The sequence below is a fragment of the Gordonibacter sp. 28C genome (assembly GCF_003339845.1).
GTDB lineage: Bacteria > Actinomycetota > Coriobacteriia > Coriobacteriales > Eggerthellaceae > Gordonibacter.
Genome location: NZ_PPTR01000004.1, coordinates 172,867 through 372,007 on the forward strand (window position 1 = coordinate 172,867; position 199,141 = coordinate 372,007).

Genomic DNA, 199,141 nt, shown 5'->3' on the forward strand with positions numbered 1-199,141 from the left:
CGAGGTCTTCGAGATATTTCATTTGCTTGTCGGTCGCGGGGCGTTGGAGGTAGGGCTTCCATCCGGGCTTCGCCCTCTTGTCCGTCTCGCCGGTTGCGGCGACCGTCACGGGAGCGTCCTGCGCCCATTCGCTTCCGGCCATGCCGTATGCCGAGCGCTCCGCGCGCAGATCCTCCTCGCGCTGCTCGCTGATGATTTTCGCCTTGGCGCGCTCGTGGTCGCGCTCGATCTGCTTGATCCTGTCCGGCGTGAGCGCGCCGGCCGCGATCGCCTCCGAATAGGCCTTGCGATAGCGGACGTACTCGCGCGTCAGCTTGGCGGTCTGCTCGGCGGTGATGACCTTGGCGGCGCGCCCGTTGCGCCCGGGGCCCTTCTGCCTCTCGCCGCGGCCCTTCACATCGGTGGGGCCGACAGGCATCTGTGATGATGCCAGGACATCGACCGCGGCGGAAAGGCGGCGCGAGCGGTTGCGGATGTCGCCTGCCGCCGAAACGAGGTTCGCGGCATCTGCCTTGACGCCGTCGCGGCGCGCGAGAAGGTCCGTATAGGTCGTATCGGTGAGCGCGATGCCGCGCTCGGCCATCCACTTGCGGATCTTTTCCATCTCGCGGAGCTCGTCGGCGTTGTCCTCGCGCCATGCCGCGAGCGCGCCGGGGCTTTCCGGGCGCACGGTCAGCTGCGCGGCGCAGGCCGTGTATACCTCGACCTGGCGGATGGCCTCGGCTGTCTGCTCGGCCTCAAGCTTGAGGGCGTCGGTCTTCGCGTCGAGCGCTTCGACCTCGGCGGCGAGGCGTCTGGCGTCGGCCGCCATGTCCGCGTAGCTGAGGTAGCCGCGCTCTCGGATGATGTTCACGGCATCGGCCGCGGCGGCGAGGCGCGCGGCGGAGCGCTCGATCCTCTTCGACCGCTCGAGGTTGTTGGACGCGACCGCCTCGAAAGTCATGGGCGGCAGGACGACGTCCGGGACAAGGCCCTCGGCGCACATCTTCACGTTCGGGCGCTGTCCCTCGAGACGCACGGCAAGACGGTCACGCAGTCCTTCGACCGTATAGGAGTCGTCCAGCTTGTAACCCTTCACGGGATGCCCTTTGCCCTCGGGCGGGTAGAACGTCAGCACGCCGCGGCGGTTGACGTTGATGCGGTATCCCTTCTCCGCCAGACGCCCCTCGAGCGCGGGCCATGTACGGCAACCCTGTAGGGCCGACTCGATATCGTCGTGCATCGCGTCGGTCCATAGCTTCTTCCCGCTGTACCGTGCGCGGCGCTGGGCGTCCGTCACATGCCGGCGAGCCGGGCGCGCCTCCTGCAAGACGACCTCGCGGCGACGGTCGGGGCGCGGCGTGCGCGCGTACCAGGCACCGTCCTCGTCTCTTGAGAACCTGAAGTTGTCGAACGCCGAATAGCCGTAATCGTGGCAGATGCGCTGGAGCTCCATCGCGTCGGCCTGCACGTCATCGTCGTCGAGGTGTATCTTCCTGCCGTCCACCGGGTTGACGGAGTTGACCACGATGTGCGCGTGCGGGATGCCATTGTCGATGTGGGTCTCGATCACCCACTGGTATCCAGTGTAGCGCTCACGCACCCAATCGTATGCCAGCGTATCGACCGCTCGGGCATCCAGGCCGTCCTCGGGGTCGGGCGAGATCACGAAATGGTAGTACTTGCGCCCCTTGTCCTTACCGAACATCTGGCGCGTCTCGTTCATCCGCTCGTCCCAGTCGCCGTCGTCTAACTCGATTGAGCTGGAACGGAATGTCACGGCGCGGCCGTTGCGCGCGAGGTAGTCCTTTATCTGCTTGCATCCGCCGAACTTGCGGGCGAGCGTCTTGAGCATCGCCATGCTAGCGCTCCACTTCCGACTGCCGCCTGAGCTGCATCATGAGGCCGCGCGTCTCCGCGAGCGCCTTGCAGTAGGGGTCCTTCAGGGTTGCGACGAAGTTCTCGATCTGCCCGATCAGCTCGCGTCGATGCTCCTTGCTCACGTCGGGCATGTCCTGTAGGAGGACCAGTGTGTTGGCCGCGGCGGTGAGCTGGTTCAGGTTCACGCCTTGCTTGTTGAGCTCGTAGAAGAACTTCTGAAAGAAATCGGGGTCGCCGATGTAGTACATGGGCGTATGGAGGATGCGGTCGACCATGAAGCGCGATTGCGTCATGCCGGCCTTCTTGGCAGCGGACCGGATGAAGGTATCTTCGTAGGGCGTCACATTGAAATGCTTCTGCACCGTGCGGTGCTCGGTGTCGAGCAGTCCTTCCAGCGCCTCCTTCACGTCTACGCGCTCGCCGCCTGGAAGCTTCGATAGCGTGAATTCCTGCTTGCCGTAGATCGCCGTCTCGCGGATGAAGTCCGTGACGGTCGCACCTGCAAGGCTCGCCTTGGCCTTGAGTGTGCCGATCTCTTCCTCGGTCAACCTGATGCTGACCATCCTTGTCTGCGAGGTGGCTTTTTTTGCCACGCTTCCTCCAATTTCTCGCGCACCTGTGCGCGACCCCGGTCCAAGGGCGGAGCCCTGGCAAGCGCCGGAGGCGGGCGGGTTTCCGTCGGCGGGCTGTGCCCGGTGGCGGAAACCTGACCGCCTCCGGCGGCATAGTTGTACATACATCCACGATGGAGGTACAACTATGCGTCTCTTGCGAAGTTTTCAGTATCCTACCCCTATTTGCCTGTGTTTAAACCGGTTTACACCGGTCATCCGATGCCGTTATACCGTCCGCGTTTCGGCTGTCCCTCGTCTCTTTCGCGACGAACGGGACGCTGCTCATCTGTTGCAAGTCCGATACGGCTCGGATACCGTCACGGCCGTATAAGTTGTTTTCAGCGATGAGAAGGAGGGTCATATGGATGCTGACGATTGCGCCCGTATCATCGAGGGGGTGGCCGCCGTGCTCGATCTGCTCGCGGCCGAGGGCGATGCCGTGGACGACCCGGCGCCGATCTACGAGCTGCTTGCGGAGAGATGTCGGCATGTCCGCGTGGCACTCGAAGTTATGACGGGGTGCGGTAGCCTGCGTGCCCGATCGCGGCAGGAGTCTTGCGCGCGGGCGCGTGTCCAACGTCTCGGTGCGCGCCGATCCGATACCTCCCGGCTCCGGCGGGCGCGCATCGAGGCGGGGCGGGGCCTGGCCGTCTGTGTCCGCCGCGAGCGTTTCCGCTCGCTTTCCATCGTTGTCCGGTCAGTGTTCCGGGCGTTGCGTCGCGACATGAAAAAGGCCGCCACCGTGTTCCGGTGGCGGCCTCTCGCCCGGCGACCCTCGCCAATGCGAGGTCTACGCCTTCTTGTCCGCGAGACGTTCGTAGTCGTCGCTCGAGAGCACCACGGCATACACGGCGCCGCCCTTCATCAGGTACGCCATGCCGTTGCGCTCGATGCGGCGCTCAATCTCGGCCTGCGGGTCGCTGACGCCGCCGAGGTCGACGCTGGACTCCATCAGGCGTCTGATGTCGTCCATCGTCAAGTTCTGCATCTGCTCGGTGAACGCTTGGCGCTTCTGGCGGGCGCGGCGCTTCTCGCGCTTCTCGGCCTCGGCCGTCTTCTTGGCAGCCTCGGCTGCGCTGTCCGCAGTCGAGGCCTTCGGCTTCTCGGTCGCGGTCGGCTCGATGTCGTACGGGACATCGCTATCGGTATCGAACATATTCTCCCTCCCCTCTGGTCACGTCGCCGGCATTACCATTCGATGCTACCCAAAAGCGCCCGGTCCCAAACGCCGGCCGCCGTATCCGCAGTCCTGCAATTGCGCGGGCCGTTTCCGCCGCCTGTTTCGCGCGTTGCTCAAAAAGGATCCCCGCCATCGGTTCCGATGGCGGGGATCTGTGCTACTTGAAACCGCGACGGTGCGAGCCGGCGGTCTTCATGTGGCATCCGGCATGCCCTATGACTATCAGCTCGTTTTCCCGATCGATGTAGAAGTGAAGGCGGAAGGTGTTCTTCTGGCTCCTCCCCTTGATGTGGGCGGAGATGTCGACGGTTCGGCCGCCGTAGCTCCTCTCGCGCATCTTCATCAGATCGGCGCGCGCCCTGGTGGCGCTGCTCTCGCTGAAGGTGAGCTCGTAGCCCGTACGGCGCTGGAACTCGTCTGCGACCTGCCCCTCGCAACCGTCGTCCTCGAACAGGAGGCCGTAGAGCGCCGTCGCGGTGCTGCGGACGATATCCCATTCCTCGGCGAGGTTGCCGTCGTAGGACTTCGCGGAGTCCATTGCCTCGGGCAGGACGACGATACGTTCGGGCCAGATGGATCGCGCGAGCTTCAGGAGGTCCGTCAGGTCGCGCGGGATCGACTGGAGGCATTCGGCCACCCTCGCGGCACCGTCGTCGTCCGACGGTGCCGCGCACTGCGCCGCCTTGCGTTCGAGCGCGCGCTTCTCGCCTTCGAGGCGCTGGACGGTCCTCGTGAGCTCGTCCACCTTTGCCGTGGCGTCGGAATAGCTCCGCTCCTGGTCCGTCGCGATCTCCTCCCAGGCCTCGGCATCGGCACGCAGGCGCGCGTTCTCCGCGCGCAGCCCGTCGATATCGGCGACCGGCTCGGCTGCCGCCTTCGCGCGCGAGCGCAGGCGCTCGATGCGCTCGCCCTGCCGCTCGCTCTCGACTCGGCTGCGCAGCCACAGCACGTCGCCGATTCCGGCGACGTCGCCCGGTCGGGCGTCGATGCCGCGGCCGAGGCCCTGCATGAGCACGTTGATGAAACCGTCGCGCCCGCCCGCGGCATAGCGCTCGATCCTGTGGCGCGTGAAGAGCGTGCAGGCCGATAGAGATTCCTCGCCCGACAGGTCGATGCCCGGACGGTATACCATGACCGCGCTGCGCCCGATCCTGTAGCGCCCGGCCGGTGTCCGGTCGGGCAGCAGGTCGCGGAACGCCTGCACCAACGCGCCGTCGCGCATGTCGATGACGTACACGGTGGCCATGCCCACGAGCTTCGATGCGAGCTCGGTCGCATCCCATACGGGGGTCTTGCCGTCGTCGTCGGTCGTCATGAGGACGATCGGCAGGCAGCGCGCGCGATCGGTCAGGCTCGACATGAAATCGCGCTTTAGCGTGTCCGCGTCAAGGTATATCTCCTCGACGCTCACACGCGACGCGCCGATCCTCACGTCTAGCTTTCCGTTCGCAAGGATATCGCGCACGACGCGCGGCACGGACGGCAGCGGGTTGCGCTGGTATCCGAAAAAGCCGTTGACGGCGTAGTGCGATACCTGCACGTTGAGGATGCACCCGCCGTCTCCGGCGGGTGCGAGGCCGATCCTCGTGTGCCAGCGGCGGCGCGAGAACTCGCCGTCGAGCTCATCGGCCTCGACCGCCCATGCCGCGCCTTGCGCGCCGGATAGGCCGAGAAAGCGGACGGCCTTGGCGGCGTCGGGCTCGTCGGCGGCCGTCCAGCCCGCGGGCACCGCGATGTCCGCGGCGCCCTCCGGTACGTCCAGGCCCTTGGCGTGCAGCCAGCCCATGACGATCTCCTTCACGGCCTCGGCCGCGTCCGCGCCGTCGGCCGCTGCGACCTCGAAGCGCGCGCGGTAGTGCGGTGTCTCTCCCGATATGGTCCTCAGTGCGGGAGCCAGGGCGGGAGACGCGGGGCGCTGGACTGGGACGGCGGCAGGTTCGGGCAGCTGTGCGGCCTGCACTCCCCGGCCCCTCAGCACCCTTCAAATGGCCTCCTTGAACGGGGCCTCCATAACGTCGTAGACGGTATCGGGCGACGTCACCTTCGCGACCTGCTCCAGGGCGCGCATCATGTCGTTCGCGTCGCCCTCGTTGCGGAATACCATCACCGGGGCCGTCCCCAGATCGCCCGTGCACATGAGCGTGTAGCACCTGGCCGGCTCCGTCTCCGGAGCCTTTGTCCCCGCGGCCGCCGTCTTCTGCCCGTCCGTTTTCGATACCTTCTGCATTTCCGTCTCTTCCTTCCCCATATCCTGTGACTGTCGCGCGGCATCGGCCTCCGATGCCGCCTTTCGCGCCTGGCGCTTCTTTATCTTTCGGTCGCGGCGTTCCATCGCACGGCGCTCCTCGCGGTTTAACGGGCGCCTCGCAGTCCCCATACCGTCGTCGATGCTGCCCTCGCAGGCTTCCCTGGCCCCATCCTCAGCGAGGTCGAGGCCTTCCGCCTCCACCCACGAATCGAACTTCGCGACCGCCTCGCCTTGCGTACAGCGGTACGTTCTGATCATGAACTTGGCGTTGGGCATACGGACATGCCCCTCATAGCAGCTGTCCTCCAGCTTCCACAGCCCGGCGCGGTAGCGGTCGCCCTTTATCAGCTTACGAGTCGACATGGATCGCCCCTTTCATCACCGGAGCGCCATGTCCTGCGGCGACCATGGGGGCGCCGCAGGACGGGCAACGCGTGCACACCGATACGGTCACGCGTGCGCCACATCGCCCGCAGGTGTAGGAATACAGGGCGCGGTCTCCGCGCTCCGTGCGCTCCGGGGACGCCATCAGCGAGACCGGGGCAATCAGGTCGGCCAGGCGCATCGCCGCGATTTGGTAGGAAGATCGATCCGACCACCCCTTGATATCCAGGGCAGCGAGGATGCGGGCGGTGAAGCTGTCGGCATCCAGCGTGTCGGTGGCGCGCGCCTGGCGGCGGAGGCCGGCGAGACAGCCTAGCTCGCCGCACGTCATCCCGTCGGCGTCCGGCATCGCCTCGCGGGCCGCCGCGAGCCTCACAACCGCGTGCAAGCAACCCAGATAGCCCAGACGTCCGGCGACGTCCACGGCATCGCACACCTCCTCGGCGAAACCCGCACAGTCCATGTGGTGGACGCGGGCCGCGACGGCCTGGAGTCGCAGGGCGGTGCGGACGCGCCCGGCATCGGCATCCATCTAGGCCTCCTTCTTGCCAAGATCCGCGATATAGGGCGCGACGCGGTAGCCCTGGGCGCTGTACTCGAATGCTGTCATTTCCGTTTTCCCTTCTATTCGATGGCGTTCCGACCGGCCTAGCGGTCCTTGCGCAGATGCTCCTCGAGCAGCGAGCGCATGAGGTCGCTCGCACTGCGGTAGCCCTCGCGGCGGTGCTCCACCAGGTACTCCTTGAGCTGCCAGTAGAGGTCGTCGGGGACGATCACGCTCAGGCGGTGCGTCGGACCCTCAGAGGCCGCCGCCTTTTTCTCAGCTGCCGGCTCGGAGTCGGGGTTCACGACCTTCTCGACGATCGTCTCCTGGCGCTCGACCATCTCCTTGGAGGTGTCAGTGAAAAAGCTGTTGATGGCGGAGTCCGCCTTCTTAGTCCTCGCCATTACAGCATCGCCTCCACCTTGTCCAGAATCCCCTCGATCGCGTCCGCCGCGCGGCCGCCCGGCTGCACCTCGGACACCGGTCGGTTGAACGACGCGCCGCGCTTGAACGCCTCGGCGGTCGGCACGCAGCCCAGGATGGGCAGGTCGTCGGCGGTGAGGAAGTCGGTAAAGCTGCGGTCGATGATTCGCTTGTCGGAATAGCGGTTCACGATCAGGCCGATCTCGAGCTCGGGGTTGACGCCCGTGATGAGCTGGATCGTGCGCTTCATCGCGCGAAGGCCGCGCTGGCTGGGCTCGACGGGGACGATCGCGATGTCGGCGACCTCCACGCAGCCGCCGAGCTTGTCGTTCAGATAGCCCGGGGTGTCGACGACGGTGACGGCCTTCTCGCCCTCGACGGTCTTCTGCTCGTGACTCGCGCCGCCCTGCGGGTCGAGGTTGATGAAGCCGACCTCACGCCCGCGGCGCTCGAGGCCCCAGGCGATCTCGTCGGCGAACGTCGTCTTGCCGACGCCGCCCTTTTGGTTGACCAAAACGATTGTCTTCATGTGTTTCCCTTCTACGGGTGCCGCCCGATTTCCGGGCGGCCTTCTCGGATATCTGCCGCCTGCCGGCGGCGGGCACGGGGCCGGCGAGTCGCTACCGGTCCCGCATCCGCCGACGGCAGGGCGCTAGGGCCCTGCCGCTGCCATATATGTACCCAGTTATGCGGATGCGTAAACGCACATCTGCATACTTGTGCGGATGCGCGTTTACTTATTCTTGCCCGCCGGCGCCGCTATGCGCCGTATTCCGACGCCCTCGCGGCGCGATACGCGCGGCGCGTTTCGACCTTGCGGCAGCACTCCTTCCGTGCCGCCACCGTCCTCTCCGCCACGTCGTAGGCGTACGCGATGAGCGCGCCCGCCACCGGGAACACGGCGCAGTTGATGTAGACATAGCTGTATGCGAGCATGAACCACATCCCGACGAGCCCCGCGACCAGCGCGGCGGCGGCGGCGACCTTCTCCCTTCCGCTCGGCTCCATTACTTCCCTCTTGCAACCGGCCATGACGGCCTCCTTCCGATATTCGGCGATCCCGCGCCGACGCGGTCGCGGCCTCCCTTGCCGCTGGTATGTATGTACCCAGCTGCGCACATGCGTAAACGCACAAACACGTAAATGCGCACGTATGCGTCTGCGTAATTCGATAATTTGCCCAGCGGGCCGCCCGGACACCGGTCGGCAGGCCCCTGGCCTGCGATTTCCATGGCCGGATGACCGGCGGGACCCCATCCGTCCCATAGGCAGCCGGGTGTGGGAAACGTGTGGAGACGGGCTACGGCATGAAAAAGCCCCGCCGTCTCCGGTGGGGCGATCACTTGAGTATGGGGTTGTACGGGTCGGCTAGAACGGGATGTCCTCGTCCGCAACCTCGACGGCGGGAGCCTCGGGGACCGCATACTGCTGTCCACCATCAACCGCGGCAGCAGGAGACGCGGCAGGGCGGGAGTTCATGAACTCGATCTCGTCGACGATGACCTCGAGCTTGCTGCGCTTCTGGCCGTCGCGCTCCCAGGAGCTATAGCGCAGCTTGCCCTCGATCGCGACCTTGCTCCCCTTGGAGATATAGCGGCCGACAGCCTCGGCGCGGGTGCCGAACATGGTACAGTCGATGTAATTGGGATAGTCCTCCCACTCGCCGGTCTGCGGGTTCTTTCGGCGATCGTTGACGGCGATGCCGAACGAGAGCACCTGGGTGCCGGCCGCGGTGGCGCGGAGCTCGGGATCGCGGGTGAGGTTTCCGGTGATGTTGACTCGGTTGATGCTCATTGGCTTCTATCCTTTCGGTTCCGACGGGGGGCCGATCCCCCCGCCTTCGTCGCCATGTATGTACCCAGATGCTCAGATGCGTAAGCGCATAGATGTGCGTTTGTGCGGCTATGTATTGGGCTGGCACCGGAGCCCGGCGTTTTCCATGGCCGGATGACCGGAGGGACCCCATACGTCCCGTAGGCAGCCGGTTGTGGGAAACGCGTAGCGATTCCTCCGGTTCGGTTCTCGCCCAGTTTGAATCACGGGGCGGTTCAGAAGGCGTGCGTTCGGCGCCGGTTAGGGTCCGGGGCCGGCTCTACACGTGGGACGCATATGGCGCCGCTGAAGGATGCCTCGTCGTAGGCGTCGCGCAGTGCGGCGACTAGGCATTCGCGTGTAACGTAGAAGTCCGGCTCCCATTTCTCGCCGTCGCCGCCCGTCACCCGATACCATCCCTCGCCCTGCCAGACCTTCTCGACCGCCTGATCGATCACAGAGATTTCGGCGTAGGGCAGATGGATCTCGCCGGCATCCCCGTAGGCACCGCGAAGGTCGTCGGCAAGGTCCGCTTCGGTTCCATACCATGTGGCCGGATACGATCCCATCCCGTCGGTGAAGCAGATTCGGTACCAGCCCTCGCCCTGCCAGCATTCCTCCAGATCGGCAGCGACGGCGCGCCCGATCTCGTCATCGTCCGTATACATGGCTGCTCCTTGCCCAAGTCGTTCATTCGGTATTACCAGTTGATACCCCGTTCGGGCGCATCGGAAACAGCCGATTCCGATGCGGACGGGAAGATACGGACAGGCGGCCTTCCTCCCCGATCTCAATTTAGCGGGCATGAGCGGGGGCGATTCGGGGTAAACGGCTCTCTAGGGAAGCCGTGGGAGCGGGATGGAACGGAAACGGAAGGATATGGACATGGCTACGGATCACGACACGGTGTCGCCCATCGAGCACGATGAGACGGCGAACCTGAGGCTCGCGCTGATGGAACGATGGAGGGAGTCCTGCGGGCGCGTGGCCGAGAGGTTCGGACGCCGCAGCGACATCCCCTTCTACTCGAGCGCGCTGTCGGCACTCGCCGGCGAGTGCGCCGACGACATGGGCAAGTCCGGCAGGGTTGCCGAGGCGGCCGTCGCCATGCTCGCCGACGCGCTCATGGAAAAGGACCCGCGGGGATATGCGGACAGCGCCGAGGCTGCCGCCAGGGAGCTCGAACGCCTCGTCTCGTCGATCGCATACGCGGACGCACTCGGACGCCTGCGCGCAGCAAACTCGACGTTCGAGACGCGCATCCTTGGGGAGATCGACGGAACCGACCCGGATGCACTGCCGGCGGTGCCGGATGGCCTCGTCGGACCGTCGGATACGGCCACCTGCACGATCGATATCCTCGGCGGGTCGCAGGAGGACAACCGCGAGGTGCTGGACACCTGCGGCGCCATGATGATGAACGAGGATCCCGATATCGGAGACTTCTGCTTCATCACGTTCATGCTGCGCGACGGCTCGCCCAAGACGGGTATCTTCTGCAAGATATGCGACTCCCGCCGCGTGCAGGACGCTTGGGAGCGGGCCTATTCCGACTACACGAACGGCAACCGCATCGGGTCGGCCGAATAGGCATGGCCATAGGCCGCCTGCTGCGCGGTGAGACCGCAGCGCGGGCGGTACCGCCCCGGATGCCCTCCCCGTTGGGATCGCAGGGCGGTATCCAGGGTGGGAGACGGCGGGGGTATCGCGCGCGTGGCGCGCGATACCGAGCGGGAGGGAGGTCCGGCACGTGGGCGGATGCAGCAGGTTCGACGCCAAGGTCGTCCCCATAGCGGTCGAGACCGACCGAAAGTGCGGGCTCAACACCCCGAGGGCAATCGTGTGCGACGGGCGGCGCTTCGAGATCGCCAGGGTCGGCGCGACGCTGCCCTGCCCCAGCATGTTCGGCAAGGATTGAGAAAGAGAGATGCCGCAATGCGGAAAGACACCTACAGGATTGGCGACGGGACGTTCGCGTTCTCCCCCGCCGTGTTCGATTCGTTGCTAGGACACGGCGCCAAAGGCGCCGCCAGGATGCGGGAGCTCGCGGGCGCGATGCACGTCTCGATCTCATCGATCAAGGACTGGCGGCGCGGGACGCACGCTCCGAGCGACTTCGAGAAGGTCGAGGATATCGCCTGCTGGGCGCACATCGACGTCGCCGACCTCCTCATAGAATCAGGAGATAGGACCATGGACGAAAAACTCACCGAAAACCAGCTGGATGTGCTCTGCGTGCTATGGAACCAGGCCTACGACTTCCTCGACCTGTGCGAGGAGACCGATCATTTCGTCTGGCCGACTACAGACCTGCGCTGCGTGCCGGACTCGATTCTGCACGACATCAAGGTGAACCCGGAAGACGATAAGTCCCGTCCTCCCTGGGAGATCGGCACCGAGGACCTGTTCCTCCAGACGCTCGACGTGTACCTCCGCGCGTGCCGACGCGCGACCCCATATGTCGGGGAGAGCGATATCTTCGTCAGGCTCCTGGGCCTCTGCGACATCATGACCGAGACCGCCTTCGGCGAGGACGACGGCAAATGGCTGCCAGACCCGGATATGATTTTCGACCCGCATGAGGATGGATACGTCAGCCCGATGGAGGCCGCGGAGCTCAAGTGCAGGAAGCTGCTCGATGAGATCAGGAATGACCTGTTGGCGCTACGCCCGACGGCGGGTAAATAAGGCTAGTTCCGCCAGATAGCACGACGGCCCCGCCCTCGGAGGGACTGCGCAGCGATGATCGATTCCGAGTTCGCATATAAGCGTTCGACATGGCGATGATTGATTGATTCCATATCCAGATTTCAAGACAGGGGCCGTTTTCGGCCCCGTCCTTTTCCCGAACCCGGTCCGGCGATTTTTCCGCGGCGTGCGTTTACGTTTCCCCTCAGGGGGTACAAGGACTACCGAGCGGGCGGCATGGGGCCGCCCGGCGCGCATATGGGAGGACTATATGGAAACGCTCTTCGTGACGGAGTCGCGCGAGCTGCTGTTCACGGGAACCGAGGATATCGACGTGCGACCGCTCCATTCGCCGGTACTGCATTACGAGGGAGACAGCCGGGAGGTGGCACTGCGGGCGGCACACGAGGCCGCGGCGGCCTCCAGGGTCGAGGCCTGCCAGCGCGGTTTCGCCCGGTGGGTCACCACCGTGAGCGAAATCACGCTCGACGGCGAGGAGTTCACGGAAAGCGAGGAGACGGTCAACACCGTCGATCCGCTCGACCGCGTGCCCGAGCTGCGCACGCTCGCGCGCGAGGCGGCCGCGAGACACGCGGACGGGAAGATCATCCGCGATATCGCCGGGCATACGTAGCCGGTCGGATCCGCGCGGTGCGGCGGGGACATCTACAGCCTCTACCGCGTCGAGGGGTCGGCCTTCGGTGACTTCACGTGCTACCGGGTCGGACGCGCGCCCTACAACGGGACGCTCTACCTTCCCGCGGGGTTCCACGATTACGGCATCGCCACCCTGCGCGGGCTTTTCGCCGCGCTCGAGGGCGGACAGTGCGAATTCCTGTGCGAATACCAGGACGAGATCGATGGGGTCTATCACGGGCTCTTCGAGAAGAGGATCTAAGATGAAGGGAACGGACATGCAGACCATCCACACCAAGGCAGGCTTCAAGGTGCTGCGCGAGAGCCTGGGGCTCTACCAGTCCGACGTCGCGCAGGCCGCGGGCGTCGACGTGAAGACCGTCAAGAACTGGGAGAGCCCGCGCCTGCCGCGGTGCCGCGCCACGGCCGAGGCATGGAAGTACCTCGAGAACCTAGCAGAAGTCCAGGACCGCGAGGTCGGGTGCTTGGTGGAGAAGATTGTCGGCGAGACGGACGTCAACCCCTACCCGCTCCCCTACTTCCGCGAGCAGGACTTAGCCGCGGAGGATGCGCGCGCGGCGCGGATCTCGAACGCCATGACCAGAAAGGTGGCCTTTGAGCTCACCAGGTTGGCCATCCCCTACGAGTTCCGCTTCGAGGAGGAGGCCGCGGACGATGAGCGGCTGAGCGAGATCCGGGATATGTAGGCAGTCGTTATTGAGCCGGTACCGTGGAGGTGCCGGCTCATATTAGAAAAGAGCTCCGGTTGCCCGAAGCCCCTGTCTCAATGATGTCGATGAGTACGTCTGGCAGGCACAGGTAACTCTCTGTCGCCACTTTGCCGCCCGGCCCGGTGAAAAGCATGGAAGACGGGGTTTCCACCGTTTGCGTCGAACGCGCGGCCATCGGCGAGCGCGACGGAAAGCTCCTCGAGCCCGTCGATGAGATGATCGGCGTTCGCAACGCCGCATATGTCGTAGGATGCGAGGTCGCTCCATATCTCGAAGCGCCTATACCACGACATCGACGCGATTTGACCATCGACGAGACTTGCAGCCTCCGATGCGACCTGCTCGCCGAAATCTTCGGTGACGCAGGCAAGAAACGCGCTTCGCGTATCCGATACGAAATCCTCGGCCGTGTAGGCCGACGTCACGGTAAAGCTGGACTCCACGATGCCGGTCTCGCTATCCTTCGTCTCGGTAAGGATGCCAAAATCAAGCGCCGGGGCGGTTACACAACGAAGGCCACGACGGCGACCACCCATGACTTCCTGCCGTTAGATACTCTCAGCCAGGCGCAGGTATCCGCGAAGCTCTCGCCTCGCGAAGTTCAGGCTTGAACGAAAATCACCGTTTACAAAAGGCCCGCCAATCTCACGCTCGCCGACAAATACCGTCGCCATATAGCTTTGCATACCCATATCGAGTCCCTTCTGAATATCTGCTTGTCCCTATTGATTGGATGCCAGGGCAAATCACGCGGTCGGGGTGCCTAGGTCGGTTTCGGCCAGGACGTCGCGGATATCCGCCACATCCCTCACTGCCATGACGATGCACCTGATCGATACCGCCGCCGCGACCACGGATGTCAGGAGGACTGCCACGCCGACGTCGTGGGCCCAGATGACAATCCCCACAGCCATAGTGATGGCGAGGCCAACGATCCAGCAGATGAGCGCGTTGCGCGACTCGTCGAGATACGATCGCGCATAGACCTCCAAAATCTCGCGGTCGATGCCCATCTTGCCGAACCTGTCGATGTATCTGGACATCCTCGACGACATGCCGTGCTCGGTCCATGCAACCATTTTCAGAAAACCCATGGTCGCAATCGCCGCGTTGAATGCCATGGCCATGCAAGGAACCAGGTCGATATTTTCACTGATGAACGGCGCCATGCGGACCATCCCCTCCCGTTTCGTCTCTATTCGATGTGAGTCTACCCATATGCGCATGTACGTAAACGCATAGACGCGCATATACATATATGTGTGGACGTGCGAGCGGGGCGGCCTATTGCAGGCCCGGGTTCACGATGCAGTAGCATCGCTCCGACCTCGGCTCCTTCTCGCCGGGCGCCATCACCTTGACCGTGACCGGAACCGTCTCAGAATCGGGGGCGAACGCCGTGAACGACTTCAATTTCCCGCCCGGCTCGATCTGCTTCTGCGCCCGCTGGTCCTGCACCTTGTAGGACCTGTCGAGCTTGATCCCGTCCTGGTATGCGTTGATGTCGGTATAGGGTGCGACAGTGTCCGAGTCCGTGACGTTCTCGAAGGTATAGGCAACCCGGATGTAGCGGAACGGCTTGCCGTCCGGCCCCGTGCCTTCCTCGATCGTCACGCGGTCGATCGAGATGCCGTCCACGGACGCCTGGGCGGACTGCTGCGGCGCGAACGGCGACGAGGTGCCGGCATCGCCCGACTTCCCGGCGCCGCCGTCGGAGGAGCCGGCGTCCGGCGCCCCGTTCCTCACGCAGCCCGCGAGTCCGGTCTGCGCCGCCATGACCGCGAGGCCCACGAACGCTCGCCTCGTCATCGCCGTCATCGTATAGACATTCTTCCCCGTCACCTGTGAATCTCCTTTATGCTCTTCAAAATGGGGGCGGTGCAGACGCGGTGCCGAGTCTCACGTATCGCAGCGCGCCCGGCCTCGTCCTGCATGAGCTTCGGTCTCCCCTCGCGAAAGGCCGCGGCCCTTCTCGCCGCCGCGGCGAATTTCCGCTCGGCCTCGTCGAAGTCGATATCGCGCCACGCGCGATCCCCGCCCGTGCCGGATATGAAAACCGACGGCACGACATGGCTGCTGTCCGCATAGTCCGCCGGGACGGACATCTCCGCATAGCCCGACGGCTCGCTGCCGTTCGGCAGCCGGTACACGACGAGCTCCTGCTTCCTGCGTTTGCTCACACGGCGCTCGCACAGCTCGGGATGGAACGCCTCGTACGCCATGGCGCTATATGGGGAGCAGGAGAAGCGGTACTCGAATAGGCATTCCGCTTCCCTCCGATGCCGTTCCGCCTCCTGCACCCGGGTCGCAGCCTGCGCCCGGATCCGGTCGCGCTCGGCCGCCTCCTCGGGCCCGAGCTCGCGGAACGCCCCGACCACGGCGGCCTCGTCCAGGGCGAAGAACTCCGTCTCGCGGGCGTAGGCGCCGGTGTGGTGCCAGGACGAGTAGGCGATGAACCGGTCGAAGAGCGCAGCCTTGGTCTCGGACTCGACCGCAGGGTCGTAGAGCAGGTCCATCTCATCGCAGTAGCCCCTCAAGGCGCCGAGGATCGCCGCCTTGGTCCATTTCGAGCGGGGCATCTCCCCCGCCTCGTAGGCCGCCCGCGCGTTCACGCTCATGGAAGCGCCGCTGTATCCCTTTTGCCCGTAGGCCACCCTAGACATGTCCGACCTTTCGCGCGGATGTGTACCGTCCCAGCTGTTTCTACCCCGTGCGCGGGAAGTCTTTCACTCGATTCGAGCCGGTGCGGGGGCATTTTTATCCGTCGAGTTTCGGTAGGGGCGTGTAAAGCGCGGCGGGGGCGGGTATCAAAGCTGCTGTGTATGCCAATTCCAATAAAGAGGTGGTCCATGTCCGACCCGATCGCCGCGGCCGAAGCCGCCGGCAAAGCCCGCGATATCGCCAACCGCTTCGAGACCGCCGTATTCCTCATCGCATACGGCATCGCCGAGAAGGACGGCCTCTACGAGGCCGACCCGCATAGGTATCCCTACAGCCAGGCATTCAGACACGGCATGAATATCCTCGCCGCGCTGTGCGCTGAGTGCTCCGACGATGCGGAAAAGCTGCTGCCGACGTTCAATGAGTCCGATTTCATCAGGAACAGCGCAGCGTCAGACGTGCGCGAGTGGACGGCCCGGTGGCGCGACGAGTGCAGGAAAGCCGTCGAAGGGTGCCGGTCCATCGAGATCGGGCCCCTGGCGTCAGTAGACGGCGACTACTTCGCCGCGACGTCGGAATGCTACGAGGTGCTGCGCTTTGCGGAAAACGACCTCTTGGGCGGCCATCAGGAACGCAGGGTGTATGAATTCCTCCGAGCCGGCACCCAGGATCAATACGTGTACGGACGCAGGATGCTCATCCGCCACCCGCTGCTCACCTGGAACGAATACGTCAGGATCAAGACGGGGCTCGCCCTGGGCGACCCCGACCCCCTCGACCAGGGCGAAGCCGACACCATCGACCCGGTGTGGTTGCAGGAATTCGTCTCCATGGCCTACGAACCCGTCCCGGGCGCCGCAAAAGTATGCCCGAATTGCGGCTGGACGATGACCATGCGAGGCAAGCAGCCCCACTGCTCATCGGCGACGTGCGCCAAGGCCGTCACAGGCGATTTCGACAAGCTGGACAGCGTCGCGCACGACGCCTTCCGCCTATCCCGCGGCGTCATGCACTACATCTCTTCCCCCGGAAAGCTCGAGCTGGCGATCGCCGAGGCCGCAGCGGGCCTCGGTCTGAAATACGAAATGTGGCCCCTCAAGGACACCTGCGACATCCTGATCCATCTGCCGGACGGCCGACAGCTTGCCGTCGACGCCAAGGCATACGGCCGCGCCGAGCGGCTTGCCCGCGAGATAGAGGACGACACCGGCATCGCCCAGATGTGCGCGGACGAGGTGGCCTATGTCGTGCCGGACCAAGTCGAACGGGACCATCCCGGATATCGCGCGCTATGCAATGCCGTCCTGCGCGGCAAGACCGGCTATTCATGCGAAACGCTGCGCAACTTCTCGAAACGACTCGATGCCGCCGCGAAGGGAGGCACGCGATGAACGAGCCGAATGATACAGCCCAGGAAGGCTTCGACCAGCTGAAGCGCAATCTCGAGGTGCGCTATCCCGAGGACAGCGACCTATCCCTCGACGAGTTCCTGAATGTGGAGTCGCTGCTCGCGCTCGCGGTACGCGTATGCGGTCCCGGCGCCGATCCCCGAAAGGCCGACAGGCTCCTATCGAACTACCAGCTCATCAGGCCCGAGACCATCGGCGCGGACGGCCACCTCATGCAGATGGCGCGCCGACACCTGTTCTCGCTGGCTTCATCCACGGCCTGGCGGCGACTGCTGGGCCTCTACGAGCGCGCGGAATATGAGCGGTACCGGTTCTTCGATATCGCCGACGGCGGAATGGCCCTGCGCGAGCACCCCCTTACCGGGATCGACCGCATGCCGATCTATATAGACCGCCTCCTCGGCGATGTCAAACTCTCCCATAAAAACGTGGTCGCGAGACCCAAAGGACGGTATTCCTACACATGCAAGCCCGAGGCGACCGGCGATACCACGGTAACCGGATCGATCCGTTGGGTGACCATACCCGATGCCGTGCCGCCCCAAACGGGCAAGATTGACGATATCCCCCGCAAGAGCAGGCGCCCGCCCATCGATATCACCCTCGACGAGCTCATCTCGACCGCGGACGAAGTCGGGGAGAAGACCGGAAAGACCCACTACGCTGCCGTGCTCAGAAGGGTCAAGGACCAGGGGCTCCTCAAGCAGGCCGTCGGCGGCAGCACATCCGTCGCCGACGGCCTGCGCCTCGATGAGGTCGTGAGCCTCGTCGGCCTCGTCGGCGCCGGCAAGTCCGTCCTCGCCAACATGCTCATCGTCTGCCTCGCGAAGCGCGGCCTGCGCGCGGTATCCCTGCTCAACTCGGTATCGGACGTGATGGAAAGCGTCGTCCTGCTTCGCGAGGCGGGAATCAGCGCCTCGCCCCTGGTGTCGCGCGGCAGGCGCATCGAACGGCTCGACGAGTTCTTCGACCACGATGACTCCATGCTCCTCGGCCATTCCGCATCCAAATACCTGGAGACCGCCTGCATCATGGACGGGCTCTCCTCTTCCGATTCCGAGGCCTGCGGATACGGCAGCACGCCATGCCGCGGCCTCCGGTCCAAGAAGGGCGGCGCGAACTCATGCCCGTACTGGGACGTGTGCCCATCGCAGGCCATGGCCCGCGAGTCCCTGACATCCGACGTCGTGGTCACGACTCCCACCGGCTTCGCCACCATGATCGTCGGAAGGGAGCGCAAGGCATTCTTCGAGGAGGCCCTTCAGCAGTTCGACGTCGTCCTGTTCGATGAGGCGGACCGCGTGCAGGCGCAGCTCGACGGCTGCTTCGCCCCTAGCATGAGCTTCCAGGAGCTCATCCGCAACGCCGCCGACCCGACAGCCGCAGCCATGAAGCGGCGCCCGGACGACAAGATGAGGGACTTCAACGAGGAGCTTTTCTACGACCTGCGCCAGAAATCCGAGCCCGTCGCGAAGGCGCTGCTCAAATCCGTCAGGGACGACCGCGTGGCGAAATGGCGCATCGTCAAGGACGAGGCGTTCACGTCACTCTCGCTTCTGAACGACCTCCTGGAGCAGGGCCTTCCCAAACAGGTTTACGAGGATGCCGACAAACTCATCAACCCCTATAGATTCGAGATTGCCAAGAAGAGCCTCGATGGCGGCGATGCGGCCCTCAACAAGCTCTCGCAGGCGGTCGCGACCTCCTGCGAGGGCATCGACGACGACACCCACAGCTACTCGTTGAACGAATACCTCGCTGCACGCGGATGCTCGGAGCTTCCCGACGAGCTGCGGACCAGGTTCTCCTTCGCCCTCAAGGTCATCCGGTTCGACTCGTATCTGCGCGAACTCGCCTCCGCGCAGGACCTCCTCAGCTTCAAGGACGATTCCGTCGACGAGCTGTACAACTTCCTCAAGTTCAGCTACACGCGCCAGCAGCACTATCTCCCCAACTCGCTGATCGGCAACATCTTCGGGATGAAGCTCGACGGCAACGACCTCAGGCTTTTCCGGCAGTTCGCCTTCGGGCGGGCCTTCATGTGCTCGCTGCCCTGGCTCGATACCGACCCCGCCGGGGCGGCGCTGGGGCCGCACGTGCTCCTGCTCTCCGGTTCGAGCTGGGAGCCCGGCTGCCTGCAATACCACGTGAACAGGCCGGTCGACTACCTCCTCGAGGCGGAGCCGTGGAAGGCGGCCAAGCTCTCCACCTCGACCGTGAGGGACCTCGGCATCGAGCAGAACGTGTCCGGCAGCGCCGCCGAGATGCGTTCCGGCAACCTCGGCATCGTCCTATCCCAGACCATGGCCACGCTGAGGGACGAACTCGACGCGGATGGCGCGGGAAAGGCCCTGGTCATCGTGAACAGCTACCGGGAGGCCGAGGACGCACGCGACCGCATCGAGCAAGAGTTCCGACGCAAGGGCCAGGCAATCAAGGTCGCGGCCCTGGTGCGCAACAACCACGAGCACAGGGAGCACTTCGTGCCCCGGAGCGAAGTCTACAAGTTCTGCGATCATCCGGCCAAAGTGCTCGTGGCGCCGGCCATGGCCATCGAGCGCGGATTCAATATCGTCGACCGCGGCGGCCATGCCGTGTTCACGAGCCTCATCTTCTCGGTGCGCCCGATGGGCACACCGCACGACCTCGGCGGGCGATACCGCAAGCTCAACGGCCTCATCGAAAGGGAGGTCGGCGACTACCCGGCCAATCCCGGGGAGTTCGCGACCGAGGTCAGGGCCTCCGCCTGGCGCACATGGAAGACCATGGAGCGGGACGAGAACCTTCCCATGGGCGCATGGAGGACCATGGGAAGGCAATTCCTCGTAGACGACGCGATCTCCACGCTCATGGTCACGATCATCCAGATATTCGGGCGCCTGGCGAGGCTTGCCGATAAGGAGAGGCCCGCGCCGCATGTCTATTTCGCCGATGCGGCCTTCCGCGGCGGCGACGGGAAGCTCTCGTTCAGGACCCTGGAAGAGCTTGGCGCCTACATGGAACGCCTCATGCACGATAGCGACCAGCCGGAGGTCGCCAAAGCCCTTTACGGGCCGTTCTACGAGTCATTCAGGAAAGGAATCGGAAATGTCGGACTCTAAGCTGCACCTCATGTCATTCGCACCCGTCCCCGACACCAAGACGACCGTGCACGTCGTCGGCTTGCCCGACAGCCTGCGCGACGCCCTCTTCACGCTCATGCCCCCGAGGAAAGAGGGCGGCTACCTCAACACCAAAGTCCTTAAGGACGACCTGCGCTGCTGGCTCGACCGGGCCGTCGAGCTGAACCCCGTACGCCCCAACGTGCATACCGACAGCTGGCTTATCGCCCTCGCCCCCATTGATCTCGCGAAGCTATGCAACGTCATCGCGGTCTGGATCTCCTCCCGCAAGGACATCGATACCCAATCCCCCGCCTATTGCAAGGTGATGGGGATGCTGCACCCCGAGACGTTCGAAGAGGCCGTGCATGGCGAAGAGACCTGCCTGTTCAGCGGCGACGGCCGTCCCACGGGCAGGCTCACCTTCCCCGCATTCTCCGCGCAAGTCGCCGACGCCATCGCCGACATCCCCCTCGAACTCGCCAACGGCATGGTCGAGAACTTCAGCAGAGTCTCACGCGGAAACGGAAACGTCTACGAGCTGATTTCCGATATCCACTGGCACAAGGAGGACCCGTGGGCGTTCGCCCTCAGATTCCACGTCGAGACGCTGCCGGTCGGCCGCAAGGCAAGGCTCAACATGGATGTTGCCGTCCGCCGCTTCATCGGCAAGCCATGGCAGGACGACCCGTTCCTCAAACACGATGTCAACGCCTACGTCCGCACGGAAGGCGGCACGCTCCGCGTCGTCCCCTACGGCTACGACAAACAGAAGCGCGACTTGGCCTGGGACCCCGCGGCCCTGGCGAACTACGAGTTCGCCAGGGGGACCGGATTGCCCGCAGTCCGCGAGTATCTTGAGGACATGGGCAGGTACGCCCGCGACGGTTCGCAGCCGCAGATCCTATCCCCCTACGCGATGACCGCCTCCTGGGCATCGAAGCCCTCGGTCGCAAGCGGGGCATCCGTCATCGACAAGGCCATGTTCTTCGAGGCCGTCGCGGCTCGGCTTAAAGATATCGCGGAGCCCGTCGGTGCGCTCGACTCGCTTCAACTGACCCATCTCAAGGCGTCCATAGAGGAGCCCAGGCAGGCGGATTGGGACAAGGACCCCGTCGGCGCACGGGCGAGACAGGAGGCCTGGGGCCGGGCCAACCGCGCCAGACTCGCCCGCTGCACCGGCAGGGACAGGGCCGTATTCCAGCTGATCGGCAACCAGGACGATGCCCGGCTCCTCGGTATGGCAAGGGCCGAGATCTCCCGCTTTCTCGGTGGGGAGGGGGCCGTCGACGGCTTCGAGGTCAAGATCGATAACATCCCGGCAAACGACCTCCTGAACCGCATGGAGAATACCGGCGACAGCCAGGCGAAGATCCGCTGGCGCAAAGTCGCCGCCGCGCTTCCCGAGGCGACCGACCCGACCGCGTGCATAGTGGTCCTGCCGGGCGCCGAGAGCTACAAGCCCAAGGGCAAAGACGACGGCGGAGACCCCAAGCGCGCCCTGCGCATCGCGTTCGCGAAAACCGGGCGCCTGACCCAATTCATCGAACCCGAGGACTCGAAGGACGGTCCCGAGATCCGCGCGCGCGTCGCCGTCCGCGACCTCATGCGCCAGCTCGGTTTCGTACCCGAACCGGCACGCAATTCGCGCGGCATCGATACCTCGATCCCGGCGATAGGGTTGAAGGTCTACAACTCCGGCAACGGCAAGGCGCGGGCGAGCTTCCCCTATTGCGTCCGACAGGACATGAGAAGCGGTGCCGTCACCGTGTACTGCCCCCTCCTACCTGACGGAAGCCTACCGTACTGGCGCGCCCTCATCGAGTTCGCCCGGCTGAGCGGTTCCGAGGGCTTTCCGGACTCCTGCAAGCGGGCGAACGGAATGGCCCTGAAGAGGATGCTCCACGGCATAGTCCGCGCCACCGGCGACAGGCCGGAACTCCTCCTCGTCAACTCCTACGGCCGCATCCGCCAGAGAGACTGGTGGCCCGGCATCAGCGACTCCGGCCTCGAGTCGGGACCCTTGAGCTACGGACCGACCGGTTATGAGGAGCCGCTTGACCTCGCGGGCAGCAAGCTGCGCATCCTGCGTATACGCTCCGGTCTCAACGGCGAGGTCCCCGACTGGTTCACGGACGAGGTGGCCGCGGGCGGCGCAGACGACGGCACCGTGCCGAACAGGCGCGACAAGCAGGGACTCTTCAAGATGGACGGCTACTTCCTCGCGTTGGCCCCGCGACCGGGCGACGCCCAGTACAAATGGTCCGCACGCGGATCGAAGTACGATTCGCCCACCGCGGCGTTCTGCGAGAAGACGATCAACGAGTACTGCCTTCTGTCGCCCGGTGGCGAGGCCGAGGCGCTTGCCAGCGTCAAATACGCCGAGGCCCTGCGCGGCTGCATGGTGCAGCTCTACAAGAACGATATGAGGGTGAACCTTCCCGCCCCGCTCCATCTCGCCGAGCAGGTCGAGGAGTATATCTGGGACTGGGAGCTCACCGGGAGACGATAGCGATCCGCCCGCGAAAATGAAATGGGGAGGCCGAATCTCCCGGCCTCCCTATTTCCGCTATCCCTGCCGCCAATTCGCCTTGCGGGTCTTTCGACCGGCGGCGGTGGACCCTTTCGCCACTCCCTTCCGCTTCCCAGGACGGGAGCCGGACGAATTCGATTGACGACGGGTGGAGCCCAAGTCGAAGCCGGAGTTTTTCGCGATCCGCGCCTCGACCTCGGAACGCCGGATGCCCAGTTCCGATGCGCTGACGCGATAACCGCCCTCCTTGCGGACGACATAGAGCTCATGTGGGTCGTAGTCCCAATCGAGTACGTACCCGGCAAGGAGCATCTTGGCATCCAGATGGTCCTTGGACATCGCGCCGGAGAGCGCATCCTTGAGGGCGAAGGTGGCTCGAGTCACGATATCCGCCCGGATCTTCTCCTCGAGGGTTCTAGCCGGCCTTTCGGTCCCCGGTTCCTGGGTACCTCCCTTGCTGTTCTCCAGGGCGCCTTCCAGGGCGAGAGGCGTGGGGGCGTCGGGGCCCCTGCCGTCCATGAGGTCTCGGATGTAGGCGCGGACCCGCGACTCGTAGCGGCGCGGGCACTCGATTTGGACCGGCTCCTCCATCCTGTGCTCGAGGGAATCGTAGAACTCCACGACCTCGCGGCTGGCGATCAGGCGGTTCGGCTCGATCTTGGGGAACACGGTGAGGCCGGCGGCGGAGCGCACGCGGGACAGGCCGACGTACAGCTGGCCCTCGGCGAAGACCTTCGTGTGGACGCAGCAGGCATCGAACGTCAGGCCCTGCGACTTGTGGATGGTGATGGCGTAGGCGAGCTTGAGCGGGATCTGGGTATAGGTACCCACGACGGCGGTCTTGACCCTGTTGACGGGCCTGCCCTCCTCGTCCATCTCGACGATGGCCTCGGACTTGTTGATCTCCCATCTATGCCGCTCGATGCTGACCTTCTCGTCCGCGCCGTCGAACTTGACCGTCACGGCGTCCGCGGACGCGTCGGTGACGGTGCCCTGCGTGCCGTTGACGTAACCCTCCTGAGGGCTGTTCACGAGCGACATCACGCGGGCGCCGCGGCACAGGACGATCCTCTCCGGCGCCATCTTGTCGCCGTTTGACACCGTGCCTGTCGCGGCGGCCGCGAACTCGACCTTCGGGGCGTCGAGCGCGTCGACGTTCTCGCGGTTGATCGAATCGGCGATGCGGTTGTTGGCACACAGCACCAGCGTGTCCTTCGGCAGGTAGGCACGGGAGCTCTTCGAGTGCGCGTTGAAGTAATCGAGGCACGACGCGTCGCCGACGCGGGCGCGGTTCAGGTTGTCGATGAAATCGGGGTCGGATTGGCGCACGACCGTCTTGAGGACGTGCGGCTCGAAATCGAAGCCGGTCCAGTACCTCGACTTGAAGCACCAGCCCTGGAGGTTTCCGGGATAGAACTTCATCAGCAGCGCGGAGTCGCGGTCGGTCACGACCGGCGGTAGCTGGAAGAAGTCGCCGACGAGGACCACCTGCTTCGCGCCGTTGCGCGTCATGGACTGGGAGATCATCCCCATCACGTGGTCGAACAGGTCGATGCGGCACATCGAGATCTCGTCGATGATGATTACCTTCGCGGCGTCGAGCACCTTGCGGGACCCCTTGGGGCCATCGGGGGCGCAGACCCCCGGCGCGATTTTCAGCGTGCGGTGGATCGTCGAGCCGTCCGTGAGGTTCAGCGCGGCGATGCCGGTGGGCGCCAGGGCGAGGAAATCGACGTTGCGCGCCTTCAGGTCCGATATGAAGGCGTTGAGCACGTAGCTCTTACCCGTGCCGGCGTTGCCCGAGAGAAACACGTTCCTCCCGTCCCTCAGCGCCCTCAGCGCCTCGGCCTGCTCCGGTGTAAATCGGTCACCGTCTGCCATTTCCATATCCCGTCATCCGTTCGACCAGTAACGGGGAATTGATACCCGCGCAAGCGAAAAAATATACGCTGAACGGGTGTTTCGCAGAAACTATAGGAAGTTTTGGAAGGCGGCGCGGATATGCTTCCGCGCATTTCCCCGCGCGCCCGTATACCCCGATGCGCAAACGGGTACGATAGCCTCAGAATGATGTGGGTCCCGCGCAGCCGAACGGCTTGTCTTTCCCATGCGGGCATCGCGGATTTCTTTCATGGGTGGGACTTCGGTCCGAGAACAGGCCGCGATCTCGTAAGGGGTCGCGGCCTGTTCATCTGTGTGTCTATGTCTTTATGCGTGCGCGCATATGTGCAATGGTGCTGGTGTGTATATATGCGTGTGCGCGTATGTGCCTCGGCGTATGTATGCCGATGTGCGGATATGCATCCGGACAGATGTGCCGGTGATTCATACGGGGAAACCGGCGCCGGTCTCGCATGAGCTCTTCCGCCTCAGCATCGCCCATATCAGCTCGATTGCCGGGGCGACGCGCACCTGCCGGAATTCGGAAGTGTCGTAGCGCTTCCGCAGGGCGCCGCGGGCGTCTGGCGAGTACACGGCCGCCCCCTTGGGCAGCATCCCTTTGGAAGCCAGCGAGTCGGCGAGCTCGAGCGGGCACACCAGCCAGTTCTCATCGCCCTCGAACGTTCTGCCGTGGCCGCTCGTGAAATCGTCCATACACGACTTGACCTCGACGAACGTGAAGGTGCCGGACTCGAGCTCGGCGGCGGTCGCATGGTTCGACGATCGGTCGCGCGGACGATGCGGCCTGTAGGCCACGAAATCGACCCGGCGGGCGTCATCGACCCAGACCTCGCTCGCGACCAGGGCGTTCTCGCGGCACAGCCTCGCCCATACCTTCTCGGAAAGCTCGGCGGTCACCTCGCCGCGGTTTCGTTTCCCCTCCATGGGACACACTCCCCTTCGATGTAAAAGGCCGCCCGACGGTCTGCGCGACGTGCGGGCGGCCCGCGCCGGTACTACTCCTCGGAACCCTCCGGCTTGATGGTCGACAGGTCCATATGCCTGCGAGCCTAGAAGAATATAAGCCAGATCGTACCCAAGAGCAGGGAGACATATCCCACAGCGGTCACGAGGAAGTCTATGAAGGCGAGGGCCGCGGCAGTATCGACCCGGATGCCACAGGGAGCCAAGTTCGATGCGAACCCATGCAGGGGATACATGGCACAGATGAGGCATATCGATTCGAGACCTGCCGCCAACAGGGGATTCACCTCCGCCAGCTCCCTCGGATAGAACAAGCCCATCAGGACGGAATCCGCCACCAGCGCCGCCCAAATCAGGAACACGCCGACCTTAAATGCCTTGGTGTCCTCGACCCATGCCAGGGGCATCATGCAGCCGAAGAAATCGAGCAGCAAGGCCGAGGCGATCAGCGGGACGACCATCACTCCACCGAGTTCTCGGCGGAGTCGGCATCGATATCGGGGTTCGAGATCAGGCCGTTCAGCAGGGACGGCAGGTCGATTCCCGTGCTGTCCTTCAGGCCGGATGCGACCTGGTCGACAATCGATGTGGTCTCCTTTACGAGTTTTTGCGCGTTGCCCGATCCGTACATCTTGATGGAATCGACGGCAGTGAGGGGCTTCGCAACCTGCTCGGCTACCTTGGGCATGATGTCGATGTAGCGGTTGGCGAGCAGGTAGGGGTTATCCATGCCGTTGTACGCCTCGGCCTGGGCCTTGATGCTCGCCGCGACGCCCTCTCCGTGCGCCTTCTCGGCCGCACCCTCGGACTCGCCCTTCAGTCGCGTGGCCTCGGCCTCGGCGGTAGCCTTCGCCTTGATGCCCTCCGCGTCCTTCTGGGCGGAATACAGTTCGGCATCCGATTCGTTCTGGCGCTCGATACGGGCGGCCTCGGCCTGCTTCGTGCGCTTGTAGAGGTCGGCTTCCGCCGCCTGCTCGGCGGCATAGCGGTCGGCCTCAGCCTGCTTCTTCACGGTCGCGTTCAGCTCGCGCTCCCTCACGTCCGCCTGGCGCTCGGCGAGCTCGACCTTCTTGGTCTCCGCGGCGATCTCGGCCTCCTGCTGGGCGATGTAGAGCTCGCGCTGCTTCTCGGCCGTCACGGTGGCCTTCACCATATCGGCCTCGGCCTTCGCCTTGTCGGCCTGCTTCTTGAGGTCGGCCTGCTTCAAGTCGAGCTGGTTCTGGCGGATGGCGACCTCCTCGGCCGCCTTGATCTGCGCCAGCTCGGCCTCCTTCTTGATCTCCGCGGCCTGGTCGGCGCCCATGGAGCGGATGATGCCCTGGGAGTCGGAGAAGTCCTGGACGTTGAAGGTGCGCAGCTCGAGGCCGAGGTTGGCGAGGTCGTCCTTGGAGCCGTCGAAGACCTTGGCATTGAAGCTCTCGCGGTCGCGCATGAGCTCCTTGAGGTCCATCTGGCCGATAACCTCGCGCATCTTGCCCAGCATGACCTCGGTGACCTGTCGGGTCATCTCCTCCTTGTCCATATTCAAGTAGTTCTTGGAGGCGGTCTCGATCAGCTCGGGGGTCTGGCCGATCTGGAAGTTCGCCACGGCGCAGGCGTGGATGAGGATTGCGTCCTGCGTCGGGATATCGTTCTCGGTGGTCAGCTGCACCTGTACGGCACCCAGCGAGAGGGTGTCGACGCGCTGGAGGAGCGGGATCACGAAGGTGCCCTTGCCGGAGACGGAGCGCATCTTGCCGGCGCCGGAGACGATCATGAGCTTATCCGGCGGGCATTTGCGCCAGCAGCTCTCGAACACCAGCACGAGAACCATGATACCGACGGCTGCGGGGAGCAGGTTGAAGATCAAAGATTCGAAAAGCATCATAGGGTTTCCTTCCCTTCAAGGGTGGCTCGGGCAGAACCGCCCGGTTATAGACAACTTCGTTGGCGGGGACGACGGGGCCGGGCTTACGGCCGCCGCGATACCGGCTCAGTCCATCCGTCGGGGCTAAAGACGGCGGCGATCATGGAGGTCCAGTAATTCGTTTAAGAGGAGAATCATGGCCATCGCGGAAATGAACGGCAGGAACATGTAGTAAAACGCGGTTGTTATAATTATGACGTTGAACGTCATCAAGCCCTCGAATGCTTTCATGGTCTTGTCTGTTTCCGTGTCGGAAACAGACTCGCCCTGACTGCCTTTCTCCGCGCCCTGCCTGTCCGAGCCGACATCAGACGCGCCTCCGTTTAGGTCGACGTCGACGACGATATGGCTGCCGTCGTCGGACACCACGGCGGCAGTCGCGTTTTCAGCGTATGCCGGGTGCGCGATACAGCCGAGCGATGCGGCGGCAATGGCCAAGGCGACGAGCGGCCTCGCCGCTCTTGCGGGTATTCCCATTTCCGTTCTCCATTCCTTCCGAAATATTCCGGGGCGCGCCCTCCCTCGGCGCTGTTCATTTCCCCTTAGGTGGTTATTCCCCGTATCTGCCGGCTTAGACACCGGATAGGGAAAACCGTTGGAAAACAGGGCGCCCACCAGGATGGGAGCCTGATGGGCGCGGATGCGGTCGTGCGTTTATGTATACGTGCGTAGGTATGCCGGTGCGTATTTGTGCTGGCGCGCAGGTATGCGGGTATGCAACTGCGTATGTGTGCGGATGTGCGATCGCGGAACCTACAGGAGCGTGTCGAAACCGGGCCTGCCTAGATTCCGGCGAATGTTGCCGGTCGTGAGCTCGACGTGCTGGCGGCCGTCGGCGCCGAAGACGAGGTTCGTGGCGCCCGCCGCGGGGACCACCGTCTCCACCTGTCCCGTCGTGAGGTCGTACCGCATGTTGCCGACCTGCTGCTCGATATGCACCGTGCCGTCGGGCTTCAAGACGTTTCCAATCATGGCACGTCCCCTTTTACGCATATATGCGGATGCGGATGTGTGGATATGTGCGGATGCGCGGTTGAGCGTTTGTGTGTGTATGCCAAAGCGCCTGCGGGCGCATCCGCACCCCCCCATGGTATCAGTGTCGGGGCGCCGAGTCCTTCGAGGCCTCGCGCACCGCGGCGGCGACCTTGCCGGGGGAGGATTCCTCGGCTGCCGAGGACGCGGCGACCTTCCGGGCGCCGGCGGCGATGGAGGCCGGGGTCCTCTCCGGCTTCACCCAGCCGTAGGCCTCGGCCATCTCCTCCATGTCGACGATATCCCGATCGAGGCAAACCGGCGAGATCTCGCCGATGTAGACCCGCTCCAAGTCCTCGACGATCGCGTTCTCCGCGAGGAAGTTGTCGCTCGCCAGGCGCCAGTCGCCGCCGGTCCGCTGGAAGAGGACCGGGTCGGACCCCTCATCGGTGTAGTAGACGAGCGTCGACGCCTTCTGCCCGCCGGCGGCATCGATATCGTACGAAAACGTCTTCACCTTGAGGTCGGAGATGCGGAAGACGGCATCGCCGACACCCCAGTCCTCGACAATTGCCGCATCCACGGCATATGTGTCTGCCTGCGACCCCTCGTCCAACCCTCCCATGATGCAGTACCCGTCCACCATGCGGTATGTGCCGAGCGCGTGACGGTCCGGATCGTTGCCCTGGGCCCGGACGGAGTCCAGGGAGTCCTTCAGGCGGACGGCGGCGGGGTAGGTCGAGCACAGGTAGACCAGGCCGGAATCCGGGACGTCATCGTGGATGCCGCGATCGAACACGCAGTAGCCCCTTCGCCTCGCGCTGTCCAGGGCGGATTCCAAGGCGCCGAGCGCGGGGGCGGACTCGTCGCCCATGAACTCGTCGGCGATCGCCGAGACGAGTTCCCCGCGATAGGTGTTCTGCGGCACCTTGCCGCCGAGGGCTTTGCACGAGTCGGCAAAGCGGGCACCGTTTTCGATTTCAGGGAGAAAAACCGTCAACCCGCCATCTTCATGCCCGAAGTCGATCTCGCGCCCGAGGTCGTCGAGGATTCCCACCGTGACGACTGGAGGATGCACCCCCTCTACCGCCCTTGCCGTGACGATACCGCGGTCGAAGGCATCGTTCAACATGATCTCGAGCTCTCGCCTGTCCATCTTGAAACTCCATTCCGTTGTCCGGGCACATTCGGCCCATGCGCGTCCTTCCGCAAGATGCTAACGCCGGCTAGCGATGGGGCCGGCGCCGCGGGTCGGGGCTTTCCGAACGGGAAGCGACGTCGCGGCTCTGGGCGCGCAGGCGCCTCGCGATGTCGCTGATCTCGCAGCATGCGTCGAAGCGGTGAGGCATCCCCTCGCCCGCCCAGAGCATCCCGGCGCGATCGGTCGCGATTCGATCGACGCGGTCGTAGTCCAGCCCCAGCGCATCGCAGATGCCCCTCACCTCGTCATGGACCGGTGCGTACCGACACCGCATGGCCCCCTCGCCCGAAACCTCGCCGTCGAGCTCGAGGCCATACAGCTCGTCGCCGTAGAGCGCGGCGATGTGCTCCTCGGCCTCGCCGGCGGACATGTCCTCGATCTTCTCCACGGGAAACCCCAATCCCTCAGGGAGGGCGCGCGGCCGTGCGCCCTCGTATGTGTGTATCTGTGCAGGTATGCGCATGCGTAAACGCGTAGATGTGCGGATACGTGTGTGCATACCCATGCGAACGTCAGCGAGGAAGCCCGCGGATGAGCGAGGCGAAGTCTGCATCGACGCGCGAGCGGTCCAGCTCCCAGAGGCCGGCGATGAAGTCGAGCAGGACCCTCACCGTCCCGGTGCGCTCGGGTCGCGGGAGGCGCGGCACCAGCAGGACGACGGAGTAGAGGGCCTGCTCATAGCTGCGCCCCTCCTGGGGGGCACGGCGGCTCATCGCCCGGCCCCCTCGGCATCGCAGGGCGCCATGCGGCGGTCCGGGCCGTCCATCTTGACGCGCTCGGTCATCTCGGCCAGGCGCGAGACGATAGCCAGGGCGTCCTCCTTGCGGCCGTACTCCGACAGCACCGCGGCGAGGCCAGCCTGGGTGTACTGGCTTGTCACGATCGTGGCGCGCTCGGCCTCGTAGCGGCCGTTGACGATCTGGAACAGCTTCGCGAGCACCCACTGGGTCGAGGAGTCCTTGCCCAGGTCGTCGATGATCAGGATCGGGACGTTCACGTACCTGCGGATTACGTCGGCCTCGCTGTCGCCGCCCTTGTCGAAGGTCGAGCGGAGCTCGGTCATGAGGTCCGCCGAGACGACGAACCTGACGCCGTGCTTGGGCCTGCCCTTCGGGACGGGCCGGTACGCCCAGTTGCCGAAGCGGGGATCGAGGCGCGAGCCGGCGTAGTCGTAGGCGATACGGCACGCCATCTCGGTCTTGCCGACCCCGCGCGGACCGTAGATGTACAGCCCGCCGCCGTGCGCGAGGCGCGCGTCGTAGGCATGCTCCGGGGCGGCCACTCCCTCGGCGATGCGGCGGGCGAAGCGCGGCGGGATGCCGGTCTTGCGCACGACCGCCTCATGGAACGCGGGATCGGTCGCGGCGAGGGCGGCTACGTCCGCAATCTCGAGCGGAGGCAGGGCGCCGCCGACGGGAAGCGGCGCGGCTGTTGCAGCCGGGGCCTCGGGCACGGGCGCCGCTGGCACCGGAGTCCGAACGGGCGCCGCGGCGGGGGCCGGGTGCTCCGGCTCGAGGTAATGCGGCCCCATCTCGTGCCACGCGTCCGCCTCCGCCCTCCAATCGAGCACCGGCGTGCCGTCCGCGCGCCGCCAGGCGCGGGCATCGTGGTATGCGTAGAAGAAGTTGCCGTAGAAGGCGTTGACGGAGCCGCGGTCGTCGTAGCCCTTCCCGCGGACGTAGGCCTCGACTTCCTCGAGCGCGGGCCTTTTCGGCCTCGCCTGCGCTTGCGTGTCGTTCATCTCGGTTCTCCCTCCGTCTGAGCTAATCGTCGTTGAACTCGCTGAAATCGCTGTCGGCGGCCACGCGCTCGGCGACGCTCATGGCCCTCTTCGCGCCAGACGGGCCGGACTTACGGGCGGAGCGCGGCGCGGGCTTGCGGCGCCAGGTGTTCACGACGTTCTTCCATCGGACGATCGGCACGCCGCCCGCGCGGACCCAGCCGGTGGCCTCGTAGTAGTCGAAGAACTCGTCGGGGTCGATCACGCGGTAGGCGGGATTGTCCGGGTCGGGGGCGTCATAGCCCTTCTCGTGCACGTACTTTCGGACCTGCTCGCGGGTCGGCGCCTTCGACGGGGCGGCCTTCTCCTCGGCTGCGGCCACGGCGCCGGAATCGACGAGATCGGCCCTCAGGTCGTAGAACCTCAGGCCGTTTCCGGCGGCGAGGAACTTGGGCAGCGACATGATGTAGCGCCCGTCGGTGTGCGATGCCGCGTACTCGCGGCGGTAGGTGTCGTAGGCGCGACCGATGCGCGGAAGCGTCCAGCCGTCCGCGAGGGCGCGGGCATAAGCCTCGGCGACGTCGGCGAAGACCTCCGCCTTGCCGATGGACATGCGCATGAGGGCAAGCACCTCGGCGTTTGGGACCGGGACCTCCGTCTCGAGCCCAAGGCCGGCCTCCGATGCGACCCTCACGACCGTGACCGAGTCGCCCGCAGCCTTCGACATGACCGGGTCTTCGACAGACGGCAGCGCGCCCGCGCGCCCTCTCCCACTAACATCAATAACAACATCCTTGTTAGTGTCGCAAAAATTGGTACACGGTGAAATCGTTTCCCCAGTTGGGCCCGTGTACCAATTTTTGGTACACGGTGAATCTAGTTGCAAACTAACGTTAGTTTGGTCGCCCGTGTACCAATTTTTGGTACACGGCGAATCCTGCGGGTTGTTGATAACCTCGTTTTCAACCCCCTCCCCCGGCAAGTTTTCAACAGCGCCCGCCCCAGTCGATTTCGAGTTATCGACAGGCACGAAACGGCGCTCCTCGGGGATCTCGGCATTGACCACGTAACGGTTCGAGAGATAGCGCCCTTGGCCCTGCGCGCGGCCCTGGTGCACGCTGATGTAGCCGCACTCGACCAGGGTTCGGCGGTGGCGGTAGTAGGTGTTGCGCGACATCGCGAGGTGGGTGCAGATCGTGTCCACGGACGGGAACAGCGAATGGGTGCCCGCGCCGGCATGGGCGCAGAAGTAGGCGTAGACGCCCTTGGCCGACGACGACAGGCGGGTGTCCTCGGTCGCCTTGGCCGAGACGATGCCGAAGCCGCGCTCCATGAGGTCGCCGCCGAAGACGACGACCGCGCCGTCGCGGTCCAGGATCTCGAACGTCTCGTCGAGCTCGTCGCGGGTGCGGCCGGCGGGCTGTGCCGCCATGCCGCGCTCCTTTGCGCTACTCACGGCACTGCACCCCCTCCCGCACGACCTCGGCGGGGATCGGGACCATGCAGAGCTCCCCGTCCCGGTCCTCGCCGTAGGGCGTCACGATGTCGACGATGTAGCCGCCGCGCTCGAGCGCGGCCAGCGCCTCGTCGTAGTCGCGGCGCGGCAGGCCGGCCTCGGCCGCCGCGATGTCGCGCGCCGGGCACTCGATCGCCACCGACATGGGATCGCGCGCCACGATGCAGCAGAAGACCGACTTCTGCTCGAGCGTGAGGTCGCCGTCGTCGAAGATCGGGCGGATACGCCGCGCCCAGAACCTATCGCCGACCGTCATCCTCGCCGTGCCGGCCTGATTCCCGGCGGAATCTTTCCTTCCCATATGCCATCCCTCCATGGTCATCCATCGCGGGCCCAGGCCCGCATCCTGTGTCTGTATCTACCCAAATGTGCAGATGCGCAATCGCACAAATACGTAAAAACGAAAATGTGCGGTTGCGTATATGCGCATATGCGTGCATGCGTATGTATGCTGATGTGTGGGATGAAAAAGGCACAGGCCGTTTGGACCCGTGCCTGAATCAGCGCGCGTCGACCTTGAGGAAAGTCGATACCTTGATCTCGCTCTGCCCGCCGGCCTCGGCCCTCCTCGGACGGCCGTCGAGAAACGATGCCGCCCTCGCCTCGGCCAGCTCCCCCTCGAGCACCACGGCGACGCCGGGGGCGAGGGAGGCCGCCACGGCCATCGCCACCGGGCCGAACGCGACGCAGTGGAACCTGTGCTCGACGCGGCGCGAGCCCGCCGCCTTCTCCTGGGACAGGCAGAAGCGCGCGTGCGCGGGCCCCCTGTCCGGCTCCGTGAACTCCACGGGCCCGAACACGAGCCCCGACACCACGATCCTGTTGACCGTTTCCAAACCCCGACTCCTTCCTTCCCAAGCCATCCGTCTCGGAGGTTAAGCCGCCGGCTGCGGCGGCCTGGGGCTCTTTATGCCCATTGAGGGGGAGTTTCAACGCGCGGGTTGCGCGATTTGCGGCAAACGAAGGCGCTTTTCTCCATAAACGGTCCATATGGAGAGAAAAACACAACTCGATCTGGGGCATTTTCGCGGTTCGCCCATGGGATAGGTAGGCTTTCGGTCGGATCCGGAGCCATGGGTGCGGGAGGTTTCCACGCCCTAAAAATGAAAAAGCCCCCTGAACAGGGGGTTTGAAAATAGGAGGGAGCGATAATTGCAGCCATCAAACAGCAGCAGTTTTTTGCGTTGCTTAGCACACATCTCATCGGTCCAAATCAGTCAGCGAGAACTTTGCCTCGTCGGTTGGCAGCGCCAAGCCGCCCCAGTTGGCGTAGTAAGTCAGCGAGGGCGGCCGTGGTGCCCGAGATCGTGGGGATGGCGAGGGCGAAGCGTACTTTGGTACGCGAGCTCTCGCCATCGCCGCGAGATCGGGTGCCACGGGCGGCCGCAGCGTCGGCTCGTTCCGGCGGCCGGCAGGCCGCCGGAACCCCAGAACCTAATAGTTTTGGCGGAGCCACTCGTACATGCAGGCCGTGGAGGCCTGGGCGACGTTGAGGGAGGCCACCTCGCCCATCTGGGGAAGCTTCACCAGGAAGTCGCAGCTTTCCTTCACCACGCGGGACAGGCCCTCGGCCTCGTTGCCCATGACGAGCGCGATCTTGCCCTTCATGTTCGAGCGCCAGATGACGTCGTCGGCCTGCTCGCTGGCGCCCGCCACCCAGAAGCCGCGCTCCTTGAGGCGAGCCATGACCTGCACGAGGTTCGGCACCTGCGCCACGGGCATGTGCGCGATGGCGCCCGCCGAGCTCTTGTAGGTGGAGGCGTCCACCTTCGCGCTGCGCTTGTTCGGAATGACCAGGCCGCAGGCGCCCACGGCCTCGGCGCTGCGCGCGATGGCCCCCAGGTTGCCGGCGTCGGTGAGGTGGTCGAGGATGACGACGAGCGCCCGGCCGTCGTGCTCTTCGGCGTAGGTTTCCGCGGCGCGCTCGATCTCGGCGATGTCCACGTAGGCGTGCGGCTTCGTCTCCGCCATGACGCCCTGGTGGCTGCCGCGCTCGGACCTCTCGTCCAGCGTCTTGCGCGGCACCGTGACCACGGGCACGTCGAAGTGCTTCGCCTTGCGCAAGACGTCCTCTATCAGGCCGTCGCGTTTCACGTTGTCGGCGAGCAGGATGCGCTTGACGGGCACCTGCGTGCGCAGCGCCTCGATGATGGGGCGTTTGCCCTCGATGTAATCAGCCATGGATGGTGTCGCTTTCCGCAGCCGGCCCGGCCGGCTTGTCGCGCTTAGGGTTCGATATCGAACGGAAAGTGTACCACGCCCATCCGCACGCGAGCGGGCCTTCGATAAAAACTGCGTCAATCGCCCAGCGAAGGAGCCGGCTTCGCCAGGCAATCGCATTCCGGATAGGCCATGCCCTCCAAATAGGGCACGGCGCAATTCTTCCCCGCGGCCTTCGCGCGGTAAAGGGCGATGTCGGCGCGACGGTACAACTCGGAGAACGGATGCGGGTCCTGCGACACCACCACGCCCACGCTGAGGCTGACGTCATGCGGAAGACCGCGATCGGCCGCCGTGCTGCGGAACGCGGCGATGAGGGCCTCGGACCGCTCCATGACGACGCGCGGGTCGTACACGTCGCGCATGAACACCATGAACTCGTCGCCTCCCAGACGCGCGACGACGTCGCTCGTGCGGAACAGCGCGCGGGCGGTGTCCACGAAAGACGTGAGCAGGTCGTCGCCGACAAGGTGGCCGAACTGGTCGTTAACCGACTTGAAGCAGTCCACGTCGGCCAGAAGGCACGCATAGGACACGTCGGGCTGCTTGGAAGCGCAGTACTCCCGCAAGCGGCTTTGGAGGTACGAGCGGTTGTAGGCGCGCGTCAACGCGTCGGTGGAAGACTGCTCCAGCAGCTCGTATTCCCCCGAAACGTCCACGATCTTGCCCACGTACTTCACAAGCCGGCCCTCGCCGTCGTAGATGCGGCGACCCAGAACGCGCTGGTGCACGTAGGCGTCGCGCTCGCCTTTGCGGCCGTCGAAGAAGAACACGGGACGCAGGCGGTACACGTACGCGTAAGCGTCGTGCTCCGTGCCGGGTTCTGGCTTGGCCTGCGACAGCAGACGCGTATCGGCGGCGTAGCGCTCGCGGTCGTCGGGATGCACGAAGCCGCCGGGATCGAGCGTGCTCTTGCAGTGCTCCACCACGATCTTGTTGCGCCTGATGTCCGGGTTCTCGCCGAAGCGGGTGGAGAACAGGTGCAGCGTGTCGCGCGCCACGTCGTACTCGTAGATGACGTCGTCGGACAGCTCCGAGACGATCTCGTAGCGCTCGCGCTCGACCTTCGCCTGGGACAGCACGGCGTCGACGTCGACCGCGCCCACGTCCCGCGCGGTCAAACCGCGCGAGGCGGCCTCGCCGGCCGACGCGTCGGGGGCCGAGCTGTGCACATGGACGATGCGCCAGTCGCCCGCAACCGGCGCGTACACGAACGTGAGGCGGCGCACGTACTCGTCGGCGGCGCACCCCTTCGTCGCGCGCGTGCGCAGGCTGGACAGCACGACGGCGCACGACTCGTTTCGGTAGGCCAGGTGGCACTCGTGGGAAACGATGCGCGACCCGATGCGGCGCGCGAACGAGCACGAGGCGTCCAGCAGTCGCGCGACGTCGTCGGCGTTGAAGGCGCTCAAGTCCGCGATGTAGCCGTAGCAGGTCGCGTGCGACGGATCGAGGTAGGCGAGCGCGGCATCGAGGTCGCCCCGTTCGTAGCAGGCCTCCACGAAACCGCGCGTTTTATCGACCAGCAAGAATGCCAGGCTCCCCATCGTCTCAGCTTCTCTCGTACGCTTCGTCGGATCGGCGTTTTCCGCCTTAATTGAGGGCACCATGCTAGCATAATGTCAAGGCAAAAAACGCCCCCCCCCCCCGATTTTCATCAGTTACCCACGAGGTTGTGGTTTCGGCGCGGTTGCCGCGCATTCCGGTCGAGCCCTGCCCCTATCGGCGCTCCTCGCCCTCGCGATCCCCTTTCCGCGCGCGCGAGCGCTTGCGCTGCCGTCGTGTCGAGATGCGGTCGCCGCCGTGCAGGAACACGCCGGACACGAGCCGTTTGAGCGAGCCCAGGCCGCGTGTGACGTGCGGGGTGAGGTCGGCTTCGTCGCGCGTCTTCCAATCGAAGTACACGCTCCAGTAGCGCAGGAGCACCACGGCGAGCACGCAGGCGATGCCGGCGACGACGAGCGGGCTTCCCAAGTAGGCGAGCACGGTGAACAGCAGCGAGCCGCCCAGGCCCGCCACCGCGTAGAAGTTCGACTGCTGGAATATGCCGGGCGTCTCGCCCACGCAGATGTCGCGCACCGCGCCGCCGCCCACGGCCGTGATGGCGCCCAGGATGACGGTGAGCACGAAGCCCTCGCCGCAAGCGTAGGCTTTGGACGCGCCCGCGAGCGCGAACAGGCCCACCGACAGCGCGTCGGCGAAGAACACCGTGGCGTCAAGGTGCTTGAACAGGCCGCGGAAGTAGAACACGAACGCGCACAGCACGATGCACAGCAGGATGAGGTCGGGGTGCGACGTGAAGTACACGCCCTTGTCCTGCAGCAGCACGTCGCGGATGATGCCGCCGCCGTACCCGGTGAGCAGGCCCAGCACCACGGTGCCGATGATGTCGAGCTTGCGGTCGCACGCGAACAGCGCGCCCGTGAGCACGCCCACGACGACGGAGAAGTAGTCGATGCCCCACGGCACCGTGAGCACCTGCCCGTCCGCGAACGCCGAGCCGATGAATTCCGCTATGTCCATGCGCGCCTTCCCCGCGAGCCTCCGGTAAACCTGCGGTGCCCAGTGTCGCCATTTTCGGCGGGTCGGTCAAGAGGCGGGGTTTGCCTACAGCGCGGTTCCCTTCGTGGGGACTTTCAGGGCGTCGACGTCGACGCCTTCCAGCCTCAGCAGGGCTATCTTCTTCTGCAGGCCGCCGGCGTAGCCGGTGAGGCTGCGGGTGGAACCCACCACGCGGTGGCACGGCAGGATGATGGAGATGGGGTTGTGGCCCACCGCGCCGCCCACGGCGCGGGCCGAGGTGCGCGCGCCGGTCTCTTCCTCGATGCGGCGCGCCAGCTCGCCGTACGTGGTGAGCTGGCCGTAGGGGATCTCCGCGAGCATCGTCCACACGCGTTGGCGAAACGCCGTGCCGCGCGGGCTCACGGGCGGGATGGGACCGGGGTCGGCGCCTTCGAAGTAGCGGTCGAGCCAGGCGCGCGCCTCCTGGAGCACGGGCAGCTCGGGGCGCTCCTCGGTTTCGCCGAGCGTGGCCTCGAAGTACTTCTGGCCGTCGAGCCACAGGCCCACGAGGGCGTCGCCGTCGCTGGCGACGGTGAGGGGGCCGACGGGCGAATTCAGGGTGCTGAGGTAGTCCATGGTTGATCCTATCGTTCGGGTGACGGGTTTGCGGCGGGCCGGTCGGACGGCGGGGCCTTCGCGGACGAGGCCGGCTCGTGCGGTACCGACCACAGCGACATGACGGCGTAGGAGCGCCAGGGGCTCCACGCCTTCGAGAGCGCCGCCAGCTCGCGCAGCTTGAGGCCGGGGAAGGCGCTCTTTACGCCCAGGTCGGTGGCCGGGAAGCCGTCGGGGTGGCCGTAGGCGCGCATGAGCAGGTACTGCACGGTCCAGTCGCCGATGCCGGGGATGGCGGCCAAGGCGCGCGCCTCGGCCTCGAGGTCGGCGCCGGGGCGCAGCGTCACCTCGCCCGCGCACACGGCCCGCGCGAGCGCGCAGATGGCGCGGGCCCGCTGCCCGATGACGCCCAACGCGCCCAGGCGGTCGGCCGCGTCGTCGGCGCAGAACACGGCGGGCGGCGGGAACGCCGTGGCGAGCGCTGCGTGCGGCGCGGCCGCCGGCGTGCCGAACTCCCGCGCCACCCGCCCCGCCAGCGTGCCGGCCGCCTTCACGGTGATCTGCTGGCCCAGAATGGCGCGCACCGCCATCTCGAAGCCGTCGAAGCAGCACGGCAGTCGGATGCCGGGCACGCGGTTCGCGGCGGGCACGCGCGCATGGAAATCGGCGAGGCCGGCTTCCACCACGGCGGGAAGGCAGTCGGTGTCGAACAGGCGCCGCACGCGCGCCACCACCAGGGGCAGCTCGTCGAACAGCTCGGGCGACACGGTGAGCGCCAGACGGTTGCGCGCGGGCTCGTCGGCCACCCTGATCCACCCCACGAGCGGTTGCGCGCCGGGCTCGTCGCGATCGAGGCGCACGGTGCGCAGGTACGCGCCGTCCTCCACCGCCTCCACGCCCTCGATGGCGCGCAGGCGCAGGAAGTCAAGCAGCAGGTCGAAGCGGTACGGCGGGCGGTATCCCATGTGCAGCACCACGGGGCCCGCGTCCGCGCGCGCAGCCCCCGCCTTCGCGCGGAAGAGGCTGGGCGGCATGCGGTACTGACGCGAAAACGCATCGTTGAAGCGGCGGACCGACGAGAAGCCGCAGGCGAACGCCACGCGCGTCACCGGAAGGTCGGTGTCGGTGAGCAGGCTTTTCGCAAGGAGCAGCCGGCAGGTGCCGCGGTACGCCGTGGGCGTGACGCCGTAGGTGCGCTCGAACAGGCGCCTCAGCTGCCGCTCGGACAGGCCCAGCCGCGTGGCCACGTCCGCGATGCGGCACGAACCCGCATGCTCGCGGATGAGTTCGGCGGCGCGCTGGACGGCCCGGTCGGTGTCCGGCGCGATGGGCGCGCCGGGAGCCAGCTCGGGACGGCACTTCAGGCAGGGACGGTACCCGGCCGCCTCGGCCTCGGCGGCGGTCCGGTAGAACGTGCAGTTCTCGCGTTTCGGGCGCTTGGCCGGGCACACGGCACGGCAGTAGACGCCCGTGGACTTCACGCCCACGAAGAACAGCCCGTCGAAGCGCGCGTCGTGCGCGCCCAGCGCCTCCCAGCACGTGTCGCCGTCGGGCAGCACGGATCCGGCGAACGCGTCGGCGGAAAGCGCGCCGCCGCCCGTTGCGATTTCCCGGTCGTCCATGAGCGCATCCTTCCCCGACGGTTCCCTTGCGTTCATGAAACCACACTCCGGCGGCGCGCGCTAGCCATTTTCGGACATAAAAGGCGTGACGGCGGCTGCCTCGTCAGCGCGGAGCGTGCGGGCGGCGATTCGACGGCGCGGGACAACCGGAGCGTCGCCGTGCACGCACCGGTCATCCCGAGCGAGGCCGAAGCGGCATGCGTATTCGATGATCGGCCCACGAATACCTTGCGAACTGGTATGATACGTCTCAAACGAAAAAGGGGACCGACTTGCCCGTCTGCTCGCTTTCGATGACGAAGGGGAACGCTGTGAACAAAAGGATCGTCTGCGCGGCCGCGGCCTGCGCCGTGGCTTTGTCTTTGACGCTGACCGGATGCGACTCGCAGGTCGAGGAGCCGAACGTTCCGACCGATTCCGCATCGGGTTCCGCCGGCGGCTACGGATACACGCTCACCGACGCGGAGAAGCTGAAGGCTTTGGCCGTAGGCGAGACGGCCGTATGGCGCGACTACGAGGTCACCGTGACGTCCATCGACCGCGCCGACGGCAAGCTCACCGCCCACATCGACGTGAGAAGCCACACGCTGGCGCAGTCGCTTGGCACCGAGTGCCTGCTGTCGTTCGGCATGCCGCCCGTGAGCTCGTCGTTCGAAGGCGACGTCATCGACGTGCCCGCCGGCGAGACGGTGTCGGGCACGCTCACGTTCGACGACCAGTACACCTCGCAGCGCCTCTTCTGGAACGACGGGGCCACCGAAGGCACGTGGGACCTCACGTTGCCGCCGGTGCAGCCCGAGCGGCAAGGCGCCGAGGGCGAGGGCGCCGAACCGTCCAAGACGGAGGCCGCCAAGCAGGAGGAGCCGAAGAAGGACGAGGCCGCCGAGGCGCAGAAGCAGGCCGTCGCTGCGCTCGAGGCCGAAATGCCCTCGCTGTTCGAGAACAACACGTTCTACGCGTTCCAAAGCGTCGACACGTCCACCGCCACCGTGACTCCCCAGGAAGGCGGCGGCTACGAGTACGTCAACGACGTCACCGTCACCGGTGCCGACGGGGCGCCGACCACGACGAACGTGCGCCTGATCTGCGAGGCGAACGGCAACTGCATATCGATGACCGTGGACGGCGCGTTCTTGTTCTAGGCGGCGCGCGGCATGCATTCGCCGCGACAAGAACCGGGTTCGGAGCCATCGAACTCGGTCGCGCCGGCGCATCGGCGCATAAGGCTCCTCGTGCCAAACATCACCGTTTGATGCCAGAACCCTGACACTTGCTTTTCGTCACGGTATAGTTTCGCCATGCGCCATCGCGCTTCGAAACGCAAGGAGACCCGCCATGATAAAGTCGCCCGTCGCGTCCCGCTTCGCGCAGCGCTCCGCCCAGAGTTGGGTAGCCGTGTTGCTCGCCGTCTGCCTGTTTGCCGCCGGAGCGGCGTTCGCCGGTTGTGCGAGCGAGCAGCCGAGCACATCCGACCCGTCGAATAGCCCGACCATGGTTTCGGATCCCGACGACCTTTCGGCTTCCATCGAATACGAGCCCATCGACTACGCCGACCCTGCGCGCTGGATAGCGCGTCCGAGCGAGACGCCGTTGCCCGTAGACGTGTTCTACCTCTATCCCACCGCCTGGCACAAGGTGAGCGGCGGAGAATCGAACCTGTGCGCCATCGACAACGAAACCCTGCTGGAAGGGGCGCCGAAGATATTCGACGAGCAGGCCACGGCTTTCGAGACGGCGGGCAACGTGTTCGCGCCGTACTATCGCCAGGTCGACGCCGCCTACTACCTAAGTGCTTCGGAGAGCGACCAGACGAAGCTGTTGGGAGGCGTACCCGCGCTCGATGCGTACACCGCCTTGGACTACTACTTCGAGCACTGCAACGAGGGACGGCCTTTCATCTTGGCCGGGCATTCGCAAGGCTCCAACCTGCTTAAATACGTGCTGCAAGACTACATGGGCAAGCACCCGGAGCTCAAGGAGCGCATGGTTGCCGCCTACGTGATAGGCTACAAGGTGATGGGCGACGAAGGGTTCCTCGGCCCGGACGCCTTCAAGTTCGCCGAAGGCCCCGACGACACCGGCGTGGTTATCTCATACAACACGCAAGCCCCCGAGATCGAGGGAGCCAACCCGGTGACCGAGGCCGGCGCGCTGGGCATCAATCCCATCACCTGGACGCGCACCAGCGAGACGGCTCCCGCCAGCGCGAGCAAAGGCGCGCGCATCAACGGCGTGGACGCAGGTCCCTTGGCCGACGCCACCGTCGACAGCGCGCGCGGCGCGCTGATCTGCTCGACGGTGGATCCCGACGATTTCGGCTCCGCGAGCGGCGTGTTCCCCAAGGGCGTGTACCACGGCCAGGACTACGCGTTCTACTACTACGACCTGCGCGCCAACGCCGAACTGCGCGCGGCAACGTATCTGGCGGAACACGGCGGGGCCTAAGCGGGAGCTGTCGAAGCGTTCGGACACGACATCCGCGTACCGATCGGCGGCGCGCAGGAACTAACGGGAGAGCTGCGCCGCTTGGGATTCGAGAACGCTCTGCGCGAGCGCGAGCAAGCCGGCGAAGTATCCGTTGGGGAACGCTTCGACCACGCGGCCGCGCAGCGACGCGATCCACGACAGAGGATGCCGCTCAATGAATGAGGCGAGAAAAGCCTCATTCGCCGCCTCGCCGGCGGCGTATCGGCGACAGAGCTCGGACAGGTACAGCAGCTCGATGCCCATATGATCCTCGTATTGGCGATTCTCGTTGCGCAGCTCCAGCCCGGCCTCGCGCAAAAGCTCGCGCATTTCGAACGTGGCCTGGCCGAAGCCCACCGTAGCGCCCTCGCCGCGGTGCATGGTTTCCCATGGGGGCGCAGCGGGCGACGGAGGGCCCACAAACAGGCGAGTGTATTCAACGGCTACCTGCTGGACCGCCTCGTCACGCGGCCGGGTTGCCGCCGCTTCCGCATATCGACTGCAGGCGTCGATGCACGCCCGAATAGCCTCATCACCGAAATCGGGGAACGACTCCCAAAACGCATAGTCGATACCGACCGACGGCGTTTGCGTCATGGGCTTCAACAACGAGTTCCCCACGAACCCGTAGACTTCGGAAAGCGCACTCCAAGGGGTGTCTGCCAACATGGTGGACTCCTTCGATCAGGGCGCTTAAGGCGCCGAGCGTTGCTTGCAAGGACACCCGCATCCGCCAGCGGGAGCGGCAGGACGCGGGCAAGGGAGGGAGTGCGGCCTGCGAGCGGAACGATGCCCGAAAGGCAGGACGCGACAGCATGAGGGAGGGAGATACGGAGCCCGAACGCCAGGCATACGGACTCCGTATCGAGAACCCCCAGGTTAAACGGCCTTTGCGGCTATTCCGCCCTCTGCCGCCTCTCCGGCCGAAACCGACTGCGGAGCTTTCGAGAGCAGTTTCTTCGACAGCAGCATGAAGGCCAGGACGCCAAGCGAGACCACGCCGACCGCAACCGTTATCTCCACCCAGGTGGGGGCATACGAGCTCGTGATAGCCCATACGTCCACGCCCCCAGCATGAGCAGCAGAGGACGATCCCGATATGATGCCGGGAGCCCCCGCCACATTGGGAACGACGAACGAAGTCAGCAGAAGCCACACGCGTTTGAAGAACACGCCCACCACCACGCAGACGCTCGCCGCAGCCACCAAACCCATACGCGCACGATTCCTCGCGAACACAAGAATGCAGAACGGAACAAGCACTCCCACGACGATTTCGAACCAGAAGAACGGGGCTGTGGCGCCCGTCGCCATGATGGCGAGCATCTCGGCGCCGGCAGCGCCCGGGTAGGCCATCGTCAGCGCCTCGCAGCCCACGAAGAACCCGTCGACGGCGATGCACGCGGCCAGCAAACCAGCCAGGTTGGAAATGAGCTTCTTCTCCACCTTGAACGTGCCGGACTTGTTGAGGCCCATGAGCGACAGCAGCAGCAACGCCAGACCGGAGTCCATGGCGGACACCACGAACAACGGCGCCATGATAGCCGAGTACCAGCCCTCCTTCGCCATTTCCAGACCGAAGATCCATGCGGTCACGGAATGCACGAGGATCGCCACGGGCAATGCGAAACGCGACACGATGGCGACTTTATCCTGCGCGCCCGGTTTCTTCGACTTCATGAAATACAGGTACACCACGTTGATGACCAGGTACAGCGTGATGACGCAAATATCCCAGAACAGCGGCGACGCGGGGTTCGGCCCCGTGACGATGCGCCACACGCGCTGGATACCGCCTAAATCGATGAGCACGAACATACCGGCGCAGCAGATGCACACCGTGGACAGGATGACGGCGGGAAGCGCCACCTTCTTGTACTCGGCCACATGGAACACGCTGGCAGAGGAGGCCACGATCAAGCCACCGGCCGAGAGGCCGACAAAGAACATGAAACAGGTGATGTACAGGCCCCACGAGGTGCCGTTGTTCATACCGGTGACACCCAAACCGTTCATCAGTTGGTAGATCCAGGCGGCGATGCCGGCCACCGTCAGCGCGCCGAGCACGCCGGCAACCGCTTTGAATTTCGTTGAGGTTCCCATGATTCGCACCCCCTTCTTAGTTGAAATAGTGAACTTGCGGACGCGTGCCCTGCTCTTCAAGAAGAACGCCGGCATTGCGCTCGCGGAGCACGGTCGATATCTCGCTCTCGGGATCGTCAAGATCGCCGAAAACGCGCGCTTTGGAAAGACAGCATCTTACGCACATGGGCTCGTCGCCGCGATCGGTGCGCTCTTTGCACAACGTGCATTTCTCCGCCACGCCCTTCGGGCGCACTGGCACGTCCTTGTCCCCATAATTGAAATCGGGATCGCGTACCGGCTCGTTCCAATTGAAAACACGGGCATTGTACGGGCACGCCGCCATGCACATGCGGCAACCGATGCACTTGTCGTAATCGATCTCCACGCGCCCTTTTTCGTCCTTGTACGTGGCACCCGTGGGGCACACGCGCATGCAGGCGGGATTCTCGCAGTGCTGGCAAGCCACGGGCAGATGCGAGCGAGAGATGTTGGGATAGACGCCCTGCACACCGACCTCGAACTCGCAATCTTCGTTGAGCACGCGGTTCCACGCCATGCCCATGGGCACGTTGTTCTGCATTTTGCACGCCATGGCGCACGTATTGCAGCCCGTGCAACGATCAAGGTTGATGGCTATGGCCAATCGAGTCATTTGAACCACCTACGCTTTCTTCACTTCGATAAGCGTGTCGTTGAAGGGAGTGACCCTACCCTTGGCAAGCGCTTTTCCACGAGGATTCACGGCATCGTTGGTGACGTTCTGCACGTTTCCAGCGTCCATGTACTTGTCCCAGATGCCCTCGACAATGGCAGCCGTCCCAGGACGAACCGCTTCAGTGGCAACGCAGGCGCATTGGAACGAGCCCCGATCGTTGAACGCCTCGACCACGTCGCCGGACTCCAAGCCGCGAGCGGCCATGTCGGAGGGGTTCATTTCCAGCGTCGGCTCGTAATGCTGGCGCAACCATGTGGCGTCCATAAAGTTTTGATGAATGAAATATTTCGACCTTCGCTGCGTCATGACAAGGGGGTACTCGTCTCGCAGAGGGTTGTCCTCGTACGCCTCGTTCGGTGCTTCGTACTGGGGCAGCGCCTGTCCGTAGCTCACCAGATTCTCGTAATACAAGTCGATCTTTCCCGACGTCGTCTTGTATGTTTGCCCGCTGTAGCTGCGCGCGATATCCGGCTGGTTCTTGAGGGCAACCACTCCGTTGTTGGCAAGCAGGTCGTCGAGGGTGATGCCGGCGACCGCCTTGTCAGTCGCTTTGTCCAACTGGAAGCGCGCAAGCTCCTCTTGGCTCTTCGGGAGCGCATCGCCATACCCTAAACGCTTGGCCATTTCGCGATCGATCCAGAAGTCCGTCTTGCTCTCGAACAGAGGGTCCAGCACCTTTTGCTGCAGGAGAACGTGCCCTCGCAGAGCTCGGAGAAAGCCGATTTCCTCGTCGACTTCGAAGTGGGAGCACACGGGCAGAACGATATCGGCCCAATCCACCGAAGGCGTATGCCAGATATCCTGAACCACTACGAAATCGAGGCTCTTTGCCCACTCGTTCGTGCGGTTTTGATTGCCTGCGATTTGCTGGAAGGCACCGTTTTGTACCCACATGAAGCGTATGCCGCTTTCTTCGTCGCGATAGTCGACGCTCGCCTTGGGTGCCGGCGCTGTTTTGCATTCGGAAGGCAAGGGCCAGGAAGCCAGCTTGCCCGCTCCGAATATTTTCTGATACGCATTCACGTACGCGCCCGCTCCCCAACCGGGGATATCGGTCCCAAAAGAGCCGACCAGCGTGGCGAGAAGAACCGCTGCATGACCGGCAACGTCGGCATTGTAGAATTTCTCGCCGCCGCCAAACCCGAACGATAGGATCGAGGGCCCGTTGTTTGCGTATTTGTCAGTGATCTCGATGAGAACGCTCTCGTCGATACCGGTGGTCTCGGCGGCCCAGGAGGATGGGTACTGGCTCTGGTTCTCTTTGAGCAGCTTGAACACGGTAGCGTATTCCTCGCCGTTGATAGAAGTCTCGAAATCGAGGACCGGATCTACGTCAGCCTCATTGTACGCAGCCAAAGCGCCAGCGCCTTCGTCCCACACCATGAAAGGATTGTCGGATCCCGCCTGCTTGACGTCGTCGACGGGACCTTTTCGCAGGAGAGACCTATCCGAGCGCTTGACCAGGAAGGGCATGCTCGTATTAGCCTTCAAATACGGAGCGTTGTACCACTCGTTGTCCAGGATGATCGAGATCATACCGAGGTAAAGCGCCGGATCGGTGCCCGCAACCATGGGAACCCATCGCGAACTCTTCTCGGCGGTAGTGCAAAAATTCGGGTCGAGCGTGATGATCTCGGCCCCCGCCTCCTTCGCCTCAAAGAAATACCGCGCGGTCACCATGCACGTCTCCAACATGTTGCAACCCACGTTGAGGATGGTTTTGGCGTTCTTCCAATCGGTGACCTCGTTCGACGAGGCGCCCTGTTGGCCCGACTCGGCAAGCGCCGGCGAAAATCCGTTGCCCATACCTATGTCGATGCCGCGGTGGGGCTTTTCCTGACCCTTGAGCAGCTGGGGAAGAAACGTGGTGAGCGAATCGACGGCCGTCTGGATGGCTATAGCCCCGACGCCGTACTTCTCCTGCGTCTCTTTCACCTTGTCGGCGATTGTGTCGAGTGCTTCGTCCCAAGTGATTTCGACGAACTCGCCCGCCCCGCGCTCACCTACGCGTTTGAGGGGAACCTGCAAGCGCTCTTCGCTGTAAGTATGTTGTATTTCGGAAATGCCCTTCAGGCAGATGGTCTCGTTACGCTTGTCCGGCCAGTCGTTCGGCTCGATCAAAACCATGCGCCCGTCGCGCACCGTGCACTTCAAATGGCAGTTGCACTGGCAATGACGGTAGTGGAAGGTGTAACCGCAATGCTCCTCGGGTGCGGCATGCGCCTCCGTCGGCGCAAGCCACCCGTCAGCCGTCGTCATGCCGGCAGCCCCCGCAAGGCCAAGCGCTCCCGCAGCAACGCCGACGGCCTTGATAAAGCTCCTTCGCGTAAGTCCGCTTTGCGAACCGATCGCTTCTGACATGTCTCCTCCTAAGATGGTATCAGGGCATTTCGCATCGTGTCTGCGAAGTTGGAACCTCGTCTGGACGGCCGTTGCGCAGTCAAGCGCACTCCCCCTGCGATCGATTCCCCCTGCGGCACGACTCGTGCGAGAATGCCTTTCTATCCCTCGTGAGAATTGGCCAAATTCTTCTTCCTGCACTATACGAGATTATCATATGACAATCAAGGATTGTCATATGATAATCTTGGCTTGTCATTATTCTATTTTCAACATAATAGCAATCGATGCAACTTGTTGATTCCGCAGATCAGATATACAATCGGCAAGTATTTGAATGATCGTTCAAGTTGTAGTTTTACGATCATCGGGGGAATCAATCTCCTATCACATGCCCTTTTCTCATTTGAATTACGAACAAATGTTTCACGTGAAACATCGTTGCGAAAAGCATACGAAACCGTCGAACACGTCGAACGGCGATTCATGGAGAAAAGCGTACTGAGTTTTCGGAAACGGCACCTTCTCGCGGATTATTCAACCGCCCAACGTTTATCGCCTTGCGGCACCTTCTCGCGGATTATTCAACCGCCCAACGTTTATCGCCTTGCGGCGCCTTTCGCCTTTGGAAGCATCGTAACTGACGTTCCCATACTTGAACCTGCCGTTTTGCGGCAATTTTAGAATCCGCCGAACATCCTGCCCCGCTCGGCTGCGACGTCGTTCACCGTTGCGATTTGACGGGTGGTTTGATACTGGACGGCCTCGATGAATCTCTCGTCAAGATAGGGGTTGAGCGACAGCACCGACGCAATATCGTCTTCGAATCCCTGCAAAAGCGAGGGATCGTACCAAGAAAGGTCTTCGACCAGCGATAGCTGTTGGGACGGGTACGGCCGGAAGGGGTGCGATTCCCAAAGATAGCGCCCCACCTCCAGCTCACCGATCGTCGCTCGGCTGTAGAAACCGCAACCGTTGTCGAACAGCGGCGCAACCCGATAGCCGTCGAGCGTTTCCACGTTGCGCATCAACCCGAAATTATAAGTATGTCGGTCAAAGTTAGCCATGAGGAAATCGACGACGATCATCTTGTCCACCGCCTCGACGATTCCGAGAACGCCCAGCTCGCGCCCCGCTTCAAGATACCCTCGATGCGGATCCCGGCCTTCCGTGATGCCGAAGGCGGTAAGGACGTCCGCCGCCGGAATAAGCTCGGTGCCGGAAGACGCCATGGTTGGGCACGACGAATAGGCGCGGCCGCGCCATTCGATCAGGTCGTAGGAAACGAACTCGTCCTTCGCCAAGAGCCTGCCAAGCAGTTTCGTTGCGAGCAATTCGTTGTACGGCTCGCGATTCTCGTTGCTCGAGCCGCCTTTCACCAGGTAATCGACGCCGTTGCGCCTCATCCAGGTCTTGGCCAGCATGCCTGGCGTTGCCGTGTCGGGCGTATGAGCCGGCTTCGCCAAACGCTTCGCCGAAGCGCCTGCAAGCAGGGTCTCGCCCAGATCCTCTTGGTAGCCGTTTTCGAAGTAGTTCACGTCGTGCCACCGAAGGTCCGACCCAGCCGGCTTGAACCAGTACTGGTCCGACAAGTTCAATCCCCACGATGCGAACATCAGGTCGGCTGCATGCTGTGCGACCGCCTCCCGCAGCACCGGCGCCAAGTTGGGGCGAAGGTCGGGAATCGCTCGGGCGGCTATCCAAGCCGCCAGATCGTAGCGGTTGGGATCGCGCTCTCGCAGACCGACGCCCAAGGGCTTCCAAGCGATCCCGTCCAGCGGCTCCACATCGGTGGTTTCCCGCGTGCGGCGATTGTAGGTGAAGCCGAGCACCGGATGATCGCGGTTCATGAGCGTGTACGATTCAAGATTGCCAGGGTTCTTCTCGCCCATCTTCAACCGGCCGGCCGGGCGATTGAGCGCGGCCCGCTCGGCCACCGAGCGCTCGTCCACCATCCACGCGCGACCGAACCGCTCGGCCTGCAACTCGCCCGCGTTGATGAGCGCATTCACGCGTCGGACGCTTACGCCCAGCTTCTCGGCGGTCTCCTTGGTGGTGTACACGGCGCCTCCCTGCACTCGTCCGTATTTTCAGCCGCATTCAGCAACATTCTCTTCTGCCGCATCGCTTCTTCAATTATACCAAGTGTGGAATATTTAGCTTCTATAGATTACAAATTAAATATTCCAAATATGGAACATTTAAAAAGATAGCCATGATCCAGCACGCAAGCGGTCTCTACCCGATGCATGCCCGTGATGGCTTTCGGCTGTTTTACATCGCGTGCGTATTTTAGCCGATACCGGACAACACCCCAAAAAAGCAATGTTCAATGACCAGGCGATCGCTGCACCGTCGAAACTCCCCGCAGCTTCACGTCGCCCTGCTACTTCCCCGCCGTGCCGCCCAGCACGTCTTTCGCGTGGTCGCCCAGAACGTCGCCGAAGCCTTCGCTGAAGCTTGAGGGCACCACGACGGTGCCTCCCGTCTCGCGGACGCTCTCGTACAGCAGGTGCATGGCGCGCAGTCGCAGGGCGGCGTCATTTTTGGCGTAGGTGTCGCCCATGTCGTCCATCATCTCGCAGATGTCTTGCTCGGCCTCCATGAGGATGATGCGGGCCTTCTTGCGCTGCTCGGCCTGGGCTTCCAGCGACATGACCTCCTGCAACTCCTTCGGCAGCAGGATGTCGCGCACCTCCACCGAAAGCACGGTGATGCCCCAGGGCGCCACCTTCTCCTCCAGCGCGCGCTTGAGCTCGCGGTCGAGCTGCTCGCGGCGGATGGCCACCTCGGCGGCACCGGCGCGGCCGATGGCGTCGCGCAGGGCGGTCTGCGCGGCCAGCTCCACGGCGCGCGTGAAGTCGCCCACCTCGGTACAGGCGGCCTTCGCGTCCCACACGTGCCAGAACAGCACGGCGTTCACATCGAGCGGAACGAGGTCGGCCGTGAGCGTTTCCTCGGCGCCGAACGTGGTCACGCGCACACGGCCGTCCACGCGCATGGTGTTCTGCTCGATGACGGGAAGCGTCCAGAACAGGCCCGGGCCCGACACGCGGTTGAACTTGCCCAGGCGCAGCACGACCACCTTCTCCCACTGCTGCGCGATGTGCACCGACATGGTGGCCAGCACCGCCAGAACGAGCGCGCAGACGATGCCCGCCACGCCGACGCCCCCGCCCAGCACGCCCGCAACGGCGAGCACCGCGCAGAACGACACGACGAGCACGACCGCCGAGAACAGCAGCACGCCGGCGTTCGAGGCGCGTTCGCCCACGATCTCCGTGTTCGCGTCGGGCACCACCTGGAAGGCCTTGCGCCTGCGCGCGGGCGCCGCCGCCTCGGCGCGGCCGAACGCCGCCGCGTTCGACGAAACGTCCTGCGCGTCGAATCTTCTACCCACGGAAATCACGCTCCCGTCTGCTTCGCGCGGCCCTTTGGGCTCACGTCTATCTCCACTATGCGGCCCCTGCCGCCCGCTTCGCCATCGGACGCCGAGCCTTCTCCGGCGTCGCGCTTCAGCTGCTTGATCTTGCGCGTCATGCAGTTTTGGATGTCGTCGAGCGTGAGGCCCAGGTCGCGGCACGACGCCACGCAGTCGTCGAGGATGCCGTCGATCTCCTGGGCATGCTCCTCGCCCACGTCGGCGTCCAGATCGCGCACGAACACGCCGCGCCCGCGCGTCGACTCCAAGTATCCGTCCGTCACCAGGCTCAGGTACGCTTTGTTCACCGTGTTGTAATTGATGGATATCTCCGAGGCCAGGCCGCGCACCGTGGGCAGCTGGTCGCCCGGCTTGAAGTAGCCGGAGTTTATCAGGTAGATCAGCCGTTGCCGCAGCTGCACCCAAAGGGGCACGTCGGTCGTGGTATCCACTTCGAACGGGAACATGAGCCTCAAACCCTTCTCTACCCTACCGTCATCGCGAGCAGCGGATGCATGCCCGCCTCCACCACGCAGAACCGCATGGCGAACCCGCCTATCAGAATGCACGCCGACGCCACGATCGCAAGCGGTGGGCGCTCGCTGCGGGCGCTCGCCAGAACCGCATCGAGCACGAGCGGAACGGCGAGCCCCACCAGCACGAAACCGCCCCAGAACAGCCACGCCGCCTCGCCGGCCACCAGCGCTTCGGCCGACGCCGCCAGCGCCTGTGCCGTCTGGCCTGCCACGAAGTCGCCGCCGATGCCGGCGAGCGCAAAACCTGCGAACACGGCCGCGACCGCCGCCTCCAGCACGATGACGACCGCATCGACCGCCGCCAAGCGGGCGAGCACCGTGGAGAACGCATGGGCCGCGCCCGTGAACTGCGCCACGACCAGCACAAGCGCCGCGCCGCATGAAAGCGACGACAGAACGAACAGCACCGGCAGCCAGGGCGAGGCCCACAGAGGCACCGCGCTCAGGCTCTGCAGGAGCAACCCCGTGTACGCCATGACCACAAGGGTCACCGCCGCGAGCACCACCTCGAGCGCGCGCACCGCCCGCAAGCTCGCACGGCGCGTGAAACCGCCCCACGCGATTGCTGCGAGCGCGGCGAGCACCGCGCATGCGGCGAGCGACCAAGCGCCCACCGCCACGAACGACAGCGTGGGATTCGCGAGCAGCAGCAGGACCCGGTCGGCGCGCCCCACATCGGCCAGCAAAAACACCATGCCCAGCCCAAGCGCCATCAGGGCCGTCGCGTAGCCGGGAGCCAGCAGCTTGCGGTACGGCTCGGGAACGCGCAGCACCACGCGCGGAGAGGCGACTCGGCGCGAAACGCTCATCCGCGTCCCGTCGATCGCGACCGCCACGCGCTCGCGCGGAGCCAGCAGGCCCAGCATCGCCAGCACCAGGCACGCCCCCGCGCCCGCACCGCCCAGGAAAAGGTAGCACACGATCATCGGACCGAGCATCGAGCCACCCCTTCCCTTTCCGACCGGCGCTTGCACATGACAGGCGGACCCTACTCGCACTCGTCACGCGCTTCGCTCCGTGCGCCGCCATCGATGGCACGCGCAAATTATCATAAGACAATCACGGGGACATTGTATGACATTTCGTCGAGCCAAGCCAGACGCTGCAGCACGCGGGTTGCGAACACTACGCGCAAAGGCCCGCTTTCACACCTCGCCGCCGAATCTTGCCACCACGACCCCACGCTCGGCCTGGAACAGACTGTGCCAAAAGAGCCGATTTTCGTTCTTGCATGGCAAGGGCTCCGGCCTTGCTGCTCAACGGGGAGCATTCCCGCAAGTCGTCGGCAAGGGCAGAGCCCTTGCCCTACACAGAACGGCCGCTGAGAGAGCACGTTACGACAACTTTTTGGTACAGCCTATTCCAAGCCGAACCTGAGCGTCGCCCAACCGCAGATGCGTCCGACTTAGCTCCCGATACAGAACGCCGCATAGAGGGGCACGCTCTTGATGCCGTTCTCGAAACCGAACTGCTTCGTCGAGACTCGCAGCACATAAGGCGGCTGATACGCCTTGCGATACGCCTCCAAACTGCGCGCCGAAACATTTCCGCCTGACTTCACCTCGACCGGCGCCACATCGCCCTCGGACATCTGAACGACAAAGTCCACTTCCGCCCTGCTCGTCGTTCCCCAGTAGAACGGCTCGATGCCGTTGGCAACCATCTGCTGCATAACGTAGTTTTCGGCTATGCCGCCCCGAAAGCACGATCCCTTATCCGCGGCGGGTTCAAGGTCGGCGGCATCGACGCCGTACCGCGCTGCGAGCAAACCGACATCGAGCAGATACAGCTTGAAGAAATCCTGCTCCACGAAAGCCTTGAGTGGCTTTCGACCCTCGCTCACCCGATAGCAGAACGACACGAGTCCGGCGGCGTTGAGCCAGTTGATAGGGGCCTCGTACTGAAACGCCCGCGCCGAGGACGAGATCGTGGCGTACTGAAACTTGTGGTTCTCCTTCGCAAGCTGCTCCGGAACGCTTCGCCATACGTTGAGTATCTTCGCGCTATCGAGTGGACTCGCGTATTTCGTCATATCGGCGATATAAGCGTCGGTGATGCCTAACTGGATGGATTGAATCTCGCTCGGGGAAGCACTTGACGAAGCGGCGTCAACTGCCTCGGGCATGCCGCCAACCAACAGGTAGCGACGGTAATGGCCCAGCGCGTAGTCATGCAACCCCATCGGACGGTCGGCCGCGTAAGCGGCGCGAATCAAATCGGCAAGCTGCTCCTCTTGGAACGCCCAGAGGAACTCCTCGAAATCGAGCGGATGCATGGTCAACGTATCAACTTTGCCAACCGGATACGAGTATTCCTCTCGCCCAAGGGCAACCCCCAGCAAGCTCCCCGCAGCAATGACGTGGTATTCGGGGGCACGCTCGAAAAAGTACTTCAAAGAGGTGAGCGCCCGGGGGCATGCCTGCACCTCATCGAAAAACAGCAACGTGCTCTCCGGATCGACGGACGTTTTCGTTATAACCTCAAGTTGCGGCAACAGCGCTTCCGGCGTGATGTCGCCTTCGAACAATGCACATGCGTTTTTCTGTGCCGAGAAATCGACATAGAGCAGATTGCGGTATTGTTTTTGCGCAAAATCAAGAATCGAATAGGTTTTTCCCACTTGGCGGGCGCCGTTCAGCACAAGCGGCTTGCGAACGCGCGAGTTTTTCCACACGAGAAGCGCCTCTTCGATTTTTCGCCTCATGACGGAGCCTCTTTCTGCTTTGGCTATTAAATTGAAATTCCGTTAAAAGTGTAACGAAATTTCAGGAAATTCCGTTAAAAGTGTAACGAAATTTCTATTTCAAGTAAAGCAGGCTGGCGAGACGCATCTCATGCGGAGACCTTGCGGTGGGTGAATTGCGGGACGGTGGCGGTTTGGGCGTTTCCGGGGCGCGCACGCTACACTGGCCGGAAACCGACGAACCCATGAGGAAGGAGGACGCATGGAGTCCACCGTTTTCAGGAAGATGCGCCTGCAAGAGGGCGCGCGGGGCATCGCGTTGAACGCCCCACCCGAGTTTCAGGAAATGGCGGCGAGCCAGCGGCTGGTCGCGTTCCCCAACAGCGGGCCGTACGACTTCGCACTGGTGTTCGCCGCAAGCATCGAAGAGTACCGGTCGCGCGCCGCACAGGCGCGCGAAGCGCTTTCGCAGCAAGGAAGGCTGTGGGTCGCCTTTCCCCGGCCGCGCGGCGTGCAACCGCGCACGTTCGGCTGGCATGCGCTCTGGTTAACGGCCCGCCGCGAGGGACTCGAGGAGATGAGAGGCATCCCATTCGACGATGCGTGGGCCGTGGCCTGCTTCAGGCAGGCCACGGAGAAATGCTGAACCCTGGTGCTAGCGCGGCATCAACTGACGAACGCCCCCAGCAGCTGCGCGGCCGCGCGGTAGAACGGCTCGCGGGACTCGGCGGCGAGGCGCTCGGCGAAGCGGGGCATCCAGGCGCGGGCGTGGTCGTCCAGGAAGGACGCGTAGGCCGCGGCCGGGGAGCCGCCGGGCAGGGCGCCGGGATCGAGGCCCCCGGGCGGCTCGGCCAGGCCCGCCTCCAGCATGGCCAGGTGCTGCAAAAGCTCGCACTCGGTGGCGGCGTGGTCCAAGGGCTCGTTCGTGCCCTCGGGGCGGCCCAGGCCGCAGGAGCGCATGAAGCGCTCCACCTCCATGGAGTGCGGGTTCACGAACAGGAGCGCCTGCACGCCGTCGTCGGCCGCGCGCCAGACCCCCTCGTAGGGGCTGCAGGCCGCGTCGGGCGCGCCCACGAACAGGCGCGTTGCCTCCGCGCGCAGCGCGTGAAGAAGCTCGTCGGCCGGGCGGTCGTCGGCGCCTCCGCGCCGCAGGGGATCCTTCGACTCCGCGCCTGCGGCGCTGCACTCAGGATGACAAGGGGCGGGCGCCTCTGCGAAATGTCCTAATTGGGGACTGTCCCCTTTTAGGACATTCGCCACCTCGGCGGCGGCGTCGGCCCACTCGCCGCCCGCCACGGCGTCGGCCAGCTCCGCGTCGGGGTAGCGCAGCGAGAACGCCAGCAGCTCCCACATGGCGGCACGGGCCTGCCATACCCCCTGCTCGTCAATCGAGTTCGTCTGCATGTTCCGCGTCCTTTCCCTTCTTGGCAAACCGTATGAACCACCGAGCGTGGACCACCACGTGCACCAGCAGCAAAGCCAGCAGCACCTTGGCCGAGATCGCATGCAACGGATCCCAGAAATAATAACCTTGCGCATAATATCCCAAAGCGGGCAGAACCGCGCCAGACACCAGAACGCCCGACACGACGCACACCATGAAAGCCACGACGATGCATACGTCCAGCACCAGATTCCCCACGCGGCTCCACGACGGACTGCGCAACGCCGAACGCACCGTGTCGGCAACCCAGTCGACATGCGCGGCCACATGCACTAGAAACACGAGCACCAGACCAAGACCTGCCCATTCGTGCAGCGCGACGCCCGTTATAGCAGGATTAGCCACAATCGCATACACCGCCAGCGCCACCACGTCGACGATCAGGTTCTTCTTCGGGTCCACAGCTCCTCCCCTCTACATCTTCCGAACGAGCAGCACCAGGCCCACCACCAGCACGACCGGAGCGAGCACCCAGAGGTTCAGGCTGGCATCGGATGCCTGGTAGTAGCGCGTCGACAGTGTGTCCCACGCATGGCAGTCGACCGACGAGCAACTCGCCTTGGGACACGACAGCTCGTGAACGCCGTCGGGCTCGGGCACGTTGTCGAAACCGTGGCACTCCCCCGAGGCGCACCTGACAGCCGGGCACGGGGAATCGGCGACGATTGGTTGCGGCAATCCCACCGCAGGATCGGATGCGATCCCTGCAGCGAACGTACAAGCGCCCACCAGCAGGAAGGCCGCCAGCGTTACCAGGAGTTTCCTTACCATGGTCACCATCGCCCTTCGAGACGGGAGCGCCCGCGGTGCAAGGCCAGACGAGCGGGCAAGCGGGCGCTCCGTCGAACAACGGAGCCGCGCCGGGCGGGGAGGGGTGGCCCGGCGCGCTCCGACCGAACGGTTAGCGGGACTTCTCGACCGGTTTGAGCGGCAGGAACTTCAGACCCAGCAGGAGCAGCAGGGCGCCCAGGCCGACCACGCCCAGCATCACGCCGAACTCGAGCGGCGTCGGCCAGTACACCATCCCCTGGTAGGCGCCGGCCATGCCGCCCGCCCAATTTGTCGCCAAATACTGCGTCGTCACGCCGGGGTAGTCGATGTTCGGAATCTGGAAGCCGCCCACGAGCAGCTGCACGCGCTTGCAGAAGATACCGGCAATGGCCAGCAACGCGCCGACGACGATCAACGGGTTCGTGCGCAGCTTCGGCACGAAGCACACCACGGCGCACAGGGCGCAGCCGACGATCTCGGTCCAGAAGAACGGCGCGAGGGGCCCGGACACCAGCATGGCCACGATCTCGGCGCCGGAGGCGCCGGGGAAGCCGGCCGTGAGCAGGTCGCAGCCGAAGAAGTACAGGTCGACGAGCACGAACGCGCCCAGCATCTTCGCCATCTTGACGACGTTGGACTGGTCGAGCTGCAGGTAGCCCGCCTTTCGCAGCGCGATCACCACCACCAGCACGAGGGCCGTGCCGCAGACGAGGGCCGAGGACACGAACCACGGGGCCAGCAGCGCCGTGTACCACATCTCGTGCCCCTGCTGCAGGCCGAAGATCCAAGCGGTGACGGAGTGCACGAGGATCGCGCACACGAGCGCGACGACCGAGATGACGCGCAGGGACGTCGCCGACCCCTTGCCGCCTTCGAAGCGCAACGTGGCCCACAGGTACACGATGGACAGGACGAGGTACACCGCCAGCACGACGATGTCCCACATGAGGGGCGACCCCAGGTTGGAATAGGCGAACAGCTCCCACAGGCGCAAGGGCTGCCCGAGGTCGACCACGACGAACCCGATGGCCAGCACCGTGCAGCAGATGGACGTCCACACGGCCACCTTGCTGATGCCGCCGAAGCCCTTCATCCCGAAGGCGCGCGGCACCGACGAGATGATGAGGCCGCCGGCCGACAGGCCCACCAGGAACATGAACATGGTGATGTAGAGCCCCCAGGAGTCGAGGTTGCGCATCCCGGTCTGCACCAGGCCGCCGGAGAGCTGCACGCCCCACAGGACCAGGCCGCCCACCGTCAGAACAGCCGCGACGACGATGCCGATGTTCAATCCCCTGCCCCCGAATCTGGCAGCAGGAGCCTTGGCGGGCTTGGCCGCCGAAGTAGTCTCAGTCATTATCGTTCCCCTTTCGCCCTACAAGAGATAATAAACAGATGGGTTGGTTCCTCGGTCGGGAAGCAGTTGTTCGTGAGAGCGAGTTGCCAACAATTTAGAGACATCGGATGCTGGATCGTTGAGGTCACCCCAAGTGCGCGCAAATGCCGGACAAGCACTTATGCATTCAGGTTCTTCGCCTTTCGCCAGCTTATGCCAACACATCGTGCACTTCTCAACCACATGTTTCTGATGCGGTGGCACATCCGCATCGCCCACTGAGAACTCAACCGAGTATTTTGGTTCCTCCCAGTTGAATGAGCGCACTCCCGTGTAGGGGCAGGCGGCCATGCACATGCGGCAGCCGATGCACTTATCATAGTCCTGTCGAACCACGCCGGTTTCAGGATCCTTGTAGGTAGCACCCACAGGACATACTTTGACACAGGCGGGGTTTTCGCAATGCTGGCAGGAAATGGTGTAGTACTTCTTATGGTTGTTTGGGAATTGGCCAGAAGGAGTATCCATGTCGGTTCCACCATCGGTGACAACACGATTCCACCAAATTCCCTTTGATAGGTTGTTTTCACACTTGCATGCCACCGCACACGTGTGGCAACCGACGCACCGCTTAGTGTCTATGACTATGCCGTACCTGATATTAGGCATGATCGCTCACCTCGGTTTTCTCAATCTCAATACGTTGCTCAGCAAACTGTTGATTCGCCGTAACAGAATTGATGTAGCGATAGGACAAAGCATTGTAATGCCCCTCGATGGTTTGATCTTTAGACCAACCCTTGGGAATATTCGATAAACCAGCAGGCAATGAATCATCTACGACGGCTTTCAAAGTACAACTGCCGTGATCGTTGTAAGCTCGGACATAATCACCTGTCCGTATGCCGCGCTGCTCGGAATCCAAACGAGATAGATATATCACCGGTTCAGGATCGAGTTCCCTGAGCCACTCATTCCGACCGAACGACGAGTGTACACGAAAACGACCGTGCTCGTTCATGTTCACAATGGGATATTTCGCCGCAGGCTCGCTGTCCACGCTAACTTCGGTTTGCGGACGATACCTCGGCAATCGATAAAAATCAACATCTATCTTCTGACCCCAATCAAAGCGGGGCACAGGATTAGGCTGGTAAAGTTCCATACGCCCTGTCGGCGTAGGCCAGCTTGTACGACCATCTGGTTTTTCGCAATCAAAGGACGGGTTAGTAAAAATCGTTTTTTCCGACTTGAGGCGATCGAGGGTGTAACCGCCTGTTCTGCAGATGTCGTTGTCGAAAAAGCTTTCCATTATCTGCTGCTCCAGGTCATCGGGGTAATACTTACCTGCTCCCATCTTTTTTGCAAGTAGGCGAAATATTTCTGTATTCGTTTTTGACTCATACAGCGGCTCTATAGCTTTTTCGCTAAATTGCGCGAAATGATTCGTACCCGCACCAGGGCCGACAATCCCTTCAAATTCAAACCAATGACACGCCGGAAGAACTATATCTGAATACTGAGCGGTATCCGACATTATGGAGTCTACAGTCACAACGAAATCGAGCATGGGCAGCGTTTCCTCAACGCATTCCGTCAATCCAACGTTGTTGTTTATCGGGTTGCCGCTTAACGTCATCATGGCTTTAATGGGGAACTCTCTGCGCTGATCACCCTCGCCGTAATATCCACTCTTGAGAATATCATGGAATAGCAGCCAGGGCACTTCTTCCATACCCGGCGTACCCTCCGGGGTGACCATTGCGGTATTTCCATAAAACCCTGCCGAAGCGCCCCAAGTAACACCAAAGGAACCGCCACGGACACCGATATTTCCAGTCAAAGCAGACAGGATTGTTAGAGCATGCGCCGTTACATCACCGTCGCAGAAACGGTCAACGCCATACAAAATATGGGTGTAAACAGGTTTCTGGTTAACATATATGTCGACCAAATCCTCTATTTGCTCCGGCGTGAGAGAAGTAATAGCGGATGTTTTTTCAATCGTGTACGATTCTGAAGCCTCATAGATAAGATCGAGGCACACCCTTACCTTAATCCCCTGGATGGTATAAGAACCCGTTAGAGCTGGATCTACAGCTGCATCAACTGCGCAAGGAAGAGAGCTTGCAGAATCCCAGACCACGCAAGGATCTACAAGGGTTTCTTTTCCTGTCTTTTTATCAATGGGGCCCTTAACTGGCTCAACGCCCAAGTCGCTTGCCCTGAGGAATTGCCCATTGTCTTCACGAACAAGGAATGGGGATACGGTTCGCTCGATTATAAACTTTTTATCATAAAGCTGTCTATCAATGATTATTTTAATCATTGATAGAACAAGAGGGGTGTCTGTAGCCACCTTTACAGGGAAAAACTTGTCTGCTTTCGAAGCCGTGGTTGAGAAACGCGGATCGACCACGACAAGCTTCGCGCCCGCCTCCACTGCGTCACAAACCCAGTGCCACTCATGAATCCAGCTTTCACTTGGGTTCGCCCCCCACACGACAAGCGTTTTCGAGTTTTGCGCATCAGACAGGGGGTTCCCGGTAGCAGCGTCGATGTTGTGTCCAAAATTGGTAGAAGGAATATTTTTCGTAACGCGACTAATACCCACAAGCGTTGCAAAGTCGAGACAGTATTCGACGTTGGTCATGCCGAATATATTCCTGAACCTTCCGGCACTCGTGTTGATGCCTTGAGGTACACTTCCCATATCGGCGGTCAGGGATGGGAAGCTAATCGCTTGGGGCCCGTATTGTTCTATGATATCCGTAAACTTGCTCGCTATCTCATCGATGGCCTCATCCCATGAGATACGCTCCCATTCGCCAGCACCGCGCTCAGTTCCTTCAACGCGGCGCATGGGATACTTGATGCGGTGCTCGTTGTAAATCCACTGCAAATGAGAACGCCCTCGCAAACAGGGGCGACGATCCCAATGCTCGTCAGTAGGATTTCTCATGGTTGTTGTTTTTACAAGTTTTCCGTTACGAACGTGGGCGTCCATACCGCAACTTCCGACGTTGCAGTTAATGCGGCAAACCACATGATATACGTCATCTTGACTCGATGTGGATGCGGTGTCGTCCGCTAGCGCTGTTAAACTGGTGGCGCCGAGAATTGCAGATGCGCCACCAACCACAGCAGTGGTTTTGAGAAAGGCTCGACGGGTGAGCCCTGGTTTTGGGCTGTTGGTTCCTGACATATCTCCTCCTTCAAAGATGGTGTCAGAATATCCCTGCGGATAAGTTCGAAGCGAGCTGTTCGCAGCGTTTGATCGATCCTTAAACCTCATACTGCGCACGGCAACCCCAACTCAAGCGCAACCTTATCGGATATCCCCCTTCAGTTCCTAATATGAATTGGCCAAATCCTTGATTGTCATCTTATCACAATGATTTGCGACAATCAATTTAATTGGGCGACATTGTTCGGGGATATACGAAGAGGGTCGCCGCTTACGAAGTATCCCGGGCGGTGCCAGCCATGAAGTTAGCATCTAGCGCTGCGCAGGATCCTTCGATTTCGGCCTTCGGCGACCGCTTGGGGTTGCAATGGCGGAAGGGATGTCGCACCGCCTCCATTCAGGATGCCGGGAAAGCTCTTTTCGCTTCCGCCCAAGCGAAGGGTCAGTTGCTCGCATCGCTTTCGCAATGCGAAAAGCCCGATATGTTCGTGTAAATACATGGCAGCAGTTTACCGGGTCATGCGGAGAATAGGCAGCAAGGGGCAGGCCGGTTGGCACAGCGCAGAGACTCTTCGACTTCGGCTTGCGCCCCAAGATGACAGGTGGTGCTTCACCGCCTGTCATCTTGGGGAACGGGGAACGGCTTCCGTCTTCGCTTGGGATGACAGGCGGGCCGGCTACGCGCGCGTCAGGCCCTTCTGAGGCAGGCGAGCCCGAACCAGCGCCAGAATGTCATCGTCGGCCATGCCGGCATTGGAGCAGGTGCGGATGAGGTCGTCCACCAACAGCTCGACGGGGCTGTCGGCGGCGAGCGCGGCGCCCACGGCGTGCCGCTCGGCCACGAACGTGCCCCTGCCCTTGCGCGTGGAGATGTAGCCCTCACGCTCCAGGTCCATATAGGCGCGGTTCACGGTGTTGTAGCTGATGTCCAGGTCCACCGCCAACGCGCGCACCGTGGGAAGCCGGTCGCCCGCGACGTACGCCCCCGACCCTATGAGGTAGGCGATGCGGTTCTTCACCTGTATCCATACAGGCAAACCGCTGCTGTAGTCTATTTCAAAGGATTCAAGCGGGCTCATACGGGCTTTCTCTCACGTCCTTGGTTAACTTATAATAACAGACGTATGCAATCGCGCGTCTCCGCCCCCCGCACGTCCTCTCAATCAACGCAGACGGAACACGGCAGGCGCCCAGCCTCTGCCGGCGCGGATCGCAGCGCCCGCCTTTCCCGCTGCGGCGGGGACGTGGCGGCGGAGAACCCGCGCGGCCGGCGCATCAGCGGCCGCGAGCCGCGTCGCCCGCCTTCTCCGCAGCGTCGGCGAACCCGTCCGAGAACGAGCTAGGCACCGTGACCACGGCGCTCTTGGACTTCTTCACCGTGTCGTACTGCATGAGCATCGTGCGCAGCTTGAGGGCGGCCTCGGGGTCGCCGTAGATCTGCGCGGCCTCGGTCAACATCTCGGCCAGGTCGGCCTCCACCCCCACCACGGCCATGCGAGCGTTCTTCTCGCGGTCGGCCTGGGCCTCCAGCGACATGGCCTCCTGCAGCTCGTCGGGGATGACGATGTCTCGTACCTTCACCGAAATGATGTCGACGCCCCAGCCGGCCGCCTCCTTCTCGATATCTTCCTTGATCTCCACGTCCAGCTGGTCGCGGCGCAGCGCCACCTCGGCCACGGTCGAGCGGCCCACGGCCTCGCGCATGGCGGTTTGCGCCAAGAACGACACGGCGGCGTAGTAATCCTCCACCTCGGTGCAAGCCTTCTCGGCGTCCCACACCACCCAGAACAGCACGGCGTCCACGGTGACGGGCACAAGGTCTGCCGTGAGCGTCTTCTCGGCGTAAAACGGCGTGGCGATGGTGCGCTGGTCCACGCGGATGGTGCCGTGCTCGATAATGGGGATGGTGAAGTACAGCCCCGGTCCCACGACGCGCGCCAGCCTGCCGAAGCGCAGCACCACCACCTTCTCCCAGGAAAGCGCGATGTGCGTGGACGACAGCACGAGCAGCGCCACCAGAAGCATGGCGACGATGGCCGCAAGGCCGATGCCACCGGTGGCGAGGTAGACGACGCCCAGCACCACGGCGCACGTCGCCACGAACACGGCTATGCTGAAGATGACCGCGCCGTTGCGCGAGGACTTGCGGGGAACGTACGAGGTGGCGGCCCTGATCTCGGCTTCCTTGTCGGTGAGCTCGTAGGGGGCGTCCCGCATCGTGCGGTCGATAGCGCGTCGTTTCATGATCTCGCCTTTCGTCACATCGTCAAACCGAAGAGCATGCCCGGCATCTGCGTCACGTCGTAAGCCGCCGCGCCCACCACGCAGAGCCTCAGCACAAAACCTCCCGCAAGCAAGGCCGCCGCGATCCAGAGCAGCTGCGTGCGGCTGTTGCCGTGCGTGAGATACCGCTCCAGCACGAACGGGACAGCCAGCCCGCACAGCACCACACCACCCCAAAACGCCCAACGCAGGTCGCCGGCCACGAGCGCCTGCGCCGCCAACGCCGTCCCCTCGCCTCCCAGCGCCCAGACCAGGTACGCGGTCAAGACCAGCGCTTCCAACGCAACGAGAACCCCGTCGACGAGAGCGAGGCGTGCGAGCGGACGCGTGAAAGGGTGCCGCGTCTCGACGAACGCCGCGCCGAGAAACGCGCAGGCGATGCCGCACGACAGCGACGACAGCGTGAACACCGTCGGCAGCAAGGGCGTCTGCCAGAACAGCACCGAGGCCAGGCCTTGCAGCAAGACGCCCGTGTACGCCACGGCAACCAACCCGGCCACCACGCCCACCGCCGCCACCGCCCATACGGCGGCGACGCAGATGCGCGGCCCGTCGAGCAACTCGAACAACGAGAACGCCCCGGCGCAAAAGAGCGCGACGGCGAGCGCGTACGCTCCCACGACGATGGCCGACGGCTCGGGGGACGTGAGCAGGTTGATCAGGCGCTCGGGACGGCCGAGGTCAACCAGCAGGCAGAGCATGCCCGCGGCCAAGGCGACGAAGCACACGGGCCAGGCGCATGCGAAGAACTCGTCGGGGAGCGCGAAGGCCCGCTCGATGCGAGTGGCTTCGCCCGGCAGCCGTCCGAAGCGGCGACGCACGTTTGCGCACTCCAAAACGCCCAACACGACAAGCGCGCCCGCCCCGGCGCCGCCGAGGAACAGATAGCTTATCGTGAGCAGGTTGAACACGCGAGCCTCGATCCCCTGCGCGCCCGTCGCACGCACCCGGCCTGGCGCTTTGTCGCAATGTACCAATTCATAGGTATTATAGCATGCGACCGCATATCGAGCGCCATGGTCCAGCAAATGATGGGGCGAATACCCGTCGCGCCAACCCCGCCTGCGAGACCCTGCCGGTTTCGGCCGCATGGCAAAGCCATGACGAACGCACATCGATTCAGGCATCCCACCGCCCTCGCCCGGCGCGCTCTCCATACTCTTCGAAAACAACCGCTACCAGGAGGTGCTCCATGTACCCCGATCTCAACGGCAAGACCGCCGTCGTCACCGGCGCGTCAGTCGGGCTCGGCAACGGCATAGCCCGGCGTTTCCTTCAGGAAGGCATGAACGTCGTCGTGAACTACCACAGCGACGAGCACCGCGACCAAGCTTTCGAACTCGTCGAGTCGTTCGGCGGCGACGGAGGCGCAGCGCGCGCCGTCGCCGTGCAGGCCGACATCTCGCTCGAAGCGGGCGCGGAGAAGCTCCTCGCGGCAGCGCTCGAGCAGTTCGGCGGTTTGGACGTATGGGTGAACAACGCCGGCATCGAGTCGCGCCACCCCACCCACGAGCTCCCGCTCGACGTGTGGGAGAAGACGCTCGCCGTGAACCTGACCGGCGTGTTCCTTGGTTCGAAGGCGGCGCTCGGGCACTTCGTGGAGCGCGACCGGCCGGGCTGCATCATCAACCTGTCGTCCGTGCACGAGCGCATCCCCTGGCCCACGTTCGCGCACTACGCGGCCAGCAAAGGCGGCGTGAAGCTGTTCAGCGAGACCATCGCGCTCGAGTACGCCCACTTGGGCATCCGGGTGAACTGCATCGCGCCGGGCGCCATCGAAACGCCCATCAACGCGGAGAAGTTCGCCGACCCCGACGCCCGCGCCCAAACCGAGCGCATGATCCCCTTGGGGCGCATCGGCACGGTGGAGCAGGTGGCGGCAGCGGCGGCCTGGCTCGCTTCTGGCGAGTCCGGCTACGTCACCGGCACGAGCCTGTTCGTGGACGGCGGCATGGCCCTGTACCCTTCGTTCGAGCGGGGCGACGGCTGATGGCCCGGTGGATGGACCTGCGCCACACGTACAACCTGCCCGGCAAGCTGCTGTTCTCGTGCATCGGCGTCGTGTGCATCGCGCTGGGCACGACGATCTGCCGCGTAGGCGACGTGGGTGTGGATCCGTTCACCGCCATGAACCTGGGGCTGAGCGCGCTTGCGGGCGTGGACTTCGGCACGTTCCAGTTGCTGGTGAACCTGGTGATACTGGTGGCGGTGTTCGCACTCGACCGCTTTCAAATAGGGCTGGGCACGCTCATCAACATGGTGGCGGTGGGATACCTGATCGAGTTCTTCACCTGGGTGTTCGGTTTGCTGCCGTGGCAACCGTCAGGGCTGGCGAGCGCCGGCATCCACCTGGTGGTGGGAACGCTGCTGTTCACGCTGGGCGTGTCGCTGTATCTGAAGACGCGCATGGGCGTGGCGCCCATCGACGCCGTCGCACCCGTCATCGTGGCGCGCACGCGGTTCTCCTACACGCCCGTGCGCATGGCGCAGGACATCCTCGTGACCGCGGTGGCCGTGTTTGCCGGCGGACCCATCGGCGTGTTCACCGTGGTGGCCGCGTTCATGACCGGGCCTTTGATCACGGCGTGGAACCGGTTGGCCACGCTGCACCTGTACCGGCGTTTCCACGTGCTGGACCGTGAGGAACTCGCTGCAGAGAAGGGATAGCGCATGCGACCGGCCGTCCGTCCGTCGCTCGAACGGGCGGTGCGGGGCCAGCAGCGGGCCGAGCGGGCGGGCGCGGCCAAGCCCCCTATCGGCACCGCCAGCGGCACGATGGATAGAGGCCCGTCAAGATCATCGCCGGAAGTCGCCAAGGCGCCGTCGCGCAGCGAGAATCGTCCTTTCCGCACGAAAATCACCAGATTGTTGCGTTCCGGCCCGCTTTCGAGCATCTTCCGCATTGCGCGACGCCCAGGTTATCGGCGTTTGCGCAGGTCGTGAAAAACAGCCTTTGGAAAAGGCTTTCCCGATGCAACATTCTGGCGTTTTTCGTGCGGAACAGGAAGGGCTCGCCGTTCAACCGGAGTCGGCAGGTCAGCCCGAACCGCAGCATAGCAGAGCAGGCGAAGAAAGGAGACGAGGTTTATGAAACGGATGCCGAGGAGCCGCCGCCTGTTCGTAGGGACCTATACCGACGACGGCGCGAGCGAGGGCATATACGCGCTCGCGTTCGACGAGGCCGAGCGGAACCTGCGCGTGGTGAGCGCAGGCATGCACGCGCCGAACCCCTCGTTCCTGGTGCGGACGGAATCGGCGCTCCATGTCGCCCACGAGCTGGCTGACCGGAGCTGCCTCGCCGTCTACTCCGTTGCGGACGACGGGTCGCTCGCCTGCCGCGGCACGTGCTCTTCTCCTGCGGACGCCGGCACGTGCTTCGTCGCCGCGCATCCGGACGGACGCTGCCTGTACGGCGCGAACTACGAGAGCGGATCGGTGGGCCTGTGCCTGCTCGCCGCCGACGGAAGCCCCTGCGGAGGCCTGCCGTCGGTGCGCCATGCGGGAAGCGGGCCGAACCGCGCGCGGCAGAGCGCGCCCCACGTGCACTCGGCGAGTTTCGTGCCCGGCACCTCCTTGCTGGCCGCGGTGGACTTGGGATGCGACACCGTCACGCTGTACCGGGCAGAGGTCACGGGCACGCTCGAGACGCCGCCGGTCGAGACGGTGCACGTGCCGGCCGGTTCGGGGCCGCGCATGCTGGCGTTCCATCCGCGCCTGCCTTTGGCGGCCCTCGTGAACGAGCTGGCGAACAGCGTGCTGCTGTTCCGCTTCGACCGGGCGGGGCGGCATTGGGAGCAAACGGAACGCCTGGAATTGCCCGCTGCGCCCAGGGTGCGCGACGCGCTGGCCGCGCACCCTGCGTTCTCGCCTGACGGACGGCACCTGTACGCGTCGGTGCGCGGCAGCGACCGCATCGCGCTGTTCAACGTCGACGCGAACGGCAGCGCTTCGCTGCAGGCGGACTATTCGTCGGGCGGGCGCGGCCCGCGCCACTTCTCGCTGTCCCCCGCCGGCGACCACCTGGCCGTAGCGAACCAGGACAGCAACGAGGTGGTTCTGTTCGCGCTCGAAGCCGATTCGGGCGCACCCCGCGAGGAGGCTCGGATCGACGTCCCTCGGCCCTCATGCGTCATATGGGACGGGTGATCCCCGGTACTCCTCGGGCCGGTCCGCCGACTCGCATTCAAGGTGCCGGAGGAAGGCGCGGTTAGCCCGCTACCCTGTCATCGCCCCCAGCAGCTGCGCGGCCGCGCGGTAGAACGGCTCGCGAGACTCGGCGGCGAGGTGCTCGGCGAAGCGGGGCATCCAGGCGCGGGCGTGGTCGTCCAGGAAGGACGCGTAGGCCGCGGCCGGGGAGCCACCGGGGAGCGCGTCGGCCGCGACGCCCCCGGGCGGCTCGGCCAGGCCGGCCTCCAGCATGGCCAGGTGCTGCAAAAGCTCGCACTCGGTGGCCGCGTGGTCCAAGGGCTCGTTCGTGCCCTCGGGACGCCCCAGGCCGCAGGAGCGCATGAAGCGCTCGACCTCCATGGAGTGGGGGTTCACGAACAAAAGCGCCTGCACGCCGTCGTCGGCAGCGCGCCAGACCCCCTCGTAGGGGCTGCAGGCCGCGTCGGGCGCGCCCACGAACAGGCGCGTGGCCTCCGCGCGCAGCGCGTGGAGCAGGGCGTCGGCCGTGCGCTCCCCGGCGCCTCCGCGCCGCAGGGGATCCTTCGACTCCGCGCCTGCGGCGCTCCGCTCAGGAGGACGAGGGACTTGCGCATCGACACCGCACTCAGCGAAATGTCCTAATTGGGGACTGTCCCCTTTTAGGACATCCGCCACCTCGGCGGCCGCCTCGGCCCACTCGCCGGAGGCCACGGCCTCGGCCAGCTCCGCGTCCGGGTAGCGCAGCGAGAACGCCAGCAGCTCCCAGGCGGTCGCACGGACGGACCAGAGCGCATCGCTCTCAGGCGTCGGAGCGTTCGCGGGCATCGTTTCCATTTTTATCGCCCCTTTCCCTTTTCAGAACGTTGTAGAACCACTTCCAGTGCACGACCACGTGCACGACGAGCAGCGCCAGCAGCACCTTGGCCGAGATCGCGTGGAGCGGGTCCCAGAAATAGTAGCCGTTCGCGTAGAGCCCGAAGGAGCCGAGCACCGAGCCCGACACCCCAAGACCCGACGCCGTCACCACCACGAAGGCGATCATAGACAGCACATCGAGCACGAGGTTGCCCAGACGCATGGCCGACGGGCTTTTGACCGCCCCTTTCACCGTCTCGACGATCCAGTCGAAGTGCAGCGCGCAGTGCACGAGCAGCACAACGAGCACGGCAAGCCCGAGCCACTCGTGCACGTCGATGCCGGTCAGAGCGGGATTGGCCGCCGTCAGGTACACCACCAGCGCGACCGCATCGACCGCAAGGTTTCTCTTAGCATCCATGAGGGCCCCTTAGAGTTTCCGAACGAGCAGCACCAGGCCGACCACCAGCACGACCGGCGCCAGCACCCACACGTTCAAGCTCATGTCGGAGGGTTGGTAGTACCGGTCCACGAGCGTGTTCCACGCATGGCAGTCGACCGACGAGCAACCGGCCTCAGGACATGCCATCTCGTGCACGCCGTCGGGCTCGGGCACGTTGTCGAAGCCGTGGCACTCCCCCGACGCGCACCCGACGGCCGGACACGGCGAATCGGCCTCGATGGCTTGCGGAAGCCCGACCGAGGGATCGACCGCCGCCCCCGCCGCGAACACGCACGCGCCGACGAGCGCGAAGGCGGCCAGGGTCAGAGCGAGCTTCTTCACCATGGCAGCCTCGTGCCGTCGACCACCTGCAGTTTGAGCTCGCGCACGACCGGCCCGTCGTCGTGTTCCTCCACCACGTTCCACGAGCGCGCCACCGCCACCCCGAGTTCGGCAGCGTCGCTTTCCCAGCGCGGATGGAAGGTCAGGCACCGCCCGTCCTCTTCCACAAGGCAGGAGCCCCCGCGGCCGTCAAGCATCCGACGCACCGGAGCCACGTCGCCGTCGAACACCTTGGACGCATGGTAGAAGCAATCGTCGCCCAATTCGTACAGCAACGGGTCGAGGGCAACGGCACGGTTCAATTGCAGCACCTGGTCGCGGTTCTTGTTTTCGAGCGAGCAGTAGTGCACGCCCATTTCCAGCCCCTCGTCGAGCGCGAACTCCAGCAGCGCAAGGCACGCCTCCTCGCTGCCGGCTATGGGCAGGCCGCCCGCGTAGCCGTAGTTGTACAGAACCTCGAACGGGGGGTTCTTAACCTGGAATCCGCGCCGTTCGAACTCGGGCCAGTTGCGCATTGGAAAGCAGAACTCCAGCAGGTTGATGCCGTGCACGCCCCGCTCGTTCAGCTCCGCCAGAAGCCGCTTCATGCGCTCCAGCGTACCGGGCACCGCCGGCATCTCCACCATGACGTCAAGGTCGAACCGCCGAGCCAACTCTATATCAGCCAACGTCCGGGCCACGGAGGCCTCGCCGTCTTCCAGCTTCACGCTGAAGCGGATCTCGGACAGGCCGCGCTCGACCGCGGCAGCGCAGAACGCCTCGTCTATGCCTGTGCCGGACGTGTAGAGGCGCAGGTGGGCGTCGGGTGCCAAGGCATGGGCCCGTTCGAAGAACGCCAGGGCCTCGTCGCGGCAGAGCAGCGGCTCGCCGCCGGTCAGGCCGACATGCGTTACCTGCGAGCAGGTACGCGCGAAAGCGTCGAGATCGTCGCGCCACGGCGTGTCGCGCACGCAGAACTCCTCGAAGTCGGCTTGGTTGGGGTTGAAGCAGAAGTAGCAATCGTGGTTGCAACGCAGCGATATGAAAAACGTCCGACTACCGCAGTCTCCCACGCAAGCTGCGCATGCGCTGGAAAGGAAGCCCGTCGACACGCTGGCGCCTCCGTTGAGAAAGCGGGCGCCGGCCTCGCGCAGGCGATGGCGCAGCTTGTCTACCGCCGCAACGTGCGCGTCACGCTCGGCGAACGAAATTCCGCATGCCGCGAGCGCGTCGAGGTATTCCCGCTCGATGGCATCGTATTCGGAAAGCCACGCCCCGAGCGTCGGGCGCTTCGCAATCGCTTCATCCATACCACGTCCTCCTTCTCCTCTGCCGAAACGTCCCCGCCGTTCCGCGCGCGAAACGAGCAGCCCCCAGCCCTCCGCTTGCCCGTGCGAGCAGGAGAACCGAAAGCAAGACGCGCCCGCCACGTCGCGTTTCAGGCGAACGTGCGGGCGCTCCGTCAAACGTCGAAAGCATGCCGAACCGAGGAGGGGTTTCGAATCCGGCGCGTTTCGAGCGAACGGTTAGTGCGACTTCTCGGTCGGCTTGAGGGGCAGGTACTTCAACCCCACCAGCAGCATGAGCGCGCCCAGGCCGACCACACCCAGCATGACGCCGAATTCGAGCAGCGAGGGGAAGTAAACCATCGCGCCACCCGCGCTCTGCAGCGCTGCGCCCGCATCGGTCAGCCCCGGCCCGGACACCACGGCCGGCAGATCGAGGTTCGGAATCTGGAATCCACCCACTAAAAGCTGCACGCGCTTGCAGAAGATGCCCACAATGGCCAGCAGGGCTCCCACCACGATGAGCGGGTTCGTGCGCAGCTTCGGCGTGAAGGCGATGACGGCCGTTATGGCGCAGCCGATGACCTCGATCCAGAAGAACAGGGCGAGCGGCCCCGTGGTCAGCATGGCCACGATGTCGGCGCCGGATCCCGCCGGAAACGCCTCGGTCAGCAGGTCGCAACCGAAGAAGTACAGGTCGACGCACACGAACACGCCCAACAGCTTAACCATCTTCACAATGTTCTTCTGGTCCAGCTGCAGGTATCCCGCCTTGCGCAACGCGATGACCACCACGAGCACGAGCGCCACGCCGCACACGAGTGCGGACGACACGAACCAGGGGCCCAAGAGCGCCGTGTGCCACATCTCGCGCCCCTGCTGCAGGCCGAAGATCCAAGCGGTCACGGAGTGCACGAGGATGGCGCACACGAGCGCGATGGCCGAGATGGCACGCAGCGACGTGGCCGATCCCTTGCCGCCCTCGAAGCGCAGCGTGGCCCACAGGTACACGATGGACAAAATGAGGTACGTGGCCAAAACGATGATGTCCCACATGAGCGGCGAACCCAGGTTCGAGTAGGCGAACAGCTCCCATAGACGCAAGGGCTGCCCCAGGTCAACCACCACGAAGCCGATAGCCAGCACCGTGCAGCAAATGGACGTCCACACGGCGATTTTCGAGATGCCGCCGAAGCCTTCCATTCCGAACACGCGCGGCGCGCTGGAAATGATGAGGCCGCCGGCCGAAAGGCCGACGAGGAACATGAAGCACGTGATGTAGAGCCCCCAGGAATCCAGGTTGCGCATGTTGGTGTTCACCATGCCGCTCGACAGCTGGAAGACCCAGAGCGCGAGCCCCGCCACGGTCACCAGGGCCGCGACGACGATGCCGATGTTCAGCCCCTTGCCTCCGAATTTGGCGGCGGGAGCTTTGGCGGACGCGTCCGCCGTTGCAATGTTCTCAGTCATGACGCTTCTCCTTTCGCCCTAAACGAGGTAGTAGACGGACGGCTTCGTGCCCTCGCTCGCCAGCAGCTGCTCGTACGAGCGCTTGGCAATGAGCTGGGACACCTCCGATTCGGGATCGTCTAAATCGCCGAAGTGGCGTGCGCGGGCCGGACACAATTCCATGCAGGCCGGTTCTTCTCCACGCGCAAGTCGTTGATAGCAGAACGTGCACTTCTCAACGACGTGCTTTTGATGCTTGGGGACGTCGGCATCCCCCACCGCATGGTCGAGGGAATACGCGGGCTCCTCCCAGTTGAACGAACGCACACCCGTGTAGGGGCAGGCCGCCATGCACATGCGGCACCCGATGCACTTGTCGTAATCCTGGCGCACCACGCCCGTTTCCGGATCTTTGTAGGTGGCGCCCACCGGGCATACCTTCGTGCAAGCGGGATTATCGCAATGCTGACACGATACCGTGATGTAGCGCATGGACACGTCGGGGAAGATGCCGGCCGGCGTGTCGATCTCGTCACCGCCCTCCGTTAGAACGCGCGTCCACCAATTAGTGTCAGGCAGGTTGTTCGTCATCTTGCAGTTCACGGAGCAGGCATTGCAGCCCACGCACCGCTTCGTGTCGATGACCATGCCATAGCGAGCCATTACCGCTCACCCCCTTCGTACTTCTCGACTTCGCAGAGGAAGTCGTAGAACGCGCTGTTCGAGCAGAAGTCGTTCATGAAAACGTTCGTAAGGTCCTGCGTGTGGCCCTCGACGAACTGATCGGCCTGGAAGCCGTGCGGAATAGATACGACGCCGGGCTTGATGCCCTCAGTCACTCGCGCTTTGAGCACAGCAGATCCATGGTCGTTGAACACGCGGACGTAATCGCCTTGCGCGATTCCGCGCTCCTTTGCGTCGTCCGCGTTCACCTTCAGCAATGGCTCCGGCTCAAGTTCGCGGATCACCGGCGTGTAGGCAAGCTGCGAATGCACATGGTACTTGTTATGCTCGCTGCATCCGAGCAGAGGGTATTTGTCGCGCAGAGGGTTTTCCGCATAAGCCTCGTTCGCGTGCTCGTAATGGGGAAGGCGCTCGTAATCGGCGATCTTTTGGCCGAAATTGTTACGCGGCGTGGGGTTCTCGATGTAGTACTTCAGACGTTTCGCCTCGACACTGGTGTATGCCGGCACCATGCTCGCCTCAGTGTAAGCGCTGTTGCGAACGAGTTCGCCCGTCTTGAGCACATCGTATGTGCATCCTGCTTTGACGTTGGCTTCGGTATCGATAACCTCTTTAAGGAACTCCTCGTCCGACTTCTGATAGATGTTCATGCCCATCTTGTCAGCCAACAGGCGCATGATCTCAAGATCGGTCTTGCACTCGTAGAGGGGATCGAGCATCTTCTGGGTGAACGTGGGGTACGGTACCGAGCAAATGGGATCGAAGTCCTGCACCTCAAACGAATGCGGTACCGGCAGAAGAATATCAGCCCACTGCGCCGTGTCCGTCATATTGACGTCGGCGCATACCACAAAATCGACCTTCTTGACCGCTTCGATAAGCTCTTGACGTCCCGATTCACAGGAGAGCACGTTGCCGTTGCAGCACCACAGCACGCGGATTTCCAGATCTTTCCCCGCCCATTTCTTCTCATCCATAACCTTGGGCAGATACATCCCACAGAAGCTTGCGCCCGGCTTGCCTAGCATATAGGTTTTCGTATTGTAGCCCACCATGCCCGCAGACGGGCTGCCGCAGATGGACGCTCCGGGCTTGCCGGCGTTACCGGTCAACGCGGCCAAAAACGCCAGGTTCTTGTAGTTGTGGTGCGAGTTCACATGGTGTCCCAAACCTTGGAACGTCATGACGTACACAGGCCCCTCGGTGGCGTATACACGCGCCAGTTCCTCGATCTGGGCTTTCGGCAAATCGCAGATCTCCGCTGCCTTCTCCACCGTATATTCGGCAATGCTGTCCTTGACCACCTGATACACCGGTTTAACCGCAAAGCCTTGAACCTCGAACGAGCCCTCAATGGCAGGTTTCTGCGCATCGGCCACGACGGTCGCCGTGCCTGCGGCCTCGTCCCAAAGCACTACCGGATCGACTACCGTCGGCTGTCCCGTCTGGGGATTTATCGGTCCCTGTGTGGCGGGCGTGCCCAAATCGCTCATATGGAGGTACGTTCCGTCTTCTTTCACCAGGAAAGGCGAAACCGTGTTGTTGCGCAAGAAATCCTCGTCCGTAAGTTTGTTCTCAATAATGTAGTTCGCCATAGCCAACATCAGCGCGCCATCGGTGCCTGGACGAACGGGGATATAGGTATCGGAATGCATTGCCGAAGCCGTGAACTGGGGATCGATGGTGATGAGCTTCGCGCCTTTTTCGCGAGCATCGCAAACGAACTGCCACGCATGAACATATGCTTCAGCCGGATTACCGCCCCAGGCGATGATGGTTTTGGCGTTGACAGCGTCAACGAAGTCGTTCCCCGAAATACCCAAAAGCGAGCTCTGCGCGTGCTGCTGCGCCGTGTCCGCCCCGGCCCCGAGAACCGTGCCGCCGATAGACGTGATGAAACGGCCATAGGCCACCGACATGTAGCCGGCCATGGCCCCGTTCAAAACACCGTAGGAACCGTAGGATGACCACACGGCAACCGAGGTTCCACCGTAATCCTTGATAGCGGCGCCCACTTTTTCGGCTATGGTCGCGATGGCTTCATCCCAGCTGATGCGCTCCCATTGACCGGCCCCTCGATCGCCCGTGCGCTTCATGGGGTATTTGAGCCTATCAGGATCGTACAGACGCTGGGGCTGGCTGAACCCCTTCACGCAGAAGCGCTTGCGAACCGCGTCCTCGCCGGGCAAGTCCATAGGACGAGCCCGCGTGACTTTGCCGTCGCGCACGGTCACTTCCAACGGGCATCGGCTGCCGCAGTTGCCACGACAGGCGCTTCTGAACGTCTGCTCCCCTTGGGCCGCATCGGCGCCCTCCGCGTGCGCTTGCACGGGCACCAACTCGGTCAGGGCCGCGCCTGTTCCGGCCACCGCCGCGACGCCGGCTACGGCGCCCGTCGTCTTCAGGAAGCTCCTGCGCGTGAGTCCGGCGTGCGGGCTCTTCGTTTCCGACATGTCTCCTCCTCCATTCTTGATGCAAGAATGCCTCGGGTAATCCGGATGAAGGTGAGCGTTCTGCGAACGGCGTTTCCCCTTCGGCTGCGTGGCGCGCGAGCATGGCGCGCAGCGCGTTTCCGAGATTTCCCCCTCATATCAGAAATCGGCCGATTCCCTCTTGTCATAGTCTGCCATACGTCACTATGATTATCAATACTAGACTATGACAGAGTATGACAAGAGATTATTCTATTTTTGAGATAATATCGGTTGAACCGGTGTTATAATTACTTATCTTGCAGATAAGCATATCTCGTCTGGAAAGTCGAATGCCGCCTCAAGCCATTTCTCGCGGCCTTCGCTGGGCGCTCCTCCGCCTTCTCGGCGTCGCCTTCCATGATGGGTCGCTTTGCGAGGCTTTCGCGGAGAACGAATACGGCATGCACGAAAAGGCGCTTGATATAGTGCTTAATATGCACGAAATGACGTATACTCGCTCAGCGCAATCCGGCCGTAACCTGCCGCACCTCGTCGGCGATCGCCCTCGCACGGAGCTTCGACAGGCCAGCCTTCACGCCCACGGAAAGCAGGTCGTCCATCCCGATATGCTTGCCCTTGCCGCACACCGTCGTGGCATGTTCGCCGTTCATACCGCCGTTGCGCGTGAGGTCGTACGCGGGCGACAGCGTCCAAACCGCTCGCGATTCGTCGTAGAGGTACGAGAAGTTCTTCGCATGGTCGTCCCTGTTCCCCGCCAGCACGTTGAAGCACATGAGCCGGTACAGACGCTCGACGTCCTCGAAGCTGTCCGTCAACCTGAGCGTGAGGCGCATGAGGGTCTCGTAGTCCAAGTTGGGAACTCGATGCGACGTTTCCAAAAGCGCACCGGCGGAAACCATGTGCACCTTGCGCGCCACGCCCGATGCATCAGGGATCCGATCGAAGCGGCGCACGCCGAAATAGCCCGAGCAGCGCTTCGAAGGGAACAAGCGAACTTCGGGCATATCGATGCCGCACGCTTTGGCTGCGAGAGCGTAGCGGTATTCGCTTTCGCCGATGTCGCGATCGTCGCGGGAAGAGGCGAACTTCACGATCCAATCGTCGCCATCGATGCTGGTCAGCACTTTCGGTCGCGCGCCGCCCGACGATCCGCCCATCGCGAACAACGTGTCGAGATCCTGGGAGCCGTCCGCAGCGAGCACGTTCGCGCATTCTTGAGCCAGCTCGTCGAAGTCCGTCGAAGTCGCAGGGCTTGCCAACGGCATCTCCGGAACGTACTCGAGCGCGCCCATACCGCCGGGCCCCACGATGGCAAGCCGGACGATGGGACTCACGGCGAACGGATCGACGCCATGGGATCGCAGCAGCCGATCGACCAGCAAGCGTCCCCATCCATCCGGCAGGCTGTCATCGAACACGCCGAACACCCCATCGAGCGGATGGCGCGCCGCAACGAACACGCGCTTTTCCAGCGGAAGGCTGAACGGGCTGATGCTGAAGCCCTCCCCTACCCAATCGTCATCGTATTCGAACGCGAGCACTCCGTTAGCGGTAAGGGCGAGCGTCCCAATCATGCGCCCGGCATACCGAACCCGAACGGAACGGATGTCGAGATCGACATCGCGCAGCGAGTTACCGCTCATCGAGAACCTCCTGAATCGAGGAGTACCCCTTCTTGGAGAACAGCTCGGAGAAATCGGACTCGCATCCCAAGGCTATCGACAACTTGATGAGCGATTGCAGCGAGATCTGATGATCGTGCTCGAAGCGTTTCAACGACCCGAGGCTCACACCGGCCTTGCGACTCAGCTGCGCCTGGGTGAGCTTCTGCTCTTTGCGACGCGCGCGAACGCGCTGAGCGAGCGCCGCAGCGATATCGTCCGGAGTTTCTTGATCAAGCAAGACAATCATAGCTCGTATAATAGCCCAAAACTAAATATTTAGCAATTTTGGCTCGTATAATAGCTATATATGAGTTTTAGAGGATAGCCCAGCGCTGAAAGGTTTTTCAGTCGCGCACAGAGAGGGTTTTCGCTTGGCATCTTGCAAGAACCTCTATCGGCCGATGCTACTCCCCCGCGCCGCCCGTGCCCTTCGCGCCCTTCGCCGCGCGCTCCGCCGCTTTCTCAGCGTCGCCCTCCACGAAGCCCTCGCTGAAGGCGCTGGGGATGACCAGCGTGCCGCCGGACTGCTCCACGCTCTCGTAAGCTAAGTGCATGGTGCGCAGGCGCAAGGCGTCCTGGTCGCCGTCGTACACCTCGGAGGCGTCCTTCAGCATCTCGGAGATGTCCTTCTCGGCCTCGGCCAGCACCATGCGGGCGTTGCGCTTGCGCTCGGCCACGGCCTCCATGGCCATGGCCTCCTGCAGCTCCTTCGGCACCACGATGTCGCGGATCTCCACGTCGATGATGGTGATGCCCCACGGGTTCAGCTTCTCTTCGATAGCGTCTTTCAGCTCCTCGTCCAGCTGGTCGCGACGCGTGGCCACCTCGGCCACGGTCGCACGGCCTATGGCCTTGCGCATGGCCGTCTGCGCGATCCACGCCACGGCCGACGAGTAGTCCTCCACTTCCACGGTGGCGTTCTTGGCGCTCCATACCATCCAGAACAGCACGGCGTCCACGTTGATGGGTACGAGGTCGCTCGTGAGCGTCTCCTCGGCGCCGAAGTACGTGGTGGCCACGCGCTGGTCGATGCGCAGCGTGTAGAACTCGATGATGGGCCAGGTGAACACGATGCCGGGGCCGGCCACGCGGTTGAACTTGCCGAAACGCAGCACCACGGCCTTCTCCCACTCAAGCACGACGTGCACCGACGACGCGGCCAGCCAACCCGCGACGGCGGCCACCGCCAAAGCCACTATGCCGATGCCGCCGAACGCCGCCTGGAACGCGGCCAGCACGATGCCGAACGCCAGCACGAACACGACCACGGCGAACACCACGGCCCCGTTGCGCGAGGCGCGGCGGCGATTCGTTTCCGTTCGAACGCCCTGCGGCACGGGGCGGGCGTTGCCGAAGGCGGATGCAGCCGCGCCTCCCGGGCCCGTTGCGGCCGAGCCCGCTTTCCTCTTGTCGCGCTTCATCGTAGCTCCTCCGATCCCGGAACACGGGCTAGTTGCCCGCATCCCGCCTCTCCTTAGCGGCCTTGATGCTGGCAGCGAACTGCTCCTCCACGTCTTCGAGGGACATGCCCAACTCGAAGCAGCGCTTGAGGTACTCCTGCGTCACGATCTCTGCCGTGGACGATATGCTCACGCCCGGCTTGTCGCTCACGTCGAGCACGAACGCGCCCTGGCGGCGCTTGGATTGTATGTAGCCGTCCTGCTCGAGGCTCATGTACACCTTGCTCACGGTGTTGTAGTTCACCTCGACCTCGGCGGCCAGGCCGCGCACCGTGGGCAGCTGGTCGTCCGGCTTGTAGTACCCCGAGGTGATAAGGTATATGAACCGGTTCTTCAGCTGAAGCCAGATGGGGATGCTGCTCTTCTCGTTGATCTCGAACAGGGCCACGGGTCCGCTTCTCCCTAATTCGCCGGTTGCGCTTGCACGACGGGCTCTTCCAGTTCCAAAGCGCGGTGCGCGCCGGCCCCTACGATGCTGCCGCGCATGCACAGGCCGCCCACCAGCACGAGCGTCGCCGCCACGGCCAGCGCCGTGCGCAGAACCGGCTTGGCGCACCCGCGCACGGCGCTGACGGCCTCCACGACGAACGGCACGATAAGGCCGCACAAAATGAAGCCGCCCCACCACGCCAGCGCCTCGCTGCCGCCCATGAGCTGCGCCGCCGAAGCGGAGGCGGCGGGGTTGCCGCCTCCCAGGGATATCTCAGCGAACGCGGCCGAGACCAGCGCCTCCAGCGCGATCACCGCCGCATCGACCCGGGCCAGCACGTGGACAGCGTGGGTGAGGTCGGCGTCGAGCTCGGAGAAGAACGACGCCACCAGCGCCACGGCCATGCCGCACGACAGCGACGACAGCACGAACATCACCGGCAGCAGCGGGGATTTCCACAGCGCCACGGCGCTCAGCCCCTGCAGCAGCAGGCCGGTGTACAGCGCCACCACCGTTCCCACCGCCGCGGCAACGGCCTCCACCGCCACCACGGCCGAGCGCGGCACGGCCGGTAGGTAGGCGAACCGCACCAGCGCGAGGAACGCCCCGCACAGCACCAGCGCGGCAAGCGCGTAGGAGCCCACGGTAAGATACGTGAGCGAGGGGTTCAGAAACAACGCGAGGATCCGATCGATGCGTCCCAGATCGATGATCAGGCACAACGTTCCCAACACAAGCGCTGCGAAGCCCGCGAGCAACGTGAAGGAGGCCACGCGCTCCATGGGCGGGGCCTCGTCGACGGACACGCGCGCGTCGGTTCCGAAGGGAGCGCGCACCGACACCAGGTCGAGCAGACACCCTACCACGATCGCGCCCGCCCCGGCACCGCCGAGGAACAGATAGCCCACCGTTAATGCGCCGAACATAACCCCTCCCACTCGCCGCAAGGTTCTTCTCCCTGTGCGACCTTCGTTTGAACGCGATTCGCCGCGCATCGTCGAGCGCGCCTACATGGCCCTCGCCAGTATCCCACAAAACAGCCGTTCTGCATATGACACCCTGTCATATGCTCGGTGGGGGTCAACCGAGCGCGAGGGCGAGTCGGGCTTCCCTCGCGGGCAAGATGCGCGCGCCTGTCGCGATCCCGCAGTTCAACGGGTGTGCTACCATGGTTCGCAACTTACCAGAAGGGGGTTTGCATGGTCGACGCGCGCAGGGCGGAACGTGAAGATTGGGTGTCGCCCTTAGCCGAGCAGTGGCCGTATCTGCGATTTCTCGGGCTCGGCGCCTGGTGGGCGTGGATATGGCTGTGCTACAACAGCATCGAGATCACGCGCATGTTCCCGGCCGACCAGCAAACCTCCTACGTGCTGCAGATGTACCTGTTCTCCACGCTGGGCATCGCGGGGTCCATGTTCACGGCGGCGTTCGCCTGGAAGCGTATGACGGGACTCATCGACAAGCGCCCGTTCGTCATCGGGTTCGGAGCGTTCGCGGGCCTTTCCACCATCTTGCTGGGATTCTCGGTGGTCATGGGAGCCGGGGTCTTCTTCGTGCTGGCCGCCGTGTTCACGGGAATCGGCACGTCCATGCTTTGCTTGAAGGTTGGGCGTCTGTACGGCAGCGTGTCCTTGGGCGACTCGCTCACCGCGGGCGCCCTGTCGCTTCTGCTGGCAGCGCTGCTGTACTTCGTGGGCGTCGGAATTCCGCACGCATGGCGGCTGTTCTACCTTGCGGCGCTTCCGGTGGCGTCGGGGCTGCTCCTGTCGATAGGCTCCGTCGACCCGTTCCCCTCCGCCGTGTCGGGCACGGGCGAGGGACGCGGGAAAGGGCCGGTGCAACGTCTGTACCGCAAGCTCGTGGCCGCATCGGCCCTGGTGGCGCTTACCGCCGGCATAGGAAAGGGCATCTCCAGCACACTCATGGACAACGCGCTGTTCGCGCGCGAGGGAACCGTCACCGTGTTCTGCATCGGCATGGCGGCGGTGCTCATAGCCTGGATGGTCAACCGAGGCGACGTCGTGAAGGGGGCGCGTCAGGCGTATTCGGCGCTCATGGTGATGGGAGTGGCCATGATGCTGGGCACGTGCTTCGGGTTCGACATCGCGTACTTGAGCGTGGGCAAGGAGGCGCTCTGGCTCATGTTCTCGTGCTTCATGGCCTACCTGGCGTTTCGCTACGACCTTTCGCCCGTGCGCGTGTTCGGCATCGGGCAGGGAGCCTATTTCCTGGCATCGACGGCGGGATGGGCCCTGGGAGCCGCCATCGCCCCCTTCTACGACGACGGCGGCGTGCGCATGGGCGTGGGCGTGGCGCTGGCGTTCCTGGTGATAATCGTGCTGGTGTACGTGTTCCCAGAGAACGATCTCAAGCGCATCATGGCGTGGTCGGTCGACGGAGACGGTGGCGCGGGACGCTCGAAGCGCGACGGCGCGCCGCAGGCGGCCGAGCCGCAGACGCGGGTCGGCGCTGCGAGCGGCCCGAGCGCCTCGGGGCCGCAAAACACGGAACGCGCGGCCGACCCGCAGTTCGGCCTATCCGCACGCGAGCTGGAGATACTCGATCTGTTCGCCCAAGGCCGCAGCGCGAACTGGATCGCCGACCACCTGGTCATCTCCAAGAACACCGTGCGCTCGCACCTGCGCGCCATTTACACGAAGCTCGACGTGCACACGCGTCAAGAGCTTTTGGATTTCCTGGCGGGATCGCCCCGCTAGGTCCGGCGGACGCTTTTCCGCAGACGGCTCACCCAGGCGCGACGGATTTATCGTCGCCCCGGTCGTTCGATGCAGCCGCCTGAACGGCACGGCCGCTTTGCGCGACCACCGAAGCAGCCGGCTTGACCGCGATGCGGATGGACGCGGTGGGGCACTGCTTCACGCATTCGCCGCAACGGGTGCATTCGCCCAGCTGCACGGCAGCGTCCTTTGCGTGCAGATCGATGCGCTCGGCGCACGCGGAGGCGCATACCTCGCAGGGCTTGCCTTGCGAGGCGCGCAGACAGGTCGAGGCGTCGATGCGCGGACGGAACAACCGCGCGAGATGGCCGAACACGTTGAGCAGCCCGGCGACGGGGCACAGGTTCATGCACCACTTGCGGTACAGCACCAGCTCGACGGCGAGCGCCGCGGGGAACACGACCACCGACATGGTCACCTGCTTGTCCACGACGAGGTGCCATAGCGACCCCACCGTGCCGAACGTCAATCCAATGGGGCATACGAGGCAGAACAGCGGAATGCCCGCGACGAGGGTGGCGACGAGCACGGCACCGAGCGCCCAGGTGCGTTTGTCGCGCACGATGCGGCGCAGGCTCGCGGCGGCGCCCTTCACCTCGCGTGCGGCCGAGCACGCATGCGGGAAAGAGGCGGGGGCGGCGGTCGCCCGCGCGGCTTCTTCGGCGAGCGCGCTCGGATCGTCGCAGTCGCCCGCCCCCTTCGCCCCCTCGACCTTCGGGTCGCGCCTGAAGAATTTGCGGATCACCGGAGCGGGGCAGCCCCAGGCGCACCAAGCGCGCCCGAACAGCAGGGCGAAGGCCGTCACCACGGCAAGCGAGATCAGCGTGACGGGCACCAGGGCCTTGCTCGCCAGCAGCGCCTCGATGCCCCCGAGCGGACACAGCAGGAAGAACTGCCCGATGCCGAACGACGAGGGCGTGCCGATCCCGGTGTCGAAGGCAAGCGATGCGATGACCGCCGCGAACACCAAGGCCAGCGTCGCAACGCGCGCCTTCGTAATGCGATCGCCCTGTTTCATCATGCACCCTCCCCCGCTCGGAACGTCTTTTCGGTGACCACTTCGATGCCGCGCGCCTTGCCTCCGCTGAAGGACGTGAACACGTTGGCGGGGCATATCCTCACGCACTCGCCGCAGCCGTTGCACTTCGCCTCGTCCACCACGGGTCGGCGGCCCGCGTCGAAGGAAAGCGCCTCGTACGGACACGCGTCCACGCAGATGCCGCAACTGTTCGTCTCCAGGAACGCCAGGCAGCGGTCCTCGTGCAGGATGGCCGCGCCGATGCGCCCCCGCTCGGGCGCGTACGGGTCGACCGCGCCGATGGCGGCCGTGGGGCACACCTCGCGGCACTTGTCGCAGAACGTGCAGCTGCCGTTGGCGAAGCCGAGCACCGGCGTGCGGGCCTGCATGAAGCCGCCCTCGACGCCCAACGGCTCCAGCACGTCGGTGGGGCACACGCTGACGCACCGCTCGCACTTGATGCAGCGCGCCATGAACTCGCTTTCGGGAAGCGCGCCGGGCGGACGCAGCACGTCGGCCTCGGCGACGAAGGGCCGCGCGCCCGCGCCCACCACGACGCTCGCGAGAAGCGCCGCGCCTCCGATGACGAACGTCCTGCGCGTGGGATTGCTGGCTGGCATGGCAGGGCCTCCGTTTACGCTGCGGCGCCGACGTCGTCGAGCTGCGCCAAGATGTCGCGCAAGAGGTCGCGCCCCTGCTCGAGGGTGCCTTGAGCCACGAGCAGCATGCCGGTGTAGAACGAGAGCTTCGCGTACTCCTGCGCCACGTCGCGCAGCTCGGGGATCCAGTTCAGCAGGTGCGTTTCGATGAACTCCAACTGGCGGACGACGTTGCGGCGCAGCTGGGCCTTGTCCTTCGCCCGCGCCAACGCGCCCGCGCGCTCGTTCATGTTCACGAGGTATTCCAGCTCGAAGGCCAGGTGGTCTTCCGGCTCGTGCAGGTTGGGGTTCACCCGGAAGCCGTCCTCGAGGAAGCGCGCCACCACGTCGTCGCGCGCGACGCCCATCATGATGCGCTCCTCGCCCGTGAACACCGACTCGTAGGGCACGGCCGTCTGGCGGTCCCTCGTGAACACGCCGGCCGCCAGGAACACGCGGGCGTACTCGCAAGCGAGCTGCGTGCGCCGGTCGGTCGCAGAGAACGCGAAGTAACGCCGCACCATCCGGTAGCCCTGGTCGAGATGGGCGTTGCCGGTATCGCTGGGATAGTCGGCGCTCGCCAGCTCCTCGATGGCCTCGTCGTTCAGCTCCTTGAAGAACACTTGGGATAGGAACCGGTACGTGTCGGCGCTCTCGTTGAAGAAGTCGAGCAGTTCGGTATGGGTGAGCATGGTGGGGTCTCCTTTTATTGTGGCTGTATGCTTGTCGTCGTGAGCGAACTGAAGTTTTCGCTTGTCGTCTTGAGTGGAGGCATGCTCCTGGTTGTCATCCTGAGCGACCGAAGGGAGTCGAAGGATCCCGCGCGGCGCCAGCCGTAGCAGCTCCTGCTGACGCCGCACGGGATCCTTCGACTGCGCTCCCTGCGGTCGCTCCGCTCAGGATGACGGTCTATCGCGCTCCCTGCGGTCGCTCCGCTCAGGATGACGGTCTGCCAAGCCCGAGCCGTTGAAAAGGCGCGGGCTTGCGATGTCCTTAGTCCAGCGCCACCAGGAAGAAGTTCATGAACGGCGAACCGACGAGCCACATGGCCGCGCGCAGCGCTATCGCGGCGACAAAGCCCGCCACCAGGGCGATCGTGCCCCAGGCAAGCGCGTTCCCAGGCCGCTTCATCGCCACCGCACCGCAAACGACAACCACCGCCGCGGCCACGAACAGGGCGACCACCCACGCGATGGCGCCGTTCTGCGCCTCGGCCAGGTACGACCCCGCCGCGATGCAGAAGGCGGCGGCCAGCACGGCTCCCAGGGCGCCGCCGATCACGGCAAGCAGACCCGCAAAGGACACGGCCGCGTCGCCCCGCTTCTGAACGGCCTTCATGAACAGGTTGAGGCCGGCACCGGCCGAAGCGGCCGTGCCGAAGTACGCGAGCGGCAAGGCGATCGTCTGCCATGCGGGGCGGGCCTCCATCAGGTAGGACGAGCCGCACATGTAGGTGAACACCACGCCCACGATCAGCGCCAGCACGCCCGTCACGGTGCGCGCCGTCTTGGACGAGCCGCGCACCAACAGCACGAAGTACACGGCCAGGATCACGCACAGCACGCCGATCATAGCCGCCTCGACGAAGATGCCGGACGTGGGATGGTTCAGCGCCTCCAGAATGCGGTCGACATGGCTCAGGTGCATGACCGACATGCAGCCGCCGACAGCCACGAGCACGAAGGAAACGATGGTCTCCGCCCTGTTGGGCTCCTCGTCCTTCTTGAGCAGATGCCCCAGCATCGAGCAGGCGAACAGCCATGCGCCGGCCCCGCTGACAACGGTGAACAGGACCAATGCCCATTGGATTTCCATTAGTCCACGCTCCCCTCGGTCGTCACGTACAAGTTGGTGGTCTGGGTCAGGTCGTCAGCGCGCCACTCGCCGAACCTTGGCGAGAGGATGTAGGCGGAAAGCGGCCCGTTGCCTGCGTCAGGCAGGTGGTGGATCGCGTCGGGCGACGCCGCCGCCAATTCCTTCGACACATCGGAGTTCGGGTCGTCCAAGTCGCCGTAGAAGCGCGCCTTGCCGCAGCAGTTCTTCACGCACGCCGGCTTCTCTCCTGCGGCAGTCAGGTGGTTGCACAGCGTGCACTTCTCCACCACGCGCTGCTCTTTGTTCCAGCTACGCACGCCGTAGGGGCAGGCCATCATGCAGTACTTGCAGCCGATGCACTTCTCCTTGTTCACCAGCACCATGCCGGTGGCCTCGTCGCGATACGACGCGCCGGTGGGGCACACGTGCGTGCAGGGCGAGTCCTCGCACTGCTGGCACATCGTCGGCAGCCAGTAGGTGGACACGTCGGGGAATTCGCCGAACGGTTCCACCTGCACCACCTTGTTCCAACGCTCGCCCAAAGCGATATCGTTCTCCATCTTGCACGCCACTTCACAGGCATAGCAGCCGATGCAGCGGTCGAGGTTGATTACCAAGCAATTACGCGCCATAGACGGCATTACCTCCTCCGGTGTTCTCAGACGGTTCGGGCAGCCACGGGGTGAAGTCCTCGGGCTCGGTCCACACGCCCTCGGGCGCGCCGTCGGCCTTGGTTATCTTGATGGTGATGCCGCGCAGCGTGTAGGTTCCGTACACGTCGTTGAACGGGCACTCGTCGTTGTTCTGGGTAAGCAGGTTGATGTTCATGACCTGCCACGCGCGGTTCGGGTCGTCCGAGTCCAACAGCTCGGGGTTCCAGTAACGCTCCTGGTAGATGACCTTCGGAGCCACGCTCTTGGTGATGCGGGCGCGGCCCTGGGTCTTGCCGCGGCGCGACTCCAACCACAGCCAGTCGCCGTTCTCGATGCCGATCTCCTTGGCCGTTTCGGGATTGATCCACGTTTCCGGATACGGATACATCTCGCGCGTGTAGGGCGTGTTGCGCAGCGTGCCGTGATGGAAGAACGGCAGGCGGCCCTGGGTGAGCACGTAGGGGTACTCGGTGTCGGTAAGCGGCGACTCGAACGGTTCCAAGTAGTACGGCAGCGGGTTGTAGTTGTCGGACTTCGGATACACGTCGCTGGCCGGCTCCATGGTGCCCGTGCCGTCGACCGCGCCCGTGTTGCCCAGCAGGATGTTGCCGTCGAAGTACGGCTCGCAGCGGCGGCTCGTGGTGTGGAAGCCCGCGGGAAGGGACGGGTTGTCCTCGTCGGGGAACAGGTGGCTGTTGTACGACTTCGCCGCGTACTCCTCGATGGTCTGGTATTCGCTGGGCGCCTGCGCGTCGAACTTCTCCCAGTTCCAGTCGTCGCGATCGTAGTAGAAGCTGCCCACGAAATAGCCCACGTAATCCTTGTACTCCTCGTAGGTGCGCCAGTACGTGCCGTAGAACTTGCCCGCGATGTCGGGGTTGAAGGAGTCGATGGCGCGTTGATGGCCGCGCTCGGCCAGTGCCGCCGCCAGCCACGACCAGTGCATGCACTCGTCCACGCACTCGTAGAGCTGCGTGCAGGGGCGGCGGATGGCGTAGGTGTTCAGGCGGTCCTGCGCGTAGGCGGTCTCGAGCCATTCGGCGGTGGGCAGCACGTAGTCGGCCAGGCAGACGCTCGTGGTGGTCCAATGCATGTACATGTGCACGTTCAGATCGGTGGTCATCATGGCGTTGTAGAAGCGCGTGGCGTTGCCGATCATGGCCAGCTTGTTGCCGCTGCGCTCGATCCAGATGCGCGGACGGTAGGGCTCGCCGGTCTCGATGGCCTTGAGCACCGTGGGGATATGGCTGGCCAGCCAGTGGCCGAGACCCTTGTGCTCGGTGTAACCGAGGCGCGCGTTGGCCTCTTCCTCGGGCATGCGCAGCGGATGGTCGGGATGGTGCAGGCCGAACGGCTGCACCACGTAGTTGCACGGCTCGACGTAGCAGGGGCGGTCCTGCACGATGGACCCCGGCTGGCGGATGCAGCCCATGAGGATGTCCAGGATGGCGTCGCCCTGCGCGGCCTGCGCGGAGTTGCGCGCCTGGTCGGTCGCCACGCCCAGAGAGATGCCGGCGTTCGGGCAGCCCTCCACATAGATGTTGATGGCCTTTTCAATGTCGTCGGCGTTGAGCCAGCAGATGTCGGCCGCCTTATCCAGCGTCCATTCGGCCACGTGGTCCTTCATAATTTGGAACGCGGTGCGGGCCTTCTCGCCGTTCGGCAGCTCGTAGGTGCCGAACATCTGGGGGTCGAGGGCGGGGTCGAAGGGATAGGGCATGGCCTTCGCGCCGTTGGTTGCTTTGTCCCACACCACGTACTCGTCGTCGGCACCCAGGCCCAGATCGCTCGCACGGTAGGTGAGGCCGGTGGCCTCGTTCACCAGGAAAGGCAGGTTCGTCCACTCGCGGCAGAAGTCCTTGTCCCACAGCTCGTTCTCGATGATGTAGTTCATCCAGGCCAGCATGAGCGCCACGTCGGTGCCGGGGCGGATGGCCAGCCACACGTCGGCGCGCGCGGCGTCGGGCGTGAGGCGCGGGTCGATGACCACCGTTTTCATGCCGTTGTTGCGCAGGTCGGTGACCACACGGCCCGTGGAGCCGATGCCGTGGTAGCTGGGTCCCACGCCCCACATGACGTAGGTTTTCGTGGGCGTGCACAAGGAGTCGGGCAAGATGCCGGGCAGGTACACCTCGGTCACCGGGCCGTCGGCCAGCGACGTGTCGGCCGTGCCGTTCAGGCAGAACTCCATGTGGTTGCGCGGCAGGTAGCACTGCGCGCAGCCGGGCTCGAAGAAGTTGCCGCCGCCCCATACGGAAAGGAAGCGCGCCGGGCTGAAGAACTGCGGGTTTCCGCCGCCTCCCGTGGAGCACACAAGGCTCTTCGGGCCTTCCTTCTGGTAGTACTCCCACATCACGTCGGCGATCTCGTTGATGGCCTGCTCCCAGGAGATGCGCTCCCATTCGTTGGAGCCGCGCTCCCCCACGCGCTTCATGGGGTACTTGATGCGGTTGGGGTTGTAGAGTGCCTGGATGCCGGCGAGGCCCTTCACGCAGGCAGCGCCCTTGTTCATGGGATCGTCCGGATCGCCTTCGAGCTTGACGACTTTGCCGTCGCGCACGTGGGCGATCATGCCGCAGTTGTTGAGGCAGGCGCGGCAGATGGTCCTGACCTTCTGCGTCTCGCTCGACTCGGCCGCGACGGCGGGTTCGACGTGCACCAAGTTCGACCCCACCGAACCGCTCATCGCGGCGGCGGCAGCAGCGAAGGCGCCGAGCTTCACGAAGCCGCGTCTGCTGATATCTGTAGTAGCCAAAACGTTCCTTCCCTTCTCGTCCGTGTTTGTTGCTGATCGTGCTTTTCGGAGCCTGCGGGCGTCCCCTACGGCTGGATCCGACAAGGTTTCGAGGCCGACTGCATGTCCGACGCGCGTTTCGGCCCCCTGTCGCGCGCCCCCTCCGACCGCACCCGGGGCGCCGCCATGCAAAGACGGGCACCCCTGGGCGGAGGATGTTCCCGGGCCTGGGGAGGGAGGGGGTGGAGGCCCGGGACGGATAGGTTAGGCGGCGGCGTGGGCCTTGCCCGCGTCGGTCGTGCGCCACGTCCCCTGCCAGGCGATGCCGCCCGCCGACTCGAGCGCGTCGATGAAGTACTGGGGGTACACGGCGGCCCGCTTCGTGACGGGATTGGGCTGGGCTTGGGGCATGTCGCCGACGATGCGCTCGAGCTCTTCGCGCGTCGCGCCCTGTTCGGCGTCGCAAGCGTCGAGGATGGCTGCGAACACGTCGCGGTAAAGGGGCCTGTCGGCAATCAGCGCGCGGAGCGTCCTGCCGGGCGCGTACGCCTCGAGCAGCTCATGGCCCACGTCGGTGACGGAGAGGCGCTCTTCGGCGACGGCGTCTTCCGACACGCTGTCGTCGAACTGCATGTCTTCGATGGTGCCGTCGTAGGGTTCTCCGTCGACGAGCACCTGCTCGCCCAGCGCCCCGCCGCGCAGAAGGATGTCGACACAGGCGGACGGGCTTTGACGGTACGCGTCGTCCCACGATCCGAGCGCGGTTTGCTCCAGAGACGAGCGGCTCTCGCCTGCACGCCGTTCGGCCAAAGACAATATGGTGAGCAACGGTTTCTTGAGCAGCGGGTTGTGCTCGATCAATTCGTTCGCCACGATGGGCCCCCTTCGTTTCTCGTCGTACGGGGGTCGGTGCGCAGCGACGCGCCGCATGTTCGCAAGCGACGTCCCTACCCGCTCCCCGCCTCGTCCTCCTTCAACCCTCGCTGCGAGTATAGGGAGCGGCCGGGGGTGCGCGCATGGCCCTAAAGGGACGTTTCGTGCGGCCCGATGTGGTGATTCTCAGGCATTCAAAAAGGACTAGTCACCTTGTTTTCGCTGGTGGAAGTTATTCTCAATTTGCTATTTAATCTAAGTGTCCAATCATGGAAAACCGAGACGGGATCCCGCGCCGGCCGCCCTCTTCCGCATGCTTCCGCGCTGGAACGCTTCGCGCGGCGGCAACGCAGCCTCCCGCACAGCGCGAGCCGAATACGACAGCGGCGCGCCGCACGTGCAGCTCTCCGCCAGTTGTGGAGTTTCGCGCACAAGCGGGGCGTTTCGCGAGGTTCTGGACGGCGCGCGGCCCCCGAACCCCCATACTGAACAACTGCTTCACGCGAAATTCTTTCCTGTATTCTCTTTGCGCACGCTGATGACGCTCACGGATAGCAGAAAGCAGCTCGAGTCAAGCGCAATGCACGCCGCAGGAGCGGGTGCGAAAGCGGAATGCGGGCCGCATGGGCGGCCGTCCGCCGAAGAGAAACGGAATACCCCTATGACGAAATTCGCCGACCTCGGCCTGTCCAAAGACGCCCTCGCGGCTGTGGAGCGTCTTGGCTACGAGAACCCCACCCCCGTCCAAGAGCAGGCCATCCCGCTGGTTCTGGAAGGCCGCGACCTCATCGCCGCCGCCAGCACCGGCACCGGCAAGACGGCCGCGTTCCTGCTGCCCATCCTGAGCACGCTTCCCCGCGTGAAGGGCCGCAACCGCGCGCCGCGCGTGCTGGTGGTGAGCCCCACCCGCGAGCTCGCCCAGCAGATCGCCCGCACGTGCATGCAGATCTCGCGCAAGACCGGCCACTTCACCACCACGGTGTTCGGCGGCACGCCCTACGGCCCGCAGATCAAAGAGCTGCGCGGCGGCACCGACGTGCTCATCGCCACCCCCGGCCGCCTGATGGACCTCATGAAGCGCGGCGTGGTGGACCTGCGCAGCATCCAGGCGCTCGTGCTGGACGAGGCCGACCGCATGCTGGACATGGGCTTCCTGCCCGACGTCACCACCATCGTGAACGCCACGCCGGAGTGCCGCCAGACGCTGCTGTTCTCGGCCACCATCGACCGCTCCATCGAGAAGAACCTGGGCACGCTGCTGAAGGACCCGGCCATCGTGGAGGTCGCCCGCAACGGCGAGACGGCCAAGACGGTCGAGCAGTTCATGATGCCCATCAGGAACTACGACAAGCCGGAGCTTTTGCAGGCCGTGCTGCGCGAGAAGGGCTCCGAGCGCATCATCGTGTTCGCCCGCACGAAGAACCGCACCGAGGACTGCGCCGAGGCGCTGTGCGACGCCGGCTTCCGCGCCGAGTCCATCCACTCCGACAAGTCGCAGGGTGCCCGTCGTCGCGCGCTGGAGAACTTCCGCCGCGGCAAGACGTCCATCCTCGTGGCCACCGACGTGCTGGCGCGCGGCATCGACGTGCCCGACGTGGACCACGTCATCAACTTCGATCTGCCCGACATGCCCGAGGACTACGTGCACCGCATCGGCCGCACGGGCCGCGCGGGCGAGAAGGGCTACGCCATCTCGTTCGTCACCCGCGAGACCAGCCGCACCCTCAAGGACATCGAGCGCCTCATCGGCAAGGACATCCCCTTCATGGAACTCGAGACCTACCAGCTTGACATCGCCGTGCTGAAGCCGAAGAAGGGCGGCGCGAAAGGCGCCGGCTCGAAGCCGTACGGCAAGCGTCCCGCTGGCAAGTCCTACGGCAAAGGCGGCTACCGCAAGACCGAGGACCGCTCCGGCGGCAAGCCTTCGTACGGCAAGAGCTTCGAGGGCAAGGGCGGCGCCAAGCGTTCGGGCGAGGCCGCGGGCGCCACAGGCCGCAGCGACGCCAAGGGCGGCAAGCGCTTCGAGCACGACGGTGCCAAGCGCGCCGGCAACGGCTACGACCGCACGGGTGCGGGCAAGCGCTCCGGCAAGCCGGCGAGCGCCCGCAACGAGAAGAGCTTCGACAAGCCGTACCGCGAAGGCGGCAAGCCGGCGAAGAAGCAGCGCTCCAAAAAGGGCGACGGCGGCTACGACTACAGCCGCTTCACCAAGAACGAGAGCGTCGAGGTGGAGAGCCGCTAAGGGGGCAGTCTAGTATTTCCAAGCTGACCATTCCAAAAGAGCCGCATCGTATGATGCGGCTCTTTTAGGTTCTATAAAGACGAACCGGGTTGACCGATGTTCCGGATATCCCTCACTCCCCCAGATCCAGCTTGCCCACGTTGAAGCCGTCAGCCAGGGAGCTCGGGGCCAGCAAAACGCCCTTCGAGTCCTTGGCCCCCTCGTAGGCAAGGTTCATGGCGCGCAGCTTCATGGCGCGGGGGTTGCGGTCGTACACCTCGGCCGCCTCCACGAACATCTCGGAGATATCCTTCTCCACCTCGGCCAGGATGATGCGGGCGTTGCGCTCGCGCTCGGCCTGGGCCTCCTTCGACAGCGCGTCCTGCAGCTCTTGCGGGATCATGATGTCGCGGATCTCCACCGAGATCACCGTCACGCCCCACTGCTCGCACTTCTTGCCCAGCATCTCCTCCAGGTCGCGATCGATCTGCTTGCGGCGCGTGGATATATCGGCCAGGTTCAGCTGGCCTATCACGTCGCGCATGGCCGTCTGGGCCGAGCGCAGCACGGCCTTGGGGTAGTTCTCCACCTCCAGGCACGCCTTCTCGGCGTCCCACACCATCCAGAACAGGATGGCGTCCACGTCCACCGGCACGAGGTCGGCCGTGAGCGCCGCCTCGGCGGAGAACGAGGCGGTGGTGATGCGCTGGTCCACGTGGATGGCCGCGTACTCGACGAACGGAATGCAGCAGTACAGCCCCGGCCCGGCGATGCGGTTGAACTTGCCGAGACGCAGAATGGCCACGCGCTCCCAATGCGGCGCGATGCGCACCGACGTGGCGGCCAAGAAGCCCACCGCGACGGAGGCGGCGACGGTCAGCGGCGACGCGAACGCAAGCGTCAACAGGAACGGCACCAGGAATCCCACCGCGAACACGGCGAGGAAGAACAGGTACACGCCCCCACGGGAAGCGTCGTTGGCTTCGAGCTCCGTTTTGGCGATCTTCCGTTCGCCCTGCACTTCGCTTCCGGCTCCATTACGCTTGAACAATCCCATCGTCGCCCCTCCGATCGATCGTCGTTCACTCCGCTTCGCCCGCTGCGGACAGCCGACCCTTCACCAAGTCGGCGATGTCCTGGCGGGGCACGCCCAGCTCCCGGCACTGGCGGATGAACTCGTCCGCGAGGAACTCGACCTCGGACTTCGCCGCCTCCGCCTCGACGGGGCCCCGCTCGGCCACGAACGTGCCCTTGCCGCGCTTCGACACGATGTAGCCGTCCCGCTCGATGTCCTGGTACACCTTGCTCACCGTGTTGTAGTTCACGCCCAGATCAACGGCCAGTTCGCGCACGGTGGGCAGCTTGTCGCCAACCTGGAATTTTCCAGACGCTATCAGGTATATCAAACGATTGCGCAATTGAAGCCACAGCGGTATGCCGCTGTCGCTGTCGATGGTGATCTGCACGGTTTGATTGGCGGCGCTCACTCTGAGAAGTCCCCACCTTCGTTCGCCAAGCTGTTTCGTCACATGATAGCATTCCTCGTCCCGCTTGCCACGCAGGTCGTCAACGACATCGAGGCTCCGCGCGGCCGACCTGGAGGGAGGGTTGGCCGACCGGGCGGAGCCTGCGAACCGGACGTCCCGCCGGGTCGGCGAACGCCGACCCTTGGGGAGCTCGCAAAGGTGCGATGGCTAGGCGAGGTCGAGCTCCTCTCGCTCGAAAGCCAGGAATCGCCGCGTGGTTTCGGCGAGCCCGCGGTACAGGCCCAGCTTCGCGCGCTTCTCCAAATCGTCGCAAAGCTGCGGGACCCATGCGAGCAGATGGTCGCGAACGAACGCGCGCTGCTCCTCGCGCGCGGCAGCGGCGGCGGCTTCGTCGCCCACCGATGCCGCGTCGAGTTCCCTGCGGCAGAGCCGCGCCATGAACTCGAGCTCGATGGCCACGTGGTCTTCGGGAACGTTCAAATCCCCGCTCCGCTCGAACCCCGCGCTGCGGTAGGCCGCGAGCACCTCGTCGCGGGCCTTCTGCATGAGCAGGCGCTCGGCGCTCGTGTACACCGACTCATAGGGAAACACCGGGTCGGCGGACATGTTCAGCAGCAGCGCCGCGAACTCGGCCGCCGCCTCCGTTCGCACGGAGGCGAGGTCGGCGGACGGAAGCTCGGCCACGAACCGGCCCAGCTCTCCCTCGAGCTGCGGAGGCTGCTCGGCCAAACGCGCCAGGAACTCCTCCGTCACCTCTTCAAGGAACATGTGTGACAGAAACGAGTACGTGGCCTCCCTCGCCTCGCAACTCGCGCGATCGACATGCGCTTCCATATCCGCCTCCCTCTACGTACGTGTCCTGTCCTCTACGATATCAGCATAACCACGTTCTGGGCCGCCTGCAGCGCCGCCGGGCTGATGAGCGCGGCATGCAAGCCGGCCGACAGCACCAGGAAACGCAGCGTGAACCCGCCGACGAGAGCGCAGGTGGCGCCTCCCACCGGCACGGCGGGCGCAATCTTGCCGCCGCCTTTCCGCCGCGACACCACGATCTGAACCAGGGCAGCCGCAAGCGGAACGCCCAGCCCCACGACAACCACGAGCAGCCAGAACTGAACGCTCAGCACGCCGTCCGTAAGCAGCCCCACCGACAGCGCCTCGTTTGCGCCCGCGCCTTGCATGGTCAGCACGAACGCCGCCAGCACGACAGCCTCCAAAACCACCAGGCACACCACCGCCGTTTCAAGGGCCGTGCGCACCCCGTGCACGCCTTCGTCCTTCTCCACCACCGTGGCGAAGATGGCCACCGCCGCCACGCCCGTGTCGAGCGCCGACACGGTGAACAGAACCGGCAACAGCCACGAGCCCCACAGCGGGATGGCCGGCGCCGCGCTCAACAGCACGCCCGTGTACGCCGCCACAGCGAGCGCGCACGGAATGCCGATGATGGCGAGCGCCTTGTTGATGCCGTCGCGCGCCCGACCGAGCGGTTTCACGACCGATCCCAGCCAGTCGGCTATCTTGTCGGTGGTGAACAGCGCGCTCAACGCGAACACGATGATCGTGGCGAACAGAAGCCACGCTCCCACCGTCATCCACGACGAGCCGTTCACGAAGCTCTTGAACAGTATCATGGCCTGGAAGGGCTTCGCCACCTCGGACACCAGCGCTATTAGGCCGATGGCCAAAGCGGCAACCGCCGTCCACACGCCGCCCGTCACGGTTTTCTTGAACCGTCCCGGCTTCGCCAGGCGCAAGATGGACACCGTCAGAAACGCGCCCGCGCCCAAACCGCCGAGGAACAAGTATATCGCCGGCAGCCAACTCCAGGTCGTCTGCAACTCAACCATGAGTGTTCCTCCTTTCCGTCATGTCAGCCGGGAGCGACCCGGGCCTCGCGGCCCCGGGCCCCCGACGTCGAGTTGTCACGACACGACGACCGAGGGCTTCGTCGCGCTGTCGGCCATCTGCCTCGCCTTTTTGCCGGCCACCTTGTCGGCCAGCTCGCCCATCTCCCCGTACTGCAGGGCCTGCGTGGGACACGTGGCCACGCAGTGCGGCATGTCGCCCGGCGTCACGCCGTTGCCGATGCAGCAGTCGCACTTGTCCATGCCGGTCTCGGTGTACTGGGGCACGCCGAACGGGCAGGCGAAGAAGCAGTAGCGGCAGCCGATGCACTTCTCCTTGTCCACCACCACGATGCCGTCCTCGCCGCGCTTCGAGATGGCGCCCGCCGGGCACACCTTCGCGCAGGCGGGGTCGCCGCAGTGCATGCAGGACATCGACACGAACTTCCGCGTGACGTTCGGGAACGTTCCGCTTTCAACCTCGTGGACCTTGCGCCGGGCGATGGTTCCCGCCTCGATGCCGTTCCACTGCTTGCAGGCCACCTCGCACGCCCAGCACTTGATGCAGCGCTCGGTGTCCATATAGAAGCCGTATTGTTTCGCCATGGCTAGTTACCCTCCTCCAGCTTGCTGATCTTCACGAGCGTCTGCTTCGACATGGCCGAGTTGAACGGGTCGAAGTTCTCCGGCTCGGCGTCGTACAGCACGTTGATCTCGCTGCCGCCGTCCAGATGCTCGTAACCGGGCAGGTCGAGTTCCTCGCAGGGCTGCCACCAGCCGCGACGCGACATGAGCACGTCGGGCGCGATGCTCTCCAGGTAGCGCGCCACCATCTTCACCCAGCCGTGCTTCGACTCGATCTTCACCCAGTCGCCGTCGGCGATGTCGTACTGCTTCGCCGTTGCGGGGTTGATCTTCACCCAGGGGTACGGTTGCAGCTCGCGCAGGTAGGGAACGTCCACGTAGTAGCTGTGGTTGCACAGGCGGTACGCATGCACGTCGGAAATGACCAGCGGGTACTCTTGAGCGATGTCGGGCGTGCCCGCGATGCTCTCGGCCGGTCCGTTGTACACGGGCAGCGGGGATATCATGCCGGTGTCGTCGCAGTTCGGCTTGTTGCCGATCCATTCGTTGTAGCACTGCACCTTGCCGTTCGGCAGGCTGGCGAACATCTTCTCGTAGTCCTGGTACTTCGGCTCGGTGGCCTTCGCGCCGTCGGTGCGCTCCACGAAGATGCCCTTGTTGGCGGCGCGCAGCTCCTCCAGGTCGATGCCGGAGCCGTCCAGCTGCTCGCGCAGGCAGGCGTCCATGTCGCCGTTCCAGAAGTCCTCGCCGTAGCCCATGCGCACGGCCAGGTCGAGGTAGTACTCCCAGTCGGAACGCGACTCGCCCATGGGCTCCGCGATCTTCTGGTTGATGGCGATGAACGTTCCGTCGGTACTGTTCTTCGTGCCGAACTGCTGGTCGGTCTCGTAGTTCGTGCAGGCGGGCAGCACGTAGTCGGCGAAATCGCACGACGAGTTCCACTGCGTGTCCATGACCACGTAGAAGTCCAGCTTCTTCAGCGCCTCCTCGACCTTCTTGGGCTGGCGCGTGGCGGAAAGCGGGTTCGACGACTGGCCGAATATGCAGCGCAGCGGATAGGGCTCCTCGGTGAGGATGCTCATGATGCCCTTGTAATAGGCCGTGGTGGGGCCGGACTCCTGCGTGTCCATGGTCTGGAACCAACGCGGCGTCTCGGGGCCCACGAGGTCGGACACGCCGGCCATGTAGCCCTTCTCCTCGTCTTCCTTGCTCATGGGGAGCTTCTCGGTGAGCTCGTCGACGCCCTTCGTCTTGATGAGCGACGGGGGCGAGACCATGGCCGCGCCGCCGCCGCCCGCGATGCCCAGGTTGCCGGTGATGGCCTCGATGAGGCAGGCGCAGGCCACGGTCCAGTGGCCGTCGTTCTGCTGGTCGCCGATGCCGTTGCCGATGTTGATGCCCATGGGCTTCACGGTGCCCATCGTGCGGGCAACCTCGTAGATCTGCTCCACCGGAATGCCCGTGATGGGGGAAGCCCACTCGGGCGTGTACTGCTTGATGTGCTCGGCCAGCTGGTCGAAGCCGCTGCACCAGTTCTCGACGAAGTCGTGGTCGTACAGGTCCTCCCCGATGATGACGTTCAGGAAGGCCATGGCCAGCGCGCCGTCCGTGCCGGGGCGCACAGGCACCCAGATGTCGGCCTTCGCGGCCAGCCCGTCCTGCATGGGACGGATGTCGATAACCTTGAGGCCCTTCTCGATGGCGTTGAGGCGAGCGTACGGGTTGCCTTGGTTGACGGCGGAGTTCTCGCTGTTATAGCCCCACACCACCAGAAGCTTCGTCTTGCCCAACTGGCCGGGGGCCGTGTCGGTTGCCTGCGCGTGCTTCGGCCCGCCGATGGTCACCAAGCGCGAGAACATGCGCTGCGAGTTGCAGATGGCGCTGTGCATGTAGTTCGGGCTGCCGTGCACGTTCAGGAAACGGCGGCCCATCGTGCCGAGCACCGCGTAGAACTGCGGCGAGAGCACGCCGTAGGACTTGGCGCCGTACTGCTCCTTCTGCTCGAGCAGCTTCGCGGCGATGGCGTCCATGGCCTCGTCCCACGTGCAGCGCTCGAACTTGCCCTCGCCCTTCTCGCCCGTGCGCTTCATGGGATACAGAATGCGACCGGGCGCGTAGAGCACGGCCATGGCCGCGTTGCCCTTCGCGCAGAGGCTGCGGCTGCCGCGGCCCCAGTTGTTGCCCGCTTCGGGGTTGCCCTCGACGTTCGTCCAACGCCCGTCCTTGATGTAGCACAGCGTCGAGCAATGCGTACGGGCGGGACCGCACATCTGGCACCAAGCGTGGCGGACTTCCACCTCGCCCGAGGCGACGCCGGCCTCGCCGGCGGGGCTCGGTTTGAGCGTCTCCTGGCTCGCACAGCCCGTAAGCGCGGCCATCGCGCCCAGAGCGGCCGTTCCCTGCAGGAACGCGCGCCTCGTCAGCTTCCCTTCCTGTGTCATGCCCTTCCTCCTGTCTTCGTCTGGCTGGTTCGCCCGCAACTCCCTCCGTGCGGACAGCTTGCTTCGATGCCGCATCGGTTCGCATTCGGTCCGACTTCCAAGAAACGCGACGCTTCCGGCAAAACCGCGCACGGCTCCGCCGGGCCCTGAGGCCTGTGTGCATGACGCGTTGTCGAATGGATTGGACGATCGGATGCGACCGATGCGGACTAGTAGCTCACCCTCATAAGACCAACTCCCTCGAGCCCTCCCCCGAGCTCTCCTAGTTGTCTGATTGAACTATTGTCATAGTATCATAGGTTTTTGGTTTTTTTAAGGTGTTTGTTTACTCTATTTCAAGAATAATTTCTATGTAGGCATACTCTCGCCGCGTACCCTTTTATGCAGAAAAAAGTCGAGCCGCAGCTTCGCGGCTCGACTGAAACGGTTCGTCTATTCGGCTAGCTGGCGCTTACTGCGCCTCCACGTCGATGGGGGCCGTCTTCGCCGCCTCCTTCTCGCGCTTGCGGGCGCGCCACCAGCGCGACAGGCTGTGCACGAGCCACTCGACCAGCGGGATGGTGAGGAAGGCCACCCAGGCGGGGTGCCACTGGTTCAGCACGAACGCCATGTAGCAGAACCATGCGGTGACGCCGATCGGATACGCGCCCTCGATGAGCGGCGCAAGACGGCGGCGGCCGATGGCGTGGCCGATCATGTAGTACACGGGAATGGTGAAGAACAGGAACAACCCCATGCCCCACGCTCCGTTGAAGATGCCCAGCAGCAGGTACGCCAGAATCACGACGAGCGGGTACGGAAACCGCGCCCACGACTTCTCGAACGTGCGCAGGTAGTGCTTGCGCACGGGGATGGTGCGCCCCACCTCCGGCCCGTACTTCGCCTTCGCGTCGTCGAGCGTGTCGAAGCGCTCGCCGTTCACCGTGTAGCCGCAGGGCTCGTACCAGCGGTCCTCGTGGATGTGGCCGTGCCCGTAGCGGTCGTGCGCGTCGTGCCAGCTGTCGAAGTGCTCGCCGTTTATCACCACGCCTTCGCCGTCGATGACCACCTCGTTGCCGTCGTCGTCTTCGAGCGTGCACCGGCTGTCGTCGTCTTTTTGGGAGTCTTGGCGAGCGCTTCCGCCCGCCCCGTCTTTGCCGTACCAGGCGCGGGCGGCGCTATGGTCGCGTTCCCTCGGGTCGTCCTCGTTGCACCATGCGTCGGCGGCGGCGCGCCAGTCCCCGCTGCGCGATCCGGCGGCCTCCTTGACGTGGATGCCGTCCCAGCCGACGTGCACCTCGTCGCCCTTCTTGCCGTCCTTCACGTGCACGCCGTCGCGCCACGACACGTGCACGTAATCGTCGCCGTCGAGCACGTGGATGCCGCCCAAGCCGATGCGCACCTTCGAGTCTTTGCCGCCGGTGCCGCCGGGTGCGGCGGAAGACGCGTCCGAAGGCCCCTCGCCCGCGACATCGCGCGCAGGATCTTCGGGGCCGGGATCGACGTTTGCGGGCTGCGAGGCGGCCTCCGCCGATGCAGCGGCGGCCGCGCCGGGCACCTGAGCCCCGGAAGCCGCACCGCCGACCGCCGCGCCGGGCACCTGAGCGCCTGCAGCCGCCGCGCGCTCGGCTGCGCGGTCGACGGCCTCGAACGCCACGTCGTCGCGCATCTCGTCGTCCACATACAGCAGCTCGTCGAGCGACACGCCGTAGAGTTGCGCGAGGGCGATGAGGTTGTCGGTGTCGGGCGAGGACTCCGACCGTTCCCACTTCGACACGGCTTGGCGCGACACGCCCAGCTTCTCAGCCAACGCTTCCTGCGACAATCCCGACTGCTTGCGGCGCGCCGACAGGCGCTGGGCGATCTCGACGTTCATGGTCCGAGCCTTTCTCGTTTCGTTCATCATAGCGTACTCAAAAGGGTACGGTTGCGGGAATCGACACGCGACCAATTCCAGTTGGAATTTTCCGCAATTATTGGTTGCGGGAGCTTTGAACTGGGGAAACGGTTTGTAAACAATTTCGAAAGTTGCCCCATGACTAAAGAAAAGGCCTCGGTTCGAGCAACGTTTACATGCTTTGAGAACACGAGCGTTCTAGGAGCGTGCCGTGGGCGGCGGCCCAAGAAACCGCACCATGCGGCATGGAGCACCGGCTCACTTCCTGCGCGCGATGTCCACGACCACCCATATGGACAGGATGGCGGCGCCCAGGTACCCGAAGAACGACAGCACCGGCACTCCCAGCAGACGCGGCTCCATGGTCGAGTTCGCCAGCAGGCTCGAGCCCACGAACAACCCTGCGATGATGATGCCGATGGTCAGACGGTTCACGATCTTGCCCAGGTGCGAGAGCGGCGCCTCGGAGCCCAGCACCTCGGTGTTCACCTTCAGCTGCCCGCGCGTGAGCATCTTGAGCGCCTCGCCGGAGTACTGGGCGGCGTCCAGCGTGCCGTGCGCCGACGAGCGCAGCGCCAGCGCCAGATCCTCCATGGCGCTCACCAGCTCGTCGCCCTGGTTCTTCGTGCGCTGGATGTGCGCGTTGATGATGGACACCACGTTCTCGTTCGGAATGAACGGCAGAATGGTGCCCTCCAGCGTCACCAGGCCGCGCGACACGCTGGTGATGGACGGCGGCAGCGTGACCTTGCACGTCCGCGTGAGCATGAGGATGTCGTTCAGGAACTGCCCGATGTCGATGTCGCCCACGTCGCACGACCCGTAATCGTCCAGCAGCAGGTCGAGGTCGGCCAGGAAGCGCGTGTGGTCGATGGCCGCGTTGTCCTTCGCGATGGCGAAGGCAAGCAGCGCGTCCTTGAGCTCGGTGGCGCTCTGCATGCCCACGGCCTGGATGATGTTGCCGAAGCCGGCGCGGTCGCGCGGAGACAGGCGGCCCATGATCCCTAAGTCGATGTAGACGACCTTCCCGTTGCGGATGAGCAGGTTTCCGGGGTGCGGATCGGCATGGAAGAACCCGTGGTCGAGTATCTGCGTGGCGTAGTTGTCGAGGATCTTCTCGCCGATCTCCTCCAGGTCGTAGCCGGCGGCGCGCAGCCGGTCGGTCGCCAAGATGGGGATGCCGTCGATGTACTCCATGACCAGCACGTACTCGCCGCACAGCTCCGGATGCACGCGCGGGCAGTCGATGAACGCAACGTCCTTGTTCAACCGCGCGAATTCCTCGAGGTTCGCGGCCTCGCGGGCGAAGTCCGTCTCCTCCAGGAACGTGGCCCACAGCTCCTCCACCACGTCGCGCAGGTCGAGCATCTGCTCGTCCTTCATGAAGCGCGACGCCTGGCGGGCCACCATGCGCATGATGTCGATGTCCAGCGCCATGGTGGCCTTCACGCCGGGGCGCTGTATCTTCACGGCCACCACGTCCCCGCTCGTCAAACGGGCCTTGTGCACCTGCGCGAGCGAGGCGCTGCCGAGCGGAGTGGGGTCGATGGCGTCGAAGATGTCTCCCTGGCGCTCTCCGTAGATGTCGTCGAGGGCGGCCAGCATCTGGTCGAAGGGAAGCGGGTCGCATTCCATCTGCAGCTTCGCCAGCTCGTCGCAGTAGGCTTTCGGCAGGATCTCAGAGCGTGTGGACAGCGTTTGGCCGATCTTCACAAAGCTGGGGCCCAGATCCTCCAGCATGGCGCGGAACGATTCCGGCGAGAAGCCGCGCAGGAAGTGGTGCCGCTGCAGGATGGAGTATATTTCCCGCAGCCGGCGCGTGCGCGTCTTGCGGCTGAGGTTGAACCGCCCTTCGGGGTCGATCTCCGCGCCGGAGCTGAAGAAGTATTTGAGCAGCGTGTTATCGGCCATGGCCATGGGAGACCGCTCTTTTCACGAGGATGCGGGCGAGGCTAGGCGCCGGGCGTCTGAGGCGCGGCGGAGGGCTCGCTTTCGGCGGGCTGCTCGGCCGGCGTCGGCTCCGCCTCGACGGGCGACGCGTCCCCCACTTCCGCCGCAGAGGCGGCCTTCGCGTCCGCCTTGGCGGCGAACTCGGCGGCCTTGGCGGCGAACGCCGCGCGCTCCTCGGGCGTCATGGCGGCCATGCGCGCCTCGAGGGCATCGTAACGCACCGTTTGCGCCACGTCTTCGGCCTTGTGCTTCAGCTCGGTGTTGATCTGCTTGCCCTGGTCGACCGTGAGCTCGCCCTTGGAGATGAGCTGGTCCACCAGCTCCTTCGATTTCTCGGCGGTGATGGCCATCGCGCCGATGCCCGCCAGGAAGATGTCCTTGAATCCGTCGCCTATGGTTGCCATGAGAGCCTCCTTATTCGCGCGATTCAGCCCCCGCGCCGCAGCGCCGCAGGGCTCGTAGAACCATGATGCACCAATTCGCCGAAAAGGGCAATGCGAGGTGGGAAGTCGTCGGAAAATGGGAAGAACGGGAAAGCGCCGCGGAGAGCACCGGTGAGCGCCCTACAACCTCTCGTATGCAGCCTGCGGCTGGGAAACGCCGAGCTGCGGCACCGCGACCGAGGCGGACGTCGTCGCATCGGCGAGCGCCGAAACCGAATCCGCCGCGAGCGCCGATCCCTTCGCCGCCGCCTTCCCGGACGGAGAGGTCGCGCGAGAGTCGATCCACGTCTCCCCCACCACGCACACGATGATGATCGCCGCGCCCACGAGCCCCATCGCGGACAGCGTCTCGCCGAGGACGCCCCACGAGAACAGCGCCGTGAAGATGGGCTCGCCGGTGAGCAGCATGGACACGGTGGACGACGGCAGGCGCGTCAGCGCCATGTTCTGCAAGGCGAACGTCAAACACGTGCTGGCCAAGGCGAGGAACACCACGACGCCCCAGGCCAAGGGCTGCACCGCACCTGCGTCGAACGGCTTGTCGAACAGCAGCGCGCCCGCGAGCGACGCGGCGAACGTGACGAATATCTGCGTGCCCGACACCGTGACCACGTCCAGGCGTGCCAGCCCCCGCTCTCCGAACACGAGCGCGCCGGCCAGCGAGACGGCCGTGAGCAGCCCGCAGAACTCGCCCCAGCCGAACGTGAACGATCCGCCGCTCGAGCACAGCAGGTAGAGCCCTCCCACCACGGCCACCTGGAACGGCAGGTGCGCCAACCGGTAGCGGCGGCGCGTCACGAAAGCCGCGAGGATGGGCGTGAACACCACGGGCAGCGCCATGAGAAAGCCCACGTTCGTGGCCGTGGTCAGGTCGAGCGCCACGTTGCAGGAGATGTAGGACACCGCCATGCACAGCGCCGCCGGCAGCCAGTCCGCGAGGCGCGCGCCCTTGAGGCCGCGCACGATACGGGGCCCGAACAGCACCGCGAACACCGCGCTCGCCAGCCCGAAGCGGACGGCGAGCGCCCACATGGGCGAGATGCTGTCGTAGGCGAGTTTCGTGAAGGCGCTGCCCGATCCGAAGATGACGGTCTGCAGCACGACGCTGGCAACGCATATTCCCCGCATGTCCATAAGCCGGGCCATGTCCCGCCTCCTCTCGAGCGATTCGCCTTACCAGCCGGCCGGCGCTCCCGCAACGGGAACGCCGACGCCGGCCGCCTTTTCAGCGCAACGCGGCCGCCCCGGCCCTGCGGGGTGCCCTAAACCGTTGTTCTGGTGTATCTGCATGGTAGTGCTCATGCAATTGAAAGTAAAACGAGAGTTTCTTTAAAGAAATGAAAGATTTACTTGTTAACGCAGTTGGGAAATCCCATACTGAAGCGAACGGAAGGGACGGGCGGCGAACGGCGCAGGAGGGAGGCCGCATGGCGAACCAGAAGTACGAGGCGTTCGTGAAAGTGGCCGAGACCGGCAGCTTCAAGGAGGCAGCGCGCGAACTGGGCTACACCCAGGCGGGCGTGAGCTACCTGGTGGGCGCGCTGGAGAAGGAGCTGGGAATGCCGCTGCTCGTGCGCGACTACGGCGGCGCGCACCCCACCGCCGACGGCGCGGACCTGCTGCCGTGGGTGCAGGAGGCGTGCAGCGCCGACCGCCGGCTCGCTGCGCGCGCCGCCGAGCTCAGGCACCTGGAGGGAGGGTCGGTGCGCGTGGCGGCGTTCACCAGCACGGCCATTCAGTGGCTGCCCGGCATGGCCAGGGAGTTCGAGCGGCTCCACCCGGCCGTGGACCTGGACATCGTCTGCATGGACGACCAGGACCGCCTGGAGGAGATGGTGTGGGACGGCGAGGCGGACGTCGGCTTCGCCGTGCTGCCCGTAAAGCGGGCCCTGCACGCGGTACCGCTCGCCCGCGACCCGCTGCTGGTGGTGGTCGCCCCCGACCACCCGCTGGCGGGAGAGGAGCGCTTCCCCGCCTCGGCGCTGGCGGGCGAGCCCTACGTGAAGCTGGAGAGCGGCGTGCACTCCGAGATGGACGAGCTCTTCCGACGAAACGGCGTGGAGCCGCGGGCGCGCTTCACCATAGACAGCGACTACGCCGTCATGTCGTTGGTGAGCGCGGGCCTGGGCTTCAGCGTGCTGCCCGCCCTCATCCTGGGCAACGCCCCCTTCCCCCTGGCGAGCCTGCCGCCCGAGGTCCCCACCGACCGCGAGATCGCCCTCTGCATGCGCTCGGAGGAGACCGCCAGCGCCGCCGCGAGGGCGTTCGTGGAGGTGGCGGAGGGATGGGTGAAGGGAGAAGCGTAGAAGTTGACCTTGGCAAATAGCCTAAAAACCGAAGCATAGTCCATCACTTGTGGCAAAAACTGCGATGAAAGATCTCTAATAATGGCGCATGCGGCGTCGAATAACCTTGAATTCCCGCAATTCATTTGGAACTGGACCGGCTCCCATAGCAGGTTGGCCGAAAGGGTTTTGGTTGTATTGGCCAATACCAACGCTCACGAACTCACTGCTTTGCGCCCTGGAGCTATTTTATTGTTTCGGGCTTGAGCCAAACGTTTAGCCCTTTCACGTTTCCAAATCACGCGATTAGATAAATATCAGGCCATAACGGACTCCCTGTTTTGAAAATCCCTTCCTAACTACAGCTAGTTCGCTTCACCGCACTTCGGGAGCATGCGCAGTGTGTCCGTGTGCATGCATTTGTCTCTCATTTCCAGTTAGAACACCCTGCACCTTCTGGGCATAATCAGCATCCTGCAAAGAAGAACCCCCGTTCCATATCGCAAGCATAAGGGGAATCCAAAACAGACCACAGGTCAAAATTGTCGTGAGCAGGGAGTTGTCGAGCAAGATGGATGCCATAGGCATAAAGACCATGACGGGAACGGGAACGGGCAGCCGCGCACTCGTTGCATCCACAAGAAGGAGGATAAGAGCATAGACAGCCGAGTAAAGAAACATCCCCCATAGCCCTAATTGCGCATAAGCGTCAGAAAACATGTTGGAATTGGCTCCGTAGCCCACCCCAGACATATGATAAGAGACTACTTGTTCTATAGGAACAGAATACGCGTATGGAAAACCGAGGATTTTCCCAATGAACCCGTTAGACCAATACAGAAAATCAGCAGACTGAAAGAAGTCGTAGTACCAATGCTGGTTCTTCGCCCCCTCGAAAATCAGTCGATCCAGCGTTAATCCGACTAAGTTTACGTCGAACACCTCGTAAAGTAGGAAGGAAATGAACTGCATCGCGCAGAGCGCGCCTATGAACATCTTGACGAAGCCCGCCTTTGAACGCATGGCGATACAGGCGAGCAAGATAAACCCAAGAAAAAATACGTAAGATTTCAAAGAAGTTATCATGAACTGCACCACCATTAGAAAAACAGCCGCTGCAACTTTGAAATAGCTCTTTTTCATGAAGTAGTACACAGTAAGAAACGGCAGAATCGCATCTCCAACCCATGCGAATATATACGATTCGACTCCAGAAAGCCCCAAAGATTCGCTTCGGACGTCGTATACAGCTTCACTGTTAAATAAATCAAATAGCGATATCCTCACGCCGCCGGTTTTAATGAGAACATACACCGTGACGAGAATCGCCGCAACGAGAAAGATGTCGAAGACGAAGCGAGGATTGCGCACGCGGATAGTCAGCTGTCCCGACTTGAGCATCACGATAACCCCTACAAGTACAAGGCATATTGTGACCAAGATGCAATATGTCATGTTGTGCGAGGTCATCGGCGCATATGTATTTACGGGCAGATAAAAAAGAAGAACCGACACGAGATAGAGGTAGAACGAGGGGCGCTTTTTATCATAGGGCGCAAGCGCCACCAAAAGCATAAGAAGGCCCCAAGAAAGAAGGGTGTCGAGCGCATTCCACTCGACGAAATACCCACGATATCCGTAAAGGGGAACCAGAACGAACTCGTAGCACGCAGAAAGAACGCACTTGTACACAGCGAGATACGCAAAAAGGTGAACCTTATCCGAAAGGATATTCTTCTGCTCGAGAATCGAAGTTTTTTTCATCTTCTCCAATCCGGATTTATCCATGAGCCAATTTCTTTCTGGAAATATTGACGACCCTGCGCCAGTCTTCTTTCGTCAGCAATACTGCGCACTCAACGGGCCGCAGGCTAAACGAAACGGGAAAGAACGTCTTCAAAATAGTCTCCAAAGAAAGGTCCGTGCACATACTGGTAATAACTAATACCGGGCGCAGTTAGGTTATATTCGATCAAGATAGGCGTTGACGACCCGTCGATTGCAATGTCAAATCCGACCAGATCAAAACGATGCAATTCCTTGTGAGCATCGCAAGCAAGGGCAACCATATCTCGATAACCTGGGAGCACCGATCCTGATGCTATCCCATGGTCCTCACTTGCAGACCGATTGCCGTAATTGTCATACACGATTTCCGACAATACACCCTCTGGACTTACACCAATAACAAAAAACAACTCTCGATTCCCGTCATGGCTTACATCAGTCAAACTACCTGGGATTCCAAAGCGAACTGTCGAGTTCAACACTTCGATCCCTCCCCCAACACGAAGAGTGTTCAACCGCACGATGTTGCACGACGAAGCGTTGAGTTTCGCCAAAAGAGGATGCTGGGAAACGAGACCTTGTGCCACCCAATTGCTTCCTAACTTCTTGAGTTCTTTCGAGAGGATTTCGGGAGTTGAAGATTCCGAATTCATAAGGCGCACACCAGCACCGCTACAAGTTCCCACGCTTGGCTTTACTATAAAGAATCCTCCACGTTCGGCGAGCGATCTAGCCAAGGAGTCGTAAGTCTCACGGTGATACCCCCCCCCCCCGAGCAAGGTTCCGTGGATGCAGCAACCTAAAAAATCAGGTTGCTTTATGTTCGGAAGAAACCTTGGATAACACGATTTATCCGCCCATGCTTCAGCGAACTCCAAATCGTTTAAGTGGGGTAAAATATCATACTGAAATACGTCGTTAGGAATGTACTTTGCGTCGAAACATCCTGAGACTTGTCGATACCATCGATGCCAGCTATATGTTGCCCTAGGAAAGCGCGCACGCCACACACGATCAATCTCGCGCTTTTCGCTATAAATGAGATCCGGTGCCTGATGCCCATTTATGAGTGCACGCACCATCTTTTGGGAAACACGATACCCATGCCTTCGTTTCGCCTCGGCAATAGCGTGCTTCATCAATGGCGTTACTTCCATCTCACTCCCTTCCAACTGGTCGTTTGGGCATCAAGCCCAATTGCCTCAGAATCCTGACTCGATCGTTTCCTTTCCACGAGAAGGCAAGGCTCAGCAAGGCATAGAGCAGAAAGGTTCCAAGCCCGCACACAATAAACCCGCTCCAACCCGATAAAGGCACTATGTGAGAAATAGCCAATCCTCCTGCGCCTGAAATGATGGCTGGTAAAAGCCATGGAACAAACGTGCCCGCGAGAAACATTCGGGCATCAATGCCCAAATAACGGTTGATGAGATACTGGAGCCCAACCGCACGTAAGAATCCCGCTAAAAATACAGCGACGCAGCCCCCGACAAGTCCAAATTTCCAAGAAAACATGGCACCAAAAATAACAACTAGCGTCATTTGAAAGATACCTAAGAATGCTTTTTGCTTGACATAGCCTTCAAGCGTGAGCGCGTTATCGCCCACACACTGAGGCATCCGGAATACATTAGCGGCTATAATCAAAATGCAACAAAGGGAAAGTGTTGGGTATCCTGGCCCCATCCAACACGAAACGAAACGATCGCCTACCGCTATAAACCCTACGAGGAAAAACCCTGTGAGCGCCAGCTGGAGCTTACCAACCTGAATCGATTGGTTCTGCAGCTTGACTCGCGCATCGCTCTCTTGAAGTATCCGCGCTATTGACGAATACAGCATTTTCCTTAGCACATTGGATATCTCATATACATATCCGTTAATCATCGATGCCAGTCCGAACATGGCGACCGCAACAGAACCAGAAGTAATTGCAAGAATGGATGGCATGATCACTGAAGATACCTGCTCCGTTGATTGGGCGATCGCTTGCCAAACGGAAAACCCCAGCATCTCGCGTGCGATATCCCCATTCCATGAAAGAATATCCGCCCGATCTCCTGTGCATTTTTTAATGATGATATATTTTGCTGCAGCATACAATACGCCCATGCAAGCGTTTACAACAACAAGTGCGAATACGCCCATTCCACTCAACAGAGCAACTACGATGCCCGCAACCAAAAGCACGCGATAAACAAGTGTGCAAATATTCAATGCAATAAAACGCTCGCGTGCCACGAGTATCCCCTCGAACGGCATACAGGGCATGAGAAAGCAACTATACAGCGCCGCGACAGCGAACAGATTCTTGAAAGTATCCAATTCTCCCTGTGATAGATTGGCATACAGTAAATCAGCATTAAGATAAATAGCAGCAAACACGGCAGCAATAACAATGGTGAGAATAAAGTACAACTTGTACACAACGCCAAGAAACATCGGAACCGACCGCTTATCTTCACGTGCGTAATACCGTGCCAAAAACCTCGTTACTGCTTGGCTTAACCCAAAATCAAGCAGGAACATGTTAACGACGGAAAGAGCGAGCGTATAGAGTCCGTAGTCAGTCGCGCCTATACACGAGACCATCCAAGGAGTATACAGTAAGCCGGCGAGCGCATTGAATCCCATGGTTGTATAGGATAAAAGCGCACCGAGTTTGTACTGGGAAACCGCCATCAGGCCACATCACCGTAACTGGTGCACCTGCTACGAAAAAGGCAATCGTCCCCACCTCTACCAAAGAGGCTAAAAAGAGCCACTGCCCAAAACCCCAAGAAAAGCCCGCATGAAAAATTGCGCATCGCCTATTCTCGTCCATTCCCTTCGACAAGCGTCCCGACCAACGCCGCCGTCCGCTCACAGTCAACTCGCGAGAGGCATGGCCCCATAGGAAGGCTCAACACCGTCTCGCACAGGCGGATAGTCACGGGACATCCGCTCGGGCAGAGGCACTTTCCAACAAACGCCGGCTGCTCGTGCATGGGGCGAGGATAGTAAACCATGGTTGGCACGCCCTTGTCCTTGAGGCGGGCCTGCAACGTGACGCGATCGGCACCTTCCGGAAGAAGAACGCTGTACTGGGCCCAAGAGCTTAGATACCTCGACGGTGCCTGCGGAAGGGCGAGCCTCGAATCAGAGAGCGCGTCGGAATAGAGAGCGGCAAGCTCTCGCACCGTGCCAAGCTCATAACGCTCGAAGGCTTCGAGCTTCACCAGAAGAACTGCTGCCTGCACGGTGTCGAGCCTGCTGTTGACGCCCACACGCACGTTGTCGTACTTCATGGAGCCTTTGCCGTGCACGGCGTAGCTGCGGACGAGCGCCGCCCATTCATCGGAATCCGTGAACACCGCTCCGCCGTCGCCGTAGCACCCGAGGGGCTTGGCCGGAAAGAAGCTCGTGGTGGAGATGTCGCCGAACGAGCAGGCCATCTTCCCCGAGATGGAGCCGCCGAAGCCCTGAGCGCCGTCCTCCAAAAGCAGCAGACCGTGCCGCTCGCAGACCTTGCGGATCGCCGGGTAGTCGGCGGGAAGCCCGAACAGGTCGACCGCCACGACCGCCTTCGGAACGAGGTCGGTCGAGTCCTCGACGTAGCGGACGGCCTCTTCGAGCCTCTCGGGATCGAGGTTGAAGGTGCGCCCGTCCACGTCGACGAACACCGGCGTCGCCCCCAGAAGGGCCGGCGCCTCGCCGCTCGCGAAGAACGTGAAGTCGGGCACGAACACCGCGTCGCCCGTCCCAACTCCCCACGCCATGAGGGCGAGCTGGAGGGCGTCGGTGCCGTTGCCGCAGGTTACGCAGTGCCTGACGCCGACGTACTCGGCGAGGCGGCCTTCGAGCTCCGCCACCTCCGGGCCGCCGATGTAGCGGCCGTGGGCCAACACGCGGGCAACGGCTGCGTCGATCCGCGGCTTCAACGCCTCGTACTGGGCGTTCAAGTCCCTGAATTCCATTGCTTACCGACCTTTCTTGACGATGCGCGCCGGATTGCCGAAGCACTCGACACCGTCGGGCAGATTCTTGATGACCACGCTGCCGATGCCCGCGTAGACATCGCTGCCGATCGCGATTCGGTTCTTCACGCAGGAGCTTACGAACACGCACCTGTCCCCGATGACCGCGTTGCCCCCTATCTCGGTGTACGTGAGGAGGCAGTCCCTTCCGATCTGGACGTTGTGCCCAACGTGGCACAACGCGTCGATCTTCGTGCCGTTACCCACTACCGTGTCCCTGAACGTCCCCCTGTCGACGTTCGAGCAGTCCCCTATCTCGACGTCGTCGCCGATCACGACGCGCCCGAGGTGAGGGAGGCGCGTCCAACCGCCCTCGTCGTTCCTCCTGAAGCCGAAGCCGTCGTTCCCGATGCAGACCCCGTCCATGATCCTGCAGTTCGACCCGATCACGGTTCCGGAATGGATGACGGCGTTCTCCTGGACGACGGTTCCGTCCCCAATGGAAACACCCGCCTCGACCACCGACCCCGCGCCAACGGAGACGCCCGCCCCCAAAACCGCTTCGTCCGACACGACCGCAGCGGGATGGATTCCCGAGCGGGGCTTCCGCTCAACGCAGCCTTCCACGACGAACATGAACGCGTTTCTCGGATCCTCGCAGTACAGGACCGAAGGGAATTTCTCGGCACCCTCCATGTCCGGCCTCGCGAACAAAAGCGTCACCTGATTCCATTCGCTCTCGTCGAGTTTGAGGTAACGAGTGGCCCCGAGCCAAACGGCGGTCCCAGGCAAGTAGGACGCCGGATCGGAAAACCCCTCTATCGAGCAATCGTCAGAGCCCCTGAACTCGCAAGAAAAGCCCGCCTTGCGCAAGCCGTCGACGATCTCTCCGATTTCCATCCGCTTCATATCTTCGGCAACCTTCCTCGCGATGGGCGACGCGTCATGCGAACAGACCGCCGTCGACGCGAATGCACTGACCGGTTATGTAGCTTGCCTCGTCAGAGAGGAGGAAGGCTATCACGCCCGCCACCTCTCCGGGCTCCGCAATGCGCCCGAGAGCGCAGTTTTCCACGAGCTCCGAAAGCGCCGCCTCCGACACGCCGTCGAGAAGCGGAGTCCTCACCGCGCTCGGAGCCACGCAGTTCGCGCGGATGCCGAGCGGACCCATCTCGTTCGCAAGCGAGGAGATGCATGCGGCGAGCGCCGCCTTGGAGGCCCCGTAAGCGCTCTTGCCCTTGCTCGCCTCGAGGGCGTTGACGGACGAAACGGCCACTATCGAACCGGATTTGCGCCGCGCCATGAGCCTGCAAACCATCTGCGTGAAGACGTAGGGCCCGAAGAAGTTGACCTCGAACTGCTCGCGAAGCGACGCCTCCGTGGTCATCTGGAACAAGGACGTGCGCATGATGCCCGCGTTGTCGACGAGGCCGTCTACGGGCAGCCTTGCGTCGCGTATCGCGGCGAACGCTTCCTCGATCGACTCCCTGTCGGCCAGATCCAGACGGACGCGCCTCGGCCAAGCGCCTTCCGAATCAGCAGATCCGCCATCGTCCCCTCCGCCATAGCAGCAGGCCCATACGTTGGCACCTTGCTCGGCAAGCGTTTCCACAAGTGCGCACCCAAGGCCTCCGTCCGCCCCCGTGACGACGATGTTCTTACCCGATAGCAGTTCCTTCACGAGCCTATCCCCCCGTCCACCCGTATCACTTGGCCCGTGATGTAGGACGCCTTGTCGGAGAGCAGAAACGCTATCACGCTCGCCACCTCCTCTGGAGAGCCGATCCTTCCCAGAGGGGTCTTTTCGATAAGGACCTCCCGTTTGCCTCCAGGAAGATCCCAGGCCATGCGGGTATCGATGAGCCCCGGCGCAACCGCGTTGACCCTGACGCCGTCGCCGGCGAGTTCTTTCGCAAGGACCTTCGTGGCGGTGGCTATCGCGCCTTTCGCGGAGGCGTACGCCAGCTGCCCTTCGTTTCCGTCCAAGGCGACGAAAGACGAGACGTTCACGATACTGCCCCTCCCCCTGCGTTGCATGGCGCGCGCGACGGTCTGGGCAACGCGCATTTGCGCGAGGAAGTCGACTTCGAGAACCTCTTCCATCTCAGAAGCACCCGTCATCTGGAAGATGGCGTTGCGGACGATGCCCGCCACGTTCGCAAGGCCGTCGGCGGGGCGTCTCCTCTTCCCCGACGCCATCGCCCTTACGGCAGCGGCGGTCGCCTCCCGATCCCTCAGGTCGAAGAACACCGGGTCGATGCGAACCCCGTGCATGGCCGCCAGCAACCCCATCTCCTCCGCGAACCCGTCGTCTTCGCCGCGGGCGCACGCCCAAACATCGGCACCGCACGCAGCGCATTCGCGCACCGTCGCACGACCGATGCCCCTGCGGGCGCCGGTCACGATGATCGACCTATCCTCCAGAAGCCTTCCCATGCTCACCTCGCTTCCACGACGCGCGATAAAACTCGCGCCAAGTCGAATCCGTCCCACACGATCCCGATGTCCATAGCACTTCCTACGGGAACGATGCGGTCGACCCCCGCGCAACCCGCATCCACCACCGCCTCGCGAACGGCTTCGGGATCCACCCCGTAGTAGACGATCGTCTGGCACCGCGCTCCGAGCGAGCCGATCGCCTCCTCCATGGTGCCCGCCTCGACTTCGTAGAAGTACCCGCCGTAGCCGCGCAAATCCGAGAGATCCCCGGGCATCTCGGCCAAGGGGGCAAGCGTCAAGCGTCCGTCGAACGACGCGCGCTCCGAGACGAGCCCGGAGGCCGCATCGGCGCACAGCCTCACGTACTTGTCCGTGCAAACCGCCCCTTGGAGGTCGTAGGCCTCGGCCGCCTGCCGCCTCACGGCCCTCCAGAAGCGGCCCCTCTGGCATCCGTCCGCCCCAAGCCAGATCACCGTCCGGGGCGACGAGCATGCGTTCTGATCCATAAGGTAGGTGTCGTTGTAAAACCCTGCGGCAAGCTCCGAAAGCCCCCCGTCGTCCAAATCCGCAATCGCTCGCTCGTCAACGAGCGCGACCGAATAGCGGTCGGGAAAGGCCACGTCGACGCAGCGAGGCGGGCAGGGCATCGAGCGCACCCTCGCCACCGTGGCGTCGCCGCCCCACACGATCCGGACGTCGGAAACGAGCGAGAGGCTCTCCGTGGCGGCGCCGTCGGAGGGGTAGCGAACGAACGCGGACCGCGAATCGCCTGCGACCGCCATGGCCTTGCCAATCGCCGTGCAGATAACATCGACTTGGGGGAAGGCCTTGGACGGGACGCGCACGACATCGACATTGCCCGCAAGGTGCGAAAACGCCCAGGAGAACGCGAAGTTCACAGGGACGTTCGAAGGCGCTATGTGCAAGGCGAGCCCGCGGCCAAGTCTGAGCGGGGCCTCTGCGTACCCTTTTGCGAGCGCCTCGAGGTGGGCCCTCCTGCACCAGAACGCGAACGAAACGACATCGGGCAGGCGGCGAGCCCTGTCGTCTCCCATAAGGCGCGCCGATACGTCGGCGAGCAACGAGAGGGAGCCCTTGGCAAACGCTCTCACCGGCCGGGCAGCCAGCACTCCCGGATCGCCCGCCACAAACTCCACTCCCTCGAAAGCATCACTACCGTCCTTCATAAGTGTCGCTGCACCCCCTCACCTCTGCGCCCTTCTGCCTACCGTGGACTTCGAAGTAGCGGCCCCTACGCCCGCACGGGCAGTCGTCCTCCCCGAGCACGGCCCCCACGTCTTCCGTGAGCAGGACGTGCCCGGGATAGCTCGTCGGCAGCAGGCTCGTCGTGACAAGGAGTCCTTCCGCCCCGAAGGGAACGGGGAGCATGGTCGCAGGATCGACGGCCTCGACGTCGGAAAACACGCTTGCGTGCAGACGGCCGCATTCGCATTCCATGCAGATCGATCCCGTCTGCTCCACCATCCCGTAGTAGTCGCACGGACGAAGCCCACTGCCGAGCACGCCGCGCACGCCCTCGGCGAACTCCGCCGGCGACACGGCCCGGTCGGCGAGCTTCTTCCAACCCCCTCCGTGCACGAGAACGCCCTCCATCTCCACGGAAAAGCCGCGCGAGCGAGCCTCCTCGACAAGGTTCGCCCACACCAGGAAAGTGAACCCGAACACAAGAACGCGCTCCCCCGAATGGCGCTCCGCAAAGGCCTCGACGGAATCCCAATCGAGCGCCATATCGTCACGCAAGGCGAAGGTCACGTCCCTTCCCATCATCGAGAATCCGCGGATGCCCGCGGTTCGGGCCGAGAACATCGATCGGTTCCTCACCGTGCCCTCGGCGTCGACGACAAGCATGGGCATGCGCTTCCGCTCGCCGGTGAAGTCCGAGACGATGCGCGAAAGGGCCTTGGTCTGCCTAGCCGAAGTATCGTTGTCGAGATATATCCTGCTCCTGCGCTGGCCCGACGTGCCCGACGAGGTCATGGTCTTGGCGACCGCCCCCTTCTCGATGCTCATCAAGTCAAGCTCCTTGAACAGGCGCACGGGCACGGGCACCCCGTCGCCGAGCACTGCGCAGATCCGATCGTACTCGGGGCAGAGCCTCCTATGGTGGGAGTTCAAGGCAGAGAGCCACCTCGCGTGCAGCGACCGTTTCTCAGGCGCCGCCAAGGAGAAGAGTCCCGCCTCGAACAGCTCTCCATAATCCAAGGCGAAGGTCATCTTCCTCCCCCCAATTTCGAATAGAGCACCTTCCCGGACTCGCTCCGGGGCAGATCTTCGACAGCGGCGACGAGGAAAGCCGCGTGATTGAGCCCCGTGAGCAAGGGGAGCAGCTCGGTGGCAAGTTCCGCCTCTCCGTTCTCCACAAACACCCTCACGCAGTCGTCCTCCCCGGTGCAGGCGGCGGAAACACCGTGCTCGGCAAGAAGCCGTTCGAGGTCGTCGAGGCCCACGCGGTTGCCGAACACCTTGAGGAAGCGGCTTTTCCGCCCTTCGATGTAGAAGAAGCCATCCTCGTCGAAGCGCGCGAGATCGCCCGTGCGCAGCACGCCGCCCCGCTCGTCGCCCCTCGAGAGATCGGCTCGGCAAGTCGCGTAGCCCATCGTCACGTTGGGGCCCTCGTAGACGAGCTCGCCGACCTCGCCGGGGGCATCCACCACCGAAGCGTCTTCGCGCTCGAGCCGCAGGGAGCCGCCCGGGATCGCGATACCGACAGAACCAGCCTTGTCAAGCGCTCGCTCGGGCGGCAGGAAGGAAATGCGCGCCGTGGCCTCGGTTTGCCCGTACATGGCGAAGAAGCCCGCACCTTTGTCGGCGCACGCCTTGGCGAACCTCCTATGCATATCCTCGCCGAGGGCACCGCCCGCCTGGGTGGCGAAGCGCAGCGACGGCAGGCTCATCCGCCCGAATCGCAGCTGCTCCAAAATCCGGTAGGTGTAGGGAACCCCGCCGAAATTCGTCGCGCCCGATGCGCGGAAAAGGTCCCAGAAGCCCCGCTCCATGAGAGAGCATCCGGTAAGGGCGACGGACGCCCCCGCCTCTAGGTGGCTGTTCACGATGGATATGCCGTAGGAGTACGAGAAGGGCAGCGTCGTTATGGCCCGGTCGCAGGGGGACAACCCCATGTAACCGGCTATCGCCTCCGCGTTCGACTGCAGATTGCGCCGACTGACGCGCACGTAGCGGGACGAGCCCGTCGAACCCGAAGTGGGCAGGAGAAGCGCGAGGTCGGGATTCGCCTCGGAGCAACCGGGCGAGTCCGCCTTTGCAAGGCAGTAGCCTTCGAGAGAGAACACGGGCTCCTTGCCAACGAGGGCGGTCGAACCCTCCGGCGCCCAAACGAACTCGGGCGCATACGCCTCCTCAAGCCCGACAAGCGTCTCCCCCGCCGCGTCCCCGTTCGACATGAGGGGGACGGCGCCAACGCGGAGAAAGCCGAGATAGCCCGCTATCGCCGCCGCGGCGTTCGAGGCCGCGAACAGCACCACCTGTCCGGGTAGCACGTGCCCGGCGACGTCGTCCGCCATGCCGGCGAGCTCGCCGTAGGTAACGGGCCCCTCCGCCGCAACGAGGGCCTCGGCGGAGGAGGGTGCGGCCTCAAGATCCCAGAACGCCACGGCTACAGCTCGACCTCGTATTTGGCAACGATCTCCTTGCCCTTTTCAAAGGAGCTGAAGTCGATGATGTCGTCGGTGTCCATCATGATGTCGAAGGCGTCTTCGACGGCCGCGACGAGCTGCATGTGGCCGACGGAGTCCCACGCAGGAATGCCTTGGTACTCGAGACCGGCAAGATCCGCCCTTCCCACCCCGAGCGCCTCCACGAATGCGTTTTCGTACTTGTCCATGTTCTCCATGCCGATTCTCCTAAAACTCGTTTTCCATGTCCGTGCTCGCGAAGCCCGAAAGCGGCAGCTCCACGGGAAGTCCCGTCCTCTGGCTCTTGTAGATGGCGAGCACCACCTCGAGCGCGTCTCGCCCTGCCCGCGCGTCCACGTAGGGTGCCCGGTCTTCGCGGATCGCCTCGGCCACGTCGGCGTAGAGCAGCGCGTGGCCGTTGCCGTAGACGTTCGACGTCGGCTCCGCGAGGCCGCGGGCCCCGGCGTCTTCCGGCCGCTCGTCGGCGAAGTCCCACACGTCGACGTTGTTGGTGGACGTGCCGCCTATCTTCACCGTGCCCGTCTCGCCGAAGAGGTAGAGCGTCTCCTCGAGGTTTTGGGGGAACACGTTGGAGGTCCCTTCGACCGTGGCCACCGAGCCGTCCGCGAACGACAGCACGGCCACCCCCACGTCCTCCGCCTCAAGGTAGCCGTGGAAACGCTGGCGCGTCTGAGCGTACACGGACACCACCTCGCCGCCCATCATCCAGCGCAGAAGGTCGATGCCGTGGATGCACTGGTTCATGAGGCACCCGCCGTCCTGCGCCCACGTGCCGCGCCAAGGGGCTTGCTCGTAGTAGCTTTTGCCGCGGTTCCACCTCACGTGGATCGAACCGTGGGACATCTGCCCGAAGCGGCCCTCCTCCACTGCCCGGCGGGCGTGCTGCACGGCGACGTTGAAGCGGTTCTGATGGCAGGCGGAAACTTTCACCCCGCGCTCGTCGGCGCGGCGCACGATCTCGTCGGCGTCGGCCATGGAGAGCGCGACCGGCTTCTCGATGATGAGGTTCTTGCCCGCGTCAACGCAGTCGAGGGCGATGCGGGCGTGCTCGCCGCTCTCGGTGGCGACGGCCACTATGTCGAGACCGGGCTCGGCGGCCAGCATCTCGCGGTAGTCAAGATAGATCGAGGGTGCCGGCCCCTCCCACTCCGCGCGGCCCAGCAGGTCCCCGCACTTATCCGGGACGACGTCGCAGAGGGCGGCGAGCTCGAAGCTGTTCGAGCGGACCGCCTTGACGTGGTTGAGCGCAATGCGCCCGCAGCCGATGATCGCACACTTCATGCTACAGCACCTCGACGTTCTCTCGGGGATACACAGCCTTCATGGCGTTCTTCGTGTCGAGCACGGCCTTGGCGTGCTCTCGCACGAAGGCGTAGTCGACGTCGGTGTGCGCACAGGCGACCAGAACGAGGTCGGCCGAGGCGATCGCCTCGGCCGACAGGTCCGGGATGGATTCCTTGGCATCTTCCTTGTACCGGTATCGCGGCACCCAGGGATCGTAGTAGAAGACCTCGGCACCCCGCTCCTCCAGACGCTCGATCACGCGCAGGGCTGGCGACTCGCGGTAGTCGTCTATGTCCTGCTTGTAGGCAACGCCGAGAACGAGCACCTTCGCGCCCCGCATCGCCTTGCCCGCCCGGTTGAGGATGCGCGCCGCGCGCGAGGCCACCCATTCGGGCATGGAGTCGTTCACCGTCATGGACGCCTCGATCATCGAGGTGTGGAAGCCGTACTCGCGCGCTTTCCAGGACAGGTAGTAGGGATCGAGCGGGATGCAGTGGCCGCCGAGTCCGGGGCCGGGGTAGAACGCGGTGAATCCGTAGGGCTTGGTCTTGGCCGCGTCGATGACCTCCCACACGTCGATGCCCATGCGGTCGCACAGCATGCACAGCTCGTTGACGAGCCCTATGTTAACGTTGCGGTAGGTGTTCTCGAGGATCTTCTCCATCTCGGCCACCGCCGGGCTCGACACGCGGGTCACGCCGCCCTCGAGCACGGCCTCGTAGACGGCCGCTATGCACTCGAGCGCGTCCTCGCCTACGGCGCCCACGACCTTCGGCGTGTTCTTCGTCTTGAACAGCAGGTTGCCTGGATCCACCCGCTCGGGCGAGAAGCCGAGGTAGAATCCCTCGCCGCATCTCATCCCCGACCCTTTCTCAAGGATGGGCAGTATGAGCTCCTCGGTGGTCCCGGGGTAGGTGGTGGACTCGAGGACCACCATCGCGCCTTCCTTGAGATAGGGCGCTATCTCGCGCGCGGACGCCTCCATGTAAGAGGTGTCGGGCATCTGGTGGGAATCGAGTGGCGTGGGTACGCAGATGGCGACGAAGTCGCACTCAGCCACGCGCGAGAAGTCGCACGTGGCCTCGAGCATGCCGGCCTCCACGAGCGCCGCGAGGTCCTCCTGCACGACGTCGCCTATGTAGTTCTCCCCACGGTTGACCATGGCGACCTTGTCGACCTGCACATCGAAGCCAACGGTCTTAAAGCCGGCCTTGGCCTTCTCCACCGCGAGAGGAAGGCCCACATAGCCAAGGCCGACCGTGCCACAGACAAGGGTGCGGCTGACAATGCGCTGCCCTATTTCATTGTTGTCCATTTACTGAAACCCTTTCTTTCCACAAACGTGGCCGAGCTACCATGGGAGAAGGTAAGGCTGAACAGCGGAGAAACTGATGTGTATCGAGCGAATAGGACACGTCTGCACAACCTGCAAGGCTCGCCGTATCATGGTTTCGTCCAATCACGTCCACCGTATTTCAAATCGACCAAATCGCCCATCGGCACACCGTCAATCAAGCAGGATGAGCCACGCGTGCATCCTGCCGGAAATGGAGTCAATTCTCCGAACTTCACGCATCCATCTATTTCGTACAGATCAACTCGCATATAGGGAAAGGGGGCGCTCAACAAGGATGACGCATGAATCATTTCTCTTAAAGTGATCGGAGGGTCCGGAGCTTTCTCTGGCTCGATCGTTAAAACCTTATTGGCTGAGCGCCAAATATCGCCTATGATGTTCCAGTCGAGAGAGAAAATCGCCCCCGATTCAGGCTCCCCGTCCGAGCGCCCCAAGAATAGCGATATCGCCTTCGGCACCCCGCCGAAACAGTGCACTTTGTAGTCGGGCGGCACATCACCCGACCCGTCATCCAAGTATTCTTCCACCAGGAAAACATTGCGACGGCTTCTTTCCTGCGCCGTCCGCCGCTGCGCTCGCACACTCCAACGTTTTTCGAGCGCCCTCATATCTGCACGGAATTGGTCGACCGTCACCTCTGATTTGCGAGGGCAAAAATAGTTCACGCCATCTCCTATCGACGCCTTTACGACGAACGCCTCAGGCATGTCGTCGTAAATGATTTCAGATGGGTGGTCGTAGGTTCCGTAAAGTTTCGTCAGAATATGACCGCAACCGCATTGCTCAACATATTCGCGCACCGCTGCTTTGTCGGCGCACTGAGCTATCAGCGGATCAGTTCCATACGCGCCAAGCTTCAAGGCGGAAAGTTTTTCATAGAACTCTCGGGGGTTCCGAAAATCGGGCCATCGCCCATGGTTGTAAGCATATTTCACTTTTTGAGACGTTCGCGGAGCATAGCGAGAAAACGCCCTCTTTAATCCACCTAGCATCATCTGCCTCCCGTCATCATCGGTAAAGCCTTTTAGCAAGCTCCGAATAGTCCAGCCGACTCCTGGCGAAGGTGAAGCATCGATTTTTCTTGTCATCTAGAATCCGCGGGGTACGAGCAATATCACGAAGAAGGAGAACTATGTCTTCAACGCTGTTAATCGGCCAGTATGCATCGTCGAAGAATTCCGGATAACTATGTGCCGACCGTGCAGCACCAGCGCATCCAGCGCAGAGTGATTGTTGGAATGAAGCGGATGCCGTTCCGGGCTGCATGTATATGTCGGCTGCATGAAAGCACTCTTGCAGGCGTGCACTTGGCAGCCAGCCAATGTACGAGATTCTTTCATCAGCGGACTTTGCTTTCATAATCTGGCTCTCTACATCCGGCGCGGAACTCCCAACAATAAGAAGCTTAAAAGCGGTTAGGTCTTCAACTTGGGAAAACGCATCGAGGAGCAGTGCGGTGTTCTTCTGAGTGTTGAGCTTTCCCGTATGCAAAAGCACAATGTCGTCGTCGGAGAAGGCAAGCCTGTCTCGAACCGAGCTTCTTAAGGCAAAATGGTCTTCCCTTGGCAAAATCTCCCCCCCGAGGGGGTAGAGCTCCATCAGGTCCTCGGGTATCCCGTACAGTTTCTCCAAGAACGGGTAACATTCCGGCGCGACGCACAGCATCTTCTTAATCGAGGGCAATGATTGCTGAATCCAAATACGATTAATAAAGCCATGGAGCACGTGCCGAGAAAGGGGATTGCGTCCCGAGTTCGCAAACGATTCGTGACTATCTACATACAACGTAACGTTGGGATTTTTAGAGCAGTAACTAACAACCTCAACGATTCCATGCCCTCCGTTACCATGGTAAAGGATGACGTCAGGCTCAAAGCTTTCCAGGAACTGTCGCACTCCCTGATAATATCGTAACCGCCTCATAAGAGACCGGGGCAGGAACTGGCGATAAGGAACGCGCGTGACCTCTATCCCGTCCTCGTTCACGTACGTACCGGGCTCCACGCATCCTAACACTTGGTTATCGATATAGGTTTCCGTGGAGGCTAGGATTTTAACAGTATGCCCATCTGCTTTATTATGGCGAGGAAGAATGTTTTCCTGATAGCCGTAACCATCGATGTAAAAATTGGCAAGACAGCAGTGCAATATTCTCATATCCAAACCTCTATATGCCGCAGCCCGTTTGCGTTACCGAAAGTCGGCTGCCCCAGCTCATCGATATATCCCCACCTCGAACAGCCTCCTCTCTTCGGGGGCGTTGATCAGAACGGCCTTCTCCTTGCCGTAGTAAACATAAAGGCTGCCCGCCGCCGCCGCATGCGCCCCAGCATCGAGAGCCCTTCTGAAATCGCCAACGTCCTTTGCTCCCCCGCATGCAATCACCGGAATGCTCACCGCCTTTGCAACCGAACTGATCAGATCGAGATCGTAACCGTGCATCATGCCGTCGTTACTGATGGAGTTGAGCAATATCTCCCCCGCGCCGCAAGACTCGGCTAACCGAGCCATCGCCACCGGGTCTCTGCCGGTTTTGACGCCACCGTCACAAACGAAGCACGAGCATTTGCCGAATAGGCCGCTCTTGGCGTCGATGGCCACGACAACGCTCTGGCTGCCAACGCGGCCAGCCGCTTCTCCGACCAACCTGGGATTGTTCACGAAGGCGGTGTTGATCACCACTTTTTCGTATCCCATGAACAATATTCGTTCGATCTCGTCAAGCGACGTTATGCCGCCGCCATAACTCAATGGCATGAAAGCCTCGCTTGCTATATCGGCAAGGTAGCCCATGTCAGGCGCACGATGGTTCCGCGAGGCTCGTATATCCAAGACGCACAACTCGTCGATGCCCTTTTCGTTGAATATCTTAACCGCATTCACCGGATCGCCGAGATAGCGCGGCTTGTCGAATTGGACGGTCTTGACAAGGTCGTGGTCGATGATGGAGAGGCAAGGTATGAGACGGGGGCGGACTAGCATTTAAGCCGACTCAGCAAAGTTCTTCATCAGGCACATACCGAACCTATGGCTCTTCTCCGGATGAAATTGGGTTCCACTGACATTGCCCCGCCTTACCGCAGCGGCGAACGTGACGCCGTACTCGCATTCGGCTACCACGTCGTCGTCGCATTTGCATCTGACGTAATAGGAGTGGACGAAGTAGTACCGTTGTGGCTCGGGCACTGCAACGAACAGGGGGTCTTCCCTTTTCAAAGCAACCGTGTCCCATCCCATATGGGGCACTTTGAGATCCGCCGCATCGGGCATCGTCGCGAAGTCGAACCTCTTGCAGTCGAACGGAATCAACCCGAGGCCGGGCAGCTCGCCCTCCTCGCTTGACATGCCGAGGAGCTGCATGCCGAGGCATATCCCCATGACCGGCTTGCCCGTTGCGGCGAAGTCCTTCACCGCAACATCCAAGCCGCGTTCTGCCAGTTGGACCATCCCGAAGTCGTAGGAGCCGACTCCGGGCAGAAGCAGCCGATCGCTTTTGCACACGTCTTCGGGATTGCCGCTCGCGAAAGCGCCCGCCCCAATTTTTCGGAACATGTTCAATATCGAGCCGACGTTGCCCACGCCGTAATCTATGACGCAAATCCCCGTCATGCTAGCGGTAGTTCCTCTTCTCCATACCAACGAGCTGGGCGACCTTGACGGCAGCGGCGATCATGCCGGATTGGTTTTTATAATCCCGATAAGTTTTGTTCGGCTCGCTCATCATTGCCTCGAACTCGGCTTTCGTCAGGCCGAGCTTCTTGGCCACATACTCCATGTCCTCTTGAGCCAGTTTGGGATCATAGGCAGGCTCGGCGAGCTTCGAAAGGGCCTCTTCGCGCGTCATCTGCCCCGTAAGGATCAAGCTGGAAAAGTGCGCCCGCCGCTTGTCGTAACCGAACTTCTCGATGAGCCAATACCCTTCGTAGAAGCGCGTGAAGACACTCTCGAAATGCTTGTTCGCGTACGGCTCCCAGCCGAACTTGTCATGCAGCGTGTCGATGGCGTCCTTTTTCGTGTACGGTATCAGGTTCAAGGGGCGGTATGCCTTCATGCCCTTGACATAGCGGTAGTAGAGATGGTTCTTGAACATGCCACAGAGGGGCAGCGACGACAAGGGAGCCTCCCCGTATCGAGCATGGATGTCCTTGAGCATGCGGATGTCGTTTTGGTATACCCACTCGTTCGGCTCCCTGACGCACTCAGTGGAGTAGTTCGCGCCGGTGAGCGTGTACTTAATACCTCGCTTGACGGCGAAGTTGTAGAGGGCGGCGAATATCACGTGGTCTTGCACAATGTCTTGGTAGGGCACCTGCGACTTGAAAAAAGCCAGCTGGAGGTCGCGCATCTCGTTCCAGTTGACGATCTCGGTGTACAACTCGCAGTCGAGCCCACGGGCGATGCGCTCGATGTTGTTCACTGCGACGTTGAGGTTCCAGCCGGTATCGCACGAGAAGAGAAGGGGCCGAAGGCCGAGAACCTCTTTGGCGTAATACGCCAAATACGAGCTGTCCACACCGCCCGAGAGGCCGATGATGCAATCGTAGTCCTTGCCCTCGCCGTAGGACTTGAGCTTGGAAACCATCGCGGCTAGCTCAGCTCGCGCCTCGGGCGAACCGGGCTTCCAGCTCGGTTCGATGCTCTCGTAGTAGTTGTGGCAATGGTCGCATATACCTTTCTCATCGAACACGATCATCGAATCGCTAGTGTCCATCACGCAGTTGGCGCATATCTGGTATTCCCTTTGATTAGCGGCATCGCTCACTGCAAGCAAACCTACCCCTCTCTCCATACAACGTCTTTTACGATATTCGCGTAACTTTGAATAATTCTCATCACCTTGGTGCTCACGTTCTCGTCGGCGTAGTCGGGGACGGGAACCCCGTGCTCTCCCGCTTTCTCCAGGGCCACAGCGACCTCGACTGCCTGCAGGAGACCCTTTTCGTCGATGCCGGCGAGCGTGAAGCACGCCTTGTCGAGGGCTTCGGGGCGTTCAGTGGAGGTACGGATGCACACTGCGGGGAAAGGTCTGCCAATCGAGGCGAAGAAGCTCGACTCCTCGGGCAGCGTGCCGGAGTCGGACACCACCGCGTAGGCACTCATCTGCAGCCTGTTGTAGTCGTGAAAGCCCATGGGCTCGTGCATGCGCACGAGCGGATGCAGCGCGAATCCGGTCTCCTCCAGGCGCTTGCGGCTCCGGGGGTGACACGAGTACAGGACGGGCATGCCGTGGCGCTCGGCGAGCGCGTTCACCGCCCCGAACAGCGACTCGAAGCTCTCGTCGGCGTCGACGTTCTCCTCGCGGTGGGCTGACAGCAGGAAGTAGCCCTTGGACTCGAGGCCGAGCCTGTCGAGGATGTCGGATGCCTCGATCGCGCCGAGGTTCGCGCGCAGCACCTCGGCCATGGGGCTGCCCGTGACGAAGGTGCGCTCGGGGGCGCAGCCGCACTCGGCCAGGTAGCGGCGCGCGTGCTCGGAGTAGGCCATGTTCACATCGGAGATTATGTCCACGATGCGGCGGTTCGTCTCCTCGGGCAGGCGCTCGTCCTTGCAGCGGTTGCCCGCCTCCATGTGGAAGATGGGGATGTGCAGGCGCTTGGCGGGGATGGCCGACAGGCAGCTGTTCGTGTCGCCGAGGATCAGCAGCGCGTCGGGCTTGGCCGCGCGCATGAGCTTGTAGCTCGCGTCGATGATGTTGCCGATGGTGGAGCCCAGATCGTCGCCGACGGCATCCAGGTACACGTCCGGGTCGCCCAGCGAGAGGTCCTTGAAGAACACGCCGTTCAAGCTGTAGTCGTAGTTCTGGCCGGTGTGCGCGAGCAGGCAGTCGAAGTGCCGGCGGCACTTCTTGATCACCTCCGATAGGCGGATGACCTCGGGGCGCGTGCCCACGATGATAAGCAGCTTGAGACGGCCGTCATCTTTGAAGCTGATGTCCGAGTAGTCGGCCCTCACGCCGTCACACCTCCTCGAAGAACGTGTCGGGATCCTCGGGGTCGAAGGGCTCGTTGGCCCACATGAGGGTCACGAGGTCCTCCGAGTCCGAGAGGTTCTCGATGCAGTGGGTGAACCCCGGTGCCATCTCCACGACCTCGGGCCGGTCGCCGGAGACCCGGTACTCCGCGACGGGGAACGGCCGGCCGCCCTCGTCCAACCCCACGCGCCGCAGGCGGACGGAGGCCTCGCCGGAGACGACGAGGAACTTCTCCCACTTCATGTGGTGCCAGTGGTTGCCCTTCGTGACGCCGGGCTCGGAGACGTTCACCGACACCTGCCCGCGGTCGGGGGTGCGCAGGAACTCCGCGAACGAGCCCCGCTCGTCGCGCCTGGGGTCCAGGGGGTAGGCGAGGCCGTCCCCAGGCAGGTAGCTCAGGTAGGTCGAGTGCAGCTTCTTCGAGAACGAGCCCTCGGACTGGTCGAGGACCTCGAGCGTCTCCCGGGAGTCCCGGAACGACTCCAGCAGCGAGACGACCTCGCCGAGCGTCGCGCGGTCGGTCGGGCCGGCATGGCAGAGGCCGTCCGGGCCGCGGGACTCGCCCCCCAGCAGCGCCTCGAGCATCTCGGACACGAGGTCGTCGACGTGGAGCAGCTCGAGCTCCGTCGAGGGGTCGTCCACGCGCACCGGCAGGCCGTTCGCGACGTTGCAGCAGAAGGTGGCCACGGCCGAGTTGTAGTTCGGGCGGCACCACTTGCCGTAGACGTTGGGGAAGCGGTAGACCAGGACGGGCGCGCCCGTGCGCTCGGAGTAGGCGCGGAAGAGGCGCTCGCCCGCGAGCTTGCTCTCCCCGTAGGCGCTGCCCGCGTACCGGCCCGAGAGCGACGCCTGCGCGGAGGAGGCGAGCATGACGGGGCACTTGTTGCCGCAGCGCTCCAGGGCAGCGAGCAGCTCCGAGGCGAACCCGAAGTTGCCCTCCATGAACTCGGCGGGGTCCTCCGGGCGGTTCACGCCGGCGAGGTTGAACACGAAGTCGGCGGCCGCGCACCAGGCGTCGAGGTCCTCGGGCGAGGAGTCGCGGTCGTACTCGAAGACCTCCAGCGGAAGCAGCGCCTGGTAGCGGGGCCTGCGGTCCTTGCCGTCGCGGATCGCCTTGAGCGACTCGCAGAGGTTCCTCCCCACGAAGCCCTTGGCACCGGTCACGAGCACCCTCACAGCAGGCCCCCTTCCCGGCCCATAAGCGCGTCGCGCACGTAGGAGGCCTCCATGATCTTCGCGACCGTGCCCTCCACGTCGAGGCGCTCGGCGTTGTGGGAGTTGTAGGACTCCTCCGCCCTCGTCTCCACCTTGCCCTCGGCGACGAACTTGTCGTAGTTGAGGTCGCGCGTGTCGGCGCGCACCCGGAAGTAGGCCCCCATGTCCTCGGCGCGCAGGCGCTCCTCGAAGGTCATGAGCGTCTCGTAGAGCTTCTCGCCGTGGCGCGTGCCTATGATCCTCGTGCCCGTGCGCCCGAACAGCCCCTGCACGGCCTCGGCCAGGTCGCCCACCGTGGAGGCGGGCGACTTCTGGATGAACAGGTCGCCGGGGCGGGCGTGCTCGAAGGCGAATCGCACGAGGTCGACCGCCTCGTCGAGGTTCATGAGGAATCGCGTCATGGACGGGTCGGTCACGGTGACGGGACCGCCGCGGCGGATCTGTTCGATGAACAGCGGGATGACGGAGCCGCGGCTGCACATGACGTTGCCGTAGCGCGTGCAGCAGATGGTGGTGCGCCCCGCGCCGTTTCTGGCGTTCGCGTAGATGATCTTCTCCATCATGGCCTTGGAGGTGCCCATGGCGTTGATGGGGTAGGCCGCCTTGTCGGTGGACAGGCACACCACCTTCCCCACCCCCTCGTCGATGGCCGCGTGCAGCACGTTGTCGGTGCCGACGACGTTGGTCTTCACCGCCTCCATGGGGAAGAACTCGCAGGAGGGCACCTGCTTGAGGGCCGCCGCGTGGAACACGTAGTCCACCCCGCGCATGGCGTCGCGCACGGACCGCTCGTCGCGCACGTCGCCGATGTGGAAGCGCACCTTCCCCGCGAGCCCCGGGTCGCGCGCCTGCAGGACGTGGCGCATGTCGTCCTGCTTCTTCTCGTCCCGGCTGAAGACGCGGACCTCGCCGACGTCCGAGGCCAGGAAGTGCTCGAGCACGGTGGAGCCGAAGCTGCCCGTACCGCCGGTTATGAGCAGGGTCTTGTCCTTGAAAGCGCTAAGCACAGAGCTTCTCCAGTTCCGCCTCGAGGGTGTTCATGAAACGCTCCTTCGTGTACCTCTCCTCGTACAGGACGCGCGCACGGCGCCCCATCTCGCCCTTGCCCCGCATGCCCGCGAACTCGGCGCACAGCCCGGCGAGCGCCTCGTCGTCGCCGGCGCCGCAGCGCAGGCCGCACCCGGACTCATCCACGATGCGGGCGGCGATTCCGTCCGCGGCGGCGACGATCGGCTTCCCCGCCGCCGCGTAGGACTGCAGCTTGCGGGGGATGGTGCAGCGCAGAGTGAGGTTCTCCGGATCGCGCGCGAACGTGAGCAGCATCCCGTCGGCCTGGGCGTACACGCCGGGCATCGCCTCCAGCGGCAGACGGCCGTGGAAGGCCACGTTGTCCGCGCCCAGCCGTTGCGCCTCCTCCTCGCAGCCCGCGAGCGAGGATCCGTCGCCGAACACGTGGAACGCGATCCGCGCGTCGCCTTTGAGCCGGGCCGCGGCGCGCACGATCGTCTCCACCGACTGCGCCGCGCCCACGTTCCCGGCGAACACGAGGTTGCACGCGCCCTCTTTCAGCCTGGGGGCCGCGTCGTCGCCTGCCACGGCGGCGTTCGGGGAGAAGATGTCCTCGGCGTACTGGGGCAGCGCGGCCATGCCGGACGAGTCCAGCCCGAGCACCTCCTCGAAGTAGTCGCGGAACCCCGGCGAGGTGACGCACACCGCGTCCGCGGCGGCGTAGATGCGGCGCGACACCTCTAGCATGGCGCGGTACGCGAGCGACCCCTTCGAGAACCCGCCCGCCAACAGGCACTCCGGCCAGATGTCCACGCAGTAGAGGAGGACCTTCGCCCCGTTGGCCTTGCGGTACGCGTACGCCGGCAGCGCCATGAGCACGGGCGAGGTCTGGTTCACAAGAACCGCATCGAAGCCGGCGGGTAGCCGCTTGGCCAGGCGCGAGGCCCTGCGCGCGAAGCTGAGGTAGTTCGCGACGCGGCGGGCGGCCCCGCTCCGACGCTCCACGAGCGAGGACCGCACGATCTCAACGCCGTTGCGGGACTGCCGGCGGTTGCGGCCGCCCCGGTAACCCTCCGGCACGCGCCCCTCCGGATAGTTCGGCAGACCCGTGAGCACGGTGACCTCGTGCCCTCGCGCCGCGAGCGTCTCGCAGATGTCGGTCACATTGAAGGGCTCGGGCCAGTAGTGCTGGCTCACGACGAGAAGCCTCATCAGAACGGAACACCGTCCCCGTCGCGCCGCGCGTCCCTATCCACGCCCCGCCGGCTCAGCACCGTCGCGATCGTCCTGAAGAACACCCGCGCGTCGAAGGCGAGCGACATGTTCGCGACGTACTCGCCGTCCAGGAACGCCTTCTCCGCGTCGTCGACCAGGTTGCGGCCGTTGACCTGGGCCCAGCCGGTGAGGCCGGGGCGCACGGCGGTCGCGTTCAGGGGCTCGCGCAGGTCGATCAGGCGGCCCTCGCGCACGATGACGGGGCGCGGGCCCACCACCGACATGTCGCCCTTGAGGATGTTCGCGAGCTGGGGAAGCTCGTCGAGCGACCAGCGGCGCAGGAAGTCGCCCGCGGGCGTCATGAAGGCGGCCTTGTCCCCGAAGGATGCCGCCGGCATGTCGGGCGGGGTCCCCACGACCATGGTGCGGAACTTCCAGCACTCGAAGCGGGTCCGCCCCCGCCCCCACCTCTCCTGGCGGAAGAGCACGGGGCCCGGGCTCGTGGCCTTCACGGCGACGGCGCAGGCGAGCAACACGGGCGAGAGGGCGACGAGGGCGAGCGCGGCGGAGGCGACGTCCAGGGCGCGCTTGGCGTGGGCGTAGCCCCGGTTCGGGATGCGCGAGAGCGGCGGGCGGACCTCCACGCCGGGGTGCAGGCGCGCGGCCATGGCCCCCCAGCCGCCCTCGCCGGCCACGTCGGCAACTCCGACCTCCCTGTCGCCCTCCCCGTCGGTTACCCCCTCGGTCAGATTTCCATAACCCGGGTTATCAGAGTTTTTGGAGGATGCAGAGACCCCGACAGCAGATGTCGCAGGCGCCGTGGCGCCGTCCGCGACGAACTCATCGAAAGGCAATACGGCTTCCGCCGTCATGCCGGTTGTTTCTTCAAATGGATGCGCCCTTACGTTTTCTGACAATCTCTAATCCAACTTTTAGGTTCAGCGTTCGACCGAACATGGTGGCTTCCAAATAGGCCAAGCGCTTGTGCCGGTCGATCTTCTTCACTAGAGCCGTCTGATGCACGAGCGGCCCTCGCGTTATGCATATCTCATCGCCCTCGATCACTCCTTCCGACATCTCGACCACTCGGTGGTTTTTCGTCGTGAAAGAATCGATGAAAGCAATCTCGTCCGCGTTAAGAGGGATGAACGCGTTGTCGTTTCCCAAAAGCTTGGTGAATGCGGGAACCTTGCGGAGCTCGTCCGCAGCATGGTCTACCTTGTCGGTGATAAGAAAGAGATAACCGGGAAGCAGGATCTCGGTGCAACGCTTCCACTCCCCCTTGATCTTCTTCATGATCTCGTATTGGGGGATGAAGCACTCCTGCAGAACATCGTCGTCGACAAACTGCTCCACCAGCTGCAGGACGCGACGCTCCCTGCCGCCGATAACCTGAACGACATACCACACGGTTGGCCTCCTGCCGAACGCCACAATATACTATGGCTTCGCCATGCGCCCTAAGGCGATGCGAAACAACAACGGTATTCATCCTCTTACTCGCAACGAGACGCGCACCCAGCGACGATCCCTCGCTCATAAGATATGCTTTGCGGCTTTACCGCCGCAGCCGAAACGAGTCCGAAAGAAGGAGAAAGGCCTGCACGATCAGAAAGCTACCATGCAGCCCTTCATATTTTCCACAAACTTCTTATGGCTCGCCCGAAGCGCGTTCATCGAAATGCACGCTCTTCGAAATCGGCTTTTACCAGCCGCCACGGGCAATACGGTCATCGAAATGCATAGCAAAAGATTATGTATTACCTGATAAAACTGGCGGTTGCTATTATAGATCATAGGATCCGGTTTACAGTTTAGCAACGCTAAATGTGAAGATTCTTTTTCCGAGAACCCTTTTTTCGGTTAAGAGCATCCCCCTCTCCTTTACTCAACCAACTGGTTTAGAACAAATGTATAGGAAGATTCGGTAATGAGCCCGGCGTGAGGATTTTGTTAGACATATTCCATTATCTCAGCAATCATCTTCACAAACCACCCGGAAAAGCGTCTGGCAACGACTTGGCACCCATTTGTTGCACAACACGATAATTGCCCTGATATCGAGGAATTACTACGTCTACGAGGCAAAATATCGATTTCTCATTGACAAACGCATCGAGCGGCCGGTATCATTCAATGGAGTTAAAGCTGTAAACCTGTGTTCGCGTGAAGAGAGCACCCCAAGGAAAGAAGGATTCATGAAGAAGAAGATTGTGGCAATTGCTTGCGCCGCAGCTATGATGTTGGCGCTCCCGACGCTGGCATGGGCGGCCCCGAGCCCGTCCAACAATGGTAGCGTTGAGATCGGGGGGCACAACGTGTCCTACACCCATGAGGGCGGCGAGGTTACGATCGCGCCTGCCACGACTCCTGCGCCCAATGTTAAGCTCGAGGGTTCTGAGCAGATCGTGTTCTCTCTCGAGATCACCGCTCCTCAGGGCACCGTGGTCGATGCTGAGCATCCGCTCACGCTGACGGTTTCGCTCGGTTCGCAGTTCGCCAATGCCAACGTCAAGATCTTCGTCCATCACAGCAGCGATGGCACTGACGAGGTCATGAACGCCAAGGCCAATGCGGCCGGCGTTGTCGAGTTCACGGTCACGAAGCTCTCCACGTTCACCTTCGTCGCCGCCCCCACGACTGCCGCCGCCGATGGCAGCGCCAAGTCGCCCCAGACCGGTGTTGACTTCGGCACCGTTGCCGGCGCCACGGCCGTGACGGCCATCGCCGCTGGTGCTGTGTTCGTCGCCCTTCGCAAGAAGGTCACCGAATAGCGCCTGCACCTCGCAAGTCATATAGAACTTGTATCGAAGAGACCTGTTTTACAACAGGTCTCTTCTTTTATGCGTTAACGGTTTGATACCATAGGCGAAGCATTTGCCACCTCGGAATACCCATGAAAGCGAGCAGTCTTTCCTATGCCGAACGCACCGACGGAACAAAGAGACGACGATCTTCAGCCCAAGCACGCTAAGATAGCCAACTCCGCCCAAAAAAAGAAGAAAAAGCGCTCCATCGTCGCCCTTACCATAATTCTGGTCGTTCTCCTGTGCGGCGTAGCCGCTGGATGCGGTTATATGATCTGGCAGCAGCACGAGCTCGACCGCGTAGCCGAAGAGATGAAGAATACACCGGAGCCCGTCATAGAACAGCCTGCGAACGACGTGGCCGACCCTCGTATCGAGAATCCCGTGGATTTCCCTGCGCTCATGGCAGAGAACCCCGATATCTACGCTTGGATACACATCCCCAACACCGACGTCAACCTTCCGGTGCTGCAAAGCGTGACGGACGATAACTTCTACCTCGATCACAATCGCGACGGAGAGTACGCCATCGAAGGCGCGATCTACACCCAGATGGCCAACAGCACCGATTTCAGCGATCCGGTGACCGTGCTGTACGGGCACAACCTGCAGAACGGCACCATGTTCTCCACGCTGCACTACTTCGAGAACGAGGATTTCTTCAACGCGAACGACACCATGTACATCTACACGCCGGGCCACGTGCTCACCTACCGCATCGTTTCGGCGTACCTGTACGACGATCGCCACATTCTGAACTCGTACGACTTCTCGAACCCTGCCGTTTTGCAGGAGTACTTCGACTTCGTCATGCATCCGGATTCTCTGCTGGTTAACACCCGAACTGACACGGAACTGTCAATTGATGATAAAATAGTGCAGTTGAGCACGTGTATGAGCGACACCAACCACACGAGTAGCCGCTATATCGTCACTGGAGTTTTGATCGATGACCAACCGACCTACTGATAGACCGACGCAGCCTCCGCGGGCGGCTAAGAACAGACCGCCTTCCGCGCCGGTTCCAGGACAGCCCGCCTCGGGACGCACCGATTCGTCGGAGTTCTTCGCGACCCAGCAAGCAACCTCGCAGAACCAGGAGGTGCTCATCCGCAAGCGCAAGCGAAGCCACACGAAGCGCAAGAAGCGCATCCGCGTCGCGCTCATCGTGCTGGCGGTCGTGGTGCTGGTGGGCGGAGGCGCGGCTTGGGGCGTCATGAGCACCATCAAAGCCGGCGAAGGCGCCATTCGCGACGCCGCGCAGGCCGAGGACATCCAAACCGTCGAGAACGCCGTCACGTACGACGAAGGCAAAACCGTCAAGTACAACGGACACACCTACGCCCTCAACGAGAACATGGTGTCAGTGTGCATCATCGGGTTCGATCGCACGGCCCCGGCCGAGGTCGGCGAACGCGCGGGCCAAGCCGACGCCGTCATGGTGATGGCGTTGAACACCGACACCGGCAAGGTCACCGCCATCGGCCTGCCGCGCGACAGCATGGTGGAAGTCGGCGAGTTCGTGGGCGACGCGTTCATCGGCTTGGACAAGATGCAGCTGTGCCTGGCGTACAGCTACGGCGACGGCAAGGAGACCAGCTGCCAATACACCACGACAGTCGCCTCCCGCATGCTCTACAACATGCCCATCTCCTACTACTTTGCAATCGACCTGAGCGGCGTCGGCCCGTTGAACGACTCCATCGGCGGCGTGGCGCTCACGCCGCTTCAGACCATTCCGAACACCGGCATCGTCGAAGGCGAGGACACCGTGCTGTTCGGCAGCAACGCGCTGAAGTACGTGCAGTGGCGCGACACGTCGGTGCTCACCTCCTCGCTCGACCGCCAAGCTCGCCAGGTGCAGTACATCAAAGCGTTCGCCGGCCAAACCCTCGAGGCGGCTCAGGGCAGCGTGGGCACGCTGCTCGACATCTTCAACACGGCGAGCGAGTACTCCATCACCAACCTGGGCGTGAACGAGTTCAGCTACCTTGCCACGTCGGTGCTTTCGAACGGCATCACCAGCCTCGACGTGGTCACCCTGACCGGCGAGATGGAACAGGGCGAGAAATACGCCGAATACTACCTCGACAAGAACGCCACGTACGAGACGGTTTTGAGCGTGTACTACCACCAAGTCGACTAGGTTCGACCTGCCAACGTTGTTGTTACCAGGGCTTATAAGGAGAGATAACCCGTGACCTTGCTAGAATTGCTGCACCTGCTTCGAAAGAAGTGGTACCTCGTCGTGATATTCCCCTTGGTGTTCGCAGGCGCCACCGCCGGTTATTGCTGGGGGTTCATGTCGAACGACTACACGTCCGACGTATCGCTCTACGTGCTCAACAAGACCGACGACCAAAGCACGAACATCACGAGCAGCGACACGGCGGCCAGCCAGCAGTTGGCGAACGACATCGCCGTGATGGCCCAGTCGAACCGCGTCATCGACGCCACAGCTCAGTCGCTCGGCATGAGCACGCTCAAGGGCTACGACATCAAGGTGACGTCCGCCACCACGAACCGCGTTATCACGCTGAGCGTCACGGGCAAGAAGCCCGAGGCCGTGGCCCAGATCGCCAACGAGCTGGCCAAGCAGACGGCCGACACCGCCGTGGAGGTCATGGAGCTTAAAGCCGTGAATATCGTGGACGCCGCGCAGGTTCCCTCCGCCCCGTCGGGCCCGAACCGCATCATGTACACGGCCGTCGCCTTCCTGGCGGGCCTGTTCTTCGCCGTGGCGCTTATCGTGCTGCTCGACCTCGTCGACACCACGGTGAAGAATCCCGAAGAAGCCGAAGAACTGCTGGGGCTGCCCGTTTTGGGCCGCATGCCCGCGCTGAAGGGTAAGGGGAACTAACCATGGCCAGAAAAGACAAGAAGATCCTCGCGCGCTTCGAGCATCCGCAGCTCTCCAACGCCTCCAAGACGCTGCTGGCGAACATCCGCTTCGCCTCGGTGGACGAGAAGGTGAAGACCATCGTGGTCACGTCCTCGGAGCAGAACGAGGGCAAGACCATCGTGTCCACGAACCTGGCGAACGCCATCGCCACGTCGGGCAAGAAGGTGCTCATCGTTGAAACCGACATGCGCCGCCGCTCCTTGGGCAAGCTGCTCGACGCCCATCCGGCCAACGGCCTGTACGCGGCGCTATCGGGCTCCGCGTCGCTCAACGACGCCATCATGCCCACGCATATCCCGAACCTGTTCTTCCTCGACGCCGAGCCGAACATCCCCAGCCCGGCCGACATCCTGAGCACGAAGCGCTTCGCGTCGCTCGTGGACAAGCTGCGCGACTCGTTCGACTACGTGATCTTCGACACGCCTCCCGTGTCGCTGTTCGTCGACGCCGCCATCCTCAGCAGCTTGGTGGACGGCACGCTGCTCGTCATCCGTCAGAACCAGACGAAGCGCGCCCTCGTGGCGAAATGCGCCCAGCAACTGCGCGTGGCGGACGCCCGCATCTTGGGCACGGTCATGACGTTCTGCACCGACGACGAGAGCAGCTACTACTACGCCTATTACACGCAGGACGGCAAGCGCGTGAACAAGGACGATTTCGAACCTGCAGCCATGCCGTCCGAGCTGAACAACCCGGTGGCTTGGGAGCAGGAAACGCAGCCTCCCGCCCGCCGCCAGGCCTCGACGCGGACCTCGCAGCCTCGCACCGCCGCTCCCGGCGGATCGGGCGTCGGAGGCGCAGGCAACCCCTATGCGCCCAACGCGTTCAAAGCCGTGACGCCGAGCGGTCAGAAGGCGCCGCGTCACAAGAACAGGACGCGATCGTAAGTCGGCTCCCGCCGACCGATCGGGTTTGCAACGCGAAGCCGCGCAAAGATGTTCGACCTTCACTGCCATATCCTGTTCGACGTCGACGACGGATCGAACGACTTTGCCGAATCGCAGGCCATGCTTCATGCTGCCCGCAATTCGGGCATCGACAACATCGTGTGCACCCCGCACTGCCGCGGTTCGCACTTCGATTACCAACGCATCGTCGACCACTTCGACGTGCTCAGCCGATTCGCCCATTCCCAAGGTTTCGAGATGACCTTGGGATTCGAAGTGTACTGGGAGAACCTGGTGAACTTCGGCATCGACAACGCGGCGCACCTGTGCTTCGAGGGCACGAACCTGCTGCTGCTGGAGTTCGGCGTGGCAAGCCTGCCGCCCAACTGGCAGCGCATCGTCTACAGCCTGCAGGGGCAGGGCATCCAACCCATCATCGCCCATCCCGAGCGCTACCGGCCCGTGCAGAACGACATCGACGTGGCCGTGGAGATGAAGGACCTGGGCTGCCTCTTGCAGCTGTCGGGAAACTTCGCCGCCGGCGGGTTCCGCAGCAACAGCAAGCGGGCGGCCCTGCAGCTGCTTGAGAACGACTTGGTGGACTACATCGCGTCGGACGCCCATTGCGTCGAGGATTACGCGGACTACCGCAAGGCCCTGAAAATCGCCCAGAAATACTAACGCCGCCCCGAGGGGCGGCGTTTTCAACCGGTACGGATCGAACAGCTCGACGGAGCCTTAGACCCTCTTGATGAAGCGGCCGTCGCGGGTGTCGATCTGCAGGACGTCGCCGGGCTCGATGAACATGGGGACCTGCACCACGGCGCCCGTCTCGAGCGTCGCGGGCTTCGTGGTGCCCTGGACGGTGTCGCCCTTGAAGCCGGGATCGGTCTCGGTGACTTCCAGCTCCACGAACATCTGCGGCTCGACGCTGATGAGCTCGTCGCCCGCGTACAGCAGCGTGGCCTCGTCGTTCTCCTTGAGCCACTTCGCCACGTCGCCCACCATGTCGGCGGAAATGGCCATCTGCTCGAAGGTGTCGTTGTCCATGAAGTTGAAGTCGGCGCCGTCGTTGTACAGGTACTGCAGCTTCTTCGACTCGAGGCGCACGGACTCCACCTTCACGCCGGCGTTGAACGTGTTGTCGATGACGCGACCCGTTTTGATGTCGCGCAGCTTCGTGCGGACGAAGGCGCCGCCCTTGCCGGGCTTCACGTGCTGGAATTCCACGATGGTGCACAGCTTGCCGTTGTACTCGATGCACATGCCGTTCTTGAAGTCGGCGGTAGAAATTGCCATTCTTGAATATCCTTTCGATTGCACGCACCGACCGCAAACCGTTCTCGTCCAAGCAGCAGCACGTAAGTTTTAGCCGCTATATTATAACCATGTCGTGCGTCGATTGAGTGAAAACTGCGAAACCATCATGGGTCACGACGCCGTAGTCCTCCAGACGCATGCCGAACTCTCCCGACAGGTAAACGCCGGGCTCCACCGTGACCACGTTGCCTTCGACCAGCGGATTCGGATTGCGCGGCGAAAGGTTCGGCTCCTCGTGGATGTCCAACCCCACGCCATGGCCCAGGCCGTGGCCCATCTTGCCGGCGAAGCCGGCCTCGGCCAGCACGCCCTCGGCCAGCTCGTGCATGGCAGCCCCCGTCACGCCGGGCTTCAACGCGGCCTCCACCTGCTCGTTCGCCTGGCGGATGGCGGCGTAGGCCTCGCGCAGACGCGCGTCGGGTTCGCCGAGGAACACGGTGCGGGTCATATCCGAGCAGTAGCCGAGCGCCCGCGCTCCGAAGTCCAGCACCACGCACTGCCCCGCCTCGAGGCGCGCGCCGCCGGGAACGGCGTGGGGGCTCGCGGCGTTGGCGCCCGCGGCCACGATGGAGGGGAACGCGAGGCCCTCGGCGCCGTGGCGTCGAATGAAGTCCTCGAGCTCTATCTGCACCTCGCGTTCGGTCATGCCGACGCGCATGAACTCCACGATATGGGAGAACGCGGCGTCCGTGACGGCCTGCGCGGCGCGCATGCGCGCGATCTCGCCGGCGTCTTTCACACCGCGCAGGTTCAAAACGAAGCGGCTGGTCTCGCGCAACTCGGGGGCGCCACCGGACGCTTCGGCGAACGCGGCTTCGAGCGCGCGGTACTCGCCGAGCGCCATCGCGTCCTCGATGCCGAGGACGATGGGGCCGTCCTGCCCGGCATGGCGCTCGGCGAAGGTCTCGGCCACGAACGCGGCGTGGCTCTTGCGCGCGTCGTCGACGGCGACGGGGCCGCCGAGAGCCGCCGCGCGGGCGGCTTCGGCATAGCGCGAGTCCGTGTGCAGAACGGCGTCGTGCGGCGTTACCAGCAGCGCATGGGCGTCCTCGTCGTCGAACACCCCGTCGAAGGCGGTGAGCCAGGCGATGTTCGACGTGCCGCGCACGAAGAACGTGCGGATGCCGTCTTCGTCGCAAGCGGCGCGCAGGCGGGCGAGACGATGTTCGGAGACATCGGGCCGACTAGGAACGGCAGGGTCGACGCCCTTTCGGGCGGTCTCGTCGCCTTTCCCTTCCCCCGCATCTCCATCCCGCATGCCACGTCCGCCCACGATCACCTGACCGGCCGGATAGCGCCGCTCATAGCCCTCGCCAAGGCGCTCGGACACGCCCTCGAGCAGCAGGTCGACGGCGTCGCAGTAACCTTGGAAGCCGCGGCCTTTCACCTGAGCCACGCAGGCGGGCGCGATGACCGACACGCGGCGGAACGCCTCGCGGGCGTCCACGTCGGAGATGTGCACCTCCACGCAGGGCACGTCGACGCCGCCCACGGCATCGCGCAGCGCGTAGGAGTAGTGCGTATGGGCGCCGGGGTTGTACACGATGCCGTCGTAGGCGTCGCGCGCGCCGTGGACGGCGTCGACGAGCTCTCCCTCGCTGTTCGACTGGAAGCAGGTCACGGACGCGCCACGGCGCTCGGCGTGCTCCTTCACCAAGCGCTCGAGGTCGGCAAGGGTCTCTCGCCCGTACACGGCGGGTTCCCGCACCCCCAGCATGTCGAGGTTGGGCCCGTTGAGCAGCAGGATCTTCTTCATGTCACTCCTTCGATCGCACCCAAGCGCCCAAGTGCTCCAGGATGGCGGCATCGTCCACGTCGAGCAGCTCCCACGAGCCCACGTCGCGCAGCAGGACGAAGCGCACCTGGCCGCGGCGGGCCTTCTTGTCGCGTTTCATGGCATCGAGCATATCGGCAGGGTCGGCGGACCAGGCGAGCGCGGGAAGGCCCAGGGCGTCGAGCAGGTCGTCCTGCGCGGCCACAAAGTCGGCGGACGCGCCGACGAGCTCCACGGCCAGTCGGGCCGCGAAGCGCATGCCCTCCGCCACGGCCGCGCCGTGGGAGAACGCGCCGTAGCCCGCGAGCGTCTCCACGGCATGGCCGAGCGTGTGGCCGTAGTTCAGGCACTCGCGCACGCCGCGGCTCTCCGTCTTGTCCTGCGCCACCACGTCGGCCTTGAACACCACCGAGCGGGCGATGGCCTCGGCCACCGCCTCGTCCTCGCGCGCCGCGAGCGCGCCGGCCGCGTCGACGAGCCAGAAGAAGAACTCGTCCGAGTCGATGACCGCCGACTTCGCGATCTCGGCGCAGCCGCACGTCCATTCGCGTTCGGGCAGCGTGGCGAGCGTCGCCGTGTCGGCGCACACGTAGGCAGGCTGCTTGAACGCGCCCACCAGGTTCTTGCCGGCCGCCAGGTTCACGCCCGTCTTGCCGCCCACGGACGAGTCCACCATCGACAGCAGCGTGGTGGGAACCTGCACGAGCGCCACGCCGCGCATGTAGGCGGACGCCGCGAATCCGGCTAGATCGCCCACTACGCCGCCGCCCAGCGCCACCACGACGCAATCGCGCCCGAGCGAGAGCTGCGCCATAGCCTCCCATATCTCGCCGGCCACTTCGACGGACTTGGTGTCCTCGCCCGCCGGCACCACGATGTCCGATACGCGGAAACCCGCAGCTGCAAGCGACTCTTTCGCCTGGTCGCGGTAGAGCGGCGCGACGTTCGAGTCGGTTATGACGAGCGCGCGCTCGGTTCGCTCGAGCGAGGGCACGCCGCGCATGCGCCGTCCCAGCGCGTCGAGCACGCCGGCTCCGATGCGTACGTCGTAGGGTTCCTCGCCGGGGATGTTCACGATCACTTTCGTTGCCACAGGATTCCCTCCCTCTCCAGCACGCCGCGCACTTCGCGCGCGATGGCCGAAACGCTCTTGCCGGCCGTGTCCACCACGGCGTCGGCCACGTCCTCGTACAGCGGCAGGCGCCCTTCGATGGTGGCCCGGGCGGTGCCGAGGTCCTGGAACAGCGGGCGCGTGGACAGGTCGCTGATGCGCGACGCGGCCTCGTCGGCCGTGACCTGCAGGTACACCACGTAGCCTTTCTCGGCCAAGATGGCGCGGTTCTCGGGCCGCAGCACCACGCCGCCGCCGCACGACACGAGCAGCGGATCCTTCGCCGCCAGCTCGCGCAGCACGTCGGTTTCGATGGCGCGGAAGCCCTCCTCGCCCACTTCGGCGAAGAGCTCCTTCACGCGTTTGCCCTCGCGCCTCTCCAAGTAGGTGTCGACGTCGATCGACGCGATGCCGCAGGTGCGCGCGAGCTTTCGGGCAACGGACGTTTTGCCCGCGCCCATGAAGCCCACGAAGAACACCGGCTTCGCCAGCTCGGACACGACGCGCGCGGGGCGGTTGTGCGACTGCAGGCTCGACCCGTCTACGCGCGTCATCGCGAGATCGTCCGCAAACGCTGCCGATAGGACTTCACGGCCGCCTTGATGTCGGTCATGTTGTCGTGCCCGAACTTCTCCAGGTACGCGTCGGCCAGCGCGAACGCCACCTCGGCCTCGGCCACCACGGCGCAGGCGGGCACCGCGCACACGTCGCTGCGCTCGCGCGAGGCTTCCTCCGGCTCCAGCGTGTCCAGGTTCACCGTGGACAGCGGCGTCATGAGCGTGGGAATGGGCTTCATGGCCGCCGTGACGATGAGCGGCATGCCCGTGGTCATGCCGCCCTCCAGGCCGCCCGCGTTGTTGCGGGTGCGCGTGAAGCCGGCTTTGCGATCCACCGTGATGGGATCGTGCACCTGCGAGCCGGGACGACGCGCGGCCTCGAAGCCCAAGCCGAACTCCACGCCCTTGATGGCCGGGATGGAGAACAACGCGCCGCCGATGCGCGAGGTCAAACGCTCTCCCGCCGTGGCGTAGCCGCCCACGCCGGGCAAAAGGCCCGTGGCCACGACGCGGAACGTGCCGCCCAGGCTCTCCCCCGCCTCGCGGGCGGCGTCGATCTCGGCCTTCATGGCCTCGGTGGCCTCAACGCTGGGGCAACGCACGTCGGAAAGCTCGATGTCGAGCGGCTTGTAGTCGGGCGCGGCGAGCATCGGGTCGTCCTCGTCGAGGGACGCGCCGCCGATGGAGGCCACGTAGGAGAACACCTCCACGCCCAGCTCGGCCAAAAACTCGCGCGCGATGCCGGCCGCCGCGACGCGCGCGGCCGTCTCGCGGGCGCTCGCACGCTCGAGGATGTTGCGGCAGTCGTCGGTGTTCGTTTTGAGGGCGCCCACGAGATCGGCGTGGCCGGGGCGCGGGCACACCTCGCGCGCCAGGTCGGACGGCACGTCGCCGAACGCCGCCATGCGGTCCGTCCAGTTCTCCCAGTCGCGGTTGGCCACCACGAGCGCCACGGGAGACCCGATGGTGCGCCCGAAGCGCACGCCGGCGGTGACGGCCACGCGGTCGCGCTCGATGGCTTGGCGACCGCCGCGCCCGTAGCCGGACTGGCGACGAGCCAGATCGCTGTTGATCTGATCTTCCGAAATCTTGAGGCCCGCAGGCACGCCGTCCACGATGGCCGTGAGCGCCGGCCCGTGGCTCTCGCCCGCTGTCATGTAGCGCATAGTGTTTCGCTTTCCCGCTGTCGTGGTTTTCGCCTATTGTACCGCAGCCGCGTAGCGAGGCGAGCGACGGCTCGGGCGTCGTACCAGATCGCCATGAAGCGCAGGGTGCAGAAGGGTTCGATAGAGGCGGGGTTATCCCAGGTCGAAATCAGCCGCTTCGGCCATGACGGCGAACAGGTCGAAGGTTTCGAGATCGACGTCGGCGCCGGCGATGTCGCAGACGGTGCGCACGGTAGCCTCGGCCTGGGCCACCAGCATGCCCGCGCCGTCCGACACGGTGCAGTCCGCAGCGCGCGCGCCGGCGACGAAGGCCGTCTCGCCGTGGCCGTACACCACGTCGAACGCACGCTGGCCCGCGCAGAAGAGCGCGACGTCGAACGGAGCGGGATCGTCCGCGCGCATGCCGAGCGGCGTGGCATTCACCACGAGGTCGGCTCCGTGGATGGCCTGCGTGGACGTGGCGTAGCTGCCGAATTTGAACGTCGTGCCGTCGTATGCCTGGCGGAAGCTGCGATGATGCTCCTGGGCGGCCGGCAGGTCCACTGCGGCCGACGACAGCCGTCCGAACTCTTGGACGTAGGCGTCCAGCACGTCCCGCGCACGCTCCTTGTCGCGCCCGACGAGCACGACCTCGTCCGCACCGGCGATGGCGCAGGCGTGCACGATGGAGAGCGCCGTGGGACCGGTGCCGCACACGACCACGGAGCAACCCGCGAAGTCGAAACCCGTGCGCTCGAGATAGGCCACGCAGCCCTGCCCGTCGGTGTTGTAGGCAAGGAGCGCCTCGCCGTGCCTGACCAGCAGGTTGGCACCGCGCGCGAGCTTGGCGGACGCCGCCTTGTGCGTGGCTGCCTCGTAGGCGAGCGGCTTGTACGGCGTGGTGATGTTGACCGACAGGAAGTCTCGGGCATCCAGAAACGCGCGCGCCTCGTCTTCGCCGGCCTTGTCGGCCAACTCGTAGCGCCACGGCAGTCCCAGACGCTCGTACACGGCGTTGTACATGGCGGGCGACTTCGAGTGCGCGATAGGATGGCCCAGCAGGTACAGGTTCTCGGCAGTCGTCGCTTCGCTCATGAGGTTCCCTCCGCACTCGCAGGTTCGTCGATATTCGCCGCAGGTAGATCGGCTTCCACCACAGGTCCACCAACGTCAGCAAGGGTTCCCGCAGTGCCTGAGATCGTGGGGATGGCGGGGGCGAGGCGTACTTCGGTACGCGATCCTTCGGCATCGCCGCGAGATCGGGTGCCGAGGGAAGCCGCCCCTGAAGGGACCTGCTTCGCGGCGCAGCAGTCGACTGGTTCCGTCGGCCGGCAGGCCGACGGAACCGAAGCGCCCTCCGGCTCGCGCTCGCCCATGACGAGGCGCTCGAAGTTGCGCAGCAGCAGCGTGTGGGGCAGGTCCTGCTCGACAAGCGGTGCCAGCAGGTAGGCCTTCATGCCCACGAAGTGCGCCCCCAGCACGTCGGTGACCAGCTGGTCGCCGATGACGACCGTGGCGTCGCGCGTGGCGCCGATCTTTTTCAAAGCCACGAGGAACGCGGGCGGCAGCGGCTTCACCGCCTTCGCCACGATGGGCAGCGACAGGCGGTTCGCCAGCTGGTAGACGCTTTCGTGCCAGTTGTTGGACACGAGGCAGAACGACACGCCCGCGTCGCGCGCCTTCGCCAGCCAGTGGCCCGCGTCGCGCGGCACCTCGTGCGTGTCGCGCGAGAGGATGGTGTTGTCGATGTCGAGCAGCACGAAACGGAAGCCGAGCGCCAGCAGGTCGCGCTCGATGTCGACGTGCGACAAGCGCGAGAAATAGCGATCGGGTTCAAGGAGCGGCATGGCGGGCTGCTTTACGGATAGAGGCGGACGGTCGGACGCGAGACGGCCTACGAGAACGTGCTGATGTGCTCGTCGTACGTCTCGGTGAAGTAGTAGTTGTCTCCCTCGAAGTAGAAGAAGAAGTACTTGCCGAGCGATTCCTGATCGGGCGCGCACACGGCCTTGAGGCAGTCGAGGCCCGGCGAGCAAATGGGCGTGGGAGGCAACCCCTGGTTCGTGTACGTGCTGTACGGCGTCTCGGAATGCACCTCGTCACCGGAAGGATCGTGGCCCACCTCGTAGGCGGTCGTGGCGTCACTTTGCAGGAAGCCGTAGCTGGGCTCGCCCGTCGTCTCCAAGCGGTTGTAGAACACGGCGGCCACCTGGGCGCGGATCTGCTCGTCGCCGCTCGACTCCTTCTCCACGATGGAGGCCAGCTTCACGGCATCGTAGATGGAAAGCCCCTGCGACTGCGGGTACGACCAGTCCAAGCTCGCCGTTTCCTTCTGGAACTGGTCGAGCATCAGCCGGATGAGCGAGTCGGCCGTGGCGTCGTCGGCCACGGCGTAGGTCTTCGGAAACAGGAAGCCCTCGAGGGAGTTCGTGCCCGCATCGGCCAAGAAGCTGTAGCTGCCGGCGTACGCGCTCGCGTCGAAGGCGGCAGCCGTGAAAGTCTCGGCCGTGATGCGGCCCTCGGAAGCCGTGGCGACGGCCGCGGCGATGTCGGAGAGCTTGTAGCCCTCGGGGATGGTGAGCGCGTTGCCCATGTCGGGGCCCGCGGCGAGCTGTTTGATGATGTCATCGAGCGACGTGCCGCCCGCGAACGTGTACGTGCCGGGCTTGAGCTGCGCGTCCACGCCAAGCTCGTTCACACGCTTCGTGAAGTCGGATGCGCTGCCCACGAGGCGCTTCTCGACGAGCTGGTTGCCGATGTCCTTGGCCCCGGCGCCTTGCTCCACCACAATGGTGGCTTCCTCGCCCGAGGCGAGCAGCTCCACGGACGTGCCGGAGCAGCTGTTGAACAGGGTGAGGGCACCCCAGGCCAAGCCGCCAAGGACGACGACGGCCAGCACGATAGAGAAAATGACGGGGCCCTTGCTCCGCTTCGGGCGAATGTAGCTGGTGTCGTACGTGCGGAACTCGCGCTCGCCGCGCGCATGCGCCGAACGAGCCGCGTGGTTGGGGCGCTGCGAATACGTGACCTGCTTCCGTGGGGGCATGGACCTTCCTCTACCTTTCAGCTTGCCTAACGGCGCGCATCGAGCCACGCCTGCAGAAAAAGACTAGCCGCTATCATATCTATTTTGCCGCGCATCTCGCGTTCGGTCAGGCCCTTTTCACGCAAACTCCGTTTGGCCTCCTGCGAGCTCAACCGCTCGTCGGCGAACTCGTGCGGCACGCCGCACGCCTTGCTTAGAGCGTCGGCCACGCCTCGGATACGCGCCGCCTGCGGTCCCTCTTCACCGGCCAGCGTGAAGGGCAGGCCGCAGAGCAGAAGCTCGGGCTCCCAGTCTTCCAAAAGACGTCGGAAAGGCTTGGCACAAGCGACCACTTCGGCAGCCGGCAACACGCACACCGGGGACGCCACCCGCTCCCCCGGATCGCTCACCGCGACGCCGACGCGCGTCTCCCCTATGTCGAGCGCCATGATGCGCATGCGTCTTTCCTCCACCTGTCTCGGCTACGTCCTATCCTTGCTATTGTCGCATGTTGCGAGCAGGGACGCCACGTCGACGCCGCCATCGATTCCCCACAACTGCAAAATTCAGAAAATCATGCCGGTTCTGCTGAAATATCACGTTTGTGCATGATCATATTGAAGAATAATCAAGGCGATGCCTTTCCCATCTGGTCATATATTTAATGATATATATACATATATATAAAAAGACCCGAAAAGTCGTTCACAAACGTGATTTTTTAGCAGAAACGGTTCCAAAAACGCATTTCGCCCTCAATCTACCTCGATCAGGGCGTTTTCCCTGGTGGAAACAGGGCCCTGCAGTGGCGTTTGCCAGGTTGGGTTGGGTTGGGTTGGGTTGGGGCCAGGGCGGGAGGTTGGAGTCGGGAACCTGCAGAGAAGCCAGCGTAGGCGATCGCTTCCCCCTGCCGCATCGGAACAGGGTTCCCCTCCAAAAAGAGCGCCGAAGGCGCGACACCGCCTTCCCTTCTCCCTTCCCGGTCCGACATGGACGCCTCCCCCGGCAGCTTCGCAGGCTGACATGCTCGAAGCATGCAAGAGCCGCCTCGGGCTCGGGCGCGGGCGGAAGGGCCCGAGGCGAGTTCCGCACGAGCCGGAGGCCCCGGCGGGGCCTCCGTGCGAGCCCAGGACTGCCCGAGCAGCGGGCCCTTCCGCCCGCGCCCAGCCAGAAAGCTTACAGCAGCATCCCTCGGGCAGCCTCCAGAGCCGCGTCGATGCCCGAGGCGTCCTTGCCGCCCGCCTGCGCCATGGAGGCCTTGCCGCCGCCGCCGCCCTTCACGCAGGGCGCGATGGCCTTGATGACGGCACCGGCGTCGAAGCCGGCCTCCACCGCCTCCGGCGAACCGGCCGCCAGCAGCGTGGGCTTGCCGTCCTTTTCGGTGGCGAGCACCGCCGCACCCGGCTTGCCAAGGCGCGCGCGCAGCACGTCCCACATGTTGCGCATCTGGCCCGCATCGGCCTCCGGCATGCGTCCGAATACCACCGGATAGCCTGCGGCGCTCGTCTGCGCGTTGTCCAACAGCGCGTTGATGCCGTCGTCGGCCACCGCCTCGCGGTTGCGCTTCATCTTGGTCTGAAGCTCCTTGAGCTGCTTCACGTTCGCAGCGGTGCGCTCGCCCACGTCGAACAGAGGAACGCGCAGAACCTCGGCGCTCTCCTTGAGCTCCGCCTCCATGCGGTTCATGTAAGCCAACGCGTCGAAGCTGGTAACCGCCTCGATACGGCGCAGGTTGGCGCCCACGCTCGTCTCGCTCGTAACCTTCACGAAGCCGATCTCGCTCGTGGCGGACACGTGCGTGCCGCCGCACAGCTCCTGCGAGAACCCCTCGATGTCCAGCACGCGCACGAACTCGCCGTACTTCTCGCCGAAGAGCGCCATCACGCCGGCCTCGCGGGCCGATGCGAGCGACGTCTCGTAGGCGCGCACGGCGTGGTTCTCCATGATCTTCTCGTTCGCCAGGCGCTCCACCTCGGCGATCTGGTCGGCCGTCATGGCCTCGAAGTGCGTGAAGTCGAAACGCAAACGGTTGTCGGCAACGTAGCTGCCGGCCTGCTTCACGTGGTCTCCCAGCACCTCGCGCAGCGCCCAGTGCAGGATGTGCGTGGCCGTGTGGTTGCGGCGGATGCGCTCGCGGCGCGGCACGTCGATGGCGGCGCGCACGGCGTCGCCCGCCACGATGCGGCCTTCCTCAACCTGCACGGTATGCGCGATGAGGCCCTTCTCGGGCTCCTTCGTGTCAAGCACGCGCGCGGCGGCGCCTTCTTTCGTCATGGTGCCGGTGTCGCCTATCTGGCCGCCCTTCTCGGCGTAGAACGGCGTGGCGTCCACCACGATGCGCCCTTCGTCGCCCGCCTCCAGCGCGTCGACCTGCCGGCCGTCTTTCACCAGAGCCAGCACGCGCACGTCGGCGTCGTTCTTCGTGTAGCCCAAGAACTCGGTGGGCCCCACGGCCTCCAGGATCTCGGCCATGACGCCGCCGTACGTGGACCAGGCGGCCTCGGCGTCCTTCGTGTTGGCGGCGCGGGCGCGCTCGCGCTGCTCGTCCATGCAGCGGCTGAAGCCCTCCATGTCCACCTCTATGCCGCGCTCGTCGCACAGCTCGCGCGTGACCTCCACGGGGAAGCCGTACGTGTCGTGCAGCGTGAACGCGCGGTCGCCCGGGAGCACGTCGCCCTCGAGCTGGGCCAGCGCCTCGTCGAGGAACGCGCGGCCCTGGCGCAGGTTCGCGCCGAAGCGCTCCTCCTCGGACAGGATGACGCGGCGCATGAGCTCGCGGTTCTCCACGATCTCGGGGTACACGTGCCCCATGAGGTTCACGATCTCGTCCACGTAGTCGTTGAGGAACGGCTTGTCCAGGCCCAGCAGGTGCCCCTTCATCACGGCGCGGCGCAGCAAACGGCGCAGCACGTAGCCGCGGCCCTCGTTCGAGGGCAGGATGCCGTCGGCGATCATGAACGCCACGGCGCGGCTGTGGTCGGCCATGATGCGCAGCGACAGGTCGACCGCCGCGTCCTCGCCGTACAAGGTGCCCGTCAGCTTCTCGCCCACGGCCACCAGGCTGCGCAGCACGTCGGTCTCGTAGTTCGATTGGACGCCCTGCAGGATGGCGGCCATGCGCTCCAAGCCCATGCCGGTGTCGATGTTCTTCTTGGGCAGCGGCTCGAGCGTGCCGTCCTCCTGGCCGTTGTACTGCGTGAACACCAGGTTCCAGTACTCCAGGAACCGGTCGCAGTCGCAGCCCGGCGCGCAGTCGGGGCTGCCGCAGCCGAACTCCTCGCCCTGGTCGTAGTAAATCTCCGAGCAGGGGCCGCAGGGGCCGGTGGGCCCGGCGCGCCAGAAGTTGTCCTCTTCGCCCAAGCGCGAGATGTGGTCGTCGGGCACGCCCAGCTTCTTCCAGATCTCGATGGTCTCGTCGTCGTCGAGGAACACGGTGAAGTACAGGCGCTCGGCCGGCAGGCCCAGCACCTCGGTGGAGAACTCGTAGGCCCAGGCGCACATCTCCTCTTTGAAGTAGTCGCCGAAGCTGAAGTTGCCCAGCATCTCGAAGAAGCTCTGATGGCGGCCCGTGGTGCCGATGATGTCGATGTCGTTCGTGCGCACGCACTTCTGCACCGTGGTGGTGCCGACGTAGGGGGCCTCCAGGTGCTTCTGCTGCAGGAAGTACGGTTTGAACTGCACCATGCCGGCGCTCGTCAGCAGCAGCGACGGATCGTCGGGGATGAGCGAGGACGAAGGCCAGCGCTTGCAGCCCTTCTCCTCGAAAAAGCTCAGGTACTTCTCGCGGATCTCCGCGCTGGTTAGGTACTTCATGTCGTCAATCTTTCTGTCCGTAGGTCCGCGCATCGAACTTCTCCTCCGATGCCCTTCGTATGCTCAGGACAAGGCAGGCGCAGCGGCATCCGCCTTGTCCAAAACGTGCTGGGGATAGTTTAGCGTTCTTTGTTCTGCCGCGCCTTCTTTTCCGCCTCGGCTTTTTTCAGCTCGATGCGCTCGATCGCGGCCGACACGTCGGGATGCGGCGCGATGGCGTCGGCGATGGGGTCGACGGACTCGCCGCCGGCGGGCGTTCCCTGGAAGAACACGCCGTCCTTCGCCACGAGCTGGCGGCCCGTGCGCTTCTCGAAGTAGTACACGAACACCGACTTCGCCACGGCCACCGCCGGAATCGAGGCCAGCATGCCCACAAGCGAGCCGGTGAAGCCGCTCATGGCCCCGCCGATGGCCGAGCCGGCCATCAACGCGATGAGGGTGAGCGCCGGATGCACGTCCACCGAGTTCGCCATGATCTTCGGCGACACGAACGTGTACACGATCTGCTGGATGGCGATGGTTCCCACCAGCGCCACGAGGGCGATCCACGGGCTCACGAACACGCCCACGATGGCGGCGAGCGCGCCTCCCAGCCAGGGCCCCACGATGGGGATGATGTTCATGAGGCCGGCGATGCCGCCGAGGGCCGCGTAGTTGGGAATGCCGATGACCCCGAACAGCACGACGCACCCCACGCCGATGATGGCGCACTGCAGCAGCGTGCCCTTGATGTAGCCGCCCATGACGCGCGTGAACGTGACGTGCAGCATTTCCATGTCCTCGCGATGCCGCGGGTTGATGAGGCGCTCGCATTCGCGTCCGAGCGCCGGCAGCTCCATGAGTATCCAGAACGCCACGACGAGCGCGAAGCCCAGCGCCATGAAGGTGTTGACCACGCCGGTGCCGATGGCCACCACGCCCGAGGCGCTGTCGCGCGCAAGGGTGGAGGCCCAGTCGACGAGCGCGGAGAACGCGTTCTCGATCCAGCCTTTCACCGTGTCGTTCTGCAGCACGTCGGCGTAGCGGGCGTACAGGTCGTTCCCCCAGCCGGCGATGGTCTGAACGTAGCCGGGTATGCTCTGCACGAGGTTGGTGAACTGGTCGCCCACGCCGAACGCCGGCGAGAACATGAGCAGGCCCACCAAAGCCAGCACGACGAACATGAGCACGTAGGCGATCGTGGTGCCGACGACGCGGGAAACGCCCAGCTTCTCCAGCTTGTTCACCGGGCCTCGCAGGCAGAACACGATGACCACGGACCAAATGACGATGCCGATGGGAACGCTGAGAATGTTGGTGAGGTACACGAGGACGCCCGTCAGCAGAATAGCGCCGACGATGGTCCACACCGTGAGGAAACGGCGGCGCGCCTTCAGCGCTTTGACCTCCTCGCGCTCGGTCTGTTCGGGATCCAACGGGCCGGCTCCTCGCTACGCTTCGGACTTGACCTGGTCGGACGCTGCACCCGCACCCTCGGAACCCTGCTCGCTCTCATAGGTGAAGTATTGCGCCGCCGCGTCCGTATCGGACGTGGCGGCGGTCGTCACCGCATCGGCCATGCTCGCGGCGGCTTCCGACGTCTTCTCCGCGGCGGCGCGCTTGGCGGCCGCCTTCTCCTCGCGCGCGGCGCGCTGCTCGGCCCTGTGCTCGCGCTGGTCGTTCACGGCGGCCTCGGCAACGGCAGCCGAGCCCTTGACCACGCTCTTCACGGCGTCGGACACCTTCGCGTCGGCCGCCTTCTCCTGGCCCAGGGCCACGGATTCGTCGCTCGCGCGCTTCGGCTTGAACGCGTTGCGCACGCGGCTCGTCACGTTGTTCACCAGCTCCATGGGCGCGCTCGTCACGGAGTCGACGGCGTCGACGGCCGACGACACGGAATCGGTGATCTCGTTCACGTCTTCGAGGATCTGATCGACGCGCATGATCTCGAGGTTGGCGGCGTCCACCGTGAGCGACACGCGCTCGACGAGCGGATCGACCTTGGCCGCCACGGGCTCGAGCGAGGCCGTGATGCGCTCCACGCTGGCAAGCGTGGGCTCGACCTGCTTCTGCACCTGCTCGACGGTTTTGCGCGTCCTGCGCACCGTCATGACGAGCTCGACGACGAGCCAGATGAGTGCCGCACCCACGAGCACGTAGACGATGGGCAACGCTATGCTGATGACTTCGCTGATATCCATGTTGGCGCCTCCTGAGCTACCGAAGTTTTCACTATATCATGTCCACCTCGGATTCTATACAGGCCGACTCACGTTTTCATCCGGCTTCCATAGGCGGTAGCCGATCGGTTACTTTCAACGCGACGTGGGGTTTTGCGTATCGCCGTCCCGCTTGTCCAGCGGTGCGCCAACCTCGCCAGAAGGAGCCTTCGCGTGCGGCGGGCGCGCGGCGGGCGGCGCGGCGTCGATTCGGTCGCGCGCGGCCGCGTCGGCGCGGTACGCTTCCCAGCCGCGGTCGCTCGGACGGTAGAACGCCCCGCGGCCCAGCCCCTCGGGCAGGTAGCGCTGGTCGACCCAGCCGCCCGGATAGCTGTGCGGGTAGAGGTACCGGCCGTAGTTCTCGGAACCCGGACGGTGCCGGTCGCGCAGGTGGTCGGGCACGGAGCGGGCGGGGCCGTTGCGAACCTCGGCGAGCGCGGCGTCGATACCCGCCTCCGCCGCGTTGCTCTTCGGCGCGAGCGCCAGGTAGAGGGCGGCCTGTGCCAGGTTGATGCGACACTCGGGATAACCGATGACCTCGGCCGACTTGAAGGCCGCCTCGGCGACGAGCAGCGCGTTCGGGTCGGCGTTGCCGATGTCCTCGGAAGCCGCGATGAACATGCGGCGCGCGATGAACTTCGGATCCTCGCCCCCGTCGATCATGCGGGCGAGCCAGTACAGGGCCGCGTCCGGATCGCTGCCGCGCATGGACTTGATGAACGCGGAGATGATGTCGTAGTGCATGTCCTTGTTCTTGTCGTAGGGCAGCGTGCGATGGGGCGCGGCGGCGCGCACGTTGTCCTCCGTGACGGCTGCGGGCTTCTTGCGCGTGCCCGGCGCCACCATGCCGGCGGCCAGCTCGAGCGTGGTGAGCGCGCCGCGCCCGTCTCCGCCGGCCAGGAGCACGATGGCGTCGCGCGCCTTGGCGTCCAGCCGGTAGAGGCCGCCCAGGCCCCGCTCGTCGGCTGCGGCGCGGTCGACGAGCTCGCCGATATCCCCGTCCGAGAGCCCGTGCAGCTCCACGACGCGCGAGCGGCTGATGAGCGCCGAGTTCACCTCGAAGAAGGGGTTCTCCGTGGTGGCGCCCACCAGCACGAGCACGCGGTCTTCCACCGCATGGAGCAGCGCGTCCTGCTGGCTGCGGTTGAAGCGGTGTATCTCGTCCACGAACAGGATGGTGCGCAGGCCGAACGCGGTCAGGCGCTTCTCGGCCGCGTCGATCTCGCGGCGCAGGTCCGACACCGTGCCGCCGATGGCCGACACCTCCACGAACGTGGCCTTCGTGGTTTCCGCGATGATGTGCGCAAGCGACGTCTTGCCCGTGCCGGCCGGACCGAACAGGATGACCGAGCTCAGCTGGTCCTGCTCGATGGCGCTGCGCAACCAGCTGCCGGGACCTACGGCCTCGTCCTGCCCCACCAGCTCGTCAAGCGAGCGCGGGCGCATGCGCACGGCCAAGGGCGCGACCTCGGACTTGCGCTCGTTTTCCATTTCGGTGAATAGCGTATCCATGGCGACCATCATATCATGCGAACGCTTGTTTGCATAGAAAGTCCATCGCCTAAAACCGAAGGATGTGCCGACCAGGTGCGCTGTTTGTGAAAACGACGCAACAAATAACATGTCAAGACTTTTCTTCGGCCGAAACGCACGTATACTCTGAATCAGGTCCTGCCCTCGAAGCCATACTTTGCGATGGACCGATGCTATAACATGAGGGAGCTCAAGATAGCGCGTGAAATGGAGATTCGCATCCGTTGATGCGAAAGCCAGGAAGCGGGCTGCGAGCACCCACCTTTTGAGGTGGGTTCATCCTTCTGGCCGGGGGTGGGGCTCTTCACGCAACGCAGAAGAGGCGTCGTGCGACCGCAAGGGGCACGGCGCCTCGACGTTTTCCAGGGGCTGCCCCGGCGCCGCCGAGAGAACGGCCGGCGGGGGAGTTCTCGCCGAACCGGCAGAGCTCCGAACCCTATTCGCCTCGGTCGGCCTCAAGCGGGACGATGCTCAGCGTGTAGCCCAACGGGACCAGCAGCTTGAGCAGCGTGTCGACGCGCGGCGCGGAGCGCATCGACTCGATGCGGGCGATGGCCGGCTGCTTCAACCCGCTCGCCTCCGCCAGGTCGCGCTGCGTCATCCCCCGCGACTCGCGAGCCTCGATCATCTTGCCGATCAGATCGACTTCAAAAGAAACCTGCTCTCGTTCGGCCGCTGAAACACGGCTTTCATCAGCCAGGTAGTCATCAATCGTTTCAATATGGCCGTAGCTTCTCATGATCCGAACCTCTCGATGTAGTCGTTGCGGTTCCGCTTTGCCTTCGCCAGTTCCCGACGAGGCGTTTTCTGCGATTTCTTGAGAAAGCAATGCAGAAGCACGATCTCTCCGTTCCTCCGACAAAAGAACAGCACGCGATATCGCAACACCCTCAACTCCCATAAATCACCTTCAAGGTGCTTGACCTGCGGACGACCGATGCGCGTGCCGTAGCAAGAGAGCGCCTTCATATAAGAGATCATCTTCTCTCTCAAAATGCGCGCGTTCTTGTCCGATTCCGCCTTGCCCTGCAACTCATCCAAAAATTCGATGATCTCAGACTTGCCCTCCGGCGATTTATAGAAGACTACTTTTTTACATATCGAGCCTTTCCTGTATGATAACAAACTAGTTATCATCATGCAAGAGAGGCGAGCGTCCCTGATTTGATTTTCGACGGGCTGCGGCCTCTCCCTTTCCCGCGAAAAGCATAGCTCCGCAACCTTGCACGGAAGCCGTCAGAGAACCCTGCGCAAAGCCGCGAAAACCTTGCACGCTTCTTGCAGGAGGACCTGAGCGATCTTGCCGAAACCTTGCAGGAATCTAGCGCGGATCAAGCGGGAATCAAACGAAGGCCAGACGCATCGAGGCGCAAACGGCCGCCCTACGCGGCCGGGAACCTCAGAACGAACGTGGTGCCCTCCCCTTCGGCGCCTTCCACTTCGATGACGCCGTGATGGTAGAGCACGGCGTGCTTCACGATAGCCAACCCCAGGCCCGTGCCGCCCGTTTCCTTCGAACGGCTCTTGTCCACGCGGAAGAAGCGCTCGAACACCTTGTCGCGCAACTCCTCGGGAATGCCAGGGCCCGTGTCGCTCACGCGCACGCACACGCAGTCCACCGGGCCCTCGTCCTCGTGCAAAACGCACGGCTCCGACTCTCGCCCGATGCGCATCACCACCGAGCCGCCTTCGTGGTTGTAGCGTATGCCGTTCTCGATGAGGTTGTAGAGCATCTCCTCGGCCAGCGTCTCGCTGCCGGCTATGTGCGCCGATGCTCCCTCGACGCGCACTTCGACGCCCTGCTCGGCGGCGAAGCTGGCCAAGCGGCCCGCCACACGCCCGGCCACGGCGTGCAGGTCGATGAGCACGGGGTCGTCGCCGAACGCGGACTCGTCCAGACGCGAGAGCGTGAGCACGTCGTTGATGAGGGAGCGCATGGCCTGCGCCTCCTCGTAGATGAGCGCGGCGAACTTCTGCCGGTCGTCGGGCTGCACCATGTCGTTCTTCATGAGCTCGGCGTAGCCGGATATCACCTGCAAGGGGGTTTTCATCTCGTGGCTCACGTTGCTGGAGAAGTCGCGACGCATGTTCTCGGCCTCGGCCAGCTCGCGGTTCTGCAGCAGCAGCCGCCGCTGCTGCTCGTCGATGCGGATGAGCAGCGGGTCCATCTCCTCGTAGATCTCGTTCTCCAACGGGTCGGCGAAGTTCAGCGCGTCGATGGGCTTCATGATGCGGCTGGTGAGCGCCTTGGACAGCACCAGCACGAGCACGGCCGCCACGACCACGGCCACGAGCAGCGGCACGAGCATGTCGCCTAGGAAGGCCAGCAGGGAGTGGCGCGTCTCGGACAGGCGGACGATGCTGCCGTCGTCCAGCTTCACGGCCGCGTACACCGTGTCGGTGCCGAGCGTGTCCGAGAAGCGCATGATGGTGGCCTGGCCATTCTCCCCCGCCTCGCGCACCTCGGGGCGATCGGCATGGTTCTCCATGGCGGCGGGGTCGGCGGCGCTGTCGTAGAGCACCTGGCCGTCGGACGCGATGAGCGTGTAGCGCGTGAGGCCGGCGAACTGCTCCTCGAGCGCGGGGATGTTCGCCTCGGGAGGCGATACGTTGAGGTAGGCGGCGGCGTCTTGCGCGCTCGCGGCCAGCTCGGCTTCGGCGTCGTGCTCGTACGAGAGGTAGTATATGGTGGTCATGGCCACGCCCAGCACGAGTATGACGCCCATGGTGAACGCCAGAACACCGGTGAATATCTTTCCGGCCAAGCTTTTCACGCGGAAATGGGTGGGGCTCATGGCTGCTTGACGCAGTAGCCCACGCCACGCACCGTTTGGATGTACGCGTCGGAACCCGCGCCCGCCGCCGCCAGCTTCTGGCGCAGCGTTTGGATGTGCACGTCCACCGTGCGCGTCTCGCCCACGTACGTCATGCCCCACACGTCTTCCAACAGCTGGCGGCGCGAGAGCACGTGGCCTTCGTTCTGCATGAGCGTGCGCAGAAGATCGAACTCCTTGAGCGTGAGCGTGACGGGTTCGCCGTTCACCGTGACGTCGTGCGACGAAACCGTGAGCGACAGGGGTCCGCAGGAGAACTCGTCGTCGGCCGCCACGGCCGGCGCGGCGGCGCGGCGCATGAGCGCGTTCACGCGGCTCACCAGCTCCATCATGCCGAAGGGCTTGGCCAGGTAGTCGTCGGCGCCGGCATCCAGGCCGCTCACCGTGTCGAACTCCGTGCCCTTGGCCGTGAGCATCATGACCGGCAGGTGCTTCGTGGCCGGATCCTCGCGCAGCATGTGCAGTATCTCCAGCCCGTCCACCTCGGGCAGCATGATGTCGAGCAGCACGAGCTCGGGCAGGCGGCGCTTGCAGGCGGCGAAGAACTCGCCCGCCGCCGCGAACCCGCACGCCTCGAAGCCGGCCTGCTTGAGCGCGTACACCGTAAGGTCGCGGATGTTGGTGTCGTCTTCAACGTAATAGATCATGGGCGCAATCCTTTCGACCGGCAGCACGCTTCCACCGCCGTCAAGCCTATTGTAAAGCAGAAGGAAAAACGCAACGGCGCGACAAGGTCAAATTTGCGTAAAGACGGATGCCCGCCGACCGGGACGCCGCCGAGGGACGGCGGCGTCGATGGCGACGAAGCGACTCGCCGCTATGCCGATACCGGCATGAACCTGCTTGAGGCCCCGTCGCACCAGGTCGCCGTCGACAAGCGACAGGCCGGTGGGGGGGCCGGCAGGCGGGCAGGCGGAGTATAGGCAGTGCCCGGATCGGCCGGGCTCGTGGAAATGCGGCGTCAGCCTAGCCGAACCGGCCCGCCACGTAGTCGGCGGTGCGAGGGTCGGCGGGGGCCGTGAAGATGTCGTCCGTGGGGCCGGCCTCCACCATCTCCCCCAGCAGGAAGAAAGCCGTCTTGTCGGACACGCGCAGCGCCTGCAGCATGTTGTGCGTGACCATGATGACGGTGTACTTGTTCTTCAACTCGCCCACCAGGTCCTCGATCTTGGCGGTGGAGATGGGGTCGAGCGCGCTCGTGGCCTCGTCCATCAGCAGCACCTCGGGGCGCACGGCCAGGGCGCGGGCGATGCACAGGCGCTGCTGCTGGCCGCCGGAGAACCCGAGAGCGTTCTTCTTCAGGCGATCCTTCATTTCGTCCCAGATGGCGGCGTCGCGCAGGCTCTGCTCGACGATCTCGTCCAGGTCGGCGCGGTTCTTGATGCCGTGGGTGCGCGGGCCGAACGCCACGTTGTCGTACACGCTCATGGGAAAGGGGTTCGGCTGCTGGAACACCATGCCCACGCGGCGGCGCAGGCTGTTCACGTCGATGGATCGGTAGGCGTCCTCGCCGTCGAGCGTGATGTCGCCCTCGACGCGGCAACCCTCGACCAGGTCGTTCATGCGGTTCAAGCTCTTCAACAGCGTGGACTTGCCGCAACCCGACGGGCCGATGAGCGCCGTCACCTGGTTCTGGGGGAAGTCCAGGTTGATGTTCTTCAAAGCCTGGAAATCCTTGTAGTACAGGTCCAGGTCGTGCACGCCCATCTTCGCGGGCGCGTCGATAGGCGCCTTCACCTTCATCTGGCGCTCGTCCGCCTGACCTTGGGCATGCGGCATGTAGGTTGCCGGGGCTTCCTGCTTCGAAGCGGTTTTCTCAAGCGTTGCGTTAGGCATCTGCGCCTCCCTTGTTCATCTTCTTTGCGGCGAACGTGGCCAGCAGGTTCAGCAGAACCACCAGAACCAGCAGCACCACCGCCGTCGCGTACGTTTCGTTGACGTGCAAACCCTCGCTGGCGAGCGCGTACATGTGCACGGCCAGCGTGCGGGTGGAGTCGAACAGCGCCGCGAAACCCTCGCCGGCGAAGTTCGGGATCTGGGCGATGGAGCCGGCCGTGAAGATGAGGGCCGCAACCTCGCCCACGCAGCGTCCGAGCGCCAAGATCACGCCGCCCAGGATGCCGGGGATGGCCGAGGGCAGCACGCAGCGGAACACCGTGCGCAAACGGCCGGCGCCCAGGCCGAAGCCGCCTTCGCGGTAGGAGTCCGGCACGGCCAGCAGCGCCTCCTCGGTGGTGCGCATGACCACCGGCAGCACCATGATGGCCAAGGTGCAGGCGCCTGCCAGAAGCGACAGGTTCCAGTGCAGCGCCGTCACGAAGAACAGCATGCCGAACAGGCCGTAGATGATGGAGGGGATGCCCTGCAGCGTTTCGGTGGTGGTGCGCACGATCTGCACGAACCTGCTGCCGCGAGGCGCGTACTCCACCAGGTAGATGGCCGACCCCACGCCGATGGGAACGGCCATGACCAGCGAGAGCCCCGCCATGATGAGCGTGTTCACCAACGCCGGCATGAGCGAGACGTTCGTGGAGTTGTACTCCCATTCGAACAGGGCGGGCGTGATGTAGGGCACGCCGTTGATGAGGATGTATCCCACCAAGAACAGCAGCACGGCCGTGGTCAGCAGCGCGCCCAGGTACACCACCAGGCGCAGCAGCGTGGACACGACGCGACGCTGCTTCCGGTGGCGCTCCTCCACCGCCGCGAACAGCGAGTCGATATGGTCTCCCGAACCGGGGGCGACCGCCGGAGTGCCGGCGCTTTCGTAGGCTATCGTCAGTTTCGCGCTCATTACTTCAGCTCACCCCGCTTCTTGATGACGTTGAACAACATGGTGATGAGCAGGATGAACACGAACAGCACCACGCCGGTGGCCACGAGCGCCCCGCGGTGCAGGTCGGCCGCGTAGCCCATCTCCAACACGATGTTGGCGGTCATGGTGCGCACGCCGTCGAAGATGCTGCTGGGAATGACGGTCTGGTTGCCGGCCACCATGATCACGGCCATGGTCTCGCCGATGGCGCGGCCCACGCCCAGCACGATGCCGGCCATGATGCCCGACACGGCGGCCGGGACGATGACGCGGAACACCGAGCGCTCGTGGTCGGCGCCCAGCGCCAGCGCGCCCTCGTAGTACTTCTTGGGCACGGCGTCGAGCGCGCTCTGCGCCACGGTGATGATGGTGGGCAGGATCATGATGCCCAGCAGCACGGCGGCGGCCAGCAGCGACAAGCCGCGTCCGGGCATGTTGTCGCGGATGAACGGCACGATGACCACCAGGCCGAAAAAACCGTAGACGACCGAGGGGATGCCCGCCAAAAGCTCGACGCCCGGCTTGAGGAACGCCGCGACCTTGCCGCTGGCGAACCGCGACAGGAAGATGGCGCACAGAAGGCCGATGGGCACGCCCACGACGATGGCCCCGGCCGTGACGTAGATGCTGCCCACGATCATGGGGAAGATGCCGTAGATGTCGTTGGCGGGACGCCATGTGGTGCCGAAGAGAAATTCCGGGAGGCCGATCTCCGCGATGGCCGGCACGCCGTTCGCGAAGAGGAAGACGCAGATAAGAGCTACCGCGAGGATCGATATCCCCGCGGCAGCCACGAACAGCGCCTTCGCAATGCCCTCTTTGATGTGAAGTTGAGACATTACCATCCTTATCGAAAATACCTGTTCGTTGAAGTCGGCGAGAGGCGTCGAACCGCCCCGCCCAACGGGACGGGGCGGTAAGAACGCACGTGCTTAACGGTTAGGCCAAAGCCTCTTCCCAGGTGGTCACTTCGCCCGTGTAGATAGCCTTCACCTGATCGGAGGTGAGCTCGTCGACGGAGGCGTCCTTGTTCACGATAACGGCGATGCCGTCCTGAGCGATAACCGTGGCCTTGACGCTGGACTTCTCAGAGTCCTTCAGCTCGCGGGAGGCCATGCCGATGTCGCAGGTGCCCTCCGTGGCCATGTTCACGCCGGTGGTGGAGTCGGACTGGTTCACCTCGATGGTGACGTTGGGGTTGAGGGCCTTGTAGGCCTCGGCCAGCTTCTCCATGACGGGGGTCACGGAAGAGGAGCCGGCAACGACGACCTTGCCGGACTTGCCGGAGGCGGTGTATGCCTTGGCGGACTCGTCAACGGGGATGTACTTTTCGTCGCCGACGACCTTCTGGCCGTCTGCGCTCATGATGAAGTCGACGAAGTCCTGCGCCACGTCGGACAGGCCGTCCTTCGTCACGATGTTGAACGGACGGGCGATCTTGTAGTCGCCGCTCTTCACGTTGGCGGTGGTCGCCTCGGCGCCGTCGATCTTCACGGCCTTCACCGTGTCGTTCAGCGAACCCAGCGAGATGTAGCCGATGCCGTTCGCGTCGCCGGCCACCGACGTCATCATGACCGACGTGGAGTTCGTGATGGCGGCCGAAGTGGTGGTCTTGTCGACCTTCTCGCCGCTGGAGTCCTTCTCCTCGATGCCGAACAGCTCGATGAAGGCACCGCGCGTGCCGGAGCCGTCCTCGCGCGAATACACGGAAACCTCGCCGGACGGGGACGTGGCCTTCGCATCGCCGCCGCCGTTGGAGCTGGACCCGCCATCGTTGCCGCCGGAGCAACCCACGATGCCGAACAGGCCCAGCGCGAGCAGGGCCCCCATCGCAACCATAACCAAACGCTTCTTCATGCTCTTCCTTTCCTTGGCGCCCTGCAGGGCGCATATAGTCTGGTTCGTGCACGACACTTGGAAAACAGAGATGTCGCACTTCCCATGATGAAGAAACCGCATCAAGTGAATGTCTCGTGTCGATCAAATTTTCGTAAAGCCTTGGGGGAAGCGAGAGAATGCCGCCTTGTTGCGGTTCTTGCCCGCATGACGCATGAAGGGGCGTTACAATGGTTTGACGAGGTTCAACGAGGGGAAGACCGAAAGGGGGTGCATTGATTCAATGAAGCTTTCCGCACGCAATACGCTGAAGGGCACCGTCACGGCCATTCATCCGGGAGCGGTTAACGCAATCGTGATCATGGAGCTGGAAGGTGGGCAGCTCATCACGTCGACGATCTCTATGGGATCGCTCAAGGAACTCGAGTTGGAAGTGGGCAAAGAGGCCTACGCCGTCATCAAAGCGTCGTCGGTCATCATCGGCGTGGACGAGTAGCGCGGGCGCCCCGCGAATGCGCGAGACCGCCACGACTGCGCGATCCTGCAACAAAGCCCCGCACGCGACATCGCGTGCGGGGCTTTGCCGTTGCTTGGGAGCCAGCCGGGACCTTCCGGGGGCGGCGCGCCTGTCATACGGGTGCCCTGAAGAGCGCCCGTAGAGGCGGGGCTCGCACCTACGAAGGGCGTTCCGGCGAAGCCGGCAAAACGACGTCGCTTCGCACTCGCTAGGCTAGCTTCAACTCGCTCACCGCAGTCTCTATCTTGCTCGCGGAGAACTTCTCACCTTTGATCTTCTTGACGCCCCGCTCGATGTTCTTCCTATCGGCCGCAGGACCGAGCAGCGATGCAACGTAGTGCGTCGTCGTCAGCAATTCGAGTTCGTAGGGCGTTTTCCCACCGAAGCGCTCAAGCGATTCGTCAACGAAGCCCCGCCACTCGGCAGACAGGCGCCCCGCTTCTAGCTCGCCACGCGCCTCGCCGGTAATGCCGATCAGATGCGACTGTCCGCGACGGGTATACCGTATCAAATCCTCGCGGGAGAGCTCGTCAAGATCATCATCAAGCTTTCGGCTGTAAGGGCCGTAGAAGTATATCTCGTAGTCGTAGCCCAAGGGCGTGTTCCCTACCTTTTCGATAAGGTAGACGAGTTTCTGAAATTTCTTTTTCCCTAAATCAGTTATATCCATTTGGGAGCATTTTTCGGCAATGTAAAGCAGCTCGATTTTCTCGCCCATGTCGCCACCCTCCTGTCGCTTTCGCCATTATAGGCTTTTCTCCAACAGCTCTTGTACGATTCTTTCTGCTTCTACTTTGTATTCATTTGAAACGTACAGTCTTTGAATGTGTATCTCTTTCTTAAGGCTTGCCAAAAGCAGCGATTCGTCCAGTATCGACACAGGTTCCTTTTGGTGCCCGACAACCACCGGGATACCCCTCTCGTCCAATGCTTCCTCCGATATCGCATGAACGGGCTTCCTCGGACGGTCGGAAACCAAATGCAAGGAAACATCTTCTTCCGACAGACCCGATTCCGCAAGGCGGGCGGCCAAGCTATTCTCCATTATCCCAAAAACCATTCCGCCCTCTTTGTTCATGTGAACGTTAGTCGCGTAAATGCACGACATTGTTTCCCTCTCGAGGAAAGCCCGAGCGCTTCGCATGGTTCGGCTCTTGTCAATTTCCCGCATAACCTTAGCGTCGTTCCATTCAAGGTATTCGTACACGTCGGTGGGAAAATAGCCTCCGGGAAGAATGTCTCCAAGACAGTCGGTGAGACGCTTGTCGAGCAAACGTCGCGTCTTGTGGAAATACACCTGCAAAAACATGAAGTAGCGCGCGAGCACGAATTCCTCTACCGCGTGCACGCCACCGCGTTCGATGGCGAGGCGGAGCGCCGATCCGTCATCGCTTCGATACACCGTGAAAGATTCAACCAACCTATCGAGGTCGTAATGGCCGTACTGAACTCCACAATAATACGAATCGCGCAGAAGGTAGTCCATCTTGTCGCAGTCGAGCTCGCCGTCCATGAAGCTCTTTAAAAACTGGAAATCGGGAGAGATATACTGCTCGTTCAGCACGTCCGTGCCGTCGTAGATCATCCAAATAAGCTCTGGCGTTATATCGAATTTCTCGCCGTACTTTTGTCTTGTTTCAGCACCGATTTTTCGGATGCAAGTTCCCACTTCGGTTTCAAGGAGAATCTTCCTCGTATAATCTTCATGTTCGAGATTCCCTTCAAACAGGGTTTCCGAAGCATGGGAAAAGGGAGCATGCCCAAGGTCGTGGGTCAACCCGATTATCCTCAGTATTTGGCGATACCAATCGCGCGTAGCGGTGTCAAAAAGACCCGGATTCTTATCCGTGACTGATTCGAGCACGGCCGACGCGAGGTGCATGACACCAAGTGAATGACCGAATCGCGTGTGCTCCGCACCGTGATAGACGAGGCTGGTAGTAGCCAGCTGCTTGATACCTCGAAGCCTCTGGAAAGGAGCGCTGTCGATGATGGCCAACTCGCCCTCGGATACGGGAATATAGCCATGAATCGGATCCCTGAATCGATACAAACCTATCGCCCTCCCCCGTCCAGCTTCCTATTTCATAAATATATTATAGAACAAATGTTCCCTGTAGGGGAATAGGGAAACTGATTCAATTTTAAATCGCTTGAGTCGGAAGCTCGCTCTTTTCACGCACGACGGCCCTCCCGTTTTTTGGCGAGAGGGCCGTCGGTTTGTTTGCGATGCTCCGAGGTGCTAGGCAGCCTTCTGGTCAAGCGAAGCCAAGATGGTTGCGAGCTCCTCGGGGGTTTCGAAGGGGCGCTCCTCCTTCGTATCCACCACCACGACCTCGCCGGTCCACTTCTTGGGCTCGGGCTTCTCGGCGGAATCGGCCGGCTGCGGAGCTTCCTCTGCTTGAGCTTCGTCCGCCTTCTCCACGTCGAACTCCTTGGTGCGAATGAAGAACTTCGCGTCGAACTCGTCGCGCTCGGGGAAATCCTCGCGGGTGAAATCGTACTTGAGGTTCTCCAAGATGGAGGCGACAACCTCCTGCATGGGCTTGGTGCCCTCGAAGCGCATCAGGCCCTTCTCGCTGTTGAAGGTGGCGCCGTCGCTCACGTACACCGTGCGCACGCGCTGCTGGCGCTTCTTCTCGGCCGTATGGATGCCCATGACCAGCGCCGCGACCACGCCCCACCACACGATGGCGAGCACCAGGTCGAACGGGTCGTCGACGAAGTTGAAGCCCAGGTAGTACCACAGCCACAGGAAGAAGCCCGCGGCAACGGTCAAAACCGCCAAGATGATCCAGTTGCTCTTCTTCATGCTAGACCTCCTTGCCTTCCATTGCCATAGGCGCACCTGCCGGCACGGCGGCCGATTCGTCCTCGACGCCGAGCACGTCGTCCTCGTAGCCCTTGAGCTTGCGCGTGAAGTTGATGCGCCGCACGAGCACGCCTCCGCCGTAGATCACCGTGACGATGATGCCCAGGATGAGGTAGTAGTGCACCCAGCAGTTCACCCGGTCGTAGCCCGCGAGCGGGTTGTCGTCGTCGGCGATCGTCTCTTCCTGCAGGCCGGCGAGCGGCGTGACCGCGTCCTCCAGAGCCTGGACGATGGGATCCAGGAACGGTATGCCCGGATCATCCCCGGGTTCCGTGCCGAGAGGAGGCTCAGGCGTCGTGGGCGGCGGTGTCACTGGGACGGTCGCTGCCGTGACGGTGAGCGTGCCGGGCACGAACACGAGCGTGTAGTTGGATGTGCGGAAGTCCCCGTTATCGACCAGGGCAAGGCCGCCCTGGTTAATGGCGTAGGAGCCCACGTCCTCGCCTGCGACGCGCTGCAGCCCGCCCGCGAAGCGGGCGGTCTCGCCGTTCACGGCACCGGCGAAGGTGTACGTCAGCTCAGGATCATCCGTGCCGGCAACCTTCGTCTGGTTGTTCGCCGTGACGGTGATGGTAGCGGGGCTGACAGTCAGCGTGCCGGGGACAACCTGAATACTCGTGTAGCTCTCAGTCACATCAACACCCTCAGCGTTGCGAATTACATAATCCGTGACAGTAGCACTGCTGCTGCCGACGTTGGTCTGAGCCCCTTCGTACACGATTCCATCGACATAGTCACCCGTTGCCAAACCAACAGGCGTGACGACGTTCGGTTCAAGCGGGGTACCGTCGTAGATCTTGGTCAAGTCGCCCACCACAATAGCCGCTTCGCCAAGCGGGGTGATAACGAACGTGCCCGGCTTTGTCTCAACCGTGTAGTTCGGGTTGTCGAAGGCCACGTTGTTCACCGTGATCTCATAGGTGCCAGTAGTCTCTCCGGCCTCGCGCGTAACTTCATACGTGCCGGTAAACTCGTCAGCGCCCTTAAGCCCGGTTACGTTGGCGGTCAGCTCGGGATCGTCCTGACCATAAACCTTACCGTTATCGTCAGCCTTGATAGTCAGAGCAACCGGGTCGACCTTCATCCAGCCGTCGGTGACGTTGAACACGACGTTGGTGAAGTTCTTGTTGTTGTTGACGAACTGGTCGGCGGCCAGGCCCATGTCGGTGGTGCCCACCTCGGTGCGCGTCGCGGTGGCGTCGCCGCCGAAGGTGAAGTCGGCCTCGGTGTAGAGGCTGCCCTCGGGGATGGACACGTCGTAGCCGCTCACGGTGTGGGCGGTGCCGTCGTAGACCTTGGTGTCGGTGTGGCCGGTGACGGTCACGACGACCTCGGCGTCGGTCGGGTCGACCTTCATCCAGCCGTCGGTGACGTTGAACACGACGTTGGTGAAGTTCTTGTTGTTGTTGACGAACTGGTCGGCGGCCAGGCCCATGTCGGTGGTGCCCACCTCGGTGCGCGTCGCGGTGGCGTCGCCGCCGAAGGTGAAGTCGGCCTCGGTGTAGAGGCTGCCCTCGGGGATGGACACGTCGTAGCCGCTCACGGTGTGGGCGGTGCCGTCGTAGACCTTGGTGTCGGTGTGGCCGGTGACGGTCACGACGACCTCGGCCGGCTTTATAGATAGCTTGCCGTCGCTTTGCGTAATCTTGTACTCGCCAGAAACATCCTCGCCATTACGGGTAATGGTGAGGTTCGTTATCTTATTGGCAACATCGTTCTCGACTACATTAGTAATAGAGCCTTCGACGTCGGCACTGAGTACGTCACCGTTTTCGAAGGTATAGGTACCCTCGGCACCTATTGAAATCGGCTGTCCACCATTAATAGTGAGCTTGAAAGAGTCCTGAGAATGTGCTGCGCCATCGTAATTCCAGGAGTTAGAATCCGCCTCAACGGTGATGGCAGTCTTTTTCTTCCATACGCCATGGAGGTCGTTCGCTCCCAAGCCGTCGACGCGAACAGCCGTGCCAACCGCATATTCGGCTTCGGTCGCACTTGCATCCGTGCTCCAGCCGAGGAAGACGTAATCGTCGGAGCTGTTGAAGCCGCAGTCAGCCAGACCGAGCAGCGTATGCTCGGCGTTGTTGGCGAGACCGCCAATCTCATTAAGTGCCGAACCGCTCATGCCTTCAGGGTAATTAGCATGATAGGACAAGGAAACCGTGTCCTGCACAGCACCCCACTGGGCGGTGAGCACCATGTTCCCCGTTACCTTGACCTGATCTCCCGGGCGATAGACGGTGCCATCGGAGGCTGCCCAGCCGAGGAAAACGGGCTTGTCGGCAGGGGCGGTCAAACCGCTGCTGTCTAGTATCTTGGCATAGGAATCTTGCGCATAAGCCATGCTGTCCTTCGGCGGCGTGCCCGTCGCCTCGCCGGCAGCGTACGTTACGCTGAAGCTCGAGTTGCTTGTCCAGTAAGGATACAGCTCTATATCGCTAAAAATCTCCGTGCTGAAGTTGAAGGGCACCAAGGTCCCATCGGACGCCTTCGTATACCATCCGCGGAACGAAGCGTCGGCGGGGACGTCGATATCGGGCAGATCCGATTGGGAAATTGTCGCTCCGTAATCAAGCGGCATCTCCTTGGCGACGCTCGTTCCGTTAACGTCCGAATACATGGTCGCCTTTACTTCCGGAGCCGCCCACTTGGCATACACGATAGCATTGCCAGCCGGCATCGAAGTAAGCACTGCCGAGGCCTCTGTGCCATCCTCGCACGTAGGGCTGGTGTACCATCCTCCGAACTCAAAGTTTTCGGGCATCGTATCGGGCCGCGGCGGGGTGTACGAATAGCGACCAGTTAGCGACGCTTCGTATTTAACCGACTCCGTCTTGGCGATGCTATTGACATTCTGGAACGTCAGATTGTACGAGTTGCGTATGTAGTAAAGAGACAGTTGGTTGTTGGTAAATCTCTTCTCATTACCACTGAAGCCAGCTGCACTCGCCGAAAAACGCGTGAAGCCCTCGATCTCATGGTATTCCTCGTTATAGGTAGCGTAATTGAAATAGGTCTTAACATCTTTCAGGAGTTCATAGTCGTTCCCCGGACCCGTCGGCCAGCTCGTCGGCGTGGCGCTTGAATCGACCTTTTGCACATAATAATGGATCGTCTTGAGAGTGCTGCTGCTCTTACTATATAGCTTGAACGTGACATTCTGTCCCGGCATCCTGTCGAGCGTTTGCAAAGCATACTTGTAATAAGAGCCCGTATCATCCCAGGCGCGCCCGTTATAAGTCGTGTTGAACGGAGCTTTGTTGAACTCATCGGAAATTTTCGCGTTATATTTCGCTGAGATAGTTGCTACGGTTTTATTGCCGTCCTTGAATGTCAGGGTATACGTGTTACGACTGTAGTAGACGTTGACGACCGTCGAGCCGTCGCCCGCTATGGTCGTGCCGGAAAGCTCTCCCAGCGTTTTGGAACTGGCGTAAGTGAAGTAGGAGCGGTAGGACGCGTTCAGGTTGCTGGTGCTTGTTTGCGTGTTCGTAAGCGAGACGTTCGCCCCGGTCGTCCCGCTCGCCGTTGCAGTTTTTTCGAACGTGTAGTTCGAATCGTCGGAGTTCTCGATCCAGTATACTAGTGTGTACTTCGTGTTGGCGTTCGCGGTCCACTTGGCATACGCCGTGGCGTTCGACGTCAGGGCAGAGCCAAAGTTGAACGTTTTGGTGCAACGCTCGTCGCTGTACCAACCGTCAAACCTGTAGCCGTTGCGCGTCGGATTGGCAGGAGCAATCGTGGAGCTCTCCGCTCCGTAGAACGCAGGATTGACATAGGTTCCCCCGTTGCTCTCGAAGGTGAGCCAATGGCCGTTCTCTATAATAGGATACAGAGTGATATCTTCACCATCGAGCGCAACGGTATCGCCAACGGGATTGCCGGGATCGGTCATGTACCAACCGGTAATCGACTGCTCTGCGCCAACCGGGAACGTGACGTCCGTCGTGGAAACAGACATACCGTCTGCGCTTTGCTTCGTGGCAACCACAACGGGATTGCTGGCATCGTCGTTCATGAAATACACGTAGCGAGCCTTTACGTACTTGCCATACACATCGTACGTCTGCGTCTCGGCGACGGTTTGCGCGCCGAAAGAGGCGAAGCGCTCGCCCCACTCTTCACCGTTCTTGAAGTACCATCCGGCAAAGTACTCGCCATCGCCTGCCGCCTGAACTTCAGGCTCAAGCAGCGTATCGCCGTTTTTGACAATTTGAGTGTTAAGCAGCGTGCCGTCGGCATCATAGAAATTGTAGGTAGCCAATTTGGGAGTGCCCTCTTCGGTTACCACATAGATGGAAAAGTGATCGACGTTGAAGCTCTGCACGTCGGTGTCGGCTTGGAGGGTCGCCACGGCTTCCACACTGGCGGCATCGTCGGCCACATGGTACACGCCGATCTCGCTGGGGTTCAGATTCGTATTGAAGAAGCTCACGTTCACCGCGGCGCTCGGCTGGATGACGTTGCCTTCGGGGCCGATCAGCGTCACGTCGATGGCCACGGCGTTTTCGAGCTGCCTGCCCTGCGCCTCTACGGCATCGGCCACCGCATCGACGACTTGCTGGTTCACGATCTCCACAGCCTGAACCGTCGTGCCTTCGGGCAGCACGTTCTCGTCGGCTGTAACCTTCACAACGATGTCGCCCACCTGAGCCCAACCCTGATACGCGGGGCTGGTAAGCGCAGGATCGGCTTCGACAGCTTCTTCTTCGACGGCGGGCTCTTCAGTTTCGGACCCGTCGGCCTCTTCTCCTTCCCCAGCTTCGATCTCGGTGCCGGAGGTTATAGGAGTGGCAGTGGGATCCTCGGGCGTGGCGGATTCGGTTTCCACGGCCTTGGCTTCCACTTTGACGGTGAGGTTGCTGGTTACGAGATCGGCAGGAACCTTGTACTCGCCGGTCTGCTCGTTGGGGGCCAGCTCGGTTTCGACGCCGCCCACGACGGCCTTCACCTTGTCGACCTCGAAGCCCGTGTCGGCGTGGGCGGTGAACGCCAGCTCCTTGTTCAGGGGCGCGCTGAAGGACGCCAGGGGCGCCGTGAGCTCCTGCCCCAGGTACTTGATGTACGCATGCGCGAAGTCCAGGCCGACCACGGCCACGCCGGGCTCGGCGGTGGGCAGGTCGGTCGAAGGCGCGGGCGCCTCGTTCTGGACGGGCGCGTTGTTCTGCGCGGGCGCCTCGGGTGCGGACGGCGTCTCGACCGGCGCGGTCGGCGCGGTCGGCGCGGGCTCGCCCGTTTGGGTGGATTCGGCAGTTCCGTTGTCAGCGGCGCCGTTCGTCGCGTCAGCGGTCTGCGTGGCAGGGGCGTCGGATGACGGATCCTCCTCGGACGCGCTCGCAAATGACGAGAGGTTGCTCAGGGAGAACGCCATGACCACGGCCATGAATACGGCCAGCGCCTTGCCCTCGAACGTGTTTTTCGCGTCGCTCAGTTTCTCTAACATGCTCATACGTATCACCGAATCCTTTTGGGTGCGCCTATACGGCGACGCCCGCCCTCTTGGGGGTCGCTTGCAATTGATTCGCTCATACGTTGTCTGGCATGCCGGCGTACGTTCGTGACGTGGTAGATTGAGCCCTGCAAAAAGCACGGCATAATCCAACTGATATTTTAACATGCTCGCAGTCGCATTTCGAATGGCCGGGGGTTGATCAACCAACTATTTTACCTTGTTTTTACCTTCGTTTCCATAAGCGCTGGCAGACAGGCCGCAATCATGAAGGCCATGTCAAGATCGCTTTTTCCCTCATCTAAAAGTTGAAGATAAATCGGTTTGTCGTCGCTCTGCCCGCCGGCGTTCGTGCCGGAAAAGCATTCGTTCGTTACGCCTCCGATTTCCCCGCTCGCTTTCGCAGGAGACGGGGAAGCCCCCTCGAACGCAGCCTTCGACCCCCGTTCGGAAAACGCGGGAAGGAAACCTCCCGCCGGGACGGCGCAAGAAGCCCCCTCCCCCCGCTTCGAACGACACGGGGAAGAACCTGCCCCGCCCCGCTCGGGACGACATTGTGGACGTGCGAAACGTGCGAAGGGACATGGTTTTGGACACGCTATAATGAACGAAAGCCGGCGGCCCGCCCACGCGGCGGCGCCTCGACAGAACCCGACAGAAGGACCGTCCGTGGAACGCTTCGGCGCACGCAGAGCCCGTCTGGCGACGGCCGCGCGCCGCGCCTCTGCCGTCGCGCTCGCTGCCGTGCTGGCCTTTGCGCTGACCGGGATCGCAGGGTGCGGCGGGTCGGGCGGCGGCACGGCATCCGGCGACACCGGCGCCTCCGCGAGCGGCTCCACGAGCGGCCCCGCCTTCGAGCGACCGTCCTTGGCCACGTCTCCCTTCAACGCCGACGCCGCGACAGCGGACCACGACAGCCTGATAGACGTCTCGAACGCGTCGCTCGGCTACGTGTCGGCCTCGGCCCAGAACGCCAGCCGCCTGAAACTCCTGATCACCAAGGACGGCGAGCAGCGCAACTACGACCTGCCCGGCGACGGCACGCCCATCGCCGCCCCCCTCACTTTCGGCGACGGCACCTACGACGTGCAGGTCATGCAGAACACGAGCGGCAACAGCTACGTGCCCATCAACAGCGTATCCATCGACGTGGCCCTCGACAGCGAGTTCGAGCCGTTCCTGCGCCCCAACGTCTACTGCGACTACGACGCGAACAGCGTCTGCGTGGCGAAGGCCAACGAGCTTTCCGCCGACGCGCAGAACGAAGGCGACGTGTTGCGCAACATATACACGTGGATCTCCCAGAACATAACCTACGACACCGCAAAAGCCGAGCGGCTGGCCGACGCGACGGGCTATGTGCCCAGCCCGGACGCCACTATGGCCGAGGGTTCCGGCATCTGTTTCGACTACGTGAGCCTGGGTGCCGCCATGCTGCGCAGTCAAGGAATTCCCACGAAGATCATCACCGGATACGTTTCCCCAGATAATATTTACCATGCGTGGAATTTAGTATATCTTGATGGGAGCTGGAAAAGCGTCCAGGTAAGCGTCGAGGCGAACACGTGGACGCGCATCGACCTGACGTTCGCCGCCGCCGGAGCCTCGGAGAAGTACGTGGGCGACGCGAAGGAATACACCGATCGGTACACGTATTAAGTGCGGATCGAATACGATATGACGAAAGCGCTAAAACGGACAAGGAGCGAATGAGAATGGCCACTACCGTGCTCGAGAGCAGCGCCGTAAGCGCGTTCTGCGAAAGCGTCGCCATCATGCTGGCCGCCGGCATCCAAACCGACGAAGCGGTGAGCCTGCTGGGCGACAACATGGAGGACGGCGCGTTCAAGCGGGCCTGCGACGCCGTGTACACACGGCTCATCGGCGGCGAACGGCTGGCGAGCGCCCTCGAGGGCTCGGGCTGCTTCCCGCGCCACATGGTAGACATGGTGGGCGTGGGCGAGGTGTCGGGCCGCTTGGAGCCGACGCTGCGCACGCTGGCCGTGTACTACGACGAGGAGGGCCGCCTGTTCGCGAAGATGCGCTCGAGCATCGTCTACCCCGCCGCCCTGCTGTGCGTCATGTCGGTTATCCTGGCCTTCACCGTGGCCGTGATCCTGCCCGTGTTCGTGAACGTGTACGAGAGCCTGTCGGGCAACCTGGCGGCCGGATCGTTCAGCACGGTGGGCGTGTCCATCGGCATCGGCTGGGTGGCGCTTGCCATCACACTCGTGTGCACGGTCGTCGTCCTCGTCATGGCCATGGCCATGCGCAGCGAGGGAGGGCGCCGAGGCATGATGAGGCTGGCCGAGAAGCTGCCGCTCACGCGCAACACCATGTACCAGCTGGCCCTGAGCCGCTTCACGTCGGCGCTGGCCACCTACGTGGCCTCGGGCATCGACACCGACACGGCCATGAAGGAGGCCGTGTCCATGGTGGACCATCGCACCCTCAAAGGGCAGCTCGAAGGGGCGCGCGAGGCCATGCTCGACCTGTCGGCCCCGAAGAGCCTGGCGCAGGCCGTGTCCGACAGCGGCGTGTTCGAGCCGGTGTACGCGCGCATGCTCACCATCGGCGCGCGCTCCGGCAGCGTGGAAGACGTGCTGGGGCGGCTGTCGCTCACGTTCTTCGACGACGCCATCGTGAAGATGGACCGCCTGGTGGACGGCGTGGAGCCCGCGCTGGCCGCGTTCCTCACCGTGGCCGTGGGAGCCACGCTCGTGTCGGTCATGCTGCCGCTCATCGGCATCATGGGATCGATAGGCTAGGGCGGAGCGCATGTATCACGAGCGTTCGACAGAGCAGCGTAAGCGGAGAAACGGCACGAAGATCGTCGTGTTCGTGCTGGCGATCGTGCTCGTCGTGGGCGGATGGTTCGCGGCGGGGGCCGTCAACCAGAACCTGCGCGAGCAGGGCGCCGTCTCCGTGCGCAACGCCATCTTGGACAGCGCGAAGCAGTGCTGCGCCATAGAAGGCTCCTACCCCTCCTCGCTCGAGCATCTGGAAGACGAATACGGCCTGCGGGTGAACCGCAGCGACTACGTTATCACCTACGAGGTGTTCGCCGAGAACATCATGCCGAGCGTCGTGGTGGTGCCGCGATGACGGGCGAGCGCCCTTTCGGGCAGGACGAGGATTCCGTTATGGAAGCTTTGACGAGCAGAGGGGTTGCCCAGCGTTCCGAAAACGGCCACAGCTTCGGCCGGCTGTTCACGGCGCTGCTGTTCGCCCTGTTCATCGTGGCGCTGCTCATAGCCATCACGGCGGGCACGGGGCTGTACCGCGCGCTTGTCGACGTGCGCGAGCAGGCCGACGCGTCGCGGCTGGCCACGGGCCTCATCGCGAACAGCGTGCGCGCGGCCGACGCCGTGGACGCGGTGGGCGCGGGACAAGGGCCCGAGGGCCTCTCGCTCGTGCTGACCGAGCGCCTGGACAACGGCACGTTCGAAACGCGCATCTACGCCTACCAGGGCTCCATCGTGGAAGAGTACGCGCTGGCCGACGCGGCCTACACGCCGGAGAAGGCCTCCCCCATCGTCGAATCGCAGCGCTTCGCGTTCTCGTACGAGAACGGGCTGCTCACCGTGGAGACGGACGACGGCAGCGTGCAGGTGGCTCTGCGCAGCGTGAGGGGAGGTGCCTAGCATGGCGAGGAAGCGCACGGAAACCCTGCTCGCAGCCCGCAGAGGCACCGACACCACCTGGCACGGCACGGCGTTCGTCGTGGAGGCGCTCGTGCTGCTGGCGTTCTTGGCCTTCGCGCTCGCGGTGTTCATGCAGCTGTTCGGCGTGTCGCACGCCCGCGGCGCGGAGGAGCGCCAGCTGACGCAAGCCGTGCTGCTGGCGTCGAACGCGGCGGAAGAGTTCGCCGCGACGCCGCAGGCGGGATCGACGAGCGCCGCGTTCGACGTCGAGGGCAACGCGCTGGACGCGGCGGCTGACGGCGAGGGCGCCTACGTCGTGTCGAGCGAGGTGACGCCCGAGCGTACGGAGGGCGGCATGATGTACCGCGCGAACATCGTGGTGACCTGCGACGGAGAAACCGTCTACCAGCTGGAGTCGGCCCGCTACGTGAGCAACGGGTCCGCGACGGCCGGCGAGGTCGGCAGCGGAGCCGGGGGCGCGGCGGCGGCTTCATCGGCTGGCGCTGCGGCCAAAGGAGGCGATGCCGCATGAGCACGCGCGGTCGAGGATCGGTGCGCATCGGCCCCATCAGCCTGTTCACCCTCGTCATCATCTTGTGCCTGGCCGTCATGGCCGTGCTCTCGGTGACGACGGCGCAGGCCGTGTACGCGGCCGCCGAGCGGCAGGCGGACTTCACCGCCGACACCTACGCCAACGAGCGGGCGGCCCAGGAGTTCACGGCCGACGTGGACGCGGCGCTCGCGGCCGTGCGCGCGTCGGGCGGCGGCTTGAACGCGGCGCTCGCGGCCGTCGACAAGGTGCTGCCGGCGAACGCGGAGCGCGACGGAGCGACGGTGCGGGCGGAATTCACTGCCGACAGCGGGCGCACGCTCGCCGTCGAGCTGGACATACAGGCCAACGCGACGTATGCGGTTAAGGCTTGGAAGGCAACGACGCTGTGGACGGAGAACGGCGCAGGTGAAACGCTGTGGTCGGGCGCTGCGCAGACACGATAGGAGCAACGAGATGAAACTTGAAGAGCTGCTGCGGGAGATGGTCGATGCGAAGGCGTCCGACATCTTCATCATTGCGGGCCTGCCCTTGGCCTACGAAGTGAGCGGGCGGCAGATCCGCCTGGACTCGGCGCCGCTCATGCCCGACGACACCGAGACGTTCGTGCGCGCCATCTACGAGGTGAGCGGCCGAGACATGCAGCATTTCGTTGGCAACGGCAACCACGACGACGACTTCTCGTTCGCCATCTCGGGCATCGGGCGCTTCCGCGCGAACGTGTTCCGCCAGCGCGGGTCGTTCGGCGCCGTCATCCGCGTCATCCCGTTCGGCCTGCCGAACCCGACCGACTTCCACATCCCCGACGAGGTGCTACGCCTGGCCAAGCTGCAGAAAGGCCTGGTGCTGGTCACGGGCCCGGCGGGCGCGGGCAAGTCCACCACGCTGGCCTGCATCATCGACAAGCTGAACCACGAGCGGGCGGGGCACATCATCACCATGGAGGACCCCATCGAGTACGTGCACCGGCACGGCAGCTGCATCGTCACGCAGCGCGAGGTGCCCACCGACATCGCCACGTACGGCGAGGCGCTGCGCTCGGCCATGCGCGAGAGCCCCGACGTGATCCTGTTGGGCGAGATGCGCGACTACGAGACCATCGGCACGGCCGTCACCGCCGCCGAGATGGCCCAGCTGCTGTTCTCCACCCTGCACACCACGGGCGCCGCAGGCACGGTCGATCGCATCATCGACGCCTTCCCCGCCTCGCAGCAGCGCCAGATCCGCATGCAGCTGTCCATGGTGCTGGAGGCCATCGTGTCCCAGCAGCTCGTGCCCACGGTGGACGGCGGCGTGGTGCCCGCCTTCGAGATCATGGTCACGAACACGGCTATTCGCAACCTCATCCGCGAGGAGAAGACGCACCAGATAGACAGCGTGCTGGCCGCCGGCGGCGCCGAGGGCATGCGCACGATGGACCAAAGCCTGTTCGAACTGGTGAAGAGCGGACGCGTGGACAAGGAGATGGCGCTGCAGTACAGCATCCACCAGGAGGCGCTGAAGAAGCGCTTCGAGGCGGAAGGGCTGTAAGGAGCGCGGAGGAACCGGGCACGGCCGTCTCCGCAGGGGCGGGCTGCCGCCCGCCCCTGCGCGAGCGGCTTGCGAAGATCGAAGCAATGCGGCGAGCGCACGATGCGCTCGCCGCATTGCTTTTCCTGTCGGGAACCATGTGCGCCGGACGGGCGGCAGCCCGCCCCCTACGGAAATGTCCCAATTGGGGACTGTCCCCAATTGGGACATTCAGTACACGTTGTGGACGACCTCGGCGGAGCCCTGGAGGTTCGCCACTTCGAAGGACGTGCCGTCGTCCAGAACGACGGTGCCGTCGAAGCGGCCGAACACCTGGTGCTGGTCGGTGCGCACGACGACGGCGTTGATGCAGTCCTCGCGGTCGAGCAGCGGCGTGAACACGAGGTCGAGGCGGCCCTCGTCGTCGGTGACGTGCCACGGCGCCAGCAGGTCGTAGCGGTCGGCCACGCTGCGCGCCTCGGATGCGGCCGGCTTCTCGGGAACGCCGAAGTCCACGCGGTGCAGCTTGTGCGCCACGCCGTCCACGAACGCCATGTTCTCGGAGGCGGCCGACGTGTCGCCGAAGCCGTAGCCCAGGTTCAACCCGAAGCGGTGCGAGCCCGGCTGCGAGCCGCCGCGCCCGTCCTGCCAGCCCTGTGCCACGCCCCAGTACCACGTGTTGTCGCGCGTCCACACGCCGCGGCCCCAATCGAGCAGGCCGAACGAATCGTCGGGGGCGAACCCGTGCACGAGCAGCCCCTTCTTGAAGCTGCCGCGGGCGGGCATGGCCACGATCTTCTGGTTGTAGTAGAACGCGAGCGGGTCCTCCGCCCACGGCGTGGCGATGACCATGGTGTCCTGCGGCTCGTCGGAGAGCACGGCGTCGAACACGAGGTCGTCGTTGCCATCGAAGTTCGCGAACTGCGCGTGCAGGCGGCGCTCGCCGTCGGCCGCCTCGAAGCGCAGCGCCACGCGACCGTTCTCGAACTTCGAAACGCCCTCCTTCGATGTGGAAGGAAGGCGGAAGCGGCCGAGCGGAAACGGCGTGATGACGCTCGTGGTCTTGTAGGCCGCCTGCTCGAAGTCGACGACCGACGCGGATACGAGGCCCAGGTAGCCCAGGTCGCCCAGCGTGAGCGCCACGGCGTAGGCCCCGTCGTTCACCAGGTAGTAGTCCCACTCCTTGATGCGCCAGCGCGGCGCCTTGATGCGGGCGCGGTCGTAGGACAGCTCCAGCTGCGTGGCCCAGCCGCATGCGGCGAGCGCGCCGTCCAACCGATGCAGCGGCCCCGGACCTTCGAGTCGGTTCTCGTTCACGACTGACCCCCTTTGCTCGCGTGGAACATGCGAGCCATGCGCTTGCGCAGGCTCGTGGAAGCGGCTTGCTTGCCGCTCGGCTTCGCTTTGGGCTTGGGCTTCGGCTTCGCGGCGGCTTCCTTCGACGCCTCGTCGGCCTCGCGCTCGGCCTCCTCGAGCACCTTTTCGGCCGTCCGGGGCGCGTCGGCGCGCGTGAGCGGCGCGACGGCGCGCAGCACGGCGTCGCCGGCGCGGGCGCTCGTGCGGCTGTCCGCCACCTTGAACGCGATGGAGCCCACGTAGCCGCCGTCGGTGATGGCGGAGAAGGTGAGCTTCGGTTCCTTCGTCAGCTTGGCCACCTCGCCCGCCGCCCGGGCGGCCTCGTGCTCGATGGCGGCCGCCACGTCGTTCAGGTGCTCGCCCGGCGTGACCACCACGATGGGAAGGCTCACCTGGTTCGTGGGCGGCAGGTGCGTGAGCGCCGTCTTGTTGATGATGGAGTTGGGGATGACGACCTCTTCCCCCTTGCTGTTCCTGATGGTGGTGTGGCGCCACGTGATGTCCTTCACCACGCCGGACGACGAGCCCACCTCGATGTTGTCGCCGGGCTTGACGATGCGCAGCAGGCTGACCTGCAGGCCGCCGATGAGGTTGGCGATGGTGTCCTGGAAGCCGAGCGAGATGGCGATGCCGCCGATGCCGAGCGCGGTGATGGCGGCGCTCACGTCCACGCCGTAGCAGGTGGACAGCATGACGCACACGCCCAGCACCCACACGGCGCCGCGGGCGATGTTCACGAAGATGGAGCTGGAGGGCAGGTTCTTCTCTTCGTTGAAGTGCAGCATCTTGCGCATGAAGCGGACGGTGAGGCGCGCGACGACGGCCGTGACCGCCAAGATGACGACGGCCGAGAGGGCCGTGGTCAGCCAGTCGATGCGCACGATGCCGTCGATGTAGTGCTCGAGTTGCTCCATACCGCTATCCTACCATGTTGCACGCGGGGGGCACCGCATGGCGCGCGCCCCTTTACCAAGAAGCCGGTTTTTCGGGAAAGTCCTCGTGAGTGTCCCATAAAACGATGCGCCCGGAGGTACGGGTTGCGGGAACGTCAATCAACCGTTGGTTGGACGAGCCGCGCCACGGCAGCTCGAAGGAGTGGAGCGCCTGCACGAAGGGGCCGTCAACCAGCACGTCGGTGGCGGCAAGCAGGGCCTCCGCGCCGGAGGGGTCCACCGAGGGCAGCGAGGGACGGGCGGAAGCCGCGGGCGTGTCGTGCGCTGCACAGACGGCACCGGTGGCGGCCGCGCGGTTCGCGAGCGCGGCCAGGTCCTCGTAGCGGTAGCCCGTGTACGTCCACACGTTCAAACCGAGGGCGCGCATGCGGCGCGCCAGCTCGGCGCAGGCGACGGCCTGCTCGAACGGCTCGCCGCCCGAGATGGTCACGCCCTGCGCCAGGCCGTTGGCCTCGATCTCGGCCGCCAGCTCGTCGATGCGGCGCACGGCGCCGCCGCACGCCGGCTGGCTGTCGGGGTTGTGGCAGCCGGGGCAGCCGTGCGTGCATCCCTGCACGAACACGGCGAAGCGCAGCCCCGGCCCATCGACGATGGAGTCCGGAGCCGTGCCGTACAAGCGAATGGTGTCGAGTGGGGTCACGTTCAACCTGCTACATCTGGTGCTTGACCCTGTCGGCCTCTTCGGCGCGCTTGGCGTCGTTGAAGCGGTCGAGGGTTCCCACCAGGTAGCCGGTGATGCGGCGGATGCGTTCGAAGGCCATGCCGTGCTCCTCCTCCGTGCGCCCGCACTTGGGGCACACGTCGCCGATGATGCCGTTGTAGCCACACACCGGGTCGCGGTCGACGGGGTGGTTCACGGAGCCGTAGCCGATGCCGCTCTCCTTCATGTGGCGGATGACGGCCTCGAACGCCTCGAGGTTGCCCGTGGGATCGCCGTCGAGCTCCACGTAGGAGATGTGGCCCGCGTTCGTGAGCGCGTGGTAGGGCGCCTCGATCTCGATCTTGTCGAACGCGCTGATGTCGTAGTACACCGGCACGTGGAAGCCGTTGGTGTAGTAGTCGCGGTCGGTGATGCCGGGGATGGAACCGTAGCGCTCGCGGTCCATGCGCACGAAGCGGCCCGACAGGCCCTCGGCCGGCGTGGCGATGAGGCCGTAGTTCAACCCGCGCTCCTGCGAGAGCTTGTCCAGGTAGCCGCGCATGTGGCCGATGATCTCGAGCCCCAGGTTCTGCGACGCCTGCGACTCGCCGTGGTGCTTGCCGGTGAGCGCCACGAGCGTCTCGGCCAGGCCGATGAAGCCCACGGACAGCGTGCCGTGCTTCAGCACCTCGCGCTGCTCGTCGCCGGGCGCCAGCTTCTCGGAGTCGATCCACACGCCCTGCCCCATGAGGAACGGTGCGTTGTACACCTTCTTGCGCGCCTGGATCTCAAAGCGCTCGTCCAGCTGCCCCACCACCAGGGCCAGCTTCGCGTCCAGCAGGTCGAAGAACAGGTCGAGGTCGCCCTTCGAGCGGATGGCCAGGCGCGGCAGGTTGATGGACGTGAACGACAGGTTGCCGCGGCCGGGCGCGATCTCGCGGTCGGGATCGTACACGTTGCCCATGACGCGCGTGCGGCAGCCCATGTAGGCGATCTCCGTCTCGGGCGTGCCCTTGTAGTACTGCGCGTTGAACGGCGCGTCGATGAAGCTGAAGTTGGGGAACAGGCGCTTCGCCGAGCAGTGCATGGCCAGCTTGAACAGGTCGTAGTTCGGGTCGCCGGGGTTGTAGTTCACGCCTTCCTTCACGCGGAAGATCTGCACCGGGAAGATGGGCGTCTCGCCCGAGCCCAGGCCCTCCTCGGTGGCCAGCAGCATGTTCTTCACCACCATGCGGCCCTCGGGGGACGTGTCCATACCGTAGTTGATGGAGCTGAACGGCGTCTGCGCGCCGGCGCGCGAGTGCATGGTGTTCAGGTTGTGGACGAGCGCCTCCATGCCCTGGAACGTGGTGCGGTCGGTGTCGGCGGTGGCGTTCTTGGCGGTGTAGGCCAGCGCGCGGTCGACCACGGCCACCTCGACACCTGCCTCGGCCAGCTCGGCGCGCAGGGCCGACTCGAAGCCCTCGTCCAGGGAGAGCGAGGCCCACGTGCCGGTGCGCTCCTCGACGCGCGCGAGGGCGTCCTGCGCGAAGGCGCGGGCGTCCGGCAGGTCGGTGAGCAGGTCGAGCGCCTCGGCCAGGTGCTTCTTGTACAGGCGGCGGTACGTCTTCTTCACGCCCTCGGCCAGACCGTAGTCGAAGTCGCAGATGGCCTGCCCGCCGTGCTGGTCGTTCTGGTTGCTCTGGATGGCGATGCAGGCGAGCGCCGCGTAGCTGGCGATGTCGTTGGGCTCGCGCAGCACGCCGTGGCCCGTGGAGAAGCCGCCCTTGAACAGCTTCTTCAGCTCGATCTGGCAGCACGTGGTGGTGAGCGTGTAGAAGTCCATGTCGTGGATGTGGATGTCGCCCTCGCGGTGCGCGCGGGCGAACTTCGGCTCGATGACGCACATCTCGTAGAACTGCTTGGCCGACTCCGAGCCGTACTTGAGCATGGTGCCCATGGCCGTGTCGGCGTCGATGTTGGCGTTCTCGCGCTTCATGTCGGAGTCGGACGCCTTCGAGAACGTGATGTCCTTGAGCGTTTGCATGAGGCGGCTGTTCACGTCGCGCGAGCGGCTGCGCTCGGCGCGGTAGAGGATGTAGGCCTTGGCCGTCTGCACGAAGCCGGACTCGATGAGCGTCTCCTCCACCAGGTCCTGCACGCCCTCGACCGTGGGCACGCCCTCGATGGCGCCGCTCTCCAGCTTCTCCACCACCCGCTGCGCGATGCCCTCGGCGGCCGCGCGGTCCTGCATGGCGCCGCACGCCTGGAACGCCCGCTCCACCGCCTCGGCGATCTTGCCCTCGTTGAATTCCGCCGTGCGCCCGTCGCGCTTGATGATGGTGGTGACCATGCTGCGAGTCCTCTCTGCGTGTGTCGAGTCGTTTCGTCGTAGGTTGTTTTTCGGTTGCGAGCAGTGGCTATGCTGTAGTTATACCCAAAGTTTCCACCGCTTGTTATCCCCTTTTCCACAATATGTTGTGGTGGGGACGCGTTTTAGCGTGGACATATAGTACCGAGGTGCGGCACAGAAAACAAGGGGGAGAATTGTTACAAATTAGATTCCATTCGTGATCCACGAAGGCCGTCACAGGAATTTCACAGGTTGAACGGGCGGACGGCGTAGGCCGTCCGCCCGCCGCAGGCAAGGCTATTCCACCGTGCCGTACACTTGGCCCCAGGCGTGGCCGCCTATGGACGAGTTCACTTGGTCGCACAGGCGCCGGCGCGTGTAGGAGCCGGGAGGCAGCAGCTGGACCACCTCCATGAGGTCGTCGGGCAGATCGGCCGCCTCGGCGGCTATCACCACGTCCAGGCGGCGCACCGTGTCGTCGGCGGAGGCGCCGGCGAACAGGCCGTCGACGACGTCTTGCAGCGCGCCGTAGTGCGGGCTGCGCTCGATGTTGGAACCGGTTGCGGGCATGGGCGAGCCTACCCTTCCTCGCGCGGCGCGACGACGCCGCTGCGCGCGGCGGCGAGCAGCTCGGCGAGATCGGGCTCGTCCTCCTCGACCGGCTGCTCGCCGCGGGGCGCGACGACGTCGAAGCCGTCGGTGGCCGCCGCCAGCGCGCCGGTGTAGGCCGGCGTGGCGTCGCCTGCCGCGCGCAGGAACTGCGCGCCCGCCGCGCGCAGGCGCGCGGCGGCCTCCACCATGACGTCGGGGCAGTAATAGGGGTTCTCCGGCGTGGCGGCACCCTGCCTCGGAGCGTGCTCGGCGACGCGCAGCTGCACGAGCACGGGCAGGTCGACCGCCGCGCAGACGCGCTCCACCAGCGCCGCGACCCGCTCGACCGGGGCCCCTGAGGCGAAGCCGGCCACGGAGGCGCCGAACTCGCCCATGAGCGCCGCCGCCTCTTCGATCGTCGTGCGCCCGTCGGGCATGAGACCGTCGCCGTCCACGTCGACCGATGCGAACACGGGAAGGTCGCTCGCCTGGCGCACGCCCATGAGCGCGCATTTGAGGTCGACGGGGTTCGCGAAGCCGCCGAAGAGGAACGCGTCGAACGTGCAGCCCTCGAAAGCGCGGGCGGCGCGGGCGTACTGGCTGCGGCTCTCGTTGAGCGACGCCGCGCTGGAGCCGTCGAGCGGCAGCCCGCACGGCCCCACCTCCACCAGCACGTGCTGGGGCCTGAGCTCCCGCACGGCCGCAAGAGCGGCGCGGGCCAACTCGCCCGCGTGGTCCTCCATGCCGTGGTGCGCGAGCCGCGCGGGGGCGATGCCCTCTGTGTTGGCGACGAGGCACTGCGCGCCCGCGATGGATTCGAGGCGCAGCGCGTCGCGCACGGCCTCGGGCTCGATGAGGTTCAGGTACTCCAGGTCGCGCGTCGTGTCGACGCCCTGGCGTGCGAGCACGGCGGCGATGGGGGCGGACAGCACGAGCATGTCTTTGTGGAAGCGCAGCGCTATATCTGACATGAAGGTTCCTTTCTTCGACAGGTCCATGATACCGAAAACGCCGCCGTGCGCGAAGCGAGCGCCGGGAAAACCCGTCCCTTCGACAGAAGGCCGCCGCGCGCGCCACGCCGTCTTGATCATTCGAGCCACCGGACCGTCGAAGCCCTGTGCTGCAAACGAAAAACGCAAGGGTCGCTTGGCGTCCGGTCGCCGAGGGCCGCAGTCGCAGTATCTTCGCGCCAGCCGAAATTTCCCCGGCGCGCGAGCGGCGCCCGAGCGTCCGCGAGCGGCGGCCGCACTCGACCGAAGTGCAATTCACCGACCGTGCACGGCCGCTGCACAAGACGAACACGCTTGCGCCATACGTTTTTCAACCTCGGCCCCTATAATGGATCCTGCAAGCGAAAGGCTCCCCTCCTTTCAGTTTGCACTGCTTGTACCCCTTACAAAGCAGTAGCGGTGTCCAAGAGCACCGCATCATCCCCTCCTTGTGGCCCGGTGGAGCTCCCCTCTCCCCGGGCCGATCTTTTTTCCAGCTCGGTTTAGGCATAACCCCGATTGCTTGCGGTGTTCCCCGACGCTATGATGGGGAAACGGCGTCGAAGGGAATGAGAGGGCGGCATGTACCTTAAGGACAAGGTGTCGAAGCTGCCGCTGCCCGTCGTGCCGGCCACGCTCGGCCTGCTCGTGCTGAGCGGCGTGTACGACGCGCTCGGATTCCCCCTCGTGCATTGGATCGCCGTGGCGGCGTCCACCGTCGTGGTGGCGCTCTACGCCCTCAAGATCGCCTTCCATCTGCGCAGCGTCGTGGCGGCCGAGTACGCCAACCCCATGCTGGCCGCGCTCTACCCCACCGTCCCCATGCTCGTCATGGTGCTGTGCGTGTTCTATGCGCAGCTCTTCCCTGCCGCGTGGACGGCGGCGCAGGTCGTGTTCTTCACCATGTTCGGCGTGCTGTGCGTGCACGTGGCGGTGTTCTTCGCGCGCTTCTTCCTGCGCCGATTCGAATGGAAGACGTTCATGCCCAGCTGGTACGTCACCACGAACGGCGTGATGGTGTCCACCGTCGCCGGCATGGCCTTCATGCCCGAGCCGTTGGCGGCGGGCGTCGTGGCGTGGGGCATCGCCATCTACGCGGCGGTGACGCCGTTCATGCTCTGGCGCATGAAGCGCTGCGAGGTGGCCGAGTCCACGATGCATTCGCAGGCCATCATGCTGGGTCCGTGCAGCATGTGCCTGGTGTCCTACGTCAACGCGCTCCCCGATCCGAACCTCGTGGTGATGGCGCTGCTGTTCGTCTGCGAGGCCGTGTCGCTCGTCTACGTGGTGGCGAAGCTGCCGAAGTTCTTCAGCGTGCGGTTCCACCCCGGCTACGCGGGCATGACGTTCCCCATGGCCGTGGGGTTGCTGGCCACGCACGGGTTCGCCGCGGCGCTCGAGAGCGCCGGATTCGCGGGTGCCGCATGGGCCGTCGAGCAGCTGGCCGGCGTGCAGCTCGTGCTGGCGACCACCATCGTGGCCGTGGTGAGCGCGCGCTTCCTCGGCATGCTTGCGGCCGGGCTCAAAGCCGACCGCGCGTCCGGAGCGCTCGCACCCGACCAGCTGGCGGCCTTGCGCGCGTTGAGGGCGTACCTGCGTCGCGGCGCCCGAGACGTGGCCCCCGGCTCGGGCGATTTCGTGCCCGTGGCGGCCGGCATCGCATGCGAGGCGGATTGCGACGACGCGGGCGACGGAGCGGTGGGCGCGGGCGGGCGCGTCTAGCGAGGGCGAGGCGCGTCGAGCGGGTGCCGCGGGGCCTCGCGGCGCAGCGGCGGAACGCCCCGCGCCGTCCGTCGACCGCGCCTCGACGACCCGCTTCAAAGCGAAGGCCCGCGAAAAGGCGAGCAAGTTCATACAATTGTTACATTCGCGGCCCCTAATTCACAAAACGGCCACTCCTCCGTCATATGTTTTTCAAGGTCAACTTTTATACTGTGAGACAGCAAACGAAAGGCTCCCCTCCTTTTCAGTTTGCATCTGCTTTATCCCCTTAAAAGCAGAAGTGGCGCCCAATAGGCGCCATCATCCCCTCCTTGTGGCCCGGCGGAGCTCCCCTCTCCCCGGGCCGATCCTTTTCTCGGCCCAAGCCCTTCGCGTCCGCATTTGCTTTCGCGACCGCCAACAGGTCGTCGTTACCGAATCGTCATATTCGAACCCTCCGTGTCGACAAAACGAGCACGTGCAACTCATATGTTCTTCAAGGTCAACTTTTATAATAGGTTCTGCAAGCGAAAGGCTCCCCTCCTTTTCAGCTTGCACTGCTTGTAACCCCTTGCAAAGCAGTAGCGGTGTCCAAGAACACCGCACACCCCCTCCTTGTGGCCCGGCGAGCTCCCCTCTCGCCGGGCCGATCCTTTTCTCGGCGACACGCGTGCTCCGGACGCGCGGGCATTCGCCCTCGACAACCGAAAACGACCGGGCTGCGCTTGCGCATCCCGGTCGTTTCTTCCGCCACGCTCCCGACGGGCCCGCTTGCCCGAAATCGCTAGGCCTCTTCGTCGGTCCCTTCGCCTCTGGATGCCGCGAACGCCGCGAGCGCGGCCGCGCCGGCGACTCCCGCCACGCCGGCCGCCGCTCCGAGCCAGGACTGGTCGCCCGTCTTCACGAGGGGCGTGAGGGTCTTGCCGCCCGAGCCGCTTCCGGCCGTGCCGCCGCTTCCGGCCGTGCCGCCGTTGCCGCCCGTGCCGCCGTTGCCGCCCGTGCCACCCGTGCCGCCGTCTCCGCCGTCTCCGCCGCCGTCTCCGCCGTCGCCCCCATCTCCACCATCTCCACCATCTCCACCATCGCCGCCCGAGCCGTCGTCGACGTTGCGCATGACCACATCGAACTGGGAGAGCCGCTCCACGTCGCTCAAGGTCACCGTATCGCCGTCCGCCACCGCAATCGGAAGCGTCTCGCTATCGCCCTGCGCATGGGCGACGAACACCTCCGCAAGCTCTCCCGACCAACCTGCAGCCACCGGCAGCGTTATGGTCAGCGGCTCGATAGGCTGGGCGTCCTGCCCGTCGGAAGCCTTGAGCGTCACGTCGAACGAGGCGATGAGCTTGTCGTTCTCGGCAAGCTCGGCCTTCGGGCTCGCCGAGGTGTCCACCACGACGAGCGACTGGCTGGAAGCCACGCCCGCCACCGTGACGCCCGTCGCCTCGTCGGTCACCGTGCCGGTCTCCTCGCTCGGCATGACCTTCGACGCCTCGTAGGCGGCCGCCGCCTCCTCGGCAGAGAAGCAGCGGGGGTACAGCCGGGCGAGCGCTATGCGCGTGCCGGCCTTGCAGTTGTAGGTCGCCTCGGCCTCGCCGTTGGAAGCCATGTCGGACCCCACCAGGTAGCGCGTGTGCGAGGGAACGGTCATGTTCCCCGAAGCGTTCTTGCTGTCGGCCAGCTGGCCGTTCACGTACAGGCTCACCTTGCCGCCGCCGAACGTCGCCATCACGTGCACCCACTCGTCGGCCGCGATGGAGGCGGACGGGGTAACGCGTCCGCCGCTGGCGTTGAACCAGTACTCCACCTTGCCCTTCTCTACCTCGATGCCCGCCCCGGCGCTCTGCTGGTTCGAGAACACGCACTGGTCGGCGTTCACGTCCACCATTTTGAACAGGCACTCTGCAGTGGACTGGCCGACGAAGTAATCGTAGTCGCTCAAATCGAGCAGGTAGCCGTAACCGCCGTTGCCGTCCACCTCGAGCACCGGCACGCTCGCGTCGGGGATGAGCGCGTCGTCTTCCACCAGGGAGCCGCCGTAGAGCTTTTCCTCATGCCCCCTGGCGTCGGCCACGCTGCCCGTGCGGTAATCGATGTCGAGGATGACCTCGGGGGCGGCAGGGGCCGCGGTCGTCGTGGCGACGATCGCGGGGAGCGGAGAGCTCACGCCCTTGTCGCCGTTGTCGGCAAACGAGGTCTCGGCGAACACTTCCACCTTGTACGACGTGCCGCCGGAAAGCCCCGTCACCTTGACGCTCCAGGGTTCCTTGGTGTTCTCCTTGCGCAGCGCGCCCGCCCGATAGTAGTCGGAGAACACGCGGCGCTCCAGCGGATCGCCCGTCGCCTCGCCCGAGCCGTTCACCGGCGTGAGGACGATCTTGTAGTCGTGCACCATGTCGAGGTTGCTCTGCGAGCCCGCCGCGAACGCTGGGAACGAAACGGTGAACGCCGTGCTTTCCACCCCGGACACCGTCACCTTGCCGGCCATGGGGAGCGCCGGCGCCGCATTGGACGTGCGCGTGAGCAGGTAGGCGCACGCCGCGGCGGCGCCCGATGCGGCCACCATGCCCGGAACGTCGATAACCCACGGTTCGTAGATCTGATAGGGACGTTCCTCGTTCATCAGGGGATACAGGTTGTAGCGCGCCACTTCCACGGTGTTGTCGTCCATGACGTCGAGCACGAGGCACTGCGAAGCCTCGCCGTTGTAGGCCGGATACGAGCTGCCCGCTCCCGTGGAGGGGTCGTACATGGGATGCGGCACGTTGCGCTCGTTCTCGAAGTACGCGCCGAGCGTGGAGTCTTGGATGCAGGTGAAGCCCAGGCTCTGGTCGATGGAGCGCGCGTCCTCCACCGTGGCATGGCTATGGCCGGATATGTGGATGATCTGCGGGTATTTCCGCATGAGGGCGGTCAGGTCGGTTCCGGTGCCCTGGCCGTACCGGCCGTTCCATTCCTCGGAGGTGTAAGCCGTGCCGTAGATGCTGTGATGGCACAGAAGAAGGATGGGCGACCCCGGCGTGTAGGTGGCGGAATCGGCCTCTATCGCCTCGAGCGACTGCTTGAGGAAGTCGTAGTTGGCGACGTAGTAGTTGTCCCCCGACGTGTTGGGGCCGAGCGTGATAACGGGCACGCCCTTCACCGACAGCAGCTTGTTCGCGTCTTGGAGCAGGTACTGCTTGAACCGAGCGGGAGCGTTCGCCACACCGGGGTTGTACGTCTCGTGGTTTCCCTGGCAGAACACGAAATCGCTGTCGTCCGCGCCGGACCCCAGGGCGAAGGGACCGGCGTTCACCACGCTTAGCAGCTGCTCGTACTGGGCGGTGGTGCCGTTGTCCACGATATCGCCCACCAGGCAGACCCGTTGGGGCTTCGGCGACAACTCGGAGCCCCACGCCAGCGCGTTCGCCAGTTTCGCAGGCGAGCTGTACGCGGGGATGTGAACGTCGCTGCCCACCATGAACCGGGCCTTTATCGTGCCGCTTGCCAGCGCCTGGCTTTTCGGGAGCAGGAAGGGGCCGCACAGGGCGCCCACTCCCGCCACCAGAGAAAGCTTCATGAAATCGCGGCGGGAAACGCCGGCCGGACCTCGTCCGTTCGCAGACGTTCCCGCCAACGTAAGCCGTCCGTTTCGCGGCGCCTTGCCTTTGTCGCCGTGTTCGTTATCGCCCATACCGTCGCTCTCCTTCGATGTCGTTGAACCGTTCCCGCTCTCGATGCGCCGCGCCGGACATGCGCCCCTGCGGCAACAAAACGTTTCGAGTGTACGTGGGCACGGTACGAACCCGGTCAAAGGCATGTCATGTCTCCGCAAGGTTTTGGCAACGCACCGCTGACGATTAGGTAAGATTTTTACCAGCCATGACGCCGCCGCTGCGCCGCTCCGGCGAAAAATCCGCGATCCCCTTGAAGAAAGCCCTCGCAGAGCCGTTGTTCCGCTCGCACCATCGTAGCGCGCCGCTTCGTCGCGCGGAATACGGCTCGCGGGAGGCGATGCTACAATCAGCGGCAACGAACGGCCCGTTGAATCCCGCACGAGAAGGAGCGCCTGTGAACATCGTCGTACTCGAAGGATACATGAACAACCCCGGCGACCTGAGCTGGGACGCCTTGAAGCGATACGGCACCGTGACCGTGTACGACCGAACGGCGCGCGGCGAGCTGGCCGCGCGCGTGGCCGACGCCGACGTGGCCGTGTCGAGCAAGGTGGCATGGGACGCCGAGGCGCTCTCTTGGGCGCCTCGGCTCAAGATGATCGCGCTCACGTCCACCGGCTACAACGTGGTGGACCTCGCCGCCGCGCGCGACGCCGGCGTGACCGTGTCGAACGTGCCCGCCTACTCCACGCCCGACGTGGCGCAGATGACGTTCGCGCTGCTGCTGGAGCTGCGCCTGCATGTGGGCGAGCACTCCCGGCTGGTCATGGACGGCGGCTGGACGCGCGCCAAGGACTTCTCGTTCTGGAACACGCCGCTCGTGGAGCTGGCGGGCAAGACGATGGGCATCGTGGGCATGGGCAGCATCGGGCGGGCCGTGTGCCGCATCGCCCGCGCCTTCGATATGCCGGTGGTGTTCGAGAACCGGTCGGCCAAGCCCGAGCTGGAAGGCGACGGCGTGCGACAGGTGGACCTGGACGAGCTCCTCGCCACCGCGGACGTGGTGTCGCTGCACGTGCCCGCCACGCCCGAGACGAACCATATGATGAACGCCGCGGCCTTGGCCAAGATGAAGGACGGCGCGTACCTGCTGAACACCGCACGCGGCACGCTCGTGGACGAGCAGGCCGTGGTGGACGCCCTGCGCTCGGGCAAGCTGGCCGGTTTCGGCGCCGACGTCGTGTCGGCGGAGCCCATGCGCCCCGACAACCCCCTGCTGCAGGCGAAGGGCCAGAACATCGTGGTGACGCCCCACATAGCCTGGGCCACCCACGAAGCCCGCGAACGCCTACTGGCCACCGTCGCCTCCAACGTGGGGGCGTTCGTGGACGGACGGCCGCAGAACGTGGTGGATTGATCGGGGATCCCTCTGTCATCCTGAGCGCAGCGCCGAAGGCGCGGAGTCGAAGGATCCCGTGCAGCGACAGCCGTGAGATTCCCTGCTGGCGCCGCACGGGATCCTTCGACTCGCTCACGCTCGCTCAGGATGACAGACAGGAGCTCCGCTCGCTCGGGATGACGCTTGCTTGGTGCTTTAGCCCCGCTTCCGCTCGAACAGCACGTTGTTCGTTTCCAGCCAGCTTTCCACGGTGCCGGTGTCGAAACCGTCGGCGGGATCGATGACCAGCGCGTACATCTCCTCCTCGCACAGCACGGCGTCGAGGGCGTCGGTCAGCTGGATCTCGCCCCCCACGCCGGGCTCCACGTCGGCCAGGAGCTCCATCACGCGCGCGCTCAGCAGGTAGCGGCCGAACACGGCCAGGTTCGACGGCGCGTCCTCGAGCGCCGGCTTCTCCACCAGCGCGTCCACCTTCCACACGTCGTCGGACACGGCCGCGCCCGCGATGACGCCGAAGCGGCTCACCTGGTCGTCGGGCACCGGCATGACGGCGATGACGCTGGCCCCGCCGTGGGCGTCGGACACCTCCTGCATGCGCGGCAGCATCTGGTTGTCGGGCACCAGCACGTCGCCCAGCAGCACGTAGAACGGCTCGCCGCCCGTCTTCTCGTGGGCGCAGCGCACCGCGTGGCCCAGGCCCAGCGCCTCGTCCTGGTACACGTAGCTCACGTTGTAGTCGCCCACCTGCTCCACGAGATCGGCGTACTGGCCCTTGCCGCGGGCGCGCAGGGTGGCCACGAGCTCCGGGTTCGGGCTGAAGTGGTCCTCGATGGCCTTCTTCTCGCGGCTGTTGATGATGACGACCTCGTCGGCGGCCGACGCCAGGCCCTCCTCCACCACGTACTGGATGGCCGGACGGTCCACCACCAGCAGCATTTCCTTGGGCTGCGCCTTCGTGGCGGGCAGGAAGCGCGTGCCGAGGCCGGCCGCGGGAATGAGAGCTTTCATGAAGGGTGCCTTTCTCGCAAATACCAGGGTCAAAAGCGAAGACGCCGCGATCAGGCGGCGTCTTCGGCGAATCGCTCGGGCCATTGTAGCATGAGCGGGACGGTCGGCGGAGCGGTCGTCACAAGCGCGTCACAGAACGTGCGCGGCAGGATGCGCGTCGCAAAACGCGCCGACTCGAGCGACGGCTAGGCTAGTCGCGTCGCTGCTCCTCGATGGCCTCTTCGAGCACGGCCATCTGCTTCTCCGTCTTCTTCAGGCCGCGCACGACCATGAACACGTACACGAACAGCGCCAGGAACATGAGCGCGTACGCGCCGATCACGTAAGGCGCGGCCGGCAGGATGGTGCTGTAGATCTCAACGAGAACAGGATTCATGGGATTCTCCTTCTATCGGCAACGAACGTCACATAAGTCCGGCAAGTCAGCAGCGGAACATCAGTCTTCCAGCTGTTCTTTGACGGCCTCCACACGCTCGGCGAGGCGCGTCTGGCGGAAGCGCAGGCGGTACAGGCCGAAGGCGATGAGGAAGAAGCCGAACATGGACAGCAGCAGCGGCACGAGCATGTCGGGCGAGAGGCCCGAGTCCGTGCGGAAGATCACGGGATGCACGCCCGAGGGCACGAGCCGCGTGATCATGAAGCAGATGGGCGCGTCCACGAACGCGATGATGCCGAACACGCTGGCGTAGGTGGCGCGGCGCTCCGGGTCGTCGATGGCGTTGCGCAGGATGAAGTACGCAATGACCACGAGCATGAGGATGAAGTACGTGGTCAGCCGCGGCTCCCACGTCCACCACACGCCCCACTCGAAGCGCTCCCACAGCTCGCCCGAGAACATGGTGCACAGCACGAACAGAAGCGCGATCTCCGTGGCTATCTTGCCGCACGTGTCGAACCGCTTCTCCTTCGTCATGAGGAAGCGGATGCCGTAGTACGCCGTGAAAGCCAGCGCCACGAACGACGTGATGGCCACCGGCATGTGGAAGTAGAAGATCTTCTGCGACAGCAGCAGCTTGTTCGCCACCATCTGCCCGCCTATCAGCTCCACGCCGTCCACCGCCGCGCCCAGCACGAGCGGCGCGAGCGTGAACGTGAGCACGAACCCGATGGTGGCCAGCACCGCGCCCCCGAGGAGCATCCACGGAGCCGCCGCGTCGGGCCACCCGCCCGCCTCCGGCAGCTTCAGGGCCTTCTTCGTTTTCTCGGCCATACTTCTCCTTTCACATTTCGTCGGTCTGACGACCGCACGGGATCCTTCGACTCGCTTCGCTCGCTCAGGATGACAATTCGAGAGCTCGCTTGCTCGGGACGACAATCCCGAGCGTCATGCGCTGATGACGAAATCGTACAGCACCCAGCTCAGCAGAATCATGATCACATCGTAACCGCCGGCCAGCATGAGCGACGGGAAGAACACGTCCATATAGCCCTCGCCGCCCACCACGACGGCCGTGGTGGCCGACACGCAGGCCCACAAAAGCGGGAAGATGAGCGGGATGAACAGCACGGCCAGCATGACGTCCTTGCCGCGCGTGTTGATGGTGATGGTGGACAGCAGCGTGCCGATGCCCGCCACGCCCACGGTGCCCACGAACAGCGGCACCGCCAAAAGCCAGAAGCTCTCGCCCGGCGTGGTGGTGGTGAGGAAGAAGAAGTAGAACAGCGGCACCGCGATCACTTCCACCGCCAGCAAGAACAGCAGGTTCGACGTGGCCTTCGCCAGGAAGATGACCGAGCGGTCCAGCGGCACCAACAGGATGCCCTCCAGGCAGCCCTGCTCCTTCTCGTGCGAGAACGAGCGGTTCAGGCCCAAAAGCGACGTGAACACCACGAGCGCCCACAAAAGGCCGCCCGACATCTGCAGCACGTCGAGCGTTGACGTGGTCTGCGCGAGCGCCGCGCCGTACACCACCAGCACCAGCAGCGCGTAGATGCCCATGGACGTGAGCATCTCCTTCGTGCGGAACTCCTGCTCCAGATCCTTGCGCAGAAGCGTTTTGTACTGCTGGAACGTGGAGGGGCGCACGAGCGCCACGCTGCCTGCGGGCCGGGCCGCGGCCTCCGCCTTCTTCGCGCGCGCCATCTAGGCCACCCCCATGCCCACCGTGGCCCGGTACAGGCCCGTGAACTCGTCGAAGTCGAGCGCGCTCTTCTCGTCGAACGCCACGACCTTGCCCTTCGCCAGCACGAGCGCGTGCGTGCACATGTCGAAGCCCTTCTGCAGATCGTGGCTCACCATGACGAACGTGCGCCCCTCGCGCTGCGATGCTATGAGCCCGTCGAATATCTCCACGGCATGCGGGTCCAAACCGGAGTACGGCTCGTCCAGGAACACGACGCTGGGATCGTGGATGAGCGCGCGGGCGATGCTCAGGCGCTGCGTCATGCCGCGCGAGAACGTGCGCACCACGTCGAGCCGGCGATGCTTCAGCTCAACGGCCGCGAGCATGTCGGCAACGCGCGCCTCCGGATCCTCCACGCCGTAGAGCCGCGCGAAGATGAGCAGGTTCTCCTCGGCCGTGAGGTCGGGGTAGAGCATGGAGTTGTGGGAGATGAGCCCGATGTGGTCGCGCACCCGGTCGGGCTCCTCCTTCACGTCGATGCCCATGAGCAGCGCCTTGCCCGAGGTCGCGCGCGACAGCGTGGCCAGCACCCGCAGCAGCGTGGTCTTGCCGGCCCCGTTCGGCCCGAAGATGGACAGGAACGCCCCCTGCGGCACCTCGATGGACACCTTGTCCACCGCCCGGCGGTTCCCGAACACCTTGGAGAGCTTCTTGGTTTCTATCGCAGCGACCATGGGGTCTTTAAGCCTCTTCCTTCTTCTCTTCCGCGAGGGCGCTCGCCCCTTCACCGGTCGGATCGGCTGGCGCCGAAGATCCTTCGTTCCCGCTTGCAGGTTCCTCGGCCAGCTTGCCACGCTTCGCGCCGCGGCGGCCCAGGGTGGCTATCGCGACGCCTGCCATGAGCAGCCCGAACCCTATCCACACCTCGGAGATGAGCGGGTTCACGCGCACGTCCATGGAGAAGTCGCCGTCCTTGTTCACGCCCTTGTACACCACGAACAGGTCCTCCGTGGGGAACGAGATCACGCCCGCAACGAGCTTCTGCTGCTGCGTGGACTGCACGAGCTGCACGGCCGGCGACACCGACCCCACGAACTGGCCGTTCTTGAACACGTCGTAGTTCACCGTGTACAGGATGTCGTCGCCGTTCGCCATCTCCTCCACGGAGTTCGACGTGTACTTCAGCGTGAAGTCCTGAATGGCGAAGTCCTCGGTGGTCGTATCGGTTGCCTCGTCGTAGCCCACGTAGCCCGTCCGCTCGGTCACGAACATCGACGAGCCGATGAGGCCCACCAAGATCACGGCCATGGCCAAATGCGACAGGAACCCGCCGAACGACGACGCGCGGTTCACCAACATGCCGAACGCGGCGGAGAGCACGCCGACGCCGTTCTTCTCCCGGTACGCGCGGATGCCGCGCCCCAGCATGAACAGCGAGTTGAAGAACAGCAGGCTGGCCACCAAGAAGCCCACGACCGTCAGGCCGTTGTAGTACCAAGCGGGGCTCAGCGTGGACAGCGTCTCCTTGGCCGTTTCGCTGCCCTGGGCCGCCAAGGCCGCGTAGTACGCCACGTTGTCCTGGTAGCTGGGCAGCAGGTAGGTGACGTAGTAGAACATGAGCACCGCGAACAGCACGAGCGCGCAGATACCGGGCACGCGGGCGCGCTTCCAGAAGCGCTTGCCCTCCGTCTTGCCCCACGACAGCAGCGGGCACACCGTGAGCACGATGAGGTACAGGATGCCCAACGGCCGCGCGATGGCGTCGTAGGTTCCCGTGGAGAACGTCAGGCCGAACGGCAGCGCCGGGGCGATGGTCATGAACGTGAGCAGCAGCGTGAACACGATCATGAGGAGGTTGTTGAAGTAGTAGGCGGCGTCCTTCGAGACCATGCTGGAGATGTCGTCGCCACCGGCCGTGGCCGGCCCGAACGACTTCCAGCGCACGATGATGCCCACGAGGCCGACCAGCACGGAGGCGGCGATGAGGCCGCCAAACAGCACGAGCGACACGTTGTCGCCCTCGAACGCGTGCACGGACTGCACGAGGCCGGAGCGCGAGATGAACGTGCCCACGACGACGAACGCGAACGTGAGGCACGCGCACATGACCGACCAGCGCTTGAACGCGCCGCGCTGACGGTACACGGTGAAGCTGTGGATGAGCGCCACGCCCACCAACCAGGAGAGCAGGCTGGCGTTCTCGACGGGATCCCAACCCCAGTAGCCGCCCCAGCCGAGCACGACGTAGGCCCACACGGCCCCCAAGCCGATGCCGATGCCGAGGAAGAACCAGGAGAACAGCGCGTAGCGCTGCGAGCGCACGACCCACGTTTTGGACGAGTCGTTCGTCACGACGGCGGCGATGGCATAGGCGAACGGGATGGTGAGGCCGGCGTAGCCCACGAACAGCGTGGGCGGATGGATGGCCATGGCCCAGTGCTCCAGCAGCGTGTTCATGCCCCAGAGCGCCGCCTCGCCGCGCAGGTTGCCCTGGGCGTCGAAGTACTGCGAGGCCGTGGCCGTGAACGGCATGTTGCTCTCGGAGAACAGCGTCACGCCCACGAACGCGGCCAGCACGATCTGCGACACGAGCAGCGCCATGGAGTCGAGCTTCTCCTGGCGCTTCAGGTTGCGAACGGCCACCACCGCGTTGAACAGGGAGATGAGCCATGCCCAGAACAACAGCGACCCTTCGCGCCCGGCCCACAGGCCCGAGAGCTTGTAGAGCCACGCGATGGAGCTGGAGGAGTCGGAGTGCTGGCGCACCACGTACTCGATGGACGTGTCGCCCGTCATGAAGCAGTACACCAGAATGCCGCAGCATGCCGTGAGCCCCACGGCGGACACGAGGGCCGCCACATGGCCGCCCCACGTGAGCGTTTCCGCGACGCCGCCCGCGCGCTTGCGTCCCGCGAGCGCGCCCGCAAGGAGGCACACGATGGAGACGGCGACGGCCGCAAAGGAGACGAGCAGCCCTATCAGACCGAATGTTGACATGTAGGTATCCCTTCGTTGCGGCCGCGACGAGCGCGGCCGCCAAGCTTATCCGATGGTTCTACGTCGTGCGCGTTACTGCGCGATCGCCACCTCGGTGGCGTGGAACTTGCCGTCCTCGTTGAGCGAGCCGGTGAGCACGAGCACGGAGCCGTCCTTCACCTCGTCGGACAGCGCGTCGTCGAACAGAACGGGCATCTCGCCCGAGCCGTCCGCGTCCGCGACGACGAAACGGTCCCCCTGGCCGGCGGCGGTCAGCGTGCCGTCCTTCACCACGCCGGTCACCTTCACCGGCTTGTCCAGAACGCTGTCGCCGTATCCCGCGAGCTGCGCCACGCCCAGCGCGTCGGTGGAGTTCTCGTACTTCGACGGGCACTTCGTCACGAGCTCGGTGGCGTGCAGCACGCCGTCCGCGTCGACCCTGCCCGTGCAGATGGCCGTCACGTCGTTGCCGAACGTGGCCGCCACGCCGCCTTCGTAGACGACGCGCAGGTACTGCGTCATGTCGCCGTCGGGGTCGTAGATGTCGAAGGTGAGCACGTTGTCGTCCGTCGTGAAGGAGTTCTCCACCACGTTGCCCGACACCTGGATCTTCTGGTCGGCGTACTGGCCGCCCGTCACGTCGGCTATCTTCACCGACTTCGCCGACGAGCTTCCCCCGACAACCGCCAGGACAACCACCAGCACGATGACGATGATGCCGGTGACGACGATCAGCCGTCGTTTCGTTTTCGCGTTCACGCTCGCCTCCTCCTCAAGAGCTTCCGCCCAATTGTCAGACACCCTAAAGTTCCGAAGAACGGAAGCACGGCGAATTCAAAGATTCACCATGTCAAACCGCTTTGCGTCCTCTGCGGGAACGAGCCGTTCCGTTCTTCGAATCTTTGAAGAGGGAGCCCGTCCAAGCAAGACGCTTGAGGCGGGCTCCCTCTTCGTTATGCGGTTGCGCCCAAAGGGCGCTTATCGACACCTGCGGTTTTACGCAACCTCAAGCTTGCTGGCTTGCTGGTACGACAGCCAACCGTCCGGCACGTAGGCCTCGCTGTGGCACTGCGTGCAGGCGTTCACCGAAGCGCGGTGAGCCTTGTGGCAGTTGCTGCAGGTCTGCTCGCCGTGCTGAGCCACGTGCGGATTGTACTGGCCCAGCTTAGACGTCGTCTGGATCAGGTCGTCGCGCGTGAGATTGTGGCAGGACTCGTTCAGGCAGAACGCGTCCTCCTCGATGCCGCGAGCCTCGACCAACTGCTCGAGATCGCGCTCTTCGAGCGGATAGTAGTAGTTGCCCGTGATCCAGTTCATGCCCTCGGACACCTGCTCGCCGATCGTCGGAACGTGGCAGCTGACGCACGTGTCGCCTTCCACGCGGTGGACGGCGGCCATCATGCCGCTGGCGTCCTCGACGTCGTTGCCCCACTTGTCCACGGCCGCCTGACCCGGCTCCGCCTCGTACGTCGGCAGATATGGATCCATCGGCGTGTGGCAAATGGCGTTGCAGAAGCTCGGCTGCTCGTGCCAAACCCAGAAGCCGGCACCGGCTGCAATCAAAACAACCGCGACAACGCCGACAACGATAGGCCACTTCTTTCCCTTTTTCTTGGGAGCGGCTTCTTCGGTCGTGGAGTCGTCGGTCGCGGCTGCCTCGGCAGCGGCTTCCACTTTGGTTTCCTCTTCGCTCATCTCCATAACCCCCTTTCTTGCATCCTCGATTGCCCGCACCTTCCAACCGGCTCGCGGGTGGCCCGCAAAACCGTCGGCACAAGCACTTTACCTCATGCATACTAGCCCTCAGTCGTCGTTGCGCCTATCACCCATTTGGGGGGAATTAGCCCGTTTTGCCCCCTTTTTTCGTGTGAGGCGCCCTCTTCGGCTTGAGATTTCGGCATATGCGCCGGGAGGGGAAAGCTGGTCGCTTCCCCCTCCCCTGCGCGGCGGAGAGACCGGTCGCGTTTCGTTTAGAGCATTGCCAGAGCTTGGTCCACGGCCGCCTCGGACTTGTTCAACGTGTCTTGGGCGAGCGCGGAGTTGTGGGCGCCGTCGCTGTTCTCGACCATGACCCAATCCCAATAGAACTGGGACGTGCGGTTGAGGTCGCGGATCTTGTTCAGCTGGTCTTCGGCCATGCCGTTGTTCTGAGCCTCGGCGAGCTTGTTGTTCAGCGTGACCAGCTTGTCGCCGATGCTGTTGACGCGGTCGATGGCGACCTTCTGCTTGGCCTTGACCTCGGCCTTGATGTCCTGGTGACACTTGGAGCAATCGTCGGCGATGAGCTTGTCGTTCTCAAGCGGGCTCGTCCACTTGTGGTTGGCGTACTCCAGGCCGTTGGCGTCCTTCTCGGTGCCCATGTGGCAGTCGGAGCAGCTGTAGCCCTGCTTGGCCATGGGGGCCATGTCGCCGCCGTACATGGTTTCGAACTCGGGGTGCTGCACCTTGATCTGCTTCGTGCCGTTCGTCGGGTTCGTGTGGTCGACGTAGTTGATGGAGTTCTCGTACGCCAGCACCTTGTCCGGCGTGGCCTCGGCCAGGCCCTTCCACGGGTTCTCGGCCGACTTGTTCTCGTTGGGGAACAGGTACTCGTTGTGGCACTGGCCGCAGGACATGGCGCCTTCGGGCACCTTGCTCGCGTCGTCGCCCACCGCGTCCACGAAGAACTGGCGGATGGCCTTCGAGCCGTCTGCCGGGCTGTTCTCATGGCAGTCGTAGCAGCTGATGGGCTCGGTTACCTGGGCCTCCATCTCGTGGATGTCCGACGTGTTCAGTGTGGGGTCGGCGTCCTGCTTCAAGATGAACTCGGAGGACTTGCAGGTCAGGCAGTTCGCCGTCTTGGGGTTGCGCCCCGTTTCCTGAATGTCCGTGAGCGAGTACGTGTGACCGTTCGGCTCGCTGTAGAACTTGGAGAAGGCGGAACCCGCCCAGATGGTTTGGATCTGCGGGTAGATTTGCGTGTAGTCGCCCGGATCCTTGTTCTCGTTGTTCTGCTCGTACGTGGCGTACTCGTTCGGGTACACGTCCTTCCACGCCTCGGCCGTGATGATGCCGTTCTCGTTCGGTGCGGGGATTTTGATGTCCACCGCCGATTCGCTTCCCTTGTTGACGCCTTCGCTCGGTTGCTGCGGCGCACAGGCCGCCAAGCCCGTGACCAAAGCGCAGGCGCACATGAGGAAAAGCCATAATCTCGTCTTCTTGCTTGCAATGATGGCTTTCATCAAAGCATCTCCTCCCTTCGACCTTCTGTAGATCTCTCCTCCACGAAATATACACTTTTTCGCTGGGGGTTCCGAAGGCGTCGAAGCCGCGCCGGGTGATTCCCACCCGAGGCATAGGGAAAAACCCTTCCCTTGACTATTCGCAGGTCAGAATTGAGAAAGGGCGGGGGTTTTGCGGTGTGCTTTGGGGTTGGGGTTTGGAGGCATCGAAAGACGGCGGGGATCAAACTATGATTATGTAAGTCATGGACAAAAATCTCTGCTGTGGTTGATTCATCTGAGGGGAAGCATGCGAGCCATTTTCCGCTATCAGGCGTTTTAGTGAAGCACCCTATCCCTTACGCGCGTAAAATCGACCATAGGTCCCGTTTTTGTCCCCGAACACACATTTTGGCCTATAGCCCGCAACCTCATAATCGATATACAAATCGGGACGAAGCCGTTGGCCTCGCCCCGATAAAATTTCCGTGGTGGAGATGATGGGATTCGAACCCACGACCCCCACGTTGCGAACGTGATGCTCTCCCAGCTGAGCTACATCCCCACGAATATGTGCGCCTTAGCGCGAGGACTTATTTTGCAGGTATTGGGCACTTTTGTCAAATAGAGAATCGAAATGTCCATAGAACTTGCGCGTATATGCTGGGCAAAGAGACGATCGCCGGACTAGGCATCGCCTGAACCGTCTTCGTCGAAAGGCTCCTCATCGCCAAAAAGCGCCCTCGCCTCTTCGGCCGACACGTGCACGATGATATCGCCGGGCTGGCAATCGAGCACCTCGCAAATGGCATCGAGTGTGGAAAAGCGGATAGCCCTGATCTTGCCCGTCTTGATGCGCGACATGTTCACGTTCGTGATACCGACTTTGGCCGCAAGTTCATTGAGCGACATCTTGCGGTCGGCCATGATGCGATCAAGGTGGAGGACGATGGGCATTGCGAGCGCCTAGAGAGTTTCGTCCGAGAATTCTTGCAAGAGAACTCCGTATTTAAATACAAAAGAAAAGGCAAAAACGATAGCTGCTGCAGCGAACGGAGTAAAGTTAATGGCAACAATGGCACTATCTCCAGTTGAAATATATCCATAGTTCATCGCATCAAATTGAATTAACGTGTTGTTAAAAGAAACAGCGCTGTCAACAATTGCGTATGCAAGTAAAAGTGCTGCAACGATTCTGAGCCGCCTTATTTGGCCCATAACGAAAGGCGATTCGCCTTTCGCTGCGCTTGAAAAAATTCGAATAAATACAATAAGCAGTGAAGCCACTACTAGGCCGTGCAAAAAATATAAAAAAATGTTAATCAGATTTAAATCATTTCGAATATTGATGTATTCAGAACTAAAATGAGACCAAAGCATGGTACCCAGGGCAAATAACCAATATACGCATAATAGAATCAGCAGAAATGAGAGTATGAAGCTGATCCATTTGCATATTTTTTTCAAATTGCAAAGTGTTTTCCTTGTTTCAACTTCATCAATATCCTGCATTGCACCTCTCCTAATAATTAGTGTATCTCATATATTTTAACATTCGCTACAGGCTGAGCGATACGCTAGCATTATCGTTAAAAAAGGTCTCTTCTGCAAAGAAGAGACCTTTTGGTGAAAATACCAATTTAAAAACCCGGAGCGAAACAAAGACCTCCTGGAAAACCAATGACAGGGCATGCTCCACGGGTTTCCTCACTATAAAACAGCATCCTACACACCTCCTTTCGCCTTTTCTAGTGCGGCGTTCATGGCCGCTCCTAACTTGTCGTAGAACTCCATGGTCATCGCGCAGTAGGAGTCTTGGGACTCCAGACTGCCCGATGCGAACAGCGAGCGGGCTCGGCAGCCTCCCCCGCAAATTCGTCCGTAACGGCACGTCGAGCATCCATCGAAACGCTCCGCGTCCAAGGCGCGGCACGTGGCCGACACCTCGCTCTCGAGCGCTTCGGCGAGCGTGCCGGTGAAAACGTTCCCCATCGCCAGCTCGGGGCGATGGAGCATATGGCAGGGATACACCGTGCCGTCCGCCGCCACGCTCACACCGCGATATCCCGCTCCGCAGTTGCGCTTGACGGTTATGTTCATGCTCACGGGAGCGTCCATGGCGGGCACGGGCCTGCCGTCGTCCAAGGTGAGCAGGCTCGCGCCCAGCTTCCGCAGCGCTTCCTCGTCGGGCAGCAGGGCGGCCAACTCGTCGTCGGGAGCGCACGTGAGCAGGCTGAAGTTGAGCGTAGCACCCAAATCCTTCGACAGGCGCACGTAGTCTTTGAGGTCGTCCACGTTCTTCGCGTGCACGGTGGGGATGATGTGCGCTTCCTTGATGCCGGCGGCTTGCACGGCCTTCACGGCGGCCACCAGCTCGTCGAAGCGCTGCTCTTCCCGGATATAGGCCGGAGCCGTGGCCGAGCAGCCGTCGAACGAGACGGACACGCAGTCGACGTTCGGCGCGAGAGCGGCAAGCGCTTCGTCGGTCATGCAGGTGCCGTTGGACAGCACGGTCACGGCGCGGATGCCGCAATCGTTCTTCGCATAGGCCACGATATCGGGCAGGTCGGCCCGCAGGAACGGTTCGCCGCCCGAGATGATGAGCGTGGCCAAGCCGGCGGCGGCCAACTCGTCGAGCGCGTGCTTGATATGGTCGAGCGGCGCGTCGTCCAGGCAGTTGCGCTGGTCGTCGTACGAATAACAACCCACGCAGGACAGGTTGCAGCGCTGCGTGACGTGCAGGTAGGCGGACACCACGGCTTCGGCAGGCTTCTTGTTGCTGAAGAAACCGCCTCGCGCCAGGTGCTCGAGCAGCGCGGCGTCGACGGCGGCGATGTCGGACTCCGCGACGTCTTCGCGTCGCAGCCGGTCGCACACGGCGGCACCCTCGGTGGTCAAACCGATGGCGTAGCCCGTGTTCATGTTGCCAACCATGGGAATGCCGGCGAAATCGAACGCGACCACCTGGTCACCGAATCTCATGAAGCCTCCTCGCGCCATCCCCGTCAGCCTGCCGACCCGAAACGGACGGCGGGCACGATCTCGTCGTTGACCCTCATTCTAAAGGTTGGATGGGGCGTTGTCGATTGATTGGGGCGAAAAGCGCTGTTGCGCAAAAACCGAGCTGCTCGAACGGCACCGTTCGCTAACGTTCGGCCCCCGTTCGCGGTTTATCGTTTAATGACTATTATAGTATGATACATTACCTCAGCAACGTCGCCGAGGCGGCGCGTCAGCGCGCCGGCCATGGCGACCGCGGTATCCAACAATGAAAAAGGGCGGCAACGATGAGATCATGCAAAGAACCCCCCCCCCCCCCCCCCCCCCCC

General features: G+C 63.7%; 182 protein-coding genes, 1 tRNA gene and 1 pseudogene (1 of these 184 cut by a window edge). 33 read left to right on the top strand and 151 right to left on the bottom strand.

What is annotated here, in order from left to right; genetic code table 11:
- The 11 genes from C1878_RS06680 to C1878_RS06735 form a co-directional block, all read right to left on the bottom strand.
- On the bottom strand, nucleotides 1-1,840 hold the 5' portion of the coding sequence (locus tag C1878_RS06680) for a relaxase/mobilization nuclease domain-containing protein (RefSeq protein WP_114600861.1). The gene continues 221 nt to the left of window position 1, outside the view; 1,840 of the gene's 2,061 nt are visible here — the first part of the coding sequence; the start codon lies at nucleotides 1,838-1,840; the stop codon falls past the left edge of the window.
- A gap of 1 nt (nucleotide 1,841) precedes the next feature.
- On the bottom strand, nucleotides 1,842-2,453 hold the full coding sequence (locus C1878_RS06685; protein ID WP_241963640.1) for a mobilization protein MobC: 612 nt from the start codon (nucleotides 2,451-2,453) through the stop codon (nucleotides 1,842-1,844).
- An 811-nt stretch (nucleotides 2,454-3,264) separates the two neighbouring features.
- Nucleotides 3,265-3,630 (bottom strand): hypothetical protein, encoded by a 366-nt coding sequence (locus C1878_RS06695; protein WP_015539417.1) that lies wholly within the window; start codon nucleotides 3,628-3,630, stop codon nucleotides 3,265-3,267.
- A gap of 181 nt (nucleotides 3,631-3,811) precedes the next feature.
- A complete protein-coding gene (locus C1878_RS06700) occupies nucleotides 3,812-5,614 on the bottom strand; it encodes a hypothetical protein (protein ID WP_114600863.1) in 1,803 nt (600 codons plus the stop codon).
- Between the two features lie 21 nt (nucleotides 5,615-5,635).
- On the bottom strand, nucleotides 5,636-6,265 hold the full coding sequence (locus tag C1878_RS06705) for a hypothetical protein (RefSeq protein WP_114600864.1): 630 nt from the start codon (nucleotides 6,263-6,265) through the stop codon (nucleotides 5,636-5,638).
- On the bottom strand, nucleotides 6,252-6,818 hold the full coding sequence (locus C1878_RS06710; RefSeq protein WP_015760200.1) for a hypothetical protein: 567 nt from the start codon (nucleotides 6,816-6,818) through the stop codon (nucleotides 6,252-6,254). Before C1878_RS06710 ends, C1878_RS06705 begins: the two co-directional genes overlap by 14 nt.
- Nucleotides 6,819-6,934: 116 nt before the next feature.
- Nucleotides 6,935-7,234, bottom strand: a complete 300-nt coding sequence (locus C1878_RS06715) for a hypothetical protein (RefSeq protein ID WP_015760199.1) — start codon at nucleotides 7,232-7,234, stop codon at nucleotides 6,935-6,937.
- Nucleotides 7,234-7,782 carry a ParA family protein gene (locus C1878_RS06720; protein ID WP_015539412.1) on the bottom strand — a complete coding sequence of 183 codons (549 nt, stop codon included), beginning with the start codon at nucleotides 7,780-7,782 and terminating at the stop codon, nucleotides 7,234-7,236. Before C1878_RS06720 ends, C1878_RS06715 begins: the two co-directional genes overlap by 1 nt.
- Before the next feature lie 230 nt (nucleotides 7,783-8,012).
- The gene (locus C1878_RS06725; RefSeq protein ID WP_015760198.1) at nucleotides 8,013-8,285 is read right to left on the bottom strand and encodes a hypothetical protein; all 273 of its coding nucleotides are present in this window, start codon (nucleotides 8,283-8,285) and stop codon (nucleotides 8,013-8,015) included.
- A 336-nt stretch (nucleotides 8,286-8,621) separates the two neighbouring features.
- Nucleotides 8,622-9,047 carry a single-stranded DNA-binding protein gene (locus tag C1878_RS06730; protein ID WP_015539410.1) on the bottom strand — a complete coding sequence of 142 codons (426 nt, stop codon included), beginning with the start codon at nucleotides 9,045-9,047 and terminating at the stop codon, nucleotides 8,622-8,624.
- A gap of 254 nt (nucleotides 9,048-9,301) precedes the next feature.
- Nucleotides 9,302-9,733: a hypothetical protein gene (locus tag C1878_RS06735; RefSeq protein ID WP_015760197.1), complete on the bottom strand. Its 432-nt coding sequence runs from the start codon at nucleotides 9,731-9,733 to the stop codon at nucleotides 9,302-9,304.
- 217 nt (nucleotides 9,734-9,950) lie between these two features.
- Between C1878_RS06735 and C1878_RS06740 the strand changes: the two genes are divergently transcribed.
- The 5 genes from C1878_RS06740 (at nucleotide 9,951) to C1878_RS06755 (ending at nucleotide 13,096) form a co-directional block, all read left to right on the top strand.
- The gene (locus tag C1878_RS06740; protein WP_015760196.1) at nucleotides 9,951-10,655 is read left to right on the top strand and encodes a hypothetical protein; all 705 of its coding nucleotides are present in this window, start codon (nucleotides 9,951-9,953) and stop codon (nucleotides 10,653-10,655) included.
- Nucleotides 10,656-10,815: 160 nt separating this feature from the next.
- A complete protein-coding gene (locus C1878_RS16575; protein WP_158539748.1) occupies nucleotides 10,816-10,983 on the top strand; it encodes a hypothetical protein in 168 nt (55 codons plus the stop codon).
- Nucleotides 10,984-11,000: 17 nt separating this feature from the next.
- Entirely contained in the window at nucleotides 11,001-11,753 is a 753-nt protein-coding gene (locus tag C1878_RS06745) for a hypothetical protein (RefSeq protein ID WP_015760194.1), read from the top strand.
- A 271-nt stretch (nucleotides 11,754-12,024) separates the two neighbouring features.
- Entirely contained in the window at nucleotides 12,025-12,387 is a 363-nt protein-coding gene (locus tag C1878_RS06750; RefSeq protein WP_114600865.1) for a hypothetical protein, read from the top strand.
- A 265-nt stretch (nucleotides 12,388-12,652) separates the two neighbouring features.
- Nucleotides 12,653-13,096: a DNA-binding transcriptional regulator gene (locus tag C1878_RS06755; protein ID WP_114600866.1), complete on the top strand. Its 444-nt coding sequence runs from the start codon at nucleotides 12,653-12,655 to the stop codon at nucleotides 13,094-13,096.
- Nucleotides 13,097-13,173: 77 nt separating this feature from the next.
- Here the strand turns inward: C1878_RS06755 and C1878_RS06760 are convergent, their stop codons facing one another.
- The 5 genes from C1878_RS06760 to C1878_RS06775 form a co-directional block, all read right to left on the bottom strand.
- Entirely contained in the window at nucleotides 13,174-13,656 is a 483-nt protein-coding gene (locus tag C1878_RS06760; protein WP_114600867.1) for a hypothetical protein, read from the bottom strand.
- Nucleotides 13,657-13,668: 12 nt separating this feature from the next.
- Entirely contained in the window at nucleotides 13,669-13,812 is a 144-nt protein-coding gene (locus C1878_RS16580) for a hypothetical protein (protein ID WP_015760190.1), read from the bottom strand.
- A 54-nt stretch (nucleotides 13,813-13,866) separates the two neighbouring features.
- Entirely contained in the window at nucleotides 13,867-14,289 is a 423-nt protein-coding gene (locus C1878_RS06765; protein ID WP_227109853.1) for a hypothetical protein, read from the bottom strand.
- Nucleotides 14,290-14,404: 115 nt separating this feature from the next.
- A complete protein-coding gene (locus tag C1878_RS06770) occupies nucleotides 14,405-14,962 on the bottom strand; it encodes a DUF5067 domain-containing protein (protein ID WP_241963641.1) in 558 nt (185 codons plus the stop codon).
- Nucleotides 14,959-15,783 (bottom strand): hypothetical protein, encoded by an 825-nt coding sequence (locus tag C1878_RS06775; protein WP_114600869.1) that lies wholly within the window; start codon nucleotides 15,781-15,783, stop codon nucleotides 14,959-14,961. The genes C1878_RS06770 and C1878_RS06775 overlap by 4 nt, the downstream gene beginning before the upstream one ends.
- 186 nt (nucleotides 15,784-15,969) lie before the next feature.
- Here C1878_RS06775 and C1878_RS06780 point away from each other — a divergent pair, with 186 nt between their 5' ends.
- The 3 genes from C1878_RS06780 to C1878_RS06790 are packed head-to-tail and all read left to right on the top strand — an operon-like array spanning nucleotide 15,970 to nucleotide 22,803.
- Nucleotides 15,970-17,172: a hypothetical protein gene (locus C1878_RS06780; protein ID WP_114600870.1), complete on the top strand. Its 1,203-nt coding sequence runs from the start codon at nucleotides 15,970-15,972 to the stop codon at nucleotides 17,170-17,172.
- Nucleotides 17,169-20,291, top strand: a complete 3,123-nt coding sequence (locus C1878_RS06785) for a hypothetical protein (RefSeq protein WP_114600871.1) — start codon at nucleotides 17,169-17,171, stop codon at nucleotides 20,289-20,291. Before C1878_RS06780 ends, C1878_RS06785 begins: the two co-directional genes overlap by 4 nt.
- Nucleotides 20,278-22,803 carry a pPIWI_RE module domain-containing protein gene (locus C1878_RS06790; RefSeq protein ID WP_114600872.1) on the top strand — a complete coding sequence of 842 codons (2,526 nt, stop codon included), beginning with the start codon at nucleotides 20,278-20,280 and terminating at the stop codon, nucleotides 22,801-22,803. The genes C1878_RS06785 and C1878_RS06790 overlap by 14 nt, the downstream gene beginning before the upstream one ends.
- A 57-nt stretch (nucleotides 22,804-22,860) precedes the next feature.
- Here the strand turns inward: C1878_RS06790 and C1878_RS06795 are convergent, their stop codons facing one another.
- The 18 genes from C1878_RS06795 to C1878_RS06885 form a co-directional block, all read right to left on the bottom strand.
- On the bottom strand, nucleotides 22,861-24,705 hold the full coding sequence (locus C1878_RS06795; RefSeq protein ID WP_241963642.1) for an ATP-dependent RecD-like DNA helicase: 1,845 nt from the start codon (nucleotides 24,703-24,705) through the stop codon (nucleotides 22,861-22,863).
- 444 nt (nucleotides 24,706-25,149) lie between these two features.
- On the bottom strand, nucleotides 25,150-25,650 hold the full coding sequence (locus C1878_RS06800; RefSeq protein WP_015539397.1) for a hypothetical protein: 501 nt from the start codon (nucleotides 25,648-25,650) through the stop codon (nucleotides 25,150-25,152).
- Nucleotides 25,651-25,775: 125 nt separating this feature from the next.
- Complete coding sequence (locus tag C1878_RS06805; RefSeq protein ID WP_114600874.1) at nucleotides 25,776-26,150, bottom strand: hypothetical protein; 375 nt, start codon at nucleotides 26,148-26,150, stop codon at nucleotides 25,776-25,778.
- A complete protein-coding gene (locus C1878_RS06810; protein ID WP_114600875.1) occupies nucleotides 26,150-27,556 on the bottom strand; it encodes a flotillin family protein in 1,407 nt (468 codons plus the stop codon). Before C1878_RS06810 ends, C1878_RS06805 begins: the two co-directional genes overlap by 1 nt.
- 123 nt (nucleotides 27,557-27,679) lie before the next feature.
- Nucleotides 27,680-28,072, bottom strand: coding sequence for a hypothetical protein (locus C1878_RS06815; protein WP_114526622.1), 393 nt, complete (start codon nucleotides 28,070-28,072; stop codon nucleotides 27,680-27,682).
- A gap of 276 nt (nucleotides 28,073-28,348) precedes the next feature.
- The gene (locus C1878_RS06820) at nucleotides 28,349-28,567 is read right to left on the bottom strand and encodes a hypothetical protein (RefSeq protein ID WP_114600876.1); all 219 of its coding nucleotides are present in this window, start codon (nucleotides 28,565-28,567) and stop codon (nucleotides 28,349-28,351) included.
- Between the two features lie 121 nt (nucleotides 28,568-28,688).
- The gene (locus C1878_RS06825) at nucleotides 28,689-29,723 is read right to left on the bottom strand and encodes a hypothetical protein (protein ID WP_114557681.1); all 1,035 of its coding nucleotides are present in this window, start codon (nucleotides 29,721-29,723) and stop codon (nucleotides 28,689-28,691) included.
- Between the two features lie 70 nt (nucleotides 29,724-29,793).
- Nucleotides 29,794-30,156 carry a hypothetical protein gene (locus C1878_RS06830; RefSeq protein ID WP_114557680.1) on the bottom strand — a complete coding sequence of 121 codons (363 nt, stop codon included), beginning with the start codon at nucleotides 30,154-30,156 and terminating at the stop codon, nucleotides 29,794-29,796.
- Nucleotides 30,157-30,280: 124 nt separating this feature from the next.
- On the bottom strand, nucleotides 30,281-30,481 hold the full coding sequence (locus C1878_RS06835; protein WP_114557679.1) for a hypothetical protein: 201 nt from the start codon (nucleotides 30,479-30,481) through the stop codon (nucleotides 30,281-30,283).
- Nucleotides 30,478-31,509 (bottom strand): ATP-binding protein, encoded by a 1,032-nt coding sequence (locus C1878_RS06840; protein ID WP_114557678.1) that lies wholly within the window; start codon nucleotides 31,507-31,509, stop codon nucleotides 30,478-30,480. The genes C1878_RS06835 and C1878_RS06840 overlap by 4 nt, the downstream gene beginning before the upstream one ends.
- A 22-nt stretch (nucleotides 31,510-31,531) precedes the next feature.
- The gene (locus C1878_RS06845; RefSeq protein ID WP_114557677.1) at nucleotides 31,532-32,920 is read right to left on the bottom strand and encodes a helix-turn-helix domain-containing protein; all 1,389 of its coding nucleotides are present in this window, start codon (nucleotides 32,918-32,920) and stop codon (nucleotides 31,532-31,534) included.
- Between the two features lie 16 nt (nucleotides 32,921-32,936).
- Nucleotides 32,937-33,305, bottom strand: coding sequence for a hypothetical protein (locus tag C1878_RS16585; protein ID WP_147272559.1), 369 nt, complete (start codon nucleotides 33,303-33,305; stop codon nucleotides 32,937-32,939).
- Between the two features lie 199 nt (nucleotides 33,306-33,504).
- Nucleotides 33,505-33,840, bottom strand: coding sequence for a single-stranded DNA-binding protein (locus tag C1878_RS06855; protein WP_158539749.1), 336 nt, complete (start codon nucleotides 33,838-33,840; stop codon nucleotides 33,505-33,507).
- 598 nt (nucleotides 33,841-34,438) lie between these two features.
- Complete coding sequence (gene rlmB / locus C1878_RS06865) at nucleotides 34,439-35,185, bottom strand: 23S rRNA (guanosine(2251)-2'-O)-methyltransferase RlmB (protein WP_114600877.1); 747 nt, start codon at nucleotides 35,183-35,185, stop codon at nucleotides 34,439-34,441.
- Between the two features lie 116 nt (nucleotides 35,186-35,301).
- Nucleotides 35,302-36,771: a diguanylate cyclase domain-containing protein gene (locus C1878_RS06870; RefSeq protein WP_158539750.1), complete on the bottom strand. Its 1,470-nt coding sequence runs from the start codon at nucleotides 36,769-36,771 to the stop codon at nucleotides 35,302-35,304.
- A gap of 172 nt (nucleotides 36,772-36,943) precedes the next feature.
- Nucleotides 36,944-37,747, bottom strand: a complete 804-nt coding sequence (locus C1878_RS06875) for a trimeric intracellular cation channel family protein (RefSeq protein ID WP_114600879.1) — start codon at nucleotides 37,745-37,747, stop codon at nucleotides 36,944-36,946.
- 84 nt (nucleotides 37,748-37,831) lie between these two features.
- Nucleotides 37,832-38,362, bottom strand: a complete 531-nt coding sequence (locus C1878_RS06880; RefSeq protein ID WP_114600880.1) for a methylated-DNA--[protein]-cysteine S-methyltransferase — start codon at nucleotides 38,360-38,362, stop codon at nucleotides 37,832-37,834.
- Between the two features lie 8 nt (nucleotides 38,363-38,370).
- A complete protein-coding gene (locus C1878_RS06885; protein WP_114600881.1) occupies nucleotides 38,371-39,963 on the bottom strand; it encodes an AlkA N-terminal domain-containing protein in 1,593 nt (530 codons plus the stop codon).
- Nucleotides 39,964-40,274: 311 nt separating this feature from the next.
- Here C1878_RS06885 and C1878_RS06890 point away from each other — a divergent pair, with 311 nt between their 5' ends.
- Nucleotides 40,275-41,105 carry a hypothetical protein gene (locus C1878_RS06890; RefSeq protein WP_114601006.1) on the top strand — a complete coding sequence of 277 codons (831 nt, stop codon included), beginning with the start codon at nucleotides 40,275-40,277 and terminating at the stop codon, nucleotides 41,103-41,105.
- Between the two features lie 193 nt (nucleotides 41,106-41,298).
- Nucleotides 41,299-42,408, top strand: coding sequence for a DUF3089 domain-containing protein (locus tag C1878_RS06895; RefSeq protein WP_114600882.1), 1,110 nt, complete (start codon nucleotides 41,299-41,301; stop codon nucleotides 42,406-42,408).
- A gap of 60 nt (nucleotides 42,409-42,468) precedes the next feature.
- Here the strand turns inward: C1878_RS06895 and C1878_RS06900 are convergent, their stop codons facing one another.
- From C1878_RS06900 to C1878_RS06940, 9 genes are all read right to left on the bottom strand, one after another.
- Nucleotides 42,469-43,098 (bottom strand): molecular chaperone, encoded by a 630-nt coding sequence (locus C1878_RS06900; protein ID WP_114600883.1) that lies wholly within the window; start codon nucleotides 43,096-43,098, stop codon nucleotides 42,469-42,471.
- Between the two features lie 210 nt (nucleotides 43,099-43,308).
- On the bottom strand, nucleotides 43,309-44,532 hold the full coding sequence (gene nrfD, locus C1878_RS06905; RefSeq protein WP_114600884.1) for an NrfD/PsrC family molybdoenzyme membrane anchor subunit: 1,224 nt from the start codon (nucleotides 44,530-44,532) through the stop codon (nucleotides 43,309-43,311).
- A 16-nt stretch (nucleotides 44,533-44,548) separates the two neighbouring features.
- The gene (locus C1878_RS06910; protein ID WP_114600885.1) at nucleotides 44,549-45,166 is read right to left on the bottom strand and encodes a 4Fe-4S dicluster domain-containing protein; all 618 of its coding nucleotides are present in this window, start codon (nucleotides 45,164-45,166) and stop codon (nucleotides 44,549-44,551) included.
- A 9-nt stretch (nucleotides 45,167-45,175) separates the two neighbouring features.
- Nucleotides 45,176-47,590 carry a molybdopterin-dependent oxidoreductase gene (locus C1878_RS06915; protein WP_114600886.1) on the bottom strand — a complete coding sequence of 805 codons (2,415 nt, stop codon included), beginning with the start codon at nucleotides 47,588-47,590 and terminating at the stop codon, nucleotides 45,176-45,178.
- A gap of 659 nt (nucleotides 47,591-48,249) precedes the next feature.
- Complete coding sequence (locus tag C1878_RS06920) at nucleotides 48,250-49,632, bottom strand: helix-turn-helix domain-containing protein (RefSeq protein ID WP_114601007.1); 1,383 nt, start codon at nucleotides 49,630-49,632, stop codon at nucleotides 48,250-48,252.
- A gap of 323 nt (nucleotides 49,633-49,955) precedes the next feature.
- Nucleotides 49,956-50,870: a slipin family protein gene (locus C1878_RS06925; protein WP_114601008.1), complete on the bottom strand. Its 915-nt coding sequence runs from the start codon at nucleotides 50,868-50,870 to the stop codon at nucleotides 49,956-49,958.
- Nucleotides 50,871-50,974: 104 nt separating this feature from the next.
- Nucleotides 50,975-51,457: a GntR family transcriptional regulator gene (locus tag C1878_RS06930; protein WP_114600887.1), complete on the bottom strand. Its 483-nt coding sequence runs from the start codon at nucleotides 51,455-51,457 to the stop codon at nucleotides 50,975-50,977.
- 17 nt (nucleotides 51,458-51,474) lie between these two features.
- A complete protein-coding gene (nrfD, locus tag C1878_RS06935; protein WP_114600888.1) occupies nucleotides 51,475-52,464 on the bottom strand; it encodes an NrfD/PsrC family molybdoenzyme membrane anchor subunit in 990 nt (329 codons plus the stop codon).
- Nucleotides 52,465-52,931: 467 nt separating this feature from the next.
- Complete coding sequence (locus tag C1878_RS06940; protein WP_114600889.1) at nucleotides 52,932-54,230, bottom strand: ATP-binding protein; 1,299 nt, start codon at nucleotides 54,228-54,230, stop codon at nucleotides 52,932-52,934.
- Between the two features lie 241 nt (nucleotides 54,231-54,471).
- On the opposite strand from C1878_RS06940, the gene C1878_RS06945 reads away from it, so the two are divergent.
- A complete protein-coding gene (locus C1878_RS06945; RefSeq protein ID WP_114600890.1) occupies nucleotides 54,472-54,855 on the top strand; it encodes a hypothetical protein in 384 nt (127 codons plus the stop codon).
- A gap of 20 nt (nucleotides 54,856-54,875) precedes the next feature.
- Here C1878_RS06945 and C1878_RS06950 read toward each other — a convergent pair whose 3' ends face one another.
- The 9 genes from C1878_RS06950 to nrfD (C1878_RS06990) form a co-directional block, all read right to left on the bottom strand.
- Nucleotides 54,876-55,613: a molecular chaperone gene (locus C1878_RS06950; protein ID WP_114600891.1), complete on the bottom strand. Its 738-nt coding sequence runs from the start codon at nucleotides 55,611-55,613 to the stop codon at nucleotides 54,876-54,878.
- Nucleotides 55,594-56,055, bottom strand: coding sequence for a DUF4405 domain-containing protein (locus tag C1878_RS06955; protein WP_114600892.1), 462 nt, complete (start codon nucleotides 56,053-56,055; stop codon nucleotides 55,594-55,596). Before C1878_RS06955 ends, C1878_RS06950 begins: the two co-directional genes overlap by 20 nt.
- 12 nt (nucleotides 56,056-56,067) lie before the next feature.
- On the bottom strand, nucleotides 56,068-56,424 hold the full coding sequence (locus C1878_RS06960) for a hypothetical protein (protein ID WP_114601009.1): 357 nt from the start codon (nucleotides 56,422-56,424) through the stop codon (nucleotides 56,068-56,070).
- Nucleotides 56,425-56,554: 130 nt separating this feature from the next.
- Nucleotides 56,555-57,781, bottom strand: coding sequence for an NrfD/PsrC family molybdoenzyme membrane anchor subunit (gene nrfD / locus C1878_RS06965; RefSeq protein WP_114600893.1), 1,227 nt, complete (start codon nucleotides 57,779-57,781; stop codon nucleotides 56,555-56,557).
- A gap of 18 nt (nucleotides 57,782-57,799) precedes the next feature.
- Nucleotides 57,800-58,429 carry a 4Fe-4S dicluster domain-containing protein gene (locus tag C1878_RS06970; RefSeq protein WP_114600894.1) on the bottom strand — a complete coding sequence of 210 codons (630 nt, stop codon included), beginning with the start codon at nucleotides 58,427-58,429 and terminating at the stop codon, nucleotides 57,800-57,802.
- Entirely contained in the window at nucleotides 58,422-60,965 is a 2,544-nt protein-coding gene (locus tag C1878_RS06975; RefSeq protein ID WP_158539751.1) for a molybdopterin-dependent oxidoreductase, read from the bottom strand. Before C1878_RS06975 ends, C1878_RS06970 begins: the two co-directional genes overlap by 8 nt.
- A 659-nt stretch (nucleotides 60,966-61,624) precedes the next feature.
- Nucleotides 61,625-62,026, bottom strand: coding sequence for a GntR family transcriptional regulator (locus C1878_RS06980; protein ID WP_114600896.1), 402 nt, complete (start codon nucleotides 62,024-62,026; stop codon nucleotides 61,625-61,627).
- 196 nt (nucleotides 62,027-62,222) lie between these two features.
- On the bottom strand, nucleotides 62,223-63,194 hold the full coding sequence (locus tag C1878_RS06985; protein WP_114601010.1) for a slipin family protein: 972 nt from the start codon (nucleotides 63,192-63,194) through the stop codon (nucleotides 62,223-62,225).
- Between the two features lie 11 nt (nucleotides 63,195-63,205).
- Nucleotides 63,206-64,177: an NrfD/PsrC family molybdoenzyme membrane anchor subunit gene (nrfD, locus tag C1878_RS06990; protein WP_241963644.1), complete on the bottom strand. Its 972-nt coding sequence runs from the start codon at nucleotides 64,175-64,177 to the stop codon at nucleotides 63,206-63,208.
- Between the two features lie 245 nt (nucleotides 64,178-64,422).
- On the opposite strand from nrfD (C1878_RS06990), the gene C1878_RS06995 reads away from it, so the two are divergent.
- The 3 genes from C1878_RS06995 to C1878_RS07005 all read left to right on the top strand — a co-directional run bounded on the left by C1878_RS06995 (nucleotide 64,423) and on the right by C1878_RS07005 (nucleotide 67,376).
- A complete protein-coding gene (locus tag C1878_RS06995; protein WP_114600897.1) occupies nucleotides 64,423-65,220 on the top strand; it encodes a glucose 1-dehydrogenase in 798 nt (265 codons plus the stop codon).
- Nucleotides 65,220-65,897 (top strand): YitT family protein, encoded by a 678-nt coding sequence (locus C1878_RS07000; protein WP_114600898.1) that lies wholly within the window; start codon nucleotides 65,220-65,222, stop codon nucleotides 65,895-65,897. Before C1878_RS06995 ends, C1878_RS07000 begins: the two co-directional genes overlap by 1 nt.
- 420 nt (nucleotides 65,898-66,317) lie before the next feature.
- Nucleotides 66,318-67,376, top strand: coding sequence for a lactonase family protein (locus C1878_RS07005; protein ID WP_114600899.1), 1,059 nt, complete (start codon nucleotides 66,318-66,320; stop codon nucleotides 67,374-67,376).
- 69 nt (nucleotides 67,377-67,445) lie between these two features.
- Here C1878_RS07005 and C1878_RS07010 read toward each other — a convergent pair whose 3' ends face one another.
- The 12 genes from C1878_RS07010 to nrfD (C1878_RS07065) form a co-directional block, all read right to left on the bottom strand.
- Entirely contained in the window at nucleotides 67,446-68,210 is a 765-nt protein-coding gene (locus tag C1878_RS07010) for a molecular chaperone (RefSeq protein WP_241963645.1), read from the bottom strand.
- Nucleotides 68,176-68,652: a DUF4405 domain-containing protein gene (locus C1878_RS07015; RefSeq protein WP_114600900.1), complete on the bottom strand. Its 477-nt coding sequence runs from the start codon at nucleotides 68,650-68,652 to the stop codon at nucleotides 68,176-68,178. The genes C1878_RS07010 and C1878_RS07015 overlap by 35 nt, the downstream gene beginning before the upstream one ends.
- Nucleotides 68,653-68,661: 9 nt before the next feature.
- The gene (locus C1878_RS07020; RefSeq protein WP_114600901.1) at nucleotides 68,662-69,018 is read right to left on the bottom strand and encodes a hypothetical protein; all 357 of its coding nucleotides are present in this window, start codon (nucleotides 69,016-69,018) and stop codon (nucleotides 68,662-68,664) included.
- Nucleotides 69,012-70,304: a radical SAM protein gene (locus tag C1878_RS07025; protein ID WP_114600902.1), complete on the bottom strand. Its 1,293-nt coding sequence runs from the start codon at nucleotides 70,302-70,304 to the stop codon at nucleotides 69,012-69,014. The genes C1878_RS07020 and C1878_RS07025 overlap by 7 nt, the downstream gene beginning before the upstream one ends.
- Nucleotides 70,305-70,520: 216 nt before the next feature.
- Nucleotides 70,521-71,750, bottom strand: coding sequence for an NrfD/PsrC family molybdoenzyme membrane anchor subunit (nrfD, locus tag C1878_RS07030; RefSeq protein ID WP_114600903.1), 1,230 nt, complete (start codon nucleotides 71,748-71,750; stop codon nucleotides 70,521-70,523).
- Nucleotides 71,751-71,768: 18 nt separating this feature from the next.
- Entirely contained in the window at nucleotides 71,769-72,392 is a 624-nt protein-coding gene (locus C1878_RS07035) for a 4Fe-4S dicluster domain-containing protein (protein ID WP_114600904.1), read from the bottom strand.
- Complete coding sequence (locus C1878_RS07040) at nucleotides 72,392-74,866, bottom strand: molybdopterin-dependent oxidoreductase (protein ID WP_114600905.1); 2,475 nt, start codon at nucleotides 74,864-74,866, stop codon at nucleotides 72,392-72,394. The genes C1878_RS07035 and C1878_RS07040 overlap by 1 nt, the downstream gene beginning before the upstream one ends.
- A 479-nt stretch (nucleotides 74,867-75,345) precedes the next feature.
- Nucleotides 75,346-76,491, bottom strand: coding sequence for a type II toxin-antitoxin system HipA family toxin (locus tag C1878_RS07045; RefSeq protein WP_114600906.1), 1,146 nt, complete (start codon nucleotides 76,489-76,491; stop codon nucleotides 75,346-75,348).
- Nucleotides 76,481-76,759, bottom strand: coding sequence for a helix-turn-helix domain-containing protein (locus C1878_RS07050; protein WP_114600907.1), 279 nt, complete (start codon nucleotides 76,757-76,759; stop codon nucleotides 76,481-76,483). Before C1878_RS07050 ends, C1878_RS07045 begins: the two co-directional genes overlap by 11 nt.
- Nucleotides 76,760-76,916: 157 nt before the next feature.
- Nucleotides 76,917-77,933, bottom strand: coding sequence for a slipin family protein (locus tag C1878_RS07055; protein WP_114600908.1), 1,017 nt, complete (start codon nucleotides 77,931-77,933; stop codon nucleotides 76,917-76,919).
- A 28-nt stretch (nucleotides 77,934-77,961) separates the two neighbouring features.
- Nucleotides 77,962-78,360 (bottom strand): GntR family transcriptional regulator, encoded by a 399-nt coding sequence (locus C1878_RS07060; protein WP_114600909.1) that lies wholly within the window; start codon nucleotides 78,358-78,360, stop codon nucleotides 77,962-77,964.
- Nucleotides 78,361-78,374: 14 nt separating this feature from the next.
- A complete protein-coding gene (gene nrfD, locus C1878_RS07065; RefSeq protein ID WP_158539752.1) occupies nucleotides 78,375-79,328 on the bottom strand; it encodes an NrfD/PsrC family molybdoenzyme membrane anchor subunit in 954 nt (317 codons plus the stop codon).
- Nucleotides 79,329-79,601: 273 nt separating this feature from the next.
- On the opposite strand from nrfD (C1878_RS07065), the gene C1878_RS07070 reads away from it, so the two are divergent.
- Complete coding sequence (locus tag C1878_RS07070; RefSeq protein WP_114600911.1) at nucleotides 79,602-81,119, top strand: response regulator transcription factor; 1,518 nt, start codon at nucleotides 79,602-79,604, stop codon at nucleotides 81,117-81,119.
- A 28-nt stretch (nucleotides 81,120-81,147) separates the two neighbouring features.
- Here the strand turns inward: C1878_RS07070 and C1878_RS07075 are convergent, their stop codons facing one another.
- The 7 genes from C1878_RS07075 to C1878_RS07105 all read right to left on the bottom strand — a co-directional run bounded on the left by C1878_RS07075 (nucleotide 81,148) and on the right by C1878_RS07105 (nucleotide 88,871).
- Entirely contained in the window at nucleotides 81,148-82,161 is a 1,014-nt protein-coding gene (locus C1878_RS07075; protein WP_158539753.1) for a 4Fe-4S binding protein, read from the bottom strand.
- Complete coding sequence (locus C1878_RS07080; protein ID WP_114600913.1) at nucleotides 82,158-82,778, bottom strand: 4Fe-4S dicluster domain-containing protein; 621 nt, start codon at nucleotides 82,776-82,778, stop codon at nucleotides 82,158-82,160. The genes C1878_RS07075 and C1878_RS07080 overlap by 4 nt, the downstream gene beginning before the upstream one ends.
- Before the next feature lie 14 nt (nucleotides 82,779-82,792).
- The gene (locus tag C1878_RS07085) at nucleotides 82,793-83,488 is read right to left on the bottom strand and encodes a molecular chaperone (RefSeq protein ID WP_114600914.1); all 696 of its coding nucleotides are present in this window, start codon (nucleotides 83,486-83,488) and stop codon (nucleotides 82,793-82,795) included.
- 301 nt (nucleotides 83,489-83,789) lie between these two features.
- The gene (locus C1878_RS07090) at nucleotides 83,790-84,611 is read right to left on the bottom strand and encodes a DmsC/YnfH family molybdoenzyme membrane anchor subunit (protein ID WP_114600915.1); all 822 of its coding nucleotides are present in this window, start codon (nucleotides 84,609-84,611) and stop codon (nucleotides 83,790-83,792) included.
- The gene (locus C1878_RS07095) at nucleotides 84,611-85,243 is read right to left on the bottom strand and encodes a 4Fe-4S dicluster domain-containing protein (protein ID WP_114600916.1); all 633 of its coding nucleotides are present in this window, start codon (nucleotides 85,241-85,243) and stop codon (nucleotides 84,611-84,613) included. Before C1878_RS07095 ends, C1878_RS07090 begins: the two co-directional genes overlap by 1 nt.
- On the bottom strand, nucleotides 85,233-88,019 hold the full coding sequence (locus C1878_RS07100) for a molybdopterin-dependent oxidoreductase (RefSeq protein WP_147272919.1): 2,787 nt from the start codon (nucleotides 88,017-88,019) through the stop codon (nucleotides 85,233-85,235). The genes C1878_RS07095 and C1878_RS07100 overlap by 11 nt, the downstream gene beginning before the upstream one ends.
- A 243-nt stretch (nucleotides 88,020-88,262) precedes the next feature.
- Complete coding sequence (locus C1878_RS07105; protein WP_114600918.1) at nucleotides 88,263-88,871, bottom strand: hypothetical protein; 609 nt, start codon at nucleotides 88,869-88,871, stop codon at nucleotides 88,263-88,265.
- 661 nt (nucleotides 88,872-89,532) lie between these two features.
- Here C1878_RS07105 and C1878_RS07110 point away from each other — a divergent pair.
- On the top strand, nucleotides 89,533-91,113 hold the full coding sequence (locus C1878_RS07110) for a DEAD/DEAH box helicase (protein ID WP_114600919.1): 1,581 nt from the start codon (nucleotides 89,533-89,535) through the stop codon (nucleotides 91,111-91,113).
- Nucleotides 91,114-91,225: 112 nt separating this feature from the next.
- Here C1878_RS07110 and C1878_RS07115 read toward each other — a convergent pair whose 3' ends face one another.
- The 10 genes from C1878_RS07115 to C1878_RS07160 form a co-directional block, all read right to left on the bottom strand.
- The gene (locus C1878_RS07115) at nucleotides 91,226-92,149 is read right to left on the bottom strand and encodes a slipin family protein (RefSeq protein WP_114600920.1); all 924 of its coding nucleotides are present in this window, start codon (nucleotides 92,147-92,149) and stop codon (nucleotides 91,226-91,228) included.
- Nucleotides 92,150-92,174: 25 nt separating this feature from the next.
- The gene (locus tag C1878_RS07120) at nucleotides 92,175-92,621 is read right to left on the bottom strand and encodes a GntR family transcriptional regulator (RefSeq protein ID WP_369833600.1); all 447 of its coding nucleotides are present in this window, start codon (nucleotides 92,619-92,621) and stop codon (nucleotides 92,175-92,177) included.
- Nucleotides 92,622-92,786: 165 nt separating this feature from the next.
- The gene (locus tag C1878_RS07125; protein ID WP_114600921.1) at nucleotides 92,787-93,413 is read right to left on the bottom strand and encodes a molecular chaperone; all 627 of its coding nucleotides are present in this window, start codon (nucleotides 93,411-93,413) and stop codon (nucleotides 92,787-92,789) included.
- 32 nt (nucleotides 93,414-93,445) lie between these two features.
- On the bottom strand, nucleotides 93,446-94,429 hold the full coding sequence (gene nrfD, locus C1878_RS07130; RefSeq protein WP_114600922.1) for an NrfD/PsrC family molybdoenzyme membrane anchor subunit: 984 nt from the start codon (nucleotides 94,427-94,429) through the stop codon (nucleotides 93,446-93,448).
- A 75-nt stretch (nucleotides 94,430-94,504) separates the two neighbouring features.
- On the bottom strand, nucleotides 94,505-95,032 hold the full coding sequence (locus tag C1878_RS07135; RefSeq protein WP_114600923.1) for a 4Fe-4S dicluster domain-containing protein: 528 nt from the start codon (nucleotides 95,030-95,032) through the stop codon (nucleotides 94,505-94,507).
- Between the two features lie 2 nt (nucleotides 95,033-95,034).
- The gene (locus C1878_RS07140; RefSeq protein ID WP_158539754.1) at nucleotides 95,035-97,452 is read right to left on the bottom strand and encodes a molybdopterin-dependent oxidoreductase; all 2,418 of its coding nucleotides are present in this window, start codon (nucleotides 97,450-97,452) and stop codon (nucleotides 95,035-95,037) included.
- Nucleotides 97,453-97,903: 451 nt separating this feature from the next.
- Entirely contained in the window at nucleotides 97,904-99,307 is a 1,404-nt protein-coding gene (locus C1878_RS07145; protein ID WP_114600925.1) for a helix-turn-helix domain-containing protein, read from the bottom strand.
- Nucleotides 99,308-99,586: 279 nt separating this feature from the next.
- Entirely contained in the window at nucleotides 99,587-101,239 is a 1,653-nt protein-coding gene (locus tag C1878_RS07150; RefSeq protein WP_114601014.1) for an AarF/ABC1/UbiB kinase family protein, read from the bottom strand.
- A gap of 41 nt (nucleotides 101,240-101,280) precedes the next feature.
- Entirely contained in the window at nucleotides 101,281-101,682 is a 402-nt protein-coding gene (locus C1878_RS07155; protein WP_114600926.1) for a phasin family protein, read from the bottom strand.
- Nucleotides 101,683-101,841: 159 nt separating this feature from the next.
- Nucleotides 101,842-102,867, bottom strand: a complete 1,026-nt coding sequence (locus C1878_RS07160; protein ID WP_241963647.1) for a DMT family transporter — start codon at nucleotides 102,865-102,867, stop codon at nucleotides 101,842-101,844.
- A 281-nt stretch (nucleotides 102,868-103,148) separates the two neighbouring features.
- Here C1878_RS07160 and C1878_RS07165 point away from each other — a divergent pair, with 281 nt between their 5' ends.
- Nucleotides 103,149-104,027, top strand: a complete 879-nt coding sequence (locus C1878_RS07165) for a LysR family transcriptional regulator (RefSeq protein ID WP_114600927.1) — start codon at nucleotides 103,149-103,151, stop codon at nucleotides 104,025-104,027.
- Between the two features lie 354 nt (nucleotides 104,028-104,381).
- Here the strand turns inward: C1878_RS07165 and C1878_RS07170 are convergent, their stop codons facing one another.
- The 24 genes from C1878_RS07170 to loaP all read right to left on the bottom strand — a co-directional run bounded on the left by C1878_RS07170 (nucleotide 104,382) and on the right by loaP (nucleotide 129,323).
- Complete coding sequence (locus C1878_RS07170; protein ID WP_114600928.1) at nucleotides 104,382-105,794, bottom strand: hypothetical protein; 1,413 nt, start codon at nucleotides 105,792-105,794, stop codon at nucleotides 104,382-104,384.
- A gap of 83 nt (nucleotides 105,795-105,877) precedes the next feature.
- Entirely contained in the window at nucleotides 105,878-106,951 is a 1,074-nt protein-coding gene (locus tag C1878_RS07175; RefSeq protein WP_114600929.1) for a sugar-transfer associated ATP-grasp domain-containing protein, read from the bottom strand.
- A 1-nt stretch (nucleotide 106,952) separates the two neighbouring features.
- A complete protein-coding gene (locus C1878_RS07180) occupies nucleotides 106,953-108,476 on the bottom strand; it encodes a lipopolysaccharide biosynthesis protein (protein ID WP_114600930.1) in 1,524 nt (507 codons plus the stop codon).
- A 128-nt stretch (nucleotides 108,477-108,604) separates the two neighbouring features.
- Nucleotides 108,605-109,750, bottom strand: a complete 1,146-nt coding sequence (locus tag C1878_RS07185) for a DegT/DnrJ/EryC1/StrS aminotransferase family protein (RefSeq protein WP_114600931.1) — start codon at nucleotides 109,748-109,750, stop codon at nucleotides 108,605-108,607.
- 3 nt (nucleotides 109,751-109,753) lie between these two features.
- A complete protein-coding gene (locus tag C1878_RS07190) occupies nucleotides 109,754-110,659 on the bottom strand; it encodes a UDP-3-O-(3-hydroxymyristoyl)glucosamine N-acyltransferase (protein WP_114600932.1) in 906 nt (301 codons plus the stop codon).
- Between the two features lie 34 nt (nucleotides 110,660-110,693).
- Nucleotides 110,694-111,431: an SDR family NAD(P)-dependent oxidoreductase gene (locus C1878_RS07195; RefSeq protein ID WP_114600933.1), complete on the bottom strand. Its 738-nt coding sequence runs from the start codon at nucleotides 111,429-111,431 to the stop codon at nucleotides 110,694-110,696.
- Entirely contained in the window at nucleotides 111,428-112,186 is a 759-nt protein-coding gene (locus C1878_RS16590; protein WP_158539755.1) for an SDR family NAD(P)-dependent oxidoreductase, read from the bottom strand. The genes C1878_RS07195 and C1878_RS16590 overlap by 4 nt, the downstream gene beginning before the upstream one ends.
- A gap of 2 nt (nucleotides 112,187-112,188) precedes the next feature.
- Nucleotides 112,189-113,376, bottom strand: coding sequence for an acyl-CoA reductase (locus tag C1878_RS07205; protein WP_114600934.1), 1,188 nt, complete (start codon nucleotides 113,374-113,376; stop codon nucleotides 112,189-112,191).
- The gene (locus tag C1878_RS07210) at nucleotides 113,363-114,412 is read right to left on the bottom strand and encodes a hypothetical protein (protein WP_199519299.1); all 1,050 of its coding nucleotides are present in this window, start codon (nucleotides 114,410-114,412) and stop codon (nucleotides 113,363-113,365) included. The genes C1878_RS07205 and C1878_RS07210 overlap by 14 nt, the downstream gene beginning before the upstream one ends.
- An 8-nt stretch (nucleotides 114,413-114,420) precedes the next feature.
- Nucleotides 114,421-115,821: an AMP-binding protein gene (locus C1878_RS07215; RefSeq protein WP_158539756.1), complete on the bottom strand. Its 1,401-nt coding sequence runs from the start codon at nucleotides 115,819-115,821 to the stop codon at nucleotides 114,421-114,423.
- A 2-nt stretch (nucleotides 115,822-115,823) separates the two neighbouring features.
- A complete protein-coding gene (locus C1878_RS07220) occupies nucleotides 115,824-116,060 on the bottom strand; it encodes an acyl carrier protein (protein WP_199519300.1) in 237 nt (78 codons plus the stop codon).
- Between the two features lie 10 nt (nucleotides 116,061-116,070).
- Nucleotides 116,071-117,144, bottom strand: coding sequence for a Gfo/Idh/MocA family protein (locus C1878_RS07225; protein ID WP_114600937.1), 1,074 nt, complete (start codon nucleotides 117,142-117,144; stop codon nucleotides 116,071-116,073).
- A gap of 1 nt (nucleotide 117,145) precedes the next feature.
- Nucleotides 117,146-118,462: a nucleotide sugar dehydrogenase gene (locus C1878_RS07230; RefSeq protein WP_114600938.1), complete on the bottom strand. Its 1,317-nt coding sequence runs from the start codon at nucleotides 118,460-118,462 to the stop codon at nucleotides 117,146-117,148.
- A gap of 128 nt (nucleotides 118,463-118,590) precedes the next feature.
- The gene (locus C1878_RS07235) at nucleotides 118,591-119,592 is read right to left on the bottom strand and encodes an ATP-grasp fold amidoligase family protein (RefSeq protein ID WP_114600939.1); all 1,002 of its coding nucleotides are present in this window, start codon (nucleotides 119,590-119,592) and stop codon (nucleotides 118,591-118,593) included.
- Nucleotides 119,513-120,661 (bottom strand): glycosyltransferase family 4 protein, encoded by a 1,149-nt coding sequence (locus tag C1878_RS07240; protein ID WP_114600940.1) that lies wholly within the window; start codon nucleotides 120,659-120,661, stop codon nucleotides 119,513-119,515. The genes C1878_RS07235 and C1878_RS07240 overlap by 80 nt, the downstream gene beginning before the upstream one ends.
- 57 nt (nucleotides 120,662-120,718) lie before the next feature.
- Nucleotides 120,719-121,486: an AglZ/HisF2 family acetamidino modification protein gene (locus C1878_RS07245; RefSeq protein WP_114600941.1), complete on the bottom strand. Its 768-nt coding sequence runs from the start codon at nucleotides 121,484-121,486 to the stop codon at nucleotides 120,719-120,721.
- Complete coding sequence (gene hisH / locus C1878_RS07250; protein ID WP_114600942.1) at nucleotides 121,487-122,113, bottom strand: imidazole glycerol phosphate synthase subunit HisH; 627 nt, start codon at nucleotides 122,111-122,113, stop codon at nucleotides 121,487-121,489.
- A gap of 1 nt (nucleotide 122,114) precedes the next feature.
- Nucleotides 122,115-123,293: an N-acetyl sugar amidotransferase gene (locus C1878_RS07255; RefSeq protein WP_114600943.1), complete on the bottom strand. Its 1,179-nt coding sequence runs from the start codon at nucleotides 123,291-123,293 to the stop codon at nucleotides 122,115-122,117.
- Nucleotides 123,278-124,456: a UDP-N-acetyl glucosamine 2-epimerase gene (locus tag C1878_RS07260; RefSeq protein WP_114600944.1), complete on the bottom strand. Its 1,179-nt coding sequence runs from the start codon at nucleotides 124,454-124,456 to the stop codon at nucleotides 123,278-123,280. Before C1878_RS07260 ends, C1878_RS07255 begins: the two co-directional genes overlap by 16 nt.
- Nucleotides 124,457-124,460: 4 nt before the next feature.
- Nucleotides 124,461-125,651, bottom strand: a complete 1,191-nt coding sequence (locus tag C1878_RS07265) for an NAD-dependent epimerase/dehydratase family protein (RefSeq protein ID WP_114600945.1) — start codon at nucleotides 125,649-125,651, stop codon at nucleotides 124,461-124,463.
- Nucleotides 125,648-126,697 carry a polysaccharide biosynthesis protein gene (locus C1878_RS07270; RefSeq protein ID WP_114600946.1) on the bottom strand — a complete coding sequence of 350 codons (1,050 nt, stop codon included), beginning with the start codon at nucleotides 126,695-126,697 and terminating at the stop codon, nucleotides 125,648-125,650. Before C1878_RS07270 ends, C1878_RS07265 begins: the two co-directional genes overlap by 4 nt.
- On the bottom strand, nucleotides 126,690-127,910 hold the full coding sequence (locus C1878_RS07275) for a glycosyltransferase family 4 protein (protein WP_114600947.1): 1,221 nt from the start codon (nucleotides 127,908-127,910) through the stop codon (nucleotides 126,690-126,692). The genes C1878_RS07270 and C1878_RS07275 overlap by 8 nt, the downstream gene beginning before the upstream one ends.
- A complete protein-coding gene (locus C1878_RS07280; protein ID WP_199519301.1) occupies nucleotides 127,910-128,608 on the bottom strand; it encodes a sugar transferase in 699 nt (232 codons plus the stop codon). Before C1878_RS07280 ends, C1878_RS07275 begins: the two co-directional genes overlap by 1 nt.
- A 190-nt stretch (nucleotides 128,609-128,798) precedes the next feature.
- Nucleotides 128,799-129,323 (bottom strand): antiterminator LoaP, encoded by a 525-nt coding sequence (gene loaP / locus C1878_RS07285; protein ID WP_114600948.1) that lies wholly within the window; start codon nucleotides 129,321-129,323, stop codon nucleotides 128,799-128,801.
- Nucleotides 129,324-130,111: 788 nt separating this feature from the next.
- Here loaP and C1878_RS07290 point away from each other — a divergent pair.
- The 6 genes from C1878_RS07290 to C1878_RS07315 all read left to right on the top strand — a co-directional run bounded on the left by C1878_RS07290 (nucleotide 130,112) and on the right by C1878_RS07315 (nucleotide 135,190).
- On the top strand, nucleotides 130,112-130,687 hold the full coding sequence (locus tag C1878_RS07290; protein ID WP_114600949.1) for an NPXTG-anchored protein: 576 nt from the start codon (nucleotides 130,112-130,114) through the stop codon (nucleotides 130,685-130,687).
- Nucleotides 130,688-130,990: 303 nt separating this feature from the next.
- Entirely contained in the window at nucleotides 130,991-131,689 is a 699-nt protein-coding gene (locus tag C1878_RS07295) for a class B sortase (RefSeq protein ID WP_241963648.1), read from the top strand.
- Nucleotides 131,690-131,822: 133 nt separating this feature from the next.
- Nucleotides 131,823-132,866 (top strand): LCP family protein, encoded by a 1,044-nt coding sequence (locus C1878_RS07300; RefSeq protein WP_158539757.1) that lies wholly within the window; start codon nucleotides 131,823-131,825, stop codon nucleotides 132,864-132,866.
- 51 nt (nucleotides 132,867-132,917) lie between these two features.
- Complete coding sequence (locus tag C1878_RS07305) at nucleotides 132,918-133,580, top strand: YveK family protein (protein ID WP_114600952.1); 663 nt, start codon at nucleotides 132,918-132,920, stop codon at nucleotides 133,578-133,580.
- A 2-nt stretch (nucleotides 133,581-133,582) separates the two neighbouring features.
- Nucleotides 133,583-134,509, top strand: a complete 927-nt coding sequence (locus tag C1878_RS07310; protein WP_114600953.1) for a CpsD/CapB family tyrosine-protein kinase — start codon at nucleotides 133,583-133,585, stop codon at nucleotides 134,507-134,509.
- Nucleotides 134,510-134,557: 48 nt separating this feature from the next.
- Nucleotides 134,558-135,190: a tyrosine-protein phosphatase gene (locus tag C1878_RS07315; protein WP_114600954.1), complete on the top strand. Its 633-nt coding sequence runs from the start codon at nucleotides 134,558-134,560 to the stop codon at nucleotides 135,188-135,190.
- A gap of 57 nt (nucleotides 135,191-135,247) precedes the next feature.
- Here C1878_RS07315 and efp read toward each other — a convergent pair whose 3' ends face one another.
- The 22 genes and pseudogenes from efp to C1878_RS07425 all read right to left on the bottom strand — a co-directional run bounded on the left by efp (nucleotide 135,248) and on the right by C1878_RS07425 (nucleotide 158,491).
- Nucleotides 135,248-135,808, bottom strand: coding sequence for an elongation factor P (efp, locus tag C1878_RS07320; protein WP_080144600.1), 561 nt, complete (start codon nucleotides 135,806-135,808; stop codon nucleotides 135,248-135,250).
- A gap of 76 nt (nucleotides 135,809-135,884) precedes the next feature.
- Nucleotides 135,885-136,979, bottom strand: a complete 1,095-nt coding sequence (locus C1878_RS07325; protein ID WP_241963652.1) for a Xaa-Pro peptidase family protein — start codon at nucleotides 136,977-136,979, stop codon at nucleotides 135,885-135,887.
- 189 nt (nucleotides 136,980-137,168) lie between these two features.
- Nucleotides 137,169-137,636: pseudogene (aroQ, locus tag C1878_RS07330) on the bottom strand (type II 3-dehydroquinate dehydratase); the annotation flags it as partial.
- A complete protein-coding gene (gene aroB / locus C1878_RS07335) occupies nucleotides 137,587-138,696 on the bottom strand; it encodes a 3-dehydroquinate synthase (protein ID WP_114600955.1) in 1,110 nt (369 codons plus the stop codon). The gene aroB and the pseudogene aroQ, both read right to left, overlap by 50 nt.
- Complete coding sequence (locus C1878_RS07340; RefSeq protein ID WP_114600956.1) at nucleotides 138,681-139,268, bottom strand: shikimate kinase; 588 nt, start codon at nucleotides 139,266-139,268, stop codon at nucleotides 138,681-138,683. The genes aroB and C1878_RS07340 overlap by 16 nt, the downstream gene beginning before the upstream one ends.
- Complete coding sequence (aroC, locus tag C1878_RS07345; protein ID WP_114600957.1) at nucleotides 139,265-140,437, bottom strand: chorismate synthase; 1,173 nt, start codon at nucleotides 140,435-140,437, stop codon at nucleotides 139,265-139,267. Before aroC ends, C1878_RS07340 begins: the two co-directional genes overlap by 4 nt.
- 132 nt (nucleotides 140,438-140,569) lie before the next feature.
- Nucleotides 140,570-141,511 carry a shikimate dehydrogenase gene (locus tag C1878_RS07350; protein ID WP_114600958.1) on the bottom strand — a complete coding sequence of 314 codons (942 nt, stop codon included), beginning with the start codon at nucleotides 141,509-141,511 and terminating at the stop codon, nucleotides 140,570-140,572.
- Entirely contained in the window at nucleotides 141,508-142,263 is a 756-nt protein-coding gene (locus C1878_RS07355; protein ID WP_114600959.1) for a YqeG family HAD IIIA-type phosphatase, read from the bottom strand. Before C1878_RS07355 ends, C1878_RS07350 begins: the two co-directional genes overlap by 4 nt.
- A 47-nt stretch (nucleotides 142,264-142,310) precedes the next feature.
- Nucleotides 142,311-143,462 (bottom strand): endolytic transglycosylase MltG, encoded by a 1,152-nt coding sequence (mltG, locus tag C1878_RS07360; RefSeq protein ID WP_114600960.1) that lies wholly within the window; start codon nucleotides 143,460-143,462, stop codon nucleotides 142,311-142,313.
- Nucleotides 143,463-143,488: 26 nt separating this feature from the next.
- Nucleotides 143,489-143,899, bottom strand: coding sequence for a Holliday junction resolvase RuvX (gene ruvX, locus C1878_RS07365; protein WP_114600961.1), 411 nt, complete (start codon nucleotides 143,897-143,899; stop codon nucleotides 143,489-143,491).
- A 718-nt stretch (nucleotides 143,900-144,617) separates the two neighbouring features.
- Nucleotides 144,618-147,254, bottom strand: coding sequence for an alanine--tRNA ligase (gene alaS, locus C1878_RS07370; protein WP_114600962.1), 2,637 nt, complete (start codon nucleotides 147,252-147,254; stop codon nucleotides 144,618-144,620).
- 119 nt (nucleotides 147,255-147,373) lie between these two features.
- Complete coding sequence (locus tag C1878_RS07375; RefSeq protein WP_199519302.1) at nucleotides 147,374-148,669, bottom strand: AI-2E family transporter; 1,296 nt, start codon at nucleotides 148,667-148,669, stop codon at nucleotides 147,374-147,376.
- 15 nt (nucleotides 148,670-148,684) lie between these two features.
- Nucleotides 148,685-149,434, bottom strand: a complete 750-nt coding sequence (locus tag C1878_RS07380) for a DUF948 domain-containing protein (RefSeq protein ID WP_114600963.1) — start codon at nucleotides 149,432-149,434, stop codon at nucleotides 148,685-148,687.
- Nucleotides 149,435-149,548: 114 nt separating this feature from the next.
- A complete protein-coding gene (locus C1878_RS07385; protein ID WP_241963649.1) occupies nucleotides 149,549-150,964 on the bottom strand; it encodes a replication-associated recombination protein A in 1,416 nt (471 codons plus the stop codon).
- Nucleotides 150,965-151,421: 457 nt separating this feature from the next.
- Nucleotides 151,422-151,724, bottom strand: coding sequence for a helix-turn-helix transcriptional regulator (locus C1878_RS07390; RefSeq protein WP_114600964.1), 303 nt, complete (start codon nucleotides 151,722-151,724; stop codon nucleotides 151,422-151,424).
- A complete protein-coding gene (locus C1878_RS07395; RefSeq protein ID WP_199519303.1) occupies nucleotides 151,721-152,026 on the bottom strand; it encodes a type II toxin-antitoxin system RelE/ParE family toxin in 306 nt (101 codons plus the stop codon). Before C1878_RS07395 ends, C1878_RS07390 begins: the two co-directional genes overlap by 4 nt.
- 341 nt (nucleotides 152,027-152,367) lie before the next feature.
- Nucleotides 152,368-153,780, bottom strand: a complete 1,413-nt coding sequence (locus tag C1878_RS07400) for an ATP-binding protein (protein ID WP_114600965.1) — start codon at nucleotides 153,778-153,780, stop codon at nucleotides 152,368-152,370.
- Nucleotides 153,777-154,466, bottom strand: a complete 690-nt coding sequence (locus tag C1878_RS07405; RefSeq protein ID WP_114600966.1) for a response regulator transcription factor — start codon at nucleotides 154,464-154,466, stop codon at nucleotides 153,777-153,779. The genes C1878_RS07400 and C1878_RS07405 overlap by 4 nt, the downstream gene beginning before the upstream one ends.
- 319 nt (nucleotides 154,467-154,785) lie before the next feature.
- Nucleotides 154,786-155,526 carry a phosphate ABC transporter ATP-binding protein PstB gene (gene pstB / locus C1878_RS07410; RefSeq protein WP_369833625.1) on the bottom strand — a complete coding sequence of 247 codons (741 nt, stop codon included), beginning with the start codon at nucleotides 155,524-155,526 and terminating at the stop codon, nucleotides 154,786-154,788.
- A gap of 121 nt (nucleotides 155,527-155,647) precedes the next feature.
- Nucleotides 155,648-156,613 (bottom strand): phosphate ABC transporter permease PstA, encoded by a 966-nt coding sequence (gene pstA, locus C1878_RS07415; RefSeq protein WP_114600968.1) that lies wholly within the window; start codon nucleotides 156,611-156,613, stop codon nucleotides 155,648-155,650.
- Nucleotides 156,613-157,473: a phosphate ABC transporter permease subunit PstC gene (pstC, locus tag C1878_RS07420; protein WP_114600969.1), complete on the bottom strand. Its 861-nt coding sequence runs from the start codon at nucleotides 157,471-157,473 to the stop codon at nucleotides 156,613-156,615. The genes pstA and pstC overlap by 1 nt, the downstream gene beginning before the upstream one ends.
- 100 nt (nucleotides 157,474-157,573) lie before the next feature.
- On the bottom strand, nucleotides 157,574-158,491 hold the full coding sequence (locus C1878_RS07425) for a substrate-binding domain-containing protein (protein ID WP_114600970.1): 918 nt from the start codon (nucleotides 158,489-158,491) through the stop codon (nucleotides 157,574-157,576).
- 262 nt (nucleotides 158,492-158,753) lie between these two features.
- Between C1878_RS07425 and C1878_RS07430 the strand changes: the two genes are divergently transcribed.
- A complete protein-coding gene (locus C1878_RS07430; RefSeq protein ID WP_114600971.1) occupies nucleotides 158,754-158,966 on the top strand; it encodes a molybdopterin-binding protein in 213 nt (70 codons plus the stop codon).
- Nucleotides 158,967-159,195: 229 nt separating this feature from the next.
- Here C1878_RS07430 and C1878_RS07435 read toward each other — a convergent pair whose 3' ends face one another.
- The 4 genes from C1878_RS07435 to C1878_RS07450 all read right to left on the bottom strand — a co-directional run bounded on the left by C1878_RS07435 (nucleotide 159,196) and on the right by C1878_RS07450 (nucleotide 167,308).
- Nucleotides 159,196-159,705, bottom strand: a complete 510-nt coding sequence (locus tag C1878_RS07435) for a hypothetical protein (RefSeq protein ID WP_114600972.1) — start codon at nucleotides 159,703-159,705, stop codon at nucleotides 159,196-159,198.
- Nucleotides 159,706-159,732: 27 nt separating this feature from the next.
- Nucleotides 159,733-160,986 carry an HD domain-containing protein gene (locus C1878_RS07440; RefSeq protein WP_199519304.1) on the bottom strand — a complete coding sequence of 418 codons (1,254 nt, stop codon included), beginning with the start codon at nucleotides 160,984-160,986 and terminating at the stop codon, nucleotides 159,733-159,735.
- Between the two features lie 243 nt (nucleotides 160,987-161,229).
- A complete protein-coding gene (locus C1878_RS07445; protein WP_114600974.1) occupies nucleotides 161,230-161,799 on the bottom strand; it encodes a hypothetical protein in 570 nt (189 codons plus the stop codon).
- 1 nt (nucleotide 161,800) lies between these two features.
- Nucleotides 161,801-167,308: an MBG domain-containing protein gene (locus C1878_RS07450; RefSeq protein ID WP_114600975.1), complete on the bottom strand. Its 5,508-nt coding sequence runs from the start codon at nucleotides 167,306-167,308 to the stop codon at nucleotides 161,801-161,803.
- Nucleotides 167,309-167,977: 669 nt separating this feature from the next.
- Here C1878_RS07450 and C1878_RS07455 point away from each other — a divergent pair.
- From C1878_RS07455 to C1878_RS07485, 7 genes are read left to right on the top strand one after another with little or no spacing between them, the layout of a single operon-like run.
- Nucleotides 167,978-168,967 (top strand): transglutaminase family protein, encoded by a 990-nt coding sequence (locus C1878_RS07455; protein ID WP_241963650.1) that lies wholly within the window; start codon nucleotides 167,978-167,980, stop codon nucleotides 168,965-168,967.
- A gap of 56 nt (nucleotides 168,968-169,023) precedes the next feature.
- Nucleotides 169,024-170,076, top strand: coding sequence for a type II secretion system F family protein (locus C1878_RS07460; RefSeq protein WP_114600977.1), 1,053 nt, complete (start codon nucleotides 169,024-169,026; stop codon nucleotides 170,074-170,076).
- A 10-nt stretch (nucleotides 170,077-170,086) separates the two neighbouring features.
- Nucleotides 170,087-170,413 carry a hypothetical protein gene (locus tag C1878_RS07465; RefSeq protein ID WP_114600978.1) on the top strand — a complete coding sequence of 109 codons (327 nt, stop codon included), beginning with the start codon at nucleotides 170,087-170,089 and terminating at the stop codon, nucleotides 170,411-170,413.
- Between the two features lie 38 nt (nucleotides 170,414-170,451).
- Nucleotides 170,452-170,952, top strand: a complete 501-nt coding sequence (locus C1878_RS07470; protein WP_114600979.1) for a DUF4860 domain-containing protein — start codon at nucleotides 170,452-170,454, stop codon at nucleotides 170,950-170,952.
- A gap of 1 nt (nucleotide 170,953) precedes the next feature.
- A complete protein-coding gene (locus C1878_RS07475) occupies nucleotides 170,954-171,484 on the top strand; it encodes a hypothetical protein (RefSeq protein WP_114600980.1) in 531 nt (176 codons plus the stop codon).
- A complete protein-coding gene (locus C1878_RS07480) occupies nucleotides 171,481-171,948 on the top strand; it encodes a S4A5 electrogenic sodium bicarbonate cotransporter 4 (RefSeq protein ID WP_114600981.1) in 468 nt (155 codons plus the stop codon). Before C1878_RS07475 ends, C1878_RS07480 begins: the two co-directional genes overlap by 4 nt.
- 10 nt (nucleotides 171,949-171,958) lie before the next feature.
- A complete protein-coding gene (locus C1878_RS07485; RefSeq protein WP_114600982.1) occupies nucleotides 171,959-173,032 on the top strand; it encodes a type IV pilus twitching motility protein PilT in 1,074 nt (357 codons plus the stop codon).
- 210 nt (nucleotides 173,033-173,242) lie between these two features.
- Here C1878_RS07485 and C1878_RS07490 read toward each other — a convergent pair whose 3' ends face one another.
- The 6 genes from C1878_RS07490 to C1878_RS07515 all read right to left on the bottom strand — a co-directional run bounded on the left by C1878_RS07490 (nucleotide 173,243) and on the right by C1878_RS07515 (nucleotide 179,854).
- Entirely contained in the window at nucleotides 173,243-174,328 is a 1,086-nt protein-coding gene (locus C1878_RS07490; protein ID WP_114600983.1) for a DUF2804 domain-containing protein, read from the bottom strand.
- Nucleotides 174,325-175,281 (bottom strand): mechanosensitive ion channel family protein, encoded by a 957-nt coding sequence (locus tag C1878_RS07495; protein WP_114600984.1) that lies wholly within the window; start codon nucleotides 175,279-175,281, stop codon nucleotides 174,325-174,327. Before C1878_RS07495 ends, C1878_RS07490 begins: the two co-directional genes overlap by 4 nt.
- Before the next feature lie 52 nt (nucleotides 175,282-175,333).
- On the bottom strand, nucleotides 175,334-175,960 hold the full coding sequence (locus C1878_RS07500) for a 4Fe-4S single cluster domain-containing protein (RefSeq protein WP_114601022.1): 627 nt from the start codon (nucleotides 175,958-175,960) through the stop codon (nucleotides 175,334-175,336).
- 10 nt (nucleotides 175,961-175,970) lie between these two features.
- On the bottom strand, nucleotides 175,971-178,292 hold the full coding sequence (locus C1878_RS07505) for an anaerobic ribonucleoside triphosphate reductase (protein ID WP_114600985.1): 2,322 nt from the start codon (nucleotides 178,290-178,292) through the stop codon (nucleotides 175,971-175,973).
- Between the two features lie 297 nt (nucleotides 178,293-178,589).
- A complete protein-coding gene (locus C1878_RS07510; protein ID WP_114600986.1) occupies nucleotides 178,590-178,862 on the bottom strand; it encodes a hypothetical protein in 273 nt (90 codons plus the stop codon).
- An 8-nt stretch (nucleotides 178,863-178,870) separates the two neighbouring features.
- Complete coding sequence (locus C1878_RS07515) at nucleotides 178,871-179,854, bottom strand: homocysteine S-methyltransferase family protein (RefSeq protein ID WP_241963651.1); 984 nt, start codon at nucleotides 179,852-179,854, stop codon at nucleotides 178,871-178,873.
- 600 nt (nucleotides 179,855-180,454) lie between these two features.
- Between C1878_RS07515 and C1878_RS07520 the strand changes: the two genes are divergently transcribed.
- Complete coding sequence (locus tag C1878_RS07520; protein ID WP_114600987.1) at nucleotides 180,455-181,594, top strand: TDT family transporter; 1,140 nt, start codon at nucleotides 180,455-180,457, stop codon at nucleotides 181,592-181,594.
- Between the two features lie 763 nt (nucleotides 181,595-182,357).
- Here the strand turns inward: C1878_RS07520 and C1878_RS07525 are convergent.
- Nucleotides 182,358-185,243, bottom strand: coding sequence for a LamG-like jellyroll fold domain-containing protein (locus tag C1878_RS07525; RefSeq protein WP_158539758.1), 2,886 nt, complete (start codon nucleotides 185,241-185,243; stop codon nucleotides 182,358-182,360).
- Between the two features lie 377 nt (nucleotides 185,244-185,620).
- Here C1878_RS07525 and C1878_RS07530 point away from each other — a divergent pair, with 377 nt between their 5' ends.
- A complete protein-coding gene (locus tag C1878_RS07530) occupies nucleotides 185,621-186,583 on the top strand; it encodes a D-2-hydroxyacid dehydrogenase (RefSeq protein ID WP_114600989.1) in 963 nt (320 codons plus the stop codon).
- Nucleotides 186,584-186,760: 177 nt separating this feature from the next.
- Here the strand turns inward: C1878_RS07530 and C1878_RS07535 are convergent, their stop codons facing one another.
- From C1878_RS07535 to C1878_RS07595, 13 genes are all read right to left on the bottom strand, one after another.
- A complete protein-coding gene (locus C1878_RS07535; protein WP_114600990.1) occupies nucleotides 186,761-187,573 on the bottom strand; it encodes a UTP--glucose-1-phosphate uridylyltransferase in 813 nt (270 codons plus the stop codon).
- A gap of 190 nt (nucleotides 187,574-187,763) precedes the next feature.
- A complete protein-coding gene (ccmD, locus tag C1878_RS07540; RefSeq protein WP_114600991.1) occupies nucleotides 187,764-187,949 on the bottom strand; it encodes a heme exporter protein CcmD in 186 nt (61 codons plus the stop codon).
- Nucleotides 187,950-188,009: 60 nt separating this feature from the next.
- Nucleotides 188,010-188,783, bottom strand: coding sequence for a cytochrome c biogenesis protein (gene ccsA / locus C1878_RS07545; protein ID WP_114600992.1), 774 nt, complete (start codon nucleotides 188,781-188,783; stop codon nucleotides 188,010-188,012).
- Nucleotides 188,784-188,897: 114 nt separating this feature from the next.
- Nucleotides 188,898-189,656, bottom strand: a complete 759-nt coding sequence (locus tag C1878_RS07550; protein ID WP_114600993.1) for a heme exporter protein CcmB — start codon at nucleotides 189,654-189,656, stop codon at nucleotides 188,898-188,900.
- On the bottom strand, nucleotides 189,657-190,370 hold the full coding sequence (locus C1878_RS07555) for an ABC transporter ATP-binding protein (protein WP_114600994.1): 714 nt from the start codon (nucleotides 190,368-190,370) through the stop codon (nucleotides 189,657-189,659).
- A 7-nt stretch (nucleotides 190,371-190,377) separates the two neighbouring features.
- Entirely contained in the window at nucleotides 190,378-192,633 is a 2,256-nt protein-coding gene (locus C1878_RS07560; protein ID WP_114600995.1) for a heme lyase CcmF/NrfE family subunit, read from the bottom strand.
- 72 nt (nucleotides 192,634-192,705) lie between these two features.
- A complete protein-coding gene (locus C1878_RS07565; protein WP_114600996.1) occupies nucleotides 192,706-193,371 on the bottom strand; it encodes a cytochrome c maturation protein CcmE in 666 nt (221 codons plus the stop codon).
- Between the two features lie 237 nt (nucleotides 193,372-193,608).
- The gene (locus tag C1878_RS07570; protein ID WP_114601023.1) at nucleotides 193,609-194,307 is read right to left on the bottom strand and encodes a cytochrome c3 family protein; all 699 of its coding nucleotides are present in this window, start codon (nucleotides 194,305-194,307) and stop codon (nucleotides 193,609-193,611) included.
- A gap of 275 nt (nucleotides 194,308-194,582) precedes the next feature.
- Nucleotides 194,583-195,833 (bottom strand): ammonia-forming cytochrome c nitrite reductase subunit c552, encoded by a 1,251-nt coding sequence (locus C1878_RS07575; protein ID WP_114600997.1) that lies wholly within the window; start codon nucleotides 195,831-195,833, stop codon nucleotides 194,583-194,585.
- A 468-nt stretch (nucleotides 195,834-196,301) separates the two neighbouring features.
- Nucleotides 196,302-196,377, bottom strand: a tRNA-Ala gene (locus C1878_RS07580).
- Between the two features lie 122 nt (nucleotides 196,378-196,499).
- On the bottom strand, nucleotides 196,500-196,769 hold the full coding sequence (locus tag C1878_RS07585; RefSeq protein ID WP_114600998.1) for a helix-turn-helix transcriptional regulator: 270 nt from the start codon (nucleotides 196,767-196,769) through the stop codon (nucleotides 196,500-196,502).
- A gap of 9 nt (nucleotides 196,770-196,778) precedes the next feature.
- Nucleotides 196,779-197,324, bottom strand: a complete 546-nt coding sequence (locus tag C1878_RS07590) for a hypothetical protein (RefSeq protein ID WP_114600999.1) — start codon at nucleotides 197,322-197,324, stop codon at nucleotides 196,779-196,781.
- Between the two features lie 213 nt (nucleotides 197,325-197,537).
- On the bottom strand, nucleotides 197,538-198,794 hold the full coding sequence (locus tag C1878_RS07595; RefSeq protein ID WP_114601000.1) for a radical SAM protein: 1,257 nt from the start codon (nucleotides 198,792-198,794) through the stop codon (nucleotides 197,538-197,540).
- Nucleotides 198,795-199,141 lie beyond the last annotated feature (347 nt).

Bases quoted from the DNA above. Each gene is read 5' to 3' on its own strand.
- C1878_RS06980 (WP_114600896.1), bottom strand. From the start codon at position 62,026: ATGAGCCCGCTTGAATCCTTTGAAATAGACTACAGCAGCGGTTTGCCT.
- C1878_RS06760 (WP_114600867.1), bottom strand. From the start codon at position 13,656: ATGGGTGGTCGCCGTCGTGGCCTTCGTTGTGTAACCGCCCCGGCGCTT.
- C1878_RS16585 (WP_147272559.1), bottom strand. From the start codon at position 33,305: ATGGGAAGGAAAGATTCCGCCGGGAATCAGGCCGGCACGGCGAGGATG.
- C1878_RS06800 (WP_015539397.1), bottom strand. From the start codon at position 25,650: ATGGAGGGGAAACGAAACCGCGGCGAGGTGACCGCCGAGCTTTCCGAG.
- C1878_RS07405 (WP_114600966.1), bottom strand. From the start codon at position 154,466: ATGATCTATTACGTTGAAGACGACACCAACATCCGCGACCTTACGGTG.
- C1878_RS06910 (WP_114600885.1), bottom strand. From the start codon at position 45,166: ATGACTCGATTGGCCATAGCCATCAACCTTGATCGTTGCACGGGCTGC.
- nrfD (WP_114600884.1), bottom strand. From the start codon at position 44,532: ATGGGAACCTCAACGAAATTCAAAGCGGTTGCCGGCGTGCTCGGCGCG.
- C1878_RS07560 (WP_114600995.1), bottom strand. From the start codon at position 192,633: ATGTCAACATTCGGTCTGATAGGGCTGCTCGTCTCCTTTGCGGCCGTC.
- C1878_RS07460 (WP_114600977.1), top strand. From the start codon at position 169,024: ATGGCCACTACCGTGCTCGAGAGCAGCGCCGTAAGCGCGTTCTGCGAA.
- C1878_RS06790 (WP_114600872.1), top strand. From the start codon at position 20,278: ATGTCGGACTCTAAGCTGCACCTCATGTCATTCGCACCCGTCCCCGAC.
- C1878_RS06845 (WP_114557677.1), bottom strand. From the start codon at position 32,920: ATGGCGGCACAGCCCGCCGGCCGCACCCGCGACGAGCTCGACGAGACG.
- C1878_RS07590 (WP_114600999.1), bottom strand. From the start codon at position 197,324: ATGCAGGATATTGATGAAGTTGAAACAAGGAAAACACTTTGCAATTTG.
- C1878_RS07245 (WP_114600941.1), bottom strand. From the start codon at position 121,486: ATGCTAGTCCGCCCCCGTCTCATACCTTGCCTCTCCATCATCGACCAC.
- C1878_RS06810 (WP_114600875.1), bottom strand. From the start codon at position 27,556: ATGATGCTTTTCGAATCTTTGATCTTCAACCTGCTCCCCGCAGCCGTC.
- C1878_RS07570 (WP_114601023.1), bottom strand. From the start codon at position 194,307: ATGAGCGAAGAGGAAACCAAAGTGGAAGCCGCTGCCGAGGCAGCCGCG.
- C1878_RS06710 (WP_015760200.1), bottom strand. From the start codon at position 6,818: ATGGATGCCGATGCCGGGCGCGTCCGCACCGCCCTGCGACTCCAGGCC.
- C1878_RS07505 (WP_114600985.1), bottom strand. From the start codon at position 178,292: ATGGTCACCACCATCATCAAGCGCGACGGGCGCACGGCGGAATTCAAC.
- C1878_RS06755 (WP_114600866.1), top strand. From the start codon at position 12,653: ATGAAGGGAACGGACATGCAGACCATCCACACCAAGGCAGGCTTCAAG.
- C1878_RS07390 (WP_114600964.1), bottom strand. From the start codon at position 151,724: ATGAGAAGCTACGGCCATATTGAAACGATTGATGACTACCTGGCTGAT.
- C1878_RS07385 (WP_241963649.1), bottom strand. From the start codon at position 150,964: ATGGATACGCTATTCACCGAAATGGAAAACGAGCGCAAGTCCGAGGTC.
- C1878_RS06820 (WP_114600876.1), bottom strand. From the start codon at position 28,567: ATGATTGGAAACGTCTTGAAGCCCGACGGCACGGTGCATATCGAGCAG.
- C1878_RS07070 (WP_114600911.1), top strand. From the start codon at position 79,602: ATGGTCGACGCGCGCAGGGCGGAACGTGAAGATTGGGTGTCGCCCTTA.
- C1878_RS16590 (WP_158539755.1), bottom strand. From the start codon at position 112,186: ATGGGAAGGCTTCTGGAGGATAGGTCGATCATCGTGACCGGCGCCCGC.
- C1878_RS06705 (WP_114600864.1), bottom strand. From the start codon at position 6,265: ATGTCGACTCGTAAGCTGATAAAGGGCGACCGCTACCGCGCCGGGCTG.
- C1878_RS07095 (WP_114600916.1), bottom strand. From the start codon at position 85,243: ATGGCGCGTAATTGCTTGGTAATCAACCTCGACCGCTGCATCGGCTGC.
- C1878_RS07290 (WP_114600949.1), top strand. From the start codon at position 130,112: ATGAAGAAGAAGATTGTGGCAATTGCTTGCGCCGCAGCTATGATGTTG.
- C1878_RS07050 (WP_114600907.1), bottom strand. From the start codon at position 76,759: ATGATTGTCTTGCTTGATCAAGAAACTCCGGACGATATCGCTGCGGCG.
- C1878_RS07005 (WP_114600899.1), top strand. From the start codon at position 66,318: ATGAAACGGATGCCGAGGAGCCGCCGCCTGTTCGTAGGGACCTATACC.
- ruvX (WP_114600961.1), bottom strand. From the start codon at position 143,899: ATGCGCATCATGGCGCTCGACATAGGGGAGACGCGCGTCGGCGTCGCG.
- C1878_RS06730 (WP_015539410.1), bottom strand. From the start codon at position 9,047: ATGAGCATCAACCGAGTCAACATCACCGGAAACCTCACCCGCGATCCC.
- C1878_RS06815 (WP_114526622.1), bottom strand. From the start codon at position 28,072: ATGGGAATACCCGCAAGAGCGGCGAGGCCGCTCGTCGCCTTGGCCATT.
- C1878_RS07205 (WP_114600934.1), bottom strand. From the start codon at position 113,376: ATGAAGGACGGTAGTGATGCTTTCGAGGGAGTGGAGTTTGTGGCGGGC.
- C1878_RS06825 (WP_114557681.1), bottom strand. From the start codon at position 29,723: ATGGACAGGCGAGAGCTCGAGATCATGTTGAACGATGCCTTCGACCGC.
- C1878_RS06720 (WP_015539412.1), bottom strand. From the start codon at position 7,782: ATGAAGACAATCGTTTTGGTCAACCAAAAGGGCGGCGTCGGCAAGACG.
- C1878_RS07595 (WP_114601000.1), bottom strand. From the start codon at position 198,794: ATGAGATTCGGTGACCAGGTGGTCGCGTTCGATTTCGCCGGCATTCCC.
- C1878_RS07235 (WP_114600939.1), bottom strand. From the start codon at position 119,592: ATGACAAGAAAAATCGATGCTTCACCTTCGCCAGGAGTCGGCTGGACT.
- C1878_RS07090 (WP_114600915.1), bottom strand. From the start codon at position 84,611: ATGGAAATCCAATGGGCATTGGTCCTGTTCACCGTTGTCAGCGGGGCC.
- C1878_RS07430 (WP_114600971.1), top strand. From the start codon at position 158,754: ATGAAGCTTTCCGCACGCAATACGCTGAAGGGCACCGTCACGGCCATT.
- C1878_RS07165 (WP_114600927.1), top strand. From the start codon at position 103,149: ATGGCGAACCAGAAGTACGAGGCGTTCGTGAAAGTGGCCGAGACCGGC.
- nrfD (WP_114600893.1), bottom strand. From the start codon at position 57,781: ATGACTGAGACTACTTCGGCGGCCAAGCCCGCCAAGGCTCCTGCTGCC.
- C1878_RS07295 (WP_241963648.1), top strand. From the start codon at position 130,991: ATGATCTGGCAGCAGCACGAGCTCGACCGCGTAGCCGAAGAGATGAAG.
- C1878_RS06775 (WP_114600869.1), bottom strand. From the start codon at position 15,783: ATGTCTAGGGTGGCCTACGGGCAAAAGGGATACAGCGGCGCTTCCATG.
- C1878_RS07515 (WP_241963651.1), bottom strand. From the start codon at position 179,854: ATGTCAGATATAGCGCTGCGCTTCCACAAAGACATGCTCGTGCTGTCC.
- ccsA (WP_114600992.1), bottom strand. From the start codon at position 188,783: ATGGCCGAGAAAACGAAGAAGGCCCTGAAGCTGCCGGAGGCGGGCGGG.
- C1878_RS07510 (WP_114600986.1), bottom strand. From the start codon at position 178,862: ATGCCCGCAACCGGTTCCAACATCGAGCGCAGCCCGCACTACGGCGCG.
- C1878_RS07075 (WP_158539753.1), bottom strand. From the start codon at position 82,161: ATGATGAAACAGGGCGATCGCATTACGAAGGCGCGCGTTGCGACGCTG.
- C1878_RS06835 (WP_114557679.1), bottom strand. From the start codon at position 30,481: ATGAGCCGCCGTGCCCCCCAGGAGGGGCGCAGCTATGAGCAGGCCCTC.
- C1878_RS06740 (WP_015760196.1), top strand. From the start codon at position 9,951: ATGGCTACGGATCACGACACGGTGTCGCCCATCGAGCACGATGAGACG.
- C1878_RS07350 (WP_114600958.1), bottom strand. From the start codon at position 141,511: ATGAGCGAAGCGACGACTGCCGAGAACCTGTACCTGCTGGGCCATCCT.
- C1878_RS06785 (WP_114600871.1), top strand. From the start codon at position 17,169: ATGAACGAGCCGAATGATACAGCCCAGGAAGGCTTCGACCAGCTGAAG.
- C1878_RS07015 (WP_114600900.1), bottom strand. From the start codon at position 68,652: ATGGATGCTAAGAGAAACCTTGCGGTCGATGCGGTCGCGCTGGTGGTG.
- nrfD (WP_158539752.1), bottom strand. From the start codon at position 79,328: ATGTTCGGCGCATTAACGGTGGGCTATCTGTTCCTCGGCGGTGCCGGG.
- C1878_RS06875 (WP_114600879.1), bottom strand. From the start codon at position 37,747: ATGGACATAGCGGAATTCATCGGCTCGGCGTTCGCGGACGGGCAGGTG.
- C1878_RS06895 (WP_114600882.1), top strand. From the start codon at position 41,299: ATGATAAAGTCGCCCGTCGCGTCCCGCTTCGCGCAGCGCTCCGCCCAG.
- C1878_RS07240 (WP_114600940.1), bottom strand. From the start codon at position 120,661: ATGAGAATATTGCACTGCTGTCTTGCCAATTTTTACATCGATGGTTAC.
- C1878_RS07315 (WP_114600954.1), top strand. From the start codon at position 134,558: ATGTTCGACCTTCACTGCCATATCCTGTTCGACGTCGACGACGGATCG.
- C1878_RS06950 (WP_114600891.1), bottom strand. From the start codon at position 55,613: ATGCAGACGAACTCGATTGACGAGCAGGGGGTATGGCAGGCCCGTGCC.
- alaS (WP_114600962.1), bottom strand. From the start codon at position 147,254: ATGAAGTACCTAACCAGCGCGGAGATCCGCGAGAAGTACCTGAGCTTT.
- C1878_RS06940 (WP_114600889.1), bottom strand. From the start codon at position 54,230: ATGAGGCGAAAAATCGAAGAGGCGCTTCTCGTGTGGAAAAACTCGCGC.
- C1878_RS07150 (WP_114601014.1), bottom strand. From the start codon at position 101,239: ATGGCCGATAACACGCTGCTCAAATACTTCTTCAGCTCCGGCGCGGAG.
- C1878_RS07010 (WP_241963645.1), bottom strand. From the start codon at position 68,210: ATGGAAACGATGCCCGCGAACGCTCCGACGCCTGAGAGCGATGCGCTC.
- C1878_RS07465 (WP_114600978.1), top strand. From the start codon at position 170,087: ATGTATCACGAGCGTTCGACAGAGCAGCGTAAGCGGAGAAACGGCACG.
- nrfD (WP_114600903.1), bottom strand. From the start codon at position 71,750: ATGACTGAGAACATTGCAACGGCGGACGCGTCCGCCAAAGCTCCCGCC.
- C1878_RS06765 (WP_227109853.1), bottom strand. From the start codon at position 14,289: ATGGCGCCGTTCATCAGTGAAAATATCGACCTGGTTCCTTGCATGGCC.
- C1878_RS16580 (WP_015760190.1), bottom strand. From the start codon at position 13,812: ATGGGTATGCAAAGCTATATGGCGACGGTATTTGTCGGCGAGCGTGAG.
- C1878_RS07170 (WP_114600928.1), bottom strand. From the start codon at position 105,794: ATGGATAAATCCGGATTGGAGAAGATGAAAAAAACTTCGATTCTCGAG.
- C1878_RS07085 (WP_114600914.1), bottom strand. From the start codon at position 83,488: ATGCTCACCCATACCGAACTGCTCGACTTCTTCAACGAGAGCGCCGAC.
- C1878_RS07115 (WP_114600920.1), bottom strand. From the start codon at position 92,149: ATGGGATTGTTCAAGCGTAATGGAGCCGGAAGCGAAGTGCAGGGCGAA.
- C1878_RS07535 (WP_114600990.1), bottom strand. From the start codon at position 187,573: ATGAAAGCTCTCATTCCCGCGGCCGGCCTCGGCACGCGCTTCCTGCCC.
- C1878_RS06970 (WP_114600894.1), bottom strand. From the start codon at position 58,429: ATGCCTAATATCAGGTACGGCATAGTCATAGACACTAAGCGGTGCGTC.
- C1878_RS07310 (WP_114600953.1), top strand. From the start codon at position 133,583: ATGGCCAGAAAAGACAAGAAGATCCTCGCGCGCTTCGAGCATCCGCAG.
- C1878_RS07340 (WP_114600956.1), bottom strand. From the start codon at position 139,268: ATGACGCGCGTAGACGGGTCGAGCCTGCAGTCGCACAACCGCCCCGCG.
- C1878_RS06795 (WP_241963642.1), bottom strand. From the start codon at position 24,705: ATGGCAGACGGTGACCGATTTACACCGGAGCAGGCCGAGGCGCTGAGG.
- C1878_RS07220 (WP_199519300.1), bottom strand. From the start codon at position 116,060: ATGGAGAACATGGACAAGTACGAAAACGCATTCGTGGAGGCGCTCGGG.
- C1878_RS07040 (WP_114600905.1), bottom strand. From the start codon at position 74,866: ATGTCGGAAACGAAGAGCCCGCACGCCGGACTCACGCGCAGGAGCTTC.
- C1878_RS06885 (WP_114600881.1), bottom strand. From the start codon at position 39,963: ATGGACGACCGGGAAATCGCAACGGGCGGCGGCGCGCTTTCCGCCGAC.
- C1878_RS07450 (WP_114600975.1), bottom strand. From the start codon at position 167,308: ATGAGCATGTTAGAGAAACTGAGCGACGCGAAAAACACGTTCGAGGGC.
- C1878_RS06995 (WP_114600897.1), top strand. From the start codon at position 64,423: ATGTACCCCGATCTCAACGGCAAGACCGCCGTCGTCACCGGCGCGTCA.
- C1878_RS07255 (WP_114600943.1), bottom strand. From the start codon at position 123,293: ATGGAGAGAGGGGTAGGTTTGCTTGCAGTGAGCGATGCCGCTAATCAA.
- C1878_RS06930 (WP_114600887.1), bottom strand. From the start codon at position 51,457: ATGTTCCCGTTCGAAGTGGATACCACGACCGACGTGCCCCTTTGGGTG.
- C1878_RS07480 (WP_114600981.1), top strand. From the start codon at position 171,481: ATGAGCACGCGCGGTCGAGGATCGGTGCGCATCGGCCCCATCAGCCTG.
- nrfD (WP_114600888.1), bottom strand. From the start codon at position 52,464: ATGCTCGGTCCGATGATCGTGTGCTACCTTTTCCTGGGCGGTGCGGGC.
- C1878_RS07230 (WP_114600938.1), bottom strand. From the start codon at position 118,462: ATGGACAACAATGAAATAGGGCAGCGCATTGTCAGCCGCACCCTTGTC.
- aroC (WP_114600957.1), bottom strand. From the start codon at position 140,437: ATGCGCTACATGACAGCGGGCGAGAGCCACGGGCCGGCGCTCACGGCC.
- C1878_RS07135 (WP_114600923.1), bottom strand. From the start codon at position 95,032: ATGGCGAAACAATACGGCTTCTATATGGACACCGAGCGCTGCATCAAG.
- C1878_RS06900 (WP_114600883.1), bottom strand. From the start codon at position 43,098: ATGTTGGCAGACACCCCTTGGAGTGCGCTTTCCGAAGTCTACGGGTTC.
- pstB (WP_369833625.1), bottom strand. From the start codon at position 155,526: ATGGGCGTGCACGACCTGGACCTGTACTACAAGGATTTCCAGGCTTTG.
- C1878_RS07520 (WP_114600987.1), top strand. From the start codon at position 180,455: ATGTACCTTAAGGACAAGGTGTCGAAGCTGCCGCTGCCCGTCGTGCCG.
- C1878_RS07190 (WP_114600932.1), bottom strand. From the start codon at position 110,659: ATGAAGCGGATGGAAATCGGAGAGATCGTCGACGGCTTGCGCAAGGCG.
- pstC (WP_114600969.1), bottom strand. From the start codon at position 157,473: ATGTCTCAACTTCACATCAAAGAGGGCATTGCGAAGGCGCTGTTCGTG.
- ccmD (WP_114600991.1), bottom strand. From the start codon at position 187,949: ATGAATCCTGTTCTCGTTGAGATCTACAGCACCATCCTGCCGGCCGCG.
- C1878_RS07380 (WP_114600963.1), bottom strand. From the start codon at position 149,434: ATGGATATCAGCGAAGTCATCAGCATAGCGTTGCCCATCGTCTACGTG.
- C1878_RS07585 (WP_114600998.1), bottom strand. From the start codon at position 196,769: ATGCCCATCGTCCTCCACCTTGATCGCATCATGGCCGACCGCAAGATG.
- C1878_RS07020 (WP_114600901.1), bottom strand. From the start codon at position 69,018: ATGGTGAAGAAGCTCGCTCTGACCCTGGCCGCCTTCGCGCTCGTCGGC.
- C1878_RS06975 (WP_158539751.1), bottom strand. From the start codon at position 60,965: ATGTCAGGAACCAACAGCCCAAAACCAGGGCTCACCCGTCGAGCCTTT.
- C1878_RS06780 (WP_114600870.1), top strand. From the start codon at position 15,970: ATGTCCGACCCGATCGCCGCGGCCGAAGCCGCCGGCAAAGCCCGCGAT.
- C1878_RS07495 (WP_114600984.1), bottom strand. From the start codon at position 175,281: ATGGAGCAACTCGAGCACTACATCGACGGCATCGTGCGCATCGACTGG.
- C1878_RS07160 (WP_241963647.1), bottom strand. From the start codon at position 102,867: ATGGCCCGGCTTATGGACATGCGGGGAATATGCGTTGCCAGCGTCGTG.
- C1878_RS07145 (WP_114600925.1), bottom strand. From the start codon at position 99,307: ATGAACGTCGAGATCGCCCAGCGCCTGTCGGCGCGCCGCAAGCAGTCG.
- C1878_RS06945 (WP_114600890.1), top strand. From the start codon at position 54,472: ATGGAGTCCACCGTTTTCAGGAAGATGCGCCTGCAAGAGGGCGCGCGG.
- C1878_RS07435 (WP_114600972.1), bottom strand. From the start codon at position 159,705: ATGGGCGAGAAAATCGAGCTGCTTTACATTGCCGAAAAATGCTCCCAA.
- C1878_RS07555 (WP_114600994.1), bottom strand. From the start codon at position 190,370: ATGGTCGCTGCGATAGAAACCAAGAAGCTCTCCAAGGTGTTCGGGAAC.
- C1878_RS06735 (WP_015760197.1), bottom strand. From the start codon at position 9,733: ATGTATACGGACGATGACGAGATCGGGCGCGCCGTCGCTGCCGATCTG.
- C1878_RS06915 (WP_114600886.1), bottom strand. From the start codon at position 47,590: ATGTCAGAAGCGATCGGTTCGCAAAGCGGACTTACGCGAAGGAGCTTT.
- C1878_RS07055 (WP_114600908.1), bottom strand. From the start codon at position 77,933: ATGAAGCGCGACAAGAGGAAAGCGGGCTCGGCCGCAACGGGCCCGGGA.
- C1878_RS06840 (WP_114557678.1), bottom strand. From the start codon at position 31,509: ATGAACGACACGCAAGCGCAGGCGAGGCCGAAAAGGCCCGCGCTCGAG.
- pstA (WP_114600968.1), bottom strand. From the start codon at position 156,613: ATGAGCGCGAAACTGACGATAGCCTACGAAAGCGCCGGCACTCCGGCG.
- C1878_RS06870 (WP_158539750.1), bottom strand. From the start codon at position 36,771: ATGGGGAGCCTGGCATTCTTGCTGGTCGATAAAACGCGCGGTTTCGTG.
- C1878_RS07125 (WP_114600921.1), bottom strand. From the start codon at position 93,413: ATGGAAGCGCATGTCGATCGCGCGAGTTGCGAGGCGAGGGAGGCCACG.
- C1878_RS06750 (WP_114600865.1), top strand. From the start codon at position 12,025: ATGGAAACGCTCTTCGTGACGGAGTCGCGCGAGCTGCTGTTCACGGGA.
- C1878_RS06805 (WP_114600874.1), bottom strand. From the start codon at position 26,150: ATGGTCGTCCCGCTGATCGCCTCGGCCTTGCTGCTCGATTTCTTCGGC.
- C1878_RS07575 (WP_114600997.1), bottom strand. From the start codon at position 195,833: ATGAAAGCCATCATTGCAAGCAAGAAGACGAGATTATGGCTTTTCCTC.
- C1878_RS07025 (WP_114600902.1), bottom strand. From the start codon at position 70,304: ATGGATGAAGCGATTGCGAAGCGCCCGACGCTCGGGGCGTGGCTTTCC.
- C1878_RS06960 (WP_114601009.1), bottom strand. From the start codon at position 56,424: ATGGTAAGGAAACTCCTGGTAACGCTGGCGGCCTTCCTGCTGGTGGGC.
- C1878_RS06695 (WP_015539417.1), bottom strand. From the start codon at position 3,630: ATGTTCGATACCGATAGCGATGTCCCGTACGACATCGAGCCGACCGCG.
- C1878_RS06725 (WP_015760198.1), bottom strand. From the start codon at position 8,285: ATGGCCGGTTGCAAGAGGGAAGTAATGGAGCCGAGCGGAAGGGAGAAG.
- C1878_RS07445 (WP_114600974.1), bottom strand. From the start codon at position 161,799: ATGAAGAAGAGCAACTGGATCATCTTGGCGGTTTTGACCGTTGCCGCG.
- C1878_RS07475 (WP_114600980.1), top strand. From the start codon at position 170,954: ATGGCGAGGAAGCGCACGGAAACCCTGCTCGCAGCCCGCAGAGGCACC.
- rlmB (WP_114600877.1), bottom strand. From the start codon at position 35,185: ATGGCTGATTACATCGAGGGCAAACGCCCCATCATCGAGGCGCTGCGC.
- hisH (WP_114600942.1), bottom strand. From the start codon at position 122,113: ATGACGGGGATTTGCGTCATAGATTACGGCGTGGGCAACGTCGGCTCG.
- C1878_RS07155 (WP_114600926.1), bottom strand. From the start codon at position 101,682: ATGGCAACCATAGGCGACGGATTCAAGGACATCTTCCTGGCGGGCATC.
- C1878_RS07045 (WP_114600906.1), bottom strand. From the start codon at position 76,491: ATGAGCGGTAACTCGCTGCGCGATGTCGATCTCGACATCCGTTCCGTT.
- C1878_RS07080 (WP_114600913.1), bottom strand. From the start codon at position 82,778: ATGCCAGCCAGCAATCCCACGCGCAGGACGTTCGTCATCGGAGGCGCG.
- mltG (WP_114600960.1), bottom strand. From the start codon at position 143,462: ATGCCCCCACGGAAGCAGGTCACGTATTCGCAGCGCCCCAACCACGCG.
- C1878_RS07550 (WP_114600993.1), bottom strand. From the start codon at position 189,656: ATGGCGCGCGCGAAGAAGGCGGAGGCCGCGGCCCGGCCCGCAGGCAGC.
- C1878_RS07425 (WP_114600970.1), bottom strand. From the start codon at position 158,491: ATGAAGAAGCGTTTGGTTATGGTTGCGATGGGGGCCCTGCTCGCGCTG.
- C1878_RS06715 (WP_015760199.1), bottom strand. From the start codon at position 7,234: ATGGCGAGGACTAAGAAGGCGGACTCCGCCATCAACAGCTTTTTCACT.
- C1878_RS06880 (WP_114600880.1), bottom strand. From the start codon at position 38,362: ATGGACTACCTCAGCACCCTGAATTCGCCCGTCGGCCCCCTCACCGTC.
- C1878_RS07140 (WP_158539754.1), bottom strand. From the start codon at position 97,452: ATGACACAGGAAGGGAAGCTGACGAGGCGCGCGTTCCTGCAGGGAACG.
- C1878_RS07400 (WP_114600965.1), bottom strand. From the start codon at position 153,780: ATGAGCCCCACCCATTTCCGCGTGAAAAGCTTGGCCGGAAAGATATTC.
- C1878_RS07110 (WP_114600919.1), top strand. From the start codon at position 89,533: ATGACGAAATTCGCCGACCTCGGCCTGTCCAAAGACGCCCTCGCGGCT.
- C1878_RS07035 (WP_114600904.1), bottom strand. From the start codon at position 72,392: ATGGCTCGCTATGGCATGGTCATCGACACGAAGCGGTGCGTGGGCTGC.
- C1878_RS07175 (WP_114600929.1), bottom strand. From the start codon at position 106,951: ATGGAAGTAACGCCATTGATGAAGCACGCTATTGCCGAGGCGAAACGA.
- C1878_RS07185 (WP_114600931.1), bottom strand. From the start codon at position 109,750: ATGGAATTCAGGGACTTGAACGCCCAGTACGAGGCGTTGAAGCCGCGG.
- C1878_RS06745 (WP_015760194.1), top strand. From the start codon at position 11,001: ATGCGGAAAGACACCTACAGGATTGGCGACGGGACGTTCGCGTTCTCC.
- C1878_RS07275 (WP_114600947.1), bottom strand. From the start codon at position 127,910: ATGAGGCTTCTCGTCGTGAGCCAGCACTACTGGCCCGAGCCCTTCAAT.
- nrfD (WP_114600922.1), bottom strand. From the start codon at position 94,429: ATGGTTGAGTTGCAGACGACCTGGAGTTGGCTGCCGGCGATATACTTG.
- C1878_RS07525 (WP_158539758.1), bottom strand. From the start codon at position 185,243: ATGGGCGATAACGAACACGGCGACAAAGGCAAGGCGCCGCGAAACGGA.
- efp (WP_080144600.1), bottom strand. From the start codon at position 135,808: ATGGCAATTTCTACCGCCGACTTCAAGAACGGCATGTGCATCGAGTAC.
- C1878_RS07000 (WP_114600898.1), top strand. From the start codon at position 65,220: ATGGCCCGGTGGATGGACCTGCGCCACACGTACAACCTGCCCGGCAAG.
- C1878_RS07470 (WP_114600979.1), top strand. From the start codon at position 170,452: ATGGAAGCTTTGACGAGCAGAGGGGTTGCCCAGCGTTCCGAAAACGGC.
- C1878_RS07225 (WP_114600937.1), bottom strand. From the start codon at position 117,144: ATGAAGTGTGCGATCATCGGCTGCGGGCGCATTGCGCTCAACCACGTC.
- C1878_RS07355 (WP_114600959.1), bottom strand. From the start codon at position 142,263: ATGCCGCTCCTTGAACCCGATCGCTATTTCTCGCGCTTGTCGCACGTC.
- C1878_RS07485 (WP_114600982.1), top strand. From the start codon at position 171,959: ATGAAACTTGAAGAGCTGCTGCGGGAGATGGTCGATGCGAAGGCGTCC.
- C1878_RS07180 (WP_114600930.1), bottom strand. From the start codon at position 108,476: ATGGCGGTTTCCCAGTACAAACTCGGTGCGCTTTTATCCTATACAACC.